Origin of the sequence: Nitrincola sp. (assembly GCF_048264025.1) — a bacterium.
Lineage (GTDB): Bacteria > Pseudomonadota > Gammaproteobacteria > Pseudomonadales > Balneatricaceae > Nitrincola.
This window is the reverse complement of record NZ_JBLXDN010000003.1, coordinates 1-226,622: the sequence shown is the minus strand read 5'-3', so window position 1 is coordinate 226,622 and position 226,622 is coordinate 1. Positions and strand designations below refer to the sequence as shown.

Genomic DNA, 226,622 nt, shown 5'->3' with positions numbered 1-226,622 from the left:
CAGCTACCCAGTACCAGCAATGCATGCATTCGACACCCACGATCAGGTCATCCAGATAGGGTTGGATCAGGCGATGCAGAGCATCAGGACTGGCAGGAATTTCCTTGTGCAACAAGGTTTCACCCTGCTGATTGAGGATACAGACATACAAGCTACGAGCATGCAAATCGACTCCACAATAATGACGATGAGTGTTATTGTAAAAGTTCATTGGGTCTTCTCCTTTTTGGTTTGGTCGCCTTCCAGCTTAGTCAATCTGGCTAGGCTGGGGAGAAGGCTCAATGAGTATCAAAGCAAATCAGTCTAACGATGTAGCTCCCCTGCCCTGCCTTTTGCGAGTGGAACATAGCTCCACTAAGCTCGATGAATCGATTTTGAGACCGGAGTTGGCAAAGGGATGCACGCAAGAGTAAATCAGCTTACCATTGCATGTTTAAGCGGATCGCGCTCCCTTGCACCGGCAGGAACTCCCAATGAACCAAGAACAACCCAATAATCCTTTACATGGTTTGAGTCTGGAAAAAATACTCACACGCCTGGTCGAGCACTACGGTTGGGATGCTTTATATGCGCAGATCAATATCAACTGCTTTCACAATGATCCGTCCATTAAGTCGTCGCTGAAGTTTTTGCGCCGAACGCAGTGGGCCAGAGACAAGGTTGAGGCGTTGTATATTAATACCTTTGCCATCGACTAACTAAGCTGGAGGCAGAAAATCAAGACTTGTTCAGGGTGCATGCCAGTTATGCAGCATGGAGCGGACCCGAAGATATTGCTTTAGCTACATCTTTGGGAGAGGCTCCAAGGGCCAGGAGTGATTTCATGATCAGGTCTATGGAGACACTTGGATCTCCGGCCTCCATTTTGGCGATGCGTGACTGGCTGGAATGAACCATTTTTGCTAACTCTATCTGGCTCAGATTATTGTGCTGTCTACGCTGTCGAAGTGTATGGCTCAGCGCCAGCTTCATTTCAATGTAAGCAGACTCTTCAGGGGTCAAATCCAGAAACTCATTAACACTACCGACTTTCCAACCGGCGGCTTCCAGTTTCTTTCGTTTATTTTTTTGCATCGTCATACATCCTGAATCTGGACTTACAAACATCAATTCCATGTAGCCAAACTAATGGCTTGTCCTTTGGGCTCATGTACTACAATATATGTCGCATATGACATAAATACAAGCGAATGATATTTGATGAGCATAAAAATTTATGCACCAAGAGGACCCAGTGCACATTTTTGAAACGAAGCGATTAATCGCAAGACACCTCGGCCACCACAGGACCTTCCCGCTCTCACTGAAATTTTGAGTGATCCCGAGGTGATGCGCTATTCAGTGCGCGGTGGTTGCCATCATCGCGCCTGAGCATCGGGCGTCCATCAGGGTATTCGAGAAAGTCGGATTTAATACATAGCGATACTTGAATGCCACCCCCCTAAACACATATACTTCCACATATATTTTATCAAAGAGGCCAACCGCAATGGGACAAGTGACTATCTATTTGGAAGACGAGCTTGAGGCGAAGATGGTGGCCAACGCCAAGGCCCACAAATTGTCCAAAAGTAAATGGATTGCCACCGTCATCCGCGAGAGACTAGTCAACGAATGGCCGCCCGCCGTGCGTGAAGCCGCTGGCAGTTGGGGCGATTTTCCTGAGCTTGAAGTTATCCGGGGCGAAGCACACACCGATATCGAGCGGGAGAACCTGTAATGTGGGTGCTGGACACCAACACTCTGATCTATTTTTTTAAGGGACTGGGCAACGTAGGCGACATACTGCTGAGCCACGCCCCCGGCGATATCGGGATACCCAGCATCGTGCTTTACGAGCTGGAAGTGGGCATTGCCAAATCCACCTCCGCCCAGAAGCGCCGGGAACAACTCAAGGCATTGACCACAGTAACCCAACTGCTTCCCTTTGGCAGCGCCGAAGCCGAAGCCGCCGCCCGCATCCGGGTCAGCCTGGAAAAACAGGGCACCCCTATAGGCCCCTATGACTTACTGATCGCTGGCACTGCACTGGCACAGAATGCCACCCTGGTCACCCGCAATACCCGGGAATTCAACCGAATCAAAAAGCTACAGGTGGAAAACTGGTATTAGATAAATCCATTGGAGCAACAGGGTACTGGACCGCTGCCACAATCCTGTTGGGTTAGATATGCACCAAGAGGATGACCCAGTGCAGATTTTTGAAACAAAGCGATTAATCGCAAGACAACTCGGCCACCAGGACCTTCCCGCCCTCACTGAGATTTTGAGCGATCCCGAGGTGATGCGCTATTCAGTGCGCGGGGTTTGCGATGAAAAAGCCACTGGCGAGTTTATTGATTGGTGTATGGCCTGCTACTCATCTCACAGAATAGGCCCCTGGGCATTGCTGGAGAAAAGCTCGGGTGATCTGGTTGGCTTCTGTGGTGTCAGCCCTGAACAGGTCGGTGGCGTTGAGGAGGTCAACCTGGGCTATCGATTAGGACGTAGATTTTGGAACCAGGGGCTGGCGACAGAAGCGGTTCAGGCTGTTATAGAATATGTTTTTGACCAAAAACACTGTGACTCGGTGGTTACCATCATCGAACCTGAGCATCTGGCGTCTATCAGGGTATCCGAGAAAGCCGGATTTAAGGATTACTCCATTCATGAGTTCCATGGTCGGCGGGTGCGTGTGTATCGGATGGCGATAAGTACAGGTCTCGATATAAGTTATGTCAGTGACATGAGTCGGATGTAATGCATCGCAATACCCGGGAATTCAGCCGGATCAAAAAGCTAAAGGTAGAAAACGGGTATTAGCCAAATCCATTGGAGCAACAGGGTACTGGACCCTGTTGGTCTGAAAAAAAGCCCCCTGATCCGAAGACCAGGGGGCTTGCAGTTACTGGCCCTGAAAAATCAGTGGTTGCCGATATCCTTGCCGTGCGCATCAAAGACACTGCTATCGGCCTCGCCTTCGACAGTCAGGAAACCTGCCAAGCCGCGTTCAGCCCGTGACAGGGCATGGTCGACCAGAATATAGCGTCCCGGGTAGTCAACCTGGAACTCAACCATGGTGGAACCACCGGGTGCCACTGATGTAGTCTGCACATTGTGAAGTGGTGGATCGGTCAGCGCACCTTCGTGATAGACACGATCAAAGATCTCACCAATCACATGGAAGGATGAGGTCGCATTCGGCCCGCCGACACCGAAGAAAATCCGTACCGTTTCCCCTACCTGTGCCGTCATGTTATGAATGCTTTTGAGCGAGTTTACAGAGCCATTAAAAATCATGTACTCGAAATCCTCATCAAGCAGTTTATCGAGTGAGAAGGACAGCTCACCTCTGGTACCAAAATCCTCTGTTGTATATAGCTCACCCTGCATAACATAGAATTCCCTGTCTACTGGATCAAGGCCACCCTCGGGTTCGACCAGAATCATCCCGTACATACCGTTGGTGATATGGTGCGCTACCATAGGGGTTGCGCAGTGGTAGACATAGAGCCCCGGCTGCAAGGCTTTGAAAGTAAAGCTCTCGGTCTGACCCGGAGCCGCCTGAGTTACAGCAGCACCACCACCAGGTCCGGTTACGGCGTGAAAATCTACCGAGTGGATCATCGTGGAGCTTTCGGGGTTTTTCAGGTTGATCGTGACGGTATCACCTTCACGTACACGCAGAAAAGGCCCTGGCACAGTGCCGTCGAATGTCCAGAATTTATAGCTGCTGCCATTATCAAGCTTGCCAACTTTTTCCACCGTTTCCAGCGTGTACTCCAGGGTTGTAGGCTCACGATCTCCGATTGGACCAGGTAGATCCATGGGTGAAAGGGTCATATCGTCGGCATCTATATCGGTCGTTGTTGTCCCTTCTCCGACAACGATCATCCCTTCCATACCGGCAGGTCGATGGCCGGGTACCGAGCACCAGTAAGCGAATTCACCTTCTTTGTCAGCACGAAATGCCAGGACTGTACTTGCTCCCTGCCCTGCTACCTGATCTGATTTGGCATTATTGAAATCCGGCGCAACGATATCATGCAGGGCACCGTCGCCATTGATCATATTGATCTGCACCATCGCACCCAATTTAACATTCAGCGTGGGGTTGACCTTGCCATCAATATCACCACCCTGCCCGATATAGACCAAGCGGCCATCAGCAATTGCCGTTCGTAAGGTAAAGGTTGCATCGGGGGTGTACTTTGCCGTGGATTCATTAGCGGCCGTAGCAACCCATGGCGTGAATAAAATTGCCACGAATAGTAGCAAATAATTAAGGATTTTAATTCTCATATACTTCTCCTGCTAGATAACCAGAAACTATGTCTCAATCAAGGGGCACTCGAGTTGTGACTCAGGAATACAAAATGATATTGGGGTTATTGCAACACCAATACCTTCATATGAGTTATATCTAGTAGACATAGTATTTAAAATCAAATAATTTTCATTATTTATTAATATCCCTGTCTATTTTCATTCAATTTCCACAGCTGTGCAGTTTCTCCAGGGGCCAATCTCTATTGTTTCGAAGAGGCTTGTAATTTGAGTTACACTTACTCTTCAGCCTTTTCACTTGAGTAAGAGGCAGATAACAACTTAACCAAGAGGCGCTTTTGCTCGAAATTACAGACAACGTTCATCTGGCTGACTGGGAGATCGAGTTCCAGGCGATTCGTGCCCAAGGTGCCGGTGGGCAGAACGTGAACAAGGTGGCATCTGCCGTGCATTTGCGCTTTGATATTCAGCGCTCCTCTCTACTCCCCTTTTATAAGGAACGTTTGCTGAACTATTCTGATCAACGGATCAATCAGGATGGCGTAATCGTGATCAAGGCACAGCGCTTTCGTACCCTGGAAATGAACAAGGACGATGCCCTGCAACGGCTGAAAGAGTTGATCCAACAGGCGATCAAACCCGTAAAGATACGCCGAGCCACAAGACCGACCAGGGGTTCGCAACGACGACGCATGGATAACAAAACCCAGCGTGGTAAAACTAAATCACTGCGCAACAAAGTTGATGTTTGAATGACTAAACTCACTCTTTACCAGTTCCCCATTTCACACTTTTGTGAAAAAGTGCGTTGGACGCTGGACTTCAAGGACTTGCCCTACCAAACCCGAAAACTTATGCCGGGCTTTCATATCCGCGTGATCCGTAAACTATCCAGCTCCTCCTCCGTTCCCCTGCTGACCCATGGCGATCAAGTGGTTCAGGGCTCGGCGGCCATAACTGATTATCTGGAAGCGTTACAGCCACAACCGGCATTGACTCCCGTCACACCGGAGCAGGCTCAAAGTGCCATAGCTTGGGAGCAGCGCCTTGATGCTGAATTGGGTCCGGCGACGCGTGTGTTTGCTTATCATTACCTGCTGGATCGGCCCGACATCCTTGTTCCCTGGCTAACCACCGGACTGCCTTTTTATTCTCGCTGGTTGTTCCGCGCACTGTTCCCCAAAATAGCCAAAGTCATGCGTAAAAAGATACGCATTAATGCAGCCAACGCGGACAAATCCCGGTTGATTATTGAGGAACTGTTACAGGAGATCTGCAGTGTCTATCGCTGTGGTAACTACCTGGCTGGGGATACCTTCTCACGCGCTGACCTCGCTGCATGCGCCCTGCTTGCTCCATTATTCATGCCTGCCGGCTATGGAATAGAGTGGGGACCGCTATCTGACTTTCCGGCAGAAATGCAGGCATGGCTGCAAACACATCAACACGAGCTGGATGAAGTTGCAGCCATCTATCAGAAGCATCGGCTGAATTAAAACTTAGTTATTGGGAATCAACCAGATGGGATTAAAGCGTGCTCAAGGCTGCTTAATGGGCCAACTCTGTGGTGACTCACTAGGCAGTCTGGTTGAGTTTCAGGATGCTGAAATGATCGCCCAACGTTACCCTGAAGGTCTACGCCAACTGGATAACGGTGGTACATGGAACACCCTGGCAGGTCAGCCTACCGATGACTCCGAAATGGCACTTGCCCTTGCCAGATTGCTGGTTCAATACAACAGCTATGATAAACACCTGGCTTATAAAGCCTACCTGGACTGGATTGACTCGCATCCGTTCGATAGCGGCATGACAATTGCTGATGGACTTAAAGGCGTGCCAAATACAGACAGTCAGGCCAATGGCGCATTAATGCGCATCAGTCCGCTGGGTATTTTTGCGTCTCGTGCAACTGACTCCCAGATTATAGAATGGGCCAGCCAGGATGCTGCACTTACCCACCCACATCTCATCTGCCAGCAGGCTAATGCTTTATATACACTGGCCATTGCGAGATGCATTGAACAGGACTTAACCCCAGAAACGGTTTATACAAAAATCCAAAATTGGGCACAGATACTCGATGTTGATCCTGAACTAATGGTGGCTATTGAAGTTGCCGCAGTCATGCCTCCAGCAGACTATCTGAATCAGCAAGGATGGGTGCTACTTGCCTTTCAGAATGCCTTGTGGCAATTGCTACACGCCGAGAGTCTGGAAGAAGCTATTGTTGATACAGTGATGCGAGGTGGCGATACGGATACAAATGCGGCTATTTGCGGTGCTCTGCTCGGTGCTGTCTATGGGGTTGATGCCATTCCAGAACGGTGGATCAAATGTGTACTGAATTGCCGCCCTGCTCCTGGAAAACCTGGCGTACATCAACCCAGACCTGAAATTTATTGGCCTGTCGATGCGCTTGAACTGGCAGAGCGGTTGTTGAACGCATATTAATAGACCATCATAATGATCTGAATTATACGATCACGATTTTTAATGGTGTGATTCAGAAGATTGAGTGGAGTCGGTTTTAGTCTATAGGCGATTAAAACTTAGCGGCCATTTAGCTTGCACAGAATTCTGCCCCCTCACGGGGCGGCTAACAAAAACAAGGCCGCATCTCGCTCAGCTTCCAGCCTGATCCACGCCCTGGCCATATTGATATTGTCGCCTAGATGCTGACGCTGTATCTGTTCTAATCTTTCATCATAGCGTCCATTAATCACATTCCAGTCAGGATGCAGTACTTCAGCGCGCAAGGCGCGTGCTTCATTACGCTGTATCTCGTTTCTAAGACGATCTCGCAGTGCCGGTTGATCACTGCCCACTAATCGATTAACAATGCTTCTGAGATCCTGATAGCGTGTTGTTATCAACTGTTTATCGAGTGGTCGACCTGAACTTCCAGCATTACTATGACTTAAAGATCTTTGACCCGGTTGCACACCCAGTGTGCCGCCACTGGTAGGCGTAAGATCCAATGCTGGTATTTGATGAGCATCGGGACCACAAGGCAAATTTGAAAATACTTTTTGGCCGCTATCGCCAGTACACCGATAGACCTGAGATAGCGCGTCAGTCGATACCAGTAGTGCAGTCAGAAATACAATTTGTCTCGATAACATGCTTTAATCTTCCCTGATATAAATGTGATGGTTGGTAGTATATGCCATTCACCCTCTATTTGAATATCCGGTTTTCGTAAACACCCCTTGTCACTGTATACTGTGTCTCCCAGCAGGCTAGGCTGCTTTTATAAAGACACTGACTCGCGTAAACATGAACGAAAATCACACCAGTAATATTTCAGTAAAATCAACCTCAACACCAGACAACACGCGGGTTTCAAAGGCTCGGCGTTTTTCAGTGGCCCCGATGATGGATTGGACTGATTCCCACTGCCGCTCTTTTCACCGCTTGCTGACGCACAATGCCCTGCTCTACACCGAGATGGTAACCACTGGCGCGCTGATTCATGGGCATCGGGAGCGTTTTTTGCGTTATACCGCCGATGAGCACCCTGTTGCCCTGCAGTTGGGTGGCAGCAATCCGGAGGAGTTGGCGCTCTGTGCACGTATGGCGGAAGATCATGGCTATGATGAGGTCAACCTGAATGTCGGCTGCCCCAGTGATCGGGTGCAGAACAATATGATAGGTGCCTGCCTGATGGAGCACCCTCAGCGGGTGGCGGACTGTCTGGCGAAGATGCAGGATGCAGTGAACATTCCGGTAACCATCAAGCATCGCCTGGGGATTGATGAGCTGGATAGTCAGGAATACCTGTTGGGTTTTATCGATCAGGTGCGCCAGAGTGGCTGCAGCACTTTTATCGTTCATGCTCGCAAGGCCATTCTGCAAGGTTTGAACCCTAAACAGAACCGCGAAATACCGCCGCTGTGCTACGATCGGGTTTATGAAGTTAAACAAGTGTTTCCGGACTTGGAAATTATCATCAATGGCGGTATAACATCTATGGATGCCTGCATTACGCACTTGCAGCATGTGGATGGTGTTATGATCGGTCGGGAGGCCTACCAGAACCCCTACCCGCTGCTGAGCCAGGTGGATGCCCTGTTATTTGATGATCACCACCCGGTAGCATCCCGGCAGGCCATAGCGGAAGCCTTTATTCCCTATATTGAAGCACAGGTAGCGCTGGGTGCCCCGCTCTATGCCATTACCAAGCACCTGCTGGGTTTATTCCATGGTCAGCGCGGCGGGAAACAATTTCGCCGCCATATCAGCGAAAATGGCCACAAGCAAGCGGCAGGACCCGAAGTTTTTATACAAGCACTTGAATTTGTAACAGGATAAGGAATTGATAATGGACCAGCTCGAACAACTGAAACAGATGACTAGTGTGGTAGCCGATACCGGTGATATCGATGCCATTGCACGCTTTAAGCCGGTAGATGCCACCACCAATCCATCTTTGATGCTGAAAGCCGCGCAGGACACCAAGTATGCACACCTGTTACAAACAGCCAAACAGCAAGCCGAAGCACTCGGTGGCAGTAATGCAGAGCTGCTGCAAAATATGACTGATCAACTGGCCGTGTTACTGGGCAGCGAGATCAGTCAGATGATTCCAGGGCGCATTTCCACCGAAGTGGATGCACGCCTGTCCTTTGATACCCAGGCAACCCTGGCCAAAGCCCGCCAATTGATCGAAATGTATGCTAAGTTCGGCGTAGGTCGTGAACGTGTACTGATCAAAATTGCCTCAACCTGGGAAGGTATTCAGGCAGCCAAAACACTGGAAAAAGAAGGGATTCAGTGCAACCTGACACTGTTGTTCGGCTTTAGTCAGGCCAAGGCCTGTGCTGATGCAGGGGCATTTTTAATCTCCCCCTTCGTCGGACGCATTCTGGACTGGCACAAGGCACGTTTCCCGGATCAGGATTTCAGTGGTGAGCAGGACCCTGGCGTTGCCTCGGTCAGCCGCATCTACCGCTACTACAAGACGCACGGCTATGACACGGTGGTAATGGGTGCCAGTTTCCGTAATATCGGTGAGATACGCTCATTGGCCGGTTGTGACCGCCTGACTATCAGCCCGGCACTGATGCAGGAGCTGTCTGATTCTCAGGATACGCTGGAGCGCCGACTCAGTGCTGATAACCCGCAGTCAGATGATCAGCAAGCCGCCGTCGATGAAGCCGCTTTCCGCTGGCAGATGAATGAAGACGCCATGGCCACAGAGAAGCTGGCTGAAGGTATTCGTAACTTCGCTGCGGATCAGGTGAAGCTGGAAACCCTGCTCAGTAAGCTTTAAGTTAAATCAGGTCGGGCTTGTTAAAGCCTACTGGCAGAAAAGGTCGTCAGGAACAGCTTTCGAGGGTCTCAACCAGATCCTTGAAAGCACTGCGGTTGCCTTCATTCAAGTCGATTAAGACCCTGTGGGCATGAATAATGCGCATACGCACATCATCTTCCGACTCCAGCACAAACGGAACCTGCTTCAGATCTTTTACGCTGGTGGGCAGAAAATCAAGCAGCAGAAACACCTGATCAAAACCCATCGCCAAAAGTATCTGGGTGATATCCGGGTTGGTTGAAACCAGCGTTGGTTTGGGCATATCCCGTTCGCTGCACTTCACCGCAAGCTTGGCCACCAGGCCTAGCGAGGTACTGTCGATATTCGTTGTCTCTGTCAGATCGATCAAGGTGTCTTTGATCGTGATATTGGACAGGCACTGCTCTAAGTGTTTATCAATGGTAGAGCAAAGTGTTAACCGTACCTCTCCAACAAACTTAAGCACATAATGCCCATCCTGACAGGCATAAAAAATTTCACCGTCACTCATAATATGGTCAGGCTCTGGATACCGTCATAATGGCTACGTCATCAGGGTGTGTTTCGGCACCAAACTCAAATTCTGTAGTGAGTTGTGCTGACGAAACATAGCCATTTTGTAATTTTCTCAGCAGCAAGGCTTCCTTGTCCGCCAGAGAAGGTTCAGCGATTGTTTCCAGGATTCCATCTGAAAATAACGTTAGGGTGAAATGTGCTGGCAGCTCAATTTCACGCTGTTCAAAAACAGGCTTTTCAAATAATCCCACTGGCATACCACGCCCTTCCAGGAACGATGCCGTTCCACTGGCACTTAACACGGGCATAGGATGGTGGCCACCCACGGCATAGGTCAACACGGAAGTGCGCGTATTGACCAGCCCGATGAACATTGTCATGTGCTTGCCCATACGCGTCAGAAGAATTTCCTGATTAATGCGGCTAAGCGTAGCTGATGGTGAGAGAATGTCAAAGCTGGAGTTACGATGATAGTTACGCGCCAAACGACTGGTCAGATTTTTAAGCAGCACAGTAACCAGTGCTGACGATGCCCCATGGCCTGAAACATCAGCCAGATAGAACATCACTTGATCGTCATTTATTTTAATCGCATCAACAAAATCGCCACTGAGTAACAGCGAAGGTGTCAGCGTATATTCAAAACGCAGATTATTGATTACCTGCTCTTGTGGTGGCAGCAGGTTTTGCTGTACATGCTGGGCCGCATGATGATCAGCTCGCAGCTCATCAAGACTACGCTCCAGCGACTCTCTAAGGCGCGAGGTGTCTTCAATAAAGGCCGCTCGACGGATGTGACGTTCCATCGATGCCACAAAGGCCTCTGGGTTATCGTCAAGTTCAGAACGCAAAAACACATCATCAGCGCCTGCGCGCAACGATTGACGCAGGATTTCCGAACTGTCTGTTGGTGTTATCGCCACCACAGGTTTCGGATTCAAGCGCGCCGCAATACGCCGCAAGGTATCGAGATCAACAATGGAAAGATCAACCAGGGTGAGAGAGAACTCAACGTGGTCGAGTGATTCAGCCGCCACATCAAGGTTTCGCGCTAACGAGATCTTGATGTTAGGTTGATCACAGAGTTCGCAGAGTTCAAACAGCCTATCTACCGTTTCTGTGCATGCAGAAACCAATAGCACATGCTGAAAAATTCGGCTCATAAATCACTAAACCTGTTGTTGATTTGATTCATGAGCCGACCTGTTTAACAACACTGGAGGCAAGGGGTTTTAGAAGTCCGACTCATCGTAACGAACATCCATCACACCGTCGTTAATCAAGTATTCACGACGCTGCAGGTAGGCATCTCGGATAAAGGAATAACGGTCACCACTAATGATACGTTCGGCGTCCAGTAACTGTGAACGAGTATCCAGTAAGCGCAATGCCTGTAGTGAATTACGAGTACCACGATCATCAACATAGACCACAGGGTCTAGATACCAATCAGGTACCATACCGGCAGTATCACGAACAGTACTGGGTCCAAACAAAGGCAGTACAACATAAGGACCTGATGACACGCCCCAGTAGCCCAGTGTTTGACCGAAGTCTTCGTCATTCTTGGCCATGCCCAACGGCGTCGCTACGTCAATCACCCCTCCCAGACCAAAGGTAGTGTTATAGGTGATGCGAGCGAAGTCCTCCAGCGCATTATGCACCTTGCCCTGCAGCAAATTGTTAAACAAGGTTCGAACGTCTCTGAGGTTTTCAAAGAAGTTGTTTACGCCGGTTTGTGCAATCTCTGGTGTTACATAACGATAACCCTGGGTTACCGGTTTGATGATTGCTCTATCCAGACCATCATTGAATGTAAACATGGTGCGGTTAAAACCTTCCCATGGATCATTTTCCTGTTGCGCCTGCACGGCGGTCGCCGAGAGTGTTATTGCGATGCCAGTAGTGATTGCTAGTTTTCTCATGGATAGAGACAGCATTTCGGTTCCTTTATTCTGCCAGAGATGCGAAGCTATTGTTCACTATTGTAGTCATTGATGCGCTGCGAATAAAGCGCATTCGGTTTATAATTGAAACAAAACCAGCTAACTGAGACACCAGCATGACCCATCTATTGATTAAAAACGCCAAAATCGTCAACGAAGGTCGAATCAGTGATGCCGACATTCTGATTTCCGGCGAACGAATCGAGAAAATTGCCGATTTCATTCCGCCTCCAGAGCGGTGTGAAATACTGGATGCCGGTGGTAAGTATGTGTTGCCGGGAATGATTGATGACCAAGTGCATTTCAGGGAGCCGGGGGTTACTTATAAGGGTGATATTTTCACCGAGTCACGCGCCGCTGTTGCCGGTGGCATCACTAGCTACATGGAAATGCCAAACGTCAAACCACCCACGCTGACACTGGAAGCGCTGGAAGCAAAATTTGCTATAGCAGATGAAAAATCTATCGCAAACTATTCTTTTTACATGGGTTCATCTAACGACAACCTGGAAGAAATCAAGCGTCTGGACAAGAATCAAGCCTGCGGTGTAAAAGTGTTTATGGGTGCATCTACCGGTAATATGCTGGTGGATGATATCCACGCACTGGAGGGTATTTTCCGCGAAGCCCCTGCTATTGTTGTTACTCACTGTGAAGACTCTCCAACCATTCTGGCGAATGAAGCCCGCTACCGCGCTGAGTACGGCGATAACATCCCGGTCATCTATCATCCGGACATACGTTCACGTGAGGCCTGCCTGAAGTCATCTACCCTGGCGGTAGAGCTGGCAAAAAAATTCGGTACCCAGCTACATGTTCTGCACCTGACCACAGCGGATGAGCTGCAGCTGTTTACAGCTGGTCCCATCGCTGGCAAGCAAATTACCCTGGAGGCCTGTGTCCATCACCTGTTCTTTAGCAGTGATGATTACCTGACACTGGGTAACCAGATCAAATGCAACCCGGCAATCAAATCCCTGGCTGACCGGGAAGCGTTGCTGCGTGCCGTGAATGAAGATGTGATAGATATTATCGCCACCGACCATGCCCCGCACACCTGGGAAGAAAAACAGGCCGATACTTACTTCACCGCGCCCGCTGGCCTGCCGTTGGTACAACATGCCCTGCCCAGCTTGCTGGAGCATTACCATAACGGTATTTTCACCCTCGAACGCATAGTGCAGAAAACCAGCCACAATGTCGCTGAGCGCTACAAAATCGCTGATCGTGGCTATCTGCGTGAAGGCCACTTTGCCGACTTGGTACTGATCGACCTGCATAAACCCTTCACAGTGACCCGCAACAACATCTTGTACAAATGTGGCTGGTCACCGTTTGAGCATTATCAATTCAGAAGCAGCATAGATACGACGCTGGTGAATGGACGGGTGGTGTATCAGGATGGACAAATTCAAGAACCGGGTGTCAGTGGTCAACGGATGCTGTTTACTCGCTAAGGGCTTGTTCTCTATGCTCCAGCAAGCGCTCTTTGGCCGGACGCGGCAGTTTTTTTACTGCCGCTTCGCGCTTTAGTGCGCTGCTACGATTCGGGTGAGACTCCTGCCAGACCAGCGCCACTGGACGGCGGGCGCGTGTATAGCGAGCCCCCAGTCGATTGCACTGATTATGCTCCAGCACACGACGACTGGTATCGGTAGTGATACCTGTGTACAGGGAGTTATCAGCGCAGCGGAGTATATAAACAAACCAAGGATTCATAGCGCTATGATGCCAGAATCTGGCGCTGACTCAAGCGTCATTCAGTTTCGGCTGATGCACCGAACCAACTGAGTTGAGACTGCAACGCCACTACCTCTCCCACAATAATAATCGCCGGCGCTTCCAGCTGCGCCTCTGCCTGCTGAGCAACGATAGTCTGCAACTGTCCGGTGAGTACCCGTTGTTGCGCCGACGTACCTTGCGACACGATGGCTATCAAGGTATCAGCTGGCTTCCCCTGCTCCATCAATCCCTGCACCAACAGCTCTAAGGTGTGCAGCCCCATGTAAAACACGATAGTCTGATTGGGTTGGACTAACTCGGCAAAATTCAGATCGGAGGTACGGTTTTTTAGCTGCCCGGTAACAAACTTCACCGACTGCGCGTAATTGCGATGGGTCAGCGGAATACCGCCATAGGTAGAGCAAGCACTGGCCGCGGTAATTCCCGGCACCACCTGAAACGGAATGCCGGCGGCTTTTAACTGCTCCAGTTCTTCGCCACCACGACCAAAAATAAACGGGTCCCCGCCTTTTAGTCGCACCACGCGCCGTCCAGCACGGGCATGGTCAATCAACAACTGGTTGATATCCTGCTGCGGTACCGCGTGATTATCGCGTTTTTTACCCACATAGATCAGATCGGCATCACGACGACACAGCTCCAGCACCTCATCCGAGACCAAGCGGTCATACAGCACCACATCGGCCTGCTGCATCAGCCGCAAGGCTTTGAAGGTCAGCAATTCTGGATCACCCGGCCCCGCTCCGACCAGGTAAACTTCACCCGTGTGGCTATCGGCATTCCCAGCGGCTATCTGCTCCAGCAGCAGCGCCTCAGCCTCGGCATCCCGACCGGCAAATACCCGCTCGGCGACCTGACCATTCAGCACCTTTTCCCAGAACACCCGACGCTCATTCACCGAACCAAAGCGCGCCTTGACCTGATCACGCAACCGACCAACCAACTGCCCCAGGCGACTGAAACTGATCGGAATCTGACTTTCCAGTTTGGAGCGCAGAATACGCGCCAATACCGGCGATTGGCCACCGGAGCTGATACCGATAACGATAGGAGAACGATCAACAATAGCAGGAAAAATAAAGGTGCAGAGCGCCGGATTATCCACCACATTCACCGGCACATTGGCAGCGATGGCATCGTGATGCACACGCTCATTCAGCGCCTCATCATCGGTTGCGGCCAGCACCAGGGTTTTTCCTGCCAACAAGGGCGCATGGTAAGGGCCGGTAATGGCAAGACCCTGATGTTGATCCAGCAGCTCATGCAGTTCAGGTAGAATGTCCAGGGCTACAACACTGAGCTGCGCACCGGCACGGCTCAACAGCCTGGCTTTACGCAGGGCAATATCGCCGCCGCCCACGAGCAACACATCCCGACCCTTGAGGTCAAAAAACAGCGGCAAATATTGCATGGATTTTATCTCGAAGTGCGTAAAGGAATACTGGAGCTGGCGGCCGCATGCAGTCCGCATTCACGGTTTTCAGGATTCTCCCACCACCAGCGTCCAGCGCGCACATCCTCACCCATCGTAATAGAACGTGTACAGGGGGCACAGCCTATGCTGGGGTAGTGCTGATCATGCAAGGCATTATAGGGCACATCAAAGTGCTTGATATAGGCCCAGATCTCGGCCTGAGTCCAGTCAGCCAGCGGATTAAGCTTCTGCAAACCGTTAGCGGCATCCCACTCAGAAAGCTCAACGGCATCACGCGTGACTGACTGTTCCCGGCGCAAGCCGGTAATCCAGGCAGCACGACCGGCCAAGGCGCGCTTGAGTGGTTCCAGCTTACGTACACCACAACAGGCTTTGCGTAACGCCTGGGATTCATAAAAGGCATTAATCCCATGATCACGCACAAAACCTTCTACAGCGGTAGCATCCGGGTAATAGACATCCACTTTCAGCTGCGGATAACGCTCAGAGAATTTTGCCAATAGCGTCAGGGTTTCTTCTGGCAAGCGTCCGGTATCCAGCACAAATTGGCCGATACCCGGCAGGTGCTGCGCCAGCAGATCCGCCAGCACCATATCTTCAGCCCCCAGGCTGTTCGCCAGCACCAGATTGCCCTGATATTGGCTTTCGGCTTGCTGCAACAGGCTCACCGCCTGGGCAATTTTATCCTGCAACTGGGATGTTAATACATCTGACATGGTCTATACCCTTCAAGATTGACGGTAGATCGGACGCGGATCATCAGCCGCACCCTGATAACGCACGGAGATTTCAGTAAAGGCACTGAGCATCTCCGGTTTATATTTTTCATCGGCCAGGGCAAAAGCATTAAAGCCACAACGTTCCAGATAGCCTAGCTGATCTCGGCCGATATCGCCGACAGCACGCAATTCACCGGTATAGCCGAGACGACGTATCTGGCGCGCCAGACTATAGCCACGACCATCACGGAACATGGGGAACTCGATGGCGATCAGAGACAACTGCGCCAGCCAGGGCTGCAGATCAGCGGCGGCTTGTTCACCGTTGATCTGAACACCCAGACGATTCGGATTAGTGTCAGCTGCTTGCTGTAGCAAGGCAAACGGTACCAGCAGGTCTTTAATAGATTCCGCCTGGAAGTCTTCCGGCTGCTCCGGGTTAACGAAGGTCCAGGTATTTTCAGCTGTCTGGCGATCAATGAGCAACGGCATAAACCTTCTCCTTAAACGGGGCGACGCCTACACGGCGCACGGTATCCAGAAAGCGCTCTTCATCGGTACGCTGTTCTACATAGGTTTCCAGAATTTTACGTAACACCGCGGGCACTTCATCGGCTGCGACAGCTTTACCCAGTACTTTACCGAGTGACGCATCTTCGCGGCCCGAACCACCTAAGGTGATCTGATACCAGTCTTCGCCCTTCTTATCCACGCCCAAAATACCTATATGACCGACATGGTGATGACCACAGGCATTGATACAGCCGGACATATTCAACTGAATATCGCCCAGGTCGTAAAGGTAGTCCAGATCTTCAAACTCAGTATTGATCGCATCAGCAATGTTCAGCGTTTTGGCATTGGCCAGCGCACAGAAATCAAACCCGGGGCAGACAATCATGTCAGTCAGGGTGTTGATATTGGCACGAGCCAGGTTATGCTCAGCCAGTTTTTGCCACACAGCATAAAGATCAGCTTTACGCACTTCGGCCAGAACCAAGTTCTGATCATGAGTTGAGCGTATTTCGGCAAAGCTGTACTGCTCAGCCAGGTCGGCTACCACATCCATCTGCAGATCAGTGATATCACCGGGTGCACCCAGCAGCGGCTTTAACGACACCACTACGCTGCGATAACCGGATACCTTGTGCGCCCGGGTATTGCGCTCGTACCAGACACGGAAATCCGTATCGGCAGCCAGCTTGGCTTCCAGATCTTCACTGTGATCAGGCAGGGATTCATAAGGGTGTGGCACGAAGAACGACTTCACCCGGTCGATTTCCTGCTGGGTCAGCGTCAGCTCTGTATCGCGCGCATACTGCCATTCGGCTTCAACCAGCTCACGGAAGGCATCGATACCCAGGGACTCGACCAGAATTTTGATGCGGGCCTTGTACTTGTTGTCACGACGCCCTTTGAGGTTATACACCCGCAAAATCGCATCCAGATAGGACAGTAGATCCGCTTTAGGCAAAAACTCACGAATGACTTTACCGATCACCGGCGTACGGCCCAAACCGCCACCGACCAGCACTTCAAAGCCGACTTCACCCTCAGTGTTGCTGACCAGATGCAAGCCAATATCATGTACCTGACTGGCGGCACGGTCTTCTTTGCTGCCGGTAACAGCAATTTTGAACTTGCGCGGCAGGTAAGCAAATTCCGGGTGCAGTGTCGACCACTGACGAATAATTTCACACCAGGGACGTGGGTCTTCCAACTCATCGGCGTTGACACCGGCAAAGTGGTCCGTGGTGGTATTACGGATGCAGTTGCCGGAGGTCTGAATGGCATGCATCTGCGCTTTCGCCAGCTCGGCGAGAATATCCGGCACCTCTTCCAGCTTGGGCCAGTTGAACTGAATATTAGTACGCGTAGTAAAGTGACCGTAGCCTCGATCATAGGTACGGGCAATATGCGCCAACTTGTGCAACTGATCCGAGGACATCAATCCATAAGGAATTGCCACCCGTAACATCGGCGCCTGACGCTGGATATACAATCCATTCATCAAGCGCAAGGCCAGAAACTCATCATCCGACAAGTCTCCGGCCAGATAGCGGCGGGTCTGATCTCGGAACTGCTCAACACGTTCATCAACGATTTGCTGATCGACGTTATTATACTGATACATGACGACTCTTTTCCCCTGACACCTGCATTGACACAGGCTTTTAAATAGGCAATTGAGGCGTAGTCTACTCCGAAACCATTATAACTGAAAATACTGATTATGAATTTTGTTATAATTAAATTATCTTTCAGAACCTATCAAGTTTCGAGCCCGCCTAGTGCTGCAAAGTCACCTATTTCCACCTGCTCTCCCTGAAACCTGACAGCCCAGCAGTTGATGCTGACCTGCGAGTCTTCCAGACACACACCATTATCCAGTCGAAAATGCTGCTTGTATATGGGTGAGGCTACCGACCAAATCCCCTCACTCTCACAGAGCAAGCCATGCGCCAAAACATCGGCGCCAGAAAAAGGGTCGGTATGTGACAGTGCATAGCATTCCGGCTGCTGCCCTGGTAACCAGAAAATGGCTACCGGCTGTCCCTTGATGATCACGGCGACACCTGCACCCGCCACCAGATCACTCTGCTGGCATACCGGTATCCATTCTGATGCTGTCAATATGGCAGAATTCATGCGCATTCCTCCTCAGTTACATCACGTGCCGGAATTAACTGACCACGCTCTTCTATCAGCGCAATACGCGCCCGACGAGGCTCTCCGGCGTTTACATAACTACGGAAACGTTTGCGCTTGGTCGGATCCTGTAGAGCATTCTTCCACTCACACTCATAGCTATCCACCACATGTTGCATGCGCGCTTCCAGCTCGGCCCCTAAGCCAAGACTGTCTTCAATCACCACCTCACGCAGATAGTCCAGGCCCCCTTGCAGGTTTTCCATCCATACCGAAGTACGTTGCAGACGGTCGGCGGTGTAGACATAAAACATCAGTACCCTGTCGATATAGCTCACCAGGGTTTCATCATCCAGATCGGTGGCAAACAGATCGGCATGGCGGGGTTTCATACCCCCGTTACCGCAAACGAACAGATTCCAGCCCTTCTCGGTGGCAATCACACCGATGTCCTTGCTCTGCGCCTCCGCACATTCACGTGTACACCCGGACACGGCCATTTTTACCTTATGCGGCGAGCGCAATCCCTTGTAGCGATTTTCCAGCTGTATCGCCATACGCATGCTGTCCTGCACACCATAACGACACCAGGTATCACCAATACAGGATTTAACCGTGCGCAGGGATTTGCCATAGGCATGGCCTGTCTCGAAGCCTGCCGCAATCAGCTCTTCCCAGATTAATGGCAGCTCATCCAGCGTGGCACCGAACAGGTCGATACGCTGGCCACCGGTGATTTTGGTATAGAGATTGTATTTTTTACCCACTTCACCAATGCTGATCAGCATGCTGGGGGTAATTTCGCCACCGGGAATACGCGGCACAACCGAGTAGGTGCCGTTTTTTTGCATATTGGCCATGAAGGTATCATTGGTATCCTGCAGTGCCACATGGGCAGGCTCATGCACATGATCATTCCAGATACTGGCCAGAATCGAGGCCACCGCCGGTTTACAAATCTCGCATCCCCCGCCCTGCCCATAACGGCTAATCAGTTCAGCAAAGGTTTTGATCTCCTCAACCTTGACCAGATGGAACAGCTCCTGACGGGTATAACCAAAGTGCTCGCAGATCGACTTATCAACCTGCACCCCACGTTTTTCCAATTCACTGTCGAGCACCGTCCTGACCATGGCAGCACAACCACCACAGCCGGTTGCGGCTTTGGTATTGGCTTTCAGATCGGCCATGGACACCGCACCGTCATTCATCGCTTCGCAGATATCACCCTTGGTAACATTGTGACAAGAGCAGATGGTCGCCTCATAAGGCAAGGCCGAAGCGCCCAGGCCTGGCATGTCCTGACCGGTGGATGGCAAGATCAGGGATTCGGGATACTCCGGCAGTTCAATGCCATTCAAGGCATACTGCAACAGGGTATCGTAGTAACTATTGTCACCAACCAGAATCGCGCCGATCAGATGCTTGCCATCTGGCGAGACCACCAGGCGTCGATAAACACCGACCAGCTCATCGGAGTAACGGTAATTCAACGCACCAGGAGTGCTGCCATGCGCATCGCCGATGGAGCCGACGTCCACTCCCAGCAACTTCAGCTTGGTGGACATATCCGCACCGGTAAAACTGGTTTTACCGTCTCCAGTCAGGTCTGATACAGCCGTTCTGGCCATGGTGTAGCCCGGTGCTACCAGGCCGAATAGCTGCTTCTGCCACAGCGCACATTCACCGATGGCATAAATATCAGGATCACTGGTTTTACACTGGTTATCGATCACTATGCCGCCGCGCTCACCCAGGGTAAGACCGGCCTGAGCGGCCAGGCTATCCTGCGGTCGAATACCTGCTGAAAAGACGATAAGGTCCGTTTCCAGCCAGGTTTCATCGCTGAAACACATACGTAGGCGCTGTTGGTCACCAGCGACTATCTCTCGCGTCGCTTTTTCGGTGTGCACCTGCACCCCCAACTCTTCAATCTTACGGCGCAGCAACTGCCCGGCGTCTGTGTCCAGCTGCACCGGCATAAGTCGTGGTGCGAACTCCACGACATGCGCTTCCAGTCCCAGTTTTTTCAGTGCATTCGCCGCTTCAAGCCCCAGCAGGCCACCGCCCACTACGACGCCACGGGTCGCACCCTTGGCACTTTCACGAATCGCATCCAGATCATCCAGGGTACGGTACACCAGACAGTGATCCTGTTCGCGACCAGGGATCGGTGGCACAAAGGGATAAGAGCCAGTTGCCAGCACTAATTTATCGTAGCTAAATTCACCGGTGGCTGTCGTGACCGTGCGCGCCTCCCGGTCGATACTCAATACCGGTTGATTCAGGTGCAGGTTAATGCCATCGCGGCTGTAAAAATCAGCCTCACCCAGGTGCAGGTGAGACGCACTCTGAGATTCAAAATATTCAGACAGGTGCACACGGTCGTAGGCCGGGTGTTTTTCACCGGCAAAAATATGCAGCTGAAATTCATCGGCTTTATCCGATGACATCAACTGTTCGGCAAAGTGGTGGCCGACCATGCCATTACCGATGACTAAGAGTTGTTTTTTCATTGTTAAACCTCTGTTTGGTTTGGTCTGCTCACGCGGGGCAAGGGCCTATCAGGCCGTTGCTACTTTTTTAGTCACGCCGGTAGGTGCACTTTTTTCCACCTTTGGACTGGATGATGAAAACACCTCTACCTTGCGCTGTTTTTCATGCAGGAAGCGCAGCACTTCCCGGCGATAACGGTTGTAGGTTGGATCATCGGCCATTTCTATGCGGTTACGCGGTTTGGGCAGATCTATCTCAAGAATTTCACCTATGGTGGCTTCAGGTCCGTTGGTCATCATTACGATGCGGTCCGACAGCAACACCGCTTCGTCAACATCATGGGTAATCATGATGATGGTGCTGTTGATCTCGCTCTGAATTTTCATCACCTCATCCTGCAGATGGGCACGCGTCAGCGCATCCAGTGCACCAAAGGGCTCATCCAGCAACAGCACCTTGGGTTCCATTGCCAAGGCACGGGCAATACCCACGCGCTGTTTCATGCCGCCGGATATTTCATCCGGGCGCTGGTGCAGGGCATGCGACATATGCACCATCTCCAGGCTTTTCAGTATCCAGTCATGCCGCTGAGCGGCTGTTTTGGTTTTTTTGAAGGTTTTATTGACCGCCAACGCCACATTTTCATACACGGTCAACCAGGGCAGCAGTGAGTGATTCTGGAACACCACGCTGCGATCCGGGCCGGGGGAGTTCACCTCGCGACCATCCAGAATCACCGCGCCTTGGGTTGATGACAGTAGACCGGCAACAATATTTAACACCGTAGACTTGCCACAGCCCGAGTGACCAATAATGGAAATGTACTCTCCCTTATTAATGTGGAGATTTACATTTTTAAGGACACGGGTTTCCTTGTTACCTTTTCCGAAGGTTTTGTTTACACCTTCAATCGACAAATAATGCTTAGACATGTTATTCACCCTTTATTAAATTACCGGTTTATTTAGCGGTTCCACGAGTGACCAGATTGGAAATAAACCCAATCAGGCGATCCAGGAAAAAGCCCACTACACCGACATAAACCAGTGCCAGAACGATGTCGCTAATCATTGACGCATTCCAGGCATCCCAGATGAAGAATCCGATACCAACACCACCAATCAACATTTCAGCCGCTACAATCGCCAACCAGGAAAGACCAATACCAATTCTCAGACCGGTGAAGATGTAAGGTGCGGCGGCGGGCAGCATGATTTTGACGAAGTACTCATAGCCATTCAGCGACAGCACCCGGGACACATTGCGGTAGTCTTCCGGAATATTGCGGATACCCACCGAGGTGTTGATGATGATCGGCCAGATAGCAGTGATAAAAATCACAAAGATGGCAGACGGGTTACTGTCCTGAAAGGCCGCCAGTGAAATGGGCAACCAGGCCAGGGGCGGCACGGTCCGCAGGATTTGAAAAATTGGATCCAGCCCGCGCATTGCCCAGGTTGACTGGCCTACCAGCACACCCAGACTGATCCCGGCGATAACGGCCAGGCTATAGCCGTAAGCCACCCGCTCCAGGCTGGCTAGAATTTGCCAACCCATGCCGACATCGGTACCGCCATGGTTGTAAAAGGGGTTGATAATCAACTCCCAGGTTTCATCAACTACGCGGGAGGGTGAAGGTAACGTGGCTCCCGGTGAGGAGGTCAACCATTCCCAGATCAGGATTAATATGACACCTACGACCAGTGCTGGCAGTACATTGGTTACAAGGCTCTCTCCCACCGATTTCAACTGACGGGCACTTTTACCCAGTACGGCTGGCATGCCAATCCCCTCTGGTAGCGTCAATACGCGATTGGTTTTTACAGTCATAATTTTCTCTCCTGCTTAGGTCTATCCGGTAAGCGCTCAGGTTCGTTTGATATCCAGGCTGTCAAGATAGGCCTGGGGGTTATCAGGATTGAAAGTCTTGCCATCGAAGAAGGTTTCAATTCCACGTGAAGTGCTTTCTGGAATATCAGCTGAATCAACACCCAGTGCCAAAGCGGCTTCGCGCCAGAGATCTTCTCGGTTGACCTGGTCAATAAGAGCTTGAGAATCTAAATCCTGAGGCAGGTATCCCCAACGCTTGTTCTCAGTCAGGAACCAAAGATCATGACTCTTGAACGGATAAGAGGCCTGATCCTTCCAGTAACGCATCTGATCCGGATGGTTCTCGATCACCTTGCCGTTGCCATAATCAAAATTACCTTCCATGCGATCGACGATGTCATCAAAGGGAGCATGTATCCAACGACGCTTAGAGCATATTTCTGCAACTTCACGGCGATTTTCAGCTTGTTCGCAATAAATCTGCGCTTCCATCACGGCCATCAGCAAGGCCTTGGTAGCGTTGGGATTAGCATCGACATAATCTGCACGCATGGCGAAGGCTTTTTCCGGATGGTTATGCCACATCTCACCGGTGGTATTGGCGGTATAGCCGATGCCTTGATTCACCAATTGCTGGTTCCAGGGCTCACATACACAGAAAGTATCCATACTGCCGACACGCATATTGGCAACCATCTGTGCCGGTGGCACCACAATAGTGGAGATATTCTGATCCGGATCTATACCTCCGGCTGCCAGCCAGTAGCGCATCCACATATCATGGGTACCACCCGGAAAGGTCATCGCAGCATTGATCGCATTACCCGCTTCACGCTTAGCGGCTAACGCCTGACTAAAGCTTGATGTATCCAGCCCAACCTGCAAATCCTTGTATTCACTTCCGACGGAAATACACTGCCCCGCCAGATTCAGGCGCGCCAGTATATACATGGGTGTAGGAATGTTATTTGCAGTCATCGCCCCTGAAGCGATTAAATACGGCATGGGCGTTAATATATGCGCACCATCGATACCATTACGCTGTGAACCCAACACCAGATTGTCACGTGTTGTTCCCCAGGATGACTGCTTAAGCACCTCGACATCGGGCATGCCGTGCTTGGCAAAGAAACCTTTTTCCAGTGCCACGAACAGCGGTGCCGCATCTGTTAACGCAATAAAACCGAGTTTGGCTGAAGTGGTTTCCGGTTTTCCATGGCTGGCAGCGCTTGCACTATTGATACCCAGTGGGAAGATCCCACCCAGTGTTGCAGCACCTGCAACAGCCGCTACACCGCCGATAAACTTACGACGATTTGGATTTTTGGGCTGCTCTGAAGCTGCAAGTCCGGCGATTAAAGGATTATTAATCTTCATGGATGTCTCCTGAAAAGAACAAAAAAAAACGGCGTCCACCTCTGCTAACCCGCTGTAAAGCGAATTAGAGGTGGACGCCGTTGTCCAGTTACTGACTCTTACCTGTTATTAACAACCAACCCCGAAAGATTGGCTTTAGCTTGTGAATAATATAAAGCGAAAATCGTGCCACCAAGATCAAAACTATTAAAAAACAATAATTTGATTGAAATCACGATTAAGTTAGGTGTTTTTCACCCTCAATACCGCACCCATCCTGTGCAAGGCGCACTGAAATGATCCACGAATACAAACGATGTAAGGTTTAGCCAGTGTGATTATTGCGTAGCAGTATGCGGGTGCGTTCAATGATGATTTCGGCCACATCCATCAAGCGTAAATTCTGTTCCATAGCTGACTGACGTATCTGGCGATAGGCTTGATCTTCAGACAAGCCTTGGTATTCCATCAGCAATCCCTTGGCTCGCTCCAGAGTTTTGCGTTCCATCAGCGCCTGACGCGCCTGTTGCAACTCATCACTGACAGACTGTAAGCGCATAGACTGTGCTTTAAGTAACTCATACACAGAACGCCCGGCAGGTGGTGTTTCTTCACTGGAGTGCTGTTCGAAAGCCTGTAATGAATCGGTCAGAAAGCTTAAGGAGGAAGACTCACCTGCATCAGTTACCAGGCTATTGAGCAAACAGCGGTGATTGCGCAAGTCCAACTGGGCCCCATCGAGTTTGGTGGTACACAGTGCCAACAAGTCGGCAGCCAAGGCTTCTTCTATCTGTTTCATGGCATCGATACGGCAGGTGGCGACGTCATACCATACCTCACTGAAGGCTGAAGGAATGGCCTCGTCGGCCTGGGCTCGCGCCACGATTTGACGCAGCCTGTTCAGCTCAGCGGCACACTCATGTACCAGCAGCGCCTCCCACAAGGTTAAGGGTTGCGGACTACTGAACTCGGCAAAGGTTTCAAAACAACGCGCCTGAGCTTCAATCAAATGTTGCAGTTTATGCTGTTCTTCGGTTTCAAAGTGTCCTGCGGCAAAGCCACTGGCACCCCAGGCACGTTCTTGCCCGGCCAGTTCTTTTCCTTGCATAAAATTGAACATGGCGACCAGTGCCCGGGTAATATCCGGATCAGCGGCGGTATCCGCCGCTTCAAATACCACAGACAACAAGCCGGCAATCAATGCACTGATCAGGCGGGTCAACTCTTTTGCCGTAATCCGCAGATGCAATGCACGCTGACGTATTTCAGGCAGAGCATCCAGCCCATGCAATACATAGGCTATCCGGGTATACAAGCGCACACTGCCAGACAGATGGCAAGCGCTTAGATCCAAGGCTGCCAGGCGTTGTCTCAGGCCGGCTTCCATTTCCATACACAGGGCTATCTGTTCATGGCGCTGTGGCCCGAAACGCTCACCTTCTGAGGCGATATAGACATTTGACAACCCCCGCTCACGTTGCAGCATATGTACCAGCTGACTGATGCTGTTTACCAGTTCGCCGGTCAACAACAACTCTTCCAGGTTGGCAATTTCACAGCGTTTTGAGGCCAGCAAAAAATCTTCTGCACTGCATGAAGGCATGATGTGCTCCGTTATGTCTATTTGGAACATCATCCTGCAAGGTTTATACCACTATCCAATTAATCTGCCGAGCACTCGCCAGCAATAGAACATTGCAGTAACCTTGCTAACCCCGCCTCTGAAAAGTGACATGCCAGTAACCAATGCAGTTTGGTGAAGGCCGCTTCAGGTGTCAGATCCCCTCCGGAAATCACACCGATGCGGTTTAAGTCTGATGCACTGGCATAACTGCCCTGGGTTACACCACCACTGATACACTGACTGACATTGATAACTGTCACCCCGGCATCAATCAGCTCAGCCAGCACCGATACCAACCCTTTGGGAGGATTACCAGCACCATAGGTCTGTAGTACCAATCCGCGTAATCCAGGCTGATGCAACAGCCATTGCAGCTGTTCACTGGCCATACCTGGATAGACACTTAGCATCACAACCGCCTCAGCATGCATCTGCTCTGGCAAGGCCGACAACCCAGCCTTGCCTTGGGGTAGCGCCTGCAACGGCTGATAAAGGGGTTTAATCCCCAATTTTGCCAGCGCTGGAAAGGCCGGTGAGTCAAATGCAGCCATGGATTCACTATGCAGCTTCCGGCAGCGATTACCGCGCAGCAGCCGATCATGGAAGCACACACACACTTCATGAATCAGACCGTCGGCGGCCAGTTGCAAGCTGTTGGTTACATTGACTGGCGCATCGCTGCGAGGCTCACTCAGAGGAATCTGAGCCCCAGTGATGATCACCGGTTTATCTAATGGCCCTAACATAAATGACAAGGCCGACGCGGTATAGGCTAGCGTATCTGTGCCGTGCAGGATCACAAAACCCCTGTAGTCCTGCCAGTAGGAGCCTAATAGACGCGCTAAATGCAGCCAGTCGGTTGGTTCTGCGGCGGCACTGTCAATCAGCGGTTGCAGTTCCAACCAGTCAAATGCCACTGATTGAGCCGGGCTCAAGCTGTTCCGTAAACGCTGTTCAAACCCCTCCGCGGGAGCATAACCTTCGGGCGTTGCAAGCATGCCAATCGTGCCACCACAGTGTATAACCAGTACCGGCGCTGTCATAAGACGCTCTCCGGCTCAAGCGTCATATAAGGTTTTAGCATGGCTTCCGGGCTCAGCAGTCTGTCGAGCTCCTGAGGTGTCAGCAGTCCTTTTGCCAGCACCAGCTCCCTGACGGTTTCTCCACTCATCAGCGCCTGTGCAGCAATGCGTGAGGCCTGGGTATAGCCTATATGAGGTACCAGTGCTGTAACCACGCCAATGCTGTTGTGCAGATGTTCTGCACAGCGATCTTCATTAGCCTCTATGCCCCGGATGCAGCGCTGATCCAGCATTTCACAGGCGGAGCTTAGCATTCGAATTGAGCTGAGCAGGTTATAGACTATCAGCGGCTCCATCGCATTGAGCTGCAATTGCCCCGCTTCGGCAGCCAGAGTCACTGCCAGATCATTGGCAATCACCTGAAAAGCGGTTTGGTTAACCGCTTCAGGAATTACCGGATTGACCTTACCCGGCATGATGGATGAACCCGGCTGTACCGCTGGCAAACGTATCTCACCCAATCCGGTTCGGGGGCCACTTGAGAGCAGCCGTAAATCGTTAGCCACCTTGCTGAGTTTGATCGCCAGACGTTTCAGAATGCCCGAGAAAAATACAAAGGCACCCATATCCGACGTGGCTTCAACCAGGTTAGTCGCTGGCACCAATGGCTTGCCGCTTATACGGGCCAGATGGCCTATCGCCAGAGCAGAATACTCAGGGTGGGCATTAATCCCTGTTCCTATGGCTGTTCCACCAAGATTGACTTCGCATAATAGTGCACAGGCTTCATGTAACCGGTCGATATCTTCACGCAGGGTTACGGCAAAGGCTTCAAACTCCTGACCCAGTGTCATAGGCACCGCATCCTGTAGTTGGGTTCGGCCCATTTTTACCACATGATTAAACGCCTGTCCTTTCTCGTGTAGTGAATCAATCAGCGCCTGCAACGTGACGATAAGTGGTTCTGTGGCAATTTGAACGGCAACACAAACTGCTGTTGGATAGGCATCATTGGTTGACTGGGAACGGTTTACATCGTCATTGGGGTGCAAAAACTGATAATCACCGCGCTGATGGCCCGTATTAGTCAGTGCCAGATTGGCAATCACTTCATTGGCATTCATATTGGTTGAGGTACCCGCGCCGCCCTGGATCATATCCACGACAAACTGATCATGCAGTTTACCAAGCTGTATATCCTGACAAGCGGTAATGATAGCTTCAGCTTTAGTCACTGGTAACACGCCCAAATCTCGATTCGCTGAAGCCGCCGCCTGCTTTACCATCGCCAAAGCATTCACTAATTCAGGAAAGTGGCTCAGCGGTATACCGGTAATGGAAAAATTATCCAGTGCGCGCTGGGTCTGGATGCCATACCAGCAATAATCCGGCATTACGCGTTCACCCAGCAGATCGTGTTCAAGACGTGTTTTCATCAGCGATTATCCGTTTGTTTGTTTTTGCCTATTAAACCAACGGACCAGCTTGACTACCATTTGGCAAATTGTTGCTTTAAGATGCAGATATAAGCGCTATATGCATCACAATGCATCACTTCATTAGACTTTCCAACAGCCACTGAGACAGGTCCATCACCCAATGACTGAGCACTTCTGCAGTAATCTGAAATTACTCTGCAGCTACCACAAATCCATTGCCGAGGTTTGCCGACGTTTAGGGGTCAACCGCACCCAGTTCAATCGCTACCTGAAAGGCAGCAATCATCCCTCTACGCATAGGCTGCAACAGATCTGTGATTTTTTTGGTGTGGAACCGCATGAAATACTACTGCCCCATCATCAGTTTCAGCGCCTGATCAGCGTTCGCCCTCGCATCACTACGCATGCCACGGAGCAACCTGCCGCTGAACAACAGCATTTGCAACGCCTGCGACAACAAAGTGGTCAGGGATTGGACAGGTACCTCGGCTATTATTTTGAGTATTACCTATCCATGGCCTCACCTGGAAAAATCCTGCGAACGCTGGTGCATATCGAAAAAGTCTCCGATCAGGTGGTTTTTCAGCGTTTGGAGCGCATGCAGGAGCGTCCAAATGAAAAGCCCTGCCATGGCATCTATCTCGGTGCGGCCTATCTTTTAGCTGACCGAATTTTTATGGTGGATTATGAGTCGCTGACCGGGCAGGAAATTAGCCAGACTATCCTGTTTCCAAGCTACAGGAATCGTATTAGCTATCTGACCGGCCTTAAGCTGGGGGCATCCGGCAGTGGTGAACGCATGCCTTGTGCCACTCGGGTAGTTTACGAGCACCTTGGAAATTCCGTGGATAAACGCCAGGCTCTGCGCCTCTGCGGACTCTATCCGCTGGATACTGACCAGATTGAGCCACTACTGAAACAAGCACTATCCAATCAGATTGCAGCCGATGAATACCATTTGCGTGCACGACATCTGCCCAGGTAAGGATCGAAAGCGGCATTGCACGCACCAAAATAGTGCCAATATAACGCTTTCTAGATATTTCAAATCCCAGCCTTGCCAGCAATCAACTGATTTTTAAAGATAAGCCTACTATGGCACCTTTTTTGCTGGTAACTAACGCAAAGCAACAACACAATTTATAGTTTCTATCAGAGTTTGACTCTGACTACGGCAATGGCGCCCGCATCTTCACCCCGCATCACTGGGGGATGAAGATGCGGGCTTTTTTTTGGGATAAAGCTTATGAAACAGCAGACCACCTGCCCCTATTGTGGCGTAGGTTGCGGGATAACCGCCGAACTGAGTGCAAACCGGATTCTAAGTGTATCTGGTGACCCACAGCATCCGGCGAATCGGGGACGTCTGTGTGTCAAAGGCTCTACCCTGCATGAAACCACCGCGCCAGAGGCTCGTTTATTGCTACCCAGCATTGAAGGTCGTGCAGTCAGTTGGGATACGGCTCTGGATAAGGTGGCCCGGCAGATACGCCAAGCGGTGGATCAACATGGGCCTGGCAGCGTTGCCATGTACCTGTCCGGCCAGTTGCTGACTGAAGACTACTATGTAGCCAACAAGTTGATGAAAGGCTTTCTCGGTTCAGCCCATGTCGATACCAACTCACGCTTGTGTATGGCCTCAACCGTTGCCGGCCATAAGCGGGCATTCGGCGCCGACGCCGTACCCGGCTGCTATGAAGACCTGGAAATAGCTGATCTGATCCTGCTGGTGGGTTCTAATGCGGCCTGGAATCATCCGATCCTTTATCAACGCATCCAGGCAGCAAAACAGGCTAATCCTTCTCTACGTGTTGTAGTGATAGATCCGCGGGCAACAGCCAGCTGTGATCTGGCAGATCTGCACCTGCAACTGCAACCGGGTAGCGATGCGGCCTTGTTTAATGCACTGCTGGTTTACCTTGCGGATCAGGGACACGTGGATCATGCGTTTCTGTTGCAGCATGCCGAAGGCTTTGAACAAACACTGGCGACAGCACGCGCCGACACTCCCGACATCTCGATTGCCGCCACCAAAACCGGTCTTGATAGCCATGACTTGACACGTTTTTTCCGCTGGTTTGCGGCAACGGAACGCACTGTGTCGCTGTTTTCTCAGGGTGTTAATCAATCCAGTTCCGGCACCGACAAGGTCAACAGCCTGATCAACTGCCATCTGGCAACGGGCCGTATCGGTAAGCCAGGCAGCTCGCCCTTCTCACTGACTGGCCAACCCAATGCCATGGGTGGACGGGAGGTGGGAGGCCTCGCCAATCAACTGGCGGCGCATATGGATTTCAGTCCAGAAAATGTTGACCGGGTGCAGCGCTTCTGGAATGCCCCCAATATGGCCAGTGAACCGGGACATAAAGCACTGGAGCTGTTCAACGCTGTGGAGCGCGGAGAAATTAAAGTACTCTGGATAATGGCCACCAACCCGCTGGTCAGCCTGCCGGACACTCATCTGATACGCCGGGCGCTGAAGCGCTGTGAGCTAGTTATTGTGTCTGAATCCATGGCCGATACCGATACGCTGCAATTGGCCGACATCTGTCTGCCCGCCAGCAGTTGGGGTGAAAAGAACGGCACAGTCACCAACTCAGAGCGCTGCATCTCGCGCCAGCGAAGCTTGCTCCCGCCCCCTGGTGAAGCACGTCATGATTGGCAGATTATTTGTGAGGTAGCAAAACGGCTGGGATTTGCCGACGCCTTCAACTACTCACATCCAGCCGACATTTTTGCCGAACACGCCGCGCTGTCAGGATTTGAGAACGCTGGAAAGCGTTGCTTTGATATCAGTGGGTTGAGCCGATTGAGCCAGACTGAATATGACCAGCTTCAACCCATTCAGTGGCCAATCACGGCCGATGCGCCTTACGGCACACAACGCCTGTTTAGTAACGGCAAGTTTTTCACGCCTTCAGGGAAGGCCAGACTGATACCTGTCAGCTCGCAACAGCCCATGCAACAGCTGACGGACGAAGCGCCCTTGCGCCTTAATACCGGGCGTATTCGTGACCAATGGCACACGATGACCCGCACGGGCCGCACGCCGACCCTGTTTCGCCATCGTGCCGAGCCCTTTATTGACCTGCACCCGCTGGATGCAGCCACCCATGCACTTCAGGATCAGGATCTGGCCAGGCTGGAGAATGCTCAAGGGCAGTTTATCGGCCGGGTTCGCATTACACCAGGGCAACGCCCTGGCGAGGTGTTTGTTCCCATGCACTGGACGCAATCCTTCAGTAGTGAGGGTCGTTGTAACGTGCTGATTGAATCCGTGGCCGATCCAATTTCCGGCCAGCCGGAATCAAAACAGGGGGCCGTGCGCTTATCCGGTGTTGTGACAGCCTGGCACGCCAGGTTATTAACTGCTAAGCATCTGAGCGTTAATCTGCGCGGCTACTGGGCGCGCATGCCCCAGCAGCAGGCGATGGGTTATGCCCTGGCTGACAGCGACTGGCCGGAAAGCTGGTCAGACTGGTGCCTGCAACACCTGGGACAACGTCCGGATCTTTCTCTACAGACCCAGCCCAACGGCCAACTGCGTGCCTGCGCACTGGAGAACGGCAAGCTGTTGTGGCTGTTGCTGGTTTCACCTGACAAGCATTTTCCTGACCTGAAACCCCTCGATCGACAATTTACACGTTCGAACCTGACAGCCTTGCAGCAACTTAACCTGCTCAAGAGTGATCAAGACTCGGCATCAGGCGAGCTGATCTGTAGCTGCTTCCAGGTCGATGACCCAACCATCAGAGCAGCCATTCAATCGGGTTGCCACAGCGTTGAAGCACTGGGCAAAGCCCTGAGCTGTGGTACCAATTGTGGTTCCTGTATACCTGAACTCAAGGCGCTACTGGCGCAGGAGGCTGAAGATGTTACCCACTAATGCCAATAAACACAGCGGTAGCGTTGCACTGGTTGGTGCCGGACCCGGTGACCCTGAACTGATCACCCGAAAAGGCTGGCGGCTGATCTTGCAGGCTGACGTACTCATCTATGATGCGCTGGTCAGCGATGAGCTGCTGGCTGATATTCCGGTCAGCATTCCCCGAATGTATGTCGGTAAACGCAAAGGCCAGCACAGTATGTCGCAAGAGGCCATCTGTGAGCTGTTAATTAAGCAGGCACGCCTGGGTAAACGGGTAGTACGATTAAAAGGCGGTGATCCCCTGGTGTTTGGTCGGGTGACCGAAGAGATTCAGGCACTGCAACAAGCCGGCATTGCCTTTACCCTGGTACCCGGTATTACCGCTGCGGCAGGCTGTGCCGCCAGTTGTAACTTTTCCCTCACCGAACGCTCTATTGCCGCCAGCGTTCGCTTTGTGACCGCACACACCTGTGATGATCGGGAAACGCCCTGGGCCGATCTGGCACGCCGTGATGAAACCCTGGTGTTTTACATGGGCCTGTCTAAAGCACCGCGCATCAGTCTGGAGTTACAACGCCATGGCTTGCCTCCTGACTGGCCGGTATTGCTAGTGGAACGAGGCACACAACGCAACCAGCGCAGCGTGCGTACCGACCTTGCCAACCTGGTTGATTGCATCCAGCAGCATCGCCTCGAATCGCCCACATTGATTTTTGTCGGGCAGGTGGTCGCAGCGCAACAAATCAATGCATTACTTAAAGCCGCCTGACAAACACCATAAGATGCATTTTATTTACATCTTTAATAAAAGCGCGCTAGTATAGCTAGCAGAGATCACAGGGCCGCCGCCAAACATGCAATGGCGGCGGCTCAAGCTATCATCCGGAGCGCGTAACATGCTGTCAAAAAAACCACCCATTGCCCTGCTAGCTTTCGCCTTCAGGCCTTTTTTCCTGCTATCCGCCGCTTATGCCGCCTGCATTATCCTGGGATGGAGCCTATTGTTATTTACTGGGACCACCCTGCCGATCAGTTGGCCCGCACTGCTGTGGCACAGCCATGAGATGCTGTTTGGCTTTGTGGCCGCCGCGATTGCCGGCTTTCTGCTGACCGCCATGACCAACTGGACAGGTGCAGCCCCTTTGCAGGGCAAGGCACTGCTCGCCCTGGTATTGCTTTGGTGCGCCGGACGTGTGGTGATGTGGCTTTCTGCCACCCTGCCCTGGCTGGTGGTGGCCCTTGTGGATCTGGCATTTTTACCGGTACTGGCAATCTACGTCACACGGGTACTGCTACGCGCACAAAACCGCAAAAACCTGATTCTGGTCGTTATTCTGACACTGCTGTTTATCGCCAACCTGCTGATGCATCTGGGGCAGCTACAACTATCCCCCGGGCTAATGCGACAAGGCGAGTTACTCGGGCTTAACCTGATCACCCTGATGATGGTGGTGATCGCTGGCCGTATAACACCGGCGTTCACCGCCAACTGGATTCGCATGCACGGAGGTAATCCTGCCAGAGTGATACGCTCAGCGCGCATGGATCTACTGGCGATTGCCAGCACCGCCCTGCTGATTCCACTCAACCTGGGTGGGGTACCTGGCAGTGTGGTTGCCGTATGTGCGCTAGCGGCTGGGGTAGTTAATGCTATTCGCTTATTCCAGTGGCGCGGCTGGCTGGTCAACAAAGAACCCCTGCTGTGGATTTTGCATCTGGGCTATCTGTGGATTGTTGTTGCCTTGCTTCTGCGTGCTGCTGGCCTACTCCTGCCAGGATTATCTGACTCTCTCTGGCAACATGCGCTCGGTGTCGGCGCCATGGGTACCTTGATTCTGGGGGTGATGACCCGTGTGGCCATGGGCCATACCGGGCGCGCTTTGCAACTGGTGCGCTTTGGGCTGCTGATCTATATTGCTATAATTTTGTCGGGAATGCTGAGAATGCTTGCCGCAGCGCAACTGATCGACTACACCACGGGGGTTTTGCTCTCGGCGGTGTTTTGGATTATCGCCTTTGCGCTCTTTGTAGTACTCTACTGGCCTATTCTGAGCCGCCCGCGTGCTGACGGGCGCCCCGGCTGATTCAGGTTATCCATGCATATCACCAGTTTTACCGATTATGCGCTTCGAGTGCTTATCTACGCCGCTGTAAAAGCGCCGGCACAGTGTACAATTGCTGAAATCGCCGAGCGCTACAGTATTTCCCGTAACCACCTGATGAAAGTGGTACAGGTTCTCAATCAGCGCGGTTATCTCTGCGCTCAACGCGGTAAAAACGGCGGGTTGCGGCTTAAAGGATCCGCCAGTGACATAAATCTGGGCCAGTTGATTCGGGAAACCGAGCAAGACAAGCCGCTGGTTGAATGCTTTGGTCGCGACAACCAGTGTGTGATCACACCAGCATGCCAACTCAAAGGTATTCTGGCTGAAGCACAGCAGGCTTTTTACCAGTGCCTGGACCGCTATACGCTGGCGGATCTGGTCTCGGCCCGATCACAGCCACAACTGACGCAGCTATTGAACCTCACCTAAGTCGGTACACTGGATATCCTTACCGCCCCATATTCCATATAAGTCTATAAAAATTCATATATATTCTTTTTTATTTTATATAAAATCCTCCATAATCGGCAGCTTAACATCCCGTAGACCGATTGCTGACGGAAGACTTTGCTATGCCAGCCTTACCCGAAAACCGATTAACGCACCTGAAACAGCTCGAAGCGGAAAGTATTCACATTATTCGTGAAGTCGCCGCCGAGTTTGATAACCCGGTAATGCTCTACTCCATTGGCAAAGACTCCTCCGTCATGCTGCATCTGGCCCGCAAAGCCTTTTACCCAGGCAACCCGCCGTTTCCCTTACTGCATGTAGACACCACCTGGAAGTTTCAGGAGATGATCCGCTTTCGTGACAATATGGCCAAGGAAGCCGGTATGGATCTGATTGTACATATCAACCCGGAAGGTGTTGAGATGGGAATCAGCCCGTTTGAGCACGGCTCAAAGAAACATACCGACATTATGAAAACCCAAGGGCTCAAACAGGCGCTGAATCAGTATAAATTCGATGCCGCCTTCGGTGGAGCCCGTCGTGATGAAGAAAAATCGCGTGCCAAGGAACGTATTTTCTCCTTCCGTGACAAGAACCACCGCTGGGACCCTAAAAACCAGCGTCCCGAACTGTGGAATATTTTCAATACCCGCGTCGACAAAGGCGAAAGCATTCGGGTGTTTCCTCTGTCTAACTGGACAGAGTTGGATATCTGGCAGTACATCTACCTGGAAAGCATCGACATCGTTCCTCTCTACTACTCAGCGGTACGCCCGGTTGTAGATCGTGATGGCATGCTGATCATGGTAGATGATGAGCGCATGCCACTGCGTCCCGAAGAAACCCCGGTGATGAAATCGGTACGTTTTCGCACACTCGGTTGCTACCCACTAACCGGCGCCGTTGAGTCCGAGGCTGATAGCCTCGAAGAGATCATTCAGGAAATGCTGTTGGCCACCACTTCTGAGCGCCAGGGGCGCGCCATCGACCATGATGGTGCCGGCTCCATGGAGCAGAAGAAGATGGAAGGTTATTTCTGAACACAGCCGCCGAGAGGAATAGAACATGAGCCACCAGAGCGAACTTATCGCCAGCGATATCAAGTCTTACCTGCACCAGCACGAAAACAAAGAACTGCTGCGCCTGCTCACCTGCGGCAGTGTCGATGATGGCAAATCCACCCTGATCGGACGGCTGCTGCATGATTCGAAGATGATCTATGAAGATCAACTCGCCGCCATTACCCATGACAGTAAAAAAGTCGGCACCACCGGTGATACCGTTGATCTGGCGCTACTGGTTGACGGCCTGCAGGCCGAGCGTGAACAAGGCATTACCATTGATGTTGCCTACCGCTATTTTTCTACCGCCAAGCGCAAGTTCATCATCGCCGACACCCCTGGGCATGAGCAATACACCCGCAATATGGCTACAGGTGCGTCTACCTGTGATCTGGCGATCATTCTGATTGATGCTCGCCATGGGGTGCAGGTGCAAACCCGCCGCCATAGTTTTATCGTCTCCCTGCTGGGTATTCGCCATACGCTGGTGGCAATCAATAAAATGGATCTGGTGGATTACAGTGAAGCACGCTTCAATCAGATCAAGGCCGATTATCTGGAATTTGCCAAAGATCTGAACCTGCCGGATATACAGTTTGCACCCATTTCAGCCCTTAACGGTGACAATGTCGTCAACCCATCCGCACACATGCCCTGGCATACCGGCGCACCACTGATGACATTGCTGGAGCAGATCGAGATCGCCCAGGACCATAACTTTGATGAGTTACGCTTCCCGGTCCAGTATGTTAACCGCCCTAACCTGAATTTCCGCGGTTACTGTGGCACCCTGACCTCGGGCGTGGTCCAGGTCGGTGATGCGATTAAAGTGCTGCCCTCTGGCAAGCAGAGTTGCATCAAATCCATAGTGACCTGGGACGGTGAACTGGACAGAGCCTCTGCCCCTATGGCGGTGACGCTGACACTGGAAGATGAAATTGACATTTCCCGTGGCGACCTGCTGGTACACGCTGACGCGGCACCGGAATCACGCCAGCACTTCAGCGCGCATCTGGTATGGATGGACGAACAACCACTCAATCCTGCGCGGGACTATGAGATTAAACTGGCGACGAGTCGTCAGACCGGACGGATAAGCCGTATCCATCACCGCATCGATGTAAACACCCTGGAGCATATACCGGCCGGCTCTTTGGAACTAAATGAAATTGCCAGGGTCGATCTGTCACTGGAACGTGCAGTGGTTGCAGACAACTACCGCCTGCATAAAGGCACAGGTGGTTTCATTCTGGTGGACAGGTTTACCAACCGGACGGTTGCCGCAGGGATGATATTGCCACCGGAGCAGACCCAGGACAAGCTGGAACTGACCTCCGAAAGCCTGCTTAACAGCAGCCTGTGGGAACAACGCTTTGGCCAGAAAGCCAGCTGTATTCAAGTCAAAGGTGGCACGGCCGAACAGCGTGTTCAACTGCTCTACTCACTGGAAAAAGCGCTGTTTGACCAAGGCAAGGTGGCTTTTGTACTGGATACTGAGTCGACGCAAGCACCCCAGCCAGACACAGATGATACACTGGTCAACTGGCTGACCAGCAAAGGGATCATATTGATCACCAATGCAGCAAATGAACTTAGTAGTAGCCAGATCATTAATCTGGATGACGACCAGGACAGCACCAGCCAACGCGTGAGTGCATGGCTAAAACGGCTGTAGTTGCCGCACTAGCCAAACATATATTAGCTACATATAAACATATAGGCTTGAGCTTATATCTTTGAAGGTAAAAGAAATTTAGCCCCTGAAGTGCTGTTGAAGTGCGGTAGAGTTGCGCTGGATCAATGATCTGCATCTGTACCCGCAGGGGCTGAATCCGTTAACATAACAGAATAGCCAAACCGGCACCTTCTTCGCTCGTTGATTCAGGACACGCTGACCAAGAGTATGAATGAATTTCTTCTTATCCTGATAAGCACCGTACTAGTGAACAACTTTGTTCTGGTGCAATTTTTAGGGCTTTGTCCATTTATGGGGGTTTCCAATAAACTGGAAACCGCCATGGGCATGTCACTCGCCACAACCTTTGTGCTGACGCTGGCGTCAGTCTGCAGCTACCTGGTGTACCGTTACCTGTTGCTGCCCTTTGACATCACCTGGCTACGCACCATCGCCTTTATTCTGGTGATTGCTGTGGTCGTGCAGTTCACCGAAATGGTGGTACACAAAACCAGTCCCTTGTTGCACAAACTCTTGGGTATTTATCTACCACTCATCACCACCAACTGTGCGGTGCTGGGCGTCGCCCTGTTAAATATTCAGAAGCAAAATAACTTCCTGGAATCCATTGCCTATGGCTTTGGGGCAGCCGTGGGCTTTTCCATGGCCCTGGTGCTCTTCTCTGCTCTGCGTGAACGCATTGCCGTTGCCGATGTACCCGTTACCTTTCGCGGAGCGGCCATCGGCATGGTGACGGCCGGACTGATGTCGTTGGCCTTCATGGGCTTTACCGGTCTGGTCAGGGTTTGAGGGAAGCCGCTGTATGACAATCATTCTGACAGCTGTTTTAATTCTATTGGCATTAGCCAGTGTCTTCGGGGTGATCCTGGGATATGCCTCAGTGCGCTTTCGTGTCGAGGGTGATCCGATTGTCGACCAGATAGATGCATTACTGCCACAGACTCAGTGCGGTCAGTGCGGCTATCCCGGCTGTCGCCCCTATGCTGAAGCTATATCCAGTGGCGATGCCATCAACAAATGTCCGCCGGGGGGCCAGAGTACCATCGAATCCCTGGCTGACCTGCTGGACCGTGAAGTCGTCCCACTGGATGCTGAACACGGTGAAGAACAAGCTAAAACGGTGGCCTATATTCGTGAAGATGAGTGCATCGGCTGCACCAAGTGCATTCAGGCCTGTCCTGTGGATGCCATTCTGGGAGCGGCGAAACAGATGCACACCGTCATCGTCAGTGAGTGCACCGGCTGTGATCTCTGTGTTGAACCCTGCCCTGTAGATTGTATTGATATGCTGCCACTACCTGTTACCCCGGCCAACTGGAAATGGCCCGCGCCAGTCTCTGATCCCAACCTGATTCTCACTGACCGTGGTCGGGGACATCTGCTGCAGGGAGGTTCACAATGAGTCGGGTTTACAGCTTTCATGGCGGGGTTCATCCGCCGGAAAACAAGCGCCAGTCACTGGGCGCACCGATTCGTCAGGCACCGCTGCCTTCACGTCTGATATTGCCACTGCAGCAGCATATCGGCAAAGCCGCTACGCCACTGGTTGAAGTCGGACAGGCGGTTCTCAAGGGCGAAAAAATTGCCGAGCCTAATGGCCATATCAGTGCGGCTATTCACGCGCCCAGCTCAGGAATCATCGCCTATATTGGTCTGCAACCTGTACCCCACGCGTCCGGATTGGAATCGCCTTGTATCGTCATTGAAACTGATGGTGAAGATCGCTGGATCGAACGCGAACTCTTACCGGACTATCGCAGTGTCAGTAAAAAAAATCTGATTCGGCATATCCGCGAATCCGGTATTGCCGGGCTCGGCGGAGCGGGTTTCCCAACCGATATCAAGCTGAATCTGGGTCAGGACCATATCGTTAACACCCTGATCATTAATGCCGCCGAGTGTGAGCCTTATATTACGGCCGACGACGCACTAATGCGCGAACGTTCGGACGAAATACTGTCTGGTATCGAAATCATTGCCCACATTCTCGAGCCCAGTCATACGCTTATCGGTATTGAAGATAACAAACCCAATGCCATCAAAGCGCTGCGGGAAGCCATTCGAAAACGTAATCTGCCTATCGACCTGATGGTGGTGCCAACACGCTACCCCTCCGGCGGTGAAAAACAACTGATTCAACTGCTGACAGATGTGGAAATACCCAGCGGATCAATACCCGCCGATGTCGGCATAGTCTGTCAGAATGTCGGCACAGCCGCCGCCGTGTATCGTGCGGTGGAACTTGGTGAACCGCTGATTTCACGTATTGTCACCCTGACTGGCTTTGCTTTGGGTCACCGGCAGAACTATGAAGTTCTGATCGGCACGCCTTTCTCTACTCTGTTGGAATCCGCCGATGTAGATCGCTCACGCCTGTTCCGTTTGGTCATGGGTGGACCGATGATGGGCATTTCGGTGGAAGATGACCGTATCCCGGTGATTAAAACCACTAACTGTATTATTGCCGCAACACGTGAAGAGATGCCACCGGCACCACCGGCACAGCCCTGCATTCGTTGTGGCATGTGTGAACAGGTATGTCCTGCTTCGTTGCTGCCACAACAGCTATACTGGTTTGCCAAAGGCCGGGAGTTTGACAAGGCCCGTCATCACAACCTGTTTGACTGCATCGAGTGTGGCGCCTGTGCCTATGTTTGCCCCAGCAATATCCCTTTGGTGCAGCATTATCGTTTTGCCAAATCTGAAATCCGTAATGAACAAGCCGAACAACTGAAAGCGGCTCAGGCACGTGAACGCTTTGAAGCTCGTCAGGCTCGCCTGGCACGCGAAGTGGAAGAGAAAGAACTCCGCCGTAAAGAGCGCGCCGAAGCCGCTGCACGCGACCAGGCCCGCAAGAAAGCTGAAGCTGAAGTTGCATTAAGCAGCTCCGCGCCTCCCGATCAGGAAGCCGAATTGAAGAAATTGAAAACAGCTGCGTCCATCGCCCGCACCAAGCTGAAAAAAGCCCGTGAGGCACTCAAGAATGCGCGTGAAAAAGGTCTCGAAGGCACGGATAAACTGGACGCTACCGTTATCCAACTTGAGCAGAGTGCTGACGCGGCCGAACAGGCCTGGCAACGCGCCGCAGGAGAACAGAACTGATGGCACTGATTCACCTGAGCTCACCACATGTTTCCAAAGCGAATGCTACCGATCGCGTCATGCGCCTGGTGTTATTGGCTACCCTACCGGCACTGCTGGCACTGACCCTTTTCTTTGGCTGGGGAAGTCTGATTCAACTGCTATTGGCCTGTAGCTGCGCGTTAGTATTTGAAGCGGCTTGCCTGCGACTACGCAAACGCCCACTGGGCTTTTTCCTCAGAGATGGCAGTGCGCTAGTCACCGGAGTGCTGCTGGCACTGGCCATCCCGCCGTTTGCACCTTGGTGGATCATTGTTATCGGCGTGTTTACCGCGATTGTGATTGCCAAGCATTTATACGGTGGCCTGGGCAACAACCCCTTTAACCCGGCTATGGTTGCCTATGCCCTGCTACTGATTTCCTTTCCGGTCGAGATGAGCCAATGGAATGCACCTTTTGTACTCATTGACAACGACTGGTCAGCCCTGACCCACCTGGGTGAAACTCTGCGGATCATTTTCACCTCGGTGGATCATAGTCTGATCGATGGCTATACCGGTGCAACACCACTGGAAGTACTCAAGCATCGTGCAGGCATGACAACTGAAGAAGTCTGGCGCAGCTCTACTGTACTCAGTAAAGGCGTATTTGCCTGGTACAGCATCAGTGCGGCCTGGATGATGGGCGGTATTTTTCTGATCTACCGCAAAGTGATTACCTGGCATGCGCCCTTTGCCATGATCGGTACGCTATTCCTACTCTCCAGCCTTTTCTATGCCGGTGACCCTTCCAGCTTTGCTGATCCGTTTGTGCATATTGGTGTCGGTGCCACGATGATGGGGGCTTTCTTTATTGCCACTGATCCGGTTTCCTGTGCCTCCAGTAACCGTGGCAAGGTGGTGTTCGGTATAGGCGTGGGTCTACTGGTTTACATCATCCGCACCTGGGGTAACTACCCGGATGCTGTGGCATTTGCCATTTTGCTGATGAATCTGTCAGCCCCATTCATCGATCACTACACCCAGCCACGCAGCTATGGGCATCGGCGGGCTAAACGCGGTATAGGCGGAGGGCAGTAGCATGCAGGATCTACTCGCTAGTATTCGTCGCAACACCGCTGGCATTGCCATTTTTGCAGCGGTGACGGCCGGTCTGATCGCCATTACTCAGGTATTAACCCAGGAGCGCATCGCTGCTAACCGGGAAGCCCATCAGGCAAGGGCACTCTATGAAATTCTGCCCCAGCAACTGGATCCCAACCTGCACTTGCAGGTATTGGAGGTACCCGCACCCGAGTTGGGTATGACACAACCTATCAAGGTTTTCCAAAGTATTGTTGATGGTCGTGTTGAGGCGGTGATCCTGCCGGTCACCACCGCAGAAGGCTACAGCGGTGATATAAATCTGTTAGTGGGAATCTGGCGCGATGGTCGCGTGGCCGGTGTCAGAGTGATCGGGCACAGGGAAACGCCCGGACTGGGAGATAAAATTGAACTGGATAAATCAAACTGGATTTTGAGTTTCAATGATCAACGCTGGCTCGGCGAGGAGGACAGCCGCTGGAAGGTACGTAAAGATGGCGGACAGTTTGACCAGTTTACCGGCGCAACCATTACACCCCGTGCTATTGTTAAGCAGGTAGCGGCAGTTCTTCGCTACTATGAACAGCGTAAAACTCAGATATTAATGCCGTTTAATCAACCGCAAAACACCATCGAGCGAGGTAGTCCACATGAATCCTGAGTATAGAAAAATTACCCTGGATGGCCTGTGGCATAACAACCCTGCTTTGGTACAGCTGTTGGGCTTGTGTCCACTGCTGGCGGTTACCGGCAGTGTCGTTAATGCCATAGGCCTAGGCCTGGCGACTACCGTGGTACTGGTAGGCTCCAATCTGACGGTATCCTTGTTTCGCCATCAGGTGCCCGAGGCCGTGCGTTTACCGATTTTCGTCATGATTATTGCCGCCTTTGTTACTGCTATAGAACTGCTGATGCAGGCACTCACCTATGAACTCTACCTGATTCTAGGCATTTTTATCCCGTTGATCGTTACCAACTGCGCCATTATGGGACGTGCTGATGCCTTTGCTTCGCGCAACTCCGTGCCTGCCGCCGTGACAGATGGATTGATGATGGGGATAGGTTTCACACTGGTGTTGATGCTGCTGGGTGCCATGCGAGAAGCACTGGGTGCCGGTACCTTGTTCAGCAACATGCATCTGTTATTTGGCGACTTCGCACGGGGCTGGCAAATTACCCTAATTGAAGACTATCGTGGCTTTCTGTTCGCAGCACTTCCTCCTGGAGCCTTTGTCGGCATGGGATTGCTGATTGCATTGAAAAATATCATCGATGCTAAACTGAAAACGCGCGCTGAGCGTATCAAAAAACAAGATGTGGAGCCCGTGCCCACCAAGCGGGTCAGAATTACCGGATAACACAGGATTTTATGCTGACGTCTCAACCAATCATTACCCGCCTCTCCCTGGCTTTCTTGCTGCTGTTAATTGCCAGCTTCACTTCAACTTCATTGTTCGCTCAGGAAACGACTGAGTCGACCGACAATAAGCCCTCAAGCGCGTTGCTGGCCGATCTGCTCGAAAATCCGGAAACCCGTGACCAGCTTATCAGCGAACTGCGCGCACTGGCCGACCCGGAAAAAACCGAGACGACAGAAGAGCCGAAGGCGTCTCTGATTCGCCAGATAGCCGACACCACTCAAGCCTTTGCGCAGCAAATGACGCAACAGGTGTTAGAAGCTTTGGAAGTTATCACCAAACTCGGTAATAGCGACTGGCATCTGATGGTGCCATATGCCCTTAACTTTCTTTACATCATTATTGCTACGCTGATCAGTTACTTTGTGCTGCGTAAACTGGCCATACCGCTGTTCCGCTATGCCGATAATCTGGTCAGCACCAAACCCGGTGCAGGTCGGTTGGTATCTCGGCTGTTGATTGTTCTTGGGGCCCTGCTGGTGGATCTGCTGACCATTCTGCTGGCCTGGGTTACAGGTTACAGTGTCGCCCTCTTCCTGATTGGTGAGCTGGGTGAAATGAGCATGGTTCAGTCACTCTTCTTGAATGCATTCCTCGTCATTGAAGTGTTCAAATCACTGGTGCGGTTATTCTTTTCTGCACGCTATAACGGCTTGCGGCTGCTACCCTTCTGTGCTGAAACGGCCGCCTATTGGAATGCCTGGTTAGCTAAAATCAGCAGCTTTATCGGTTACGGCATGTTGCTACTGGTGCCAGTAGTAAACTTTTATGCGGCGCCCGCCTTGGGCCATCTTGTCAGCCTGCTGGTCATGTTGACTGCTTTTGCCTATGCACTGGCCATTATTTTGCAGAACAAAAAGCGCGTGGCTCAAAGTATCAGTGAACAGGCCGAAAAAGCAGATTTTGCCTTTACCACAGTTATTTTGAATATGCTGGCACGCAGCTGGCATCTATTGGCGATCGCCTATTTTGCCGGCTTGTTACTGGTTACGGCCATACGCCCCGAAGATGCTCTACCGGTGATATTACAAGCCAGCCTGCAAACCCTTCTGGCTATTGTCGTGGGGTTGTTTATTTCAGCACTGCTAACGCAGGTCATCTCCCGTCAGGTGCAGGTTTCCGATGACTTGAGAGCCCGCTTTCCGGCATTGGAAGCACGCCTGAACGAGTTCATTCCCACCTCATTAAAATTTGTGCGACTGGTCATCATGCTGGTAGTGTTCGCCTTTGTTCTGGATGCCTGGTCTTTGTTTAACTTTACTGACTGGCTCAGCTCAGACAGCGGTAGCCGCATATTGGGAACGGTCTTGTCAGTAGCCATTATCTTGCTTATTGCCAAGCTGATCTGGATCGCTTTTGCCAGTTGGATTGAACACCAAATTAGCCCACATACAGGCCGCGGAGCCGCCAGCGCGCGCCAGCAAACCCTGCTAAAGCTGTTAAGCAATGCCGTGATGATCACACTGATCGTATTTACAGTAATGATAACCCTGGCAGAGCTGGGACTGAATATTGGACCACTGATTGCCGGTGCCGGTGTTGTGGGTCTGGCCATCGGCTTTGGTGCCCAAACGCTGGTTAAAGATGTCATCACCGGTATTTTCATTCAGTTGGAAAATGCTATAAACAGCGGGGATGTTGTCACTGCCGATGGCATTACCGGTACGGCAGAAAACCTCACAATTCGCTCGTTAGGGTTACGTGACCGCTTCGGTACTTATCACTTGATTCCCTTCTCCTCTATTACCACTGTGTCCAACTATATGCGCGGTTATGGTTTCCATGTCGGTGATTATGGAGTGGCCTATCGTGAAGATACTGACGAAGTAACAGTGCATCTGCGTGCAGCCTTTGATGAACTGATGAGTGATCCTGAACAAAGCAAAGATATTATGGGTGAACTGGAAGTTCAGGGCGTCTCAGAACTGGCTGACAGCGCGGTTAATATTCGTGTACGAATCAAGACCCTGCCTGGCTCACAGTGGTCAGTGGGTCGAGCCTACAACCGACTGGTAAAACGCCATTTAGATGCAGCGGGTATTGAGATTCCTTTCCCGCATTTGACCATGTACTTCGGTCAGAACAAGGATGGATCCGCACCACCGGCACCACTTAATCTGGTCAGCACCCCAGCATCTCGTAGCGCCGAAAAGGGCCTGGAGCAACAACCGGATGAAGCCCGTTCGAACCCGCAAAGCGGCACTGATTTTGATGAGGCCTAGCTCAGGTCGCTGGAGTATCCATTGCATGCTGCCCATTTTTTGTTTAACATCAGTCGGTTAAATTTTATACATTCAGAACCGGAGCAGTAGCCTGTGGCACAGCCGATCCCTGTCGTTATCTGCGATGACTCTCAGCTCGCCAGAAACCAAATGGGTCGTGCACTCAAACACTGGAATGTTGATATCACCTTTGCTGAGCATGGTCTGAAAGCCCTTGAGGCGATACGCTTAGGCAAGGGGCACCTGCTGTTTCTTGATCTGAATATGCCGATTATGGATGGTTATGAGGTATTGGAGCGTATTCGACGTGATGACCTGCCCTGCCTGACTGTCGTCGTTTCTGGTGATGTACAGCAAACAGCCAGAAAGCGGGTTATGGCATTGGGTGCGCTTGGATTTATCGCCAAACCCATCAATGCAGAGTTGCTGACTGGATCTCTGAAAGACTACGGTCTGATTGATGAACTGGAGCCTCGCGATTCACCCGCATCCACCGACATGCTCTTAAGCATACCCGACAGCCTTACAGACTCGGTGCAGGAAGTGGCCAATATCGCCATGGGACGCACAGCAAGTCAGTTGGCCGACGTGTTACAGCGGTTCATTCACCTACCCGTTCCCCGTGTTGATCGCATTACCACCCAAGATCTGGCCATTGCACTCAAAACAGCCTCGGGGGAGCAACCGGCCACAACTGTTTGCCAGGGATTCTGCGGTCTGGGAATTGCGGGTGAAGCCCTGCTGATTTTTCAGGACTCATCCATTACTGATCTAGCTAATTTATTGCATTACCAAGGTGAGCTTACCGAAACCACCGAGCGCGCCGTTCTGATGGATATTGCCAACGTGCTTACGGGTGCATTCCTGTCTAACTTCAGCAAGCTGCTGGACTTGTCACTCAGCCGAGGTACACCTCGTATTCTTGGCCTTCATTCTGAGTCACCTCGTTTTGAGCACAGTCCGACTGCGAATCAGCAATTACTGTGTATCGAGATTGATTACCGAATCGCTGACAGTACAACACACTGCAATCTGCTGATGCTGTTTACTGAAGAATCCCTGCCTGCGCTGACTGAGCGCCTGGAACTGCTGAAATGACGCAACAAACACACCAGACTGAACTACATACCCTGCACTGGAAAATGAGTTTATTGGACAACCTGGATGTTGGCCTGATGATACTCGACAGTGATTTCAAGGTCGCATTATGGAATGATTTCATGGTCAATCATTCTGGCATGCCCAGTAGCCAGGTACATGGACAGTCCTTGTTCAGTGTATTTCCTGAGTTGGATACCCTATGGTTCAAGCGTAAGCTCAACAGCGTACTGACATTACATAATCCCGCATTTATGACCTGGGAAGAACGTCCCTGGCTGTTTCGTTTCAATAGTTACCGCCCAATTACTGGTTCAACACGCTGGATGTACCAGAATGTTACACTAATCCCGTTGACATCATCGGACGGTAATATCAAACAGATCGGTCTGATTATTTATGATGTTACCGATGAGGCCGTCAGTCGCCAGGCACTTGAAAAAGCCAATCAGGAACTGTGTAAACTCAGTCGTACAGACCACTTAACCGGCCTGAACAACCGTGGTTACTGGGAGATGTGTCTGCAGCAGGAATTTGATCGTTTTGTTCGAACTCAACAGCCTACCTCATTGATTTTATTGGATATAGATCACTTTAAACAGGTCAATGACAGCCAAGGCCACCTGGCTGGCGATGCCGTCATCCGTCAGCTTGCAGACTTTATTCGCCAGATGATACGCACCACCGATATTGCCGGACGTTACGGCGGTGAAGAGTTCGGCATCCTCCTGCTGAACACCCCGGCAGCCAATGCTGAGATCCTGGCCGAACGCCTGCGCTACACCGTAGAAACCCAGCCTATTGCTTACGAAGGCGAACAACTCATGGTCACTATCAGTCTGGGTGTTGCCGAGGCCGATAACAGTTTTTCTGACTATCAGAGTTGGCTGGAAAAAGCCGATCAATCCCTGTACCAAGCTAAGGAAAATGGACGCAATCAGTTTGTAACCCTGTGATGAGCTACCCATGAATGCTGAAAAACGTTACCAAATATTTTCGCGCCTGCGCGAGCAAAACCCTGAACCACGCACAGAGCTGGAATACCAGTCCCCGTTTGAACTGCTGATTGCAGTTATGCTGTCCGCGCAAGCCACGGATGTCAGTGTTAACAAAGCCACCCGCAAGCTATTCCCAGTCGCTAATACGCCTGAAAAGCTGCTACAGCTGGGTGTAGAGGGTGTCAAAGTCTATATCCGCACCATCGGCCTGTTTAACACCAAAGCCGAGAATGTGATTAAAACCTGCGCCTTGCTACTGAGTGAACATCAAGGTGAAGTCCCACAAACACGTGAAGCCTTGGAAAAACTCCCCGGTGTCGGACGCAAGACCGCTAATGTTGTCCTGAACACCGCCTTTGGACAGCCCGTGATGGCGGTGGATACACATATTTTTCGCGTGTCTAACCGCACCGGAATCGCCAAGGGCAAAAATGTATTGGAGGTAGAAAAGCGTCTGACGCACTTTGTACCTGCTGAATTTTTACTGGATGCGCATCACTGGCTGATCTTGCACGGCCGTTATATCTGTACTGCCCGAAAACCGCGTTGTGGTGCCTGTGTAATTGAAGATCTGTGCGAGTTCAAGGATAAAACCGAATAGTTACACACAGCTATTTGTTACTCACATTATCTGTGGATAAATCTGTGATTAGTTTTTGGATCAATAGCGCAACTCGGCGTAGTACGGGGCTTTCAGCGAATTGATACAAAAACAGCCAAGTTATAAATAACCATTTATAATCAACATGTTAGGATAGTCAAGAGGGGTTATACTGAATTTCTTTTGATCTGGATCAATCAATTGCTGTCAAGCCTTTTCGCATGTGCAAAAGTCAAAAATTAAGGCTTGTTTTTTACGCATTTTCAGTGCAGGGGAAGATAAAAACAGAGCCATCGGATTACTCCGGTAGCTCTATTTCGATATGTGATGCCGGACGACAGCAACAGGTGAGTATTTCATCATCTCTCAAATCAACCAGAGCGTCCTGCACGGCCTCTACCTGACCATCAAGCAGCCTGACCTTGCAGGTACCACAGTACCCCCCCCGACAGTTGTAAGCGGCAGGGATTTGCTGCGCCTCCAGTGCATCCAGTAGAGTGGGCTCATACTGATAATAGAAAGTATGAAAATTATTAACCTTGATTCGAGGAATGCCAGCCATAGTGTTTCTCAGAGATCAAAGCCGTCAAAGTCTTCAGTTTCTACGTCATTATCGATCTGACCAACCAGATACGAACTGATTTCAGACTCCTGAGGCGCTACCTGAACATTGTCACTGATCAACCAGGCGTTCATCCAGGGCAAGGGGTTCTGACGTGCCGGGAAGAGATCATCCAGCCCCAGCGCGCGCATTCTGACATTGGTGATATATTCAACGTAATCACCGAGAATACGTGCGTTCAAACCGATCATCGACCCCTGGCTGAACAGATAGACGGCCCAGTCTTTTTCCTGCTGAGCGGCTTCCTGAAAAATACCTATCACATCCTGACGACATTCAATGGCGATCTGCTTGAAATCAGGATCATCACGACCCGAAGCCAGAATATTCAGCATCTGCTGTGTACCGGTCAGATGTAAGGCTTCATCACGGGCAATCAGGCGAATAATTTTGGCATTACCTTCCATGATCGCCCGTTCAGCAAAGGCAAACGAGCAGGCAAAGCTGACATAGAAGCGAATAGCTTCCAGCACATTCACCGACACCAGTGTCAGGTAGAGTTTCTTTTTCAGGTTATACAAACTGGCATCCAGCACCCGACCATCGACCTCCTTTTTACCTGGGCCATACAAGCTGTATACCGTTACCAGCTCGATAAACTCGTCATACAAGCGCGTGACTGACTCGGCACGACGCACAATTTCCGGGTTAGTCACTATCTCATCAAACACCACCGAAGGTTCGGTGATGATGTTGCGAATAATATGCGTGTAGGAGCGGCTGTGAATGGTTTCACTAAAGGCCCAGGTTTCAAACCAGGTTTCCAGCTCTGGCAGTGAGACCACCGGTAGAAAAGCGATATTGGGAGAACGTCCCTGTACCGAATCCAACAGTGTTTGATACTTAAGGTTACTCAGAAATATATGCTTTTCGTGTTCCGGCATATCTGAGAAATCCTTGCGATCTTTGGTCAGATCAACTTCTTCCGGTCGCCAGAAAAAAGACAACTGCTTCTCGATCAGTTTTTCAAAAATTGGATATTTCTGTCTGTCATAACGAGCAACATTGACACTGCGTCCGAAAAACATCGGCTCAAGTGTGGCGTCGTGATCACTGGTACTAAATGTTGAATATGACATAACCGTTGCTCTTGTTCCTTGTGTGAGACCTAAGTGAAAAGCGGGATCAGCCTGCACTTTACAGCTTGCAGGCTCCTCCTTCACAACCAGCATCATCCTGCTGGTCTGACGCTCCATCACGGGTATTATGGTAATAGAGCGTTTTCAAACCGTATTTGTAAGCGGTCAGCAAATCCTTCATCAGCTGTTTCATCGGCACTTTATCACCGGGGAAACGGGTTGGATCATAGTTGGTATTCGCTGAAATGGACTGATCAACAAATTTCTGCATAATACCCACCAACTGCAGGTAACCCTCATTACTAGGGATATCCCAAAGCAACTCGTATTTATCCCGCAACTCCAAATACTCAGGCACAACCTGTTTCATGATCCCATCCTTGCTGGATTTTACTGAAACAAAGCCACGTGGTGGCTCAATGCCGTTGGTGGAATTGGTGATCTGAGACGAAGTCTCACAAGGCATCAATGCCGTCAGCGTAGAATTGCGTAGCCCGAATTCACGAATGTCTTCACGCAGCGTTTCCCAGAAGTAATGCAGTGGCTCTTCACAGAAGCTATCTACATCGCGCTTGTAGGTATCAATTGGCAACAACCCTTTAGCATAGGTGGTTTCATTGAACTTGGGACAGGCACCCAGCTCTTTGGCCAGTTGATTTGAAGCCTTGAGCAAGAAGTACTGAATAGCCTCAAAGGTACGATGAACCAGACCATTCGCCGAACCATCTGAATAACGCACACCATTTTTAGCCAGGTAGTAGGCCAGGTTAGTCACACCGACACCCAATGTACGGCGATTTTCAGTGGCATTATAAGCAGCTGGAATTGGGTAGTCCTGATAGTCCAGCAGGTTATCCAGGGCACGAACGATCAAATCAGCCAGGTCTTCCAACTCATCCAATGATGCCAAAGCACCCAGGTTGAAGGCCGACAAAGTACAGAGGGCGATCTCGCCTTCCGGATCATTCACATCTTGCAGTGGCTTGGTGGGCAGTGCAATTTCCAGACAAAGGTTGGACTGACGCACAGGCGCCACAGCCGGATCGAACGGGCTGTGGGTATTGCAGTGATCAACGTTCTGAATATAGATACGTCCAGTGGAAGCACGCTCAGCCGCCAACAGACCAAACAGCTCAACCGCCTTGATAGTTTGTTTACGTATCTCAGGCTGCTGCTCATACATCACATAGAGACGCTCAAACTCATCCTGATCGGCAAAGAAAGCTTCATACAAACCCGGTACTTCATGCGGACTAAACAGGGTTATATTTTCACCCTTGATCAGACGCTGATACATGAGTTTGTTGATCTGTACGCCATAGTCGATATGGCGCACTCGGTTCTCTTCTACACCCCGATTGTTCTTCAGCACCAGCAAGGATTCCACTTCCAGATGCCAGATCGGATAAAACAGGGTTGCTGCGCCACCACGAACACCACCCTGCGAACAGGACTTAACCGCCGTCTGGAAATGCTTATAAAACGGAATACAGCCTGTATGGAAGGCTTCACCGTTACGGATAGGGCTACCTATGGCACGGATACGACCGGCGTTAATACCTATGCCAGCACGCTGAGAGACATACTTAACAATTGCACCGGCGGTGGCATTGATAGAATCCAGACTATCATCTGTTTCAATCAATACGCAGGAGCTGAACTGGCGTGTCGGTGTACGTACACCCGCCATGATCGGCGTTGGCAGTGACAACTTGAACAAAGAGGTGGCATCGTAAAAGCGCTTAACGTAGCTCAAACGGGTTTCTTGCGGATAGCGGCTGAACAAGCACGCGGAAACCAGCATATACAAAATCTGCGGTGACTCATACACCTTTCCGGTTACCCGGTTTTGCACCAGATACTTGCCTTCCAACTGCTTTACAGCGGCGTAGCTAAAGTTCATATCCCGGCTATGATCGATATGTGCATTCAACTCATCAAATTCGGCCTGGGTATAGTCTTCAATCAGGTGCTTGTCATAACGCTGTGCGTCTACCAAACCACGAACATGGGTATAAAGGTCCGGGGCTTCAAAACAGCCGAACGCACGCTTACGCAGATGAAAAATAGCTAGACGTGCGGCTAAATATTGATAATCAGGGGCTTCTTCTGAAATCAAATCGGCAGCCGACTTGATCAGGGTTTCGTGAATATCCGAAGTCTTGATCCCATCATAGAACTGGATGTGTGCACTCAGCTCAACTTGCGATACGGATACATTTTGCAGTCCTTCCGCAGCCCAGATGATGACTCGGTGAATTTTTTCCAGATCGATAGGTTCCCGACGTCCATCTCGCTTGGTTACCATCAGATTTTTCTGCATAACACCGCTCTTCCGTATATCAAATATTCATGGGGCAACCAACCTTAAAACAGCTGATCACTTTTTAGCCTGAAAACACAATATGTAGTGCATACATCTCAAGTTGACACCAAATATAGTTATTTTAAAAAGAATTTCAACTCTTGATTTTGACACCAATCAGGTGTAACACCCGACCGTCAACAGACTACAGCAGGGATGAGCACTGGCTTTCAGCCAATGTAATTATGAAGTTTTTCTGAACAAAATATGACGTGATTTTTTTTCATTTTAACAACAGTTATCTTGCCTGAACATTGACCCGACGCAGCATACTGACATATCGCTGGAGAGCAGCAACCGGTTTAGATAAGAAACCCGGCCACTAAAAATCCATAAATCACCAAAATAATGCACTAAAAATAAAAAACGCACCCATTGTGATCATCAACTCTACAGAGACACAATTTTAGAATTAAATTCTATATTTCAAACAATTAAGATAAATAATTATAAAAAATAACAACAAAGAATGACTTAATACATTTGAACAATCCCCAAATATGTGCATTAAGCGTATGATATGCGCCATTTTGAAACACTTACAGCCTTTAAAGGAAAATCTATCATGCCCTATGTTCATGACACACTGCTTCGACTGCAAAAAAGCAGTCCAGCCCAGACAGAGTTCTATCAAGCCGCGGAAGAGGTGTTAGATTCAATCCGCCCTCTGCTGGACAAGGACAAGCACTATCGGGAGCAGGGAATCATCGAACGTCTGGTAGAACCCGAACGGCAAATGATGTTCCGGGTTGTCTGGCATGATGACCAGGGACGCGTCCAGGTTAATAAAGGCTACCGGGTTCAGTTCAGCTCAGCACTGGGTCCTTATAAAGGCGGGCTGCGCTTTCATCACAGCGTAAACGCCGGCATTATCAAATTCCTCGGTTTCGAACAGATTTTTAAAAATGCACTGACTGGTTTGCCGATTGGTGGTGGCAAAGGGGGATCTGATTTCAACCCCAAAGGTCGTTCCGATATGGAAGTTATGCGTTTCTGCCAGGCGTTCATGACTGAACTGCACCGTCATATCGGCGCAACCATAGATGTCCCAGCGGGTGATATCGGCGTAGGCGCACGTGAAATTGGCTATATGTATGGTCAGTACAAACGCCTGACCGGTTCTTATGAAGGCGTGTTGACCGGCAAAGGGCTGAACTGGGGCGGATCTCTGGCACGCAAGGAGGCGACAGGTTACGGTGCGGTTTATTTTGCTGAAAACATGCTGCAAGATCGCAATGACAGCCTGAAAAATAAAACCTGCCTGGTGTCAGGCGCCGGTAACGTAGCGATTTACACCATTGAAAAACTTTACCAACTCGGGGCACTTCCTGTCACTTGTTCCGATTCACAAGGTACTATTTATCACGAACAGGGCATCGATTTAGGCCTGCTAAAAGAGCTTAAGGAAGTCAGACGCAGTTCACTGGAAGCCTATCTGGATACCCATCCGACAGCCAAATATATCCCTGTCAGTGATTATCCAACCGATGGCCATGCCGTATGGCGCTTCAAAGCACAAGCCGCCTTCCCTAGCGCCACACAAAATGAATTAACCCTTGCGGATGCCAAAGTGCTGCTTGAACAGGGCGTTTACTGCATCAGTGAGGGTGCCAATATGCCGTCTACGGCTGATGCTGTGGATCTATTCCTCGAAGCTGGCATCTGTTACGGCCCAGGTAAAGCGGCCAATGCTGGCGGTGTTGCCACGAGTCAGCTGGAAATGGCACAGAACGCCAGCATGACGCAATGGACATTTGAGGAGGTAGATAACCGTCTCAAGGCAATTATGAATGGTATTTATCAACGCAGCAGTGACACAGCCAAAGAGTTCAATGAGCCTACAAATCTGGTGCTGGGTGCCAATATTGCGGGCTTTAGAAAGGTTGCCGATGCGATGATTGATCAGGGTCTGGTTTAATTCGGCAGCATTGATAGAATTGAACCTTATCTGTAATGAAGGAGCGGAACAATGGACGAAAACCTACTGAGTAACACGGCGAAGCTGGGTAATGATGTCAGCGGCTGGGTCACCAACAATCAAGAATTGATCATTAGCTACGCGGTTAATTTGACAGCCGCACTGCTGATTATCCTGATAGGTTCGATGGTGATAAAAATCGCCACCAACTCCTTAAACCGGGTACTCAAGAAGCGCAAGATTGATCCGACTATTGCCAACTTTGTCACCAGTTTGATCAAGTATGCACTGCTGGCTTTTGTCATTATTGCTGCGCTTGGACGGGTTGGGGTACATACAGCGTCTTTTGTTGCCATTGTCGGTGCGGCCGGTCTGGCTATAGGTCTTGCCTTGCAAGGCTCACTATCTAACTTTGCGGCAGGTGTTCTGCTGATAGGTTTTCGCCCTTTCAAAGCCGGTGACTTTATTGAAGCAGCTGGAACGGCTGGCGTTGTCGAGTCAGTGCAAATTTTCACCACGGTGATGAAAACTGGTGATAATCGCATTATCGTGGTGCCCAATTCCAATATTCTCGGTGGCAATATCGTCAACTACTCAAAAGAAGAACGACGTCGTATTGACCTGGTTATTGGTGTTTCCTATACAGCTGACCTGCAAAAAACCAAACAGGTGCTACAGAAGATCGTTGATGCCGACGAGCGTATCCTCAAAGATCCGGCCTGCAATATCTCAGTCAATGAACTGGGTGCGTCTTCAGTCGATTTGATTGTACGCCCTTGGGTCAACAGTGCCGACTACTGGACTGTTCGCTGGGATCTGCTGGAAAAAATTAAGGAAGAGTTAGATAACAACGGTATAGGCATACCTTTTCCGCAGATGGATATACATCTGATCCGCGAAGAAAAAGCTTGATTTAACCGTTGTGTACGAGGATTTGCAGAGTGATCTGTAAATCCTCGTACACAGTGTTTACTCTTGATTGGCCTGATCCCTGAGCACAAACTTCTGAATTTTGCCCGTGGATGTTTTCGGCAGATCACAGAAGATGATTTTCTTAGGTATCTTAAAGCGTGCCATATTATCACGGCAGAACTGAATAATATCAGCCTCAGTCACCTCCCCTACAGCGACTGTCTTAAGCGTTACAAAGGCACAGGGCACCTCGCCCCACTTGTCATCACTCATAGCCACTACAGCGGCTTCCATTACGCCAGGATGACGATACAACACATCTTCAACTTCAATCGAGGAAATATTCTCCCCTCCGGATATGATGATATCCTTGGAGCGGTCCTTGATCTCGATGTAACCATCTGCATGCCAGACAGCCAAATCGCCTGAGTGGAACCATCCACCCCTGAATGACGCATCGGTCGTGGTGGGATTTTTCAGGTAACCTTTCATCACCAGGTTACCGCGCATAAAAATTTCACCGAGCGTTTTGCCATCCTGAGCCACTGGCACCATCGTTTCCGGATTGGCGACCATTAGGCCTTCCAGCATCGGTGCACGCACGCCCTGTCGTGATTTAAGTCGGGCTTTTTCAGTGGCATTTTTTTCATCCCACTCTTCATGCCAGGCACACACCACACTGGGACCGTAAGTTTCTGTCAGACCATACACATGAGTGACTTTGAAGCCCATCTGCTCCATCCCTTCGATCACACTGGCTGGTGGCGCGGCACCGGCTGTCATCACCTTCACTTCATGGTTAATACCGGCTTTCATCTCATCCGCGGCATTGTTGAGCATATTGAGTACGATGGGGGCACCGCAGAAGTGATTCACCTTTTCAGTTTTGATCAATTCATAAATGCAATCGGCACGGACGTGACGTAGACAAACACTCACCCCCACTGTGGCCGCAATCGTCCAAGGGAAACACCAACCATTGCAATGAAACATAGGTAAGGTCCAGAGGTACACTGGATGGTGCCCCATATCCCAGGATAACGCATTACTCATGGCATTGAGGTAAGCACCACGGTGATGATAAACCACCCCTTTAGGATCACCAGTAGTACCAGAGGTATAGTTGAGGGTAATGGCATCCCATTCGTTTTCCGGCAGCACCCAGGGATAGTCATCATCACCCTGGGCGATAAAGGCTTCATAATCCATCTCACCGATAAGCTCACCGCCTTCATAGGATGGGTCATCAATATCTATGACCAGCGGTTTGTGGGCCATCATCCGTACAGCGCGCTGAATCACTTCAGAGAACTCCCGGTCGGTAATCACTACCTTGGCTTCACCATGCTGGAGAATAAAAGCAATAGCCTCGGCATCCAGACGAATATTGAGCGCATTCAGCACCGCGCCGGTTGCAGGCACGCCAAAATGAGCTTCAAACACTTCGGGTAAATTAGGCGCCATAACAGCAACGGTATCCCCCTTGCCTATGCCTCGCTTAACCAGCGCACTGGCCAGTTTACGACATCGGAGAAAGGTTTCCCGCCAGTTACGCCGAACCCCGGTATGGATTACGGCCGTGCGCTCAGGAAATACATCAGATGCACGGGATATAAAGCTTAGGGGGCTGAGGGGGGTAAAGTTAGCCGGGTTCTGATCTAAACCCAAGGTATAGGGATTATGATTTGACTTAGTCATGTTATTCTCCAGTAATGTCCCTGTCGTTTTGTGCAATAATACGTATTTTCCCTTATTTCACAAGCCGACTTAAGCCAAAGAGCGATAATTCGTGCGTCAGATAATAAGGAAAATAATCGCATGATAGATTTACACCAAGCGTTGCTGCGCTGCCAGAAAGAAGCTGATCGCTACCGGCTGCTGGCAGAGCAGTCAACAGACCTCATTTCACGCCACAGTGCTACGCCGGAGTGGATTTTCATCGACGTCAATCCAGCCATCGAGCCCCTGCTGGGATACAAAGCCGAAGACATTATCGGTACCTCAGGCTATGCCCTGTTTCACCCGCAAGATGCAGATAACCTGAAAAATCGCAGTGACAGTGTCATATACCGTGATGGTTTGTATACCAACACCTATCGCTACCGTCATAAACTGGGCCATTACATCTGGTTTGAAACCACCAGCCGCACCATTCGTGATGAACAGGGTAATCCGCTGGAAGTGATTTGTGTCTCGAGGGATGTTACCGAGCGCGAACTTGCCCAGCAGGCTACCCGGCGCCTGGCCAAGGTTGTTGAAGCTTCTTCAGATATGATCCTGTTCTGTCAGTACAACACGCAAACTTTTACCTACTTAAACGAAGCCGCCCAACGCACACTGAACACCAGCGGCACGACCGCACGCAAGCAGCTCAAACAGCTATTTACTGATAGGCTATACCAGGATGCCGTGCTCCCCGCTTTACAAGTTGCGGCGATTGAGGGTAACTGGCACGGGGCTATCCCGATGGCGCTGCCAGATGACAGTCTGCGCGTGGCGGAACTACGCGAGATCATTGCACACAGAGACCGCAATGATCGCACCCTGGTCGACTATTACACCCTGATAGGACGGGACGTTACCGCCCGAAAACAGGCTGAACAGCAATATAAGCGCCATCAAAATGAGATGGCTCACATGTCACGACTGCTGTCAGTCGGTGAAATGGCCACTGAACTGGCGCATGAAATCAACCAGCCGCTGGCAACGATACTGAACTACAGTAACGGTACGCTGCGACAAATCGAAGAGCAGCAACTCCAGACAGCAACACAAACCCAGCGTGCGTTGGAGCTGATCTCACGCCAGGCTCATCGTGCGGCTGAAATCATTCGTAGAATTCGTCGTTTTGTACAACGTACCGAGGTGCAGTCCTGCCCATTTAAAATCAATGAATGCTGCAGGGAAGTTACTGAGTTTCTGCATCAGGATGCCAGAGACCAGCAGGTGCGTTTTCAATTTGAACTGGATGATAGCAACCCGGTTGTCCAGGGCGATCGGGTTCAAGTCGAGCAGGTCCTGCTTAACTTGTTACGCAATGCCATTGAAGCCTATTCAACCCTCAATACTGATGCGGCTGTCATCACCCTGATAACTCGGGCAATGCCTCAAGCCATTCAGATCAGCGTGTGTGATCAGGCTTGCGGTATCAAACCGGAAATGATGGCACAGTTGTTTGAACCCTTCATGACCAGTAAAGTAAACGGTCTGGGTATGGGGCTGTCGATTTCTCGTTCACTGATAGAAAGTCATGGTGGTCAGCTATGGGCTGAAAGTGACGGGAAAAGCGGCAGTTGCTTCCATTTCAAGTTACCTCTGAGAAGCACACAATGACAACCGATAATAACAAAGTATTTCTTGTTGATGACGATAACGACTTTCGTGATTCCATGCAGTGGTTACTCAGCTCCGCGGGTTATGATGTCATCAGCACCGCCTCCGCTACCGAATTTCTGGACACTTATCAGAATGAACAAGGCTGTCTGCTGCTGGATGTCCGCATGCCGGGTATTAACGGTCTGGCGCTGCAGCAGATCCTGCAACAGCGAGATATTCAACTACCGGTGATTCTGATCAGTGGTCACGGCGATATCCCCATGGCTGTCAATGCGATGAAAGCCGGCGCCCTCGATTTTATCGAGAAGCCTTTCGATGACCGCCACCTACTGGGTCTGGTTAGCAAAGCCTTGTTGGAAGCTGAGCAGCGCTTTAGTGCACATCGTGAGACCACCGAACTGCAACAGCGCTTTAACAGCCTGAGTCAACGCGAACGGGAAGTAATGGCACTGGTGGTTCAAGGACAATCTAATCGTGAAGTGGCTGACAGTCTGGGCATCAGTCCCAAAACAGTCGAAGTGCATCGTGCACGGGTGATGGCTAAAATGCAGGCCACCAGCCTGCCCGTGCTGGTCAATATGGGCAACCGACTCCCCCCAGGCACTACGACCTGATCCTCATCAATAGTCTGTTTAGTTTTACTGTCTGGTCACTGGTACAGCGAGTCATCAGACGGTAAAATATCGCTGCTAAAATACAATAACTATAAAAAACAAATCAGGAAATGGATGATGGGTAATATTCTGGTTAGCGCTTGTTTAATGGGCGCGAAAGTACGCTATGACGGGCGGGATAATCTGCTAGACCACCCTGTTCTTATGCGCTGGAAACAACAGGGCCGATTAGTTATGGTCTGCCCCGAGACACTCGGTGGGCTTCCCACCCCTAGACCTCCCGCTGAAACGCAATGCCGCTTCCCTATTTTGATTACCACCAGTGATGGCCAAGATGTCACTCCAGAATTTCTGGCGGGTGCTGAAAAGACGCTGCAAATTGCCCAACAACAGCAAGTCTGTTGTGCGCTGATGAAATCACGCAGCCCCTCCTGTGGCAACAATCAGATTTATGACGGCAGTTTTTCAGGTAACCTGACCTATGCCCCGGGTGTTGCCGCCGATGAGCTGATTCGTAACGGTATTCCGGTATTTAATGAACACCAACTCGAAGATCTGATCCGCTTTGTTGAAGAGCAGACCGAAGCGGCCTAAAATGGGGGCTATTTTCGTCAACTACGGAACAGCTCCCCTATGCGCGCCAGTCAATACTTAATCTCCACCCTGAAAGAAACCCCTTCTGATGCTGAAGTAATCAGCCACCAACTGATGCTGCGGGCCGGTATGATCCGCAAACTGGCGTCTGGTTTGTACACCTGGCTACCTTTAGGGTTACGAACGCTGCGTAAAGTAGAACGCATCGTTAGAGAAGAGATGGATGCCGCTGGTGCGTTGGAAGTGCTGATGCCCGCTGTACAACCCGCCGAGCTCTGGCAGGAATCCGGACGCTGGGAAAAATATGGACCTGAGTTGCTGCGCATTCAGGACCGTCATGGTCGTAATTTCTGTGTAGGCCCGACCCACGAAGAGGTCATCACCGATTTTATTCGTCGCGAAATACGCAGTTACAAACAGCTACCTGCCAACTTCTATCAAATTCAGACCAAGTTTCGCGATGAGATACGTCCACGCTTCGGCGTGATGCGTTCACGTGAGTTCATCATGAAAGATGCTTACTCTTTCCATACCAATCGTGAATCACTGCAGCAAACCTATGAAATAATGTACAACGCCTACAGCCGTATTTTTGATCGACTGGGGCTGAACTACCGCCCGGTTCTGGCGGATAACGGCTCGATTGGTGGTAACTCATCGCATGAATTCCATGTATTAGCCGATTCAGGCGAAGACGATATCGCCTTTTCCGATACCGGCAGTTATGCGGCTAATATCGAAAAAGCCGAGGCCCTCGCGCCAGCATCTCCTCGTCCAGCTCCGACTGAGGCCATGCGTCTGGTGGATACCCCTGACACCAAAACCATTGCGGCCTTGGTGGAAGGCTTTAATCTTCCTATCGAAAAGACCATCAAAACCCTGATTGTCGCTGCTAGTGATGAATGTGAAGCGGACTTTATCGCTCTGCTGATTCGCGGTGACCATGAGCTGAACGAAATCAAGGTCGAAAAACTGCCAGAGGTCGCCAGTCCGCTGCGTATGGCAACCGAAGAGGAAATTCGTGCGGTAATCGGTGCAGGCCCTGGCTCATTAGGCCCGATTAATCTAACCATTCCCTGCATCATCGACCGCACGGTTGCCGTGATGGCTGACTTTGGTGCCGGTGCCAACATCGAAGACAAACACTACTTCGGTCTTAACTGGGAGCGCGATCTGCCCACACCTCAGGTTGCAGATATCCGTAACGTGGTGGCCGGCGATCCGAGCCCCTGTGGCCAGGGATCACTGGAGATCAAACGCGGTATTGAAGTGGGCCATGTATTCCAGTTGGGTAACAGCTACTCTACTGCCATGAATGCCACCGTCCTCGATGAAAATGGCAAGGCCGTGGTGATGGAAATGGGTTGCTACGGTATCGGTGTAACCCGTGTTGTCGCTGCGTCCATTGAACAGAACCACGATAGCAACGGCATTATCTGGCCAGAAGCATTGGCGCCTTTCAGTGTTGCCCTGGTGCCTTTGAACTATGACAAGTCAGAGCTGGTACGCGAAAAATCCGATGCACTTTACACCGCCCTGACGTCTATTGGCATTGACGTATTTCTGGATGACCGCAAGGAGCGTCCAGGGGTCAAATTTGCGGATATGGAACTGATCGGTATTCCCCATCGTCTGGTTATTTCAGAGCGTGGATTGAATGCTGGCACGCTGGAATATAAGCATCGCCGTGATGCCGAATCACGCGACATTTCGGCGGATGATGCCCTGCAGTTTCTGCAGCAGCAACTGAGCTGAACTCTGGTTAAAACCAAGAGCTAGCAACCTGCGCCGTGCTTTCGCATTCATGCGACCGCGGCGCAGATACATCACGTAGATAAAAACGGCAGTCTAAAAGCTGCCGTTTTTTATTGCAGCCACATCGATTAATCTACAAATGCACGCTCAATGACATACTGTCCATGCACACCCTTACGGGTTTCACTAAAGCCCCAGTTATCCAGCACCTGAGTAAGATCTTTAAGCATCTCGGGACTGCCACAAATCATAAAGCGATCATCATCCAGATTGGGTTGGGGTAATCCCAAGTCCCTGAACAGGGTGCCATCCAGCATCAGATTAGTAATGCGTCCCTGGTTTACATAAGGCTCACGCGTTACTGTTGGGTAATACAACAGACGCTCACTGATCATATCGCCAAAAAACTCATTGGCAGGCAGTTGTTCCTGAATTTCGGACTGATACGCCAATTCCGATACATAGCGCACACCGTGCACCAGAATCACTTTATCGTACTGCTCATAAACGTCCGGGTCTTTAATGATGCTCATAAACGGCGCCAGGCCTGTACCGGTCGACAGCAGGTACAAATGCTTACCCGGTAACAAGAAGTCGGTCAGCAAGGTACCTGTGGGTTTGCGACTGATATAAATCTGATCACCAGGCTGTATCTGCTGTAACCGTGAAGTCAGTGGACCATCCGGCACCTTGATACTGAAAAACTCAAGATTTTCTTCATAGTTAGCACTGGCAATACTGTAAGCACGCAATAACGGCTTACCTTCGACTTCCAGGCCTATCATAGTGAAATGGCCATTTTTGAAGCGAAAGCCATGATCACGTGTGGTTTTAAAACTGAACAATTTCTCATTCCAGTGCTGCACTTCCAGCACTGTTTCTTTCTGAAGATTAGACATTCTCTGCTTCCTGTCAGATACAAATTAACTATGACAGCAGTGTAACGTGCCTAGACATATAATATAAAAGAATTATTTATACTTTTTTTATAATAAAAAGAAATATAAATACACTTCCACTCAAATCAGCAAACCAATTGCCCGAATAATAACACGGAATCATTTATATTTAGCATAGTCTAATATACAGTAAACAGACGTATAGACTCCGAACAACCCTGGCTCAAGGAGATAATGATGGACTTGAAAGTGAATGTAGGCAGCATCGATAAGATTGTACGAATTGCTGTAGGTATCTTACTGCTGGTACTGGCTGTAATGGGCATGGGAACACCCTGGACCTGGATCGGCATAGTGCCACTGATTACCGGACTGGCTGGACGTTGCCCTGCTTATAGTCTGTTTGGCATCAATACCTGTGGTATGAAAAAATAAGCCCGATATAGAATCGGGCTCAAAAAACCACGGGAGCCTGAAGGGTTCTCGTGGATTCTCACTCAGGGGCACAACAAATCTAAGGTACAAAAACCTTAGTTTAGAAGGTATCGCCGGGAATTCTTACCCAACCTTCCATCAAGACACGCGCACTGCGGCTCATCACCGCTTTGGTTGCAGTCCATTCACCGTCGACCAACGAAGCCGCTGCACCAACACGTAACGTACCGGATGGGTGACCAAAGGTCACGGCGTCACGTTCACAGCCGCCTGCCGCCAGGTTCACCAACGTACCGGTTACAGCCGCGGCTGTAGCTATGGCCACTGAAGCCGTACCCATCATCGCATGGTGCAGCTTGCCCATCGACAGTGCTCTTACACAGACATCTATGTCACTGGCAGCAATCTGTTTACCACTGGAGGCCTGGTAGTCTGTTGCCGGAGCCACAAAGGCAATCTTCGGCGTGTGCTGACGTGCAGCCGCTTCGGACACATCCTTAATCAATCCCATCTTCAATGCACCATAGGCACGCATGGTTTCAAAGCGTGCCAGTGCATCGGCATCCGCGTTAATGTCTTTCTGCAACTCTGTACCCTGATATCCGATATCCGCCGCATTGACAAAAATAGTCGGAATACCGGCATTGATCATGGTCGCTTTAAAGGTACCGATACCCGGCACCTCCAGCTCATCGATCAGGTTTCCCGTAGGAAACATGGAGCCTTCACCATCAGCAGGATCCATAAACTCGATCACGACCTCAGCGGCTGGAAAAGTCACCCCATCCAGCTCGAAGTCACCGGTTTCCTGTACCTCACCCTGGGTAATCGGCACATGGGCAATAATGGTCTTGCCGATGTTTTTCTGCCAGATGCGTACAGTGCAAATGCCATTTTCAGGTATACGGGCCGGATCAACCAGCCCCTTGCTGATGGCAAAAGCACCGACAGCCGCCGTGAGATTACCGCAGTTGCCAGACCAATCGACAAAAGCCTTATTGATGGCAACCTGACCGAACAGGTAATCGACATCATGATCAGGCTGTTCGCTTTTAGACAGAATGACGGTTTTAGAGGTACTGGAGGTCGCCCCTCCCATACCATCGATCTGCTGACCATAAGGATCAGGGCTACCGATTACCCGCAACAGCATGCTATCGCGGGCTTCACCGGGAACCTGCGCCGCATCAGGCAGTTCCGTCAGGCTGAAAAACACCCCCTTGGAGGTGCCGCCACGCATGTAGGTGGCGGGGATTTTCATTTGTGCAACACTGGACATATTAAACACCGCCTTCCAGGAAGTCCTGGGCGAAACGCTGTAATACGCCACCCGCCTGATAAACCCCAACTTCAGCTTCTGTATCCAGACGGCAGATCATCGGCACTTTAACCTGCTCACCGTTCTTACGGTTGATAACCAGCGTCATGGTGCCACGTGCTTTGAGCTCGCCTTCAACATCATAGGTTTCGGTACCGTCGATGTTCAACGTCTTGCGGGTGGTACCTTCTTCAAACTGCAGCGGTAAAACACCCATGCCGATCAGGTTGGTACGGTGGATACGCTCAAAGCCTTCCGCCGCAATCACTTCAACACCGGCCAGACGTACACCTTTGGCGGCCCAGTCACGTGAAGAACCCTGACCATAATCAGCGCCAGCGACAATAATCAGTGGCTGTTTGCGCTCCATATAGGTCTCAATGGCTTCCCACATGCGCATGACCTTGCCTTCCGGCTCAACACGCGCCAGTGAACCCTGCTTGACCTGTCCGTCCACAACAGCCATTTCATTAATCAGCTTTGGATTGGCAAAGGTGGCACGCTGAGCAGTCAGGTGGTCACCACGGTGGGTAGCGTAAGAGTTGAAGTCTTCTTCCGGCACACCCATTTTGTGCAGGTATTCACCCGCGGCACTGTCCATCATGATGGCATTGGAGGGTGACAGGTGATCCGTAGTGATGTTATCCGGCAGTACAGCCAGCGGACGCATGCCCTTCATCGTACGTTCACCGGCCAAAGCGCCTTCCCAGTAAGGTGGGCGACGTATGTAGGTCGACATGGGGCGCCAGTCATACAGTGGGCTCTTGGCTTCTTCGCCACGATCCAGATCAAACATCGGGATGTAAATCTGCTTGAACTGCTCTGGCTTGACGCTGGTTTTCACCAGTGCATCGATCTCTTCATCAGACGGCCAGATATCTTTCAGGGTGACCGGGTTACCGTTTTTGTCGGTACCCAGCACATCCTTTTCAATATCAAAACGAATGGTACCGGCAATCGCGTAAGCCACTACCAGCGGCGGTGAAGCCAGGAATGCCTGCTTGGCATAAGGGTGAATACGACCGTCAAAGTTACGGTTACCGGATAGCACGGCCGTGGCATAGAGGTCACGGTCAATGATTTCCTGCTGGATCTTAGGATCCAGGGCACCCGACATACCGTTACAGGTAGTGCAGGCATAGGCGACGATACCAAAGCCAAGTTTTTCCAGCTCAGTCAGCAGACCGGCTTCTTCCAGATAGAGCTTGGCGACCTTGGAACCCGGTGCAAAGGAAGACTTCACCCAGGGCTTACGAATCAGACCCAGTTCATTGGCTTTTTTCGCCAACAGACCAGCGGCCACCACGTTACGTGGGTTGGAGGTATTGGTACAGCTGGTAATGGCGGCAATGATCACCGCGCCATCTGGCATTTCACCTTCAACTTCTTCCCACTTACCGGCAATCCCTTTGGCGGCCAGATCGCTGGTGGAAACACGTGCATGTGGATTGGATGGTCCGGCCATGGTGCGTACCACGCTGGACAGGTCAAATTTCAGTACGCGTTCATACTCAGCCGTTGTCAGGCTATCCGCCCAGAGACCGGTCAGTTTGGCGTAGTTTTCTACCAGCTCAACCTGCTCAGGCTCACGACCCGTTAGCTTGAGGTAATCGATAGTCTGCTCGTCGATATAAAACATCGCTGCAGAAGCACCGTACTCCGGTGTCATGTTGGAAATGGTCGCACGATCACCGATGGTGAGGCTGGATGCACCTTCACCAAAGAACTCCAGATAGGCACCCACAACACGCTCTTTACGCAAAAATTCGGTCATTGCCAAAACGATGTCTGTCGCAGTGATACCTGGCTGGCGTTTACCCACCAGCTCGACACCGACAATATCCGGCAGACGCATCATGGAGGGCAGGCCCAGCATGACGGTTTCAGCTTCCAGACCACCGACACCGACGGCTATAACGCCCAGGGCATCGACGTGAGGGGTATGCGAATCGGTACCCACACAGGTGTCCGGGAAAGCGACACCGTCACGCGCTTGAATCACCGGTGACATCTTCTCCAGGTTGATCTGGTGCATGATGCCGTTACCGGCCGGAATCACATCAACATTCTTAAAAGCGGTTTTGGTCCATTCAATGAAATGAAAACGGTCTTCGTTACGACGGTCTTCGATGGCACGGTTCTTTTCAAAAGCATCCGGATCAAAACCGCCGCATTCTACAGCCAGCGAATGGTCAACGATCAGCTGTGTGGGCACCACGGGATTCACTTTGGCAGGATCACCGCCCTTCTCGGCGATGGCGTCACGTAAACCGGCCAGATCCACCAGCGCCGTCTGACCCAAAATGTCGTGGCAGACTACGCGAGCAGGATACCAGGGAAAATCAAGTTCCTGTTTACGCTCGATTAACTGTGTCAGCGAGTCAGTCAGGGCGTCAGGTTCACAACGCCGTACCAGCTGTTCGGCTAATACGCGTGAGGTATAGGGAAGTTTTTCATAAGCACCCGGCTGGATGGCATCGACCGCCGCACGGGTGTCGAAGTAGTCCAGTTGAGTGCCCGCCAAAGGCTTACGGTAGTCTGTATTCATTGCAGGGGCTCTCTAGTATCAGGTAATTCAACAACATAATCGGAGGAGTGGCCGTTAACAGCCACTCCCGCTCAGCGATCAGTCGCGTTCTTCAATCGGTGTAACCGGACGTGGCTCAGGGCCGTTATAGTCAGCACTTGGACGAATAATACGGTTGTTAGCACGCTGTTCGAACACATGTGCAGCCCAACCTGTCAGGCGTGAGCAGACAAAGATCGGAGTAAACAGCTTAGTCGGGATACCCATAAAATGGTAAGCACTGGCATGGAAGAAGTCCGCATTACAGAAGAGTTTCTTCTCGCGCCACATCACCGCTTCAACACGCTCAGATACCGGGAACAACACCGTATCACCGACATCTTTAGACAGTTTTTCAGACCACTGCTTAATAAGAGCATTACGTGGATCGGAGGTACTGTAGACTGCATGACCGAAGCCCATAATTTTATCTTTACGCGCCAGCATGCCCATGACTTCAGCTTCGGCTTGCTCAGGTGAGGTCCAGTCTTCGATCATAGCCATTGCCGCTTCATTGGCACCACCGTGCAACGGACCGCGCAGGGAACCTATAGCACCAGTAATGCAGCTGTGCAGATCAGACAAAGTGGATGCACAGACACGTGCAGTAAAGGTCGAGGCATTAAACTCATGCTCCGCATAAAGAATCAGCGACACGTTCATGACCCGTGCATGCAGCTCACTGGGTTTCTCATCGCGCAGCAAATGCAGAAAATGACCACCGACAGAGTTATCATCTGTCACTGTATCAATACGTACACCATCGTGAGTAAAGCGATACCAGTAGCAGATAATCGATGGAAACAGTGCCAGTAAGCGATCAGTCGCATCCTGCTGCTCGTCAAAGCTGGCTTCGGTTTCCAGGTTACCCAGCATGGAACAGCCGGTACGCATGACATCCATCGGATGTGCATCTTTGGGGATCTGTTCCAGTACAACTTTCAGTGCATCCGGCAGCGCACGTAAGGTTTTCAGCTTAGCGATATACGCATCCAGCTCAGCCTGATTTGGCAGTTTGCCTTTGAGCAACAGGTAGGCCACTTCTTCAAAGGTGGATTTTTCTGCCAGCTCATGAATATCATAACCGCGGTAGGTCAGACCTGATCCAGATTGACCCACGGTACATAGAGCGGTTGTGCCTGCAGACTGGCCACGCAGACCAGCACCAGAGAGCTTTTTAGCTTCAGCCATTTGAATATCTCCTCGTTTGAATCGGCTTACTTGTTTTTGCCCTGGGCAAACAACTGATCAAGCTTCTGTTCAAAATCGTGATAGTTAAGAAAATCGTACAGGTCCATACGCGTCTGCATGGTGTCGACAACCGCTTTTTGATCGCCATCATCCAGCAGATGCTGGAATACATTCAATGCGGCCTGGTTGGCTGCGCGGAAAGCTGACAAGGGGTAAAGCACCATAGAGGCACCGTTTTCGGCCAGTTCCTGTTTGTTAAACAGCGGCGTTGCACCAAACTCAGTGATATTGGCCAACAAGTGTGCACCGTTAATACCCTGAGCAAAGGCTTTATAATCTTCCAGGGTGTGCACGGCTTCGGCAAAAATACCGTCAGCACCCGCTTCCAGACAGGCCTGAGCACGCTCAACCGCCGGCTCCAGCCCTTCCATTTGGAAGGCATCGGTACGGGCAATGATAAAGAAATCATCGTCGGTACGCGCATCCACAGCCGCTTTAACGCGATCTACCATTTCAGCCAGAGAAACAATTTCTTTATTCGGACGATGGCCACAACGCTTTTGCGCCACCTGATCTTCCAGATGTACGGCCGCCGCGCCGGCTTTAATCATCTCTTTAACTGTACGGGCCATGTTGAATGCACCACCCCAACCTGTATCTATGTCGACCAGCAAGGGGGTTTCAACGGCACTGGTAATGCGGCGCACATCTTCCAATACATCATTCATAGAAGTCATGCCCAAGTCAGGCAGGCCGTAAGAGGCATTGGCAACACCACCACCAGACAAGTAGATAGCCTGATGACCTACACGCGTTGCCATCATTGCATGATAGGCATTGATAGTACCAACAATCTGCAGCGGTTGGTTTTCAGCCAGTGCTTTGCGAAAACGCGCACCTGCAGTCAGTTTATTAGCCATTATTTTCCCCTTTAGTTTCGGACACTTTGTTCAGTTTGTTTTCAATATTGCGACGTGCAGAACTGATATGTCGACGCATCAGCAACTCAGCCAACTCCGGATCTCGGGACTCAATTGCATCAATGATCTGTCGATGTTCCTTCAGTGCCCGCTTGGGTCTTGAACTGGAAACACTGAACTGATAACGGTACATGCGTACCAGGTGGTAAAGGTCAGCACCCAGCAGTTCTAACAGCTTGGCATTTTTGCTGCCCTGTACAATACGGTAGTGAAAATCAAGGTCGCCCTCTTTCTGGAAGTAAGAGCTCCAGGCTTCTTCTTCCACTGAAAGCTCATGCTGATCCAGCAGTCCCTTCAGCGAAGCGATCTCGGCATCTGTCATGTTTTGTGCAGCCAGACGACAGGCCATGCCTTCCAGCGCTTCACGGACATGATAGATTTCGATCAACTCATTTGCTGAGAGCTTAACCACCCGAGCACCCACATGTGCTTTACGCTCAATCAGGCGCAGCCCTTCCAGGCGACGTATAGCCTCACGCAAAGGTCCACGGCTGATACCGTACATGCGCGCCAATTCCGGCTCACTAATTTTGTAACCTGCAGGAAGCTCACCCTTCACTATGGCCGTGACGATCTGTTGACAGACCCGATCAGCCAAGGTGCGGGTAATGGGTTCGAGAGGCAGAATATTATCTTTGTTCGACATAGCAACCCTTTAAGATTGTCGACAATATTTATTTAAAGCAACCTTACCGAGCCAAAATCATCGCGTCAACAGAGTTTTTGGCTAAATATGTCAACACTAGACAAAAGTATACTGAATAATGTGGCTAATAGGGGCACCACTGACATGGCTCTGGTTGATTCACTAGCCTTGCAATCAAACAGGGATTTCAGTCACACCAGAAATGCATGTTTGGATCTGTGCTGAACAGACTCGCCAGCTACTTCGCAGACAGGTAGAATTTGCGTTTTTATTCGCCGGTGTCGACAGTGATCAGCTATTACCCTCTCCCCTATCCATTAAAAGCTAGCCAGGTTTTTGAGCAACTGCGTTCGCTCGGTCAGGCCGTCATTCTGGATAGCTGCCATCCGGACAGCCGTTATGGTCGCTTTGACCTGATTACCGCGGCACCGTCGAAAACCTTACAGTTGACGACACAGGGGCTTGAGATACGTGAGGGTGAATCAAGCTGGCAGCCCAGCACAGAGGAAGCTTTTTCTTTGCTCAAGCGCTGGGTAGCTGAATTAGGTGACTTAAAGGATCAACCAGCGCCCTTCAATGGCGGGCTTATCGGTTACTTCGGCTATGACCTAAACCGGCACTTGGAACAACTACCCTCCCAGGCTAAAGCTGATATTGATCTACCAGACTTGGTGGTAGGTCTTTATCTACAGGCGGTAGTCATCGATCACCAGCAGGGTAAAAGCTGGCTGATGGTACATGTACTGGCCGATGAGGCTGTCACTGAGACCTTTCTGTCTCGCCTCGCCATCAGCCCAGCCGATGTCGTGTCTGCAGATACAGACCCTTTCAGGTTAACTGAAGCTTTTAGCAGCAATATGAGTGCCACTGACTACCGTCATGCCCTTGAGCGCATCCATGCCTATATTCAGGCCGGTGATTGTTACCAGATCAACCTGGCACAACGTTTCACTGCACCCTGCCAGGGAGATCCCTGGCAGGCCTGGAAAAGCCTGCGACAGGTAGCACCAACCCCCTTTGCGGCTTATTTGGACCTGGACCAGGGCGCACTTTTGTCCCTCTCACCTGAGCGCTTCCTCAGCTGTGATAATAACGGACGCGTGGAAACCCGCCCGATCAAAGGGACCCGCCCGCGTGGCACGAACAGCCTCGAGGATGCACAACTGGCAGCCGAACTGATCAACTCTGACAAAGACCGTGCAGAGAATGTCATGATTGTGGATCTGCTACGAAATGATCTGAGCAAGGTTTGCCAGCCAGGCAGTGTCGAGGTACCTGAACTGTTTGCGCTGGAAAGCTATCCCAATGTTCACCACCTGGTCAGTAGTGTTACCGGACAGCTGGAAAATGGATTTACCCCCCTGGATTTGTTGCGTGAATGCTTCCCTGGCGGTTCCATCACCGGTGCCCCGAAAATACGTGCCATGGAAATCATTGATGAGCTGGAGCCTCATCGCCGCTCTGCCTATTGTGGATCGATCGCGTATCTCAGTGCGTGCGGCCGAATGGATAGCAGCATCACTATTCGCACACTGGTCTGCAGTGCAAACAAGATTCATTGCTGGGCAGGCGGTGGTATTGTTGCTGATTCAGATATCGATGCTGAATATGCGGAAACCTTCAGCAAGGTGAACAATCTGCTTAACGCACTGCAGAACATTCATAAATACTAATCGACTGGATCTTTGTCATAATTTCTACACATTTCAACAAGTATACTTCTATACTTTGATATACAATCCGCCCCCCCGAAAGTTCGGCAGCATATGTCAGACTGTAAACTGGGTTACCAAAATCCAGACAAGGATGATTAAGTGGCAGAGGTTTGCCTGTTTTAGCCTTTTTGACCAAGAGACCTTGTCATGAAACTCAGTTTTCAATCCAAGTTACTTTGCTCCATGTTATTGCTACTTGTGCTTTCTCTATTGGCGCTCAGCATTCTGGCTCACCGCCTGCTGAATACTGAAGTCAATCAAGCCGTTCAGAGTGAAATTCACAACACCCTGCGCAACGCCAAAACCTTTGCCAACGGCTGGCTGGCGGCAAAATCAGATCTGGTTGTCAGCCTGAGTCGGGAGCTTCCAACTCAACGCGCGGATGCCGAAAAATTTCTGACCTATTCTCGCGATGCTGGCCAATTCGATCTGGTCTATGCCGGAACCGCCGAGGGAGAAATGTGGCAATCACGTCCTGAATCCAATCTGCCGTCAGACTATGACCCCCGTACTCGTCCCTGGTACCAACAAGCCATGGCCACCAATTCACTGGTTGTCACCTCACCTTATGCTGATGCCGGCAGCGGTGAAATGATTATTTCGCTGGCTATCCCGTTACAAAACTCCATCCAGGGGGTTATCGGCAGCGACATCAGCATCGATGCTATTATTCGAGAACTGTTAACCCTGGAATCACGCTGGACATCACAACTCTGGATGCTGGATGGCAAGCAGACCCTGATTGCCCATCCAGATAAAAGCCGGGTTCAACAGACAATAAGCCAGCTTCTACCCGACACCCCCCTTCCAGCCAATCAGGATGTGGTGGAAATAGCTTATGAAGGTGAAATCTGGTTAATGTCAGCCACCTATATTGCCGAAGCTGACTGGACCTTTTTACTACTGGTAAAACGCAACGAAGCCATGGAGGCTTTAAACCAGTTAACCACCACCCTGCTGCTGCTCAGCTTAGCTGTACTGGTAATCTCAGCGCTAGTGCTCTACCTGCTGGTTAACTACCAGACCCGCCCACTAAAACACCTGGCACTGGCTCTGGATGATATATCTCAGGGAGAGGGCGACCTCACCCACCGACTTGAAGTGGAATCAGCCGATGAATTTGGTCGTATGAGTTTGGCGTTTAATCGCTTCGTTGCACAGCTACAGTCGACCGTGAGTGAAATGATCGTTCTAACTGAACAATTAAATCAAGAATCCGGGCGCAGTGTTGAAGATGTGCACAATAACCTCGAACAACTGACACGACAGAAAGAAGAACTGACGCAATTGGCTGCCGCTGCACAGCAGATGTCCTCCGCTACAGCTGAGATCGCCCGTAATGCTGAACAAACAGCCGAAATTGCCCGTCAATCGTCCGAGTCCACACAAAGAGGTCTTGTAATGGTCAAGGAAAATCGTGAGCAGACACTAATGCTAACTCGGCAGATTTCCGACAGCACAGATGCTATTAACACGGTTGAGCAACAGGTGCAGAGCATCAGCAGTATTCTGGACAACATTCAGGGCATTGCCGAACAGACCAACCTGCTGGCATTAAATGCAGCCATTGAAGCGGCCCGAGCAGGAGATCAAGGACGTGGCTTTGCTGTAGTTGCAGATGAGGTGCGCACTCTGTCGCAACGCAGTCATAAAGCGACGGATGATATTCGCGGCATGATTACCGAATTGCAAAGCGCCACCCAAAAAGCCGTTGCGCTGATGGGACAGAGCCAGAAGCAAGCCCGTATCAATGTCGAAAGTGCCGAACAAGCCGAACAGCAACTCCAGACCATCGATGAAGCGAGCGGGACCATCAGTGAAATGGCGATACAGATTGCCAGTGCGGTTGAGGAACAAAATGCTGTGACCACTGAAATCAGTAGCAACACAGAGCAAATCAAGGTGCTGGCCGATAACCTAACGGATCAAGCCGGTCTGACTGGCAGCCGAGCCGCTGATCTAAAACAGGTGGCTAACTCACTGCATCAATTGTCAGACAGATTTAAGGTGTAATCTGCCTGACAAAGTTGATGTGCGGTTAAAAAGGGTTAAAGGGTTAAAGGGTTAGATCCCGATTACTGGCGGCCAGGAAAGCTTTTTTCAGGTCGCCATAAGTGTGCACCGCCGGAAACTGTGGAAACTCACGGATGACATTCTCAGGCGCATGGAACAGAATCCCGGCTTCAGCCTGCGTCAACATAGTGGTGTCATTATAGGAATCGCCTGCCGCAATCACTCGGTAATTCAACAACTGGAAAGCACGCACTGACTGACGCTTCGGGTCGCGCTGGCGCAGGGTATAACCGGTTATACGTCCGGTGTCATCAACATTCAGTTTATGACAAAGCAGCGCTGGAAAGCCCAGTTGACGCATGAGCGGCTGAGCAAACTCATAAAACGTATCTGACAAAATGACCAGCTGAAAACGCTCACGTAGCCAGTCCACAAACTCCACCGCCCCGTCCAGCGGTTTCAGTCGACTGATCGTATCCTGTATTTGCGGCAGGGTGAAACCCTGTTCATCCAGAATGCGTAAGCGTTGCTGCATCAGCTCATCATAATCGGGAATATCCCGTGTGGTTGCCTTTAACGCATCTATGCCAGTCTCTTCGGCAAACGCGATCCAGATTTCGGGAATTAAGACGCCTTCAAGATCAAGACAGGCCAGTTCCATGCAAGGTCTCCAGTACAGAGTTAAATAAATGATTAATGCTGAGGCAAAGAGATGTCCTTAAACAAATCGTCTATCTCGTGCCGATTGTTGCAGGCTTGTACTCTCTCAACCATATCCAGTGTCAGGTGTGGTGCAAATAAACGAATGAAGTCATACATATAACCGCGCAGATAGGTACCTTTCCTGAAGCCAATACGCGTAGTGCTGGCTTCAAACAGATGTGAAGCATCCAGCGCAACCAGATCACTGTCATGCTCTGGCTCCACCGCCATCGTCGCAATAATACCCACTCCCAAGCCCAGACGAACGTAGGTTTTGATCACATCAGAATCGACGGCGGTAAACACCACCTTGGGTTCCAGTCCTTTGTTAATAAAGGCTTCATCCAGTTTGGAACGTCCGGTAAAACCAAATACATAGGTGACAATCGGGTGTTTGGCTAGCTCTTCCAATGTCAGTTCCCCCACCTGTGCCAATGGATGATCTTTAGGGACAACAACAGAGCGATTCCAGTGGTAGCAAGGCATCATGATCAGATCCGGGAAGTGTGCCAGCGCTTCAGTCGCTATAGCAAAATCCACTTCGCCATCCGCCGCCATCTCGGAAATTTGCATCGGCGTACCCTGATGCATATGCAAGGCAACATCAGGATACATTTTAATAAACTGGTTAATCGTGGGTGGCAGTGCATAACGTGCCTGGGTATGAGTTGTAGCCAGACTCAAACTACCCTTACGCTCGTCACTGAACTCCTGGGCAACCTGACGGATGCTATCGACTTTCTGTAAAATCTCACCGGCGATCTGCAAAATGGCTTCACCCGCTGGGGTTACCCGAGTCAAATGCTTGCCACTGCGGGCAAAAACCTCAACACCCAGCTCATCTTCAAGCAAACGCACCTGCTTACTGATACCCGGTTGAGAGGTATACAGACTTTGGGCCGTAGCCGAGACATTAAGATCATGCTTGGCGACTTCCCAGATGTACCTGAGCTGCTGGAGTTTCATTTATCTTTACCCGAGTAGAGAATATTGATTTTTATATAACCGCAAAGAATAACAAAATACGTTAGCAACGCCAATACATCACCAATGCCTGATTAGAACCGCGAGTTGAGTCTGCGGATCTCTTCATCTCCACTAATCAAGCGCTTCTCCAACGAATTAATTTTTGCCTCAGCTCTGACCAGCATTTCTTCTTTCTCCATTAACTGGGCACGCAACAAATTATCACGCTTGGCCGCTTCGTTAGTGTAAGAAATATTTTTTTGATTATTGCGTCGGATATCTTCCTGCAATTCTTTGAGCTTAGTTTCTAGTCGCTTGGTTTTGTTAAGTTCAGCAAGCAGCTGACTGTTCATTTTAGTCATGTCTCGCTGCAATAACGCACTCTCCTGGCGCATTTTCAACAACTCGGTTTCCTGGCTTTTGAGTTGTGACTTCAGCGTTTCATTTTTAACGTCTTTACGTGCCATACGGGCCTGAAGATCATGAATTTCTCGAGTGAGTTCAGACTCTTTTTTACCTGCTTCTTCACGCACTTTCTCTAACGCATTGCGATAATAGCGGGTATCCACTTCCTCTTTGGCCAGCGTCTCAAGCATATGCCGCTGTTCATCTTTAAGGCGTTGGTCAAACATACGCCGAGCATCTTCATGCGATTTTCTCAGCTGTGCCAGCTCATGCTCCAGTGTTGACCGGGCTTTTTCCTCTTTTTTGCGGATATTGGTTTCACTGGATAAATTGGTTTTTAACACTGTGATTTCAGCATCCAGCGCTTTAACATGCTCATAGCTTTCTTCAAGCTTGAAAGTTTGCTCGCGGTAACGCGCTTCCATCTCCTGATGCTGATGCTGAGATCTTTGTAGGGCCTCATCGGTACTGCGTTTCTCGACTTCGACACCTATGTCTGTGCGCTGGCGAGTCAGAGATACTCGCGACTGGGCTTCCTGTACCGCTTGATGCCATATACGCACAAAAGACTGTGCCAAGGTATCCGGCATACCCGGCATTTTCAGATCACGATCAGTTACCACTACACGCTGCGGTAACTCGCTACGCCACTGGGCAAGTAAAACACTCACCTCATCCAATGGACTCGTCAGCTGTTCTGCCAGCATTTCAGCCTGGGGGAAATTGCCTGAGAGCAACTGCTCATCAGCCAGTTCAAAAACTTGTGTTTTTAGTTGTTCAGTATCCATGCAGTCTATTTAACCAGATTAAAAGCAGGTAAAAAATGAGGGCAAGACGACAGCACCCTCTTCAGTGTAGAGAGGGTAAGGATACATCAACAGGGCATCTGTTTTACAGTGGATTAGATCCCGAACACGGGAAGACCAGGACAAACCTTCCGTGTTCGGGTAACGTTGAATCAGTCGATCAGGGTATCGATCAAGTCAATCATGAACTCACTATCTTCTTCGCTCATCAACTCCCAACCAACCAGGCCCATGTTCTGCAATACACCGCGCCCTTTCTCATCACCCGGCATGTCCAGCAAAACACTTGTCAGCGCCGTTTCATGCTCTTTAAATGACGGCCCTGCCAACAACACATGATGAATAACACCGATCTGACTGCTGACCAATGGTTTCATCTCGCTGCGAATCAGCTCTGACAGTTCATCATAAGCCTGCTTAAGGAAGAACCCGGCATCAGCTTCACCCTTGAGCAGGTTTTTTGCCACCAGCACATAGTTTTTCAGCGTTTTAACGGTGATGTTATCCGCATCGAGATCTGCAGATTCCAGCATGATCATGCCCATGGTGTGCACATCAGGATCATCCGTGGTAGCAATAACACTGCCCGGCTGCAGATTTTCAACCTTATCAACCGATGAGGATACCGATACCGCAATGATTGTTTCATCTGCTTTATGCGCAGGTTTCATCAAAGCTTTAAAGCCCAGCTCCCTGACTAGCATGGAGGCATCATAGGGGTTAGCGTAGATCAAATCGACCTTGCCAGCGCGGATATCATTGCGCTGCTTCTCAAAGCTGTCATAGAGTTCGAGATGAATGGGAATACCCAGTTTACGCTGCAGGTAGGTATTAAAATAAAACCATCCGGATATATGATCCGGTGCAAAATCCGGACTCACCGTAAGATTTAAGGGCATGCACAACTCCTTTACATCAGTGTCGCATAGAGGGCTTCACTTTCACGAATTTTACTTCGGGAAGGCTTGCGTCTTACCGAGGTATATCCAACCAGTTCGCCATTTCGCATATTGGGAATAACTGTCGCCTTAACCCAGTAATAAGTACCATCTTTGCGCAAATTCTTTACAAAGCCCTGCCACTTTTTACCTTCGGCCATAGTGTCCCACAAGCCCTTGAATGCCACAGCCGGCATATCCGGATGGCGAAGAATATAATGATTAGTACCAATTAACTCTTCACGGCTGTACCCGGACATGTCCACGAATGCTTGATTTGCATGGGTAATAATACCCTGCGGGTCGGTTCTGGATACTATCAGCTTACCGTCGGGATAAGGGACTTCCTTATCCACAATAGTTGCCATACGTTCCGTTCCGTCATAATAACGAATCAACGCTTCCCGTACCTGACCGGTATCTTGTTCTGACATAGTTCATATCCCCCGCTGAACTCAGCACGCCTCTGTTGAGAGGCGCCTCTACGTGACTTACAGAATCTTACCGATAGCTTCCGCTGCACGTTTCACATCCAGGAAGATAAGCCCAAGACGCGCATTGGTTTTCGCGACAACCGTCAATACTGAATCTTTGTTTGCGTGAGTCATTAAAATATAGCCAGCCTTACCCTTAACCAGGACTTGCTCCAGCTCCCCACGTGCCAGTTCTTGGGCAGTTCGTTCACCCAATGACAGCATTGCTGCACTCATGGCACCTACACTATCTTCGTCCATAGACGCAGGTAGCATTGAATCGATCATCAGACCATCCGTAGAAATCACCGCAGATGCTTCAATCTCAGCCGAAGTACTGTTCAGATCATTAAGAATGGAAGTAAGCATTTCTGAGCGCATCGTTATCTCCTTTACGCCGTTAGCACAAATGTCGCAGTTGAATTTTCCGTTTTTTCAGTAATCCAGATAACGGCGCATGAGCACCGAAAGCAGATTGACAAAGGACTGACGGTTCAGTGTTGGCATCCCCTCCAGAACCAATAGAAACTTCTGATGACCCACATGCAGAGTCCAGAAGCCCAGTTCACTGTGGCCAGCTGCATCCAGCAGACCCCAAGATACACTATTGAAACCCAGGTGTTCCCGCAGCAGACGTTGATGACGTTCATGCATCAATACAATGTCGGCAGACAGCGCTGCCAGAGCTTCAGCCTCTTCATCAGCATAGCCTGACTGCCCCAGGCAGAAACCCTGCTCGTCAGCGAGCAATACGCGCCCTTCTGCCAGTTGAGGTAAATATTCAGGCAGCAGTTGCTCAATTGAACCCGTTGGTACCGCTTCAGGTTCCGTGGTGAGCTGCAGGAAACCTCTTTCCATCAACCAGCTCATTAACTCCTGGGCCTCTTTTTCGCTATAGCCAGTCAGTTTTTTCAGTACCGCCGGAAAATAAGGCACATGGGTATCCGCACTGAGGAGCTGCAACAACAAAGCTCGACGCTCATCCACTTCCGGACTTAGGGTCGCATAATAGGATCCACTGGGGGTCACCTGAAAAAACTCTGTAACTTCACTCTGGTCTTGATTCACAGTCGAACTCCGATTTCATTCCAGATGGGGTGCAGACCATCGCTGCTAAGGGTTAAAAAATCCAACAGCATCCGCTGCCACTAAAAATGTAAACACAAAACGTTGCGGTACGGCCAACTCAGACAGTACCTGCCTGGGGCTAAGGCGTTTACTAAACCAGAGTTCCGCCAGGGTTCTGGCATGGGGCGTCAACTCGAACACAGAAAAATCCGGTTTGCGTATCAGTTGCACCGGTTTATTAAGGTCTATTGTTTCCGGAATACGCCCACGAGAAGTCAACAACGCCAGCTTCCATAACAACTGATCGGCTGCAATATGCCGACCAGTTTCTCCAAGCACATAGGCTGAAGGCTCTAGCTTTGTCAGAAAAAGCTCATCCAGACCAAATCTTGCTCTAGCCATGTGCAGCAACAGTTCAGCGTCCAGATCACAGTAAAAACAGTCAGCTTCCGGGAGGTATATCAGCACGCCAGGTAAACCGGACACCTGTTGCGCCTGCTTACTTTGCCGACCTGTTTTAACGGCCAGCACCACCCAGGGCAACAGGCTGCTTTCCATATTAAAATGCACACGCCGCAGCCCGCTCGGTTCAGTCAGATCCTGATCCGGAAGGTGGCCGCAATAATCATTGACACTGTCTTGATCAAGACGTTTCCGGTCCACTTTTTCAGTGGCTTGCTCAACAACAGGCTTCGCACCGGGTTTCTCAGCAACTGGCATTTCAGCAGCACTTTCATCGACAACATCGACCGATTCTTCAACAGTATCTGGCACTTTTTTCTCTGTGCTTTCATGGCGTCGATGCGCCATCACCAAATGGGCTTTTGATATAACTTCTTGTACACCATGTCGATCCAGAGGAAATAGCGTCTTGCCCGAATCAGAAAGCTGCTTGCCTTTATTCCATTTTTGCATAGCGTCAAGACCCGCTTGCTTGCGCGCCTGCCACTCGGCAAATACGGTATCTCTATCGGATGCTACCAGCTTTACTGGGTCGTGTTTTTGCAGCACCCGAGTTAAATGCTCGAGCTCGGTTGACAGTCCGTTCAGGGTCAGTGGGCGCTTTAACTCAATAAACCCTTGAGGCACATCGCCGCCTTCAGTCAAGGCGATACCGGGAAGTCCAGCACAGGCGGGGTGCTGTCGCAGCAACTTAAGAAACTGCATCTCACCGGCGGCACCAGACAGATCCACCAGCAGCACATCGGCTTTATCAGGCTGGGTCAGAACAAACACTTTTTGATGCCGGCTATTGAAAAAAAGCTCCAGCATGGTTTGCTCTGATTTACCAAATCCGGACAGTCCGATTTTATAGGGTTGTTGAATCGCCACGGACCGATTTCCTTATGCACATTCTTCAAACTGAGCAGGATTAAAGCACTGTGGCGATATAGACAAGCTGCCATTCACCAGCACCGAATACTGCAACGGCAGATTGCGGATAAAACGAAAATCGGAGGTATCAGCAAATTTTCGCAAAGCAGATAGAGTTGGTTTATCTAGTAAAGGCTCTGCCTGATCAATAATCCGATTGACTAACGCACGGCCTTTTCCACGCAGCACCAAAAACAGATCGATAAGTGCACCAGTCAACCGCCCTGAATCACCTTTACGTATCGCAAAATAAATTCTGCGTATATGCGTTCTCAGGTGTTTTGGCACGGCACTGATATAGCGTGACGAATAACACAACCCTAGTTCTGAATCGGCTTGCTCACAAATCAGTGAACGACTTTTTTGCAGTTCAAAACAGATCTGCAGTTTTTCAGCAAATCTGTCAGAATCAGATACAGGTACATTTAGTGTATTCATGTTGGCAGCCTCATGGACTTAATAACGCATGGGTTATTTATACGCATCGCCTGAAAACCTTGCAATCAGAGATCAACGTTTACTTGATTCGTGTCAATTTGCTGGCCCGAAACAGCCTTTTTCACCCCCGTCTTTATCCAAAGTATAACCTCAGGATTGTCGACAAAACTTAACTTTACCCCCCCTATAAGCTAGAATTCACAGCGCCAATCACCATTCGATAACAAATTCGAAACGACATCGGCGGATGTTTTGCCGATGTTCGGTAGTGACAACAGATGAGGGCTATATCGTGCTTGAAGCTTACCGTAAACATGTAGAAGAACGTGCCTTAGAAGGCATCCCACCAAAACCACTGGATCCAGAGCAGACTGCCGCACTGGTTGAGCTGGTGAAAAACCCACCAGCAGGTGAGGAAGAGTTCCTTCTTGATCTGTTGAGCAATCGTGTTCCTGCAGGGGTGGATCAAGCCGCTTATGTTAAGGCCGGATTTCTCGATGCCATCGCCAAAGGCGAGGTAACATCGCCATTAATCACCCCAGAAAAAGCTGTTGAACTGCTGGGCACCATGCTGGGTGGCTATAATATTCAGCCGCTGATTGCCGCATTGGATAACGACAAGCTGGCGGCCATTGCCGTTAAAGCACTGTCGCATACCCTGCTGATGTTTGATGCATTCCATGATGTTCAGGAAAAAGCCGACGCTGGAAACAGTTTTGCCAAAGATGTGATGGCCTCTTGGGCCGCTGGCGAGTGGTTCACCTCCAAGCCTGAAGTACCTGAAAAAATCACCGTAACTGTATTCAAAGTCCCAGGTGAAACCAACACCGACGATCTGTCCCCCGCACCGGATGCCTGGTCACGTCCGGATATTCCGCTGCACGCCAACGCCATGCTGAAAATGGAGCGTGAAGGCATTGAACCAGTTGAACCTGGTGTCACAGGCCCACTGAAACAGATCGAAGCGGTCAAAGCCAAAGGCTTCCCGGTCGCCTATGTCGGTGATGTCGTCGGTACCGGGTCATCACGTAAATCAGCTACCAACTCTGTGCTGTGGTTCTTTGGCGATGATATGCCAAACATCCCCAACAAGCGCGCCGGTGGTTTCTGCTTTGGTGGCAAGATTGCACCCATTTTCTACAACACCATGGAAGATGCTGGCGCCCTGCCGATCGAAATGGATGTGGAAAAAATGCACATGGGCGATGTAGTCGACATCTATCCGTATGAAGGCGTGGCTAAAAACCATGAGACTGGCGAAGAGCTGTGTCGCTTTGAACTGAAAACTCAGATGCTGCTGGATGAAGTCCGTGCCGGTGGTCGTATTCCGCTGATCATTGGTCGCGGTCTGACCCAAAAAGCACGTGAAGCTCTCGGCTTGCCACCGGTTGACCTGTTCCGCACGCCAGAGCAGCCAGCTGAATCCACCAAAGGCTTTACGCTTGCACAGAAAATGGTGGGTAAAGCTTGTGGTGTTGACGGCATACGTCCAGGCACTTCCTGCGAACCTAGAATGACAACTGTTGGCTCACAGGACACTACCGGTCCTATGACCCGCGATGAACTGAAAGATCTGGCCTGCTTAGGCTTCTCTGCCGACCTGGTTATGCAGTCATTCTGCCACACAGCGGCTTACCCTAAGCCCGTTGATGTGAACACCCACCACACCCTGCCTGATTTCATCATGAACCGTGGTGGTGTCGCGCTGCGCCCTGGCGACGGTATCATTCACTCCTGGCTGAACCGCATGCTGCTGCCTGACACCGTCGGTACCGGTGGTGACTCTCACACCCGTTTCCCACTGGGTATTTCTTTCCCTGCTGGTTCCGGTCTGGTCGCCTTTGCTGCCGCAACCGGTGTGATGCCGCTGGATATGCCTGAGTCAGTTCTGGTGCGTTTCAAAGGCAAGCGTAATGCCGGTATCACCCTGCGTGATCTGGTACATGCGATTCCTTACTATGCGATCAAAGCAGGTCACCTGACCGTTGCTAAAGCCGGTAAGAAAAACGTCTTCTCTGGCCGCATCTTAGAGATTGAAGGTCTGGAAGATCTGACCGTCGAGCAGGCTTTTGAACTGTCTGATGCCTCAGCCGAACGTTCTGCGGCTGGCTGCACCATCAACATGTCAGAGGATTCTGTAGCGGAATACCTGCGTTCTAACATCGTCATGCTGAAATGGATGCTGTCTGAAGGTTACGGCGATGTACGTACCATCGAGCGTCGTATTAAAGGCATGGAAGAGTGGCTGGCTAATCCATCACTGATGCGTGCTGACAAAGATGCCGACTACCACACCGTGATTGAGATTGATCTGGCTGAGATCAAAGAGCCTATCCTCTGTGCACCAAATGACCCTGACGATGCCCGTCTGCTGTCTGATGTGGCCGGCGATAAAATCGACGAAGTGTTTATCGGCTCCTGCATGACCAACATAGGTCACTTCCGTGCAGCCGGTAAATTACTGGAAGCCTCTGGTAAGACTATCCCGACCCGGATGTGGATCTCTCCACCGACCAAGATGGATCAGGCACAATTGACTGAAGAAGGCTACTACAGCATCTTTGGCAAAGCCGGTGCACGCATGGAAATGCCAGGCTGCTCACTGTGCATGGGTAACCAGGCACGCGTAGCTGACAAGGCGACCGTGGTATCCACCTCTACACGTAACTTCCCGAACCGTTTAGGTAATGGCGCTAACGTGTATCTGGCATCAGCTGAATTGGCCGCGGTTGCCGCCCTGGAAGGCAAACTGCCAAGTGTCGAGGAATACATGGTTTATGCCAACAGGATCGATAGCATGGCGGGTGAAATTTACCGCTACCTGAATTTCGATCAGATGGAAAAGTATGTCGATAAAGCGGCTTCTGTGATTCCAACCGCCGCTGTCTGACGCTAAACTAAGCGTTAAGCCATACCGAAACCCCGGCTCCTGCCGGGGTTTTTTATATAATGAGGACCCTATGAAACCCCTGAATCCTGACACGGCTCCAGAACCCGGTTATGAAACAGCGCAAACCAAGAATGGTTTTCTGGCGCTGGTTTCAAAGCTGGTATTTGATGAAAAACTGCCCGTGCGTTTTATGTATAAAACCGTGCCCGAACACTTAAATGATACCGGCTGGCGCATGTTTACTGGTTATGAAACAGAAGAATTTCTGAGTGATGAACAGCTAAACCTGATCCCAGTACCCTTGGAAAAAATTTGTCAGCTGGACCCAGCCCTACCCGAACTGGTTCAATATAACGCTGGCACCGTATGGGAGCGCACTCCCGACTCGTCAGAGTGGCAGCAGGTGCATGACTTCACTATTCCTGTACCGCGGACCGATGTTAAGATCACTAATGATATTGAAGATTTCCTGTCATCCCGCGAACGCAGTTAAGGATTTTTTACCATGGAACTATCTTCATTCAGCACCTATGCGCTGCACTTTATTGGTGTGATTATTGTACTGGTCGGCCTGTCGATCAAACCAAAAATCAAAACGCTGGGTATTGCCTTGGCCGTCGCTGGCTTTTTACTCGGCACTTCGCCAGTTTGGTATTCGGCCATCACCCAGCCCAGTGATGAAGAAATGTATGAAGCCTGGCAAGAGCAGCAGCAACTTGAACAACAACGACGTCAGCTTGAGAGTGAATGATCCTGGGGTTCAGTCCTCCTGAGCCCTCTCTGTTGCTGCTGTATAATGCGCTGCAGTATCGCTAGTGGATCACGTTCACTGCGAATCTCGGTGAACAACACCTGAGCTTGAGGAAAGTACCACTGCAGCATGTTTAACCACTGCTTGATACGCCCATGGACATGGCGCTCAGATAAGTTATCTATCACCTGACGGTGATAGATCTCCAGCATCGGCAATAGCCTCTGCCAGGCGTCAGGCTGGGGTAGTGCTACAGCTCTACCCGATAATTCTTCAGCCAGAAAAGGGTTACTCAGTATGCCGCGCCCCAGCATCACATCGTCACAGCCGGACAGATGCCGACAGCGTTGATAATCCTCAGCACTCCAGACTTCACCGTTAGCCACCAGATGCAAGGTTACCTGTTCACGGATACGCGCGATCCACTCCCAGTGTGCCGGTGGCTTATAACCCTCCAGTTTAGTCCTGGCATGCACCGTCAAGGTTGACGCACCCGCGGCTTCAATCGCCTGCGCATTCTCTATCGCCAAAGCCTTATCTACATAGCCCAGGCGCATTTTGGCCGTCACAGGAATACTGGCAGGAACAGCTCGACGCACCGCGGCTACTATCTCATGCAACAGATCAGGCTCGGTTAACAGCACGGCGCCCCCACGGCTTTTATTCACCGTTTTGGCCGGGCAACCAAAATTCAGATCGATGCCAGGGGCTCCCAGCTCTGCCGCTTTGGCAGCATTATCAGCCATCAGTGACGGGTGATTGCCGAGCAATTGCAGATACACAGGAACTCCCGAACGAGTACACCCCTGTTGATGCAACTCAGGGGCCATTCGGTAAAAAACAGAGGAAGGCAGCAGCCTATCTGTCACCCGGATAAACTCGGTGACACATTGGTCTATGCCCGGTACAGAGGTGAGTAGATCGCGCAGCGTATAATCCAGCACCCCTTCCATGGGTGCCAGGTATAAACGGCTCATAGCACAGCGTTTGTCAAAGTGCTGCCAACCCTCTGCGTAGGTCATCCTGCAGATCTTTAACCGATTCCAAACCCACGGAGAGACGAATGAGGTTATCGCGGATACCAGCCTGGGCTTTATCTGCAGCCGTCATACGCCCATGGGTGGTAGTATCAGGATGGGTAATGGTGGTTTTAACATCGCCCAAATTACCGGTTATAGACACCACCTCAGTGGCATCAATAAAACGCCAGGCCGCATCACGATCACCATCAACCTCAAAGGCCAACACGCCTCCAAAGCCTTTCTGCTGACGACAGGCCAGTGCATGCTGCGGATGATCCGGTAAGCCGGAATAATAGACTTTGCGGATACCTGGCTGCTGCTGTAGCCACTGAGCCAGAATCAGCGCACTCTCACTATGCGCTCGCATGCGCAAGGGTAAGGTTTCCAGTCCCTTCATAAATACCCAGGCATTAAACGGACTCATACAACTGCCACCGGTGCGGATGAAACCAAACACCTCTTCCATCTCTTTATCACGCCCTACCAGTACGCCGCCTACACAGCGTCCTTGCCCATCCAGGTACTTGGTCGCTGAGTGCATCACCACATCCGCTCCCAATGCCAAAGGACGTTGCAGCGCAGGGGTCAAAAAGCAGTTATCCACCACTAGCAAGGCATTATGTGCATGGGCAATTTCTGCCACAGCCGCTATATCTGTCAGCTCAGCCAGCGGGTTGGATGGCGTTTCCAGAAACAGCAAGCGTGTCTCAGGTCGAATCGCTGCTTTCCAGGCACTCAGGTCAGTCGGGTCGACAAAACTGGTTTGAATACCGGCACGACTGAAATACTTGTCGAACAGGGAAACGGTAGAACCGAATACACTGCGTGAACAGACCACATGATCGCCACACTTCAGCAGCGCCAGCCCCAGACTCAGGATCGCCGCCATGCCTGATGCCGTGGCAACAGCACGCTCCCCCCCTTCCATCGCGGCAATGCGTTGTTCAAAAGCACGCACCGTCGGATTGGTGAAGCGGGAATAAATATTGCCCGGCTCCTCACCACTAAAACGAGCGGCCGCTTCCCTGGCGCTGGAAAACACAAAGCTGGAGGTGGTGAAGATTGGATCACCATGCTCACCCTCATCCGTTCGCCACTGACCGGCACGTACGGCCAGTGTATCCATCTCACAGTCTTCACGGGAAAACTGGATGCGGGCATCACGCTCAAAACCCTTGGCCATTAACTCTTCCTCATTCTATTCGGGTGTGCAGATCAGCCGAGGTATCGCTATCGATATCAGCATCCGGATCAGTGTTATTCACCGGATTTTTGGCATCATCACTACGTTTTTTCTCAAGACGATCCAGATAGGCTCGGTCCACAGTACCAGTGATATACTGCCCATCAAACACACAGGTATCGAAGGCAGTAATTGCCGGATTCAACTGGGTGACACAGGATTTTAGATCATCCAGGTCCTGATAGAGCATCCAGTCACAACCAATATAGTCACCGACCTCTTTGGCCGTGCGTCCATGGGCGACCAATTCAGATGCTGTGGGCATATCGATACCATAGACGTTGGGGAAACGCACTTCCGGTGCGGCCGAAGCAAAATAGACTTTGCGTGCACCGGCATCACGTGCCATTTCAATGATCTGCTTGGAGGTGGTTCCCCGCACAATCGAGTCATCCACCAACATCACCACCTTGTCTTTGAATTCGCTGGCAATGGGGTTTAACTTCTGGCGCACCGATTTTTTGCGCAGGGTCTGCCCCGGCATGATAAAGGTGCGGCCGATATAACGGTTCTTGATAAAACCTTCTCGGAAGGTAACCCCCAGACTGTGGGCCATTTCCAAGGCGGCAGTGCGGCTGGTATCCGGAATCGGAATAACCACATCAATATCGTGATGGGGCATCTCCTTGAGTACTTTTTCTGCCAGGCGCACACCCATCAGCATCCGCGACTCATGCACCGATACACCATCAATAATGGAGTCAGGTCGTGCCAGGTATACATATTCAAACAAACATGGAGCCAGGGTTTGTTGCTGGGTGCACTGCTGCAGATGTAAACCACCATCACGGTCAATAAATATCGCTTCGCCAGGAATGATATCGCGGACCCGTTCAAATCCGGAAGTATCCAATGCAACACTCTCTGAAGCCACCATATATTCAGCCTGACCATTCACTATCCGCTTGCCATACACCAGCGGGCGAATACCATGCGGATCACGGAATGCCAGCACACCGTAGCCGGTAATAATCGCTACGACCGCATAGCCACCCTGACAACGCTGATGTACTTTGGATACCGCCGCAAAGATATCTTCGGGTGAAGGATTCAACTTGCCAAGCTGCTGCAACTCATGCGCAAACACATTAAGCAGCACTTCAGAGTCTGAGGTGGTGTTGATGTGACGCAGATCGGCACGAAAAATATCATCGGCCAGTTGCTCAGCATTGGTCAGATTACCATTATGTGCCAGAGCGATGCCGTAGGGTGAATTGACGTAAAAGGGCTGGGCTTCGGCCGAGCTGGAGCTGCCAGCTGTCGGATAACGCACATGTCCTATGCCCAGGTTACCCACCAGCCGCTTCATGTGGCGAGTCCGAAACACTTCATTAACCAGGCCATTATCCTTACGCATGAAGAAGCGATTACCTTCAGATGTAACGATACCAGCCGCATCCTGCCCACGGTGTTGCAAGACAGTCAGGGCATCAAAAAGAGTCTGGTTAACGTAGCTTCTGGCAAAAATGCCAACTATACCGCACATGAATTCAACCTCTGAGGTGATAATTTGTTAGCTTTACTGAACATCAGCTTCCTGCGCTCCAGATCATCTGGCCAATATCTCTGGCCATATCCCGCGACCAGGTTTCCATAACCAAAAAATGCGGAATCAACACGGAGTCGTTCCACCAAGGGTCCTGTGTGGCTGGTGTCATTTTCAACAATACCAGCATAATCACCACAACCAAACCACCACGCAAGGCTCCGAAGCCCACGCCCAAAACACGGTCAGTGGCAGAAAGCCCGGTTATTTTGACCAGTGAACTGATCAAACTGCCAATCAAATTGCCAACAATCAACGTTGCAATGAACAAAATAAGAAACGCCACCAGCTGGTGTACTGAGGGGGCAGCATCGAAATAGCCAGCAATAATCTCTGCCAGCACTTGATAAAACAAGCGGCCGACAATAAAGGCGGCCACCCAGGTTATCAATGATACAGCTTCGCGGATAAAGCCACGGCGTAAACTCATCACCGAAGAGATCAGCACAATTGCCAGAATTACCCAATCAACCCAGTTCATTATCAAGCGCCTTCAACCCTGCCAGTATTCATTGTTTGACTATTGTGTGGTAAAACGCACAATCATGCCTTCCAAACCATATTCCTGTTGCAGCAGTAGTTTCAGCTCTTCCAGGCGACCACGTTGCATCTCCGGACCAACGAATACTCGGACTACATCTTCTCCGTGACGAATATAGACCCGATAACCGGCACTGATCAGACGCGCTCTAAGCTCGCGCGCATTGGATTCCTGACGAAAACTGGCCAACTGCAACGCCCAGGCAGCGGGCACCTGATCAGCATCCAGTGTTGGTGCCTCTTCAGCCGGGTTAAGGCTGGGACGTAGAGCCTCCAGAGATTCGGTTATTTCAGCAACAGGTGCAGACACCACCGGCGCTTCTGTAACCGGCGCTACAGGTGCTTGCTCAATTGTAACTGGCGGCGGCATTTCAGTCTGCACCACCCGAACCACTTCAGGTGCGGCTGGAATACGAGATTCTAACTGACGCTCTTCATAGCCCGCTGCATTGAAAACCAATGGGAAAAATGCAATACCGATCAGCAGTAGAACCACGACTCCAATCAAGCGCTGTTTTAAATTATCCCTGACGTCCATCGACCCACTCAACTGTTTTCAATGCATCTGTTACTGTAAAAAAAGAGCCTGCTATCACTAACCGCGATGTAGGGGTCAACTGCGACGGCAACGCTGCCAGCGCCGTATCGACACTGTCATATTCTGCCATTGATGACGAAGGGACACCAAGCTTATTGAGTAGCTGTTTCAGTTGAGCAGCACTGGCTCCCCTGGGATTGCTCAGTGTCACCAAGTGCCAGTGATCAACGACCGGCAGTAAGGCTTCACAAACGCTAGCCATATCTTTGTCAGCCAGCATTCCCAATAATAAGTGCGTGGGCGTCACGGCTGGCTGACTCAGTCTGGTAGCCAAATAGACAGCTGCTTCCGGATTGTGTGCTACATCCAGTATACAAGGATAGCCGGCCAGGCTAGCTGGCTGCATGCGCCCGGTTAATCGCGCATTGACCAGACCCGCCGACAGCGACTGCTTTTCGATAGTAAAAGGCATCAACTGCAACACTTGCAATACAGCCGCTGCGTTCTGTATGGGCAAGCTGGGACGTGGCAAGGATGACAGCACTTGGGTGCTTCCTGCCAGATCCTGCCCCTGCCAGGTCCAGAGATCATTCGCTTCCAGGCTATACTGGTAAGCCTGTCCGTTAGTCCGCAGGTCAACCGCCAGCTTGGCGGCATGCTTCAGCAAGCTGGCTGGCGGTTGTGGATCACCACACACGGCCAGACCACCTGCACGAAAAATACCGGCTTTTTCAAAACCTATCGATTCACGATCCGGCCCTAGCCAATCGGTATGATCCAGGGCAATGGTGGTGACCAGCGCAACATCCGCATCGACCAGATTCACCGAATCCAGGCGCCCGCCCAAGCCAATTTCCAGTAACAGCACATCCGGCACGGCGTCACTAAAAATGATCAGCGCGGCTAACGTACCATATTCAAAATAGGTCAGTGGCACACCCTGGCGTGCGGCTTCCACTTGTGAGAATGCAGCACAGATCAGTGCATCATCTACAGCTTGTCCAAACAGGGTTATGCGTTCATTGTAACGCAGGAAATGCGGTGACGTGTAAGTGCCTACCCTGAGCCCCGCCTGCTGAAGGATCGACTCCAGCATACGAATACTGGTGCCTTTGCCATTAGTACCGGCCACAACCACCTTAAAGCTACCACTCAGATCAAGGGGTAACCGACCAGCGACTTGACGCATACGCTCAAGACCCAGTTCAATTTCGGCTGGATGACAGGCTTCAATATAGCTTAACCACTGATCCAGACTGGCATCAGTGGTGGGTTGTTTTTGTGACACGCCGACGCCCCGAATCAGTGTTCTGGCATTTCAGCATCTGGCTGATCAGCGTTAGCCGGTATCAGACAAGCGGTGGAAACACCCGTCAATTTACTTAGCAAGGAGGCCAGCCGCGTGCGCATTTCACTACGCTGGATAATCATGTCCACCTGACCATGTTCCAACAAAAATTCACTGCGCTGAAAACCTTCAGGCAACTTCTCTCGTACGGTCTGCTCAATCACACGCGGACCGGCAAAACCGATCAGCGCATTGGGCTCGGCAATATTCAGATCGCCCAGCATCGCCAGACTGGCGGATACGCCACCATAAACTGGATCCGTTAGCACTGAAATGTAGGGCACACCGGCCTGACGCATTTTCTCCAACGCGGCACTGGTTTTAGCCATCTGCATCAGAGAAAACAGTGCTTCCTGCATACGTGCCCCGCCAGAAGCGGAGAAGCAAATCAATGGAATGCGTTCTTCGAGTGCAAGATGAGCCGCACGAACGAAGCGTTCACCGACCACCGCGCCCATGGAGCCGCCCATAAAACGGAATTCAAAGGCCACAGCCACGACCGGTGAGCCATCCAAAGTACCGCGCATAGCGACCAGCGCATCGGTTTCGCCGGTGTCTTTTTCAGCCGCTGTCAGACGGTCTTTATACTTTTTAGAATCTCTGAACTTAAGACGATCGACCGGCAATACCTCTGCACCGATTTCGACACGATTGTCAGGGTCAAGGAAGATATCCAGACGACGGCGTGCACCAATACGCATGTGATGATCACATTTTGGGCAGACGTTCAGATTTTTATCCAGTTCCGGCTTATAAAGTACCGAATCACACTTGGGACACTTTTCCCATAGCCCTTCAGGCACACTGCTGTGTCTGCGTTCTGTGCGTTTTACCAGAGAAGGAACAATTTTATCCAGCCAGCTACTCATCGTTAATCACATTTCCGGTTTAAAATTTGGTTTCAGGCATCCATGGCTGATCGCATTGCCGCAATCAGTTGGCCAACCTGTTCAGGTATCTGTTCCGGTGTTTCGGCCAGCTCAGCAATCCGGTTAACCAGCACACTACCGACGATCACTCCATCAGACACTGATGCTATGGCTTTGGCTGACTCAGGATCACGAATACCGAAGCCTACCGCCAGTGGGACATCAGTCATACCCCTAACGTGATCTATTTTAGCAGCAACTTCACCAACATTCAGCGCCGCTGAGCCAGTTACACCCTTAACTGAAACATAATAAAGATAACCTGTACCCAACGCACAGATCTGATGCAGACGTGCATCCGAAGTGGCTGGCGATATCAAATAGATGGTATCCAGTCCTTTTTCAGTAAACATGCGACTGGTGTCGTGCGATTCTTCGGGTGGAAGGTCCACTGTCAGTACACCATCCACACCGGCGGCCACCGCATGATCAGCAAAATTCTCGTAACCTATAGCTTCAATCGGATTCAGGTAACCCATGAGTACAACAGGTGTCTCGGTATCCGTTTTTCTGAACTCAGCCACCATGGCAATGACATCCAACAAGCGTACACCATGCACCAGGGCTCTCTCACAGGCTAGCTGTATCACTGGACCATCAGCCATTGGATCGGAGAAAGGCACACCCAGCTCAATGACATCAGCACCGGCTTTAACCAAGGCATGCATCAGCGGCAGGGTCACGTCAGGATTCGGGTCGCCCGCTGTAACAAAAGGAATCAGCGCTTTGCGACCACTGGCTCGCAAACTTTCAAAACGTTTTTGTAATCGACTCATCGGTTTCCAGTATCCTGTCAGATCGTTATGCCATCCAGCTCGGCAACGGTATGAATATCCTTATCACCCCTGCCAGACAGATTAACAATAATGTTCTGGTCCTTGTCCAGGGTTTTGGCAAGCTTCATCGCATAAGCAATAGCATGACTGCTTTCCAAGGCTGGCATTATACCCTCAACCTGGGTCAGAGTGCGAAAGGCATCCAGTGCTTCGTTGTCATCGATTGCCACATATTCGGCACGGCCTGTGTCCTTTAACCAGGCATGCTCAGGCCCGACACCTGGATAATCAAGGCCTGCCGATACCGAATGCGTCGGCAGAATCTGGCCCGCATCATCTTCCATCAAATAAGTACGCATTCCGTGCAGCACACCCGGGCGACCATCGCTTAGCGGTGCCGCATGCTGACCGGTAGCCAGGCCATATCCTCCAGCCTCTACACCGATCATGCGCACTGAAGTATCTTCGATAAAGGGGTGAAACAGACCGATTGCATTAGAACCACCACCAACACAGGCAATAATCACATCCGGCAAACGACCTGTTTGCTCCAGACACTGACTACGTGCTTCGCGACCAATGACGCACTGAAAATCACGCACCAGTTTTGGATAAGGGTGTGGACCCGCTGCCGTGCCGATGATGTAGAAGGTGTTGTCTACATTAGTGACCCAATCACGCATAGCTTCATTCATGGCATCTTTCAGGGTGCGTGTACCGGATGTGACCGGAATCACTTCAGCGCCTAACAGGCGCATACGGTAGACATTCAATGCCTGACGCTTGATATCATCAGCGCCCATATAGACTTTACACTCCAGTCCAAGGCGGGCTGCAACGGTTGCAGAGGCAACCCCGTGCTGACCTGCACCGGTTTCAGCAATCACACGTGGCTTGCCCATAAACTTGGCCAGCAATGCCTGACCAATGGTGTTATTCACCTTGTGTGCGCCGGTATGGTTCAAATCTTCGCGCTTCAGATATATCTGCGCGCCACCAACTTCGCGAGAGAGACGCTCAGCATGATACAGAGGCGATGGACGGCCAACATACTGTGCCAGATCCCTGTCAAACTCAGCTTTAAACGCCGGATCAGCCCAGAGCTTTTCATACACCCCTTCCAGCTCTTCCAGAGCGCCGATCAGAGTTTCAGATACAAAACGCCCTCCGTAAGGGCCAAAGTGTCCACGAGCATCAGGGTAGGTCTGCTTTGCAGACTGATCAGTTTGAATTGACACGGTTCACCTCGTTAATAAAGCGTCTGATTTTTTCGCTATCTTTGATCCCCTTGGCCGCTTCAACACCACCACTCACATCCACTGCCAGTGGACGAACCTGTTGAATGGCAGCCGCTACATTATCCGGCTGCAACCCGCCTGCCAGCACAATACGCTGCTGCAGCTCGGCAGGAATACGCTGCCAGTCAAAAGTCATACCGGTTCCACCCGGAAGCCCGGGCACATAGGCATCCAGCAGAATGCCTCTTGCGCTGGGATAACGCGCCATTTCGGCCACTATGTCGGTATCTTCCTTAACACGTAGTGCTTTGATATAGGGTCGGTTGAAGCTTTCACAAAATGCCGGATCTTCGTCGCCGTGAAACTGCAGCAGATCGATTCCGGTCAGGGTCAGGACGTTGTCTATATCGGTACGCTCTGCATCTACAAACAGAGCAGTCGACGTTACGAAAGCAGGTAGTTGCGCTATGATTTCAGCCGCTTGCGCGGCCGATATATTTCGGGGGCTGGGGGGATAAAATACAAAGCCCAATGCATCAACACCCAGCGATGCCGCATAACTCGCATCTTTCAGCCGGGTGATTCCGCAAATTTTAATTCGTGTCCGCATAGCCGCTCCAAGCAGTCGCCAAGCAGTCTATGATAACAGAGCCAGCTGGCGGCGTCAGTCTGCTGAAGACAGGAAAAAAGGACCTGGTTCGGCTTGGGGCAATAAAAACTCAGCCGGATAGTCTACATCGACAAAATACAGTCCGAAGGGGGATGCGGTCACTCCACCCTGACGACGATCACGCGCATCCAATACATCCTGTGCCCAACCTACCGGCGCTTCACCGGCGCCAATTTTCATCAAAACCCCGGCAATATTACGCACCATGTGATGTAAAAACGCATTGGCCTTAATATCGATAATCAGCAACTGCCCTTGCCGATATACTTTAAGATGCTGCACCTGACGCACCGGATTTTTCGCCTGACAAGCCACCGCTCGGTAGGAAGTGAAATCATGCTCGCCCACCAGCGCCTCAGCCGCTTGCTGCATTTTAACTTCATCCAGAGATTTCCAAGTCCAGGTAATGCCTTTCGCCAGCACACCGGGTTTAATGGCTGCAGAATAAATAATATAGCGATAGCGTCTTGCCTGTGCTGAAAAGCGCGCATGAAAATCTGAACTGACGGGCTTAACCCAAAGCAACGCGATATCCTCAGGCAGGTAGGTGTTCCCCCCCATTACCCAGGCACGCTCAGGTCGCTGAACCTGCGTATCAAAATGAATTACTTGATAACAGGCACTAACGCCGGCATCCGTGCGTCCGGCACAGATCACATCGACAGGGTGATTTGCTACACGGGATAACGCACTCTCCACTTTGCCCTGAATACAGGGAACAGGGTCATGAGGTTGTTTTTGCCAGCCATGGTAAGCCGCACCTGAATACTCGACAGCAGCAACATAACGATAAGGGGCGACATCTGTCGCCCCTGATAAAGGTGGGTTTTCCAACATTTATTCAATATCTCAACTCAGACTATCCAGCAACTTCTGTGCTTCTTCTTTTTGCTTATCATTACCTTCACCGAGAATTTCACCCAGGATTTCACGCGCACCCTCAGCATCATCCATTTCCAGATAAGCCCGCGCCAGATCCAGCTTGGTTTCATTCTCGTCAGCACCATCAAGCAGATTGAGACCATCAAGCATATCGATAGCTTCATCAGTAGACTGATATTCCTCCAAAGCAATATCATCGTCTGTGCTGCTCAACAAATCCTCAAGCTCATCATCCAGACCTGTCTCCAGATCATGAGCGATGTTAGCTGTTAACTCATCCTCAACCGTCTCACCCGGTGTTTTAACCTCTGCTGCGGCTGCATCCACTTCAATATCTTCAATTTCCATAGATCCCAGCAGAGAATCAAGATCATCATCAGCCGTGGACTCAGCCTCAACCTCAGCTTCTGCTGAATCGGCTTTTTCAGGCTCATTCAGTATAAAGTCGAGCTCATCACTATCATCTCGGACCGGTGCTTCAGGCTCATCCTCAATCAGATCTTCATCAGCACCAGCTTCGTCACTCATCAACAGATCGTCGAGGGACCCAAGCTCATCTTCACTATGGTCTTCAGTCGGCTCGACGCTATCAGTTTTAAGCTCTGGTTCTTCATAATTAAGTAAATCATCCAGCAGCTCATCTTCGTCCTCGCCGACAACCGGTTCAGCGTCAGATTGACTCTCTTCTACGTCGAGCTCTTCTACTGCAGGCTCATCGCCTAGCTCAGTTTCCCCCAGGAGATCATCAAAGTCATTTTCAGCCGACAGATCATACTCTTCATCAACTACGCGAGTGTCATCGTCTTCATTAAGCTCAAGATCCAGGTCAAGATCCAGGTCAAGATCGGAGAAATCATCTGTTGTGTCAGCAGATACAGAAGCCTCAGCTGCTTTTTCAGCTACAGGTTGCTCGACCTGTTTTTCCTCGGCAGCCACGGTAGCGGCCACAGCAACCCCCGCCGCCGCAACAGCGGCTTTATCACCTGACACGCCCTCCGGTGCGGTAAATAATGGCTTAGGCGTTGTGTCACGACGCCGTCTTGACAGCAATAATGCCAACAATGCCGCCACCAATGCCGCCACCAGACCACCCACTACCGGCAAACTTGTTAACTTGTCCACCAGCCCTTTTTCAGTCGGAGGCTCTGGTTCAACAGTCTGCATAGCTGCAATTTGTTGCTCTTTGAGTTCCAGCATACGCTGCATCAATATCAGCTGTTCCTGGATTGCATCCAGTTTTTCATTCAAATCGCGGTTTTCTCGCTCAATCTTGTCAACAGTCTCCTGCGTAACCATCAAGCGGCTATCCAGATCTTCACTGCGCTGTAACAAGCCGTCAGCAACTTCTGAGCTAAGCATGACCTCATCACGTGAAGCCATGTCCCCGGCCACTGGTGATTCTTGCTCTGTATCTGCAACCTCAGATTCTGGTGTTACAATACGTAGTTCTACATCGACAAGCGCCTCGGCTGTTTCTGCCAAGGCCTCAGCCTCAGCCTCAGTAGCCACCTCCGTTTCAGCCTCAACCTCATCCTGACTTTCTTCACTAGCTTCTGGAGTGGTTGTTTCAGGTTCTGACGCAGGTTGTGGAGCCGCAGGCTGACTCCGACCTTGTCGCCAAGCCTCAGTTTGACGAGCCACCTCGGCCGTTGCTTCAGCCGGAGAGAGTGCGCGAATTTGCTCAACCGAAGGTATGTCCATAACCGTTCCGGCACGCATTATATTAATGTTAGCTGTCGGGAAGGTTTGCGGGTTATGGCGCTGCAAGGCGATCATCATCTGCTGCGGGGTAATGGAGCTATCTGGTCGATGACGATTTGCAAGCACCCATAAAGTATCATTGGCGCCCACATGTACCTGATTAGCTGTTGTTGGTAATGCACGAGGCTCTGGCGAAGGTCTGGCCGACGTGGTCGCTGGTGCAACGGCTACTGGAGCAGAAGAGACAGCTGGCTGTACCTGTCCCCGCACGGGTGCAGGATCAAATAAGGGTGGATCAAGCAATACAGTATATTCTCGAACCAGACGCCCATTAGGCCAATTCACCTCAACCAGAAAATTGAGGAATGGCTCCCTGACAGGCTCTGTCGATGTCATACGAATGACGCCAGCCCCATCCGGTGAGACCTGGACCTGGAAGCGTACATCATTAAGAAAACGAGACTTGCTGAGCCCTGCAATGGAAAACTCATCCGCGTCGGCCATGCGCGGCTGTATTTGCAAAGGTGAGAGATCCCTCACCTGCATTAGCCGGATCTCTGCGTTGAGCGGCTCATTCAGCGCCGAGCTTATATTTATCTCACCAAGCCCCAAGGCATTTGCATTAGGTACTCCAAGCACCCCGGCTATCGCGAGGCTTAAGGCAAGTTTACGCAGCATCTGTTTTCCCTCTTGATCCGCAACTTTACTGATTGTCCCAGCAAAACAGGAAGTTGCTTATCCAAAATAAGTATACCAAGTATTATGTATAACCCCTTCAATGGTCAAGCTGAGTAAACACCTGCTCGGCAATCTGTATCGCATTGAGTGCACCGCCCTTGCGCATACTATCTGTAACGGCAAACAGCATTACTCCACAATCATTATCCGGCTCAACTCTCAGCCGCGACACAAACACTTCGTCCTTACCTGCGGCATCGGCTACTGCTGAACATATCTGATCAGCAACACAGCTCACTCCCGGCGCTTGACGCAATAATGATTGTGCCTCATTTATATCAACAGGAAATTGACACTCCGCATGTAAAACGACATTTTGACCATAAAAAAGTGGTAATTGCAGACTACTGACAGCTACCTCTAACTGATCATCACCCAGCACTCGCTGCAATTGCGTGACGATTTGCGTTTCACTGTCTGTAGCACCAGACGCCGCCACCTGCCCAGTTAAAGGCAACAGGTTAAATGCAATCTGCTGACCGAAGAAGCTGGCTTCGGCATCTCGACCATTCAGCAACTTGGCTGTTTCTGATGCCAGAGCTTCAACACCTTTTTTACCCGCTTCGGCCACGGAGCTCAGACTGATGACATTCAGACGCAATAGTTTGAAGCGCTTATGTAATGAGGCCAACACGGCAGATGCCGCCACAACAGCGGGCAGAGGTGAAACATAGTAGCCGCCGCACGCACCTGACTTGATTAGCTCTGGGTTAACCTCGGGAACGACACAGGCGGCGGTTTGTGCAACATCAATCTCCGGGCAAAGATCTATGACACAGACATTTTCATCCAACTCATTGACTGAAAATTGAGTAGGCAAGGCGCCAGGCTGACAATTAAACACCAGTTCAACGCCAGAAAAATCAGCTGTTTCGGCTGAAACCACACGGGTTGCATGACCCGAAAACATCACACTGCGCCCCTTGACCTCACCAGGATCAGTAAGCAACAGACGCGCGACGGGGAAGGCCCGACTTTCAAGAATTTCAAGCAGGTTCTCACCCAACAGGGTAGAGACACCGGTTACCGCAACAACAACTGACATAGACGTACTCATCTCCGGTTAAAACGCACAGCATGACCTATATAACCCGCCATCTGAAACAAAACAGCCCGACAGACCTTGCGGCGCCGGGCTGGATATCATACCTGAAAAGCTTACTGATGCTGCATCAGAATTCTCAGCATACGACGCAACGGCTCGGCCGCCCCCCAAAGCAACTGATCACCGACACTGAAGGCATTCAGGAAGTCCGGACCCATTTTCATCTTACGCAGACGCCCAACGGGCACACTCAAGGTACCAGTCACCTGGGTAGGGCTGAGCTCACGCATGGTCACTTCACGTTCATTCGGCACCACTTTAACCCAGTCATTCGCCGAAGCGATGATGGACTCTACCTCATCCAGGGGTACATTCTGCTTCAGTTTGATGGTAAAGGCCTGGCTATGGCAACGCATAGCACCAATACGAACGCAGGTACCATCGATGGCAATCGGATTATCTGAACGACCCAGAATTTTATTGGTCTCGACAAAACCTTTCCATTCTTCTTTGCTCTGTCCAGCTTCAACAGCCTTATCGATCCAGGGAATCAACGAACCAGCCAAAGGCACACCGAAATTATCGGTTTTAAAGGCATTGCTGCGCATGACCTCGACCACCTTACGGTCAATATCCAGAATAGCAGAAGCCGGATCAGCCAACTCCGCACTAACTGAAGACTTAATCTGCCCCATCTGACTGATTAGCTCACGCATATTCTGTGCGCCAGCGCCAGACGCCGCCTGATAAGTCATGGAGCTGACCCACTCAACCAGGTTTTCGCGAAACAGCCCGCCCAGACCCATTAGCATCAGGGAAACGGTACAGTTACCACCAACATAGGTTTTAATGCCTTTAGCTAGCCCTTGCTCTATGACGTTCTGATTCACCGGATCAAGCACGATGATGCTGTCATCGGCCATACGCAACGTAGAAGCCGCATCTATCCAGTAGCCTTTCCAGCCCGCCGCACGCAGCTTGGCATAGACCTCAGTGGTGTAATCCCCGCCCTGGCAGGAGATGATCGCATCCATCTGCTGCAACTCGGTAATATCATGGGCATCTTTGAGGGTAGGAATAGCTTTGCCGATATCCGGTCCAGGCTTTCCAGCCTGGGATGTGGTGAAGAACACAGGCTCAGCGATATGATCGAAATCCCGCTCTTCCAGCATTCTTTGCATCAGTACTGAACCGACCATACCACGCCAGCCAACAAACCCTACACGTCTCATTCGTGCCCCCAATATCATAAATTAAAAAACAACAGAATAACCGAAGGCGTCAGTTAAAACGCCTCCATTGAACTACCTGATCAGCTCAGCGCGGCCACTACGGCATCACCCATCTCAGAGGTACTTACTCGCGTCATACCTTCTGACATAATATCAGCGGTACGCAACGACTGATCCAGTACCTTACTCACGGCCGCCTCGATTTTATCGGCCGCTGCAGCTGAATCAAGAGAGTAACGTAACATCATAGCGGCTGAGAGAATGGTTGCCAACGGGTTTGCAATGCCCTGACCGGCAATATCCGGTGCAGAACCATGGCAAGGCTCATACATACCCTTGTTGTTGGCATCCAAAGAGGCCGATGGCAGCATGCCTATGGAGCCGGTCAGCATGGCGGCGGCATCCGACAAAATATCGCCGAACATATTACCGGTGACCACCACATCAAACTGCTTAGGTGCGCGCACCAGCTGCATGGCGGCATTATCAACATACATATGGCTGAGCTCTACATCCGGATAGTCGGCCGCCAGCTCGTTCATCACCTCGCGCCAAAGCACAGTCACTTCCAGTACATTGGCTTTATCGACTGAACAGAGCTTTTTATTACGCGCACGAGCGGCTTCAAAGGCTACACGGCCGATGCGGCGTATTTCATTCTCATCATACACATAAGTGTTATAGCCTTCGCGCACGCCATTTTCCTTGGTGCGATAGCCGCGCGGCTGACCAAAATAGATACCGCCGGTCAGTTCACGCACAATCAGAATATCCAGACCTGAAACCACTTCAGGCTTCAGTGTGGACGCATGCGCCAATTGCGGATACAGAATGGCTGGGCGCAGATTACCAAACAGGCCTAACTGAGAACGAATACCCAGCAAGCCCTTTTCAGGACGTATCTGGAAGTCCGGATTGGTATCCCACTGAGGGCCACCGACAGCACCCAGCAAAATAGCATCAGCCTCACGTGCGGCTGCCAGCGTCTCTTCTGGCAAGGGTACGCCGGTGGCATCAATTGCCGCACCACCCACCAGCGCCTCAGTTAACACCAACCCTAAAGAAAGCTGCTCATTAACCTTCTCTAAAACTTTACGAGCTTCAGCAACAATCTCCGGGCCAATACCATCACCGGGCAATATCAATATTTTTTTTGACATATAACAACACCTTGAATCAATTAATTACTTTGTTAAGCGAATAACCAGGGGGCCGATTCACGACGCTTTTTCTCATAGGCGGCGATGGCTTCACCTTGCTCCAGCGTCAGGCCTATATCATCCAGACCGTTCAACAGGCAGTGTTTACGAAACGCATCTATCTCAAAGGGTAACGTATCACCATTGGGCTTGATCACCCGCTGATTTTCCAGATCTATTTCCAACTGATACCCCTCACTGGCTGTCACTTCATCAAACAGCTCATCAACAAGTGATTTATCCAGAATTATCGGTAACAGCCCGTTTTTAAAACTATTATTGAAGAATATATCAGCGTAGCTTGGCGTAATAATGGCACGAATACCAAAATCCTCCAGCGCCCAGGGCGCATGTTCACGACTGGAACCACAGCCAAAATTCTTGCGTGCCAGCAAAATACTGCAGCCCTGATAACGGGGTTTATTTAGCACAAAATCCGGATTCAGCGGACGTTGACTGCAATCCTGATCCGGCTGCCCTTCATCCAGATAGCGTAACTCATCAAACAGGTTCGGGCCGAAACCTGAGCGCTTGATAGATTTAAGAAACTGTTTTGGAATAATCATATCCGTATCGACATTGGCACGATCAAGCGGCGCCACGATACCCTGATGTACAGTAAATTTTTTCATCTTCTTTCTCCTGCTCAGGCGCTCATGAATTCACGGATATCAACAAAATGACCGGCAATCGCCGCCGCCGCAGCCATGGCCGGACTCACCAGATGGGTACGCCCTCCGAAGCCCTGACGGCCTTCAAAGTTACGGTTGGACGTTGATGCGCAATGCTCACCTGCACCCAATTTATCCGGGTTCATCGCCAGACACATAGAACAACCAGGCTCACGCCACTCTAATCCAGCCTCAATAAATACCTGGTCCAAACCCTCTTGTTCAGCCTGCAATTTCACCAGACCGGAACCGGGAACGACCAAGGCCTGCTTCAGAGTTGCCGCCACTTTTTTGCCTTTAACCACCGCCGCCGCTTCTCGCAGATCTTCGATACGCGAATTGGTGCAGGAGCCGATAAACACCCGATCCAATTGAATATCGGTAATTTTTTGATTGGCCTTCAAGCCCATGTAGTGCAAGGCGCGTTCCGTGCCTTCGCGCTTGACTGGATCGCTCATACTGGCTGGATCCGGCACCAAGGCACGCACAGAGGCCACCATCTCTGGTGATGTACCCCAGGTAACCTGTGGCTCAATATCAGCCGCCTGAATTTCAACTATCTGATCAAACACAGCATCCGCATCAGACACCAGATTACGCCAGGCATCAACCGCCATCGGCCAATGCGCGTCTTTGGGTGCAAACGGGCGGCCTTTAATATAATCCACAGTAATGTCATCGACCGCGATCAAACCCACTCGCGCGCCCGCTTCAATGGCCATGTTACAGATAGTCATGCGACCTTCCATGGAAATGCCACGAATCGCCTCACCACCAAACTCTATCGCGTAGCCTGTACCACCCGCTGTGCCGATAACACCAATAATATGCAACACCACATCTTTAGCGGTAACGCCCTGGCCCAAACTGCCATTGACACGCACCAGCATATTTTTCATTTTTTTAGCAATCAGACACTGAGTGGCCAGTACATGCTCAACTTCGGAAGTGCCTATGCCATGCGCCAAGGCTGCAAAAGCACCGTGCGTGGCCGTGTGTGAATCCCCACAGACCACCGTCATGCCGGGCAGAGTAGCGCCCTGCTCTGGCCCGACTACATGCACGATACCCTGTCTCGGATCGTTCATTTTAAATTCGGTAATACCAAAACTGTCACAATTCTCATCCAGGGTTTTCACCTGAATACGTGAGATCGGATCAACAATTGACTCAACACCACCTGAGCGATCAGTTGTCTGGACGTTATGATCTGGTGTTGCCAAATTGGTATCGAGGCGCCAGGGCTTACGCCCAGCCAGACGCAAGCCTTCAAACGCCTGAGGTGAGGTCACCTCATGCAGCAAGTGACGGTCGATATACAACAAGGCGCTACCATCCGTATTTTCACTTACGAGGTGATCATCCCACAATTTGTCATACAGGGTTTTGCCAGTCATAGCGTTAATCTCCGGACAGGTTTTTTTATCTAATAGACAGCATGGTAAAAGAGTCCAACACAATAAACAAATTCATATTTTTTATTCATTCCATTCCAAAAAGGAATACAATGATTTTTTTCAGCCTTGAGTAAGCCACTATGGACACCCACAGCCTGAAGGCTTTTGTTATGGTAGCCGAAGCAGGTTCTTTTTCAGAAGCCGCTGATCGTCTGTTTCTGACCCAGTCGGCCATCAGCAAACGTATCGCCTTGCTGGAACAGCAACTGCACTGTCGCCTGTTTGACCGAATAGGACGGCATATCAGCCTGACTGAAGCCGGCCGGCAACTCCTCCCCAAGGCCCATGAAATTCTCATGGCGCTTAAGGATGCTGAAACACTGGTCAGCAATCTGACCCTACAGGTAGCCGGCCGCCTCTCATTTGCGGCTAGCCATCATATCAGCTTGCACCGCTTGCCTCCGCTACTAAAAGCCTTCACCCGGCAGTTTCCGCTGGTCGAGTTGGACTTACGCTTTGATGAATCTGAAATCGCCTATGAGAGCGTATTAAAAGGTGATATCGAGCTGGCACTGATTACCCTGGCCCCAAAAGCCGATCCGCGCATCTGTAGCGTACAAATCTGGGATGATCGCCTTTTTTATGTAGTATCAGCACAACATCCGCTGGCGGATAAACCCTCCGTCACCCTGGCTGAGTTAAATACGTACAGTGGCCTGTTGCCACGCCCGGATACCTTTACCCATCAACTGGTTCGTCAACAGATGTCAGCCTGGCAATTGGAGCCTAACCTGGGGATGAGTACCAATTATCTGGATACGATCAAAATGATGGTATCCATCGGACTCGGCTGGAGCCTGCTGCCGGAAACCATGATAGACAGCCAGTTAAAACGTCTGGATCTGGAAGCCGAACCGGTTCACCGGCCGCTGGGGTATATCTATCACCGCGACCGCACGCTTTCTAACGCAGCACAGCAGATGGTAGCTCTACTCAGACTGTGTGCTGACACACATTAGCTTGAGATTGATTACTTCATAATACACAGTAGCTGTTTCATAATAGAGGCTGGCTGTATTACTATCACCCTTCAAAACACCGCCAGGCAGATGGAGCCTTTTGTGACAGACGACCTGCAAGCAACGATCCGGCGCTGGCTTGAGCTGTACCCGACCCAAGTGGAAGGTGCAGAGCTACCCGATTGGACTGAGCTGATGCAACAGCTTCAGCAGACCGGCTGGCAACACCTTCCGGAGCAGCACGCGGAACTTCTCGCTGTGATGACACAGGAGTCTGTTGAGTTTACCCGCTTTGCCGGCCACCTGGTCTCTCAGGGCCAACAGAACACCCCCCCTGAACTGGCCAGCTTTTTCACCGATTTTCACCGACACATCAGCCGGCTGTCCGAAGACTGGGTGATCAAACGCTGGCAGTTACCAGAGCAGCTAGGGGCGTTACTGCGCACCCACAGCTTTAACGATGAACAGTTTATGGATCACCCCTGGATGAAGGGGATGCGCAGCCTTCTGGAAGCCTCGGCTACAGAACTGCCATTCAATCAACAAAAAGCGCTGCGTGACTCAAGCCACCTTATCAATGAGCACCAGCAAGCCCTACAACAGTATTCAGCTCATTATGCCCAGATTAACACCCGCGCACTAAACCGCCTGTCAGAGCAGATCGAAGCCAAAAATGAGGTCATCAGCAACCTGAAGACGCTACACCGACTCTGGGTAGAGGCCTATGAGGCCAGCTATGCAGAACAACTGGCAACAGACGACTACCAATTGGCTCATGGACGTATCAGCAACACCTTGATGCGGCTACGGCTGTGGTTTCAAGAACAGCGCAACCAGCAACTGAAACTTTTCGGCATTGCCACGGAAGCTTCACTAAACCTGGCATTTGAGAAGATACATCGACTGAGTAAGCAGCTTCGGTACCTGGAACGCTCACAGGCGGAGTCCAGCGGACTCCGGGATGAATTAGATCAGCTTAAAAACGCTATAGATACCCTGCAAAGAGAACGCCGATGAGCCGCATCAAGCTGGACCCAAAACAGCTGAAAGAAGAAATCATCAGCTTTAATCAGCACCTGATAGACAGCTACCAACTGCTAAAACGTATGCCACCAGTTGAAACTGGACAAACTCCCTTTGAGACAATCTTTCAACTGGACAAAGTACGGCTGAACTATTATCAGCCTGCCATTGTGCAGCCCAACCTGCCTCCCATAGTAATCTGCTATGCCTTGGTTAACCGGCCTTACATGATTGACCTGACACCAGAGCGCTCCATGCTGCAAAAACTATTGCAACGCGGCATAGGCGTCTACCTGGTCGACTGGGGGTATCCTGATGCATCAGACCGGTTTCTGGATCTGGACGACTATATCAATCATTACCTCGACCAGTGTATCGACGCAGCCAGCCAACATGCAGGCCAAGAGCGCATCAATCTGATGGGGATCTGCCAGGGCGGCACGTTTAGCCTCTGCTACACAGCTTTGCATCCACACAAGATTGCACGGTTAATAACCCTGGTAACCCCGGTTGATTTTGCTACCGACGACTTCACCCTGAGCAAACTGGCTCGACATGTGGATGCTGACCTGGCCGTAAGCACCTACGGCAATATTCCCGGCGCCCTGCTGAATGAAACTTACAATTCACTCATGCCGATGCGCCTGGGGCTGCAAAAAAACCTGGACCTGCCCGTCACACTCAGTGACGAGGCCAGTGCACGCGCGTTTTTAAGTATGGAAAAATGGATTTACGACAGCCCGGACCAGGCAGGCACAGCCTTCAGTGAATTCATCAAGGATTTTTTTCAACAGAACAAGCTAATCAATAACAATCTTAAGATTGGCGGACAACCCGTTGATTTAAATCGAATCATACAACCACTACTGAATATTTATGCCACTCATGATCACCTGGTACCACCGTCATCATCAAAAGCGCTCAAGGGCAAAACCAACAGTCAGCTATACCGGGAAAAAGAGATAAAAACCGGCCACATAGGCCTGTTTGTCAGTGGTAAGACTGGCAGCCAGTTGATAGACGCTATCAGCAACTGGCTGCAATCAGATCTGGATGATGAGCAAACTTAACGACGTTTAGGCTCATCTCGTCGACTCGTCGCACTACGGGACTTTTCCGCTTCTGTCGCTGTTATATCTGGTTTTTTCGGAGCTTGCATCGGTGAACCATCGGGATTAACGCCCGGGCTGAACATTTTCCACATGGCCAGATTCTGGTCAGCAATTCGGTTCATCATCGTCAGCGGATTAGCCGCCCCTATCATATTCTGCATCTGGTCACGAATCAGATCCTGATGCTCCAGAAAAGCACCGATGCTTTGCTCCAGATACTGGCTCATCATCCCCTGCATACTATCACCGTAGAAACGAATCAATTGCTGCAGCACCTGATTCGTCAACAGCGTGCCATGCCCTTCGGCTTCCTGCTCGCTGATAATTTGCATCAAAATATTTCGGGTCAGATCCTGACCTGACTTGGAGTCCAACACCTGGAAAGGCTCCGTGTTGAGCACTAACTCTTTAACATCCTCCAAAGTCACGTAACAACTACGCGACGTGTCATACAAGCGACGGTTAGTATACTTTCTTAAAATACGCACGCCATTGGTCTTCTGTTTTGTGCTCATTAATCTATTATTCCTCAGATCCATCTTTATTAGTAGAACGTGTATATTGATTCATTAAGCTGAACATCAACTTTTGGAACCCTTCAACCGTTCCCATACCAGAAGTCATGAACGGCTTGAACAGCGTGACTGGGTCATAGCCCTCGACACCCTGTTGCATACGTTCGCGAATGGTGCCGATCATCTCTTCATGAAGAGAAGACACATCCGGTAGCCCGAGACTTTCTCGGAGTTCCTGCGGTGTCATTTCAACATCAATACTGAACTTCATGGCTAACCTCTATGGATGATTGGCAGGTATTGTCTGTCCCTAGGATATAACAACTGCCTAATGCTAATCCAGCCGCTTGACCTTCTCAGGAAATATCCACCACAGTGCTATGGCCACGGCCAGCAAACTAATCAGCGCTGCCGCCAGAAAAGTGCCCTGACCACCCCACGCATCCCAGAAAACACCGGATAGCATTGCCCCTGAGGCTCCACCCGCCCCAAAACCGGCACTGGCAAACAACGCCTGCCCTCGCCCCTGCGTTGCAGGACTGAAATAATGATAGACCAGCGCGATACCAACCGCATGCAAACTACCAAAACTAGCAGCATGCAGCAGTTGCGCGAACAACAGCAATACAAGCTGATCAGGGTAAAGTGCAATCAATAACCAGCGTAGCGAACAGAGCAACAAGCTTAACAGCATAATGTGCCGCAGGGTAAAGCGTTGAAAAAGCCGCGGTATCAACATGAACAGCAAAACCTCGGCAATCACCCCCACAGCCCATAGCTGACCAATTCGGCTACGACTGTATCCCAGATCCTGCAACATAACACTATAGAAGGTGTAGTAAGGGCCATGACTGAACTGCACCAGGAAAAAAATCAGCAAGAACACCAACACCTGAGGTGTTTTGACAATATTCCACAAACTACGTTGATCCTGTTGACGGGCGGATTGCTCCAGCGGCGCCGGAATCAGCAAAGTATTGAACCAGATAAGCATCATCAGCAGCAGTGCGACCAACGGTAACCAGCGAATACTCACCAGATCCAGTAATGCTCCCGTGCCAACAACCGCCATAATGAAACCGACAGATCCCCACAAACGTATCTGACTGTAACGATCACGAGATTCGCCAAGATGCTGCAATGTCAGCACTTCAAATTGTGGCAGCACAGCATTCCAGAAAAAACTAAACGACAACATGACCACACCAATACCCAAAGCAGAGGTCTGCCAGAAAATAGCGATGAAAATCACCCAGGTTAAAAATGCTCCATAACGCACTACACGGATTCGCTGACCGGTTTTATCAGCGATCCAGCCCCAAATATTCGGTGCGACAACGCGGGAAAGATGCAACATGGCCATCAGCAGCCCAATAGTCTGAGCAGTCAGCCCAAAGGATTGCAGATAGAGACTCCAGTAGGGTACCAGCGTACCCAGCAGCGCAAAATAAAACAGGTAAAACCCGGACAGCCGGGCATAGGGAAATGACTTGCTCATGCATGTTTTCCCGAGCAATGTGAGCTAACACCCTTAATAATTGATAACATAAAAAACATTAAAAAATATTAAACCATACAAAACAATATCTTAACAAACAAAAAACTAAATTTATTCCTCACATTCTATTATCTTTAACCCGAGGCAACTTGCAGTTTGGGCGCTGATTTGCCACGCTAAAATAGCAACTCTCTAAGATGAGGATAATACAGCACTTCTGAGCGTGATCGGAGATCACACCAAAAAAAGCAAAAGAGGAACAAATGATGACCCTGAAAAAAATACTGAGTACCGCTGTTGCGGGTGTATTAATGACCGGCATGGTGGGTTTCAGTACCGCAGCTGAAGCCGCCAACTGGCGCTATGCTCACGAAGAGTTCGAAGGTGATGTGCAGGATGTCTTTGCATACAAGTTCAAGGAATATATAGAAGAGAATTCCGATAATACCGTTCAGGTTTTCCGTTTTGGTGAACTGGGTGAATCGGATGACATCATGGAACAGACTCAGATGGGCATACTGCAGTTCGTCAATCAGTCTCCTGGGTTCACTGGCTCTTTGATCCCTGAAGCACAAATCTTCTTTATCCCTTACCTCTTGCCTGTCAATGATGAAGATATTGTCGACTTCTTCCGTACCAGCACAGCAATTAACGAGATGTTCCCTGAACTCTATGCAGAGCAGGGCCTGGAATTGCTGAAGATGTATCCGGAAGGTGAAATGGTGATCACCGCTGACACCCCCGTCCGCACACCTGAAGACTTCCGCGGCAAGAATATCCGCACCATGACCAACCCACTGTTGTCCGAGACTTATCGTGCTTTCGGTGCAACACCGACGCCACTGCCTTGGGGTGAAGTCTATGGTGGCCTGCAAACCAACATTATCCAGGGTCAGGAAAACCCGATTTTCTGGATCCAGTCCGGTGGACTGTATGAAGTGTCTCCTAACCTGATCTTTACCGGTCATGGTCAGTTCACTACAGCGCTGATGGCCAACCAGGACTTCTTCAATGGTTTATCTGCTGATGATCAACAACTGGTCCGCGATGCCTCTGAGCATGCCTTTGATTACATCACTGAATACGTACCAGGCCTGAGTGAGGAGATGCTGGAGAAAATTCTGGAAGCGAGCTCTGATGTTACGGTAACCCGTCTGACAGATGAAGAGCGCCAGGCCTTTATCGACACAGCCCCTCGTGTTGAAGAACGCTTCATCGAAATGACCGGTGAGCGCGGACAGGCACTACTGGAGCAATTCAAAGCGGATCTTGAGACTTATACAGCTCAATAATCCGACTTCATGTGAATTGGAGCAGAGGGAGTTACTCATCCCTCTGCTCCCTTTATCTCAGGCAGCCAGCCTGATCACGGCAAGAGGATACCCACATGAAGGAAGACCTTCCTGATAGCCACACCTCCGGCCTACCCGGCTTTCTTGGTGTTATCGATTCAGGCATCAGTCGTGTAGAAGCTATTATTCTGGCGGTTGGTGTATTGTTGATGGCACTGAACACGGTTGCCAATGTTGTCGGACGCGTTGTAATTGGCGAAAGCCTGTTTTTTTCCGAAGAAGTAAACCGTATTCTGATTGTAATGATTACCTTTGCCGGTATCGGCTATGCCGCCCGGCACGGTCGACATATTCGCATGTCTGCTCTTTATGATGCTCTGCCTACCTCGGCCCGACGAATCCTGATGATTATCATCTCCTTTGTAACATCCGCCGTCATGTTCTTTCTGTGTTACTACTCTGTTACCTACATCGAAAGCATCTACAGCACCGGACGGGTATTACCCACCATGGGCATCCCCCTCTACCTGATGTATGTATGGGTACCCGTTGGCTTTACCATCACCGGGATCCAATACTTCCTGACCGGTATTAAGAATATTTTTTCTCGTGATGTCTACCTGTCCACGCATGTCGTCGATGGCTATGAAGAGACTGAAACTGAAGTATAAACAGCATACAGAAGGATAAGGTTATGATTACTTATATGCTGGCAACAATGATCATTCTGTTGCTGTTGGGCTTCCCGATGATGATCCCGCTGATTATGGCGGCTCTGGTCGGTTTTTATATGACGTTTGATGGCTTCGGCCAGATGAACATCATGATTCAACAGATGATGGGAGGGATTCGTCCTACCGCATTAATTGCTGTGCCTATGTTTATTCTTGCCGCTGATATCATGACCCGAGGGCAATCAGCAAATCGACTAATCAACATGGTCATGGCCTTTATTGGGCATATCAAAGGGGGTCTTGCCGTCAGTACAGCCGCCTCCTGCACTCTATTTGGAGCCGTTTCAGGCTCAACACAGGCAACGGTAGTTGCGGTGGGCTCTCCTTTGCGTCCAAAGCTGCTTAAGGCCGGTTATAAGGACTCCTTTACCCTGGCTCTGATCATCAACTCCAGTGATATCGCCTTTTTGATTCCCCCGAGTATCGGCATGATCATTTATGGGGTTATTTCCGGCACCTCAATCGGCGAGCTGTTTATCGCCGGTGTTGGGCCCGGTCTGCTGATTCTGGCCATGTTTTCGGCTTACTGTATCGCTTACGCTTATATACACAAGGTACCAACTGAACCCAAATGCACCTGGAAAGAACGCTTGATATCTATCCAGGAAGCTCTGTGGCCGCTAGGCTTTCCGGTCATCATCGTCGGCGGTATCTATGGTGGTATTTTCAGTCCGACCGAGGCGGCAGCAGCCTGCGTGCTCTATGCCGTAGTGCTTGAATTTATTGTATTCAGATCATTGAAAGCAATGGACATCTACAAGATTGCCAAATCCACTGGCCTGATTACGGCTGTGGTGTTCATTCTGGTGGCTGTAGGCAACGGTTTTTCCTGGATCATCTCCTTTGCGCAAATTCCTCAGGCCATCCTGGGCGGCCTAGGCATTAATGAAGCCGGTCCGATTGGCGTGCTCTTCGCCATCGCCATCGCCTTCTTTATTGCCTGCATGTTCGTTGACCCGATTGTGGTCATCCTGGTGCTGACACCAATCTTTGCACCCGCCATAGCTTCAACTGGCCTTGACCCGGTACTGGTCGGTGTACTGATCACACTGATGGTGGCCATAGGCTCAGCCACACCGCCGTTTGGTTGTGACATATTCACCGCCATCGCCATTTTCAAGCGACCTTACTGGGAGGTTATTCGTGGCACTCCACCCTTTATATTCATGTTGGTATTGGCATCGATACTGATTATTTACTTTCCGCAGATTGCTCTCTTCCTGCGCGATCTTGCCTTTAGATAACCAAGGAGGCCATTGTGTTTGAGAGAATACTGGTAGCCGTAGATGGCTCAGAAGGTGCGCTGAATGCACTGGATAAAGCTGTCGAAATACAGAAAATCACCGATGCAGAAATCTATCTGCTGTGTGTATACAAACACCACAGTCTGTTTGAGGCATCCCTGTCAATGGTTCGACCAGACCAGGTACAAATTCCAGATGAAGCATTGAAGGAGTTTGCTACCGAGGTGGCGAATCATGCCAAGCAGCACGCCAAGGATAAGGGTGCCACCAAAGTGCGGGCGTTCGTCAAAGGCGGACGCCCATCAAAAACCATTGTCAAATTCGCCAAAGAAAAAGGTGTTGACCTGATCGTGGTTGGAACACGCGGCACTAATGGGGATATAGAAGGCTATCTGATGGGCAGTGTGTCTGAACGGGTCGCCAGCCGGGCCAAGTGCCCAACGCTGGTAGTATAGCCCCGTTCAGGCTTGCCTGAGGGTTAACCTCAGGCGCTTCTGGCCAGAAGGTTCGCTGGAGCATCAGCCAGTGAACCTTTTTTTTTATCCCAGTGAACCAGGCTAGGCTCGGTACTCGCTGGGGTAAACAGATGGCCCACATCCGGCACGGCATAGCACAGATCCCCACGCATGGGCTGCCAGCTGTTGTATTGCGCATGGCTGATGCCCACTTCCCAAGGTTCAGGACTACTCCAGCCATCCGCTTGCAACTCTACCCGCACTTCCGCACCAATAAGGCTAACCGCATTCACCTTGAGTGGCAAATGGGCATGAGAAGCCGGCTCAGTCTGCAGACGTACCTCATGAGGACGCAGATAAAACTGCGCTTCAGGTAGATCAGCTACCGCTGTTGGCAGGTCAATCCAGGCCGCACCCTGCTGCATACGTGCGGACTTGATACGTCCTTCCAGTATATTAATGTGCCCCAAAAAACCCAGCACAAAGCGACTATCCGGCTGAGCATAAAGCTGTTGTGGTGAATCCACCTGCTCAATACGACCAGCACTCATCACGACCACTTTGTCAGACAGCTCCAGCGCTTCCTCCTGATCGTGGGTAACAAACACACTGGTGAAATGCAGCTCGTCATGCAGGTTGCGCAACCAGCGACGCAGGTCCTTGCGTACCTTTGCATCCAAGGCACCAAACGGCTCATCCAATAACAGCACCTGAGGTTGCATAGCCAGCGCTCTGGCCAGTGCCACGCGCTGTTTCTGTCCACCCGACAACTGCGCCGGATAACGCGATGCGAGATGCCCCAGTTGCACCATTTCCAGCAGATCAGCTACACGCTTGTTGATCTCAACTGCACCAGGACGACGCGCTTTAGGCATCACTTCCAGACCAAACGCAATATTCTGAGCCACCGTCATATGACGAAACAGCGCATAGTGTTGAAACACAAAACCAACGCGACGATCACGCACATGCACACGGGTTACGTCATCGCCATGAAAATAGATATTACCGCTATCGGCGGTTTCCAGACCCGCTATAATCCGTAACAAGGTCGTTTTGCCCGAGCCTGAGGGCCCTAGCAAACCGATTAATTCACCATCTGGAATCTCCAGAGACAGGGGTTCCAACGCCTGAAATTTACCAAAGCGCTTGCTGATATTATCAACCCGGATACTCATGCTTCCACCTCACTCAGCAATGCTCTCTGACGCACTTGACGCCACTCAACAAAGGATTTTATAACCAGGGTCAACAGGGCAATACCGGCTAACAGAGACGCACTGGTAAACGCACCCACGGCGTTATAATCCTGGTACAACAGTTCTACATGCAGGGGAAGTGTATTGGTTTCCCCACGAATATTGCCGGACACCACAGACACGGCGCCAAACTCACCTACAGCACGTGCGTTGGTCAACACCACACCGTAAATCAATGCCCATTGGATATTTGGCAAGGTCACACGACGAAACAACTGCCAACCGGATGCACCCAGTGTCACACCCGCCTCTTCTTCTTCACGACCCTGTTGCTGCATCAGTGGAATCAGCTCTCTGGCAACAAAAGGACAGGTCACAAACACGGTGACCATCAGAATTCCCGGCCAGGAAAACATTAGCTGAATGTCTTTATCCATCAACCAGCTACCCAACCAGCCATTGGAACCGTACAACAGCAGGTACAGCAAACCTGCGACCACCGGTGATACCGCAAACGGAATATCGATCAGCGTGATCAGCAGCTTGCGCCCCGGGAAATCAAACCGAGTCACTAACCAGGCCAGAAACACCCCGAATACCAGATTGATCGGTACGGTCAATGCAGCAACAAACAGAGTTAAGCCAATGGCTCTCAGGGTATAATAGTCAGTCAGGTTGGCAACATAGGTTTCTAAACCGCCGGAAAATGCCTGAGCAAAAATAGCCACCAGCGGAATCACCAGTAACAAAGCCACTAAACTAAGTGCCAGCAGGATCAACGACCATTTGACCCAGGGGTGATCACCGACTCGCAAATGTGTTGCTGTACGCATATAGCTATCGCCCGTGTATACGGCGCAGATAGTGCGCCTGCCAGATATTAATCATAAACAACAGGATTAATGACGCCAGCAACACCACAGACGCTATCGCGCTGGCCGCCGCATAATCAAACTCCTGCAGACGAATAAAGATCATCAAACTGGTAATTTCGCTGACATAAGGCATGTTTCCGGCGATAAAGATCACCGCCCCAAACTCACCCAGGCTACGTGTAAACGACAGCGCAATACCTGTCATTAAAGCGGGCCAAAGCGTTGGAAACACCACCCGACGAAACACCGTTAAATCAGAGCCACCAATGGTAATACCTGCCTCTTCATCCTCTGGAGCCAGATCTTCCAGCACAGGCTGAACCGTGCGCACCACAAATGGCAAGCTGGTAAACGACATGGCGACTATGATACCCAGCGGGGTATAAGCTACTTTGATACCCGCTTCAGCCAGAATCGAGCCATACCAGCCATTTTCAGCAAACAAGGCTGATAAGGTGATACCGGCAACAGCAGTAGGTAATGCGAAAGGAAGATCCATTAACGCATCAACGATTCGCTTGCCCGGAAATTCATAACGCACCAGTACCCAGGCCAACAGCAGACCGACAACACCATTAAACAATGAGGCAATGGATGCCGCCCAAAGAGTTACCTTGTAAGACGCCACGACCCGTGGATCACTAATCACGGCCCAGTACTCTTGCCAGGACATACCCGCCGTTTGCACCAGTAGTCCGGTAATGGGTAACAGCAATACCAAACTGATAAACAGTAATGAAATACCCATACTCAGCGCGAACCCCGGTAAGATGCGCTTACCGGGAGTCAAAGAGATAAAAGGTGTAGTGGCCGTAGACATCGTCCGTTAGTCCTTAGTCAACTCAGCGACGCTGTAACTGATCCAGTTTGCCACCATTGGCAAAATGTTCTGTCATGGCATTTTCCCAACTACCGGCAATTTGCTCGATGGTCAGCAATTCCAGTTCAGGAAAACTATCAGCAAACTCAGCCTGAACAACTTCATTGTGCACCCGATAGTTAAAGCCAGCTAACAAGCGCTGTGAGTCTTCAGAGTAGAGTTCTTCCAGGTAGGCACGTGCCAACTCGGTATTACCATTACGCTCAGCATGTTGCTCAACCACGGCTACTGGAAACTCAGCCATAAAGCTGACTTTAGGCACGATTACTTCAAATTCCTGCTCTGGATATTCCGCCAGAATGTTATTCACTTCAGATTCGAAGGTCAGCAATGCATCGCCCAGGCCCCGCTCAACAAAAGTAGTGGTTGCTCCACGGCCACCGGTATCAAATACCGCCACACGGCTGAGAAAGGTTTTTACAAATTCATCGATTTTGGCCTGATCATCGCCAAACTCCTGCTGTGCATAACCATAAGCCGCCAAGTAGGTATAGCGACCGTTACCAGAGGTTTTGGGATTCGGGAATACCGTGCTGACATCCTCACGCGCAAGATCATCCCAATTACTAATACCCTTGGGATTACCTTTACGTACTAAATACGCCATGGTTGAGTAATAAGGAGAGCTGGCATTCGGTAACTGACTGCGCCAATCAGCCGGTAGCAGGTTGCCACGCTCATGCAGAATATCGACATCTGTGACCTGATTAAACGTCACAACATCGGCACGCAGCCCCTGAATAATGGCCTGCGCCTGACGTGAAGAACCACCATGCGATTGACGAATTTCAATGGTGTTTCCAGTTTTAGCTTCCCAGTATTGAGCAAAGTGCTCGTTATAACTGGTAAACAACTCCCGGGCAATATCGTAAGAAGAGTTCAGCAATGAATCATCAGTTGCTTGAACCTGACCTGCAGCCAGGCCAAGGGCCAAGGCTGCAGCAAGAGTCTTTACGTTTTTTACCAGCTTCATATCATCTCCACCTATTCTACAAACGCATAAAAAGCATTTATCTATGGGAGAAGAGATTATATTAAGACAATGGTTATAACAATGATTTTATTTATAATATTTAGATATAAGGAATTACACCTTGTATCTATCTGCCCAGACAACCTTAACGAGGCTGTAGAATAGCACTGGTGATATCAATCACATCCAGTATTGTACCCTGGCCCTGCACTACCCGAACGATCTTATCTCCCAGCAGCAGCAACTCGGTTTCCTCCTGTTGAGGTTGTAGCTGGCGGCTGTAATCATTAGGCAAACGCAACCCCTGCCGATAAATATCTACGGGCATCACTTCGCCTCTGGCGAGCTTTTTCTGCCAGCCTGGAGGTAAACTGCCGCCACGATCAAGTTTCTGCTGCAACCCAGGTGGCAAAGTACGCTGGTTATAGGCCTGACGCGTATCAGGTGCTGATAGGCCGAAATACTCTTCCAGCACCCGGATTACCAACCCTTCTGTCTCATTGGATGTCAAGGCCGGTAGCATGGCCTCATTATCATTACCACGATTTTGTGAGCCCCGTGAATTGGACTCGCGTGACGACTGCTCCCTCGCCTCACCTGACCGGCCACGCTCCTGCCCTGCCGGTGTAAAATCCGGTGGTGAAGCCCATACAGGCAGAGCCACACCTGCCAAAAGCAGTATCAGTAATTTTTTCATCCTAGACCTCCAAGCCGAATTATCACTTGAGTATAGTGAGGACGACTGAAGGTAAGCTGAATCGATAAGCCTTAGCTGTGCGCTTTGACTCGCGCCCACTCGGGAGGGCGATGATAACGTCCCACGACTGAACACAGCGTCAGAAATGCCAGTAATGAATATATCAGGCTGGTCATATCCACCACCATTACGGCCAGCAGCAACACCAGTGCATCACCAGCCAGCGTTGTTTTGCTAGCATGGATACCCAGGCGTCGCTCCAGATAAAGCGCAAGAATATTCAGACCACCAAGTGACGCATTATGACGAAACAAAAGAATCAGACCAAAGCCGACCAGCATCCCGCCCAGAAGCGCAGAGAACAGCGGATCTATATCAATATGAATAAATAGTCGCATCAGCTCGGAAAGCCCGGCAAGCATGGAGATACTGAAAAACGTTCTGATAGTGAAGTCTTTACCCAGAACATTCCAGGCAAGTAGATAAAATGGCAGGTTGAGCAAGAAAAACAACTGACCAAAGGAAAGCGGTGTCAGCTGCGTAAGGATCATGCCGATCCCAGCCGTACCACTGATAAGCAGATTGGCAGCATTCAGCAGATGTACGCCCAGTGCAACGAGCAAACAGCCCTCAAACAAGGAGAGCCAGCGGTGAGTGGTACTCATGATACAACCTCTTTTGTGTACTGACTTGTGGTCAATAACGGTTCAAGTACCCGGCTTCTTGTGAAAGCCCTGAGTACAGATTCTTAGGGTAGTAAGAATCAAGCACGAATCATACCAGAGACACTAAATTTGAAAAGATTTTATTTTCATAGGGTTAGAGTTTTAAACTATCCAAGAAGTGCACCAAATACAGGCGAAGCGCACTAAAAACTCGCAGCACCAGGGGTCAACAGAGATTGCATATAGGCTGGCAAGGCAAAAGCCGCCCGATGTAATGCCGGTGTATAGTAACGGCAGGTCAGACCCGCACGCTGATAACGCTCAACCAGAACAGTTTCCTCTACCCAGCGTTTAGCGACATCGTCACAGCCCCAGGCCAGTGCCATGTTACCGCCGACATAAGTAGGTACAGACACAGTATAAAAGCTCTGATCGGTAAAATAAGGTCCCAGGCGCTGACGGGTTGTCAGCAGTTCGTCTGGTTGCATAAATACAACGCCGTTCTGAGCCACAAAAATGCCACCGGGTTTCAGCAAGCGCTTGCAGCCGGCATAGAACTCACTGGAAAACAACACCTCACCAGGGCCCACCGGATCAGTGCAGTCGGAAATAATTACATCAAAAGGCGCTGGTGTAGCGGCATTAACATAAGCCACACCATCGGCAATGACTATTTCGGCACGTGGATCATCAAACGCTCCCGCTGAATGCCCAGGCAAGTATTGACGACATAGATCTATCACTGCTTGGTCTATCTCAACCTGCACCACCTGCTCAACCTGCGGATGTTTGAGTACTTCGCGCAAAATACCGCCATCACCGCCACCGATAATCAATACCCGCGCGGTCTGTCCATGCGCGAGCACAGGAACATGCACCATCATTTCATGATAGATGAACTCATCACGCTCGGTGGTCTGCACTATGCCGTCAAGGGCCATTACCCGACCAAAAAAACGATTTTGAAAAATAATCAGGTGTTGATGCTCAGTCTGCTGTTCAAACAAACACGCATCAATACTTAAGGTCTGGCCATAGCCATCACTTAGGGTTTCAGTAAAGGATTTCATGGGGTAACGGTGGTATCCAATGGCATGCGGCCACGAATAAACTCTTTGACGTCCACTTGAATCGGGGTAAAGAAACGCTCTAGCACCGGTAGAGTCTTAGCTGGCTCAGCATCACCACACATAAACACATCAAAAGCCGCAAATTGCCGCTCAGGCCAGGTATGTACACTGATATGCGACTCAGCCAGCACTGCCACACCGGAAATTCCGCCATTAGGCGTGAAGTGATGCAGATGAATGTGCAACAGTGTTGCCCCCGCCGCTTCGACAGCTTCCCTCAAAGCTTCTTCCATATGATCCAGGCTATCAAGTTGCTGCGCACCAAACAGATCAATGATCAGGTGGTTACCGGCAAACTCATAATCATCACGACGAATAAAAAAGTCTTTACGATCACGACTGGTTACAGCCGAACCTACAGGCCAGCTACGCTGCTGCGACAGCGTGTTGAAATACTTCTGTGTGTCATTAATGTCTTTAATGCTCATAGGCCTACTTTAGTGTCAACAGACTCGTTCTAACATCGGCATTCTGACCACGATGCCGCAGCAAGTGATCCAGCAGGGTAATTGCCATCATAGCTTCGGCAATCGGCGTTGCCCGAATACCAACACAGGGATCATGCCGCCCTTTGGTAACCACCTCAACGGCTTCACCACGGTTATTGATGCTACGTCCAGGCAAACGCATACTGGATGTTGGCTTCAAGGCAATATGGGCAACAATATCCTGCCCAGTCGAGATGCCTCCAAGGATACCACCTGCGTGGTTAGAGAGAAAACCTTCTGGAGTCATTTCATCCCGATGCTCAGTACCCTTTTGATTAACAACGGAAAATCCATCACCTATTTCAACACCTTTAACCGCATTGATACTCATCAGCGCATGCGCCAATTCCGCATCCAGACGGTCAAAGACCGGTTCGCCAAGCCCTACAGGCACACCCGACGCTACAACCGAAATTTTAGCACCGACAGAGTTACCCTCCTTGCGCAGGGCATCCATATACTCAGCCATGGCTTCGGCAGCCTCCGCGTCGGGTGAGAAAAATGGATTGTTGTTCACTTCATCCCAACTGAAACGCGCCGGATCAATACACACCGGCCCTAGTTGAGACAGGTAGCCTCTGATCGTGACGCCAAGCTGTGCCAATACCTGCTTGGCAATCGAGCCAGCCGCAACGCGCATAGCGGTTTCACGTGCAGACGAGCGACCACCACCACGGTAGTCACGAAAGCCGTATTTATGATCATAGACATAATCCGCATGAGCCGGACGATAGCTATCTTTTATATCGGAATAATCTTTGGAGCGCTGATCGGTATTTTCAATCAACAACCCAATAGGCGTACCCGTGGTTCGCCCTTCAAACACACCAGAAAGTATACGCACCTGATCCGCCTCTCGGCGCTGCGTGGTATGGCGAGACGTCCCAGGCTTACGGCGATCCAGATCCAGCTGCAGATCAGCTTCCGTCAGCGGAATACCCGGCGGACAACCATCTACAATGGCAGCCAGAGCGGGTCCATGGCTTTCGCCACAGCTAGTCAGAGTAAAAAGCTTTCCGATGGTATTACCGGACATGTTGTATATCCTGTTGTCATAAACCAAGTTAAACGCTTTGCATTCACATGCAAGCAGCCGACAATCTTAATGGATTAAGAGGAAGGCTAACAGCGCTACTGCAAAAAATTGATGACCACAACAGAGTTTAGCAGCCGCTTTCTGTGATCGCTGTTAACTAAACAGTCACTTGACTAGTTTGGCATCGAGCAACAACTGACGCATATTTTTCGCCGCTTGTTCACTACCCGTATCGCGCTGCCATTCAATGTATTTAGAGCAAAACGCAGCGACTTCAGCCACACCGGTTAAGGCTTTTAAATCATCGGCCGCTTGCACGCCGAAGCCGACTGCTAAGGGTAGATCGGTGAAGCGTCGAATGCGCTCAATATAAGCTTTGAAACTGTCGCCCCATTGCGTTTGTTTGCCGGTAACGCCCATGCGTGAAACTACATACAGCATACCGCGTGCAGACGCAGCAATACGCTCAAGGCGTTCATCTGACGTGTTCGGTGTCACCATTAAGATGGGTGCTATACCAAGCTCATCGAGCAAAGGAATATACGGCTCAAACTGCTCGACCGGCATATCGGGAATGATCAAGCCTTTGATGCCAGCGGCGGCCGCATCGGTAAATAGCTGCTCGAGTCCATAGCGATACAATGGATTCAGGTAACTCATCAGCACAAAGCTGGTGTTTGGATGCTTGGCCGATACAGTTTTAGCCAAGGCCAGCGTTGCCCTTACTGACCCCCCTTGTTGTAGCGCTGCATAACAGGCGTTTACCAGGGTGTGGCCATCGGCTACCGGGTCACTGAATGGCACTTGCAGCTCGATAAGGTTAACCCCCGCCGCTACCAGGCCATCAATCGCTTGTTCATTTTCGGTTAAATTTGGAAACCCCACCACTGCGTGAGACATAACTTGTAAAGGGTCGTGTTGTTTTGGAAACATTATTTGTTCTCTTGTGTGGCCGCAAATAAGGCTTTGGCACGATCTGATTCGCGTTGCAGGAACTCAGACCATTCGGGTTGCGGAAAGGCGCGCGCTATATTGAAGATATCTTTATCGCCCCGACCACTCAGGTTAATGACCAGATGCTGATCTGGGCGCATGGTTTTGGCACGCTTGAACCCACCGGCTAAACCATGCGATGACTCCAAGGCAGGAATAATACCCTCGGTTTTCATTAACAGACTAAATGCTTCGGTGACTTCGGTATCGGTCGCGCTTTCAGGTGTCACTCGTCCCGTTTGGGACAGATGTGCCAAAATGGGAGAAACACCTACGTAATCAAGACCGGCGGCAATAGAGTGGGTATCGCCCAGTTGACCATCTTCATTTTGCAGAAACAGCGTTTTGTACCCCTGAGCAATACCCGGCTCGGCCGTATTCGGCAACAGACGAATCGAGTGTTCTCCCGCTTTAAAGCCAACACCACCCGCCTCTACTCCCACCAGAGCCACGTCCAGGTCGTCTATAAAGGCAGCAAATGCGCCCAGGGCGTTAGAACCACCACCCACACAGGCGACCACTTCATCCGGTAATCGACCTATTTGCGCCAGCGCCTGTTGTTTGATTTCTTGCGAGATCACGCTCTGAAAATAGCACACCAACTCTGGAAAAGGCGCAGGACCACAAGCGGTGCCTAACACATAATGCGTGGTCTCTACTGAGGCCGCCCAGTCACGCAACGCTTCGTCGAGTGCTTCTTTCAAGGTGCGCGCACCAGTTTCAACACCCACGACTTCGGCACCCAGCTGGCGCATCCAGAAGACATTGGAGTATTGGCGCTCGATATCATCAGCGCCCATATAAATCGTCGCTTGCAAGCCTAAACGAGCCGCCATGATGGCCGTTGCCAAGCCATGCTGTCCGGCTCCTGTTTCGGCAATCACACGCTTTTTGCCCATGCGCTGAACCAAAATACCCTGACCCAGCACATTGTTAACCTTGTGGGCGCCGGAATGGTTTAAGTCTTCCCGCTTCAACCAGATTTGGGCACCACCGAGCTCTTTGGATAATCGACGCAAGGGTGTTAATGGCGTTGGCCGCCCGCTGAATTCTTGAGTGAGGGTTAAATATTCTTGCCAAAAGTTGGGATCATCGCGCAACTCGTTGAACATAGTTTCCAGCTCAACCAAAGCTGGCAATAGAATTTCGGGCACATAGCGGCCACCAAATTCACCAAAATAGCCATTCTCACTGCGTATCATCGTAGACTCATCAAGGAATTAGGGGGATTGTTAGTAGTCAGCTAGCCAATAAAAAACTAAACTGTTAAGTAAATTTGCACATCGTACCGGGTGATTGCAAGCAAAATTTATAATCACTGTGCATCAAACTAATCTGATCCAATAGTCTGAATGATTTAATGACCCAAACACCATGACAGAGTTTACCCCACCGACTGATGATCAAGAGGACCTGGATTTCGCCAAGTTAATGAAGGGGGTTACACCTCTGGAAAAAACACGCGCAGATCTGGGGCCCAAAACCACTCACAGTGATGTATCTGTAGCTTACCGGCGGTTGATGGCAGCGCGTGAGCCTGAGCAGTTTATCGATGGTCTGTCAGCCGAGGCCTCTGAATTGGTCGAATCAGAAGATGATCTGCTGTTCGCCATACCCGGAGTTCAGATAGGTCGGCTGAAACGCTTGCGTCAAGGTCATATACCCTGGGAACAGGGACTGGACTTGCATGGCTTTACTGTTGATCAGGCACGCGACGAAGTCAGCCGTTTTATCCGTGATGCCGCCAGGGACAATGCGCGCTGTGTGCTAATTGTGCATGGCAAGGCGTTTACCCAACCTGGCCAGCCCGCGACACTGAAATCCTGTGTCAATGACTGGCTGCGGCAGATGCCCAATGTAGTGGCATTTTGTTCAGCTCAGCCTAAAGAAGGCGGTACCGGCGCTGTGTATGTCCTGCTGAAGGCACGACCAGTCTGATTCAGCTGTACCTGTCTTCAGCTCGAAAATCATCGTAGCTGCGCGCTTCCAACTGATCCAGTTGCTTGGCCGCAATACGCCAACCTAGATCAATTAGCTCCGCTGCCCGGTGAAACTCGTGAAACCCGGCGAGTGATTTAGGAATGTGCACGACCATATCAGGCGGATAACCCGCTACCTTGTAACGGCTCAGGGCGGCCAGCATCACTTCCATAGAGCTCATAACCACACCCATGCGACTAAGCGTTCGCGCACTTCGGTCTGTGAGCAAGTGCCGGATACCAGGCATAACCGCATCAGACACCTCGTCATCACTGGCATTCAGATCCACTGCCACAATCAGGTCAGCCTTCACAGCGACTGTAGGAATGATAGGCAAGGGATTCAACACGCCACCATCTACCAGAATCTGCCCAGCTTTCTTAATCGGTGTAAACACCCCCGGCACCGCTGATGAGGCTCGAATCGCATCCAGCAAAGCCCCCTTCTGAAACCAAACCTCTTTCTGGCCGCATAGATCGGTAGCCACGGCGGTGTAATGAAGCGGCAGATCCTCGATGGCAGGGTTACCTATCAGCGTCTCTATGTGTTGAAACACCTTATCACCGCGGATGGTACCGCGTCTAAAGTGCAAATCCAACAAACGAACGACATCAATCCAACGCAGCTTACTGACCCAGTCACTGTAGACTTGCAGGCCACCAGCCGCATACACGCCTCCGACCAGCGCCCCCATAGAACTGCCTGAAATCGAAACAATATTGTAGCCGCGCGAAACCAGTTGGTTTATCACCCCTATATGTGCGTAGCCACGCGCGCCACCGGCACCCAGCACCAAAGATACACTGGGCATGCTTCAATCCTGCAGACGTATAATGGTCAATACGGATTCATGATCACCCAGTACTGAGGGTGCCAACGACCCCATGCCATAGACAGATACCCGGCCCTGATCCACACCAGCATCCAGCAACAGGGCTTCCAACTGCTGCGCTTCAGCATTGCTTTCAGTCAAGCCAGTGTCACCACTTGCCACGCGCTGATGCAACACCAAACGCAACTGCCATGTCGGACGTTCCCCCAGCAGTTGCAGCAACTCCAGTACCCGATCATCACGTGATAGCTGCCAGTCTGGCAAAGTTACATAGCCCTGATCTTGCAGGCGTACTTGCCAGCGGGTATCAGACTCAGTGCGTTCAGCCATCTCTTCAGAGTGAATGTAATCCACATGCAGATAAACACGGCCATTGCCGCGCCTGACGGTATAGATCGCCATATGACCCGTGGCGACTTCAGCAGCAAGATAGTTTTGCGTGCTATCAACACCCAACAGATTGGCATAGCCAAATACCTGATTTGCCCAAAGATTGCTGGCGCCACACTGACGTGATGAGCATTCATAGAGTATAGAGGCACCAGCACGCAGCAGTTGATCGCGGACATGTTCGAAGCCCTGCGCGGGTGTATTACCAGTCGCCAGTTGCCATGTGCGACGTACCAACTCACCACTCAGGCGCATCTCATTTTGTGTTCTCAACAAACCTTGAATACGGGTAATCTGACTCAGCGGGAGCTGGTAGTCTGGCACATTACGCTGAGTTTCATTTTCCAGTGATGCTAACGGATAGGGCTCAAACCAATCGGGTAACTGATTGGCCGCCATGACCGAGCCGCTGAAAAGCACGATAACGACTACGAAGAGCCTGATTGAGCAATTGTGCATGGTAACTCCTATTATATTTCGCTGTGTCCACTGGCTGACGCATCCAGGTGTCGTAGAATATGAGCGGCCAGTGGGTCCACAGTTCCCACTTCCAGATGAAAATGATGACTTCCCGGCAAAGTGTCAACCTGTATCGATTCTACGCAAGCGGCCAGTTTATGGGTCTGCGGGGTAGCGATTCCCTGCTCTGCCAGACACAAAAGCGTCGGCACTTTGATTAATTTAAGAAATTCACACACTTGTGCTTCTGTTAACCTTAGCACAGAAGGCAGAATCAAACAGGGATCTGTATGCCATTTCCATCCTGACGGTGATGGGGATAAAGCGCGTTCCACTAGGGCTGCGGCAGCGGCCTGGGAAACCGGAAAACGACTACCAGCCCGTGCCGTAACGGCATCATCAAACGACGGGTAATACTTGACGTGGCGAGTGCCGATGCGGCTACGCTGGCGAAAAGCTTGTGCCATCTGTGCCGGGGCTTGCTCTGCGGCTGTAGTCATGGGTGCCAGGCCATCCAGCAACACCAGCGACCGTACCCGCTCAGGAGCCACGGCGGCTAACAGCGCAGCGATACCGGCTCCCATGGAATGCCCCAACAAATGAAAGCTCGTCAAACCTTGCTGATCAGCCAATGCCAACAGGTCTGCCAGGTTGTCCCAGATGTAGTAAGGTGTGGCAGCAGGTCGATGATCAGAATAGCCATGCCCGGCAAGATCAGGGGCCAGAATGTAATAATTACTAAGCTTGGGTGCTAGCCAGTTGAAACTGGCGGCATTATCCAACCAGCCATGCAGTGCAATGACCGGTTCAGCATCGCTATCGCCCCAACTCTGCCCAGCCAGTTGAATGTGAGGCAAGGCAAACCTGTGCTGTACAGGGGTCACGGTACTTCGGTCTTTTCGGTGCCGGTAACGGCACACTCATGCCGGGGCAGAACAAACTCCACGTCACTACTCTGTACATTGACCATCATATTGCGTGCCACTTCTGAAACCGGGGCACCGGTAAAAACCACCTCATACAAACCACTGACCAGCGGCATATAAATATCCAGTTCAGCCGCCTTATCGCGCACCTGTCGCAGGGTATTAACCCCTTCAGCGACCTCTCCCAGCGCCGACACAGCCTCATCCAGTGTTTTTCCCTGACCCAACGCATAGCCGACCCGATAATTACGACTCAACGGAGACATACAGGTGACGATTAAATCACCCACACCCGCCAGCCCCAGGAATGTCATAGGATTGGCACCCATGGAGACAGCAAAACGGCTCATCTCAGCCAGGGCGCGGGTCATCAGCATGCTTTTAGTATTTTCGCCCATACCCAAAGCGGCACTCATACCGGCCGCTATGGCATAAATGTTTTTCAGCGTACCACCCAACTCAACACCATAGGTGTCCGTACTGGCATACACCCGAAAGTAAGGACTGTGGAGCAATTGCTGAATACGGGTACGCAGGGCTTCATCCTGGCTGGCAATCACCGTAGCAGCCAATTGGCGCCTGGCGATCTCTTTGGCCAGATTAGGACCACTGAGTACCCCGATACGCGCACCCGGTATTTCAGCCGTGATGATTTCACTCATCAGACTGAAACTTTCCATTTCAATACCCTTGGTAGTACTGATCAGCAACTGTTCGGGACGCAGCCACTCTACAGCCTGGCGCAACACACTGCGAAAGGCATGACTGGGAATGGAGATAAATACCACTTCAGCCCCTTGCAAGGCATACTTCAGGTCTGAGGTGGCTTCCAGATTTTCAGAAAGCGGGTAATCAGGCATATAGCGTGGATTACAACGCTCAGTATTAACCTGCTCAGCCCGCGCCGCATCGCGCATCCAAAAACGTACTGGCAGGCCTTTTTCCGCTACCATATTGGCGATCACGGTACCAAAGCTACCGCCTCCGAGGACGGCAATATGTGTCGATTGACTCACGTAACTCTCCGTAAAACGCTGATTTTCCGTAAAACGCTTATTTCCGCTGTGACTTATCCAGACTATCAAGCAAGCGATCTACCAGTCTGAACACCAGACTGATTATACCAAAAGACAATACAGCCATGGCCAGAAATGCCAACAACAACATTGGATCTCCGGTACGCTGGAATCCAGCCACACCCACTACAGCAAATAAAGCACTGACAATAATGCCCAGCAGGTTCCTGAGTTTTCGCGTGCGATGTGGATCATGCTGTTCCATTATTAATCCGGCTTTTTCTGTTGTAATTCAGCTTCATCCGTTGCACTTTGGCTGTCGGCTTCAGTCAGCAAATCTCTCTGCTCAGGCTGTTCGGATTTGAGAACCTGACCAGGTTTTTGTGCAGGCTCTTCTATCAGCTCCTGCGTGGGCGCCTGGACCTCTTCTGCAATAACGACGTCTTCGGGTGTATCGTCCTGTGCCTGTGCGGCACTTTCAGCTTGTGGTGGGTGCGCCGACAGATCTTCCAGCAGCGCGGCATCCGGGTGGATACATTCCAGTTTCACCCCTGTGCCGGCTTCAACTTCAGGAATCATGAATGAGTCGTTTTCACAGGCAAAGGCGATCGACGTACCACTCGCGCCAGCACGGCCGGTACGACCTATGCGGTGTACGTAATCATCCGGATCTTCTGGTAATTGATAGTTGATCACATGGCTGACACCATCAATATGAATACCCCGTCCGGCCACATCGGTAGCGACCAGCACTTCAATCTTGCCACTGCGGAAATCATCCATGGTTTTCATCCGCTTGTTCTGCGGAATCTCACCGGACATCAAGGCCGACTTGACGCCATCACGACGCAGCTTCTCAGCCAGATCACGGGCTTCATGGCGGCGGTTACAGAACACAATGGCCCGCTCAACATTGTTAATGCGCAAATAGTTACGTAACAGCTTGAACTTGTCAGCAGCGGACACCAGAAACACTTTCTGACTGATGTTATCGGTGACCTGTGATTCGGATTCTATCTCAATCTGAACCGGATCCACTGTCCACTGCCGGGCCAGTTGCATAATTTCTTCAGAGAAAGTCGCACTGTATAGCAGGGTTTGACGCTCAGGGCCTTTGCGTGGCGTGTGGCGAATAATAGTCCGCACATCCGGAATAAAGCCCATGCTTAGCATCCGGTCCGCTTCATCCAGCACCAGCACTTCTACATGGTAAAGATCCACATCTTTGGAACGCACAAAATCGATCAGACGACCCGGAGTAGCCACCAGAATATCGACCGGTGCTTTGGCCAGGGCTTTGCGCTGCTTATCAAAGTCCATACCGCCAACCAGCGACACCACTGACATACCGGCATAACGCACCAGACCCTCGGCATCAGCCGCAATCTGTAGCGCCAGCTCTCGTGTGGGTGCAATGATAAGTGCGCGAGGCTCAGCCAGCTTACGCGGCTTCGGCAAGGGGAAGTCCAGCAGGTCGGTAATAATCCCCATCAGAAAGGAGGCGGTTTTTCCGGTACCTGTCTGTGCTTTGGCGATCAGATCCTTGCCTTCAAGCGCCTGCTCAATCGTGGCAGCCTGGATAGGCGTACAATATTCAAACCCAAGATCAGCGATAGCATGCATCAGATCATCAGGGAGATTGAAATCATGAAAACGTTTCTTGTCTGCAACAGCAGGCACAACAAACTCACTGGGTGACCAGCTTTTCTTGCGGCTATTGCCACGACTGTCCCGACGCTTGCGGCGTGGCTTGCGCTCTGCGTCACCGCTTGAGGGCTGTTCGTTAGGGGTTTCAGTCTGTGTCTGTGCTTCTGTATTCAAGTGAGTACCTTTTGATTGCTGATCAATTGCTGCTATATCTTACCCTGTCAGAACACCTGTCGGAAAGGTGGCAAGGCATTCAGAATTTGACGACCATAAAATTTTCCAGTCAGACGGCGATCCAGAATCACCACCCGACCACGATCCTGCTCGGTGCGTAACAGTCTTCCCACCGCCTGGGTCAGGCGCATCGACGCCGCTGGCACCGTCCATTCAATAAACGGGTTACCGCCCTGCTGCTCAATCCACTCGGACATAGTCGCATCAACCGGATCATCCGGTACGCTGAAGGGTAATTTGGTAATAATCACATCGGTGAGATACGCCCCGGGAAGATCCACGCCTTCTGCGAAAGATGCCAGACCAAACAAGCTACTGGGCTCTCCAGCATCAATGCGCTCTCTGTGTTGTTGCAACATCGCTGATTTAGAGCTGCTGCCCTGCGCCGTCACCCGTGTTTTCAGGGAGGCATCCAATTGATCCAGCACACTGAGCATCTGCTTCCATGAACTGAACAGTATCAAAGATGCCTGTATACCGGGAAGCTCACGATTCAGATACTCGGCGACTTCATCGGTATGCTCGTTCGCCCGCCCCGGATCTGATCGCATTGCCGGTATTTCCAGCACAGCTGAATTAAAGTAATCAAACGGGCTGGCCAACTGCTCACAGGGCGTCGACTCGGGCAGTCCTAACGTGGCTTTCAAGCGGTCAAAACGCCCCAGTGCCGTGAGGGTGGCTGAGGTCACCAGTGCGCCGAAGCATACGTCCCAAAGATGCTCCTGCAGCGTTGCCGCCACAGAGACAGGGCTACTGCAACACTCATAGTCATGCCCTGCCTGTGTATCCTGCAACACCACCCAACGCGCAGTAGGGCTCACACCTGGCTCATCGGGTCGGGCAAAGCTACCCGCCAGCCAATGCATTTGCTGCAAACGGTTGATCAGAAAACCCAACTGTGGATAGAAGGCTTCCGCCTGAGCGCGCTCAATATCCGCCAGGTTGCCTTCCAACCCCTCTTTCAGCAACGCTGCCAGCTGTTCCAACTGCATCAGGATACGCTGACTGCACTGGGCGGTTTCATTCGCTGGCGACAACCAGGACTCAGGCTGACGCCCTCCGGCAAAACGCACCCTCGGGGTACGGCCCCGATCATCCTGAAATTGCAGCGCTTCAGCCAGATCTTTCATGCCATTTAGTGCCAGCAGCAAGTCAGCGATAGGTTGATGCAGTTTGACTACCAGGTCATCCAGGTAGGCCGACGAACACTGCCCGGCAAACTGCTGCAGTTTTTTCTCCATTCCACCGATCAGACGTAGCGCGGTATTCAAGCGCAGACTGTAGGAAAAGTGACCGCCCGCTTTATCGGCAAGATGATGTCCTTCATCAAAAATATACAAAGATGATGAAGGCTCCGGCAAAATCGCTCCCCCGCCGAGAGAAAGGTCGGCCAGAACCAGGTCATGATTGGCGATGATCAGATCCGCATCGCCCATCTGTTCACGTGCACGGTAAAAGGGACAGACACTGAAGTTGATGCAGCGACGGTTGCTGCACTGCATATGGTCGCTGGTCAGATGCCCCCAGGTTTCATCGGAGGGCACCGCATCCAGTCGGTCACGATCACCATCCCATTTACCCTCGGCGTATTGTTGCATTAACCCTTTGACCGCATTCACCACACCCGGCTCAACAACCCGTGCCTGTTCATCTTCATAGAGCGCTATTTGTCCCTGCGACGCCTGATCATCCAGCAGTTGTTCGGCTTTATTCAGACAGAGGTAGCGCCCACGCCCTTTGGCCAGGCTGTAGCTAAAGCTCATTCCGGCATGGGTCTCCAACTCAGGTAGATCCTTGTCGGTGAGCTGCTCCTGCAGGGCGACGGTGGCGGTGGATACAATCAGTTTCAGACCCCGTTGCTTGGCAATGGGTAGCGCCGCCAGCAGATAAGCGATGGTTTTGCCGGTTCCTGTACCCGCCTCCACAGCCACAAGGTGGGACTCACCCAACCGCTTGCCTTTCTCATCCGCACGGATAGCCCCCAGCACCCGAGCAACAGCAGCAATCATCTGCTTTTGTGCCGGACGGGCTTTCAACCCACGGCTATCGAGAAAGCGACTATAGGCTGTTTGTATTTCTTTCTTAAGCGACGCTTCCAGCAAGCGGAGATCCTCTGTCATTTCAGCCATCTATTTTATCAAAAACTACATCAATCAGACACAACAGACTTGACGTAGCCACAATACTGTACAAAAATGCAGTTACTGTACACAAAAACAGGTTATAAAATGAAACTTACAGCGCGTCAATCACAAGTACTTGACTGCATTCGTCGTCATATTGAATCCACCGGCTATCCACCTACGCGCGCCGAAATCGCACGGGAGCTGGGTTTCAAATCGGCCAATGCGGCAGAAGAGCATCTTAAAGCTTTGCAGCGAAAAGGTGCGATAGAGATGATTCAGCATACCTCCCGAGGCATACGCCTGCCGGATGAACCGATCAATGATCCGGAAGAAACCGGTCTCCCTCTGGTTGGCTCTGTAGCAGCAGGTTCTCCGATTCTGGCGTTGGAACATATCGAAGAGCGCTGTAATATCGCCCCGGATTTTTTTCATCCTCCGGCAGATTATCTGCTGCGCGTGCGTGGCATGAGTATGAAGAATATCGGCATTATGGACGGTGATTTATTGGCGGTGCACCAGACCCAGGAAATACGCAATGGTCAGGTTGTGGTCGCCAGAATCGGTGATGAAGTCACTGTTAAGCGTTTTCAGCGTCAAGGCAGTAAAGTCAGCCTTATCGCTGAAAACGAAGAGTTCAGTCCGATTGAGCTGGACCTGACCCAAGACGAGCTAATCATCGAGGGCCTCGGTGTAGGTGTGATTCGCCAGCAGAGCTAAATAATAAAATCAGTATGCAGGAGTGCTCACCACTCTTGCATACCCTCTCTGAGCCTATCGACTAATTTGCGCATACTGTCCAACCAGGCTTGATATTCGCTATACACATCCTGATCTTCGGCATGATCCGGATTCACCTGCATCACATGAATTTCTGAAAGACTCGAAGACACTGTTGAGTTTTGCTGTCTGTCTACAGCTACCCAGCAGGCCGCATAGGCTCGAAGCAACTTATGTAACCAGCTGTCCTGACGTGATTCCAGCTCTTGTAACTGGTTCAACTCTGGCGACTCAAACCCGGCTTTTTCAAAGCCTAACGCCAAATCTGGCAAGCCAACAATACTCTCTGTTTCCACACTGTAACGCTCAGCTACCTCGCGCAACAGCGCGCTGTATGTAGACGCCAGATGAAACAATACCGATTCCTGATAGGACTCAATTAACGCATGTTTACTCCAGGCTGATGAATTCTGGGCATTTTTCAGCGCGTCCAGATGCAATCTGGCAAAATTCAGTTTCTGGTTAGTACGGGCCAGGTAGACTTCACTCATTTCAACCCCTCCAGGGCTTGCTCTGGGACTTTTGCTCTCAAACTATCGGTAAATCAGGATTTAGACACACGCTTTTTAGCTTGCTCGACTGTCCAGTTTCCTCGGTCGTAGAAAGCACGCCAACCGGTCGCCTTACCCTCTTTTTCAGTCATCACATACTGTTCTTTGGTTTTCCGGCTATAGCGTACAATGGTCGGATTACCTTCATCATCCTGAACGGGTGCGGTTAGCAAAAAGTGATACTTTGGATCTATTTCAGCTTTATGCGGTAACAGTTCACTGACCAGTGGCGCACGTGTTTCACGCTTTTTCGGGAACTGACTGGCTGCCAAAAACAAGCCGCTGGCACCATCTCTCAGTACGTAGGTATCATCCACCTTTTCACACTGTAGTTCCGGCATGGCCACCGGGTCCATTTTAGGCGGCGCCGCTTCACCACTACGCAAAAGCTTGCGGGTATTTTTACATTCTGAATTGGTGCAACCAAAAAACTTACCGAAGCGGCCAGTTTTCAGCTGCATATCAGAACCGCATTTATCACACTCAATGGTCGGGCCGTCATAGCCTTTGATCCTGAAGCTACCCTGCTCCACCTCAAAGCCAGCACAGTCCGGATTATTACCACAGATATGCAGCTTGCGTTTTTCATCCAGCAGGTAGGAGTCCATAGCTGTGCCGCAAAGTTTACAACGGTGCTTGTTACGCAGTATGCGTGATTCGGCCTCCTCATCGGCATCCGCACTGACTACCTCATCACCAGAAATCAGGTTGATGGTGCACTTGCAGCGCTCTTTGGGCGGCAGTGAATAGCCAGAACAACCCAGAAACACCCCCGTGCTACCGGTACGGATCATCATCTTGCGCCCGCAATCCGGGCAATCGATATCAGTCGGTGTAGGTGCATTGGGACGCATACCTTCTTCCGGATCCTGCGCCTGTTCCAAATCCTGTACAAAATCCTTATAGAACTTGTCAAGCAAGGCTTTCCAATCCAGATCACCACGGGCAACCTCATCCAGATATTCTTCCATGCGTGCGGTAAAGCTGTAATCCATCAGGTCAGAAAAGCTTTCACTCAGGCGCTCTGTCACTATATCGCCCATTTTACAGGCATAGAAACGCCGTCCTTGAACCTCGACATAACCGCGATCCTGAATGGTGGAAATAATCGCCGCATAGGTTGACGGCCGGCCGATGCCGCGCTTTTCCAACTCTTTGACCAGGCTGGCCTCGGTATAGCGTGGAGACGGACGGGTAAAGTGCTGCTTTGGTTCCAGTCCCTGCAGCGATAGCGTATCGCCCTCTTTCAGGTCCGGCAGAATCACGTCTTCATCATTCTTGCCACGCGCTGGCAATACCCGTGTATAACCGTCAAAACGCAGAATCCGCCCTTTCACGGCCAACTCAAAATCACTGGCACGCACGGTAATCCGGGTACTGGTATAGAGTGCTGGCGTCATCTGACAGGCCAGGAATTGCCGCCGAATCAGGTCATACAGGCGCTCAGCATCAGACTCCATACCACTAAGGGTATCGGCGGTTTGATTGACATCCGAGGGACGTATCGCCTCATGTGCTTCCTGTGCGCCCTCTTTGCTGCTGTAACGTATCGGCTGCTCCGGCAAGTAACGCTCACCAAACTGATCCAGAATATAGTCACGGCAGGTCGCAACAGCTTCCTCGCTCAAGTTGGTTGAGTCGGTACGCATGTAGGTGATGTAACCAGCTTCATACAAACGCTGCGCCATCATCATGGTCTTTTTGACCCCAAAACCCAGTCGGGTGCTGGCGGCTTGTTGCAGTGTCGAGGTGATAAAGGGGGCTGAAGGCTTGCTGCTGGTAGCACGATCTTCTCGACCGGTAATGCGGTAGTCGGCTTTGTTGAGCAACGCCAACAGCTTGTCAGTTTCATCTTTGGAGGTCGGCCGGAAGGCTGCATCGCCCTGGCGGATAACCTGAAGCCTGAGTGATTCACCGTCTTCACTGACCGTAGAGGCAAACACTTCCCAATACTCTTCAGGGATAAACGCACGAATTTCCCGTTCGCGATCTACCACCAGACGCACCGCTACTGACTGTACACGGCCAGCCGATAAGCCCCGGGCCACTTTTTCCCACAAGAGTGGCGACACCATGTAACCCACCACTCGATCAAGAAAACGTCGGGCCTGCTGAGCATTAACGCGACTCATGGCCAGATCACCTGGCTCTTTGAAGGCTTCCTTGATGGCTTTTTTGGTTATTTCATTAAATACGACCCGCTTATAGCGGCTGTCGTCGCCACCGATCGCTTCACGCAAATGCCAGGCTATGGCTTCCCCTTCGCGGTCCAAATCCGTTGCCAGATAGATTTCATCAGCGCTGGCCGCCAGCTTTTTCAGTTCATCGACCACTTTTTCTTTGCCTGGCAATATCTCGTATCGAGCTGCCCAGCCGTGCTCAGGGTCGATCCCCATACGCCGGATCAATTGCTCCCGCGCCTTGGTTTTCTTGTAAGCAACCTTATCTTCATCAGAAAGCTTGCGAGTCTGCGCCGCCAGACGGGCACGCTCTTTGGGGTCGGTAGTGCCACCACTGCCGCTGGTCGGCAGGTCACGAATATGACCCACACTGGATTTCACCACATACTGGCTACCAAGGTATTTATTGATAGTGCGAGCCTTGGCCGGTGACTCCACGATGACGAGGGTTTTACCCATTAAATCTGTTCCTTTATGTCGCTGTGCGCCGGAAATTATCGTGCATATATAAGTGTTGAGTTGAGCGGGGTCAAGTTAAACTGTCTTATCAATACAGTTTATCTTTACAAAAAAGTTGCCATAATAGAGCTAAATCGCTCTGTAATAGCGCTTTTTACGATTTCTTTATACCAGAGTGCCAAAGCTGATGCTGAGTGACAACCTCATTTACGTTTTTCTGATTGCTGCACTGGGCCTGGCTGCCTTGTCGGTGAACTTCGTCATCACCTCCAGAGAAAAGTATAAAGAAACCCGCAATGCTCGCTTGAAATGGCTTAAAGAGCAGTCAGAACATACACTTAATGCACTAGCCGTACTGAAAGAAATCAACTGCCGAGGCGACATAACCGACAAGCTGAACCAGCATGCCTTGTCGCTGATTGAAGAGATTGGCGTGCTCGCACCCGATTCTGAACTCATGACCGATGTTAGTAAAATCAAAGACACTACCGATAGAACCCGTCCAAAACAGGAACCGTTCAATAACGACAGAGCGGTACGAAAAGCCCAGATCTACATTAATTTTGCCGAAAAGCTGATTATTGATATGGCCAACAAAGGCAAAATGACACCTCAACTGGCACATACCTACCAGCAAGAACTCTACTGGCTGAATATTTCCATGGTGGCCGATGCACATATCACCCAGGGACGCACTTTGATGCAGCAAGGCGATAAACTGGGTGCCCTGTCACACTACAAGCACGCCAAAGCAATTCTGGTGAGAGCCGCCGTACCGCAGCGCCAAAAACAGGACAGACTACAACCAGTACAACAATTAATTGACCAACTGCAGCCTAAGCGCGACTTTGGACCCGGCGCACTGGCAGATTCGATTGATGCCTATCTTAAAGATCCGAACTGAGCACTCAACAGCATCAGTCACCGATACGCTCAAAACGTGGCAGCTCTTCTCCATCAACCGTCTTAACTGACTCACTGAACATCGCGGCAGGCCGGACCCATAATCCGCCCTCGCCATAACAGGGACGGTAAATCACCATCCAGTCTTCGGTTTCGGAATGCCGGGCACAATCCAGCACTTGGTATTCATGGCCTTTATAATGACGATAACGTCCTGGAGAAGGTAATGGCATAGACTTTCCTGCTTAAATTTTGGCTTTTAATATAGGTTGCAATGCAGCAAGTATGCTATCCAGCTGTTCCGGTCCTCCCGATTCACGCCAGTACACGCTAAAATGCACCGGGCTGGACTCCAGCGCAATCACCTCAGGCGGTAACGTCTGGATCAATGCGGCAATCTGCTCACAGGCCGTACTGCTTAATTGATACTCTCCACGCTTCCAGGACCAGCCTTCCGGCAAACCTTGATTAGCAACATTCTCTGTTCTGAAAATCTGCCAACTTGTCCATTGATCGCGCTCATCGCGAGACAGATCACTGCGCAGCACCCGATAAGCTGGCACACGGATTTTTTCCGGCTCCATCTCCCCTTTACCACGCGGTGTTTCCAAGTTGGCAATTTGCACAGAAAACCCCAGCTGACGGGCATGCAAGCGAATTTTGGATAGCATGCGCTCTCGCGGACTAGGGCGAATCCACATAATTGAACCAAACAGTGACAACATAACCACTATAGAGATTACCCATTCCATCCTGTTATCCTATACTTAATGTAAGTTAATTCATTAAAGGGCGCCGTCATGAGTACCTATTCACATATACTGTTAGCTATTGATCTTTCCGACGAATCTGAGCAACTGATCACTAAAGCCGCTGAGCTGGCGCGCTTATATCAGGCGGAACTGGATATTATCCATGTAGTTGAACCACTCACCTTCGCTTATGGTGGTGATGTTCCAATGGATCTGTCCACGATACAGGAACAGCTCGATGAGCATGCTGAACAGAAGCTAAACAACCTCTGCGCCACCATCGACCACCCAGTGAGCCGACGCCATATCGTTACTGGCCACACGGAATCTGAAATTCACCGTGTAGCCAGTGAAACCGCAGCTGATTTAATCATTGTCGGTAGCCACGGTCGCCATGGCTTGGCCTTGTTACTCGGCTCCACAGCCAATGGTGTGCTACATGGAGCGAAGTGCGATGTATTAGCGATTCGGGTTAAAACTCAGGAAAGCTAAGCCTTAGCTTTCCTGTTGGAGCGCTTCCAACTCAAGCCAGCGCTCCATTAACACCTCAACACGGGCTTCCTGCTGCTGCAATGCACCTAATGTTTCGGTGACTTCGGCATTATCACGGCTGTAAAAATCCGGATCAGCAATAGTCTGTTGAATTGTTTCCAATGCCGCTTCTGCACTCTCTAGTTCAGCTGGCAAGGCATCCAGCTCGCGTTGCAGCTTGTAACTGAGCTTACGAGCCACGGTTTTCTTGACAACACCACCTTGCTTGACTGACGAGGGATTGGTTTCAACTGTTGCTACTTTAGGTGCGACCACGGCTGTCGTTGGCTGACGCTGACGTAACCAATCGTTGTAGCCACCCACATATTCTTTAACCTGGCCATGGCCCTCAAATACCAAAGAGCTGGTAACCACATTATCCAGAAACGAACGGTCATGGCTGACCAGCAGCACGGTGCCATTGAAGTCCATCAGTATTTCTTCAAGTAGCTCCAGGGTTTCAACATCCAGGTCATTGGTGGGCTCATCCAATACCAGCATATTCGCCGGTTTACTGAATAAACGCGCCAGTAATACCCGGTTACACTCACCACCCGATAGTGCTTTGACCGGAGTACGTGCTCGCTCAGCACTAAACAGAAAATCAGATAAATAACTAATGATATGGCGTGAACGCCCCTGCACATCGACACTTTCACGTCCACCTGAAACATTGTCGATCACAGTTTTTTCCAGATCCAGCGTATCGCGCATCTGATCAAAGTAGGCCACTTCCATTTTGGTGCCAATACGCACCTGCCCGGAATCAGGCTGCAATTGTCCCAGCAGAATGCGTAATAGCGTACTTTTGCCGGCGCCGTTCGGGCCGATCAGACCAATACGATCACCGCGCTGCACTTTCATGCTGAGATTATTAATCAATCGCTTATCACCATAGGCATGGGATACATTTTCCAATTCAGCCACCAGCTTGCCGGATTTTTCGGCATCATCCAGTGAAAAGCTGGCCTTGCCTTGACGATCACGACGCTGAGAACGCTCCCGGCGCAGCTGTTCTAACGCACGAACACGCCCTTCATTACGGGTACGACGCGCCTTGATACCCTGACGAATCCAGCGTTCTTCCTGAGCCAGTTTTTTGTCAAATTCAGCCTGATGTCGGGCTTCCTCTTCCAGCAACGCCTCTTTCTGCTCCAGGAAACGACTGTAATTACCGGGAAACTTGGTCAGGATGCCGCGATCGAGCTCTACGATCGCCGTGGACAGGTGCTCAACCAATGCCCGGTCATGAGAAATAAACAGCAACCCGCCTTTGAAATCCAGCAGCATCTGCTCCATCCATTCAATGGCCTCGATATCCAGATGGTTGGTTGGCTCATCCAGTAACAGCAGATCCGGCTCCTGCACCAGCGCAGCACCTAGTGCCGCCCGTCGTCGCCAACCACCAGATAGTTCAGCCATGGTCTGATCTGGATTCAAGCCCAGACGCGTCATTACGCGTTCCACCTTGCGTTCCAGGTCCCAGCCATCCACTGCTTCTATCTGCTGCTGTAGCTGTTCCAATTGACGCATAGCCGCATCATCCGGCCGTTGAGCCAGTGCTTCATAGGCCTCTCGCATTGCCACCACATCAGCCAGACCCGCGCTGATCACATCACGAATTAAGCGATCATCCGCCGCCGGAAGGGACTGGGGCAACTGTGCAATTCGCGCGCCAGGGGCACGCCAGAGTGTGCCGTTATCTGGGTGTATTTCGCCACTGATCAGCTTCAGCAGTGTTGATTTTCCCGCGCCATTCAAACCCACTAGCGCAACTCGCTCACCTGCTTCAATTTGTAACGCCGCATTATCCAGCAATACACGGTTACCAAATGCCAGGGATAATGAATCTATTCTGATCAGTGCCATAATTTTTCCGCTTAATCCTCTTTTCAACAGGCCAGTATTCTATCAGAAAAGCCGCTTGTTCAGCTTATTGATAAATAATTTAATCCCACCTCATATTTAAAAATAATAGTTACCTGACACCTTCTCAAAGGAACCTCTCAGACGCTACACTGTTATTGACTGGATACCACAAACGGCATATCCAGGTGTGGAGGTATATTTGTGATCCTGTTTAAAGCCATTACCCTTTTTGCCTCTGGCATGTTGTTATCAACCGCCGCAGTGGCAGGTAATTACACCGAATCTCAACGTGAGCTGTATCTGGATACTCTGGAAGCCGCGCGAGCAGGTCAGCAAGTACAGGTAAACCAAGCAATGCCAGCACTGCAAGGCTATCCGTTGTTGCCCTACATTCACTATGCGCAGGCCACACGACAGTTCAACGCCATGACCCATGCCGATGTCGAAGCACTGCTGACAAACCTTGAAGGCACTCCGCTTTATCAACGTTTTCTAACTAATTGGTCTGTTCATTTAGGCGAACGTGGGCGCTGGCCAGATTTTTTCAATTACTTTGCACGCGTCCGCTCTCCAGGTGCACAATTACAATGCCTGGCAGCACGTGGTGAACTGGCATTACAGAAGACTGAACAAGCTTATGCCGAAGGCCTGCGTCTTTGGCAAACTGGTAGCTCTCAACACAGCGCTTGTGACCCATTATTTAATCAACTGATTCAAGCCGGAACCGTCGATTCTGACGCCGGACTGGAACGTGTATTACTGGCGCTGGAAGCTGGCAATACCAGCATTGCCAACTATGCTGAACGCTTTGTCACCACACCTGCTGCGCAACAACAACTGGCTTTGATTTGGCAAATATACAACCAGCCAGAGTCTCTCGCCGCTGACCCCAGCTTGCTGAGTAGTCAGACCCCTAATGCGCACCGCCTGGCACTGCTGGCAACGCAACGCTTAGCCAGTGATAACCTGCGACTTGCCCTGCTCACCTTGAGCGAACAAGCACAGCGACTGAATATACCCAAAGACCTCCAAACACCACTGGTTAATCGCTTTGGCGTACTTTATGCCAAACGTTTTCAACCCGATGCAGAAGCTGTACTGACTAAAGTAGATCCGGATTACCATTACTCCGACCTGACAGAGTGGCGCATTCGTCTTGCACTCACCGAACAGGACTGGTCAGCTACACGAGAGTTAATTACACGTCTGCCTAACGATGTACGCCAACAGGGGCGCTGGCTTTACTGGGCGCTTGTAGCCGATCTGCAACAGGGCCAGACTCCCGATCCACTTGTTTTGGAGCAACTCACGGCAGAACGTAGTTATTACGGATTTAAAGCTGCCGAACTGACTCGACGCCCCTTCTCATTGAATGACAAGCCATCCGAATTCAGTCAAGCGCAACTGCAACAGATTACTCAACTGGCACCCATGCAGCGTATTCACGAATTTTATCTTATGGGACAAACAAGGGAAGCCAACCAGGAATGGAACCTGATGACGACAACCCTGTCACCCGAACAAATCCATGCCGCTGCTCATGCCATCAAGGACTGGGGTTGGTACTTCCAAGGCATCCGGGGTGCGATTGCCAGTGATCAGTGGGATGATCTGGCATTACGTTTCCCAGCGCCTTATCGGGACCTATTTGACAAGGCCTCAAAAGAGTTTGATATAGAGCCTTCCTGGGCCTTATCTGTTACCCGTCAGGAAAGCGCCTTTCTGGAGGTGGCCCGGTCAGGTGCGGGGGCACGAGGACTCATGCAACTCATGCCAGCTACAGCCAGGGAAACCGCACGACGTGCGGATATTCCACTTATCGACCTGGAGCGGCTTAACGATGCCGATATCAATGTCCGCCTGGGCTCAGCCTATTTAGCCCAAATGCAATCCCAGTTCGGTGGTAATCGGGTACATGCAACGGCTGCTTACAATGCGGGGCCTGGGCGTGTCAGACAGTGGCTGACAGCGCGCGGTCACCTGCCTCTGGATATATGGATTGAAACCATCCCATTTGATGAAACTCGTAGTTATGTACTCAACGTGCTGGCCTTCGGCGTCATCTACAACACCATGGCGGGACAACCCGCACGTGTCTTCAGTGACCAGGAACGCTCAATGCTCGCCTGGAGCACTCAGCGCTGATAACGCTTGATGGCTAAAATGGCGGAGCTGTTCTGTGTCGAAAGGCCAATCCAGCTCCGCACCAGACGCCGGAATTACCAGCACTGGAATACGGTTTGCATAACGCTCCATCAACTCATCATCGAAAGCAATATCAACCAGATCTACGGCAAAACGGTCCGCATCCAATACCTGCAGCAATACTTCAACAGCCTCGTCACACAGGTGACAACCCTGGGTTGTCATCAATTCCAACCCACACACCTTCAGCTGTTTTTCCGCAGTGCACATAATTCCTCCTAAGTATTCGACTCAAACCCACCTAAGTGCTAATGTGATAGACAACTTACATGCTATACAGTTTACTAGATAGATATCCTGATCAGCTAACCGGATGCATAACAGGGCGCACCTATGGATAAGAAAGACAACTTTACCAACGATCCGCAAGAATTTATCAATTATGTCAGTGAAGAAACGTCCAAGCTTCTGGAGATGTATTCAGCCACTGGCGGAGATGACATTTTTCGGCAATTCACAACATCCTGGACCGAACTGGCCACCCGCTCATTAGAAGATCCGACTGTCTGGATAAAAGCCATTGCTGATTACCAGCAAGCACAAATGAACCTCTGGCGTAACATCTGGAGTGGCAGCAGCGAACAGGTCGCTCAGCCTTCAGCGGGTGATCGCCGCTTCCAGAATGAAGAGTGGTCAAAAAATCCAATTTTCGATTACATCAAACAATCTTACTTGCTATCGTCGAAAATGCTCACAGAGATGGCCGCCAATGCCAACCTGTCTGAGAAAGAGCAGAAAAAACTAGAGTTTTATACCCAACAGTATGTCGACGCGCTGTCCCCTACCAACTTCGCCATGACCAACCCGGAAGTCCTGAACCAGGCACTGGAAACGAATGGTCAGAGCCTGGTTGACGGTCTGAAAAACCTGCTAGGTGATATCGACAAAGGTCATATCACCATGACCGATGAGAACGCCTTTGTGCTGGGTGAAAACCTGGCCACCACCGAAGGTGCCGTAGTATTTCAGAATGATTTGTTCCAGTTACTGCATTACAAACCTACTGTTGAGCAGGTTTATGACAAGCCACTGTTAATCGTACCGCCGAGCATCAATAAATTTTATATTCTGGACCTGCAGCCACATAACTCTTACGTTAAATATTGTGTAGAGCAGGGCTATAACGTCTTTCTGGTTGCCTGGGTAAATCCAACCAAAGAGATGAGCACCCTCAGCTGGGACGACTATGTAGAACGCGGTGTATTAAAAGCCATTGAAGTCACCAAAGACATTGCAGAATCCGACAAGGTCAATGCCGTCGCCTGGTGTGTCGGCGGCACCCTGATGGCCACAGCGCTGGCTGTTATGGCAAATCGCAAGGATACCAGCGTGACTTCGGCGACCTTCCTCACCACTCTGACCGACTTCCGCGATCCAGGTGATATGAAAGTGTTTATTGACGAATACCAGGTCAAGACACTGGAAGAAAAAGTTAACAAAGAAGGCATACTGCATGGTCGTGAACTATCCACGTCTTTCAATATGTTGCGCTCAAATGACCTGATCTGGTCCTATGTGGTGAACAATTACCTCAAGGGACAGACCCCGCCTCCTTTCGACATTTTGTTCTGGAACAGTGACCCGACCAACTTACCGGCCAGAATGTATACCTTCTATCTGAATAAAATGTACCTGGAGAATAAACTGGTTGAACCGGGTGGTCTGACAGTTTGTGGTGAAGCGATTGATCTGGGCAAGATAAAAACCCCCTGCTATTTCTTTTCAGCCATTGAAGATCATATCGCTCCCTGGAAAAGCACCTTTTCAGCTACAGAGACCTTCAAGGGACCACTGGAGTTTGTCCTGGGCGCCAGCGGCCATGTTGCCGGGGTGATTAACCCTGCATCGAAAAACCGTCGTCATTACTGGATCAAGGGTGAAACCGGCAAAGGGCCTGATCACTGGCTGGAAACAGCGGAGAAGCAGGAAGGCTCCTGGTGGCCACACTGGTCTGAATGGCTGAAACGCCGTGCTGGCAAAAAAATTGATGCACCCAAGGATTACGGCAACGATACGCACAAACCGATTGAAGCCGCCCCGGGTAGCTATGTTAAAGTCCGCTTGGACTGATATCATAGCCAGACACTGATAACACCGAAGGGGCGCTGATCAGCGCCCTTTTTTAATCTACTATCAACAACTAATGGCATCGAGAGTCCAGCTCCGATGGCACGACAACTAATTAATGAACAGACCTCTCAGCCCCTCCTATTTCGCCACCAAGAAAGCCGAAATAAAAACCCTGATGCTATTAGCCTGGCCTATCATGATTGCCCAGCTGGCACAAAATTCCATGGGGTTCGTTGACACCCTAATGTCTGCTCGTGCCGGCAGCGAAGACCTGGCCGCCATCGCGCTGGGTACCAGCCTGTGGATACCGATTTACCTGGCGTTTTCCGGTACGCTAATGGCGATTACCCCCCTGGTTGCCCACTTGGTTGGCGGCAAAAAAGATAAGGACACACCGCAAATTTTTCATCAAGGTGTCTGGGTTGCCGTGCTGCTAGGTCTGATATCATTTTGGCTGCTGCAAAATACCCAACCCCTGCTATCCCTGCTGTCATTAGAGCCTTCGCTGGAAGATAAAACCCGACGCTATCTTGAGGCAATATCCTGGGGCTTTCCGGCGTTGATGGTCTATCAGACCATACGTGGATTTAGTGAGGGCTATGGCAAGACACGTGCAATCATGAAAATTGCGCTACTGGCATTGCTCTGCAACATCCCGCTGAACTATATGTTTATTTTTGGTAAATTCGGGCTACCGGAGCTTGGCGGTGTCGGCTGTGGCTGGGCAAGTGCTATTGTGATGTGGATAATGCTGACCGCCGGGGTTATTTATACCCGGCAAAGCCAGCAGTTCAGTCAACTACCCTTGTGGCATCCATGGCACAGACCCGACATAAAAGCCATAAGCCAATTTCTGCGTCTGGGCATGCCGATCGGTATTTCTCTGCTTATCGAAGCCAGCATGTTTAGTGTTATCGCACTGCTTCTGGCACCTTATGGCGAAGTCGTTTTGGCAGCCCATCAAATCACCATCAGCTATACCGGCATGATCTTCATGGTACCACTGAGTATTGCGATGGCTCTTACAATTCGTGTGGGCCAACTTAAAGGCGCTGGGAATAAGGCCCAGGCTCGCCTGACCGCTTTTACCGGTATTCAGTTCACCCTGGTAGTCGCACTGATCACCACCCTGCTAACCCTGGTATTGGCCTCTCAAATTGCTCGTCTCTATACACCCGATACAGAGATTGCAGCCCTAGCTATACTGTTATTAGCCATTGCAGCACTGTTCCAGTTTTCTGATGCATTGCAAGTCAGCGCAGCCGGTGCTCTGAGGGGCTATAAGGATACGTTTATTCCCTTGCTGCTGGTCTTTGTATCCTTCTGGTTAATCGGCCTGCCCGCTGGCTACCTTCTGGGAATGACTGACTGGCTGGTTCCAGCTATGGGAGCCGCAGGCTTCTGGTATGGACTACTGATCGGGTTGAGCATGGGTGCCGTAATGCTGATAACACGACTGAACAGAGTATCTCGACATGTGGAGACTAGCTAGTCTGCTATTACTGGGTCTGCTTTATGGTTGTGATGCAGCCGATGCTGAAAAAATGCTGCAAGATTACACCCGCCGAGTCAGTAATGCTCTGGATGAGCCTATTGAGTTCTCGCCCGGCAACTCTCCATTCCCTGCGCTACCACCACGCAGAGAACGCCTACTGCCTGTTGAAGGGTTACGTGAAGGCCTGATTGAGGTATTACAATTACGCCACTGCGACTTGCTGCCGTTGATCGCTGAGCGTAACAGTAATCTTGGCCGTGTTATGTTACCTTCCCAGACACTCAAGTATGAGCTGCGCTTTTTACCCGCTGTGGAAGCCTGCGAGCAAGACCTGACCCAGCGCGTAAAAACAGACGCCTCTCTACTACCCTTGTTGCACCGAGTTCAACAAATTGTGTCACATAAACAGCAGGCATTACCCCGAGTGATCTGGAATAGCATCTATGCCAGCGAAGAGATGGAACAGCAATTTTCTCGCTCGCCTGACCCCTTACCACTAGAGGCTCAAGGACTGATCAATCAAGCCAGGAATACACTGGACGCCTTTATTTTAGTCAGTCAACTGGCCACAAACGACTCCCCTTGGCCGGATAAACGTTTTCTTAACGAAATAGAAACCCATTACGAGCAACTGTACCGCATGCGATCAGGTCAGCAATGGCTACATAGTGTATTTTTGCTCAGTTACACAATGGAACAGGTAGCTCAAGGTATAGAAGCACGCATAGAAAGACGCCCGATCTGTTTCAATCAGCAGCCCAACAACCGTTCAGTTATAATTCAAAATGTATTCAGAAATGTTTATGCAACCGAATTCCAACCCTATTTGGCCCTGACGGATCAGTTCGGTCAGTACTGGCAAGCCAGCCACCAATCCATTCAACAACACTTGCCACTGCCGCCCAGCTCGGAAGCTTACTTTTTACAGATTTTTGATAGTCAAACGGAAGGTAGCCTACTACACAGATTTCACCGGGCAAGGGAAATGCATACACAAGCCTGGCAAACACTATTCTCGCATTGCGGGCTCAGTGTCGGCCAGACATTGTGACTCAGACTGTGGACTAGTTGCGACTATTCAAAGTCAGCAACTGATCCAGTTTGCTGCTTAAACGCTCTTCTTTCTCTTTTTGTTTAGCTTCACGTGCCTGCTCTTTAATACGCTCACGACGTGCATCCTGCATGGCCTGGAGTTTCCCCTTGGCATGCCCGGCCTCTTCAGCCGTGACCGTGCCGGCAGGCTGGCCGTCCAGTCCAATACGTTCAGCACCTTCCTGAAAGCTACGCAGATATTGAGGAGAGCGCACATAAGAAGCAAGCGCACGCTTGATTTTCGTACGCGACACTTTGTCATCAGCAACCAGATCCTCCTGGATACCAATTTTTAAAGGCCGTACCTTGTCGCGCGAAAAAACCTCAGGATAAGCATCCATCAGCAATTGCACGGCAGCCATGTTCGCAGCACGATTTTTGTTTCGTTTGCCGCCTGCCGTTGCAGACCCTGGATTTTCACTGTTTACTGAATCGCTCACTTTTTTACTCTCAACTCGCTGTCGTTGGTATTCGGCCTGTTCAAGAATCTGTTCACATTCACGCAATAACTGCTCAGTGCGCAGTGCGGCCTGTTCCGCCTCACTCAACACCTTTTCGAATATAGTACTCATAGCCATCTTCCTGCTGAAGCTGCTCAATCAACTCATACCCCAGAAAGGCACAGAACCGGGGAATATCACGCTGGGTCGATGGATCTGTTGCCTTAACAAACAACACCTGCCCAGGGGTCAGCTCTCGAACTTTTTTATGCAGCAACATCACAGGTTCCGGACATAATAACCCAGAAGTATCCAGTGTCATATCTGATACAGGTTGATTCATCCGCTACTGCCAGCTTCCAGAAAAAGAATTACATTGTCTCAGAATTTTTGTGCCTTAGAAACCAGCTAAATGCATTCAGAACAGGATTACCGGCGTAATTACCGGCGTAGATCCAGATAACAGGTCACCTCTTCCCGATCATGATACAGATGGCGTGCCGAGAGCCGGTAGGAAATACCTGCCTGCTCCAGTCCAGAGCGCATCATTCCCAGACACTGCTGCACCTCCAAATGTCGCTTTTTCATTGGCAATTTCAGATTAAAAATCATTTCTCGACACCAGCCCTGCAGAGCCCACTCCAACATGCGTGCAGTCACACGCGCTGGTTTATCTGCGACATCACACACCATCCAGTCAACGGGCTTTGGTGGTTGATAATAAAAGGCATCTTCCCGGCTATGAGTGACCTGACCCGAGTCCATCAGGTCTTCAGACATAGGACCATTATCCACGGCTGTCACAAACATACCCTGCTGCACCAATTGCCAGGTCCAGCCTCCAGGTGCGGCTCCCAGATCCACAGCCGTTTTCCCCCCACCCAAACGCTCCCCCCATTCATGGCGTGGGACAAACCAATGCCAGGCTTCTTCAAGCTTAAGAGTTGAGCGACTCGGGGCTTGTGCCGGAAACTTCAGCCGACGTATCCCCATATCCAGTTTAGAGCCATTATTCGTTGGGCTGACACCGATCAACAGATGACGGCCCGACAGAGCAAACAGGTGCATACGCCAATCGGCGCGTGCCTTACGCGGTAACATGACAGACTGCTGACGCAGTGTCTGCGCCATCGCCGAACTCAGCTTGCCAGCAAAAGGAAGCAATTCCCGACCTTCAGTTGTATCCGGCACTTCGGCCAGTAATTCAGCACAGGCTGGCAGGGATGCCACAGGCCCAAGTAACACACTCAACCTGTCAGTTGCCGGTAACTGATCAAAGGGCTCCAAACAAGCACACCACTGACGCGTAAACACCAAAGAGCGAAACGACACCTGCTGCAACAATGCCAGCGCGTCAGTCTGCAACATAAAGCGTACATAACCCGAATTTCGCTCAAAGCGAACATAACCCGTATGTCCTGTCTCCAGAGCCTGCTCAGAAAACTCTGCCGCGCATTCCGACTCAAAACCGGCACGACACTGCAATAAAATAGATGTAAATGACATATCAACTCGACCTTAAACATGGGGAAGACAGCATAACCTGAATAATTACTGCAAAATACTTTTGATCCATATCAAGTAAACATAAAAAAACACCCGCTACCAGTTAGCATAAAGCAGCTCTTTCAGGTGAAATTCAAACGCATATTATATATAAGACAACCCTAAAATAATTACAATAAGGTTAATTTTATTTATATATTTCAATTAATTATACAAATACAAAAAGCATAACAAACCGAACACCACTTACAAAAAATACATTTCGCACCCGCGACAAGCTGTCGCAGATAAACCCTGGATCACATTGAAATGAAGGGGTAATTCACTGATAATCGCCAGTGGAACTCTTCTTACTATTAACAGCTTGTTGATGAGAGCCTGATATGAGCATTGCAACTGATCATCCAACCTACAACTACAAGGTGGTGCGTCAATTCGCCATCATGACCGTAGTCTGGGGTATTGTCGGTATGACTGTAGGTGTACTGATAGCTTCCCAGCTGGTCTGGCCGGCACTGAACTTTGACACAGCCTGGTTATCCTACGGACGTTTACGTCCGTTACACACCAATGCGGTAATCTTCGCATTTGGTGGTTGCGCCCTTTTTGCCACTTCTTATTACGTGGTGCAGCGCACCTGTCAGACTCGACTGATCTCTGACGGACTGGCCGCATTCACCTTCTGGGGATGGCAACTGGTTATTGTACTGGCCGCGGTAACGCTGCCACTGGGGCTAACCTCAGCTAAAGAGTACGCTGAACTGGAATGGCCGATAGACATCCTGATCACACTGGTCTGGGTAGTTTATGCGATCGTATTTATGGGTACTGTCTTCAAGCGTAAGACAGCTCATATCTATGTAGCCAACTGGTTCTACATGGGATTTATCCTGGTTATTGCTGTGCTGCACGTAGTTAACAGTGCCGCCATGCCAGTTACCATGATCAAATCCTACTCAGCTTACCCTGGCACTATCGATGCCATGGTTCAGTGGTGGTATGGTCACAATGCTGTAGGGTTCTTCCTGACAGCTGGCTTCCTTGGCATGATGTACTACTTCGTTCCAAAGCAAGCTAACCGTCCAGTGTACTCTTACCGCCTGTCGATCGTGCATTTCTGGGCGCTGATTGCTACCTATATGTGGGCAGGTGGTCACCACCTTCACTACTCAGCGCTGCCAGACTGGACTCAGTCTGTAGGCATGGTTATGTCTTTGATTCTACTGGCTCCTTCTTGGGGTGGTATGATCAACGGTATGATGACGCTGTCAGGTGCATGGCACAAACTTCGCACTGATCCAATCCTGCGCTTCCTGGTGGTTTCTCTGTCATTCTATGGCATGTCTACCTTCGAAGGCCCGATGATGTCTATCAAGACAGTCAACGCTTTATCCCACAACACTGACTGGACAGTCGGTCACGTTCACTCCGGTGCACTGGGTTGGGTAGCAATGATTTCTATCGGCGCGGTATACCACATGATTCCGAAACTGTTCGGCAAAGTACAAATGCACAGCGTTGGCCTGATCAACGTGCATTTCTGGCTAGCCACAATCGGAACCGTGCTTTATATCGTCTCCATGTGGGTTAACGGCATTCTGCAGGGCCTGATGTGGCGCGCAGTCAACCAGGACGGCACATTGACTTACAGCTTCGTTGAAGCGCTGGAAGCCAGCCATCCAGGCTACCTTGTTCGCGTGATTGGCGGTGCTATCTTCCTGCTAGGTATGTTTATCATGGCCTATAACGTCTGGCAGACAGTACGTGGTGGCAGCTCTGTTGAAGCCGCTGACGCTGAAACATCTGCACAGACTGCATGATTGGGGCGAGGAGCATATAGCAATGATTAAGCATGAAACTATTGAAAAGAATGCCGGCTTAATGGCAATGCTGATCATCATCGTGATCAGCTTCGGCGGCTTGGCCGAGATCGTGCCTTTGTTCTTCAAAGACTCTACGACTCAGCCGATTCAGGATATGCGTACCTATACAGCTGTAGAGCTGGAGGGCCGCGATATCTACATTCGTGAAGGCTGCCATGTCTGTCACACCCAGATGATCCGTCCATTCCGTGCAGAAACTGAGCGCTATGGTCATTTCTCTACTGCCAATGAGCATGTATGGGAACATCCGTTCCTGTGGGGCTCTAAGCGTACCGGTCCTGATCTGGCCCGCGTAGGTGAGCGTTACTCTGATGACTGGCAACGTGCGCACCTTTATAACCCGCGTGACGTTGTACCGACATCAAAAATGCCATCTTACCCATGGTTGTTTGAACGTCAGGTCAGTGGTGACCAAACTGCCAAGAAGATGGGAGTCCTGAGAACTCTGGGCGTTCCCTATACTGATGAGCAGATTGCCAATGCCAAGTCTGATGTACAGGGTGTTCTCGAGGTTGATGCACTGGTAGCTTACCTGCAGGCACTCGGTAAAACCCACTCAAACTATGACGTGCGGTAATCCATTGTGAGTTATGAAGTCTATGGCCCGTTCATGCCATTGATCATGCTGATCACGTTCATCGGACTGTTTATCTGGGTACTACTGCCCCAGAACAAAAAACACTTCGATGATGCTGCCAACCTCCCCTTCGCCGATGAAGATGAGGATGAAGTGCAGAAAAATGACAATGAACGTGCCCATAACGGGAGAGATGAGAAATGAGTGCTTTCTGGAGCGCATGGATTACGGTAATCACTTTGGGGGTTATCGTGGGTTGTACCTGGTTGCTGTTTGCAACCAAAAGAAGTCAGCCACATCAGGAACAGACTGAAGAGACTGTTGGACACTCTTTCGATGGTATCGAAGAGCTGGACAACCCACTGCCAAAATGGTGGTTCCAGATGTTTGTTGCTACCGTGGTTTTTGGTCTGGTCTACTTGCTGCTGTATCCTGGTCTGGGTAACTTCAAAGGCCTGCTGGGCTGGACCTCTACAGGACAGTGGGAAGAAGAAATGGCTTATGCTGAAGAGCATTACGCCCCGATCTTCGAACGCTTTGCTGTGCTGTCAGTAGAAGAGCTTCAGCAGCCTGAAAACGCTGAAGGTCTCCGGATTGGTCAGCGCTTGTTCGCCAACAACTGCTCTGTCTGTCACGGTGTTGGGGGTGTAGGCTTTTACGGCTTCCCTAATCTGACTGACAGTGACTGGTTGTGGGGTGGTTCTGAAGATGCCATCAAAACAACCCTGCATCAGGGTCGTAACGGCGCCATGCCTGCATGGGGTGAGGTTCTGGGTGAAGATGGTGTGCGCGATATGGCTCACTATGTACTGAGCCTAAGCAAACGCGAACACGATGCTGAATCTGCAGCACGTGCTGAACCTCAGTTCGCATCGCTTTGTGCCGCTTGTCACACGGCTGAGGGTACGGGCATGCATGCACTAGGTGCACCCAACCTGACCAATGACACCTGGCTGTACGGTGGAAGCCTAGAGCAGATTGCACACACCCTGCGCCATGGTCGCTTTGGTGTAATGCCATCATTTTCTGGCCTTCTGACCGAGGACCAGAGACATCTGGTTACAGCTTACGTTATGAGTCTTAGTAACGACTAAGTGAAATCCATCTAAATAAAGGTGATATGATATAGGTCATATCACCTTTTTTTTTGGCATAATATCATTACTTAAGCGTTTACTTATTCAATCAATCGAATAGCAATCACACTTGTTAAACGATGGCAGGCAGATCATGAACCAGATACCGGTCAAAGATGTTACCCCTGGAAAAGACAATAACACTCAGTCCTATGACTTATATGCAAAACGAGAGCATATTTACGTCAAATACTATAAAGGCTTTTTCAAAAACCTGCGCACCACTGCCGGCTTTCTCATGCTGGCGATGTTCTTTGCTTTTTCATGGATACAATACGATGGCCGACAAGCCATTCTCTTTGATCTACCTAACCGACAGTTTCATATATTTGGCCTCACCTTCTGGCCTCAGGACTTCATGCTGCTTTCCTGGCTGCTGATCATCCTCGCCTTCATTTTGTTTTTTGTAACCGTCTTCGCGGGTCGTCTATGGTGTGGCTACGCCTGCCCTCAGTTTGTCTGGACCTGGTTTTTCATCTGGGCAGAACGCATCACAGAGGGTGATCGAAATAAACGCATGCGCATGGACAAAGAGCCGATGAGTGGCAATAAGTTCTTGCGCAAGGCGGCCAAGCATACAATCTGGATTAGTATTGCAGCGGCTTCAGCTATCGCCTTTGTGGGTTATTTCACTCCGATTCGTGAACTGCTGCCCAGCATTCTCAGTGCTGATCTAGGGCCTTGGGAGCTTTGGTGGCTGGGTTTTCTGACCGTTGCCACTTACGGTAATGCTGGCTGGTTGCGCGAGCAGGTCTGTATCTACATGTGCCCTTATGCCCGCTTTCAGAGTGTTATGTTTGACCAGGACACGCTGATCATTTCGTATGACGAGGCGCGCGGTGAAAAGCGCGGCAAGCGTAAAAAAGATGCTGACTATAAAGCTGAAGGTCTGGGTGATTGCATCGATTGCTATGCCTGCGTTAACGTCTGCCCGGTTGGTATCGATATCCGTGACGGCTTGCAGTATGAATGCGTTGCTTGTGGCGCCTGTATTGATGCCTGCGACGAAATCATGGTGAAAATGGGCTACGAGCCTGGTCTGGTCACCTATACTACTGAGCACTCCCTAAACGGAAAACCAACCAAGCTTTTACGCCCACGCTTGATGGGCTATCTGACAGCGGTGGTGATTATGTGTTCAGCGTTTGCTTACGTACTCTCAAATCGTGTGCCGATTGAGTTTGAAGCCATACGAGACCGTGGGGCATTGTTTAATGAAGTCAGCGGTAATTTGATTCAAAACGTATACACGCTAAAAGTTGCCAACAAAGAACAGGTAGATAGGCGCTACCGAATCACAGTAGAAGGCATTGACGGACTGCAAATGGTGAACGAGCCTGAGGTCAATGTTAGTGCTGGCGAATTGCTTAATTACCCGATTCGAGTTCAGATAGAGAAAAATAAACTCAGCACGGCGAACTCTTCGATTGTTTTCACTGTCGAAACTGTGGATGAGCCTAAAGTCAGCGCAACAGTTGAAAGTCGCTTTATGGGACCGCCACCATCACGGTAAAGATAAACCCCCATATTATTTTTAAGTATACTAGGCGGCAATTTTCTTGCCGCCTGGTCCTATGAGGTCTTTTAATGAGTCAAAATGCAGTTCAAATTACCCCTTGGTACAAACAACCCTGGTTGTGGTTTATTCTAACCCCCATACTGGCTGCCATGACTGTTGGCTTTATTATGCTGTCGGTTGCCATTAACCAACAACGAATCGATCCACCTCTGAGTAAAGAGTTTGTCCGTGATGGCCGTGGTTATGCTGTGGATGAGTCGATGCTAGAGAACGCCAGGGCTCTGGGTTTAAGCGCCAATTTGACGTTGGATACACAAACAGGTGAAGCGATGCTCACCATGCAGGGGGATTTGCCTGCCGATCTTTCCACGCTGGAATTACACATTAAAGTGGGCGCCAACCAAGAGCGTGACCATGTTATCATTCTCCATCGACTGGGTGACCTACATCAGTTCAACGGCAGTCTGACTCACCCCATTACAGCCCGTTCAACCTTTATGCTGATATCACCTGAAGGTGAGTGGAAAATCATGCACGTTGCCCACCCCCCTTTTGATGACAAAGTCCTGACCCTTGTACCCTAGCAGGACCGAACGGAAGTAACTGATGCAAGCAGTCAACCGAAACACAGATCCAGAACAATGTTTTCACTGTGGCTCTGATATCCCGCCAGCAAGTCACTACTTCACTCGGATCAATGATGAAGACAAGCGCATGTGCTGTCCTGGCTGTCAGGCAGTGGCAGAGACAATCGTTGCGGGAGGCTTGGATAATTTTTATCAGCATCGTGGTAATGAACTCAGTCCTACTACAGCCGACTTATCTGAGATTGCATCACTTACCCAAGAATTAGCGCTTTATGATAATCAGGAAGTTCAACAAGCCTTTGTCACTGGTCACAATACTGATACGCATACAGCAACTCTCGTTATTGAGGGTATCAGTTGTGCGGCCTGTGTCTGGCTGCTGGAACACCACCTGTCAAAGCAACCCGGTGTAATCAAGTTCAGCGTGAATTTGACTAATCACCGCGCCCGCCTGGTCTGGCATCCGGATGAAACCAAACTAAGCCAGCTATTGGCCGAAGTGATTCGGATTGGTTACAAAGCTCACCCTTATCACCCAGACAAAGAAGAGCAGTTACTGGCCCAGGAAAGTAAGCGCTCCATTATACGTATGGGGGTGGCGGGCATCGGATCCATGCAGGCGATGATGTTTGCCGCCGCCATTTATGCCGCTGATATTGCTGGCACTGGCATGGATGAAAAATATGTCTTGCTGATGCGCTGGGCCAGCATGGTGGTAGCAACACCAGTTGTGCTCTATGCCGCACTGCCTTTTCTAAAAAACGCGTTTCGCGACCTCAAAGCCAAGCATCTCACCATGGATATTCCTGTCTCCATTGCCATTTGGGGAGGTTATATTGCCAGCGTTTGGGCCACCTTATTCAACACCGGTGATATCTATTTCGAATCAGTTACCATGTTTGCTTTTTTCCTGCTTATCGGTCGCTTTATGGAAATGAAAGCCAGGCAACGGACAGGACGGGCGGGTAATGCATTACTTAATCTTATTCCTGCCAGCGCCCTGCGCATTACTTCAGAGGGTGAAGAAGAACTGGTGGCAGCCAGCTCACTACAACCTGGGGATAGAGTCCGTATCAAGCCAGGACAAACGATTCCCGCCGACGGATTAATCATCAAAGGCTTCTCTTCAGTAGACGAATCTGCGCTGACCGGTGAGTATATGCCGATCTCGAAAAAGCTTCAGGATCCACTGGTAGGCGGTACTATCAATATAGAAAATCCGATAGAGATGCAGGTCAGCGCGGTAGGGCAACATAGTCGTATATCATCGATTGTCAGACTGCTGGACCGTGCTCAAAGTGAAAAACCCTATGTGGCCCGTGTAGCTGACCATATTGCGCGCTATTTTGTTGGCGCTACGCTGATCGTTGCAGCGTGTGTCTCTACGGCCTGGTACTTTATTGAACCGGCAAATGCTTTCTGGATCACTCTCTCCGTATTGGTTGTGACTTGTCCCTGCGCCCTATCACTTGCCACCCCCACGGCACTGACAGCCGCAACAGGCACACTCCGACAACAGGGTTTGCTAATCACCCGAGGTCATGTGCTGGAATCGTTCAGTAAAGCCACACACATCATTTTTGATAAAACCGGCACGCTCACTGAAGGTCGTTTAGCCATTCAGGAAACACATCCACTGAACGGCACGTCGTCAGCCGATGCACTGAACTGGGGGGCTGCACTTGAGTCTCTGTCTGAACATCCTATAGGGCGTGCTTTTACACCTTGGTACACCGCGGCTGCAGAAGCCATTCAAGTGACTGTCGGCCAGGGTATAGAGGGGAGCATTGAAGGCAAGCGCTACCGTATCGGCAAACCCGACTATGCCATGCAGTTATCAGGACAAGCCTTGCCAGCCATGCCAGACCAACAACGTCAGTGGATACTGCTAGCGAATGAATCTCAGGCACTGGCCTGGTTTGCGCTGGATGATCAAATCCGTCGCGAGACCCGCCAGGCTATTCAAGAACTCAAATCACTGGGATTGAGTATTGAGATACTCACGGGTGATACATCGCCGGCCGTGCAGCGCATAGCTGAAAAGCTGGATATAGATCAGATCAATAGCGGCATGAGTCCTGAACAAAAACTGGAACATATCCGTAATCTTCAAGCTGAGGGTAAGCAAACCATCATGGTGGGCGATGGCATTAACGATATCCCGGTACTGGTTGGCGCCCAAACCTCGGTATCTATGGGAGCAGCCACTGACTTGGCTAAAACCAATGCTGATGCGGTACTAACCAATAACAACCTGCAAACCCTTGCAGAAGGTATCCGTTTGGCACGCAAAACCCGCACGATCATTAAAGAAAACTTGGGTCTCTCACTACTCTATAACATCATTGCCCTGCCAGCCGCCGCCTTAGGCATGGTGCCACCCTACATTGCCGCGATCGGCATGACTGCCAGCTCGCTGATTGTTACCGGAAATGCTATGCGCCTGGCTCGCCGTGCCAGGAAAACCCAAAGTACTCAGGTCGCTCCGCTGCCTGAGTCAGCTAAAGCCAAGGCAGGTATCTGATGGAAATTATCATTATTTTGATTCCAATCGCACTGATTTTGACGGGATTAGCCTTCTGGGCTTTTTTCTGGAGTGTTAACAGTGGCCAGTTCGACGATTTAGAGTCTCCCGCTCACAGCATTCTGTATGACGATGACGAAGACATGATCCCGGATGACGCCAAAGTAGATCCAAAGAGCAGCCGAAAGTCGGATGAATGAACCGCTGCTGCTAACCACAGCTTTCCTGATCGGGCTACTCGGTAGCACCCACTGCATCGGCATGTGTGGTGGTATTGCCGCCAGCGTTGGCTTGAATACACTGGGTGGTAAATATCCGGCCTGGTCGATACTGCTGGGGTATAATCTTGGCCGCATCGGCAGTTACACCCTGGCAGGAGTTTTAATAGGCGTTGCAGGAGCAATGGTTGCAACAGGCATCACAGGCCTGATACTGCAAACCTTTGCAGGCATACTGCTGATTGCCATGGGGCTTTATGTTGGTCAATGGTGGTTTGGTATTACCCGACTGGAAAAGCTCGGCGGGCATCTATGGCGACATATCCAACCCTATGCGGCCAGGATTCTTCCTGTTCGCAACCCACACCAAGCCATTTTATTAGGTATACTCTGGGGCTGGCTGCCCTGTGGTCTGGTATATAGTACATTGCTCTGGTCATCGGCTGCAGGTAGCTGGCAACAAAGCGCCCTGCTGATGGCCGCATTCGGACTGGGTACGTTACCCGCCATGTTTACCACTGGGCTGCTTGCCCGTCAGGTCCGCAGCATTATGCAGAAACGTCTGACCCGCCAGATAGCAGGCGCATTGATTATTGGCTTTGGTATCTATACTTTGCCACTCAGCAGCCTGTTCAATCTGTAGAATCAGTAGACTGGCGTGTAAAAAGTTTTTAAAGATTGATTGAATTGAGGTATTTTTGGTGATAAACGATAGTCGCATTGTATGGGATATGGATCTGATTAAACGCTACGATCTGTCAGGCCCACGCTATACTTCCTACCCGACAGCAGTGCAGTTTGATCCAGCACTTTCACCAGCCGCTCTGATCAGCGAAGGACAGAACTCAGCCGATAAAGCTGCGCCTTTGTCGCTGTATGTGCATATCCCCTTTTGTGCCCATGTTTGTTATTACTGTGCCTGCAACAAGGTCATCACCCGAAACCGTGACCGTGCTCAACCCTACCTGGATACTGTTTACCGCGAAATGAAGCAGCTATCGCAATGGTACAGTGATGACCGGATCGTGGATCAGTTGCACTGGGGTGGTGGTACACCGACGTTTATCAGTGATCAGCAGATGGATGAGCTGATGTCTGCTTTACGCAATCAATTCAATTTGCGTAATGATGACAAGGGTGACTATTCAATCGAAATCGACCCACGTGAAGCCAGCCCGGAAACACTGGAAGTACTGCGCAAAACAGGCTTCAACCGAATTAGCTTAGGGGTACAGGACCTGGACCCTAAGGTGCAGAGTGCCGTCAATCGCGTCCAGCCATTGGAACAAACCCAGGCCGTACTCGACAAGTCGCGTCAGCTGGGTTTTTCATCCATTAATATGGATCTGATTTACGGCCTACCGCATCAGTCAGAACAAAGTTTTGATGACACCCTGGATGTAGTGATCGGCATGAACCCCGATCGACTGTCAGTGTTTAATTATGCCCACCTCCCGGATCGCTTTCGCTCTCAGAAGCATATCAATCCTGACGAACTGCCCAGCCCGGAAACCAAGCTGGCAATACTGCAAAACACCATCGATAAGCTGCTGAATGCAGGTTATGTCTATATCGGCATGGACCACTTCGCAAAACCCGATGATACCCTGGCACTGGCCCAAGCAGCGGGCCAATTACATCGCAACTTTCAGGGCTACACTACACATGCTGAATGTGACTTGGTCGCCATGGGGGTTTCTGCAATCAGTCAGATCGGCCGGGTTTATTACCAGAATGAACATGACCTCGCCACCTATACACAAGCGGTGACACAACAGCAGCATGCCATCAAACGTGGTGTCTGTCTGAGTGATGATGACATTGTCAGAGGTGCGGTAATCAACCAACTGATTTGTCACTTTGAACTGAATCCTGCGACAATCGAGCAGCGCTTCAGCCTGAATTTTGATCAATATTTTGCCGCAGAATTAGCAGAACTTCAGCAGTTTGAAGCCGATGGTCTGATTCAGCGTCAAGGTCGCCAGATCAGCGTCACCCCTTCGGGTCGACTATTGATACGCCGTATCTGTATGGCATTTGATGCATATATACCGAAACAGCAGCCAACACGAGGCTATTCACGCATTATATAACGTCGGCTTTAGCAGAATAAGCTGAACTATTCTGGTGCAGCCTTCACCCTGCAGCAGAAATGTTACATAATGGCAGCTATAATTTTGAGTTCACGGGGAAGGCAAGCAGATGGAAGATAAAAAATCGACAGGTAAGCTCCACAGCCTGAATCAGGTTCATTGCAGCACCTGCAGTTTGAGTTCTCTTTGCCTTCCGGTATCACTCAACATGACCGAGATGGAACGGCTTGATACGATCATTGATAAAAGCCGACCCTTGAAAAAGGGTGATCATCTTTTCCGCCAGGGTGATGCATTTGGCAGTGTCTATGCCATTCGTGCCGGTTCGGTTAAAAGCTACAGCATCACTGATGACGGTGAAGAGCAGATCACCGGTTTCTTTTTTCCGGGTGAACTGGTTGGCCTGAGTGCTTACGACACATCGACCTATCCTGTCTCAGTGAAAGTGCTGGAAACCACCACCGTGTGCGAGATTCCCTTCGAACGCCTGGATGAACTGTCAGGGCATATGCCTGAACTTAGACGTCAGTTACTACGCACCATGAGTAAAGAAATCTGCAACGATCAACAGATGATGATGTTGCTGTCGAAGAAAAATGCCGAACAACGTGTAGCCAGCTTTCTACTCAAGCTTTCGCAGCGTTTTCATGAACGCGGCTACTCACCCAGTTTTTTCCGCTTATCCATGTCACGTAACGAGATAGGCAACTATCTTGGGCTGGCAGTCGAAACCATCAGCCGTATTTTCACCCGCTTCCAGACTTTAGGACTGATCCATGTAGATGGCAAAGAAGTCGAAATTCTGGATAACGGGAAGCTCAATGAGCACTCAGGCGAAGCACAAACGACTGATAATGCCTGCAAAAGCAGCCGCTAATCAGCACATTTATCAGTTGAATCACTTGCCTTCGGAGACATAAATGTCCTACGACGAATTTTATATCAAGTCGGTGATCCGCTCGATCCCTGACTGGCCTGAACCCGGTGTTGTTTTTCGTGATGTGACGCCAGTGTTTAAAGATCCCAAAGCCATGCGCATGGTGTGTGATGCGTTTATCCAGCGGTACATGAACACGGATATAACCCACATAGCCAGCATTGATGCCCGGGGCTTTATTCTTGGGTCAGTGGTTGCCTATCAGTTGAACCTGCCGATGATTCTGATCCGCAAGAAAGGTAAGTTGCCCGGTGATACTTTGTCACAGGAATACAATCTTGAATATGGCACAGCGGCCATCGAAATGCAGACAGACGCACTGCAACCAGGACCCGAGGCCAATGTACTGGTGTTTGATGACCTGATTGCAACGGGTGGCACAGTCATGGCCGCGTTATCCTTGATCAACAAGCTCGGCGGTAAGGTACATGAAGTCGCCGCACTGATTGATTTACCCGATCTGATGGGCTCTCAGAAAATCCAGGACAGCAATGTCGCCGTATTCAGTCTGCTGGCTTATGAGGGCCTGTAACAACCATGAACAGCTTTAAAAATTTGCTCTGCTACCGTTTTGAACCCGATTCAACCCTGTCACCGGAAACCCTCGAAAAAGCGCTTTCAGAACACCCTTTCACCCCCTGTGGACGCCATGAGTTACAGCGCAGTGGCTGGGTGGCGCCCTGCCCTTTTGCTGACTCACTGGTATTCACCAGTAGCGGTTATATGCTGATCACCCTGTTACGGGAAGAACGCATACTGCCAGCCAGCGTGATTCGTGATGAGGTGCAAGAGCGGGTCAGTCGTATCGAAGCGACCGATGCGCGCAAAGTCTACAAAAAAGAGAAAGACCAGCTTAAGGATGAAGTAGTGCTGGAGCTGCTCCCGCGCGCTTTCTCCAAACGACAGAGCTGCCGCGCCCTGCTGATGCCAGAGCAAGGCTGGCTGCTAATCGACTCAGGTAGTTTCAATCGGGGTGAGCTGTTGCTGAATGCGTTACGTGAAGCTCTCGGTTCACTGAAAGTAAAACCGCTTAACGTTAACCAGGCTCCAGCCAGCGTGATGACACAGTGGTTGCAAGATATCAACCAGGTCAGCAGTGGCTTTGAAGTGGATGATGAATGTGAGTTACGCGATACTTCAGCTGAAGGGGGCGTCATTCGTATCAAGGGGCAGCCTCTATTCAGTGACGAAATACGTGCCCACCTGGATACTGACATGCAGGTCACCCGCCTTGCAGTCACCTGGGAAGAGCAACTGAGCTTTGTGCTGCATGCCGACCTGACCCTGCACCGCCTCAAACTGACGGACCAGTATAATGAACAACTGGAACACGATCGTCCAGAAGATGAAGTGGCCGACTTTGATGCCGCTGTTACCCGCATGGGGCTGGAAATAAGCCGTTTGCTTCCGGCGCTGGCCAGCAGCTTCGGTGGCGAACCGGTCAGCGATTAATCTACCGGGAAACCTGATCACTAACTCGACAAAAAATAGCAGAGTGCAGTCATGTACAGCGTAAAAGAAAGTTTTTACACCCTGCAGGGAGAAGGTGCCCACGCGGGCCGCCCAGCTATTTTCTGTCGTTTTACCGGCTGCAACCTCTGGTCTGGACGTGAACAAGATCGTGCCTCAGCCGTGTGTAACTTTTGTGATACTGACTTTGTCGGCACAGATGGACAGAACGGCGGTAAGTTTGCTACGCCAGAGGCTCTGGTAACCCACCTGAAACGCTTTTGGCCACTCACCACCACCGAACCCCCTTATCTGGTTTGCACTGGTGGTGAGCCTGCGCTACAGCTGGATCAAGCACTGGTGGATGCCTTGCACCGGGAAGGATTCATCATTGCCGTAGAAACCAATGGCACCAAACCCCTGCCTGATGGCATCGACTGGATCTGCGTCAGCCCCAAAGCGGATACCCCCTTATATCTGCAAGGGGGGGATGAGCTCAAACTGGTTTATCCCCAGATCCAGGCCCTACCGGAGCGTTTCGAACAGTTGCATTTCAACCATTTCTATCTGCAACCCATGGACGGCCCAGCTCAGTCAGCCGCACTGGCGGCCTGCATTGACTATTGTAAAGCCCATCCGCGCTGGAAACTCAGCCTGCAAACCCACAAGCTGATTGGCATAGATTAACTACTGACAGCCAACTGCTTCAGAACGCCAAACAGCCACGCACGATTACGCCAGACAATCAGCAGCATGGCTGGCAGCTGCATCAGCACACCATACACCAACGCACTGGCCGACATTTCTGGACTCTGCAGCAAGGTGCTGGTCACCAATAAGGCCGTTCCTGCATTCTGTAGCCCCACCTCCACCAACAGAGTAATCTGCTGCGGCTCATCCAAGCCCAACATCCTGGCAAGAATATAACCCAGGCTCATAGCGGCCAGCACCAGAATTAATACTGGCAGCGCAAGTTGTGGCAGCAACACGATCAAGCGATCCCAACTGCTAACCACCAGCAAAATAACCGTCATTAGCATCAGGATCAGAGCCAATGAACGAAACAGCGATCGAAGTTTATGATTCAAGTTGGGGCAATACTGGCCAAACAACATACCCAGCACAACCGGTAGTAGCGTTATTAATACCATCTGCCCAATAGCCTGAATTACAGGAAAACGAACCAGTGTGCTTTCCAGTGATAACCAGGTTAGGATCAAGGCGGTCAGTAACGGCAAGGTAAACGGAATAATCAGGCTATTAATGGCTGTCAACGACACTGACAGCGCCGCATCCCCCCTGGCCAGCAGAGTGATGGCATTCGACGTGGCTCCACCGGGAGCAAACGTCAGAATCATAAGACCTGCTGCTAATAAGGGTGGCAAATTAAACAACTGCACCACGATCCATCCCAGCAGGGGCAACATCAATAATTGAGTCAGGATACCCAGAAAAACCGGAACAGGCTGCCGGGCAACACGCACAAAATCCGATAGTTTAAGTGACATGCCAACACTGAGCATGATGACGAACAGGGCAAGGGGCAGAAAGATCTGACTAACCAGTGTGGCTTGCATAAAGTAAACCCGCTTTTAGCTTTTCTGAATGATGCAAAAATTTTAGCAGAAGCACCGGCTAAATGCTGCATTGCAAAAAACTTTTTGGCTTTTTAGGCCCTTCTAAATGGCCGCTCTCAGACGCTGAATCCCGCAGTATATATAGGCTGTATAAGCCTACTCACAACTTCTGTGGATAACCCTGTGCAAAGAACGCCGATAAGTGTTTTTTAACCCCGTTTTCACACGCCCCAGCACAGATTGATTAATAATTAACCACTTATTTATTAGCAACAAAATCAAATGGTTACACTATTATTTTACGACTTATTAAGATTTTCCGGATTGAGTTTTGATTTTTTCCGTTTTTGTGATGATCTTTCGGCTGTCAACCCTTTTATCAAATGTTATTCACATTTTATTTCATTCCCGTGTCGGTTTTATTTCTAACCATTCATGATGGCAGCTCAAGCTGACACAGGGTAAGATATGGCTTTTCACTCATGCGGTTTTTTTACAGATGCGCGACACATCCGATCAGCGACAGGCGGCAGCTCAACGAATCAGCATCATTGGAGCCATCGTCAATGCACTCTTAAGTGCGCTGAAGGTGATCGGTGGTGTTTTGACCGGCTCGACTGCACTTATTGCCGATGGGTTGCACTCGTTGTCTGACATGGCCACCGACATGATGGTCATATTTCTGCTGGGCATTTCTCACAAGAAACCAGACAAAGAACACCCGTGGGGACATGGTCGATTTGAAACACTAGGCACAGTATTTCTGGCCGTTATTTTACTTTCAGTTGCCGGCTTCATGACCTGGGACAGCCTCAAGTTACTCTTTGCGGGCGAGATTCCTTCACCACCGACCTGGCCAGCACTGATCATTGCCGCCATTTCTATTCTGGCCAATGAAGTACTGTTTTTCTATACCCTGAAAGTAGGTAAGGCAAACCACTCCAACCTGATCATAGCCAATGCCTGGCACCATAGAACTGATTCCCTGTCATCAATTGTCGTCCTGATTGCCATAGCCGGAGCTATTCTAGGTGTTTGGTGGCTGGATGCGTTAGCGGCCGTACTGGTTGCGCTGTTAATCGCCAAGATAGGTATCGACCTGCTACTGAAAAGCCTGGCCGAACTGGTTGATACCGGGCTACCACAGGAACGCGTCAACCAGCTTCGTGAAACAGCGCTGTCGGTTGAGGGTGTGATAGATGTACACAACTTCAGAACCCGCATGATGGGGGGGCAAGGACTGCTGGAGATGCATCTGCAGATACCCGCTCATATGAGCGCCTCTGAAGGACACTTTATCGGTGATATCGTCTGTGCCAAACTGAAAAACCGGTTTGATGACATAGGTTACATCATCTATCACATCGACACCTATGACGATGAGTTAATACCCGATATTGCGCAACCACTGATGCCTTCACGTAACGAGGTGGAAAACCACCTGAACGCTGCCATAAGTCGATTATTAGGTGATTGCCCAGCCTATGAGCTGACTATTTACTATGCCCCCAAGTTCATCGAACTCGAAATCAAGTTTAGCCACGAGATCTATCCGTTACTTGAAAACACCGGATTGACTGCCCAGTCGCTGGAAACTAATTTACAAGAGGAGTTGCAAAGCTTGAACTGGTTCCGAAATATTCGTATCTGGCTGCCAGTGAACGACAGCCAGGTCGAAACTTAACTGGTAAAAGGGGCTGAAGGTTCACGCATCGTAACAAACTCCTCAGCCGCGGTAGGATGTATGCCAATGGTGGCATCAAAAACAGCCTTGGTTGCACCGGCCTTCAGCGCTACAGCAATCCCCTGAATGATCTCGCCTGCTTCGGCGCCGACCATATGCACCCCGAGTACTTTATCTGTGTCACGATCGACCAGCAGCTTCATTAAGGTGCGTTCATCACTGCCGCTCAAGGTATGTTTCATCGCCCGAAACTCTGAACGATACACATCCACTTGAGGGTAGCGCTCACGTGCCTGTTCCTCGGTTAAGCCCACTGTGCCGATGTTCGGTTGGCAGAACACCGCCGTGGGAATCAGCTCATAATCCACCGCTGGATTTCCCTGCGCATAGAGCGAGCGAACCAGGGCCATCCCTTCAGCCAGCGCCACAGGCGTCAATTGCACCCGATCAATCACATCCCCGACAGCATAAATAGAAGGCACCTCCGTCTGGAACTGATCATTCACCACCACCGCCCCTTTAGCGCTGAGCTGAACCCCGACCTGCTCCAGCCCCAACCCTTGGGTCTTGGGTACACGGCCGGTTGCATACATGATCTGATCAACCGTTTCCTGGTGGCCGTCATCGAACTGCGCAATCAACTTACCCTCAGGCGTTTTTTCTATCCCGGTCAGGTTAGTATTGAAATGCAGCTGCACCCCTTTTTTAGCGACCTCACGGGCGGTAAACTCACGCACTTCCTGATCAAAACCTTTCAGAAACAGATCGCCACGATGTACCAGATGGGTTTTCGCACCTAGCCCTGCAAAAATACCGGCAAATTCGATAGCGATATAGCCTCCCCCAACAACGATGACTTTGTCAGGAAAATTATCCAGATCGAACACTTCATTGGAGCTGATGATGTGCTCAGCCCCAGGAATGTCCGGTACGAATGGCCAACCGCCCACAGCAACCAGAATACGTTCAGCACTGTAGGTTTTACCTCCCACTTTAACTTCGTGGGGGCCTACTACTGTGGCGCGTTCCTGAATCAGCGTGCAGCCGGCGTTCAACAGCATCTTTTCATAGATACCGTTCAATCGGCTGATCTCTCGGGTTTTGTTGTCTCTCAGTGTCGGCCAGTCAAAGCCTAGCCTCTCAGCCTGAAGGCCAAAACCGGCGGCTTCATGAAAACCTTCAGCATAGTGCGAGGCGTAGACATAAAGTTTTTTCGGTACACAGCCGACATTGACACAGGTGCCTCCCAGGTAACGCTCTTCTGCAATCGCAACACGCACGCCCATGGACGCCGCCATACGCGCGGCTCTCACACCACCCGACCCAGCGCCAATAACAAACAGATCAAAATCAAACTGACTCACGACTGACTCCTCAGGTTTTCAGAATAGTGATTAGGATACACGCTGCAACCTGACACTGACCAATCTAGTTAGGCTAAAAAACCCATTAATATTAACTATCAATAAAAACTCCTCAATCAGTTTGCCGGATCGACCTAAGCCTTTTAGAATGGGGCCTCTTATGACAATCCAAGAGTGAGCTTTATGAAACTGGTTTCGTTCAATACCAATAGTATCCGTATGCGTATACACCAACTGGAAGCGCTAATTGAGACTCATCAGCCGGATGTAATTGGCATACAGGAAACTAAAGTGGCTGACGAAGCCTTCCCTCTGGCTGAAATCGAAGCACTGGGTTACCACGCCTATTTCCATGGTCAAAAAACTCATTACGGCGTATGCCTGCTTTCCCGCCAACCAGCCCTAAGAATAGAAAAAGGCTTTCCGGATGATGATGACATAGCACAGAAGCGTATCATCACCGGTGACTTTCTCAGCGCCTCGGGAAAAACCTACACAGTGATCAATGGCTATTTCCCACAGGGTGAAAACATTGAACACCCGATTAAGTTTCCAGCCAAGCGCAAGTTTTATGCTGATCTGCTGAGTCTATTAGAGACTCAATACTCAACCGAACAGGCACTGGTGGTGATGGGAGATCTGAATATCTCGGCTGAAGATATCGATATCGGCATAGGTGAACCTAACCGTCTGCGCTGGCTCAAGACCGGCAAGACCAGCTTTCAGCCGGAAGAACGTGAGTGGTTATCCAAGTTGCATCACTGGGGTCTTCAGGACAGCTACCGTAAAGTGCATCCACACAAAGACGACAAATTCAGCTGGTTTGATTACCGTAGCAAAGGCTTTGAAGATGATCCCAAGCGCGGTCTGCGTATTGATGCCATCCTCACCACGCCGGTATTAACCCAAGCCTGTATCGCAAGCGATATCGATTATGCCGTACGTGGCATGATCAAACCTTCTGATCATGCCCCTGTCTGGTCGGAGTTTGACTACTGAGCGGCGTCCGGCTTTAACACCAGCACATCACAGGGTACGACATCCAGTACCCTTTCCACACTACTGCCCAACAGCAGACGATCCAGCATGCCTCTGGCAAGTGACCCCATTACCACCAGATTCATGCCCTGATTGCGAACGAACTCGGGTAGTTTTTGGTGGATTTCGCCTTCAATCACGTGCAGCAATGACAGATCAAACTCGGGATCAAACTCTTTGACTACCTGTACTAACCGTGCTTCATGCTCTTCTTTAACCCGCACTTGCATCGACTCAAAATCACCGATGACAGTGTCATCAAAAATAGCTGACTGAGGGACGGAGGCATAGGTATGCAATATATGCAATTCAGCTCCCAGACTCTCGGCCAGTAGCCGAGCTTGAGCCAGGATCTCATGATCCATAACGGCCGCTTTATCATGTAGATGGAAGGGATCTATCGCTGCCACCAGGCGCATACGATCCGGCCAGGGCCGCTCTTTACACAACAGCAAAGGTACCTTGGCTTCACGCAACAGTTCCCAGTCCTGGGGTACCAAAATGCGATGCAACAGGTGCGGATGCTCAGCGACTTCATGCAACAGCAAATCCGGTTGATAGCGTGCAGCCTTGGTCAATACGCCATCGGAAATATCTCTGGCCCAGGCAACATCCGTAGTGATACCTGGCTGCAAACGACGGAATGAAGCCGCAATCTGATCCAACTCTTCTTCCATCATCCGCAATTGCTGGTGCTGAAGGTTCTCAAGTATGGCTGGCCCCACCATGCTCATACTACTGGGATACGACTGATAGCCACATTTGAACAATTCGATACCCGCACCAGTTGACTGACCGATACGCACAGCTTTCTCAAGCAGGCCTTCGGTATTTTCGTCAGTGGTCAGATTAACCAATAGCTTTGAAATTTTAGTCATGATGCCACTCCTTGCTGAGCTTATTTACCCTAATCTTAGCTGAGATTCAGTGCGCTGTTGCTGATCAGGCTCAGCAAAATGGCCAGAGACACAAACCTGAGGGCAATCGACAACCCGGTAACTGGCTCTCATAGAGCTGCGCCCGGCTCTCAACACGGCGGGCGACATTGATCAACCAAGGCTTGGCGTTATAGCTGGCATTTCTGAAGCCGGTATGGCCTTCGTGATAGTTAAGATAAAGGTTATAGGAATCACTCAATGCAACACGGTTACGTTGTTGTGACATATGGTTATACCAACCGATAAAATCCAGCGCATCATCGATGCTGCTACGCCGAGCCAATCGATTACCTGTCGCACGCCGATAATCATCCCAGGTGCCATCCTGGGCTTGTGCATAACCATAGGCTGATGATTTCCTTGGCATCGGAATCAAACCAAACAGATAAGGTCTGGGAGGCCGGGCATTATGTTGAAAGGCAGACTCCTGGCGGATAAATGCAATCTGAGTGGAGACTGGCGTCCCCCAACGGGACTCGGATTGTTTAGCCGCATGATACCAGGAAGGGTCATGCGAAATGATGTCACAGATATTGTCCTGCGCTCTGGCAGGCGGTGGTGACGACGCACAACCGGATAGCAGGGCTAACAGCAAGAGTGTGACTATAACCAACTGTAATTGAGGAAGTTTATTCATACCAAGAATATAACCCATTACCCGCTGATTCGCACCCCTGCTACTTACTCAAACGCAAAAGCCGCACGGAACTTGTCAGTGCGGCTTTTATTCAGGAGATGTCAGTTGTTAATGGGGATGCTTTCCATCGGCAATAACCTCTGGATCCGGTTCCTCTTCAATATGAATAGGCTCATCCGGTTGCTCCCCTGCATGATCTTTCAAGGCCTGCTTGCCACGCAGCTCAATCATCAACCACAGCACAAAGCCTATCCCCAAGCCCCAGGCAGCACCGTGGGTTGCCAGAACCACACCCATGATACCGGCTACGCCCATAGAGGTAGCATTGTCGATCTGCTCAACGGCAACGGCAATACACAGGTAGCCAGTAATCAGCAGGGTAATAGATAGCGCGATGGGTAGAACGGGTTTGAACAGTGTAACCAGCGGTAACAGAAACAGCGCAATGAATCCAACAATCCAGAACACACCGGCACCGGAGTAGATAGTATCCATGGCACTGCGGCCATAGCGGTAACGCTCAGCAATCGTAGCCATAGCACCGGTAAACAGTGGACCGGCAAGACCTGGATAAGGCGCAAAGAAGGAATGTATCAGATTACGAATACCGGTGATCAGATGAACGCGGTCAACGTTCACTTCAATTTTTTCATCTGGACGCAGATGATCAACACGCTTAATCAAACTTTGCCCGACGATAATGTCACCAAACGCAATGATATAGGCAATAATCGCTGTTGGAATAGCAGCCAGCATAAGCTCTATGCCGGGGAAACCGATACTGAATGGCAGGTAATCCCAGATTTTATGAAATGCCGGTAATTCGATACCCCACTGTACAGCGGGTAACGGATATTCAGAAATAGACCAGCCGATAAACATGGTGATCAGCATGCCCGGTACCATACCGTAGCTGGCAATGATCTTTGCCCAACGATGTTTTTCCACCCAATCCCGAAACGAAAGCGAAAAGAGCACATAGACGGTCACTAGACCACCGATCCCCAGCGAGATAGGTGTGTTGTAAAGGCGCCCGCCTTCGCTGATCTCACCACTGATCGCCGCAATACCCGCACCAAGCAAAATACCGGCCTTGATAGAATTGGGGATATTGTTAACCAGTTTTGACCCTAGTCGGGTTATACCCATAAACAGAAAAATAAAGGTAACCACCAGCTGTAACCCGACCAGAGCACGGATCGCATCCGGACCCGGTTCAAAATCACCGATAAACAGCAACACCACGGGAATTGCCGGGGTGATCCAGCCAGGCACAAAGGGCACCCCCAACAGGTTGGGCAGCATAAAGCCGATACCGCAAACTACGACATAGGCCAAAGCAACGTCATAAGGCAGGCCAAGATAGCGTTCCAGCAGGGGAATCATCCCCATAGCGACCACAAACATGACCAATGCCTGAATCGTTTCCGCCACTTCCCAGCGGTAGTGGATAAACGGCAAACGTATCTTAAACGGGCCGGCAGGCCAGTAAGGGTGCTCCTCACCATGCTTACGCTGATATAACATAATGCTCTCTCTGTTTTTATGCTTTTAAATACGGGATTGAAGTGCGACTCCAGCGCACTTCACGGGGAGTCGTAAAGGTATACCCTTACAGAGAGAGAAGTCGATACACACAAGAGCGACTTTAGTCGCGAATAACCACTAAAGTATTAGGGTAAGCACCGATTATTAGCTATTTACAATATTAAATACAAAAACCCTTTAACCCTTAGTAGCTGTAACGCAACCGTGCATAAAAGCTAGAGGCATCCGCAAACTGGCCAAAGAAGGTATGTGGCTTCTGCCCACCAAACAAATTACCGCCTAGAGTGAGCAACCAATGATCATCAAAACGATAATTCACGGCTGGACGCACGAAGTAGTCTTTATCGCTGGGCGACCAATAGGTGAACAGTGACAAGGTCAGATTATCCTGGCGTAAACGCTGCGTAAGGCGCAATGTCAGCAAATGCCGGTATTCATCCGGGCGGTAGCGGCCATCCGCAAGCGGCCAACTTCGTTTCAATGCTGAATAATCCTGGGTCCACTCCAGATAATACTGCAGGGCGGCATTAAAATTCGTCATGACCTCACGATCATACCCCAGCAAAACCCGTAGCTGATCGTTTGGAATCCGTGGATTATCACCCTGGGCATCACTGCCCTCATACCAGGCAATTTCGGCATTAGCGATACCACCCGCCAGTGGTGCACGCGCACTGGCACCATAGGTGTCCAGACGGGGGAAGTAAGCCTCACCCGACGCTGTCATTCCCAAGGGCTGAGTCCAGTAACCACGATAGGCATATAACGCCCATTCTGTGGCATCGACGGTGCCATACAGGCGAGCCGCCCATTGGCTTTCCCGTCCCCAGCGATCACGCGTTTGTGGCCGGATACGCCCGTCGGGTGAGGCCATTTGCGAGTCGCTCATGGCGGAAAAATAACTGAACCTGTCACCCTTTATAAATCGGTCTGACTGAAATTCAGGTGTCCACACCAGGTCCAGATTGGCAACTGAGGTAAAGTAACTCGCTTTAGCACTGAATGACGGCGCTTTTAGGTAATCATCATCACGCCCGGAAAAATACGATTGCCAGTCTTTAGCGAACAGGTCATTGAGAAACAGCATATCACCGGTGCCCCAGGTGAGTACCTGTTGCCCCAGGCGCATATCCACGTTATTTCCCAGCTCAAAATCCACCAGCGCTTCACGAAGATCAATACGCAGCTTATCCTCGACACCATCGGCATAAAGGTCGGTTTTTACACTCCAGCGCAGATCACCCAGATAATCACTCAGTTCATAACGGGCACGCGCTTCTCCCAGCGTCATATCCCGACCCAATAGTGGATCACGATTGATGCGCGCACCCATGCCCAGCTCATAAAACCCATGCAGACTCAGCGTTGACTCTTCTTCCGCCCAGGGATCATCCCAGTCATTCGCCAACACCTGGCTGGACTGCAACAATAGGGGCAAAAGCAATGCTGGCAACCCCAGCAGCTGGTGTAAACGCATTACTCAGGTCTCCGCAACCAATCACGTGGCTGGCGTCGCAGAGAGCGTTCACTGAACAGGTCTTCAGGTAAGCTTATATCATAGGATACAAAGCCAAATTCCATCACCGTATGACCACCGCTACGCAAATCACTCACCTGGCTGCGCATGACCGTCGGGAATCCCTGAACTTCCTCCACAGCCAGTACTTCCACTCGGCGATAGACTTCACCTTGAGCATCGGCGTATTCAATTTTCTCCGGCAACAGGTGGGTTTTATTGATCCACACACGGTAGCTGGAAAAATCGGCTGTACTGGTATCTTTCGGAGTGCTGTCAACCACATAGTGTTCGGCGGTGGTCTCTGTCAGCACATGGTTATCTTCAGTCGGTTGGCGTCCGGATACATCCTCATAGAAGAAATGCGAACCGACAAAACTGGTGCGTTTATCCCCTGCAGAAATACGACGCACCAGATCAAGACCGGGTAAATACAGCCAACGATCATCATCACGATCAATATTTTTAGTTACCATGAACACAGTATCGCGTACATCGGCCGGACGGCTGAAGGCTACGTAAAAATGCTGACGACCACCCTCCTCTTCATTCAATCGTAAAATGGTGAACTGGCGTTGCTGTTCGCGTCCCTGACCATCCGTGATCGTCATACGCACTTCACTGCGACCGTCATTGCCTTGATAATAGCTGGCGATGTTCGCCTGACGTACGATGTCATCCACATCAGTCATATCTGCGGCTAGCGTTGTCAGACTGAAAAATGCGCTCAGCGTGGTTGCGGCCATTTTACGCAATAAACTATGCATCTGATGCCTCCTGTTTGCCGCCAAACAGGCGGTCTTTGTTTTTAATCTGCTCAATAACGGCTGGCAGCACCACAATCGTGACCAGAGCCGATACCGCCATAATGGTGGCCAGGAAAAACCCGACAGTGATATAAGGCACCAGCGGCGCCAGTAATAACGGTGTAAAGCCTATAGCAATAACGATAGCATTGCGGCTGATCGCACGTGATGGCCCTTTATAGACTTCATCCACCGTCGCGGGCCAGCTTCCGGTTTCACGATAGATCGCGCGCGCACGCTCCAGGAAGTGGATAGCGAAATCCACTGACAAGCCCAGGGTAAGTGCTGACAACACCGCAATCGGCATATCGTAATCCTTGCCGATCCAGCCAATCAGGCCATAAATGAACAGGATGGTGATACTCAAAGGCAGCATCGCCAACAGGCCGATCTTCACTGAGCGGAACAGCACCACCATCATAATCAGCACCATGACAAAGGCCCCCATCAGACTGTTGAGCATGCCATTGACCATCTCTTCTTGCCACACCACATTAATATAGGACATGCCTGCCCAGTTGGCGCTGAGGCCTTCAGGTAACGGGTTAGCGGCGATGTAATCTTCAACCTGCTGCATCACCCGACTGACATCCTGGTTATCACCACTACTGAGCTGAAACCACAGCAAACTGGACAAATAATCCGGGGTAACCATTTTCCACAGATCATCCGGACGATGTGAAGACTGGAAACTGAGCAGTGTCTGTGCCGTACCCCGGGCTGTCTCAGGCAGCCGGTACATTGCCTCGTCACCGCCATTCAGTTCACGAAATACCGTTTTGACCAGTGTGGGTAATCCATTGATCTTGCCGATATCATCGCTCTGCTCCAGGGTCATCATCATCTGGTCCATATACGTGAGCACAGCCGGATCAAGAAAATATTTAGCCTCTACCTGGGCGGTTTCAACCAGAGCTAGCAGGTCCAGCCAGAAGTCTTCGTTATCCCGGTCCTGATAAGAGGCCCGATCCAGCAAGGCTCCCAGCTCACTGGTGTAACGGTCAAAATCCTGATCTTCAGCGGCACTGAGTTTTTCGTCTAGTGATGCCCGCAAGGCTGGATCTATATCAGCCTGATCCAGCGCACTTTCTAACTGTTGTTGTAATTGCTGGTGAGGGAGTATGGCATCCGCTTTTTCCAGCACCAGAAAAGCGTCATAGGTCCCGGAAAAATGGTCATTCATCACCCGGTCAGCAATACGTAACTGATGATCTGATTTAAACCAGCGCACCGGATTATCGTTGATCTGAATCTGAGTCACACCCCAGGCACTGATCAGTATCACCACCATAAACAGGGCCAGCAAGGGTTTGGCAGCCTTGACCGAAAAGAGTCCAGTCCAGGACAAAACCCGCCCCAGTAACGAGTTGTCATCTTCCTGAATATTATGGTCTTTGAGCTGTGCCAAACGCTTATTCGACAAGCTCATGATATAAGCCGGTACAAACAAAATAGTCAGCACAAATGCCAGCATGATGCCAAACGCCACATGCAAACCAAAAATCTGTACCGGCGGTATTGGGGTAAAGGCCAGGGAGGCAAAGCCGATAGACGAGGTAATCGAGGTAAACAACATCGGCGTAAACAGGTGCCCCATCACCTCTTTAAGCGCTTCCCGCGGCTTTTCGCCTGGTTTATAACGATCAGAAAATTCTGACAGAATGTGTACCGAATCCACTACCGCAATCGGCATCAGAAAGATGGGGATCATTGAACTCATGATATGCACACTGAAGCCCTGCCCGATCAGCAGTCCCATGGTGATGATAACAGCCCCCATAGCCACGATCATTGGCGCAGTGATTAACAGAAAGCTGCGGAAGAACACCCACATCAATATAAAAATCATTAAACCGGCCAAGGGCGCCGAGATCGCCATCTGGATGAACATCTCCACCCCAAAGGTATCTTCAGCTATCGGCAGACCGGCCATATAGAATTCATCCTCACTGTCGAGGGTATCAATAATCGCCTGTATCTCTTTCGACAGCCGGTAACTTTCGGATTTATGCGTAATCGGCACATAGATACCCGCCGCCTGATGATCCCCGGACACCAGGGTGTTTTGCAGCATCGGCAAGCGTTCTACCGCATCACGAATCGCATCCGCTTCAGCCTGATTTTCAGGCGGCTGCTGCATCATCCAGCTAAAGCGGATAGACCCCACGCCTTCCTGAGAAATATCATCTACCAGATTCAGTGCCATCTGGTCCTGACGAATCACCCCGTCCAGCGTCAGAATTGATTCAGATAGACTATGCAGGGCAGACAGTGAAGCCGGATTGTAGATCCCGGCAGGATGGCTGTCATTCACTACCCCAACCACGATCATATCGTGCATACCAAAGCGCTGCTTGACCTCTTCATGGTACAGACGATCCACCTGATCATGCGGCAACATGTTCTCGGGGTCGGTATCCACCTGGATAGAGGGAAGCTGTATCGCAGCGATCACCGCCAGGAATAAAAAGGTCACAAACACCCAGCGCGGATGGTTGATGGAAAACGATACCAGTCGGTCGCGCAGCATAGTCATTTACCTCAAAGTAGAGCTTTGCACAATGACCAGCATTGTATATTAGTATTTACTAATATCAATGTATTTCGTTAACTCGAGTGCGCTCAGGGCTAATGGGATCAAATCTGTCTGACACGCCGTTAAATCATCCCTGATGGCTCCGGCGCGCCATCCATGGCGCACAGGGTCAGACAGATCCGATCCCATCAGCCCTCATCAACTTGGGTGCCAGCGTAAGGTTAGTTTGATAGCAGTATCGGCGAAGCATCTTTGCCATACTGACAAACCCCAAGCCGAATACTGCGATCTATGCAACGAACACGCAGTTTATCTTTGGGCTGGCAGAGGACTTTGGGCGGGGTGGTGGTATCACTTTGGTGGGACCCTCTGCCGCTAGGGCCGAAAAATGCTCCTGCATTTTCGGCATTCCCGCCGTCCATGGCGGTCAGGGCGGCAGCGGAGCGGTCAGGGATGACGAAAAGCTTGTCACACCAAAGTGATACCACCACCCCAGCGAGGCACCTACCTAGCACGTCACACCAAAGCAATCATCAAATAAAATCTACGCCATAGAATAAAAATATCTTACACTGCATAAATCGCATCTCAGCAATACAGGACGCATAGATGAACTCAGGACTTCTAATCGGTGGCAATACCCAGCAAATCCACCTGAATCCCCGCTATGCCAATCGCCATGGGCTGATCGCCGGTGCAACGGGTACAGGTAAAACCGTGACGCTACAAGTACTGGCTGAAGCCTTCTCCAATATCGGTGTGCCAGTGTTTATGGCCGATGTGAAAGGTGACCTATCCGGGCTCTGCTGTGCCGCCACGCCCCATCCCAAAATTGATCAGCGCATTGATGCTATCGGCATCACAGATTACCAGCCGGATGCCTTTCCGGTCGCCTTCTGGGACCTGTTCGGTGAACGGGGCATACCCGTCAGAACCAGTGTTTCCGAGATGGGGCCTCAACTGCTTGCCAGCTTGATGGAGTTAAATGAAACCCAGGAAAGTATACTGACCCTGATTTTTCAGTATGCCGATGACGAAGGTATGCTGCTGGTTGATTTTAACGACCTGCGTACCACCCTCAATTATGTTGCAGAACATGGCCGTGAGCTTGGTAGTCATCTGGCCGTATCCAAGGCGTCAGTCAATGCGATTTTACGCAGAATGCTGATGATTGAACGTGAAGGTGGCCGGCATTTTTTCGGTGAACCGGCGCTGGCACTGCAAGATTTTATTCGCTGTGACCGCAACGGCCGCGGCATGATCAATATTCTCAGCGCGGAGAAACTGATTCACTCCCCGCGCGTTTATGCCACTTTTTTGCTTTGGCTATTGTCAGACCTTTTCGAAACCCTGCCGGAAATCGGCGACCCGGATCAACCCGAACTGGTATTTTTCTTTGATGAAGCCCATCTGCTGTTTAACTCGGCACCCCGCGTACTAGTCAACAAAATAGAACAACTGGTACGCCTGATCCGATCCAAAGGTGTCGGGGTTTATTTTGTCACCCAAAGCCCAGCCGACCTACCTGATACTGTACTGGCTCAATTGGGCAACCGCATTCAGCATGCGCTGAGGGCTTATACCCCCAAGGATCGTAAAGCGGTGAATGTAGCCGCACAGTCTTTCCGCACTAACCCTGAGTTAGATACGGTCGAGGTGATTTCTAATTTGGGTGTGGGTGAAGCGCTGGTGTCTGTTCTGGATGACAAGGGCATTCCCACCCAGGTTGAACGGGTACTAATCTGCCCACCCAGATCGCGCATAGGACCGGCAGATGAAGATACACGCCAGGCACAACTGACGGCAGATCCGTTACTTCGCCGCTACAAGGATGCCTACGACCCCCACTCAGCCCATGAAGAAATCGAGGCGCGACTACTAAAAAGTCGACAGACGCTGGCCGAAGAACAGGCGGCCACTGAAGCGGCCAAAGCCCGTACTGACAGCTCAACCCGCCGCCACACCGGCAGAACCCGGGAAACAGCCAGTGAAGCTATGCTGAAAAGTCTCGCACGCAGTATCGGCAGTGGCCTGGGTCGCCGACTGATCCGCGGTGTGTTGGGATCACTGCTAAAATAGGGACTGACTAGGACTTGGTGTCCTGTACCGAAAACAAAGTTGCCAGATCTATCTCCAGCAGCTCTGTACGGGTGCGGGATAGTTCAGCCAGACGTTCACTCAACTGCAACTCCCAGGGTCTGGCCTCGGGATTGTCCACTGCATCCGGTATAGGCCAGGGCATCAGCGCTCGCAGCTGCTCCAGAGAAAAGCGGTTAAGATCCCGCGCCAGCAGATAGCTGCCCGAATCAGTGCGTCGGATCACATCAGCTTCCAGTAACAGCTGTACATAGCCGTCCCAACGCCCCTGATCCAACCCAGGGGTTTGTTGCAGCAACTCCGTATCACTCAGCGCCCGACCCTGCTGTTGTGCGTACCAAAGCCGGTTCAACACACCCAACACAGTATAGAGATGCGGTTCACGTCGATTACGCTGGGTAATCTGATAGATGGTCAGCGCTCGACTCAGCTCGGCACCCATGAGAATAATGACCCAACTCACAAACACCCAGGCCAAAAACATAGGTACAGCCGCAAAGGCGCCATATATCAATTCATAGGACGGAAACTGTGTGACAAAAAAAGCAAAGCCTCGCTTTGCCGCCTCAAAGCTTAACGCCGCCGCCACACCGCCGAAAAAGGCATTTTTCATTGGCACCTGGCAATTAGGCACAGCGGAATACAGCAGCATAAACGCCACAGCAGAAAAGAACACCGGCACCAGGGTGAGCATGCGTCCCTGCCCTACAGCTGCAGAAGCGGTGCTAAAAGCAGGTAACGCAGTAATATAAGAGGTCACCAGCAGCCCCAAACCCACCAGAAATGGACCCAAACTCAGTACCGCCCAGTAGAGCAAAAAACTGGAAACGCCTTTACGGGGCTCAGTGACTCGCCAAATGCGATTCAACGCCGCCTCAATATTTTTCATCATCATGATGGAGGTGAGCACTAAAAACACCACACCCACCGCCGTTAAACGTCTGGCCTGCGCGGTAAAATCACTCAGATACTGGTGTACAACCTCACCAGTTGCCGGCACAAAGTTCTCAAAAACCCACTGCTGGATCACATCACCCGCCCCCTGAAAGGTCGGAATAGCGGCCAGCATCGAATAGGAAACTGTCACCAAGGGCACCACGGCAAACAGTGTGGTGTAGGTGAGTGCCGATGCATTCAGGATGCCCTGATTGTTAAAAAACTGACGTATCAGGTCGCGGAAAAACAGCAGTATAGGCAACCCAGAAATTGATTTTATATTCACGAATAGCACTCGCTGGTTGGTAACTTTTACCCGGAGATATACAATACCCTGCCTGTAAACTCAAACAGGAACAACGGAGAGAGCCATGTCTGACACCCTTATATATCACAATCCACGCTGTTCCAAGTCCCGCCAGACCCTGCAATTACTCCAGGAACGAGGTATTGAGCCAGAAATTCGTGAATATCTTAAGCAGCCACTCTCGACTGATGAGCTCAACAAGCTTTTAAAGCTGCTTGATATAACCCCGCGGGCCCTGTTACGCACCAAAGAAGCTGACTATCAGGAAGCTGGCCTAGAGAATCAGATGATCAGCGATGAAGCCATTATCGAAGCCATGGCCCGCTATCCTAAATTGATTGAACGTCCGATTGTCGTGCATCAGGGTCAAGCCCGCATTGGCCGTCCTCCAGAACAGGTGCTGGAGATTTTCTGATGCAGCCTCCCTACCTGTTGGTACTCTATTATAGCCGCCATGGCGCAACAGCCACGCTCGCCCGGCATATCGCCAGAGGCGTGGAACAGGCAGGCATTGCCGCACGTCTGCGCAGTGTGCCTCCAGTTTCCGCTGACTGCGAAGCCACGGCACCTGCCGTCCCTGATTCAGGCGCGCCTTACTGTACCCATGACGATCTGCAACACTGTGCAGGCCTGGCACTGGGTAGCCCGACACGTTTTGGCAATATGGCGGCCCCGATGAAGTATTTTATCGATTCGACCAGCAGCCTGTGGTTATCTGGCGCACTTATTAATAAACCCGCCGGGGTGTTCAGTTCCACTTCCAGCTTGCATGGCGGACAGGAAACAACCCTGCTGACCATGATGCTACCACTACTGCATCACGGCATGATCATCACCGGACTGCCTTACAGTGAGTCGGCTTTAATGACGACACAGACCGGTGGCACACCCTACGGTGCTACCCATGTCGCTGGCAGCGATAACCAACGCACACCTGATACAGATGAACTGAACCTCTGCCAAGCCCAGGGAAAACGTCTTGGTGAACTCGCCCTGAAACTTCTTCGGAGACCCGCATGACCCTAGCTCAGAAAGCTCGCTATAGCCGTATTGTCACCCTGATCAGCTACACCGCACTGCTGCTGTTGCTGACGGCCTGGTACCTGGTCATAGCACCGGCCAAAGGTGATAACCCCTGGGTGATCTGGCTGGTGCACTTTCTGCCGCTGATTGCCTTTATCCGGGTGATAGTTCGTGGCGATGCCCGCGGCCATGCCTGGTTGTGTTTCCTGCTGCTATTTTATTTTCTCGGTGCAGTACTTGCCACACTCATGCCACCCACCCGCTGGCTGGGCCTGACAGAATCATTACTGCTAGGCACTCTGTTTACCAGTGCGATGATGTTTGCTCGCTGGCAGAGCCAACTCGACCGGGGGTTAAGCTAAATGCCAGTTACTCATTTTACCATTCAACAAATCAGCAAAACCGATACCCAGCAAGCCTGTGAAGTCACACAAAAAGAGGCCGAGTTTTCTACTGAGCAATACGCTCACTCGATCATCAGTGAGTTCAAGCGAATTCAGGGTAGCCGTGCCGGACGTCAATACGGTACCTTCAGCCCCGAACACCCAGGCTTTAAAGCCTTGTTGATGCAATGGCGTGAAGACCAGATCCCCTTTGCTCGCTTTGCCCAACAAGTCACCCGCCAACTCGGCCTGCAACTGGATGCGCATGAAGAGTTATTTCAGGGCTACCTGTGTTTTCTTGCCGAAACCCTGGAACGTGGGGATCGGCTGTTTATCTTTCATCTGCGTCAAACTGCAGCCCTGACGCTGAACAAATCCCTGGAATTGCTAGAAACAGATTATATCGAGTTCAGTGAAACCGGCTTCGGTGTCAGTATCGACCTGCAAAGCTTTGCAGACCAGGCGGATAAATGCCTTACGCTGAGTTTCGGACGTGGAGACCGTGGGATCAAACCGGTGGTGTGTGAATGGCTAAGCTATATCGATACCGTCGATAAGCGTGCTGAAACTGAGCACTTTCTGGCGTTAGTAGATACCTACTGCAACGATCTGCCGGAAGAAGAAAGCCAGCCCCTGCGCGAAAAAGTGATCGATTACTGCATGGACCAGGACAAAGCCGGCGAAGCAGTAGTGTTCACCGAACTCTCAGATACCGTCGATCCAGGACTGGAGCGTTACGTGCGCCAGCACCAGGAAACGCCCAGAGATGAGCTGATACCGGATCGCAAACAACTGCGTAATTACCTGCGCTTCACTGGCAAGAACAACGACCTATCAATCAGCTTTGCCAGCACCAGCCTGGGGAAAGAAGTGGAGTTTGACCCTCAGCAGGAAGTACTGATGATCCGCAATCTACCAAAAACTCTGTTGCAACAACTGAAAAAATTACATCTCGGGGAATAGCCGGTAATCCGGCTGATAACTTTTTAAGATAGGCCTCCCCGCCCAGATTGCGCATCTGCCTGAGGATAAAGGCCTGACGGGCACGCATGTACTGACTGGGACGGGTAACATCAAAACGAGCGGGTGATGGCAAGACACTGGCCAGCAGTGCCGCATCCTCTCGGGTAATTTGCGCGACCGGTTTGTTCAGTAGATATTGACTGGCAGCACCCACGCCATACTCCTGTTTGCCGAACTGAGCGATATTCAAATACACCTCCAGAATTCGCTCCTTACCCCAAAAAATTTCTAGCAACACAGCCAGCCCCCACTCCAAGCCTTTGCGAAATTGGCTACGCCCTCCCCAGAGAAACATATTCTTGGCCACTTGCTGTGTAATAGTACTACCGCCCCCAGCTTGCTGACCGCTACGATGTGCACTAATAGCGGCCCAGGTCGCTTCTAGATCTATGCCAAAGTGATGGGGAAACTTCTGATCCTCCGACGCAATTACTGCCAGTTGCATTGCGGCTGGAATCTGTTCCAAGGGAACCCAGTGATTACGAGCAAAACTGTGTTCATCACTGAACAAGGCGGTGATATTGTGCTGCAGCATAAATGCCGTTGTGGGTGGCGTCACCCAGCGCATTAGCCACAACATAAGTACAAAAAACAGGCACGACAGCAACAGCCAGAACAGCAATTTTCGCAACCAGCGTTTAACTTTTTTACGCATAAAACCCTACCCAATAGCCCTGTACAGATAACACCGGTTCTCGCTAAAGTGTACACTAAGTTCTTAACAAGACATTTTGCATATAACCGGAGTTAGTATGGCGGAACATAAACTGAAACTCGATGGTCTTACCTGTGGCGGCTGTGTAAAAGCTGTCAAGCAGGCTCTGGAACAACTCGACGGTATCGAATCACTCGAGGTTACACAAGATTCAGCTGTAATCAACGGTTCAGTTGATCTGGACACCCTGATCGAAACCATTGAAAACGCAGGATTTGAAGCGACCAGGGCCTGATAGTCCCCACACACTCAAACAGGAAACACTATGACCGATAACACCCGACTCGCACTACGTGGTATGCGTTGCACCGCTTGTGTCAGCAGCATTGAAGAAGCGCTCAATAAGGTCGATGGGGTGGAGTCGGTGAGTGTCAACCTGGCCGATCGCAGTGCCGATATCCAGGGTCATGCAGAGGTTGATCAACTGCTCAAGGCCGTTGATCAGGCCGGATTCAATGCTACGCCAATGAATGCCGATTACGGTGAAGCCGAACGTCAGGCTGAAGAAGCACAACAACTGGCACAGGCTAAACGCCGTACCTGGGTAGCTCTGTTGCTAGGTGCGCCACAAATGCTGTTTATGATGACCGGTCACCTACCGATGCCAGATGAAGGCAGGCTAATCTGGGGGGGAATTGGCCTGTTGACGCTGGCGATGATGATCTACTCTGGCGGTCATTTTTTCAGTGGTGCCTGGAAGGCCCTGAAAAACCGTCATGCTACCATGGATACCCTGATTGCCATGGGTACTGGCAGCGCCTGGATCTATTCGACCCTGGTCATCGTCTGGCCGGAACTGCTACCGGTTGAAGGACGTCACGTTTATTATGAAGCCGCTGCATTTATTATTGGCCTGGTCAACCTGGGCCATGTATTAGAAACGCGTGCACGAGGCCAGGCCTCCCAAGCTATACGTGCCCTGATGCAGCTGCAACCTGACAGCGCCACGCTGATTCTGCCAGGCGGCGAAGAAATCAGCATGCGCCTGTCCTCGATTCAACCCAGTGACCTGCTACGAGTGAAGCCTGGTGAGCGCATCCCGGTTGATGGGCAGTTAGCCGGTGGTGAAACCCGAGTTGATGAGTCCATGCTGACTGGTGAGCCTTTACCTATTCTCAAACACAAAGGCGACTGGCTCTCGGCCGGGACAGTCAATCTGTCAGGCAGTATCAAGCTTCGAGTACGTAAAGTAGGTGAAGACACCGCGCTGGCGCAGATCATTACCCAAGTACGTCAAGCACAGAACAGCAAACCAGCCATCGGACGGCTAGCCGATAAAATCAGCGGCGTTTTTGTACCTGTGGTCATTCTCATTGCCCTGCTCACCGCCGTCATCTGGTGGCAATTTGGTCCGGAACCCTCAAGTGCTTACGCCTTTATTACCGCCATGACCGTATTGGTAATTGCCTGCCCCTGCGCATTGGGCCTGGCAACCCCCATGTCGATTACCGTGGGTGTAGGCCGCGCTGCAGGTAAAGGTATTCTGATACGCAAGGGTGATGCCTTACAAGAAGCCTCCAGACTGGATGCCGTGGTCCTCGATAAAACCGGTACCGTAACAAAAGGTAAACCATCGCTGACCTGTATCGAACTACTGGATGAAGATAACATTCAGATTAATAACGCCGATCAGACCTTGTCAGCAGAAGACTATTTACTGCAACAAGTGGCAGGTATCGAGCGAGCGTCTGAGCACCCTCTGGCACATGCACTGGTGGCCGCGGCTGAAGCTCGCTCCCTACAACTTCCTGACAGTGGTTCGCCAGACATACATCCAGGACAGGGGATCTCCGAACAACTAAATAGCCAGCGCTGGGCCATTGGCAACCTGAAGCTAATGCAAGCGGAAGGCGTGGCTATCAGTGCATCGGCCGATCAACGCATTCAAGCCCTGTCGGATCAGGGCAATACTCTGGTGATGCTGGCCATCGATGGGCAATTGACTGCTCTGCTGGGCATTGCTGATCCGATCAAAGAAGACAGTCACCAGGCTATCAGCCGTCTGCGGGACGCGGGTATCCGAGTCATTATGCTGACGGGTGACAGTAAACGTACGGCCCAGGCTGTTGCCAGACAGGTCGGCATAGATGAAGTTATTGCTGAAGTCATGCCGGATCAGAAAGCCGATAAGGTGCGTGAGCTTCAGGCTGAAGGCTTGCGCGTAGGCATGGTGGGTGATGGTATTAATGATGCGCCAGCACTGGCGCAAGCCAATGTGGGCTTTGCCATAGGTACAGGTACAGACGTAGCCATTGAGAGTGCTGACATTACCCTGATGCGAGGCTCCCTCGAAGGGGTGGCCGATGCCATGAGCATCTCACGAGCTACACTGCGAAATATCTATCAAAATCTGTTCGGTGCGTTTGTCTATAACAGCCTGGGCATTCCCCTGGCGGCCGGGATCCTCTTCCCCATTACTGGCTGGCTGATGAATCCGGCTTATGCTGCTGCCGCTATGGCCTTGTCGTCAGTCACGGTGGTCAGTAATGCCAACCGCCTGCGGGTGATGTCCCTCACACCTCAGCGCTTGAAGCGCTCTACCAGCTCATAAAGCTTCTCGGCCGTAACCTCCAGTGACTTACTGCGCTCGGAGGCGGCCGTGCCCTTTTCCATACTATGCGCGGCCAGATTGTTGATATTCACCACCTGCTGGTTAATGCTCTCTGCCACGCTGGCTTGCTCTTCAATGGCGGCCGCCATCTGTACCGTCATGCCGGCGATAGAGGACACCGAGCCCGATATTTCTGTCAGGGTTTCCTGCGTCCGATCCATTTCTGTGGCGGCTGATTCAGCATCTTGCTCACCTTCACTGGCCAACACCTGCGCCGCTTTAGCCTTCTGCTGCAGTTCATTGATAGTAGACTGAATCTGACCAGTAGACTCACGTGTACGAAATGCCAATTGACGCACCTCATCTGCAACCACCGAAAAGCCACGCCCTTGATCACCTGCACGAGCGGCCTCAATCGCCGCATTCAGTGCCAATAGATTAGTCTGCTCAGCAATTTTTTCAATCAGATCTGTTGTACCGGCAATTTGTTGTGATGCTTCAGACAAGGTTGTTACTGCCGCGGAAATCTCACGCACTTTACGCTGCAACTGAATAACCGAAGCCTGCGTCTGCTCTGCTACCTGTTGCCCCTGTCGGGCCATTTGATCGACATGATCCGCTTGCGTCGCAGTCTCCTGTACATGTCCTGAAACCTCGGCGATAGTCGCCGTCATTTCATGCATGGCTGTCGCGACCAGTTCAGTTTCAGTCTGCTGATCTCGAATACCTTGCGTTGCCTGAGTCGACAGCAAATGCGCTTCTGATGCCTGTACAGCCACCTCTTGAGCACCATGTTCCAAACGAGTAATCACTGTATTAAGGTGGGCCGCATCACTGCGAATAGACATTTTTATTTGGCCATACAAACCCGAATCGTCTGTATAACTCAATATAGCTGCATCATCCCTGAAGGCGTGAGGCATAATCGCCAACAGATTTCTCATATCCTGGCGCGAGCTAAACCAGATACCGGCATAACCAATCAGTGCACCCAGTACAGCCGCTAGCCAAAGTGATCCCACACCTGCACTTTGTAACACCGCTCCCAATAATGCCGCGACCGCGGAAGCTCCCAGTAAAATACTGATTTCCCGTTTACGCAGGTAACGATATTTGGGTACACCTTTGCCTGCTCGAAGACGCGCGTAGAGTTTTTCGGCACGTGCTATATCATCCCGGTGCGGTTTACGACGAACGGACTCAAAGCCGGTGATTTTGCCCTGGTTAAATATTGGCGTGATATAGGCATCCACCCAGTAATAATCACCGTTCTTACAACGATTTTTCACCATGCCCATCCAGGGTTTACCCCGGCGGATATAGCTCCATAACCCTTTAAATGCCTCGGCGGGCATGTCTGGATGGCGCACTATGTTATGCGGCTTACCAATCAGTTCTTCACGCGAGTAGCCGCTGATAGCAACAAAGTTATCATTACAGTCACGGATAACACTCTCAGCATTGGTCGAAGAGATGAGTTGTTGATCTTCGGGAAAGCTACGCTCTTTCCCACTAATGACTGAGTCGTTATCCATAGGACACGTTCCGTTGCTAAAGGCAGTTTATTGAAATAAAAGCACTGAATATAAAGGGATATTGTTATTAACTTAGAACAAAGTGGAGAATATGCAAGCAAGCAAAAACATGCAAGGGATCTAATGTAATAAAGACATCTGGAGCCACCATATTAGTGGTGACTCCAGACATAAGCGGTCTGAATCAGGATTGACGATTTAACTGCAACACGCTCAAGGTACGCTGACGCACGCTGTTGAGTAATTCGGTATTATCGATCAAAGATTCACCATAAGACGGGATCATCTCTTTCAACTTAGCCTGCCACTCTGGTGTTTTCAGCTTGTCGCCGAAACTGCGCTCCAAAATGGTCAGCATGGCCTGAACCGCGGTAGACGCCCCGGGTGACGCACCCAGCAAAGCGGTCATGCTGCCGTCTGCTGATACGATGACTTCGGTACCAAATTCGAGCTTTCCGCCACCAGTAGGGTCTTTTTTGATAATCTGTACACGCTGACCGGCAATAGACAACTCCCAGTCATCTGCACTGACGTCAGGAAAGAAGTTCTTCAAGGCCTTAACACGTGATTCATGCGATTGTAGCGACTCACTGATCAAATAACGGGTCAGATCCATATTTTTCATACCGACCGACATAATCGGACCGATATTGCTGGGCTTAATAGACTTGATCAGATCCATGTAAGAGCCGTATTTGAGGAACTTGGTAGTAAACCCGGCAAAAGGCCCGAACAACAGCGATTTTTTACCATTCATGATCCGGGTATCCAGGTGTGGAACCGACATGGGTGGCGCACCCAACGGCGCCTTGCCATACACCTTGGCATGATGCTGCTCAACAATTTCAGGCTTGGTACAGACCAGCCACTGGCCACTCACGGGGAAGCCACCATAACCATGGCCTTCTGCAATGCCGGTTTTCTGCAACAGCGGCAGCGCCCCGCCACCAGCGCCCAGGAACACGAAATTTGCTGTAATCGGTGTTATATGACCATCGGCTTTGTTTTGCGCTTGTACCAACCAACGTCCATCAGGTTGTTTAACCAGAGAATTAACGTTATGGGCTACCAGCAGATCAAAATCCGGCTGATGTCCCAGGTAATCCACCATTAAACGGCTAAGATCACCAAAATTCACGTCTGTGCCGTAAGGTACCCGCGTAGCCGCCACCGGCTCACCAGCTTTGCGGTTCTGCATCACCAACGGCATCCAGCGACTGATCACATCCCGATCTTCACTGTATTCCATGTCCGCAAACATCGGATGGGCTGATAGCAACTGATGACGTTGGCGTAAAAAGGCAACGTTTTCTTCACCCCAGACAAAACTGCAGTGAGGCGCGGTATTAATAAAATGACTTGGATTGGGTAAGGCTTTCTGTTCAACCAGAAAGGACCAGAACTGTAGACTTTGTTCAAACGCCGCATTGATATTGAAAGCTTTGGTGGTGTCAATGGAGCCGTCGGGCTTTTTCGGTGTGTAGTTCAGCTCACAATAGGCGGCATGGCCGGTACCGGCATTATTCCAGCCATCGGTACTTTCTTGAGCAACATGATCCAGTCGCTCAACCATTATAATCTTGATAGACGGATCCAACTGCTTAAGCATTACACCCAGAGTGGCGCTCATTGCACCAGCCCCAACAAGCAAAACATCTGCTGTTCTTGCGGTCATTTCGATCCTCACCCTTTCCCAATAAGATAGTTGGAATTATAAAGCGTCCAGCGACACAAACTATTCACCTATGGTGGAATATGTCGACAATATTACCCTATAGTGCTTTTAGTTATCATACGGGAAATTATACATCGCTGCATTGCGGAAACGTCTTTTGTTGCGGACAGACTTACGAATAGAAACGGGTAGTTTATTAATAACCACCCGTTTATTAAGCGTTTTTCTTCACTCTTTACAATATAGAATAACTACTCTTCTGATGCTACCTGAATGCGCTTTGGCTGCACTGCTTCACGCTTGGGAATAGTAATCTCCAGCACGCCGTGTTTACATTTGGCATGGATTGCATCACCGTTTGCCGAATCAGGCAAACTGAAGCGTCGATGGAAAGAACCAAAACTGCGCTCAACACGCTTGTAACCATCTTTTTCGGTTTTGCTTTCCGATTCTTTTTGCCCCTTGACAGTCAGTACACCCGCTTCCATGCTGACTTCGATATCTTCCGGCATAACACCCGGAATATCGGCAAAAATGACAAACTTGTCACTCTCTTCTTTAATATCGACCGTGGGTGCCCATTCGGCAGTCGCTATGGAGCTTTCCTCGGTGTTTTCATCGCGATTCAACTCCAGCTCTTTTTGCAACTGTCTAAGCAAGCTCCAGGGTTCATAACGGGTAATAGCCATGATCTGAGTCCTCCTGTTTCACACGAATCAGGGCAGACAGGTGTCTCGCCCTTTCAGTAGTTTGAATAAGGGCGGGAGAAGTCGCTTTCAAGAGGACCTAAAGCGATTTTTTGAATAGGTTCGAAAATAATTACTGCTCGGAAGCGGGTGGTAACACCACCCACTCAGCCTCATCAAACTCACCGATCGGGCGAATCTCGCAAAAGGGTGCCGCACTGCGAATAATCGCGGCAATCTCAGGACTATGCTGACGCTCCATGGCATCACGATCAGCTTTAGTGTCCCACTCAGCAATGGCAATCAGTACTTTAGGATCATCCAGCTTGCGATGCAGACGCGTACCACGTGCTCCAGGTGCCTGCTGTATCAACTCACTGGCCCGTACCCAGGCATCAGCATAATCTTCGGCGGTGTAGCCAGGTTTAATATGCACCTCAAACAGATAAAGCATCAGGACTCCGTATTTGCAGTTTGTCGAAATCATTTAAATTCTAGCTGAATTCGATAAACTCGAGAGTTTATAATGGCTACAGGCGTTCTTTTAATACCTTAATCAGTCCGTCTGATGCAGCTTCTATCAGATCAACCACTTCATGAAAACCCGCATCACCCTGTGAGTAGTAAGGGTCAGGTACCCCACGCGACGCCCCCGGAAAGGCATACTCCAGAAACAACGAAAGCACGCCCTTATAGTGGGCGGGTTCCAGCACCCGTAAGTCTGTCAGATTATCCGCATCCATCGCCAATACATAATCAAACTGTTCAAAATCCTCTCGCGTAGCCTGGCGTGCTCGAAGCAGACTGAGATCATAGCCACGCTGTGCGGCCACTTGCTGGCTGCGCCGGTCGGGAGCTTTACCGACATGCCAGGCCGCTGTGCCTGCTGAATCCACGCTGACCTGATTATGCAGACCCGCAGCTACCAACTTAGCCTCAAAAACCCCCTGAGCGGTGGGTGAACGGCAGATATTCCCCAGACAGACAAATAAAACCGATAATTTTTTCATTTATATCATTACCTTACTATGCTTCCAGGCACCTTAAAAGGGCAAAAATAAAAACCTTCAGATCATTATAAATCAAAACCTTATCAGATGGTTTTACAAAAGAAAAATAAGGCTTGTAGGTGCCCGTCCCGTCTATTACACACAGACAAATAGTTTTGATCCTACACTGAGGTAATCCCTTATTAACTCCGGAGACTACCATGGATTTCCACGCTTACCGCCACGCTTTAGCCAAAACCCTGGGAGGCAGCGAGCTCCCCTTCCCGGCTGATGAATTAAGTCTCCGTTTGGCACGCACCCGAGCCCTGATGACTGAAGCCGGACGTGATGCCCTGTTGTTGACCGATCCTGCCGATATTTTCTACCTGACCGGCTATCACACCTTTGAGGTCTCCGTGCATACCGCGTTACTGGTCACGGCTGAACGTGTGGTCCTGCAGGTACCGTCGATTGAGACCGGCCCGGCCGTTGTTACCGCAAGGGTGGACGAGATCATCGGTTATCGCTGGGAAGATATCGACGAAGTCATCGAGCCTTTGCTGGCCTTGCTGTCACCCTGCCAGCATATAGGCTTGGATGTGTATTTTGCCGGTTTGCGCTACACCATCATTCAACCCCTGTTAGACCGCCTGGGCAAAGCACGCTTTCACAATGATGGCGGCGCATTGCTGGATAGTCAGCGCCTGGTAAAAAGCGCAGCCGAGCTGAACTGCCTGCGCGAGAGCGCACGCATCACAGCAATCGGATTACGAGCTGCCGAGGCTATCATCGAGCCCGGCATCACTGACAATGAGGTAGCTGCCGAGGGATCACGTGCCCTGCTCGCGGCGGGCAGCGAGTTCATGAGCCTGCAGCCGATCGTGACCAGCGGTCAGCGCATCAGCGTGATACACGTCAATCATAAACGCACAGTTATTGAAGCAGGTGACCCGGTTTTCCTTGAATTTGGTTCAGCCTACCAGCGCTATACCGCACCGATGATGCGCACCGCCGTTGCGGGCAGAGCCACGACACAGATGCATCAGGTCGCAGAAGTGTGCCGAAGCCTCTATGCCGCCCTGAAAGAAACCATGTACCCAGGCAATACCTTTGATGATGCTGCCCAGGCTGCCGAAGCGGCCCTTGCACCCTATGCGGATCGGGTATTTTTCTCTGGCGTATTCGGCTACTCGGTAGGCGCGCAGTTCCCTCCCAGCTGGGTTGAAGGCACCGGCTATATCGCACGTGGCCTCACCCGCCGTTTTGAGGAAAACATGGTATTCCACCTCCCCCTGTGTCTACGCCTGCCTGGGGAGTGGGGTATTGGTCTCAGTGACACAGTGCAGGTCACTGCCAAGGGGGGTGTAGCCATCACCGACAATGATTGGCAGATAAACGAACGGGGTGGCCAGATTAAACCTTAAACGTACCCAGCACCTGCTTCAGTTGCGCTGTCATCGCGGCCATCTCCTTGCTTGCAGCCACCACCTGATCGGCGCCCTGCGCCGTCTGCTCACTCACCCCGCTGATCGTCAGGATGTTGTTGTCAATCGCACTGGCAACACCTGCCTGCTCACCGGAGGCACTGGAAATCTGTTCATTCATCTCTACAATCGTATGCACAGACGAAGAAATACTCTGTAACGCTGCCCCGACCCTGCCGGACTCCTCTACCGTATGCCTTGCCAGTTGCTGACTGCTCTGCATCACCTTAACGGACTCGCTGACACCCTGATGCAGCCCTGCTACCATTTTATCGATATCTTCAGCTGACTGGTGTGTACGCTGGGCCAGGACTCGCACCTCATCGGCGACAACCGCGAAGCCCCTGCCATGATCACCGGCTCGTGCCGCTTCAATCGCTGCATTAAGGGCCAGCAGGTTGGTTTGGTCAGCCACCCCCTTGATTACCTCAAGCACCTGGGTGATCTGATGACTATCCGCCTCCAGACTGTTGATCACCGCAACCGATCTTTCTATCTCTTCAGCCAGCGCCTCGATGCGCGCCAGAACGCTACTAACCTGCTGGTGTCCCTGGTGCGTATACTCATCAGCCTGAACGGCAGCAGCCAGCGCTTCTGTACCGAAGCGTGAAACCTCCGCCACAGACAGTGTCATCTGATTCATAGCTACAGCCACCTGCTCGGTCTCATCACGCTGCCCCTGGATGGCGGTACGGCTTTCAATGGAAATACTCTCCACCTGCCCCGCTTTTTCAAATACCTGCTGTGCCGTTGTGTGCACCTCGGTGATCAGGTTATGCACCCGTTCGGTCATACGATTGAATTCCAGCGTAAGTGCTGACATTTCATCACGTGTTTCCGATTTAACCCGTACAGTCATATCCCCTTCAGCAATACAGCGGCTGGCGTGCCAGATACGATTGACCGAAGTCTGAACTGACAGGTAGAAACCTGAATACAGGTAGATAATCAGCAACAACACAAAGATCAGCGCAACAAGCAACAGATAGAGCTTTCGACTGTCAGCCAGCAGACGCTGCTCAAGCAGGTGATCAACCTGTGGCAGTAATACCTGACTCAATTGATGCAGGGAATCAATATCTCGGCTGGTGCTGCTGAAATACTGCTGCCAGGGCAGCTCCAGAGACATTGCCATGATGACCTCTTCATCCATTCTGTCACGCACCTTCAGCAAGGATTCGTCAGCACTGATCGCCAAAGGCTCAAGCTCAGGGGCGCTGGCATAAACCGGTTCTACTGCCTGAGCCATCACCTGGTGCAGATCATGCTGAGCATCGCTAAGACCATCAAAAATCAGGTTAAGACGATCACTGAGACTGGATTCCATAAAATCGCCATTCAGAGCATACACCCCGTAGCTGCGACTTCGTCCCATCAGCTCAAGTCCGGAAGACAGCTCCCGCACTACCAGATTAACCTGATTCAGCACAGCGTCACTGGGATCCTTGGTCAAACCGCTCACCTGAGCAATGGAGCGCTGCAGACGCAACAGATCACTGACAAAGTCATGATAAACATTAAACTGTGCATCAATCGCACCCTGGTTACTGGCTCCCTCACTGCTCAGCCGTTGCCAGTGCTGAACCACTGTATCCAGATTAGTCTGTATCGGCGCCTGTTTAATCAAAGGTGATGTGGAAGACTGGAGGGGTTGCAGATGTTCAACTACCTCAATACGCTGCTGTTCGATTAGAGCGCCAAGATCAGCCACGTCACGATAGTGCTCAACCGCCCGCAGGTCCCGGTAACGTTCGGCAGACTGAATCAATCGGGAAGTCTGCTGCAGAAGTACAACGCCCTCCTTTTCCAGTGCAGTGACAGCGAGCCCCTGATAAGCCTGACTAATCAGAATATAACTCATGACCGATAATGGCAGAAGAAACAGCAGACTGATCAAGCCGAACTTATAGATATATCTAAGTTGGTTCATCAGATAAACAGCAGGGTATAAAAAGCTTTTCACGGCAAGCTCCAAACGTGACTCATTGGCATAATCCAATGTGAAACAACGTTTTTTTTATTATTGTGGTGTGCACGATCGATTACCTGACTCCAGAGATCATTACACTAATGCGTAGCAAGGATGTTAGCGAACCCCGGTCTGGTGAGCTATGACGGAAAAGGTCAGTGATTAAAGTCTGCTGACGTTAAGTGTCAGTCTAACTGTGCAGCATTATTTTTAATTGACACCGCCAGCGTTGATAGCTGGCGGCGTCATAGGCTGATACCACCAATTGATCGGCAACTTCGTATGCACAAAACCAATTTTCTCAAACAATATCAAATTGATTCATGATGATTGCTTGCTGGAAGCTGTCCGCAGAGGTATGCGCTACTACAATTTATTCAACATAGTCGTATTTACGTGCTGCGTTAACAGTAACACACTCGATAAGTCCGCCAATGGACATATACATTAATGAGTTTCTCGACTGGTTCCGGTGAGCTAAGAGTAAACCCACAACAGCACCAAAGGCCGTACCTTGCAGCTGCTCACTAGAGGGATTACCATGCAGCATTGCAGAAGCCAAATGTTCGCAATTAAAGCCTAACACCCCATATTTTTTTGCTTTATTAATCAATTGCTCAGCTTGTATTAAAAGCTTGTTCATCTTCTCGTCGCTTAGGTAGCTTAAAACTACTTTCACAGGTTTACCGTCTGCGAAATCATCCTTGACACAAATCTGTACATTTCCATTTGGAGAGTTGTGAAGCACTCCCCCTTCACCTAGATAGAGTTATGGTGATTTCTGGTGTACGGGGGAGATAAGAGGATGGCGTATCCTGTTGATTGATCACGACCAAGATCGCAATCAACAGAAGGTGATACGCCATGACCAAGTCTACTCTGAGAGCTCTTTCACAACCAGAAGAACTGATGACAGATACGCTTACCGTGTTGTTACGCAACGGCGCACGTGAGCTGCTCGCACAAGCAGTGGAAGCCGAGCTCCAGGTGCTTCTGGAGCAGCATGCTGAACATCGGCTGCCGGATGGTCGCAAGGCTGTCGTCCGCAATGGCTATTTGCCCGAGCGCACTGTCCAGACCGGCATCGGCGATGTCGAGATCAAGGTGCCGAAGGTCAGGGACCGCAGTGGCTCCGGCGTCCGCTTCAACAGCTCTCTGTTGCCGCCATACCAGAAGCGGGCTCGGAGTGTCGAGGAGCTGCTGCCCTGGCTGTGTCTGAAGGATGTGAGCACGGGCGATTACCAGGATGCGCTAGCCTCATTATTGGGTGATCAGGCCAAATGACTTTCCGCCAACACGATCAGTCGGTTGAAGCAGCATTGGTCTGACGAACACCGGAGCTGGTGTCAGCGTGATCTTAGCCAGAAGCGGTATGTGTAGATGGCATCTACAGCAACGTCCGCATGGATGACCGCCTCTGCCTGCTGGTTATCATCGGTGTCACAGAGCATGGCCGCAATGAGCTGGTCGCCGTTGAGGACGGCTACCACGAGTAAGAAGCCAACTGGTCAGAGCTGCTGCTGGGCCTGCGTGAACGAGGCCTGGTGCTCAGCCCCAAGCTAGCGGTCGGCGATGGTGCCCTTGGATTCTGGAAAGCACTGTCTAAGTGCTATCCCGATACCCGCCATCAGCGCTGCTGGGTGCATAAGACGGCCAACACCCTGACTGCGGTGCCGAAGTCGGTTCAGCCCAAGGTGGAGGCGGCATTGCATGAGATTTGGATGGCCGAAACGAGGGATGATACACACAGGGCCTTTGACCGGGCTCTAGTGCGCTTCGAGTCGAAGTATCCCGGTGCTATGGAGCGCCTGCGCAAGGATCGGGATGAACTGCTGGCTTTCTACGATTTCCCGGCAGAACATTGGGTTCACAACCGGACAACCAATCCGATCGAATCCACGTTCGCGACCGTCCGGCTGAGAACCAAACGAGCCAGGAACTGTGGCTCACGCGAGATCACATTGGCGAAGGTCAACAAGTTGCTGGAGTCAGCGCAGAAGAATTGGAAGCGGATCAAAGGATTTAATCTGCTGACCCTCGTGGTCAACAACGTGAAGTTCAAGGACGACGAACAAATACAAGACCAGTCAGACAGGAGCGCGGCCTGATGGCCATACACCAGATTTAACAATAACTCTAAATAAACACAACGATAGTCAATGTAACTGGCTGTATATTAGGATATATTATTAAAATTGAAAGTCAAAATGGTTAGGATTGGCTGACTAAGACCTATCTGGCTAAACTCGGATTGCTGGACTCAACAAGGTGTAGACATCTTGTCTCGAATTCGTAACCTGCTTATCAATGACAAAGAGTTGGCGAAACTAATGCTCCGTTACAAAATTGGCAGCAGAGGCTAACAGGTACTGCACCAGAAAAAACTACGAAGAATGTTCTGACAAGTTTTAGTTTGAGATAAATTATGGATATAGATGGCTTAAAACCAGAAGTGCAGGCGCGCTTATTAATTGATGAACATCTTAAGCTTGCGGGTTGGAAAGTACAGACTTGGCCAGCGACTAACTTAGGTGAATCCTTGGGTGTGGCGATTCGTGAATACCCGACGGACTCTGGCCCTGCTGACTACATATTGTTTGTGAATCGCAAAGCGGTTGGTGTGATCGAAGCGAAAAAAGATGACACCATTTTATCAAATGTTGAAGACCAAACGCTGCGTTACGCCACTAGCAAGTTAAAGTTTAGCCAACACTCTGAACCTTTATCTTTTCTGTTTGAAGCGACTAGCCAAGTTATTCATTTTACCGACCTTCGAGATCCTGATCCGCGTGCTCGGGAAATTTTTCATTTTTATAAGCCTGAAACTTTACAAGACTGGATGAAACAAGAAAGGTCGCTGCGCACTCGCTTAAAACAGCAGATGCCAGAATTGCCTAAAGCCAATCTGCGTGAATGCCAAATTAGCGCCATAACGGGTCTTGAAAAATCATTAGCGGCAAACCGTCCGCGATCACTTATTCACATGGCAACAGGCGCAGGTAAAACATTTACTGCGATTAATGCCGTCTATCGATTGCTTAATCATGGTGGTGCAAAACGCATTCTATTTTTAGTTGATACACGCAATTTAGGTAAACAAGCACAGCAAGAGTTTCATGCCTTTAAACCGCAAGGCAAGCAAACCTTTTTTCATGAAAACCACATAGTGCAACGCTTAACCAATAGCACTATCGACAGTGCTGCTGAGGTGTGCATTTGTACCATTCAGCGCATGTATTCAATTTTAAGCGGCAAGCCTATTGATGATAGTGCTGAAGACATCTCGCTGCATGAAATTAAGCAAAATCAACAGCAAGCGAAATGGGTTAAATACAATCCAGCCGTGCCGATTGAAACCTTTGATTTTATTATCGTAGATGAATGCCACCGCTCTATTTACAACTTGTGGAAGCAGGTGCTCGACTACTTTGATGCCTTTATCATAGGTTTAACTGCCACACCCGATAAACGCACCTTTGGCTTTTTTAATGAAAATATCGTTGCTGAATACAGCTATGAAGACTCAGTGCTGGATGGTGTTAATGTTGGTTACGACGTCTATGAAATTGAAACTGAAATTGGTAATAAAGGCGCAGAGCTAAAAGCTAAAGAGTGGCTTGATCACCGTGACAAACTCACCCGCAAAAAACGCTGGGCGCAAGCAGAAGAAGACAGTAACTACACCAGTAAAGAACTCGACCGCTCTGTGGTCAACGTCAGCCAAATTCGTCAAGTAATTAAGGCAATGAAAAAGGCGGTTGAAACCGAGATTTACCCAAATCGTAAAGAGGTACCTAAAACGTTAATTTTTGCCAAAACCGACAGCCACGCCGACGACATCATTCAAATTGTGCGTGAAGAGTACGAACAAGGGAATGCGTTTTGTAAAAAAGTCACCTACAACGCCAAAGATCCCGATGGTATTTTGAATGATTTTCGTAACGACTATAACCCACGTATTACCGTAACGGTCGATATGATAGCTACAGGCACAGACGTAAAACCACTGGAAATACTGCTCTTTATGCGCGATGTGCGCAGTAAAGGCTATTACGAACAAATGAAAGGTCGGGGAGTGCGTAGTTTAAGCTATGAAGACCTGCATAGCGTCAGTAAAAGCGCTACCACAGACAAAGATCGTTTTGTTCTGATTGATGCTGTCGGCGTAGAAAAGTCACTGAAGACTGAAAGCCGCCCACTTGAACGCAGCCCTAACCTGTCAATGAAAGACTTATTGCAAGGTGTAGCGATGGGGCATCGCGATGACGACACCATTCAAAGCCTTGCCAACCGTTTAACCCGATTAAGTAAACAGCTTGATAAACGCGGGCTGGCCGAAGTTGAAAAGCTTACCGGTAAACCACTGCCGCAAGTAGCCAGAGACTTACTCACTGCCCTTGACCCAGATGTGATTAACCAGCGGGCCCTTGCCAATGCTAAAGCAGCAGGTATTACCCGCAGTGCTGAGTCTTTAACCGATAGCGAGCGACAAACCGCTAAATCGCAGTTAATAGACCAAGCCTGCCAAACCTTTGATAACCCAGATACCCGCGAAGGAATTGAATCAGCCCGAAGGCAGCGCGAGCAGCTTATTGATCACATCAACTTAGATACAGTGACCTATTCTGGCTACAGCATCCAAGCCGCCGACAATGCAGCAAAAGTTATTCAAAGCTTTAAGGACTTTATCGAGCAACATAAAGACGATATTCAAGCGCTTAGCTTTTTTTACCAGCAGCCGTATCAGCGCAGGGGCTTAACTTTTGCCATGTTAGAAGAACTGCACCAAGCTTTAAGCAAGCCGCCCTTGTTGCTCACTACCGAAAAAATATGGAGTGCCTATGAGCGCCTCAATCAGAGCAGCCAGCATGCAGCGGGTAAAAACAGCAACAAAAAAGTGAACAGCCAAAGGCAACTGACGGATATTATCTCGCTGATCAGGTTTGCCAGTGGTTTAGACAGCGAGCTAAAACCCTTTGCCGAACAAGTTGATGCCAAATTTAAGAAATGGATTTTTCGCCATAACGCGCAGCGATCAACAGCATTTACGGAGCAACAAACGCAGTGGCTCCGTTTGATGAAAGATCATATTGCTGCAAGCTGCGCCATCGAACGGGATGACTTTGACTACAGCCCCTTTTCCGACCATGGTGGTTTACAAAAAGCTTGGAGTTTATTTGCTGTTAGCAACCCAAACAGCAGTGGTCAAGATAATGAATTAGATCGCTTATTGGCTGAAATGAATCAGGAATTAATTGCGTGAGTGAAGTAGAAAAATTGCCGCAAGGTTGGGGTACAACAAAACTATCAGAGATAGCTTCCCTAATTCGAGGGATATCGTACAAAAAAGCCGAGTCGATAGATTCGATTAAAGAGGGATATTTCGGTGTATTAAGGGCAACCAACATCAATAATGGTACTTTAGACTTTAACAATTTAGTTTTTGTCCCTTCAAGTAATATCAATGATAATCAATTTCTAATTGCTGGAGATGTTGTAATAGCAGCATCAAGTGGCAGTAAAGATATTGTCGGCAAAGCTGGCCAATTTTTCTCATCTGAAAAAGTATCTTTTGGTGCTTTTTGCAGTGGATTACGACCTGATAAATATTTAAATCAAAAATATTTTGGTTTTTATTTTCAAAGTCATGAGTACAGACATACTGTTGCAGAGCTTTCATCAGGTTCAAATATAAACAATTTGAAAACGTCAGATTTGTCTAATCTACCATTCCCTATTGCACCTGTTAACGAACAAAGCCGCATAGTCGACAAACTCGAAGAACTTTTCTCTGAGCTCGATGCTGGTGTGAAAGAACTCAAAACCGCGCAAACCAAACTCAGCCAATATCGCCAATCGCTATTAAAAAGTGCAGTTGACGGTTCCCTAACCGAGCAATGGCGTGCCGAAAACAGTGCCCAAGTGCAAGAAACTGGCGAGCAACTATTAGCGCGCATTTTAAAGCAGCGCCGCGAGCAGTGGCAGCAACAAAAACTCACTGAGTTTGCCGAAAAAGGCAAAACACCCCCTAAAAATTGGCAAGATAAATACCCCGAACTCATGCAACCCGACACCACCGATTTACCTAAGCTGCCAGAAGGTTGGGTGTGGGCTAGTTTAGGGCAATGCTTTAAGGTAGAAGTTGGCGCTACACCAAGTCGTAAACAACCTACCTATTGGGGTGGTGAAATTCCGTGGGCAAGCTCAGGTGAAGTGCAGTTTGGTAGGATCAAAGATACAAAAGAAAAAATTACCGAAGGTGGTTTGAAAAATAGTAGCACCCAAATCAACCCCAAAGGGTCAGTCCTTTTGGGGATGATCGGTGAAGGCAAAACTCGTGGGCAATCCGCTATTCTAGATATTGATGCAGCAAACAACCAGAATTGTGCAGCACTTTGGGTACCAAATTCGGGAATATCATCAGAGTATGTGTTTTATTGGCTATGGTCTCAATATGATAAAACACGTAGTGGAAGTAGTGGAAACAATCAACCAGCCTTAAATAAGTCATTAGTTGAAAAAATGCCAATTGCTATCTCATCAATAAAAGAAATGGCGTTTATAGGTAGTTATTTATCGGAAGAGTTTACTAGTGTCGATAAAAAAACATCTGATATATATTTTGCTCTAAAGCAGTCAGCAGCTCAACGTAAAAATATCTTAAAGTCAGCTTTTTCCGGCCAACTGGTACCACAAGACCCTAATGACGAACCGGCTTCGGTATTACTTGAAAAAATCAAACTCGAACGCGAAGCCTTGGCGAAAAAGCCCAAAACTAAACAAATTAAGACAAAATCAGCTATGAAAAAAATTACAGTGGAAGAGCTTGCCAAATGGGTGGATAATTACAAAGGCAACAGCTTTACGTTTGAAGAGTTACAAACAGCATTTCAAGGTGATTATGACCAGTTAAAAGACTGTGTATTTGACATGCTAAGTGCTGATAAGCCACTATTTAAACAAGTGTTCGACCAGAAGTTGAATGCGATAACGTTTATCAAGGAAGGTAAATGAAACTTGTACGATTAAACATAATTGATGCTGATACCTGTGGCGGTTTACTGAATGGGGTGATAGTTAATTTTCGTAATGGACTGGTTGAAACAGATAGTTTTTCCCCATTATGTTTAATAGGTCCAAATGGCACAGGAAAATCACAAGTATTACAAATTATTGCGGAAGTATTTCAGTTAGCATTCTCAACATTCTTACCGCAAGAAGAGAAAACTAAGGTAAACAAAAACTTAGAGTTTGAGCTGGAGTATTATATTTCTTGTGGTGATGCTGAGCCTAGTAGGTTATTGCTGAAAACAGAAAAAGTACGTAACAAAATAAATTTATCACTGAGACTATTTAATGATGGCGAATGGGAAACCCTCGAGCCTGAACGAATTGAAAAATATTTACCTTCTTTAGTTGTGGGATATACGTCAGGTGACAATGAAACTTTAAGTAGACCCTTCTACGCTAGCCGAAGTAGATATGCTAGGGAAGTCGCAACAAGTGCGATGCCTTCTGGCGATAAATACAACGTCATCAAAGATTCGAAGCTGATGCTTATTGATTATGGGACTAGCCTGGAAGTCTTAATAGCTAATTTGTTGCAAAATGACAATGAAGCGAGAAAGTATTTGTTAGCTGAGCCAAAATTGAACGAGCTACATTCTTTCCGATGCATTGTTCAATTAAACCATCCTGGCGCGCCTGGTAAGGATGGGATTTTATTAACTAACGAATTAGAGGAATCGATTGATAACTTGTCAAAATGTTGTACTTGCTCGAACTATGAAGCCAAGTCAAGGACTTATACCTTTGATTTCCTTGTTCAAGATAACACATATTTAGCTTTTAACCACTATTGGGGAAAAGACGCTTTAAAGCTTTACTCTGATTTTCACAAACTATCTATGCTCAATGACTTGATGATAAAAGGTAATGGAGTTTTTAAACAGGATCCTTATGAAAAAGGTTTTTCTTCTCGGTTAGTTGAACCAGTCGATAGTGATAAAGTGTTTAGGTTTGAGAAAATCAAGTTTTTGTCCAGTAAATCTAATACACCTGTTGAGTATGTATCGCTGTCTGACGGCGAACATCAACTAGCTCAGCTATTAGGTACCCTTTGTATGGTTGACTACCCTAATGCGTTATTTTTAATGGATGAGCCTGAAAGTCACTTCAATCCAAAATGGCGAGTGGAGTTCATATCAAAAATTATGAACCTTCCGACAACAAGTAAAGAAAAATGTAAAAATGAAGGTAAACGTTTATCACAGACTTTAGCTTCACAACAAGAATGTCTAATCACAACACATTCCCCGTTTGTTCCTTCAGATATGCAAAGCGACAATGTATTAATATTTAAAAAAGATCCTACAAGCGGAAAAATAGAATCCAGAAATCCTAATATTCAAACTTACGGGAGTACTTTTGACACAATCCTTGAAGAATGCTTCAGTATCTCACCCCCTATGTCTGACCTACCGAAAGTTGAAATTGAGCTGTTATTGAAGTCGGATGATGTTGAAGCGATTAAGAAAGGTATTGGTCGGCTGGGTGATTCTGTCGAGCGGATGTACCTTGCCGACAGAATAAGAATTTTAAAAGCAAAGGAAAGCCAATAACATGTTAAGAAGTTATCCTATTGCTGCTACTGCGGATAATTGGTTACACGATGCTATTATTGGAATAATTCAGGATGTCCACGATAAATTAAGTATCGGTGAAACTATAAAAAGTAAGCAATCCACTTGGTTTGATCTTGTTTCTGAGCGACTTACAGGAAAAAAAAAGGATAGGCTAATTGGGTTGTCTGGAGTAAAAGATCGGCTATTTTCTTTTAAAGACGCATATGCCAATCTTGACCAAACTGATCGCAACATGGTTTTGGCCACGCTGGTGAGTCAGAATGAAATTGCAAATTTATTAAATAGAACTTTGCAGCCAAAGGTGATAAGCCAAACTCACCCTGTGATCCATGAAAAAGCAAAAGACTTATTTGTATTTTGTTTTAAAAAGCTGACTGATTTAGATGTCAGGGCTGGTCAATACAGCATTATATTTGCCAGTTTAACAGATAAGATCTGTCCGTTTTGTGGGATAGAAAGAGTAATGAACCCTGCAGAAACAGCGCAAGACCAAGATCATTATCTGGCAAAAAGTATTTATCCATTTTGCGCCGCTAACTTAAGAAATTTAGTTCCGATGTGTCGTTGTTGTAATCGTGATTTCAAAAAAGATAAAGATGTTATCCAAAGTGGTTCAAGAAAAGCCTTTGACCCTTACAACTGTACACAACCTAAAATCACCTTAAACCAAACAATAATTTTCGAAGATAGCTCACCTATTAAATTTGATTGGAATATTGATTTTCTTACTAACACCGAGGAAGCTGAAACTTGGGATTCAGTGTTTGATATCCGCACACGCTATAAGCGAGATATATTGAATGAGTACTTTAGCAAATGGTTGTGGTCCTTCTCAGAAAAATGCCGTAAAAACAGGAAGCGTGGATATATAGGCAATGATCTTACTTCTAATCAAATTAGACAGCAACTAGCTAATTATCAAGAAGATAAAGCTGAAAATCCAAACATTGGCCTTGCTGGCTTTCTAGAGCCCTTAGTCTTTGAATTTCTGTTGCAAAAATATGATGAAAATAACCCTTCTATTGTTAGCTTGGTAAGACTAGCTGTTCTAGGGCAACAAGAAATTCAAGATATTGAGGCCGCTTAATGTCAAAACTTACTATCGAACCCAAACTGTTTTCAGATATCCAAACCTTAATCACCCAAGCCAAGCAACAAACAGCAGTGGCAGTCAATGCCTCTCTAACCAAAATGTATTGGCAAATTGGTCAGCGTATCAATCAAGAGCTATTAAAGGGTGAACGTGCCGAATATGGCAAACAAATAGTTGCCAATTTAGCCCAGCATCTTACGCAAACCTTTGGTAAAGGTTGGAGTGCACGCAACATCGCTTACATGATGCAGCTTAATGAACAATTTCCAGAGCAACAGATTTTGCACACACTGTGTGCAAAATTGAGTTGGAGCCATTTTAGGCAATTGATCAGCTTAAAAGATCCTCTGGCTCGTGAGTTTTACACGCAAATGTGCGTAACCGAAACCTGGAGTGTGCGCACACTGAGTCAGCGTATCGACAGTATGTTGTTTGAACGAACGGCGTTGTCAAAAAAACCTGTTGAAACCATCAAACTTGAGTTACAACAATTAGCTGAGCAGAAGCATATATCACCCAACATGCTGCTTAAAGATCCTTACGTGTTAGATTTTTTAGGGCTGAATGACCATTACCTTGAAAAAGACTTAGAAGATGCCATTTTACGTGAGCTTGAGCAGTTTTTGCTTGAGCTTGGCTCTGGTTTTTCGTTTATTGCTCGGCAAAAACGCATTCAGCTTGATGGTGATGATTTTTATATCGATTTATTGTTTTATAACCGCCAACTCAGGCGCTTAGTGGCCATTGATTTAAAGCTAGGCAAATTCAAGCCCCACTACAAAGGCCAAATGGAGCTGTACCTTCGTTGGCTAGATAAACATGAACGCCAAGCGGGCGAGCAAGCACCGCTGGGTATTATTTTGTGCGCACAAAAAAACCAAGAGCAAATCGAATTGCTGGAAATGGATGAAGTGGGCATTCACGTGGCTGAATACTTGGCGGTGCTACCAAAACGGGAAGTATTGCATCAACGTTTACAAGATGCGATTAATTCTGCCAAAAATCGGTATAATTCATCCCCCATAGACAGCCGTAGTTCTGAGTGCAGTCAATCAGATTTGGATAGTAAAAAATGAATGCACCCGCATTGGTTCAAAAAGTTTGGAATTATTGTCATACCTTGCGTGATGACGGTGTTGGTTATGGTGACTATTTAGAACAGTTAACCTACCTGCTGTTTTTAAAAATGGCTCACGAATACTCGCAGCCCCCTTACTCACGTGATACCAAAGTACCGAGCGACTACAACTGGGATTCATTAACAGGTCTAACCGGTGAAACACTAGAAAACCAATACCGTAGGGTATTAAAAAAACTCGCGGATGCCCCGGGTATGCTGGGCGCTATCTTTTATAAGTCTGAGAACAAAATCCCCGACCCAGCTAAGTTGTCGCGCATTGTCAAAATGATTGATGAAGAGAGCTGGATCAGCCTTGATGCCGATGCCAAAGGCGATTTATACGAAGGTTTACTGCAAAAGAACGCCGAAGATACTAAAAGTGGTGCTGGTCAGTACTTTACCCCGCGCCCGTTAATTGATGCCATGCTAGCATGTGTGCGCCCTGAGCCTAAGAAAACAATTTTAGATCCTGCTTGCGGTACAGGCGGCTTCTTTTTAAGCGCCAGTGATTGGATTGCTTATGGCGATAAGCAGTGGATTGAAAAAGGCATGAACCACTGGAACCCCGCTAAAGATAACGCCAGCACGATTGCTAAATCAAAGCTTAACAAAGACCAAGTGAAGTTCTTACGTGATGAGACCTTCGTTGGTAATGAGATTGTGCCTTCAACTCGTCGCATGTGTTTAATGAATTTGTTTTTACACAATATTGGCAGTATTGATGGCGAGCCTAAAGTTGCCCGTGCCGATGCTTTGTTAACCGCTATTAAAGGTGAAGACAAGGTTGATTACGTATTAGCTAACCCGCCATTTGGTAAAAAAAGCAGTATGACGATTACCAATGCTGAAGGTGGCGAAGACAAAGAAGCCTTAACCTATGAGCGCCAGGACTTTTGGGCTACCACTACCAACAAACAGCTTAATTTTTTACAGCACATTGTTGCGAGCTTAAAGGATACAGGCAAAGCAGCGGTCGTATTACCTGATAACGTATTATTTGAAGGCGGTTCAGGCGAACGTATACGCCGTAAGTGGTTAAATAACTGTGACGTACACACTATTTTACGCTTACCAACAGGGATTTTTTATGCCAATGGCGTAAAAGCAAACGTGGTGTTTTTTGATAACGCACCTCGTGATGAAAAGGTGCACACCAAAAGTATTTGGTTTTATGACCTAAGAACCAATAAGCACTTCACGCTAAAACAACGCCCTATGATGTTGAGTGATCTCAAAGATTTTATTCAGTGCTACAACCCTGAAAATCGCCATGTTCGCAAAGAGACCGAGCGTTTCAAGTATTACAGCTACGATGAACTAATTAACCGCGACAAAGCCAGCCTTGATGTGTTTTGGCTTAAAGATGACAGTTTGGATAATCTAGATAATCTTCCTCCACCAGAGATACTTCAACAAGAAATCATCGATCATTTGGAAGCTGCTCTGGCAGCGTTTAGAGATGTTGCTGTTGGATTAGGGACAAATAAGTAGTCATTAATAGGAAAGGGGCCTAGGCCCCTTTCTCAATTTAACTATTGAAGCCTGAAACAAAATCGCCGTGTATTGGCAGCCCTGTTCGCAATGTTAACGCAAAGCCTGCACCAACGTATCGACAACATACTCGACACCGCCGGATTAACCGAACAACGCACGCAAATGGTGGGTGCACTTTCGCATGACCAAAACAATGACTGGAAATAATGCGAATAGCCGCTGAATTATGGCTGCCTGCTTATTAAGGCATCTGCCACAACTTGCCATGCATCCAGTTTCGCCTGAAAAGACAGGCTGGCATGAGCCGGGCTGGTAGAGGGTAAGCGCTGACAGTTCAATGATTCCAACGCCAAAGGCTTGAGCACATGCCGGTTGAAGCTCTTCCAGGCTTTTTCACCATTACAAAATACCGAGTCTATTTGTGGATAGCACTCAAAAAAACGCTCGAAATCATTGGGTACTTCTGAAGTCAGGCAAATGGCTGTATCAAGACTCCCCTGTCGCTGACAGGCCTGTAACACATCCCAGACAGCCACACCGCGAGCCTGTAGTTCAGCCACTCGCTGCGCATAAGGTAAGGTCAAATCAAATTCGAAGAGTTCGGCCATGATCGGCCAGAAGGTGTTGCGGGGGTGGGCATAATAAGCCTGGGCACGAATCGAAGCCTCACCTGGCATACTGCCGAGAATGAGGACCCGTGCCCCTTCAGCCACTAAGGGTGGGAACCCTTGAATAACTGGTAGCTTATCCATTGAATAGACGTTATCGACGCGCGGGTCGATGACCTCGAGCCAGCTCACCTGAACGCACACCATCACGGTGCCCGGTTGCGGGTTTACGCCTGGCACCCTGAGGTTTATGTCTGGGTGCAGCCAGGCTGGAATCAGGTAAAGGGTGAACCGGCTCAAAACCGGCTACCACACGACGCTCCAGCACTTTTTTGGTCAGACGTTCAATCGAACGCAAGTGATCCAGTTCATCCGCACACACCAGTGACACAGCTATACCGACCTTTCCGGCACGTCCGGTACGACCAATACGGTGCACATAGTCTTCCGGCACATTTGGAAGGTCATAGTTAACCACATGGGGTAGATGATCAATATCCAGACCACGCGCCGCAATATCCGTTGCCACCAATACCCGCACCTCACCGGCTTTAAAATCAGCCAGGGCTTTGGTACGCGCATTCTGGCTCTTGTTACCATGAATAGCGATAGCGGTAATATGGTTAGATTCCAGCTGTTTGGTCAGCTTGTTGGCACCATGTTTGGTACGGGTAAACACCAGCACCTGCTGCCATTTCCCCTGATGAATCAAGTTACATAACAAGCCAGCTTTCTGGTTTTTATCCACCGGACTGATCCACTGCTCAACACTAGGTGCGGCGGCATTCGACGGGGTTACCGACACTTCCTGCGGATCATTGAGCAAACCCTTGGCGAGTTTACGTATCTCAGTTGAGAAGGTTGCCGAGAACATCAGCGTCTGACGCTTGGCAGGCAGGATCGCCATAATGCGCTTGATATCATGGATAAAGCCCATGTCCAGCATCCGGTCGGCTTCATCCAGTACCAGTACTTCGAGCTGATCAAAACGCACTGCATTTTGCTTATACAAATCCATCAACCGACCCGGTGTGGCGATCAATACATCTACACCCTTGCGCAGCTTCATCATCTGCGGATTGATTTTTACACCACCAAACACGACAGCCGAGCGCAATGGCAGATAGCGGCTATAAGTGCTCACACTTTCAGCAACCTGAGCGGCCAATTCACGTGTCGGGGTTAAAATAAGGGTGCGTACCTGGTTAGCCGTCGCTGGCTTACCCTGGCTTAAGCGTTCCAGAATCGGCAGGGTAAAACCGGCTGTTTTTCCTGTACCCGTTTGCGCAGCTGCCATCAGGTCTTTGCCTGCTAGCACCAACGGAATGGCCTGGCTCTGGATCGGGGAAGGTGTATCGTAGCCTTGTTCAACTACTGCTTTCAGAATGGAGTCAGATAACCCCAGTGTGGCAAAACTCATTAAATCATCTCTTGGTTAAATCGCCGAATTCGCGCATCCAACCTTGAAAAAGAGCTGGCGGATTAAAAACACCGGAACAGGTTTCATCGTTGCGCTAACAGCAGTATGGCCAACTGGCCTGATGCAGGAAAGGGCCGTCGAAATTCCGGTCAAACACCCTGCCAACAAAAAAAGCCGTCACGTCGGACGGCTCGTTGGCGGCAGTTTATCGCATCAGGCCAGACAAAGCATCTTTTTCATGGGATTGTCGTGGGTTTGGGGCTGATGGGGTCGGCGTTTGTCTGACTCGCCGTGAACCCATCCCTGGGGGCTCCAGTGCGCCGTCCTGGCGCACAGGGTCAGCCAAACCCGATCCCATCACCCCCCCACCAAAGATGGGTGCCAGCGTGAAGTTGATTTGGCAGAGGACTGTGGGCGGGGTGGTGGTATCGCTTTGGAGTGACCGTCTGGCGCCATGGATGGCGACAGCCGAGCGGCCAGGACGGCGAAAAGCGTGTCGCACCAAAGCGATACCACCACCCCTGCATGACACAGACCCAATGACCTTAGCAGGCTAAGCCATCAAAAAGCAGCCAACCAAACCCCAACACCCAGCATCAAACTACCCGCAATCCGATTAAGCAGACGCACATTGTGAGCATGCTGCAGGAACAAGCGCAAAGCCTTACCACCACCGGCATAAATCAGCATACAAACCAGTTCCAGCAGCACAATAATACCCAACAACAAGGATAACTGCGGTACCAGCGGCTGACTCTGATCGATAAAAGGCGGCAACAGCGCCACGTGGAAAGCCCAGCCTTTGGGGTTAGCCACGGCTGTCACAAACCCCTGCATAAACAACTGCCAGGCTGACACAGTCTGACGCACAGCAGCAGTTTCCGGAATGGCCATGCGGCCACGCGACTGCCACATCTGTACTCCCACATAGATCAGATACGCACCACCAATCCACTTAAATACCTGAAAGAAACCGGGGTAGGTCAACAACACCGCCGCCACACCGAGTACAGCGAGCAAAGCGACCAGTGCCACACCGAGCATTTCTCCCCACATCATCCACAGGGTTCGTTTAACACCGAGGGTGATGCCCAACGTCATCGCCAGGGTCATACACATGCCCGGTGTCACAGAGACAAAGAAAAATGTAGGAATAAAAACAGACAACATAGCCAGATTCATGAGTGGGTGCTCGCCGTACTTCAACTAAAGAAAACAGTGTAAACCAAGCCTTGAGCCTACTGGGTTAAAATTTCGTCATGATGACAAATTGGCTGATAGCGGGGATGCATTGCTCTGACTTCCCTTATACACTCAAGGCAGAACTCAGGAGGTCACGTGAAAATACTGTTTGTATCCCCTGATCCGCGCCCCGAGCGCTGGATCACCCCTTTGCAGGCGGCCCTGCCCGATGCTGAACTCATCGCATGGCAGGATGATATGCCACCGCAACAAGCCGATTATGCGCTGGTGTGGCAACCCCCAGCGGTACTATTTGAAAATGAACCTGGACTCAAGGCAATTTTCAACCTGGGAGCCGGTGTAGATGCCTTGCTTAAGCTTCCTGCCCTACCGGATGCATTACCCATTTACCGGCTGGAAGATGCCGGCATGTCGGCACAGATGGCTGAATACCTGGTTCACCAGATAGCCGAAATCACCCGTGCCATGCCGATTTATCGTCAACAGCAACAAGATAAATACTGGAAAATGCAAGCGCCCTGCCGCCGTAAAGACTGGCCGATTGGTCTGTTGGGATTGGGACAGATCGGCAACAAAGCCGCTCAGGCACTGGCATTGTTGGAATACCCTGTTGCCAGTTGGACCCGTCAGGCCAAAACCTTTCCAGGTGTCGAAAGCTTCAGTGGTCAGGACGCACTGGCGAGTTTCCTTGGCAGAACCCGCATCCTGATCAACACCCTGCCACTGACAGCGGAAACCCAGGGCATTCTCAATCAGTCACTGCTATCGCAGTTACAACCGCAGAGCGTGCTCATTAACGTCGGCCGTGGACAGCATCTGAATGAAGATGACCTGCTGGCCGCATTGGATGAGGGCCAGTTACTGCATGCGGTGCTGGATGTGTTCGAGCAGGAGCCTCTGCCAGAAACACACCCCTTCTGGTCACACCCACAGATCACCCTGACACCGCATATTTCGGCACCTACGCTGCGTGAAGAAACCATCCGTCAGATAGCCGAGAAACTGCAAGCACTGCAAGCGGGCGAAAGCATCAGCGGACAGGTTGATCGCCAACGCGGGTATTAATACGACTACAAACGCACCAGGGCCTGATGCGTCAGGCCCTTCACACTTTTCGCAGAATCACTGAACCGACCGAATACCCCGCCCCGAACGAGCTGAGCAGACACAGATCACCCGCCTCCAAGCCTTCACGAAAACGCTGAAACGCAATAATGGAGGCCGCTGAGCTGGTGTTACCAAACTCATGCAGAATAGTCGGCGCTTCATGCGCTTCAGGGTCACGTCCCAGCACTTTGCGTGCGATCAGGCTGTTCATATTGATATTCGCCTGATGCAGCCACAAACGGCGCAGCTCCGAAGCTGACAGATTCAGCGAAGCAAGATGATCAATAAGCAGCTCAGCGACCATCGGCACCACATCTTTGAATACCTTGCGCCCTTGCTGCACGAAATAGGTATCGGCTGAGTCCGGATCACGGTCCTCACATTTGCTCAGAAAACCAAAGTTGTTGCGGATGTTATTGGAGAAGGCCGTTTTCAACCGGGTGCCCACAATGCTGAACTGATTAGCTGCACTGGCCAATTCAGCTGCCTCAACAATCATCGCGGTGCAAGCATCACCAAAGATAAAATGGCTGTCTCTATCACGGTAGTTCAGATGCGCAGAACAGATCTCCGGGTTTACCACCAGCACGCGCGAGGCGTTACCCGCCTGAATGGTATTGCTAGCCAACTGCAGGGCAAAGGTGGCAGACGAGCAGGCGACATTCATATCAAATGCAAAGCCACCGGCACCCAAAGCCTGCTGCACTTCGATGGCCACCGCCGGGTAGGCGCGCTGCAGATTGGAACAGGCCACAATGACGCAATCCAGATCGGCACCAGTTAATCCAGCCTCTTCCAATGCTTGAGCCGCCGCCTGCACCGCCATTTCAGCTTGCACGCTTAAGCTGTCATTATCGCGCGCAGCAATGAAAGGTTTGAGGCGCTCAGGGTCAAGAATACCCTGCTTATCCATCACATGGCGGCTAAGAATGCCTGAGGCTTTATCGATAAAAGCCGATGAAGAGGGTTGCAGTTCAGTTACTTCACCGATCGCTATACCTGCACTGTGGCGCGTATTATAGTCCGCCACATAACAGTTAAACGATTCGACGAGTTCGTCATTGTTGATAACATCTATTGGGGTATACAGGCCAACGCCACTGATTACGGTATTCAAACGGGGCACTCCAGTCAGGCTTGATCACGAGTCTTCATCCTACCTGTTATTATTATCAGATCAGGACGCTAAGGCATTGTCCTGCATGCTAGAAGCTAAATCCAGTCTCGAAAGCCAAAGATCGAAGTTGCCGCTATGAGATCACCAAGCTCAGGGTAATACCGCTCAACAGTTTCAGGCTTGTGGCAAGGGTATTGGGCTATTCATCCACCTTCAGGTAAGTTCTGACTCAGTATCTGTTTCAAAAACGTGACGAAAATCTACTGTTCGAGTTTCCCAGAACGCCAGGTTCAGATCCATCTCAATATCCTTCAGATGGTGGCTCATACACTGTACTGCCCTGCCCGAATCACGCTCTTCGATCGCCCGGATAATGTCACTATGTTCATCGCAACCACATTGAAGGTCGTTGTTTTTCTGATACAGGGAAATGATCAGTGAGCTACGGGTGATCAGATCATTCAGCATTTCTTCCAGCACAGAGTTACCGGCAAGCCTCGCCAATAGCAGGTGGAACTGACCAGACTCGCGAATAATGGCTTCTCGCGGTCCACTGCGAATGACCGATTGTTCCTTGTCGCGCTGTTTCTTCAGCCGCGATATATCAAGCGTCTGCACGCTACTCACCAGAATTTCGATAATGCCACGTTCAATCACCGACCGCGCAGTAAATACTGCCCGGGCCTCTTCAACGGAGGGCTGGGCGATGCTGGCACCCCGGTTGGGCTCGATGCTAACGATGCGGCGAAGTGCCAGTTGCTGCAAAGCCGAACGAACGTGGTTGCGGTTGGCCTTCAGACTGCTCACCAATTGCGCTTCAATCAGCCGGGTGCCGGGTGGCAGCCGTTGCTCAGCCACGGCCCGGGCAATGGTAGTGACGATGCGTTCGATCTCGGACGATTTATTGGTGGGTTTCATTTTTGCTCCAATATTATTAACAATCTTTCATTCTTTAAAGCACCGAACCTGTGCAGTAACCCTACTTACGCGCCCAAAACGAAGCATTTTTGAAGCCCGCAATGATTACTATATATATTCAAAATACCGCATAAACACAATGGAAATTGATAAAAATTGTATGAAGTCAGACGCTTATTAAGTGTTTAAGTAATCTGGCACCCACCTTGCACTATATCTATCATTAATTGTTAACAATTTGTGAGAATTACAGTATGGCGGGTTCGGTTGAATTAATCAAAACCAGCAAGTTTTATGACGGTCATCTGGCTGTCGATGGCATCAACCTCAAGGTGCCTGGTGGCAGCTATTGTTGCTTGCTGGGCCCTAGTGGTTGTGGCAAAAGCACCACCTTGCGGATGATCGCCGGGCATGAAGATGTCTCCGATGGCGACATCCTGCTCGACAATCGCAATGTGACCGCCTTGTCGCCACGCCAGCGCGGCACCGCCATGATGTTTCAGAACTACGCGTTGTTTCCGCACCTTTCGTGTCGGGACAACGTAGCCTATGGCTTGAAAATCGCAGGCAAGGGCAAGGCGGAACGTCATCGTGCCGCTGAAGAAATGCTGGAGCTGGTCAACATGGGTGCATTTGCCGACAAGTTGCCCGGGCAGCTCTCAGGCGGACAGCAACAACGCATCGCTCTGGCACGGGCGTTGATCTGCCGACCGGATGTAGTGCTGTTGGACGAACCTTTATCAGCACTCGATCCGTTCTTACGCGTAAAAATGCGCAAAGAATTAAAAAGTTTACAGCAACAGCTCGGTTTAACCTTTATCCATGTGACCCATTCGCAGGAAGAAGCCTTTGCCTTGGCTGATCTCGCCATCGTGATGTCGGATGGACGCATCGAGCAAAGTGGTCACCCACGCCATATTTTTGAAGCGCCGCGAACCGAGTTCGTAGCCAACTTTATTGGTGGACACAATGTTCTGCAGCCCAACGACGGAATGCCAGCCGACCTGCAGCAACCCTTTTCCATCCGCGCCGATCATCTGGTCATCGAGCCCCTGGATTACACCCCACCCAATACAGCTACCCGTCTGGAAGCAACCATCGTTGATATCGAATTCCAGGCACAGTTCTTCTTTGTGGAAACCCGACTGGACGATGGCCAGACGGTGATGTGCTATCTCCCCGAAGCCCGGATGAATGAATCTCTGGTATGTCTCGGTCAGCGCGTTGCGCTGCACTGGGAAAAGAGTGCTATCAATCTGTTCGATACCCCTGCAACAACTCGCTGAGGAACCAACGATGAATGACAACCATACCCCCGAAAACACCGCAGAAATAACGGCTAAAAGCAAAGGTCTGTCTCGCCGCAAGCTACTCAAAGGTGCCGCTAGCGTCGGCGCAGTAGCCTTAGGCAGTGGCGCTATTACCGGCTTTCCGATGATCTGGGCGCAGAATATCAAAAACGTTACGCTACGCCAGTTTGGCACCGGGGTGTCCAACCTCAATGCCATCGCCGACAAGTGCAAAGAGGACCTGGGCTTTAACCTCCAATTGACCTCCCTGGATTCTGACAGTGTTACCCAACGCGCGGTCACCCAGCCCAACTCCTATGACATCGCCGATATCGAATACTGGATCTGCAAAAAAGTGTTCCCATCGGGTGCAATGCAACCCCTGGATATACGACGACTCACCAATTACGACAAAATCTCGCCGCTGTTTATTACCGGCAAACTGACTGAAGATGCAGAAATTGCTCAGGGTACAGCACCTCACACTGTGGGGTTTGTTCCAGACCGGAATGCCACTGTTTTCGCCGACAGTCCAACCGACTGGATGACGCTGATCCCGACGATCTACAATGCCGATACGCTGGGCATTCGACCAGACCTGGTGGGCCGACCCATCACTAGCTGGGCCGACATTATGGACCCCGCCTTCAAAGGCCAAACCTCAATCATCAACATTCCATCGATCGGTATTATGGATGCAGCGATGATTTGCGAAGCCATGGGCGAAATCACCTATGCCGACAAGGGCAACATGACCCGGGCAGAGATAGACCAGACCATCGAAATCATGAAGGCAGCCAAACGTGACGGTCAGTTCCGCGCCTTTTGGAAAACCTTCGATGAATCCGTGAATCTGATGGCCTCAGGTGAGGTGTTGATCCAGAGCATGTGGTCTCCAGCCGTTGCTGCCGTGCGCAGCCAGGGTGTTCCCTGTGTTTATCAGCCACTGAAAGAGGGCTACCGCGCCTGGGGTGGCGGGCTGGGCCTGGCATCACATCTGTCGGGTCTGGAACTTGATGCCGCCTATGAATACATCGACTGGTACCTTTCAGGCTGGGTCGGTGCTTACCTGAACCGCCAGGGCTACTACAGTGCGGCACCAGAAACTTCACGAGCTCACATGAGCGAAGATGAATGGGGTTTCTGGATGCAAGGCCAGGCGGCTCAAGGCGACATTCTGAGCCCGAACGGCGATGTGATGGAAAAAGCCGGCGCGGTGCGTGACGGTGGCTCTTTCGAAGAGCGTATGGGTAGCGTGGCATGCTGGAATTCGGTGATGGACGAGAACCAGTACATGGTCCGTAAATGGAACGAATTTATCGTTTCCTGACCTCAACCTTGGCGGTGCCAACGAATGTTGGCGCCGGCATTTCAAGGAGTTTTTATGGCCCCCATGATAACAACCCACAACCAGCACAGCTATTGGCAGGCGCTGCCGCTAACACTGGTGCTACTGGCATTTCTGGTGTTTCCGGTCATGGTGATCGGCATTGTCAGCTTCTGGGACTACAATTCCTACTCACTGATACCGGATTTTATTTTCGATAATTACCAGTATCTGCTGAGTTCACCCGTCACGCTGCAAGCCTACTTGAATACGTTCAAATATGCGGCCCTGACCTGGTTCTTCACCCTGTCGATTGGCTTTACGGTGGCCTATTTTCTCGCCTTCCACATACGCTCCCCACGCACGCAAACACTCTGCTTCATCATCTGCACTGTGCCATTTTTCACCTCGAACATTATCCGCATGATTTCCTGGATACCCTTGCTCGGACGCAATGGCCTGGTTAACTCCACGCTGCAGTCAGGCGGGCTGATTGACCAGCCTTTAAGCTTTTTGCTCTACAGCGATTTCGCCGTCGTGCTGGCCTATGTGCATCTTTATACGCTGTTCATGGTAGTGCCTATTTTCAACAGCATGATGCGCATCGACCGCAACCTGGTAGAAGCGGCGGTGGACGCAGGCGCCTCGGGTTTTCAAATACTCAAGGACATTATTGTGCCACTGTCCCGATCCGGCATCATCGTCGGCAGTATTTTCGTATTCACCCTGGTGATGGGCGATTTTGTCACAGTCAAGATCATGGGCGGCGGCATCAAGGCCAACGTAGGCATGATGATCTACAACGAGATATCCCTGTTGCAATACCCCGCTGCCGCTGCGAGCGCCATCGTCCTGCTCGCCACCGTCATGATCATGCTGGTAATCCTGTTCCGGCTGGTCAACATACGCAAGGAGCTGTAGCCATGAATAAACGACCACGCAGCTTTTATCTATTGGCGGCATTTTTCGCTCTCTTCGTACTGTTTCTGTACGGCCCGACGCTGACTATTGCCCTGCTCTCTTTTCAAGGACCCGGAGGCGGCCTGACCTTTCCCATGCGAGGCCTCTCCTGGCACTGGTTCGGTCAATTGTTCGAAGCCCAGGCCGTGGGTAACTTCGGAACCTCATTACGACGCTCCCTGATTCTCGGACTGGCCGTCATGGTTTGTACGGTGGTGTTTTCATTCCTCGCCGGCCTGGCCTTCCGCAAGCGTTTCGCCGGTCAATCGGTGATTTTCTATCTGACATTGACCAGCCTGATTATTCCCTCCATTTTGATCAGCCTTGGCATCGGGCTGATGTTTGATCGACTGGAAATCGAACCGGCCTGGTACAGCTCCGGCTTCGGATCGCACCTGACCTGGACCCTGCCATTCGGTTTACTGATCATGTTCGCGGTGTTCAATCGCTTTAACCCGAGCTACGAAATGGCATCGGTGGACCTGGGTGCCTCTCACTGGCAGACCTTCCGCTACATTCTGCTGCCACTGCTAGCGCCCAGCCTGATGGGCATCGGCCTGTTCGGGTTCACGCTCAGTTATGACGAATTCGCGCGCACGCTGATGACCTCAGGCAGCTTTAATACGCTGCCGCTCGAATTGTTCGCAATGACCACCAATGTCACCAGCCCCGTTCTGTATGCACTGGGAACCCTGACCACAGCGATTTCCCTGTCCGTCATCGCACTGACATTAATTGCGTTACGACTATTCCGGCGTAAGCCAGGGCGGGATGCCGATAAATGATTGCCGTCATTAACCCCAATGCCTCGGTGTCGATGACCGAACAACTGGCGCGTGAGTGTAACGCCCTGACTGGTTTGCACCACAAATTGACCTTTCACCGCTGCGCCGAAGCTCCAGCCAGCATCGAGGGCTACAGCGACGGCGTGTCGGCGGCTTACTGGGTCGCGCACAAGGTACGTCAGCTGGAGTCGAGTTCAACCCCACCCTCAGCCTACGTGATCGCCTGCTTCGACGACACTGGCCTTGATGGGGCCCGGGAACTGACCCGAGCCCCGGTACTGGGCATCGGTGAAATGGCAATGCACACGGCTTCGTTGTTGTGCCAGAATTTTTGCGTCATGACCACGCTGGAGCGATCAGTACCCATCCTGACCCGTAACCTGCACCACTACGGAATGGCTTCCCGTTGTGCGGGAATTTTTGCGTCTAAAGTGCCGGTACTGGCACTGGAGCAGGACCCCGATAGTTATCAGCGCGTACTCAACGCCGCACGCCAGGCACTCGAATCCAACCATGGCGAGGCGCTGGTATTAGGGTGTGCAGGCATGGGCCAGTGGGTTCGGCGCATGGAGGCGGACCTGTCTATCCCGGTGCTCGACGGCGTGCGCATCGCTGTGACGTTTGCCGACGCCATGGTGGGGTTGGGTCTTAAGACCAGCAAGGTACTGAGTTATCAGTTCCCGGAAGTAAAAGCGGCCGAGCCAACGCCTACCAGAGGATAAATAGGCATACCATCCAGCACTCACCATCAGGAACCATGTTACCCGTGTTAGCTCATGGCCACCCGGATAATCTACTACGCAACGCGCTGGCGTTGCTGCGCCGTGCTAAAAATCATCCATGCTTGCCTTAATTTCGCAATATCGTCCAATCTTTTTAGTTTGGAATTGGGTAATCTGCCTCTATTGATTTGGGTTATTCGCAGAGGGTTGTGATGTCGACTGAAAATCGTTTTCAATTTGCTAAAAGTACCGTTCTTGATGAGATCATGTTGCTTGAAGCTTCGATGAGTGATTTTTCTTACGGTACCCATGCCCATGAAGAATTTTCCTTTGGTGTGACCTTATCTGGCCGCCAGGACTTTTTTGCATTGGGCGAACATCACAAAAGTTACTCTGGTAATGTCATTGTGTTTAATCCAGAGGACGCCCACGACGGCCATTCCGGTGGCGACGATACACTGCATTATAAAATGCTATACGTTCACCCTGATCAATTATTGCCTATGTTGCATAGTGCAGGTGTTCGCCGAGTACAAGATTTTCGGATTGAGCAGCTTGTGCAAAACGACACAGTATTAAAAGCCCATGTTTTGCGCTTGGCTGCATTGGTAGAAAGTGACTCTTCATCAGCGCTGGAATATTCGTCTGCGTTGTTTGAGTTTGCTGAATATCTTGCTTGTCAGCAGGGCATCCCCCGCCCTGTTGGCTTAGTGGAGTCTAAACGACGTGCCAAAGACCCTGTTTTTGAGCGAGTGCGTGATTATCTGCACGCCCATGTTGGCGAGGAAGCCTCTTTGGATGAATTAAGCCAAGTGGCACATATGTCGAAGTATCACTTGCTGCGTTGTTTTCGGGATTATTTTGGCATGACGCCCCATCAATACTGGCAAAATTACCGCATCAATCGCGCCAAAGAGGCACTAGAGCTGGGGATGCCGTTAGCCGATGTCGCCTTTACCTTCGGCTTTAGCGATTTAAGTTACTTTAATCGACGTTTCAAGCCGATGTTCGGCCTCACCCCTTATCAATTTAGGCGCACCTTGCTGCGAACTTAGCCGCCAAACTTGCCTTAGATTTTACTCATTTTCCTATTACCTATTTTTATCAAATATCCATTTGAGGGATTCTTATGCTCGAAATAATCATCTATGCCTTTGGCATTATGTACAGTCCAGGTCCAGCCAATATGTTGGCATTGTTCGCGGGTGTCAGTGGGCAGGGCTGGCGTGCTTTTTTGTATTGTGTTGGTGTGGGGCTTGCCATGCTGATCTTGTTTCTACTGATAGGTTATCTTGGCAGTGAGATTATTCCCATAAAATATCAATCGCTTATTGCTATTTTAGGTGGAATGTATATTACCTATCTTGGGGTAAAAATCCTGCTATCGAGCTTTCAACAACAAACCAGCCATGCTAAATACGCTTCAGTGAACTTTAAAACTGGCCTGATTTTACAACTCTGTAACCCTAAGGCTTTAGTGGCGATAGTGCCTATTGTCACGGTGCAATTTCCACGATCACAGATCGAAGGTGGACAAATTGCTTTATGGTCACTGGTTCTTTCCATCATGGCATGCGGTGCACCGAGTGTGTATTTATTGGCAGGCGCTCGTCTTAAAAAAGCCGCGATGAACCCCAAGGTGATGGCATGGGTGAATCGAGTGATGGCGTTGTTATTATTCTATGTGGCTTATCGATTTATCTTCGCTTAATACTCTATTGTTTTTCTTACCTCTTGCAGAGATCTGTTCAGTGTTGTGAGCTCCACAGAGCCGAGCGCCAAGCGAATAGCATGCGGTATATGCGGCGTAATAGTAAAAGGTTCAGCGGTAGATACGGAGATGCCTTTTTTAAGCAAAGCATTTACGACTTGGTCTGCTCGCTCTTCTTCCGGCAAAGTGAGCCAGGCAAAATAGGAGCATGGGTGGCTTTGATAATCACAACCCTGAAATACCGCCGACAGTATTTTTTGTCGTTTAGAAGCATCATTACGTTTCGCTTTTTCTAGCCGTTCGACTGTGCCGTCTTTGATCCAGCTACAGGCTAAAGCAGTAATGATGGCGGGCGTATTCCAGGTAGAAGCTCGTATGACTCTTTTTAGGCGAGGCACCCATTTATCCGGTGCGGCAAGAAAACCAAAACGTAGTCCAGTTGCCACATTTTTAGAAAGACTTGAAACGTATAGAGTTCGTTCAGGCGCGAGTTGGGCGAGTGGCAGGGGAGCTTGTTTTTCCAAAAAAGCATAAGGCGCGTCTTCGATTAGGATCAGCCCATGATGGCGGGCTATCGTCACTACTTGACAACGTTTTTCCTCACTCATCACCCATCCTAACGGATTGTGTACCGTGGGTTGAAGATAGAGCGCTTTAATATTTCGCTTCTGGCATAGGGTGTTTAACACCCGGGTGTCCAGGCCCTGCTGATCCTGGGGAAGGGGTAATAGCTCAATGCCTAATATTTGAGCTAATACCTTTATGCCTGAATAGGTTATGGCATCTACAGCCATAACGTCCCCCGCTTGTAAAAGTGCCATGGCGGTAGTCATTAAGCCATGCTGGGCACCGTCTACAATGAGTACATTGTCGGCTTTAGTGGTTAAGCCGAGACGATGTAGATGCTCTGTCACGATTTGACGTTCATGATCTCGACCACCATGAGGTTGGTATCGCAATAAGCTTTCTAAATCTCCCGATAGAGCCAATTGACGAAGCCCAAGGCGCAGTAGATCGGTCTGTTGTGGCAAAGCCGGATAGTTAAAATTTAAGTCGATTAGGTCATCGGCAATGGCTTGCTGATCTGTTCCCCAGGCTGCAGGCAAGGTGATTTCTCTGACAAAGGTCCCGCGCCCTATTTCTCCCGAGACCAACCCCATTGCGCTAAGTTCGCTATACACCTTTGATGCCGTGACTAAGGCAAGTCCGTACTGTTGGGCGAGTTGTCGATGAGTGGGTAATCGAGTGCCAGGTGTGAGTGAGCCTGCTCGAATCTTGGTGGTGAACTCATCAACGACTTGTTTATAGCGAGCTTTCGTCATTTACAAATGCACCTATGACAATTTTTTGATTGTACTGCTTTATGGGCATAAGATTTTTCCATCAAATAACATTTAAGGAAAGTACTAAGATGAAAATCTGCATTCTGACATTCGATGGCTTTAACGAGCTCGATTCACTGATTGCGTTTAGCCTGCTCAACCGAATAAAAAAACCTGACTGGCACGTATCAATCGCTGGTCCAACACCAACATTACGTTCTATGAATGGGTTGGTATTGGAATCTCTGAATCGTACCGGGTTTTGTGGAGGCAGTTTGCTTTAAGTCAGGCCGCTATAGCCTGACCAGTTTGGTGCTGATAGTAGTTTGCCTCAGCTTCCGCTGGAGGTATATACCCAATCGAACCCAGTAGCCGCTGATGGTTATACCAATGCACCCATTTCAGAGTGGCCATCTCAACGGCTTCACGGCTCTTCCATGATTGGCGGTGGATCACCTCAGCCTTGTACAAGCCATTGAGGGTCTCAGCCAATGCATTGTCGTAGCTGTCTCCTTTACTGCCCACAGAAGGCTCTATATTGGCCTCGGCTAGGCGCTCAGTGTATCGGATGGAAACATACTGGCTACCTCGGTCACTGTGATGGATCAGCCCTCCGGCCCGATGTGGTTGACGTTCATGCAAGGCCTGCTCCAGTGCATCCAGAACGAAATCAGTCTGCATACGGTTGCTGACCCGCCAGCCCACAATGCGACGTGCAAAGACATCGATCACAAAAGCCACATAGAGCCAACCCTGCCAGGTCGAGACATACGTGAAGTCCGATACCCACAACTGGTTGGGCTGATCAGCATGGAAATAGCGCTGAACCCTGTCTTGTGGGTAGGCGGCTTTATCATCCGGTACCGTGGTGCGGACAGCTTGGCCTCGACGCACACCCTGTAAGCCAAGACGCTGCATCAGGCGCCTCACGGTGCATCGAGCCACCTCAACCTGCTCCCGTAGAAGCTGCTTCCAGACCTTGACTACACCGTAACATTGCATGTTGTCATCCCAGACACGCTGGATTTCAACACAGAGCTGGTCATCCCGTTTACTGCGGTCAGGGCGCAACTCAGGATCACGAGCTCTGGCGACCTGCTTGTAGTAACCCGACGGAGCAATCTGCAGGATTCGACAGATCGGCTCGACTCCGTATTGGTCACGATACTCATCAACAAAAGCAATCAATGTTTGGTACGGCGGTCGAGCTCCGCCTTGGCAAAATAAGCACTAGCTAGTCGAAGAATTTCATTGGCTTTGCGCAGCTCTCGATTCTCACGCTCAAGCGCTTTCATGCGTTCACGCTCATCAGTGGTTTGACCAGAGCGCTGACCTGTATCCGTCTGATGGCGGCGTAACCAGCCGTGGAGGGTCTGAGGTACACAGCCAATCTTAGGTGCAATGGACTCAATAGCGGCCCACTCAGATGGATAATCATTCAGGTGTTCTTGAACCATACGCACGGCACGCTCACGAACTTCGGGGGAGTATCTGTTAGAGTTTTTCATAGCCTTATTCTCTCAAAGAAATAGGCCTCCACGAAAGCCGGTGTGATTCATCTCAGGCATCGTTGGTGGATGTTATTGATGCTGATGCGGTGCTTATTGGAAGCGGTATCAAAACAAGAGACCATGTTGCCGATGAGCAGCTGATGACTCAATTGATGCTTGATCCTACTCGTCAGTTGATTGGTGCCCAATGCTCTGGTGCTTTGTTATTAGAAAAGTTAGGGTTGTTAAAGAACATACCAGTTTGCACTGATTTGACAACGGCGCCCTGGGTTCAAGAAACGGGGGTTGAAGTGCTTAATCAAGCTTTTTACGCCGATCAGAATATCGCTTCATCAGGAGGATGCCTTGCATCTTCTTATCTTGCTTGCTGGTTAATAGCACGGACAGAAGGGCTGGATGCAGCAATATCGGCAATGCACTATGTTGCGCCAGTTGGAGAGAAAGATGCTTACGTTAAAGCCATGCTACGCAATATTGGCCCTTATTTGGAGTGAGTAAAACGGTTAATTACCTGAGCTGGCTATCCTTGCTGCCACGGCGATTGATACCGCCTGAATTAACTTCCTGCTTTTCCAAGGCTGATTGACAGGCAATACAAAGCCGAACGCCAGGAATCGCCTGGCGGCGCTTTTCTGGAATAACACTGTCACACTCTTCACAATGGACGGCGCTCTCACCCTTGGCTAATTTACTTCGAGCCTGTTGCACGGCATCTGCAACGCTCGCATCAATTTGATCCTGTACGGCTCCATCTCGTGACCAACCACCTGCCATTGCGTTCTCCGACATTGATTCACCTTTAAACGGCGAACAACTCTATTAAAGTATATATTTCAAAATCACGCCACAGTCAGCGCTTATCTACTACACCCTACGCCGTACAACAATGCCTGCCGATGTAGAGATATGACCTTCCAGGCGCAACTTCAAATGCGGATACTGGAAGTACGGCAGAGTATCAACCAATTCGAACACTATTGCGGGAAAGAATAGCCCAGATAACGCAACTCTTGCGCGTATTGCCTTTCAACAAACTGACGCGCTGGTTCTGTGTAGATTTTAGCCGCTGTTGCTTCTGCTGGACGAAATCCGGACTTATAGGTAGATAGCTCTGAGGGTTTCCAATCGACGCCTATGTGTGAACATACCCTTTGCAGATCACCCTGTAAGTTTTCAAAACGAACCAGAAAGTCCATACAGTTCTCACCTGCAATCTTGTACATTGGCTCATTACTAGGCAACTTTTCTGTAGTCAGCCAACGCGCAAATTCATCTTTATGACGCTCGTCAAACTGGGGGGTAAAAGACTCACGGCGGAGAAAATAGAAGTATGACACCAACTGCTCAAACGGGTTGCGTACCACGCAAAACTTAAAGTATTGAGACCAAAGGTCATCGCCCAGTTCTGCACGAACCTGCTCGGCACTCATATGGTTCCACCACTTGCAATTAGGCTCCATATGACCACCACGATAGCCTACAATCCCGGCATCTGACTCGTAGGTTTCCCGGGCATGACTCGGGATAAACTCACCCTCATGCATGCAATACGGCTCAAAGTAAACTTCAACTGACGTGCCTGCCGTTTTTACGGTCTTCGTATAGATGAAGCGGTATCTGTGACTGACTAGCAAGTTGCTCTCCGAAGCCAAATGAAGCTGTAGAAAAACCCCATAAACACCGCCCACGCAGCCTGAAACAATCCAGACATGAGTATAGGAAGCATAAACCACCTGTTTTGAGAACGCCAGACAGGCTAAACCTTTTCCACCTGCCCCACCCGAGGTTCAGATTCAGATCATTACGCCTCAGCCATCTTTCAAAAAATCGTTAAGAAATAGTTCATGCGCAAAGTCATACAACTCATAGTCTGCTCGATTAATTTCGTGTAGATGCAATAGGTCGGCGTGACTCAGGCTTTCTCGCCTAAGACGACCCTCATTAACGTTTAACGCGGCCGTAGTTTCAGGGCGCGGCCATTGAAAGCGCCGACAGAACAACTCGATTGACTCGTCATACCGCTCAGTGATACCAACAAAACACATCTGTCGAAGTCGTAACTTGGCTATTTCCAGCATATCCACAACCGGACGATCAAATGGAGCGGTGAGTAGACGCCGCTCCAACTCCCCGCTAGCAAGTTGTTGCGCCGTCAAGGGTGCGACAAACGTATTGGGATCTGGGTCGAGCGCCAATGATCGTAGCTGAAAATTTGTTACCGTCGTCGCCATCTCAGGATCTCGCAGGAAGGCACTGAAGCTTCCCAGCTCAACAGCACGTTGATGGAAGTAGTGCCCAGTGTACTTGAGAATGTGGCCATAGTGAGAGAGCGCACGCTCAATGGGATCTCTCAGGAAGACTACGTATCGAAACGGATCGGGAACATACTTGTACAGAAACGAATAGAAGTGTCCCCAGATCAATCGCCGACACGAGACCTCCTCTTTGGGTAGTGTTATCAACTCGCGCCAGAGATGCGCTGGGCATACGTCGTTAGAGTCAAAGTGTGCCTCTAGAAAACGGTTGAACGTGGTACCCGCGGTCTTCGGAATGTGCAGAAAATAGATAGGCACCCATTCGTCATGAATCGGTGCAGCGTTTGGCAGTTTGCGATTATTCATCCAGCTCAATTCCTTCAAGCCTTATGTAGGCGTAGGACCGTAAATCAGCGATGCGCACCATCAACTCAAAAACTCTTCGAGCATGAGATAATCTAACAACACCTGCACTAGGGTAGGCAGATCATGCTCTAGCGTGCGTAGATGTATCTGCGGATTCAGCGGTGGCTCATAAGCCGAGCCAATACCCGTAAAATTTGCAATCAAACCAGCGCGGGCTTTTCTGTAAAGCCCTTTCGGGTCACGCCGCTCGCACTCCTCCAACGGAGTATCAATGAACACCTCGATAAAGGAGTCCTCACCGATCAACGCCCTTGCCACCTCACGATCGTGCTGAAATGGAGAGATAAATGCTGTGATCACCATAATGCCAGCGTCAATAAACAAACGCGCGACCTCAGCTACCCGGCGAATGTTTTCCTGACGATCCACATCACTAAACCCAAGATCGCGACAAAGTCCTAAGCGCAAATTATCACCATCTAACAGATAGGTGTGCTTGCCGCGCTCAGCGAGCGCCTGCTCTAAAGCATTGGCAATCGTCGATTTACCCGTACCGCTCAAACCAGTAAACCACAACACACAAGGCCGCTGACTTTTAATACGAGAGCGCCATGCAGCATCAACAAACGCCGAATGAAAAACCAAATTACTGGACATGCTTAATCACTCTAAGTAAAGACTGAGCAGACTAAAACCTGCTGACTATCTTGTAAAAAGCACTTCTGACAACCGCATCAGTAAAAAGCGTTTGATATCGCTCAAGCCCCTCTTCTCCCAATGCATTAAGATCGTACATGTTATTTTGCAGTGAAATAATAGTCTCTGCCAAGGCTTCATAATCACCAGGAGTCAAACTAATCGCACCTTCGCAATCGCGAGCAACCCAGTTAACACCTGTACCAAGCTTGCAATTCACAATAGGCTTTGAGCAGGCCATCGCATCCAACTGAGTGATACCAAAAGCCTCTGAATAGAACACGGAAGGAAAAAGAAAAGCCCGACAATCTTTTAAAAGATGGTACTTATCCACATCAGATAAGACTTCATTAACAAAGCATATACGTACTGGAAATTCATTTGCCAGCGCCTTAAAGCGCTCTTCTTCCGGCCCCACACCAAAAACCATCAGATTGATGGGTCGCCCTTCACTCATTAGCCTGCGGAAAGCCTGATCCATAACCTCTGTCCCCTTATAGGGAACCAGTCGACCAAAGAATAGATAATAACCCTCTTCCCTAAAGTGGTCAGGAATTTCAGTCGAAGCCTTCTTAGCCAAACAGGCGGAAACATACTCGGCATCCACAGCATAGGGTAATACGTCCATAGGCCTACTAATCTGGCCCAGCACCTGTGAGCACTCGCGCAACACTGGGCTACCCACGATGACAGTATCCGCAATACGTGTGGCCCAAGAATCAAAAAAATACGTAATGCGTTTTAAATAGTGCTGGCGATATACATCACAATGATAACTCACTATTTTTTTCCCAGAAATCAGCTTCTGGAACAAGCAAAAGGCAAAACTGGCCCATGGGAACTGCAGATTAATATGTACGATGTCGGCCTGCCTGATCAAACGTAAAAAATGCAGAAAAAATGCAACGCTTATGGGCACTGACAATAGATTACCGAAAGACCCCGCACGAATAACCTCAATACCCGAGACCGTTTCTTTTTTAGTCTGCCAGGACCGACGGTGTTCACAACACAAAACTGTCACACTACAACCAAGATCTTTATACCAATGAGCATATTGCTGAACGGCCGTTTCAATACCTCCAACCGAGGGCGCATAAAATTTATTTATCAGTAAAATCCGCTTATTCAAAAAGCCCTCCAACAGCCGCGCAAACCATCATAGTTAAAAACCAACACTGGCCCGATACGTATCCAGCAAGGTCTGCTCAAGCGGAATACCGGGTACCGTCCCTACAAGCTGCTGCAACAGCGAATTATCACCCCGTAAAATCGGAATTTCATTGGCCCGAACAAAGGCCGGGTTAACTTGCACCTCGATAGGATAGCCCGCGATTTTCTCCATCATGTCCAGCACGCTACGCAAGGCAGTCGCTTGGCCAGAACAAATATTTACTCGGCAACTTTGTGCTGGCGAATCCAGTAAAGCTAAATAGGCTTTGACCACGTCTCGCACGTCGGTAATGTCTCGACTGACCTCAAGATTACCCAGCTCAATCTGCGTAGCCTTGCGGGCAAAATGCCCAATAATCTTGGGAATCAGGAAGCGCTCATCCTGCCCTGGGCCCGTGTAATTAAAGGGGCGAGCAATCACGATGGGTAGCCGCTCAAACCAAGTGGCTACCATGTGCTCCATCGCCAACTTGCTGCAGGCATAATGATTGACAGGTGCGGGACATACCTGCTCATCAATTACCTCAACACAGGGTGTACCGTATATATTGGCACTGCTGGCTATCAGCACTCGTGCAGGGGGGGCCGCCAAGCTGGCCAAGGCTTCCAATAAGTTCAAAGTGCCAAATACATTCACTCGGTAAAAGGCTTCTTGGTCGACATGGCCAACGAAAGAAACAGCGGCAAGATGCACCACCCAGTCTGGCTTAGCCTGTAATACAGCCGCTTTAACGGCCGCCGCATCGGTTAGATCACATACCAAGGTTTCATCTGCGGCGGTTACCCCATGGCCCAAACCTACCACTTTGTATCCGAGCTCTTGCAATGCGTGGATCATATAGCGACCGGTAAACCCAGAAGCCCCCGTTACCAGAGCAGTAGGCATGCATATTCCTCCTTAAAATGAAAAGCCTTGTTCATTACGGCGCAAATCAGCTTCAACCATCATGGCGCACAGTTGTTCAAGGCTGGTCTTAGGTTCCCATCCTAACTCACGTTTGGCTTTTTCCGGATCACCAATCAACAGTTCGACTTCTGCAGGGCGATAAAACTTAGGATTTATCGTCACAATTACATTACCTGATGCCGTATCGATGCCTTGTTCCCCTGCCGCCTCACCCTTCCACTGCAGATTGATATCGACCGCCTTGAAAGCCAATGACACAAAATTACGCACCGATTCAGTACGATTGGTAGCCAAAACAAAGGTATCCGGCTTATCAGCTTGCAGCATACGCCACATACCCTCTACATATTCCTTGGCAAAACCCCAGTCACGCCGGGCATCCAGATTACCCAACTCCAATAGGTCCTGTTGGCCCAACTTGATCTTGGCAACGCTGTCAGTGATTTTGCGGGTCACGAACTCGCGACCACGCAAGGGTGATTCATGGTTAAACAGAATGCCACTGGCGCCGAAGATGTCGTAGGATTCACGGTAATTGATGGTCATCCAATGTGCATACAGCTTGGCTACACCATAGGGGCTACGTGGGTAAAATGACGTGTTCTCATTCTGCGGAATGGCCTGCACCTTGCCGAACATTTCAGAAGTGGATGCCTGATAGAAACGTACCTTCGGGTTAACTATACGTATCGCCTCCAGCAAGTTTACCGCGCCAATACCAGTGATCTCGGCGGTAGTAATCGGCTGATCAAACGACACCCCGACGAAGCTCTGCGCCGCCAAGTTATACACCTCGGTAGCCTCGCTGCTTTGTAACAAGCGAATACTAGACGATAAATCCGTCAGATCATATTCGAGCAAATGTAAATTGGGGTGATCCTGAATTCCCAATTCTTCAATGCGCCAGAAATTCACCGAACTGGTACGGCGATAAGTACCGTAGACAGTGTAGCCTTTTCCCAGTAGCAATTGCGCCAAATAGGCCCCGTCTTGGCCAGTAATGCCGGTAATGATAGCTTTCATAATTACATTTTATCCATATAAAATAGAGACGACCAAACGGCCCTAAAAGCCATACACCGAGGTACATCTAGCTCACAACTCCAATAGTTTTTCTTTTAGCCGTCGGCCAAGTATTGGATAGTATCTATCGCCCTTCCATTGCTCAGCCCTAGACAAGGTCTGACTTACCTCAACTGAGCCATTCAAGATACGAGACATAATCATCTTAATCCCTTCAGCTATGTCATGAAAACTAGTCCCTGGCAACTCAAAAACAACATCACGAACATCATCGAATATTGACAACGGGGTCACGGCTACAGGTACCCCTGATGCAAGTCCCATGCGCACAGCCGCACTAGAAGACTCACCGGTCTCTTGGTAAGGGTAAACAACTAAATCTGAGTTTCTAAGCAACCCTATTGAAAGATCATCACTCAAGAAATCTGAAACTATAGAAACCTTACCCTCCAAACCCAACGTGGTTATTTTCTTGCGCGCAGCACTTATGAGTTCATACGACAAAATAGAATCATAAGCAGCATTCAACATTAACAGGCTAATATTAAACCCACTCTCCCTTAGTTTGTGGATAGCATCAATAAGCTCAAAAAGCCCTTTATGTGGGAGAAAAAAACCATAACTTGCAACAACAAATTCAGAACTTCTAAACTTAACATTAAAATCATTACTACGAGAAGAATAGACGCCCTGAGGCATTAACACTACATTTTCTGCCAAATCTATATTATTCAGATTTCCAAGGTCATTAGCAGAGTGTATAAATATATTCTCACAGAGTGAGAATGCGTCATAGAGCTGCTTTAATTTTTTATCCTTATACAAACCCGGATCTGGATCAGTTGTGCTGTGTAGTGTTACAGACACTTTCCTACCTACACGAACAAGCTTCTGTATAAACTCGCTCAGTACATGAAAATCAAAAAATCCGTAGTTAAACTGGATCAATACAACCCAGATACCCTCCCTGATGATACTTTCATACAGGGCACTTAGTTGTTCCCCTGTAAGCGTCCATTCCAAGACGTCCTAGAGCCAGCCTATTTTTAAATTTACAGTAGCCTCAGACTTTAAAAAACGAGGTTACCGATATGAAAAAACATCGCACATCAGCACAGTGGCAAGCACTGATCGACCAGCA

212 protein-coding genes, 3 pseudogenes and 1 other annotated feature are annotated in these 226,622 nt (G+C 50.2%); of the genes and pseudogenes, 95 read left to right on the top strand and 120 right to left on the bottom strand.

The window, feature by feature from the left end:
- Window positions 1-211: pseudogene (locus tag ACN0R1_RS04540) on the bottom strand (IS110 family transposase); the annotation flags it as partial.
- A gap of 262 nt (window positions 212-473) precedes the next feature.
- Between ACN0R1_RS04540 and ACN0R1_RS04535 the strand changes: the two are divergent.
- Window positions 474-698: a VF530 family DNA-binding protein gene (locus ACN0R1_RS04535; RefSeq protein ID WP_417580371.1), complete on the top strand. Its 225-nt coding sequence runs from the start codon at window positions 474-476 to the stop codon at window positions 696-698.
- Between the two features lie 46 nt (window positions 699-744).
- Here ACN0R1_RS04535 and ACN0R1_RS04530 read toward each other — a convergent pair whose 3' ends face one another.
- On the bottom strand, window positions 745-1,074 hold the full coding sequence (locus ACN0R1_RS04530) for a helix-turn-helix transcriptional regulator (protein WP_417580369.1): 330 nt from the start codon (window positions 1,072-1,074) through the stop codon (window positions 745-747).
- Between the two features lie 415 nt (window positions 1,075-1,489).
- Here ACN0R1_RS04530 and ACN0R1_RS04525 point away from each other — a divergent pair, with 415 nt between their 5' ends.
- The 3 genes from ACN0R1_RS04525 (at window position 1,490) to ACN0R1_RS04515 (ending at window position 2,740) form a co-directional block, all read left to right on the top strand.
- Window positions 1,490-1,720: a CopG family transcriptional regulator gene (locus ACN0R1_RS04525; RefSeq protein ID WP_417580367.1), complete on the top strand. Its 231-nt coding sequence runs from the start codon at window positions 1,490-1,492 to the stop codon at window positions 1,718-1,720.
- Window positions 1,720-2,112, top strand: a complete 393-nt coding sequence (locus tag ACN0R1_RS04520) for a type II toxin-antitoxin system VapC family toxin (RefSeq protein WP_417580365.1) — start codon at window positions 1,720-1,722, stop codon at window positions 2,110-2,112. Before ACN0R1_RS04525 ends, ACN0R1_RS04520 begins: the two co-directional genes overlap by 1 nt.
- 79 nt (window positions 2,113-2,191) lie before the next feature.
- Window positions 2,192-2,740, top strand: coding sequence for a GNAT family N-acetyltransferase (locus ACN0R1_RS04515; RefSeq protein ID WP_417580363.1), 549 nt, complete (start codon window positions 2,192-2,194; stop codon window positions 2,738-2,740).
- 161 nt (window positions 2,741-2,901) lie between these two features.
- Here ACN0R1_RS04515 and nirK read toward each other — a convergent pair whose 3' ends face one another.
- Window positions 2,902-4,281, bottom strand: a complete 1,380-nt coding sequence (gene nirK / locus ACN0R1_RS04510; protein WP_417580361.1) for a copper-containing nitrite reductase — start codon at window positions 4,279-4,281, stop codon at window positions 2,902-2,904.
- A 323-nt stretch (window positions 4,282-4,604) separates the two neighbouring features.
- Here nirK and arfB point away from each other — a divergent pair, with 323 nt between their 5' ends.
- The 3 genes from arfB to ACN0R1_RS04495 are packed head-to-tail and all read left to right on the top strand — an operon-like array spanning window position 4,605 to window position 6,720.
- Entirely contained in the window at window positions 4,605-5,018 is a 414-nt protein-coding gene (gene arfB / locus ACN0R1_RS04505; RefSeq protein ID WP_417580359.1) for an alternative ribosome rescue aminoacyl-tRNA hydrolase ArfB, read from the top strand.
- Entirely contained in the window at window positions 5,019-5,762 is a 744-nt protein-coding gene (locus tag ACN0R1_RS04500) for a glutathione S-transferase family protein (protein ID WP_417580357.1), read from the top strand.
- Between the two features lie 25 nt (window positions 5,763-5,787).
- Window positions 5,788-6,720 carry an ADP-ribosylglycohydrolase family protein gene (locus tag ACN0R1_RS04495; protein WP_417580355.1) on the top strand — a complete coding sequence of 311 codons (933 nt, stop codon included), beginning with the start codon at window positions 5,788-5,790 and terminating at the stop codon, window positions 6,718-6,720.
- Window positions 6,721-6,854: 134 nt separating this feature from the next.
- Here the strand turns inward: ACN0R1_RS04495 and ACN0R1_RS04490 are convergent, their stop codons facing one another.
- On the bottom strand, window positions 6,855-7,391 hold the full coding sequence (locus tag ACN0R1_RS04490; RefSeq protein WP_417580353.1) for a DUF4124 domain-containing protein: 537 nt from the start codon (window positions 7,389-7,391) through the stop codon (window positions 6,855-6,857).
- Window positions 7,392-7,545: 154 nt separating this feature from the next.
- Here ACN0R1_RS04490 and dusA point away from each other — a divergent pair, with 154 nt between their 5' ends.
- Together dusA and tal are read left to right on the top strand one after the other, a co-directional pair.
- Entirely contained in the window at window positions 7,546-8,580 is a 1,035-nt protein-coding gene (gene dusA, locus ACN0R1_RS04485; protein ID WP_417580351.1) for a tRNA dihydrouridine(20/20a) synthase DusA, read from the top strand.
- 10 nt (window positions 8,581-8,590) lie between these two features.
- Window positions 8,591-9,541, top strand: a complete 951-nt coding sequence (tal, locus tag ACN0R1_RS04480; protein ID WP_417580349.1) for a transaldolase — start codon at window positions 8,591-8,593, stop codon at window positions 9,539-9,541.
- Between the two features lie 46 nt (window positions 9,542-9,587).
- On the opposite strand, the gene ACN0R1_RS04475 is transcribed toward tal, so the two are convergent.
- The 3 genes from ACN0R1_RS04475 to ACN0R1_RS04465 form a co-directional block, all read right to left on the bottom strand.
- The gene (locus tag ACN0R1_RS04475) at window positions 9,588-10,073 is read right to left on the bottom strand and encodes an STAS domain-containing protein (RefSeq protein WP_417580347.1); all 486 of its coding nucleotides are present in this window, start codon (window positions 10,071-10,073) and stop codon (window positions 9,588-9,590) included.
- 7 nt (window positions 10,074-10,080) lie between these two features.
- On the bottom strand, window positions 10,081-11,241 hold the full coding sequence (locus ACN0R1_RS04470) for a PP2C family protein-serine/threonine phosphatase (RefSeq protein ID WP_417580345.1): 1,161 nt from the start codon (window positions 11,239-11,241) through the stop codon (window positions 10,081-10,083).
- A 69-nt stretch (window positions 11,242-11,310) separates the two neighbouring features.
- Complete coding sequence (locus ACN0R1_RS04465; protein ID WP_417580343.1) at window positions 11,311-12,018, bottom strand: VacJ family lipoprotein; 708 nt, start codon at window positions 12,016-12,018, stop codon at window positions 11,311-11,313.
- Window positions 12,019-12,140: 122 nt separating this feature from the next.
- Between ACN0R1_RS04465 and ACN0R1_RS04460 the strand changes: the two genes are divergently transcribed.
- Complete coding sequence (locus ACN0R1_RS04460; RefSeq protein ID WP_417580341.1) at window positions 12,141-13,481, top strand: dihydroorotase; 1,341 nt, start codon at window positions 12,141-12,143, stop codon at window positions 13,479-13,481.
- Here the strand turns inward: ACN0R1_RS04460 and ACN0R1_RS04455 are convergent.
- The 13 genes from ACN0R1_RS04455 to ACN0R1_RS04395 form a co-directional block, all read right to left on the bottom strand.
- Window positions 13,471-13,743 carry a GIY-YIG nuclease family protein gene (locus tag ACN0R1_RS04455; RefSeq protein ID WP_417580339.1) on the bottom strand — a complete coding sequence of 91 codons (273 nt, stop codon included), beginning with the start codon at window positions 13,741-13,743 and terminating at the stop codon, window positions 13,471-13,473. The genes ACN0R1_RS04460 and ACN0R1_RS04455 overlap by 11 nt on opposite strands.
- Before the next feature lie 37 nt (window positions 13,744-13,780).
- Complete coding sequence (gene cysG / locus ACN0R1_RS04450) at window positions 13,781-15,178, bottom strand: siroheme synthase CysG (protein WP_417580337.1); 1,398 nt, start codon at window positions 15,176-15,178, stop codon at window positions 13,781-13,783.
- A 5-nt stretch (window positions 15,179-15,183) separates the two neighbouring features.
- Window positions 15,184-15,918 (bottom strand): phosphoadenylyl-sulfate reductase, encoded by a 735-nt coding sequence (locus tag ACN0R1_RS04445; protein WP_417580335.1) that lies wholly within the window; start codon window positions 15,916-15,918, stop codon window positions 15,184-15,186.
- A gap of 12 nt (window positions 15,919-15,930) precedes the next feature.
- On the bottom strand, window positions 15,931-16,413 hold the full coding sequence (locus tag ACN0R1_RS04440) for a DUF934 domain-containing protein (protein WP_417580333.1): 483 nt from the start codon (window positions 16,411-16,413) through the stop codon (window positions 15,931-15,933).
- The gene (locus ACN0R1_RS04435; protein WP_417580331.1) at window positions 16,397-18,055 is read right to left on the bottom strand and encodes a nitrite/sulfite reductase; all 1,659 of its coding nucleotides are present in this window, start codon (window positions 18,053-18,055) and stop codon (window positions 16,397-16,399) included. The genes ACN0R1_RS04440 and ACN0R1_RS04435 overlap by 17 nt, the downstream gene beginning before the upstream one ends.
- 137 nt (window positions 18,056-18,192) lie before the next feature.
- The gene (nirD, locus tag ACN0R1_RS04430) at window positions 18,193-18,570 is read right to left on the bottom strand and encodes a nitrite reductase small subunit NirD (RefSeq protein WP_417580329.1); all 378 of its coding nucleotides are present in this window, start codon (window positions 18,568-18,570) and stop codon (window positions 18,193-18,195) included.
- Window positions 18,567-21,086, bottom strand: a complete 2,520-nt coding sequence (gene nirB, locus ACN0R1_RS04425) for a nitrite reductase large subunit NirB (protein WP_417580327.1) — start codon at window positions 21,084-21,086, stop codon at window positions 18,567-18,569. The genes nirD and nirB overlap by 4 nt, the downstream gene beginning before the upstream one ends.
- Before the next feature lie 48 nt (window positions 21,087-21,134).
- Entirely contained in the window at window positions 21,135-21,998 is an 864-nt protein-coding gene (locus tag ACN0R1_RS04420; protein WP_417580325.1) for an ABC transporter ATP-binding protein, read from the bottom strand.
- Between the two features lie 28 nt (window positions 21,999-22,026).
- Window positions 22,027-22,896, bottom strand: coding sequence for a nitrate ABC transporter permease (gene ntrB / locus ACN0R1_RS04415; RefSeq protein ID WP_417580323.1), 870 nt, complete (start codon window positions 22,894-22,896; stop codon window positions 22,027-22,029).
- A gap of 36 nt (window positions 22,897-22,932) precedes the next feature.
- Window positions 22,933-24,273, bottom strand: coding sequence for a CmpA/NrtA family ABC transporter substrate-binding protein (locus ACN0R1_RS04410; RefSeq protein WP_417580321.1), 1,341 nt, complete (start codon window positions 24,271-24,273; stop codon window positions 22,933-22,935).
- Between the two features lie 304 nt (window positions 24,274-24,577).
- Window positions 24,578-25,855: a nitrate- and nitrite sensing domain-containing protein gene (locus tag ACN0R1_RS04405; RefSeq protein ID WP_417580319.1), complete on the bottom strand. Its 1,278-nt coding sequence runs from the start codon at window positions 25,853-25,855 to the stop codon at window positions 24,578-24,580.
- 59 nt (window positions 25,856-25,914) lie between these two features.
- Window positions 25,915-26,919 carry an asparaginase gene (locus tag ACN0R1_RS04400; RefSeq protein ID WP_417580317.1) on the bottom strand — a complete coding sequence of 335 codons (1,005 nt, stop codon included), beginning with the start codon at window positions 26,917-26,919 and terminating at the stop codon, window positions 25,915-25,917.
- Window positions 26,916-28,334 (bottom strand): aspartate ammonia-lyase, encoded by a 1,419-nt coding sequence (locus ACN0R1_RS04395; RefSeq protein WP_417580315.1) that lies wholly within the window; start codon window positions 28,332-28,334, stop codon window positions 26,916-26,918. The genes ACN0R1_RS04400 and ACN0R1_RS04395 overlap by 4 nt, the downstream gene beginning before the upstream one ends.
- A gap of 163 nt (window positions 28,335-28,497) precedes the next feature.
- Here ACN0R1_RS04395 and ACN0R1_RS04390 point away from each other — a divergent pair, with 163 nt between their 5' ends.
- The 17 genes from ACN0R1_RS04390 to nth all read left to right on the top strand — a co-directional run bounded on the left by ACN0R1_RS04390 (window position 28,498) and on the right by nth (window position 48,017).
- Window positions 28,498-29,322: a helix-turn-helix domain-containing protein gene (locus ACN0R1_RS04390; protein WP_417580313.1), complete on the top strand. Its 825-nt coding sequence runs from the start codon at window positions 28,498-28,500 to the stop codon at window positions 29,320-29,322.
- A 261-nt stretch (window positions 29,323-29,583) separates the two neighbouring features.
- On the top strand, window positions 29,584-32,223 hold the full coding sequence (locus ACN0R1_RS04385; protein ID WP_417580311.1) for a molybdopterin-dependent oxidoreductase: 2,640 nt from the start codon (window positions 29,584-29,586) through the stop codon (window positions 32,221-32,223).
- Window positions 32,210-32,974 (top strand): uroporphyrinogen-III C-methyltransferase, encoded by a 765-nt coding sequence (gene cobA, locus ACN0R1_RS04380; protein ID WP_417580309.1) that lies wholly within the window; start codon window positions 32,210-32,212, stop codon window positions 32,972-32,974. The genes ACN0R1_RS04385 and cobA overlap by 14 nt, the downstream gene beginning before the upstream one ends.
- Window positions 32,975-33,101: 127 nt before the next feature.
- Window positions 33,102-34,289: an NnrS family protein gene (locus tag ACN0R1_RS04375; protein WP_417580307.1), complete on the top strand. Its 1,188-nt coding sequence runs from the start codon at window positions 33,102-33,104 to the stop codon at window positions 34,287-34,289.
- A 12-nt stretch (window positions 34,290-34,301) separates the two neighbouring features.
- The gene (locus ACN0R1_RS04370; RefSeq protein WP_417580305.1) at window positions 34,302-34,739 is read left to right on the top strand and encodes an RrF2 family transcriptional regulator; all 438 of its coding nucleotides are present in this window, start codon (window positions 34,302-34,304) and stop codon (window positions 34,737-34,739) included.
- A gap of 143 nt (window positions 34,740-34,882) precedes the next feature.
- Window positions 34,883-35,800 (top strand): sulfate adenylyltransferase subunit CysD, encoded by a 918-nt coding sequence (gene cysD / locus ACN0R1_RS04365; RefSeq protein WP_417580303.1) that lies wholly within the window; start codon window positions 34,883-34,885, stop codon window positions 35,798-35,800.
- Window positions 35,801-35,825: 25 nt separating this feature from the next.
- Window positions 35,826-37,496, top strand: coding sequence for a sulfate adenylyltransferase subunit CysN (cysN, locus tag ACN0R1_RS04360; protein ID WP_417580301.1), 1,671 nt, complete (start codon window positions 35,826-35,828; stop codon window positions 37,494-37,496).
- A 228-nt stretch (window positions 37,497-37,724) separates the two neighbouring features.
- Complete coding sequence (rsxA, locus tag ACN0R1_RS04355) at window positions 37,725-38,306, top strand: electron transport complex subunit RsxA (protein WP_417580300.1); 582 nt, start codon at window positions 37,725-37,727, stop codon at window positions 38,304-38,306.
- 13 nt (window positions 38,307-38,319) lie between these two features.
- On the top strand, window positions 38,320-38,919 hold the full coding sequence (gene rsxB / locus ACN0R1_RS04350; protein WP_417580298.1) for an electron transport complex subunit RsxB: 600 nt from the start codon (window positions 38,320-38,322) through the stop codon (window positions 38,917-38,919).
- Window positions 38,916-40,619, top strand: coding sequence for an electron transport complex subunit RsxC (gene rsxC, locus ACN0R1_RS04345; protein WP_417580296.1), 1,704 nt, complete (start codon window positions 38,916-38,918; stop codon window positions 40,617-40,619). The genes rsxB and rsxC overlap by 4 nt, the downstream gene beginning before the upstream one ends.
- A complete protein-coding gene (gene rsxD, locus ACN0R1_RS04340) occupies window positions 40,619-41,677 on the top strand; it encodes an electron transport complex subunit RsxD (RefSeq protein ID WP_417580294.1) in 1,059 nt (352 codons plus the stop codon). The genes rsxC and rsxD overlap by 1 nt, the downstream gene beginning before the upstream one ends.
- Before the next feature lies 1 nt (window position 41,678).
- A complete protein-coding gene (gene rsxG, locus ACN0R1_RS04335; protein WP_417580292.1) occupies window positions 41,679-42,341 on the top strand; it encodes an electron transport complex subunit RsxG in 663 nt (220 codons plus the stop codon).
- Window positions 42,331-43,038, top strand: coding sequence for an electron transport complex subunit E (locus ACN0R1_RS04330; RefSeq protein WP_417580290.1), 708 nt, complete (start codon window positions 42,331-42,333; stop codon window positions 43,036-43,038). Before rsxG ends, ACN0R1_RS04330 begins: the two co-directional genes overlap by 11 nt.
- Before the next feature lie 11 nt (window positions 43,039-43,049).
- Window positions 43,050-45,320 carry a mechanosensitive ion channel domain-containing protein gene (locus tag ACN0R1_RS04325; RefSeq protein ID WP_417580288.1) on the top strand — a complete coding sequence of 757 codons (2,271 nt, stop codon included), beginning with the start codon at window positions 43,050-43,052 and terminating at the stop codon, window positions 45,318-45,320.
- A gap of 93 nt (window positions 45,321-45,413) precedes the next feature.
- A complete protein-coding gene (locus ACN0R1_RS04320; RefSeq protein WP_417580286.1) occupies window positions 45,414-46,418 on the top strand; it encodes a response regulator in 1,005 nt (334 codons plus the stop codon).
- A complete protein-coding gene (locus ACN0R1_RS04315) occupies window positions 46,415-47,374 on the top strand; it encodes a diguanylate cyclase (protein ID WP_417580284.1) in 960 nt (319 codons plus the stop codon). The genes ACN0R1_RS04320 and ACN0R1_RS04315 overlap by 4 nt, the downstream gene beginning before the upstream one ends.
- A gap of 10 nt (window positions 47,375-47,384) precedes the next feature.
- Window positions 47,385-48,017 (top strand): endonuclease III, encoded by a 633-nt coding sequence (gene nth / locus ACN0R1_RS04310; RefSeq protein ID WP_417580282.1) that lies wholly within the window; start codon window positions 47,385-47,387, stop codon window positions 48,015-48,017.
- A gap of 298 nt (window positions 48,018-48,315) precedes the next feature.
- Here the strand turns inward: nth and yfaE are convergent, their stop codons facing one another.
- The 3 genes from yfaE to nrdA are packed head-to-tail and all read right to left on the bottom strand — an operon-like array spanning window position 48,316 to window position 52,041.
- Entirely contained in the window at window positions 48,316-48,579 is a 264-nt protein-coding gene (yfaE, locus tag ACN0R1_RS04305; RefSeq protein ID WP_417580280.1) for a class I ribonucleotide reductase maintenance protein YfaE, read from the bottom strand.
- A gap of 8 nt (window positions 48,580-48,587) precedes the next feature.
- Complete coding sequence (nrdB, locus tag ACN0R1_RS04300; RefSeq protein ID WP_417580278.1) at window positions 48,588-49,718, bottom strand: class Ia ribonucleoside-diphosphate reductase subunit beta; 1,131 nt, start codon at window positions 49,716-49,718, stop codon at window positions 48,588-48,590.
- 58 nt (window positions 49,719-49,776) lie between these two features.
- Window positions 49,777-52,041 (bottom strand): class 1a ribonucleoside-diphosphate reductase subunit alpha, encoded by a 2,265-nt coding sequence (gene nrdA, locus ACN0R1_RS04295; protein ID WP_417580276.1) that lies wholly within the window; start codon window positions 52,039-52,041, stop codon window positions 49,777-49,779.
- 607 nt (window positions 52,042-52,648) lie between these two features.
- Between nrdA and gdhA the strand changes: the two genes are divergently transcribed.
- Window positions 52,649-54,001: an NADP-specific glutamate dehydrogenase gene (gdhA, locus tag ACN0R1_RS04290; protein WP_417580274.1), complete on the top strand. Its 1,353-nt coding sequence runs from the start codon at window positions 52,649-52,651 to the stop codon at window positions 53,999-54,001.
- A 51-nt stretch (window positions 54,002-54,052) separates the two neighbouring features.
- Complete coding sequence (mscS, locus tag ACN0R1_RS04285; RefSeq protein WP_417580272.1) at window positions 54,053-54,913, top strand: small-conductance mechanosensitive channel MscS; 861 nt, start codon at window positions 54,053-54,055, stop codon at window positions 54,911-54,913.
- A gap of 57 nt (window positions 54,914-54,970) precedes the next feature.
- Here the strand turns inward: mscS and ACN0R1_RS04280 are convergent, their stop codons facing one another.
- Window positions 54,971-56,611, bottom strand: coding sequence for an acyl-CoA synthetase (locus ACN0R1_RS04280; protein ID WP_417580270.1), 1,641 nt, complete (start codon window positions 56,609-56,611; stop codon window positions 54,971-54,973).
- Between the two features lie 120 nt (window positions 56,612-56,731).
- On the opposite strand from ACN0R1_RS04280, the gene ACN0R1_RS04275 reads away from it, so the two are divergent.
- From ACN0R1_RS04275 to ACN0R1_RS04260, 4 genes are all read left to right on the top strand, one after another.
- On the top strand, window positions 56,732-58,246 hold the full coding sequence (locus ACN0R1_RS04275; protein WP_417580268.1) for a PAS domain-containing sensor histidine kinase: 1,515 nt from the start codon (window positions 56,732-56,734) through the stop codon (window positions 58,244-58,246).
- Window positions 58,243-58,863 carry a response regulator transcription factor gene (locus ACN0R1_RS04270; RefSeq protein ID WP_417580266.1) on the top strand — a complete coding sequence of 207 codons (621 nt, stop codon included), beginning with the start codon at window positions 58,243-58,245 and terminating at the stop codon, window positions 58,861-58,863. Before ACN0R1_RS04275 ends, ACN0R1_RS04270 begins: the two co-directional genes overlap by 4 nt.
- 114 nt (window positions 58,864-58,977) lie before the next feature.
- The gene (locus ACN0R1_RS04265; protein WP_417580264.1) at window positions 58,978-59,457 is read left to right on the top strand and encodes a DUF523 domain-containing protein; all 480 of its coding nucleotides are present in this window, start codon (window positions 58,978-58,980) and stop codon (window positions 59,455-59,457) included.
- Window positions 59,458-59,496: 39 nt separating this feature from the next.
- A complete protein-coding gene (locus tag ACN0R1_RS04260) occupies window positions 59,497-61,212 on the top strand; it encodes a proline--tRNA ligase (protein WP_417580262.1) in 1,716 nt (571 codons plus the stop codon).
- Window positions 61,213-61,340: 128 nt separating this feature from the next.
- Here ACN0R1_RS04260 and ACN0R1_RS04255 read toward each other — a convergent pair whose 3' ends face one another.
- The gene (locus ACN0R1_RS04255; RefSeq protein WP_417580260.1) at window positions 61,341-62,111 is read right to left on the bottom strand and encodes a ferredoxin--NADP reductase; all 771 of its coding nucleotides are present in this window, start codon (window positions 62,109-62,111) and stop codon (window positions 61,341-61,343) included.
- A gap of 243 nt (window positions 62,112-62,354) precedes the next feature.
- On the opposite strand from ACN0R1_RS04255, the gene ACN0R1_RS04250 reads away from it, so the two are divergent.
- Entirely contained in the window at window positions 62,355-62,546 is a 192-nt protein-coding gene (locus ACN0R1_RS04250; protein ID WP_417580385.1) for a DUF2892 domain-containing protein, read from the top strand.
- A 100-nt stretch (window positions 62,547-62,646) separates the two neighbouring features.
- On the opposite strand, the gene prpF is transcribed toward ACN0R1_RS04250, so the two are convergent.
- The 5 genes from prpF to ACN0R1_RS04225 all read right to left on the bottom strand — a co-directional run bounded on the left by prpF (window position 62,647) and on the right by ACN0R1_RS04225 (window position 69,247).
- Window positions 62,647-63,825 carry a 2-methylaconitate cis-trans isomerase PrpF gene (prpF, locus tag ACN0R1_RS04245; RefSeq protein ID WP_417580258.1) on the bottom strand — a complete coding sequence of 393 codons (1,179 nt, stop codon included), beginning with the start codon at window positions 63,823-63,825 and terminating at the stop codon, window positions 62,647-62,649.
- 1 nt (window position 63,826) lies between these two features.
- Entirely contained in the window at window positions 63,827-66,412 is a 2,586-nt protein-coding gene (gene acnD, locus ACN0R1_RS04240) for a Fe/S-dependent 2-methylisocitrate dehydratase AcnD (protein WP_417580256.1), read from the bottom strand.
- A 78-nt stretch (window positions 66,413-66,490) separates the two neighbouring features.
- Window positions 66,491-67,621, bottom strand: coding sequence for a bifunctional 2-methylcitrate synthase/citrate synthase (gene prpC, locus ACN0R1_RS04235; protein WP_417580254.1), 1,131 nt, complete (start codon window positions 67,619-67,621; stop codon window positions 66,491-66,493).
- A gap of 26 nt (window positions 67,622-67,647) precedes the next feature.
- Complete coding sequence (prpB, locus tag ACN0R1_RS04230) at window positions 67,648-68,541, bottom strand: methylisocitrate lyase (protein WP_151055914.1); 894 nt, start codon at window positions 68,539-68,541, stop codon at window positions 67,648-67,650.
- A complete protein-coding gene (locus ACN0R1_RS04225) occupies window positions 68,534-69,247 on the bottom strand; it encodes a GntR family transcriptional regulator (protein WP_417580252.1) in 714 nt (237 codons plus the stop codon). The genes prpB and ACN0R1_RS04225 overlap by 8 nt, the downstream gene beginning before the upstream one ends.
- A gap of 287 nt (window positions 69,248-69,534) precedes the next feature.
- Here ACN0R1_RS04225 and pabB point away from each other — a divergent pair, with 287 nt between their 5' ends.
- On the top strand, window positions 69,535-70,920 hold the full coding sequence (gene pabB, locus ACN0R1_RS04220) for an aminodeoxychorismate synthase component I (protein ID WP_417580250.1): 1,386 nt from the start codon (window positions 69,535-69,537) through the stop codon (window positions 70,918-70,920).
- A gap of 189 nt (window positions 70,921-71,109) precedes the next feature.
- Window positions 71,110-72,975 carry a methyl-accepting chemotaxis protein gene (locus tag ACN0R1_RS04215; RefSeq protein WP_417580248.1) on the top strand — a complete coding sequence of 622 codons (1,866 nt, stop codon included), beginning with the start codon at window positions 71,110-71,112 and terminating at the stop codon, window positions 72,973-72,975.
- Between the two features lie 43 nt (window positions 72,976-73,018).
- Here ACN0R1_RS04215 and thrH read toward each other — a convergent pair whose 3' ends face one another.
- The 9 genes from thrH to ACN0R1_RS04170 form a co-directional block, all read right to left on the bottom strand.
- The gene (gene thrH, locus ACN0R1_RS04210) at window positions 73,019-73,636 is read right to left on the bottom strand and encodes a bifunctional phosphoserine phosphatase/homoserine phosphotransferase ThrH (RefSeq protein WP_417580246.1); all 618 of its coding nucleotides are present in this window, start codon (window positions 73,634-73,636) and stop codon (window positions 73,019-73,021) included.
- A gap of 32 nt (window positions 73,637-73,668) precedes the next feature.
- On the bottom strand, window positions 73,669-74,643 hold the full coding sequence (gene cysB, locus ACN0R1_RS04205) for an HTH-type transcriptional regulator CysB (protein ID WP_417580244.1): 975 nt from the start codon (window positions 74,641-74,643) through the stop codon (window positions 73,669-73,671).
- Window positions 74,644-74,735: 92 nt separating this feature from the next.
- Window positions 74,736-75,836 (bottom strand): DNA-binding protein, encoded by a 1,101-nt coding sequence (locus ACN0R1_RS04200; protein WP_417580242.1) that lies wholly within the window; start codon window positions 75,834-75,836, stop codon window positions 74,736-74,738.
- A gap of 170 nt (window positions 75,837-76,006) precedes the next feature.
- Window positions 76,007-76,753: a PhnD/SsuA/transferrin family substrate-binding protein gene (locus tag ACN0R1_RS04195; RefSeq protein ID WP_417580240.1), complete on the bottom strand. Its 747-nt coding sequence runs from the start codon at window positions 76,751-76,753 to the stop codon at window positions 76,007-76,009.
- An 11-nt stretch (window positions 76,754-76,764) separates the two neighbouring features.
- Window positions 76,765-77,226: a PAS domain-containing protein gene (locus ACN0R1_RS04190; protein ID WP_417580238.1), complete on the bottom strand. Its 462-nt coding sequence runs from the start codon at window positions 77,224-77,226 to the stop codon at window positions 76,765-76,767.
- 57 nt (window positions 77,227-77,283) lie between these two features.
- Window positions 77,284-77,646 (bottom strand): roadblock/LC7 domain-containing protein, encoded by a 363-nt coding sequence (locus tag ACN0R1_RS04185; RefSeq protein WP_036521896.1) that lies wholly within the window; start codon window positions 77,644-77,646, stop codon window positions 77,284-77,286.
- Window positions 77,647-77,700: 54 nt separating this feature from the next.
- On the bottom strand, window positions 77,701-78,333 hold the full coding sequence (locus ACN0R1_RS04180; RefSeq protein WP_417580236.1) for a hypothetical protein: 633 nt from the start codon (window positions 78,331-78,333) through the stop codon (window positions 77,701-77,703).
- Window positions 78,334-78,378: 45 nt separating this feature from the next.
- Complete coding sequence (locus ACN0R1_RS04175; protein ID WP_417580234.1) at window positions 78,379-79,665, bottom strand: hypothetical protein; 1,287 nt, start codon at window positions 79,663-79,665, stop codon at window positions 78,379-78,381.
- Between the two features lie 12 nt (window positions 79,666-79,677).
- Window positions 79,678-80,145 (bottom strand): hypothetical protein, encoded by a 468-nt coding sequence (locus tag ACN0R1_RS04170; protein ID WP_417580232.1) that lies wholly within the window; start codon window positions 80,143-80,145, stop codon window positions 79,678-79,680.
- A gap of 292 nt (window positions 80,146-80,437) precedes the next feature.
- Here ACN0R1_RS04170 and acnB point away from each other — a divergent pair, with 292 nt between their 5' ends.
- The 3 genes from acnB to ACN0R1_RS04155 all read left to right on the top strand — a co-directional run bounded on the left by acnB (window position 80,438) and on the right by ACN0R1_RS04155 (window position 83,786).
- Window positions 80,438-83,035, top strand: a complete 2,598-nt coding sequence (gene acnB, locus ACN0R1_RS04165) for a bifunctional aconitate hydratase 2/2-methylisocitrate dehydratase (RefSeq protein WP_417580383.1) — start codon at window positions 80,438-80,440, stop codon at window positions 83,033-83,035.
- Between the two features lie 70 nt (window positions 83,036-83,105).
- A complete protein-coding gene (locus ACN0R1_RS04160) occupies window positions 83,106-83,528 on the top strand; it encodes a DUF2185 domain-containing protein (RefSeq protein WP_417580230.1) in 423 nt (140 codons plus the stop codon).
- A gap of 12 nt (window positions 83,529-83,540) precedes the next feature.
- On the top strand, window positions 83,541-83,786 hold the full coding sequence (locus ACN0R1_RS04155; RefSeq protein WP_417580228.1) for a hypothetical protein: 246 nt from the start codon (window positions 83,541-83,543) through the stop codon (window positions 83,784-83,786).
- Here the strand turns inward: ACN0R1_RS04155 and ACN0R1_RS04150 are convergent.
- The 17 genes from ACN0R1_RS04150 to leuC all read right to left on the bottom strand — a co-directional run bounded on the left by ACN0R1_RS04150 (window position 83,768) and on the right by leuC (window position 102,501).
- The gene (locus ACN0R1_RS04150) at window positions 83,768-84,808 is read right to left on the bottom strand and encodes a tRNA dihydrouridine synthase (protein WP_417580226.1); all 1,041 of its coding nucleotides are present in this window, start codon (window positions 84,806-84,808) and stop codon (window positions 83,768-83,770) included. The two genes, ACN0R1_RS04155 and ACN0R1_RS04150, sit on opposite strands and share 19 nt — an antisense overlap.
- Window positions 84,777-85,991: an O-succinylhomoserine sulfhydrylase gene (locus tag ACN0R1_RS04145; protein WP_417580224.1), complete on the bottom strand. Its 1,215-nt coding sequence runs from the start codon at window positions 85,989-85,991 to the stop codon at window positions 84,777-84,779. The genes ACN0R1_RS04150 and ACN0R1_RS04145 overlap by 32 nt, the downstream gene beginning before the upstream one ends.
- 10 nt (window positions 85,992-86,001) lie before the next feature.
- Window positions 86,002-87,537 (bottom strand): amidophosphoribosyltransferase, encoded by a 1,536-nt coding sequence (gene purF / locus ACN0R1_RS04140; RefSeq protein ID WP_417580222.1) that lies wholly within the window; start codon window positions 87,535-87,537, stop codon window positions 86,002-86,004.
- Between the two features lie 43 nt (window positions 87,538-87,580).
- Complete coding sequence (locus ACN0R1_RS04135; RefSeq protein WP_417580220.1) at window positions 87,581-88,078, bottom strand: CvpA family protein; 498 nt, start codon at window positions 88,076-88,078, stop codon at window positions 87,581-87,583.
- A 39-nt stretch (window positions 88,079-88,117) separates the two neighbouring features.
- The gene (locus tag ACN0R1_RS04130) at window positions 88,118-88,675 is read right to left on the bottom strand and encodes an SPOR domain-containing protein (RefSeq protein WP_417580218.1); all 558 of its coding nucleotides are present in this window, start codon (window positions 88,673-88,675) and stop codon (window positions 88,118-88,120) included.
- Window positions 88,659-89,963, bottom strand: coding sequence for a bifunctional tetrahydrofolate synthase/dihydrofolate synthase (gene folC / locus ACN0R1_RS04125; protein WP_417580216.1), 1,305 nt, complete (start codon window positions 89,961-89,963; stop codon window positions 88,659-88,661). The genes ACN0R1_RS04130 and folC overlap by 17 nt, the downstream gene beginning before the upstream one ends.
- 14 nt (window positions 89,964-89,977) lie before the next feature.
- Window positions 89,978-90,892 carry an acetyl-CoA carboxylase, carboxyltransferase subunit beta gene (gene accD / locus ACN0R1_RS04120; RefSeq protein WP_417580214.1) on the bottom strand — a complete coding sequence of 305 codons (915 nt, stop codon included), beginning with the start codon at window positions 90,890-90,892 and terminating at the stop codon, window positions 89,978-89,980.
- Window positions 90,893-90,924: 32 nt separating this feature from the next.
- Window positions 90,925-91,728, bottom strand: coding sequence for a tryptophan synthase subunit alpha (gene trpA / locus ACN0R1_RS04115; RefSeq protein WP_417580212.1), 804 nt, complete (start codon window positions 91,726-91,728; stop codon window positions 90,925-90,927).
- A gap of 17 nt (window positions 91,729-91,745) precedes the next feature.
- Complete coding sequence (gene trpB / locus ACN0R1_RS04110; protein WP_417580210.1) at window positions 91,746-92,966, bottom strand: tryptophan synthase subunit beta; 1,221 nt, start codon at window positions 92,964-92,966, stop codon at window positions 91,746-91,748.
- Window positions 92,950-93,576 carry a phosphoribosylanthranilate isomerase gene (locus ACN0R1_RS04105; RefSeq protein WP_417580208.1) on the bottom strand — a complete coding sequence of 209 codons (627 nt, stop codon included), beginning with the start codon at window positions 93,574-93,576 and terminating at the stop codon, window positions 92,950-92,952. Before ACN0R1_RS04105 ends, trpB (ACN0R1_RS04110) begins: the two co-directional genes overlap by 17 nt.
- 54 nt (window positions 93,577-93,630) lie before the next feature.
- Complete coding sequence (gene truA / locus ACN0R1_RS04100) at window positions 93,631-94,473, bottom strand: tRNA pseudouridine(38-40) synthase TruA (RefSeq protein WP_417580206.1); 843 nt, start codon at window positions 94,471-94,473, stop codon at window positions 93,631-93,633.
- A gap of 12 nt (window positions 94,474-94,485) precedes the next feature.
- Entirely contained in the window at window positions 94,486-96,897 is a 2,412-nt protein-coding gene (locus tag ACN0R1_RS04095) for a FimV/HubP family polar landmark protein (protein WP_417580204.1), read from the bottom strand.
- A gap of 97 nt (window positions 96,898-96,994) precedes the next feature.
- Window positions 96,995-98,002 carry an Asd/ArgC dimerization domain-containing protein gene (locus ACN0R1_RS04090; RefSeq protein ID WP_417580202.1) on the bottom strand — a complete coding sequence of 336 codons (1,008 nt, stop codon included), beginning with the start codon at window positions 98,000-98,002 and terminating at the stop codon, window positions 96,995-96,997.
- 113 nt (window positions 98,003-98,115) lie between these two features.
- Window positions 98,116-99,234 carry an aspartate-semialdehyde dehydrogenase gene (gene asd, locus ACN0R1_RS04085; protein WP_417580200.1) on the bottom strand — a complete coding sequence of 373 codons (1,119 nt, stop codon included), beginning with the start codon at window positions 99,232-99,234 and terminating at the stop codon, window positions 98,116-98,118.
- Between the two features lie 80 nt (window positions 99,235-99,314).
- Complete coding sequence (gene leuB / locus ACN0R1_RS04080) at window positions 99,315-100,394, bottom strand: 3-isopropylmalate dehydrogenase (protein WP_417580198.1); 1,080 nt, start codon at window positions 100,392-100,394, stop codon at window positions 99,315-99,317.
- Window positions 100,395-100,426: 32 nt separating this feature from the next.
- On the bottom strand, window positions 100,427-101,065 hold the full coding sequence (leuD, locus tag ACN0R1_RS04075) for a 3-isopropylmalate dehydratase small subunit (protein WP_417580196.1): 639 nt from the start codon (window positions 101,063-101,065) through the stop codon (window positions 100,427-100,429).
- 14 nt (window positions 101,066-101,079) lie between these two features.
- The gene (leuC, locus tag ACN0R1_RS04070; protein ID WP_417580194.1) at window positions 101,080-102,501 is read right to left on the bottom strand and encodes a 3-isopropylmalate dehydratase large subunit; all 1,422 of its coding nucleotides are present in this window, start codon (window positions 102,499-102,501) and stop codon (window positions 101,080-101,082) included.
- Between the two features lie 140 nt (window positions 102,502-102,641).
- On the opposite strand from leuC, the gene ACN0R1_RS04065 reads away from it, so the two are divergent.
- From ACN0R1_RS04065 to phaC, 3 genes are all read left to right on the top strand, one after another.
- Complete coding sequence (locus ACN0R1_RS04065) at window positions 102,642-103,520, top strand: LysR family transcriptional regulator (protein WP_151055973.1); 879 nt, start codon at window positions 102,642-102,644, stop codon at window positions 103,518-103,520.
- 102 nt (window positions 103,521-103,622) lie between these two features.
- Window positions 103,623-104,537, top strand: coding sequence for a poly(R)-hydroxyalkanoic acid synthase subunit PhaE (locus ACN0R1_RS04060; RefSeq protein ID WP_417580192.1), 915 nt, complete (start codon window positions 103,623-103,625; stop codon window positions 104,535-104,537).
- The gene (gene phaC / locus ACN0R1_RS04055) at window positions 104,534-105,613 is read left to right on the top strand and encodes a class III poly(R)-hydroxyalkanoic acid synthase subunit PhaC (protein WP_417580190.1); all 1,080 of its coding nucleotides are present in this window, start codon (window positions 104,534-104,536) and stop codon (window positions 105,611-105,613) included. Before ACN0R1_RS04060 ends, phaC begins: the two co-directional genes overlap by 4 nt.
- Here the strand turns inward: phaC and phaR are convergent.
- From phaR to ACN0R1_RS04040, 3 genes are all read right to left on the bottom strand, one after another.
- Window positions 105,610-106,170, bottom strand: coding sequence for a polyhydroxyalkanoate synthesis repressor PhaR (phaR, locus tag ACN0R1_RS04050; protein ID WP_417580188.1), 561 nt, complete (start codon window positions 106,168-106,170; stop codon window positions 105,610-105,612). The genes phaC and phaR overlap by 4 nt on opposite strands.
- Before the next feature lie 7 nt (window positions 106,171-106,177).
- Complete coding sequence (locus tag ACN0R1_RS04045; RefSeq protein ID WP_417580186.1) at window positions 106,178-106,441, bottom strand: DUF6489 family protein; 264 nt, start codon at window positions 106,439-106,441, stop codon at window positions 106,178-106,180.
- Window positions 106,442-106,504: 63 nt separating this feature from the next.
- Window positions 106,505-107,668: an MFS transporter gene (locus ACN0R1_RS04040; RefSeq protein ID WP_417580184.1), complete on the bottom strand. Its 1,164-nt coding sequence runs from the start codon at window positions 107,666-107,668 to the stop codon at window positions 106,505-106,507.
- A 266-nt stretch (window positions 107,669-107,934) separates the two neighbouring features.
- Here ACN0R1_RS04040 and dctP point away from each other — a divergent pair, with 266 nt between their 5' ends.
- From dctP to ACN0R1_RS04020, 4 genes are all read left to right on the top strand, one after another.
- Entirely contained in the window at window positions 107,935-108,960 is a 1,026-nt protein-coding gene (gene dctP, locus ACN0R1_RS04035; RefSeq protein ID WP_417580182.1) for a TRAP transporter substrate-binding protein DctP, read from the top strand.
- 95 nt (window positions 108,961-109,055) lie between these two features.
- Window positions 109,056-109,631, top strand: coding sequence for a TRAP transporter small permease (locus ACN0R1_RS04030; RefSeq protein WP_417580180.1), 576 nt, complete (start codon window positions 109,056-109,058; stop codon window positions 109,629-109,631).
- A gap of 23 nt (window positions 109,632-109,654) precedes the next feature.
- Window positions 109,655-110,938 carry a TRAP transporter large permease gene (locus ACN0R1_RS04025; protein WP_417580178.1) on the top strand — a complete coding sequence of 428 codons (1,284 nt, stop codon included), beginning with the start codon at window positions 109,655-109,657 and terminating at the stop codon, window positions 110,936-110,938.
- A gap of 14 nt (window positions 110,939-110,952) precedes the next feature.
- Window positions 110,953-111,393 (top strand): universal stress protein, encoded by a 441-nt coding sequence (locus ACN0R1_RS04020; protein ID WP_151055987.1) that lies wholly within the window; start codon window positions 110,953-110,955, stop codon window positions 111,391-111,393.
- A gap of 29 nt (window positions 111,394-111,422) precedes the next feature.
- Here the strand turns inward: ACN0R1_RS04020 and ACN0R1_RS04015 are convergent, their stop codons facing one another.
- The 11 genes from ACN0R1_RS04015 to trpB (ACN0R1_RS03965) all read right to left on the bottom strand — a co-directional run bounded on the left by ACN0R1_RS04015 (window position 111,423) and on the right by trpB (ACN0R1_RS03965) (window position 121,531).
- Window positions 111,423-112,571 (bottom strand): sulfate/molybdate ABC transporter ATP-binding protein, encoded by a 1,149-nt coding sequence (locus tag ACN0R1_RS04015; RefSeq protein ID WP_417580176.1) that lies wholly within the window; start codon window positions 112,569-112,571, stop codon window positions 111,423-111,425.
- Window positions 112,568-113,425 (bottom strand): sulfate ABC transporter permease subunit CysW, encoded by an 858-nt coding sequence (cysW, locus tag ACN0R1_RS04010; protein ID WP_417580174.1) that lies wholly within the window; start codon window positions 113,423-113,425, stop codon window positions 112,568-112,570. The genes ACN0R1_RS04015 and cysW overlap by 4 nt, the downstream gene beginning before the upstream one ends.
- 4 nt (window positions 113,426-113,429) lie before the next feature.
- Complete coding sequence (gene cysT / locus ACN0R1_RS04005; RefSeq protein ID WP_417580172.1) at window positions 113,430-114,287, bottom strand: sulfate/thiosulfate ABC transporter permease CysT; 858 nt, start codon at window positions 114,285-114,287, stop codon at window positions 113,430-113,432.
- A 22-nt stretch (window positions 114,288-114,309) separates the two neighbouring features.
- Window positions 114,310-115,320, bottom strand: coding sequence for a thiosulfate ABC transporter substrate-binding protein CysP (gene cysP, locus ACN0R1_RS04000; RefSeq protein WP_417580170.1), 1,011 nt, complete (start codon window positions 115,318-115,320; stop codon window positions 114,310-114,312).
- Between the two features lie 145 nt (window positions 115,321-115,465).
- The gene (locus tag ACN0R1_RS03995; protein WP_417580168.1) at window positions 115,466-116,017 is read right to left on the bottom strand and encodes a hypothetical protein; all 552 of its coding nucleotides are present in this window, start codon (window positions 116,015-116,017) and stop codon (window positions 115,466-115,468) included.
- Window positions 116,018-116,088: 71 nt separating this feature from the next.
- Window positions 116,089-116,682 carry a YitT family protein gene (locus tag ACN0R1_RS03990; protein WP_417580166.1) on the bottom strand — a complete coding sequence of 198 codons (594 nt, stop codon included), beginning with the start codon at window positions 116,680-116,682 and terminating at the stop codon, window positions 116,089-116,091.
- A gap of 203 nt (window positions 116,683-116,885) precedes the next feature.
- Window positions 116,886-117,752, bottom strand: coding sequence for a polyamine aminopropyltransferase (gene speE, locus ACN0R1_RS03985; protein WP_417580164.1), 867 nt, complete (start codon window positions 117,750-117,752; stop codon window positions 116,886-116,888).
- Window positions 117,749-118,240, bottom strand: coding sequence for an adenosylmethionine decarboxylase (gene speD / locus ACN0R1_RS03980; RefSeq protein WP_417580162.1), 492 nt, complete (start codon window positions 118,238-118,240; stop codon window positions 117,749-117,751). The genes speE and speD overlap by 4 nt, the downstream gene beginning before the upstream one ends.
- 4 nt (window positions 118,241-118,244) lie before the next feature.
- Window positions 118,245-119,336, bottom strand: a complete 1,092-nt coding sequence (aroC, locus tag ACN0R1_RS03975) for a chorismate synthase (protein ID WP_417580160.1) — start codon at window positions 119,334-119,336, stop codon at window positions 118,245-118,247.
- Window positions 119,337-119,501: 165 nt separating this feature from the next.
- A complete protein-coding gene (gene trpA / locus ACN0R1_RS03970; protein ID WP_417580158.1) occupies window positions 119,502-120,269 on the bottom strand; it encodes a tryptophan synthase subunit alpha in 768 nt (255 codons plus the stop codon).
- Window positions 120,269-121,531 carry a tryptophan synthase subunit beta gene (gene trpB, locus ACN0R1_RS03965; protein WP_417580156.1) on the bottom strand — a complete coding sequence of 421 codons (1,263 nt, stop codon included), beginning with the start codon at window positions 121,529-121,531 and terminating at the stop codon, window positions 120,269-120,271. Before trpB (ACN0R1_RS03965) ends, trpA (ACN0R1_RS03970) begins: the two co-directional genes overlap by 1 nt.
- 172 nt (window positions 121,532-121,703) lie before the next feature.
- Here trpB (ACN0R1_RS03965) and ACN0R1_RS03960 point away from each other — a divergent pair, with 172 nt between their 5' ends.
- Complete coding sequence (locus ACN0R1_RS03960) at window positions 121,704-122,267, top strand: Smr/MutS family protein (RefSeq protein WP_417580154.1); 564 nt, start codon at window positions 121,704-121,706, stop codon at window positions 122,265-122,267.
- A gap of 1 nt (window position 122,268) precedes the next feature.
- Here ACN0R1_RS03960 and ACN0R1_RS03955 read toward each other — a convergent pair whose 3' ends face one another.
- The 7 genes from ACN0R1_RS03955 to dinG form a co-directional block, all read right to left on the bottom strand.
- A complete protein-coding gene (locus ACN0R1_RS03955) occupies window positions 122,269-123,120 on the bottom strand; it encodes a patatin-like phospholipase family protein (RefSeq protein ID WP_417580152.1) in 852 nt (283 codons plus the stop codon).
- Window positions 123,121-123,123: 3 nt separating this feature from the next.
- Entirely contained in the window at window positions 123,124-123,990 is an 867-nt protein-coding gene (locus ACN0R1_RS03950) for a DUF4892 domain-containing protein (RefSeq protein ID WP_417580150.1), read from the bottom strand.
- A gap of 11 nt (window positions 123,991-124,001) precedes the next feature.
- Window positions 124,002-124,874: an alpha/beta fold hydrolase gene (locus ACN0R1_RS03945; RefSeq protein ID WP_417580148.1), complete on the bottom strand. Its 873-nt coding sequence runs from the start codon at window positions 124,872-124,874 to the stop codon at window positions 124,002-124,004.
- Complete coding sequence (locus ACN0R1_RS03940) at window positions 124,871-125,869, bottom strand: NAD(P)H-dependent glycerol-3-phosphate dehydrogenase (protein WP_417580381.1); 999 nt, start codon at window positions 125,867-125,869, stop codon at window positions 124,871-124,873. Before ACN0R1_RS03940 ends, ACN0R1_RS03945 begins: the two co-directional genes overlap by 4 nt.
- Window positions 125,870-125,969: 100 nt before the next feature.
- Window positions 125,970-126,197 (bottom strand): hypothetical protein, encoded by a 228-nt coding sequence (locus ACN0R1_RS03935; RefSeq protein WP_417580146.1) that lies wholly within the window; start codon window positions 126,195-126,197, stop codon window positions 125,970-125,972.
- Between the two features lie 2 nt (window positions 126,198-126,199).
- Window positions 126,200-127,753 carry an ATP-dependent RNA helicase RhlB gene (rhlB, locus tag ACN0R1_RS03930; protein WP_417580144.1) on the bottom strand — a complete coding sequence of 518 codons (1,554 nt, stop codon included), beginning with the start codon at window positions 127,751-127,753 and terminating at the stop codon, window positions 126,200-126,202.
- A gap of 47 nt (window positions 127,754-127,800) precedes the next feature.
- Window positions 127,801-129,933: an ATP-dependent DNA helicase DinG gene (gene dinG / locus ACN0R1_RS03925; protein ID WP_417580142.1), complete on the bottom strand. Its 2,133-nt coding sequence runs from the start codon at window positions 129,931-129,933 to the stop codon at window positions 127,801-127,803.
- Window positions 129,934-130,041: 108 nt separating this feature from the next.
- Here dinG and lexA point away from each other — a divergent pair, with 108 nt between their 5' ends.
- Entirely contained in the window at window positions 130,042-130,656 is a 615-nt protein-coding gene (gene lexA / locus ACN0R1_RS03920) for a transcriptional repressor LexA (RefSeq protein WP_417580140.1), read from the top strand.
- A 26-nt stretch (window positions 130,657-130,682) separates the two neighbouring features.
- Here the strand turns inward: lexA and ACN0R1_RS03915 are convergent, their stop codons facing one another.
- Together ACN0R1_RS03915 and topA are read right to left on the bottom strand one after the other, a co-directional pair.
- Entirely contained in the window at window positions 130,683-131,207 is a 525-nt protein-coding gene (locus ACN0R1_RS03915; RefSeq protein ID WP_417580138.1) for a DUF6586 family protein, read from the bottom strand.
- A gap of 53 nt (window positions 131,208-131,260) precedes the next feature.
- Window positions 131,261-133,906 carry a type I DNA topoisomerase gene (topA, locus tag ACN0R1_RS03910; RefSeq protein WP_417580136.1) on the bottom strand — a complete coding sequence of 882 codons (2,646 nt, stop codon included), beginning with the start codon at window positions 133,904-133,906 and terminating at the stop codon, window positions 131,261-131,263.
- Between the two features lie 187 nt (window positions 133,907-134,093).
- On the opposite strand from topA, the gene ACN0R1_RS03905 reads away from it, so the two are divergent.
- Complete coding sequence (locus tag ACN0R1_RS03905; RefSeq protein ID WP_417580134.1) at window positions 134,094-134,810, top strand: DNA topoisomerase I; 717 nt, start codon at window positions 134,094-134,096, stop codon at window positions 134,808-134,810.
- Window positions 134,811-134,823: 13 nt separating this feature from the next.
- On the opposite strand, the gene ACN0R1_RS03900 is transcribed toward ACN0R1_RS03905, so the two are convergent.
- Both ACN0R1_RS03900 and ACN0R1_RS03895 read right to left on the bottom strand, forming a co-directional pair.
- Entirely contained in the window at window positions 134,824-135,042 is a 219-nt protein-coding gene (locus ACN0R1_RS03900; RefSeq protein ID WP_417580132.1) for a DUF1653 domain-containing protein, read from the bottom strand.
- A gap of 12 nt (window positions 135,043-135,054) precedes the next feature.
- A complete protein-coding gene (locus tag ACN0R1_RS03895) occupies window positions 135,055-135,561 on the bottom strand; it encodes a hypothetical protein (protein ID WP_417580130.1) in 507 nt (168 codons plus the stop codon).
- 48 nt (window positions 135,562-135,609) lie between these two features.
- Here ACN0R1_RS03895 and ACN0R1_RS03890 point away from each other — a divergent pair, with 48 nt between their 5' ends.
- A complete protein-coding gene (locus ACN0R1_RS03890) occupies window positions 135,610-136,053 on the top strand; it encodes a universal stress protein (RefSeq protein ID WP_417580128.1) in 444 nt (147 codons plus the stop codon).
- A gap of 3 nt (window positions 136,054-136,056) precedes the next feature.
- Here the strand turns inward: ACN0R1_RS03890 and ACN0R1_RS03885 are convergent, their stop codons facing one another.
- Window positions 136,057-137,961, bottom strand: coding sequence for an ATP-binding cassette domain-containing protein (locus ACN0R1_RS03885; protein ID WP_417580126.1), 1,905 nt, complete (start codon window positions 137,959-137,961; stop codon window positions 136,057-136,059).
- Window positions 137,962-138,162: 201 nt separating this feature from the next.
- Between ACN0R1_RS03885 and ACN0R1_RS03880 the strand changes: the two genes are divergently transcribed.
- Window positions 138,163-140,106: a transglycosylase SLT domain-containing protein gene (locus ACN0R1_RS03880; RefSeq protein WP_417580124.1), complete on the top strand. Its 1,944-nt coding sequence runs from the start codon at window positions 138,163-138,165 to the stop codon at window positions 140,104-140,106.
- On the opposite strand, the gene ACN0R1_RS03875 is transcribed toward ACN0R1_RS03880, so the two are convergent.
- On the bottom strand, window positions 140,077-140,376 hold the full coding sequence (locus ACN0R1_RS03875; RefSeq protein WP_417580122.1) for a glutaredoxin family protein: 300 nt from the start codon (window positions 140,374-140,376) through the stop codon (window positions 140,077-140,079). The genes ACN0R1_RS03880 and ACN0R1_RS03875 overlap by 30 nt on opposite strands.
- 123 nt (window positions 140,377-140,499) lie before the next feature.
- Between ACN0R1_RS03875 and ACN0R1_RS03870 the strand changes: the two genes are divergently transcribed.
- The 3 genes from ACN0R1_RS03870 (at window position 140,500) to ACN0R1_RS03860 (ending at window position 144,782) form a co-directional block, all read left to right on the top strand.
- On the top strand, window positions 140,500-142,236 hold the full coding sequence (locus tag ACN0R1_RS03870) for a PHA/PHB synthase family protein (protein WP_417580120.1): 1,737 nt from the start codon (window positions 140,500-140,502) through the stop codon (window positions 142,234-142,236).
- Between the two features lie 115 nt (window positions 142,237-142,351).
- Entirely contained in the window at window positions 142,352-143,728 is a 1,377-nt protein-coding gene (locus ACN0R1_RS03865; RefSeq protein WP_417580118.1) for an MATE family efflux transporter, read from the top strand.
- Complete coding sequence (locus ACN0R1_RS03860; RefSeq protein ID WP_417580116.1) at window positions 143,712-144,782, top strand: DUF3080 family protein; 1,071 nt, start codon at window positions 143,712-143,714, stop codon at window positions 144,780-144,782. The genes ACN0R1_RS03865 and ACN0R1_RS03860 overlap by 17 nt, the downstream gene beginning before the upstream one ends.
- A gap of 13 nt (window positions 144,783-144,795) precedes the next feature.
- On the opposite strand, the gene ACN0R1_RS03855 is transcribed toward ACN0R1_RS03860, so the two are convergent.
- The 3 genes from ACN0R1_RS03855 to rlmM all read right to left on the bottom strand — a co-directional run bounded on the left by ACN0R1_RS03855 (window position 144,796) and on the right by rlmM (window position 146,769).
- The gene (locus ACN0R1_RS03855) at window positions 144,796-145,395 is read right to left on the bottom strand and encodes a ProQ/FINO family protein (protein WP_417580114.1); all 600 of its coding nucleotides are present in this window, start codon (window positions 145,393-145,395) and stop codon (window positions 144,796-144,798) included.
- A complete protein-coding gene (locus tag ACN0R1_RS03850; protein WP_417580108.1) occupies window positions 145,364-145,543 on the bottom strand; it encodes a sulfurtransferase TusA family protein in 180 nt (59 codons plus the stop codon). The genes ACN0R1_RS03855 and ACN0R1_RS03850 overlap by 32 nt, the downstream gene beginning before the upstream one ends.
- Before the next feature lie 161 nt (window positions 145,544-145,704).
- Window positions 145,705-146,769 (bottom strand): 23S rRNA (cytidine(2498)-2'-O)-methyltransferase RlmM, encoded by a 1,065-nt coding sequence (gene rlmM / locus ACN0R1_RS03845; protein ID WP_417580105.1) that lies wholly within the window; start codon window positions 146,767-146,769, stop codon window positions 145,705-145,707.
- 383 nt (window positions 146,770-147,152) lie between these two features.
- Here rlmM and ccoN point away from each other — a divergent pair, with 383 nt between their 5' ends.
- The 14 genes from ccoN to queE all read left to right on the top strand — a co-directional run bounded on the left by ccoN (window position 147,153) and on the right by queE (window position 160,379).
- A complete protein-coding gene (gene ccoN / locus ACN0R1_RS03840) occupies window positions 147,153-148,589 on the top strand; it encodes a cytochrome-c oxidase, cbb3-type subunit I (protein ID WP_417580103.1) in 1,437 nt (478 codons plus the stop codon).
- 25 nt (window positions 148,590-148,614) lie between these two features.
- On the top strand, window positions 148,615-149,229 hold the full coding sequence (ccoO, locus tag ACN0R1_RS03835) for a cytochrome-c oxidase, cbb3-type subunit II (RefSeq protein WP_417580379.1): 615 nt from the start codon (window positions 148,615-148,617) through the stop codon (window positions 149,227-149,229).
- A gap of 6 nt (window positions 149,230-149,235) precedes the next feature.
- Entirely contained in the window at window positions 149,236-149,433 is a 198-nt protein-coding gene (locus tag ACN0R1_RS03830; protein WP_417580101.1) for a cbb3-type cytochrome oxidase subunit 3, read from the top strand.
- Window positions 149,430-150,323, top strand: a complete 894-nt coding sequence (ccoP, locus tag ACN0R1_RS03825; RefSeq protein WP_417580099.1) for a cytochrome-c oxidase, cbb3-type subunit III — start codon at window positions 149,430-149,432, stop codon at window positions 150,321-150,323. Before ACN0R1_RS03830 ends, ccoP begins: the two co-directional genes overlap by 4 nt.
- A gap of 136 nt (window positions 150,324-150,459) precedes the next feature.
- On the top strand, window positions 150,460-151,878 hold the full coding sequence (gene ccoG / locus ACN0R1_RS03820; RefSeq protein WP_417580097.1) for a cytochrome c oxidase accessory protein CcoG: 1,419 nt from the start codon (window positions 150,460-150,462) through the stop codon (window positions 151,876-151,878).
- Window positions 151,879-151,952: 74 nt separating this feature from the next.
- The gene (locus tag ACN0R1_RS03815; protein WP_417580095.1) at window positions 151,953-152,468 is read left to right on the top strand and encodes a FixH family protein; all 516 of its coding nucleotides are present in this window, start codon (window positions 151,953-151,955) and stop codon (window positions 152,466-152,468) included.
- A 22-nt stretch (window positions 152,469-152,490) separates the two neighbouring features.
- Window positions 152,491-154,995 carry a heavy metal translocating P-type ATPase gene (locus ACN0R1_RS03810; RefSeq protein ID WP_417580093.1) on the top strand — a complete coding sequence of 835 codons (2,505 nt, stop codon included), beginning with the start codon at window positions 152,491-152,493 and terminating at the stop codon, window positions 154,993-154,995.
- Window positions 154,995-155,195, top strand: a complete 201-nt coding sequence (ccoS, locus tag ACN0R1_RS03805; RefSeq protein ID WP_417580091.1) for a cbb3-type cytochrome oxidase assembly protein CcoS — start codon at window positions 154,995-154,997, stop codon at window positions 155,193-155,195. Before ACN0R1_RS03810 ends, ccoS begins: the two co-directional genes overlap by 1 nt.
- Window positions 155,188-155,856 carry a sulfite exporter TauE/SafE family protein gene (locus ACN0R1_RS03800; RefSeq protein WP_417580089.1) on the top strand — a complete coding sequence of 223 codons (669 nt, stop codon included), beginning with the start codon at window positions 155,188-155,190 and terminating at the stop codon, window positions 155,854-155,856. Before ccoS ends, ACN0R1_RS03800 begins: the two co-directional genes overlap by 8 nt.
- 61 nt (window positions 155,857-155,917) lie before the next feature.
- Entirely contained in the window at window positions 155,918-157,306 is a 1,389-nt protein-coding gene (hemN, locus tag ACN0R1_RS03795; protein ID WP_417580377.1) for an oxygen-independent coproporphyrinogen III oxidase, read from the top strand.
- Window positions 157,307-157,415: 109 nt separating this feature from the next.
- On the top strand, window positions 157,416-158,183 hold the full coding sequence (gene fnr, locus ACN0R1_RS03790; protein ID WP_417580087.1) for a fumarate/nitrate reduction transcriptional regulator Fnr: 768 nt from the start codon (window positions 157,416-157,418) through the stop codon (window positions 158,181-158,183).
- Between the two features lie 43 nt (window positions 158,184-158,226).
- Window positions 158,227-158,775, top strand: a complete 549-nt coding sequence (locus ACN0R1_RS03785; protein WP_417580085.1) for an adenine phosphoribosyltransferase — start codon at window positions 158,227-158,229, stop codon at window positions 158,773-158,775.
- 5 nt (window positions 158,776-158,780) lie between these two features.
- Window positions 158,781-159,695 (top strand): recombination-associated protein RdgC, encoded by a 915-nt coding sequence (locus ACN0R1_RS03780; protein ID WP_417580083.1) that lies wholly within the window; start codon window positions 158,781-158,783, stop codon window positions 159,693-159,695.
- Window positions 159,696-159,746: 51 nt separating this feature from the next.
- A complete protein-coding gene (gene queE / locus ACN0R1_RS03775) occupies window positions 159,747-160,379 on the top strand; it encodes a 7-carboxy-7-deazaguanine synthase (RefSeq protein ID WP_417580081.1) in 633 nt (210 codons plus the stop codon).
- On the opposite strand, the gene ACN0R1_RS03770 is transcribed toward queE, so the two are convergent.
- Window positions 160,376-161,269, bottom strand: coding sequence for a bile acid:sodium symporter family protein (locus ACN0R1_RS03770; protein WP_417580079.1), 894 nt, complete (start codon window positions 161,267-161,269; stop codon window positions 160,376-160,378). The two genes, queE and ACN0R1_RS03770, sit on opposite strands and share 4 nt — an antisense overlap.
- A gap of 499 nt (window positions 161,270-161,768) precedes the next feature.
- Here ACN0R1_RS03770 and ACN0R1_RS03765 point away from each other — a divergent pair, with 499 nt between their 5' ends.
- Window positions 161,769-162,953 carry a cation diffusion facilitator family transporter gene (locus ACN0R1_RS03765; protein ID WP_417580077.1) on the top strand — a complete coding sequence of 395 codons (1,185 nt, stop codon included), beginning with the start codon at window positions 161,769-161,771 and terminating at the stop codon, window positions 162,951-162,953.
- On the opposite strand, the gene gorA is transcribed toward ACN0R1_RS03765, so the two are convergent.
- Window positions 162,950-164,317: a glutathione-disulfide reductase gene (gorA, locus tag ACN0R1_RS03760; RefSeq protein ID WP_417580075.1), complete on the bottom strand. Its 1,368-nt coding sequence runs from the start codon at window positions 164,315-164,317 to the stop codon at window positions 162,950-162,952. The two genes, ACN0R1_RS03765 and gorA, sit on opposite strands and share 4 nt — an antisense overlap.
- 183 nt (window positions 164,318-164,500) lie before the next feature.
- On the opposite strand from gorA, the gene xthA reads away from it, so the two are divergent.
- Window positions 164,501-165,316, top strand: coding sequence for an exodeoxyribonuclease III (gene xthA, locus ACN0R1_RS03755; RefSeq protein ID WP_417580073.1), 816 nt, complete (start codon window positions 164,501-164,503; stop codon window positions 165,314-165,316).
- Here the strand turns inward: xthA and ACN0R1_RS03750 are convergent.
- The 7 genes from ACN0R1_RS03750 to ACN0R1_RS03720 form a co-directional block, all read right to left on the bottom strand.
- Window positions 165,310-166,233: a universal stress protein gene (locus ACN0R1_RS03750; RefSeq protein ID WP_417580071.1), complete on the bottom strand. Its 924-nt coding sequence runs from the start codon at window positions 166,231-166,233 to the stop codon at window positions 165,310-165,312. The genes xthA and ACN0R1_RS03750 overlap by 7 nt on opposite strands.
- Window positions 166,234-166,303: 70 nt before the next feature.
- Window positions 166,304-166,930, bottom strand: coding sequence for a hypothetical protein (locus ACN0R1_RS03745; protein ID WP_417580069.1), 627 nt, complete (start codon window positions 166,928-166,930; stop codon window positions 166,304-166,306).
- Between the two features lie 108 nt (window positions 166,931-167,038).
- Window positions 167,039-168,457, bottom strand: a complete 1,419-nt coding sequence (locus ACN0R1_RS03740; protein WP_417580067.1) for a solute carrier family 23 protein — start codon at window positions 168,455-168,457, stop codon at window positions 167,039-167,041.
- 205 nt (window positions 168,458-168,662) lie between these two features.
- Window positions 168,663-169,955 carry a DUF1302 family protein gene (locus tag ACN0R1_RS03735; RefSeq protein ID WP_417580065.1) on the bottom strand — a complete coding sequence of 431 codons (1,293 nt, stop codon included), beginning with the start codon at window positions 169,953-169,955 and terminating at the stop codon, window positions 168,663-168,665.
- Window positions 169,955-170,761 carry an outer membrane lipoprotein-sorting protein gene (locus ACN0R1_RS03730; protein ID WP_417580063.1) on the bottom strand — a complete coding sequence of 269 codons (807 nt, stop codon included), beginning with the start codon at window positions 170,759-170,761 and terminating at the stop codon, window positions 169,955-169,957. The genes ACN0R1_RS03735 and ACN0R1_RS03730 overlap by 1 nt, the downstream gene beginning before the upstream one ends.
- The gene (locus ACN0R1_RS03725) at window positions 170,754-173,330 is read right to left on the bottom strand and encodes an efflux RND transporter permease subunit (RefSeq protein WP_417580061.1); all 2,577 of its coding nucleotides are present in this window, start codon (window positions 173,328-173,330) and stop codon (window positions 170,754-170,756) included. The genes ACN0R1_RS03730 and ACN0R1_RS03725 overlap by 8 nt, the downstream gene beginning before the upstream one ends.
- Window positions 173,331-173,557: 227 nt before the next feature.
- On the bottom strand, window positions 173,558-173,827 hold the full coding sequence (locus tag ACN0R1_RS03720) for a hypothetical protein (RefSeq protein ID WP_417580059.1): 270 nt from the start codon (window positions 173,825-173,827) through the stop codon (window positions 173,558-173,560).
- A gap of 118 nt (window positions 173,828-173,945) precedes the next feature.
- On the opposite strand from ACN0R1_RS03720, the gene ACN0R1_RS03715 reads away from it, so the two are divergent.
- Window positions 173,946-175,415 (top strand): helicase HerA-like domain-containing protein, encoded by a 1,470-nt coding sequence (locus tag ACN0R1_RS03715; RefSeq protein WP_417580057.1) that lies wholly within the window; start codon window positions 173,946-173,948, stop codon window positions 175,413-175,415.
- A 7-nt stretch (window positions 175,416-175,422) separates the two neighbouring features.
- Here ACN0R1_RS03715 and ACN0R1_RS03710 read toward each other — a convergent pair whose 3' ends face one another.
- The gene (locus ACN0R1_RS03710) at window positions 175,423-176,655 is read right to left on the bottom strand and encodes a YihY family inner membrane protein (protein ID WP_417580055.1); all 1,233 of its coding nucleotides are present in this window, start codon (window positions 176,653-176,655) and stop codon (window positions 175,423-175,425) included.
- An 85-nt stretch (window positions 176,656-176,740) separates the two neighbouring features.
- Between ACN0R1_RS03710 and arsC the strand changes: the two genes are divergently transcribed.
- Genes arsC through ACN0R1_RS03690 form a run of 4 tightly spaced genes read left to right on the top strand, consistent with a single transcriptional unit; the run spans window position 176,741 to window position 179,045 of the window.
- The gene (arsC, locus tag ACN0R1_RS03705) at window positions 176,741-177,091 is read left to right on the top strand and encodes an arsenate reductase (glutaredoxin) (RefSeq protein ID WP_417580053.1); all 351 of its coding nucleotides are present in this window, start codon (window positions 176,741-176,743) and stop codon (window positions 177,089-177,091) included.
- A complete protein-coding gene (gene wrbA / locus ACN0R1_RS03700; protein WP_417580051.1) occupies window positions 177,091-177,696 on the top strand; it encodes an NAD(P)H:quinone oxidoreductase in 606 nt (201 codons plus the stop codon). The genes arsC and wrbA overlap by 1 nt, the downstream gene beginning before the upstream one ends.
- Window positions 177,693-178,061 (top strand): DUF2069 domain-containing protein, encoded by a 369-nt coding sequence (locus ACN0R1_RS03695; protein ID WP_417580049.1) that lies wholly within the window; start codon window positions 177,693-177,695, stop codon window positions 178,059-178,061. Before wrbA ends, ACN0R1_RS03695 begins: the two co-directional genes overlap by 4 nt.
- On the top strand, window positions 178,062-179,045 hold the full coding sequence (locus ACN0R1_RS03690) for a nucleoid-associated protein (RefSeq protein ID WP_417580047.1): 984 nt from the start codon (window positions 178,062-178,064) through the stop codon (window positions 179,043-179,045).
- 52 nt (window positions 179,046-179,097) lie between these two features.
- On the opposite strand, the pseudogene mtgA reads toward ACN0R1_RS03690, so the two are convergent.
- Window positions 179,098-179,760: pseudogene (mtgA, locus tag ACN0R1_RS03685) on the bottom strand (monofunctional biosynthetic peptidoglycan transglycosylase); the annotation flags it as partial.
- A 97-nt stretch (window positions 179,761-179,857) separates the two neighbouring features.
- On the opposite strand from mtgA, the gene ACN0R1_RS03680 reads away from it, so the two are divergent.
- Window positions 179,858-180,055: a cation transporter gene (locus ACN0R1_RS03680; RefSeq protein ID WP_417580045.1), complete on the top strand. Its 198-nt coding sequence runs from the start codon at window positions 179,858-179,860 to the stop codon at window positions 180,053-180,055.
- Window positions 180,056-180,085: 30 nt separating this feature from the next.
- Window positions 180,086-182,371 carry a heavy metal translocating P-type ATPase gene (locus tag ACN0R1_RS03675; RefSeq protein WP_417580043.1) on the top strand — a complete coding sequence of 762 codons (2,286 nt, stop codon included), beginning with the start codon at window positions 180,086-180,088 and terminating at the stop codon, window positions 182,369-182,371.
- Here ACN0R1_RS03675 and ACN0R1_RS03670 read toward each other — a convergent pair.
- From ACN0R1_RS03670 to ACN0R1_RS03650, 5 genes are all read right to left on the bottom strand, one after another.
- A complete protein-coding gene (locus ACN0R1_RS03670) occupies window positions 182,341-183,906 on the bottom strand; it encodes a PAS domain-containing methyl-accepting chemotaxis protein (protein ID WP_417580041.1) in 1,566 nt (521 codons plus the stop codon). The two genes, ACN0R1_RS03675 and ACN0R1_RS03670, sit on opposite strands and share 31 nt — an antisense overlap.
- Window positions 183,907-184,090: 184 nt before the next feature.
- Window positions 184,091-185,581 carry a malate dehydrogenase (quinone) gene (gene mqo / locus ACN0R1_RS03665; RefSeq protein WP_417580039.1) on the bottom strand — a complete coding sequence of 497 codons (1,491 nt, stop codon included), beginning with the start codon at window positions 185,579-185,581 and terminating at the stop codon, window positions 184,091-184,093.
- 251 nt (window positions 185,582-185,832) lie between these two features.
- Window positions 185,833-186,270: an Hsp20/alpha crystallin family protein gene (locus ACN0R1_RS03660; RefSeq protein WP_417580037.1), complete on the bottom strand. Its 438-nt coding sequence runs from the start codon at window positions 186,268-186,270 to the stop codon at window positions 185,833-185,835.
- Window positions 186,271-186,400: 130 nt separating this feature from the next.
- Window positions 186,401-186,721, bottom strand: a complete 321-nt coding sequence (locus ACN0R1_RS03655; protein WP_417580035.1) for an antibiotic biosynthesis monooxygenase family protein — start codon at window positions 186,719-186,721, stop codon at window positions 186,401-186,403.
- Between the two features lie 76 nt (window positions 186,722-186,797).
- Complete coding sequence (locus tag ACN0R1_RS03650; protein ID WP_417580033.1) at window positions 186,798-187,277, bottom strand: low molecular weight protein-tyrosine-phosphatase; 480 nt, start codon at window positions 187,275-187,277, stop codon at window positions 186,798-186,800.
- Window positions 187,278-187,477: 200 nt separating this feature from the next.
- Here ACN0R1_RS03650 and ACN0R1_RS03645 point away from each other — a divergent pair, with 200 nt between their 5' ends.
- The gene (locus tag ACN0R1_RS03645; RefSeq protein ID WP_417580031.1) at window positions 187,478-188,680 is read left to right on the top strand and encodes a M24 family metallopeptidase; all 1,203 of its coding nucleotides are present in this window, start codon (window positions 187,478-187,480) and stop codon (window positions 188,678-188,680) included.
- Here ACN0R1_RS03645 and ACN0R1_RS03640 read toward each other — a convergent pair.
- Window positions 188,670-190,703 carry a methyl-accepting chemotaxis protein gene (locus ACN0R1_RS03640; protein ID WP_417580029.1) on the bottom strand — a complete coding sequence of 678 codons (2,034 nt, stop codon included), beginning with the start codon at window positions 190,701-190,703 and terminating at the stop codon, window positions 188,670-188,672. The genes ACN0R1_RS03645 and ACN0R1_RS03640 overlap by 11 nt on opposite strands.
- A gap of 379 nt (window positions 190,704-191,082) precedes the next feature.
- Window positions 191,083-191,457, bottom strand: coding sequence for a hypothetical protein (locus ACN0R1_RS03635; RefSeq protein WP_417580027.1), 375 nt, complete (start codon window positions 191,455-191,457; stop codon window positions 191,083-191,085).
- A gap of 116 nt (window positions 191,458-191,573) precedes the next feature.
- On the opposite strand from ACN0R1_RS03635, the pseudogene ACN0R1_RS03630 reads away from it, so the two are divergent.
- The 7 genes and pseudogenes from ACN0R1_RS03630 to ACN0R1_RS03600 all read left to right on the top strand — a co-directional run bounded on the left by ACN0R1_RS03630 (window position 191,574) and on the right by ACN0R1_RS03600 (window position 203,058).
- A pseudogene (locus ACN0R1_RS03630) lies at window positions 191,574-192,817 on the top strand (IS256 family transposase).
- 317 nt (window positions 192,818-193,134) lie between these two features.
- On the top strand, window positions 193,135-195,972 hold the full coding sequence (locus tag ACN0R1_RS03625) for a DEAD/DEAH box helicase family protein (RefSeq protein WP_417580025.1): 2,838 nt from the start codon (window positions 193,135-193,137) through the stop codon (window positions 195,970-195,972).
- Window positions 195,969-197,723, top strand: a complete 1,755-nt coding sequence (locus tag ACN0R1_RS03620) for a restriction endonuclease subunit S (protein WP_417580023.1) — start codon at window positions 195,969-195,971, stop codon at window positions 197,721-197,723. Before ACN0R1_RS03625 ends, ACN0R1_RS03620 begins: the two co-directional genes overlap by 4 nt.
- On the top strand, window positions 197,720-199,330 hold the full coding sequence (locus ACN0R1_RS03615) for a restriction system-associated AAA family ATPase (RefSeq protein WP_417580021.1): 1,611 nt from the start codon (window positions 197,720-197,722) through the stop codon (window positions 199,328-199,330). The genes ACN0R1_RS03620 and ACN0R1_RS03615 overlap by 4 nt, the downstream gene beginning before the upstream one ends.
- 1 nt (window position 199,331) lies before the next feature.
- Window positions 199,332-200,441: a hypothetical protein gene (locus ACN0R1_RS03610; protein ID WP_417580019.1), complete on the top strand. Its 1,110-nt coding sequence runs from the start codon at window positions 199,332-199,334 to the stop codon at window positions 200,439-200,441.
- Window positions 200,441-201,523, top strand: a complete 1,083-nt coding sequence (locus tag ACN0R1_RS03605) for a PDDEXK nuclease domain-containing protein (RefSeq protein ID WP_417580017.1) — start codon at window positions 200,441-200,443, stop codon at window positions 201,521-201,523. Before ACN0R1_RS03610 ends, ACN0R1_RS03605 begins: the two co-directional genes overlap by 1 nt.
- Window positions 201,520-203,058, top strand: a complete 1,539-nt coding sequence (locus tag ACN0R1_RS03600; protein ID WP_417580015.1) for an N-6 DNA methylase — start codon at window positions 201,520-201,522, stop codon at window positions 203,056-203,058. Before ACN0R1_RS03605 ends, ACN0R1_RS03600 begins: the two co-directional genes overlap by 4 nt.
- Window positions 203,059-203,285: 227 nt before the next feature.
- Here ACN0R1_RS03600 and ACN0R1_RS03595 read toward each other — a convergent pair whose 3' ends face one another.
- The 4 genes from ACN0R1_RS03595 to ACN0R1_RS03580 form a co-directional block, all read right to left on the bottom strand.
- Window positions 203,286-203,861 carry a DNA-deoxyinosine glycosylase gene (locus ACN0R1_RS03595; RefSeq protein WP_417580013.1) on the bottom strand — a complete coding sequence of 192 codons (576 nt, stop codon included), beginning with the start codon at window positions 203,859-203,861 and terminating at the stop codon, window positions 203,286-203,288.
- Window positions 203,824-205,089 carry a DEAD/DEAH box helicase gene (locus ACN0R1_RS03590; protein WP_417580011.1) on the bottom strand — a complete coding sequence of 422 codons (1,266 nt, stop codon included), beginning with the start codon at window positions 205,087-205,089 and terminating at the stop codon, window positions 203,824-203,826. Before ACN0R1_RS03590 ends, ACN0R1_RS03595 begins: the two co-directional genes overlap by 38 nt.
- Window positions 205,090-205,294: 205 nt before the next feature.
- Window positions 205,295-205,621 (bottom strand): hypothetical protein, encoded by a 327-nt coding sequence (locus tag ACN0R1_RS03585; protein ID WP_417580009.1) that lies wholly within the window; start codon window positions 205,619-205,621, stop codon window positions 205,295-205,297.
- Between the two features lie 29 nt (window positions 205,622-205,650).
- Window positions 205,651-206,271 (bottom strand): LysE family translocator, encoded by a 621-nt coding sequence (locus ACN0R1_RS03580; RefSeq protein WP_151056122.1) that lies wholly within the window; start codon window positions 206,269-206,271, stop codon window positions 205,651-205,653.
- A gap of 156 nt (window positions 206,272-206,427) precedes the next feature.
- Between ACN0R1_RS03580 and ACN0R1_RS03575 the strand changes: the two genes are divergently transcribed.
- Window positions 206,428-207,357 carry a 2-hydroxyacid dehydrogenase gene (locus ACN0R1_RS03575; RefSeq protein ID WP_417580007.1) on the top strand — a complete coding sequence of 310 codons (930 nt, stop codon included), beginning with the start codon at window positions 206,428-206,430 and terminating at the stop codon, window positions 207,355-207,357.
- A gap of 40 nt (window positions 207,358-207,397) precedes the next feature.
- Here ACN0R1_RS03575 and ACN0R1_RS03570 read toward each other — a convergent pair whose 3' ends face one another.
- Entirely contained in the window at window positions 207,398-208,516 is a 1,119-nt protein-coding gene (locus tag ACN0R1_RS03570; RefSeq protein ID WP_417580005.1) for a beta-ketoacyl-ACP synthase III, read from the bottom strand.
- A 213-nt stretch (window positions 208,517-208,729) separates the two neighbouring features.
- Window positions 208,730-209,434 carry a GntR family transcriptional regulator gene (locus tag ACN0R1_RS03565; RefSeq protein ID WP_417580003.1) on the bottom strand — a complete coding sequence of 235 codons (705 nt, stop codon included), beginning with the start codon at window positions 209,432-209,434 and terminating at the stop codon, window positions 208,730-208,732.
- 254 nt (window positions 209,435-209,688) lie between these two features.
- Between ACN0R1_RS03565 and ACN0R1_RS03560 the strand changes: the two genes are divergently transcribed.
- The 7 genes from ACN0R1_RS03560 (at window position 209,689) to ACN0R1_RS03530 (ending at window position 216,228) form a co-directional block, all read left to right on the top strand.
- Complete coding sequence (locus ACN0R1_RS03560; protein WP_417580001.1) at window positions 209,689-210,720, top strand: ABC transporter ATP-binding protein; 1,032 nt, start codon at window positions 209,689-209,691, stop codon at window positions 210,718-210,720.
- Between the two features lie 10 nt (window positions 210,721-210,730).
- Window positions 210,731-212,053 (top strand): ABC transporter substrate-binding protein, encoded by a 1,323-nt coding sequence (locus ACN0R1_RS03555; RefSeq protein ID WP_417579999.1) that lies wholly within the window; start codon window positions 210,731-210,733, stop codon window positions 212,051-212,053.
- Window positions 212,054-212,107: 54 nt separating this feature from the next.
- A complete protein-coding gene (locus tag ACN0R1_RS03550) occupies window positions 212,108-212,971 on the top strand; it encodes an ABC transporter permease (RefSeq protein WP_417579997.1) in 864 nt (287 codons plus the stop codon).
- Window positions 212,972-212,973: 2 nt separating this feature from the next.
- A complete protein-coding gene (locus tag ACN0R1_RS03545) occupies window positions 212,974-213,795 on the top strand; it encodes an ABC transporter permease (protein ID WP_417579995.1) in 822 nt (273 codons plus the stop codon).
- Complete coding sequence (locus tag ACN0R1_RS03540) at window positions 213,792-214,517, top strand: aspartate/glutamate racemase family protein (protein WP_417579993.1); 726 nt, start codon at window positions 213,792-213,794, stop codon at window positions 214,515-214,517. Before ACN0R1_RS03545 ends, ACN0R1_RS03540 begins: the two co-directional genes overlap by 4 nt.
- Window positions 214,518-214,729: 212 nt before the next feature.
- Window positions 214,730-215,572, top strand: a complete 843-nt coding sequence (locus ACN0R1_RS03535; protein ID WP_417579991.1) for a helix-turn-helix domain-containing protein — start codon at window positions 214,730-214,732, stop codon at window positions 215,570-215,572.
- A gap of 74 nt (window positions 215,573-215,646) precedes the next feature.
- Entirely contained in the window at window positions 215,647-216,228 is a 582-nt protein-coding gene (locus tag ACN0R1_RS03530) for a LysE family translocator (RefSeq protein WP_417579989.1), read from the top strand.
- Here ACN0R1_RS03530 and ACN0R1_RS03525 read toward each other — a convergent pair.
- On the bottom strand, window positions 216,225-217,550 hold the full coding sequence (locus ACN0R1_RS03525) for a PLP-dependent aminotransferase family protein (protein ID WP_417579987.1): 1,326 nt from the start codon (window positions 217,548-217,550) through the stop codon (window positions 216,225-216,227). The two genes, ACN0R1_RS03530 and ACN0R1_RS03525, sit on opposite strands and share 4 nt — an antisense overlap.
- 89 nt (window positions 217,551-217,639) lie before the next feature.
- Here ACN0R1_RS03525 and ACN0R1_RS03520 point away from each other — a divergent pair, with 89 nt between their 5' ends.
- On the top strand, window positions 217,640-217,834 hold the full coding sequence (locus ACN0R1_RS03520) for a hypothetical protein (RefSeq protein ID WP_417579985.1): 195 nt from the start codon (window positions 217,640-217,642) through the stop codon (window positions 217,832-217,834).
- A 1-nt stretch (window position 217,835) separates the two neighbouring features.
- On the opposite strand, the gene ACN0R1_RS03515 is transcribed toward ACN0R1_RS03520, so the two are convergent.
- A protein-coding gene (locus ACN0R1_RS03515; protein WP_417579281.1) for an IS3 family transposase occupies window positions 217,836-219,058 on the bottom strand; the annotation gives its coding sequence in 2 pieces (ribosomal slippage) (window positions 217,836-218,770 and window positions 218,770-219,058; 1,224 coding nt in all).
- Window positions 218,664-218,780: a sequence feature (AL1L pseudoknot), on the bottom strand. (Overlaps the previous gene by 117 nt.)
- Before the next feature lie 65 nt (window positions 219,059-219,123).
- Between ACN0R1_RS03515 and ACN0R1_RS03510 the strand changes: the two genes are divergently transcribed.
- Window positions 219,124-219,555 carry a hypothetical protein gene (locus ACN0R1_RS03510; protein ID WP_417579983.1) on the top strand — a complete coding sequence of 144 codons (432 nt, stop codon included), beginning with the start codon at window positions 219,124-219,126 and terminating at the stop codon, window positions 219,553-219,555.
- 13 nt (window positions 219,556-219,568) lie between these two features.
- Here the strand turns inward: ACN0R1_RS03510 and ACN0R1_RS03505 are convergent, their stop codons facing one another.
- The 8 genes from ACN0R1_RS03505 to ACN0R1_RS03470 all read right to left on the bottom strand — a co-directional run bounded on the left by ACN0R1_RS03505 (window position 219,569) and on the right by ACN0R1_RS03470 (window position 226,504).
- Window positions 219,569-219,835 carry a DksA/TraR family C4-type zinc finger protein gene (locus ACN0R1_RS03505; RefSeq protein ID WP_417580375.1) on the bottom strand — a complete coding sequence of 89 codons (267 nt, stop codon included), beginning with the start codon at window positions 219,833-219,835 and terminating at the stop codon, window positions 219,569-219,571.
- A gap of 200 nt (window positions 219,836-220,035) precedes the next feature.
- Complete coding sequence (locus ACN0R1_RS03500) at window positions 220,036-220,695, bottom strand: sulfotransferase family 2 domain-containing protein (RefSeq protein ID WP_417579981.1); 660 nt, start codon at window positions 220,693-220,695, stop codon at window positions 220,036-220,038.
- A 174-nt stretch (window positions 220,696-220,869) separates the two neighbouring features.
- Window positions 220,870-221,682: a sulfotransferase family 2 domain-containing protein gene (locus tag ACN0R1_RS03495; protein ID WP_417579979.1), complete on the bottom strand. Its 813-nt coding sequence runs from the start codon at window positions 221,680-221,682 to the stop codon at window positions 220,870-220,872.
- 60 nt (window positions 221,683-221,742) lie between these two features.
- Window positions 221,743-222,339 (bottom strand): adenylyl-sulfate kinase, encoded by a 597-nt coding sequence (cysC, locus tag ACN0R1_RS03490; RefSeq protein ID WP_417579977.1) that lies wholly within the window; start codon window positions 222,337-222,339, stop codon window positions 221,743-221,745.
- A 31-nt stretch (window positions 222,340-222,370) separates the two neighbouring features.
- Complete coding sequence (locus ACN0R1_RS03485) at window positions 222,371-223,510, bottom strand: glycosyltransferase (RefSeq protein ID WP_417579975.1); 1,140 nt, start codon at window positions 223,508-223,510, stop codon at window positions 222,371-222,373.
- 33 nt (window positions 223,511-223,543) lie between these two features.
- Window positions 223,544-224,437, bottom strand: a complete 894-nt coding sequence (locus tag ACN0R1_RS03480) for an NAD-dependent epimerase/dehydratase family protein (RefSeq protein ID WP_417579973.1) — start codon at window positions 224,435-224,437, stop codon at window positions 223,544-223,546.
- Between the two features lie 12 nt (window positions 224,438-224,449).
- Window positions 224,450-225,484, bottom strand: a complete 1,035-nt coding sequence (gene gmd, locus ACN0R1_RS03475) for a GDP-mannose 4,6-dehydratase (protein ID WP_417580373.1) — start codon at window positions 225,482-225,484, stop codon at window positions 224,450-224,452.
- 69 nt (window positions 225,485-225,553) lie between these two features.
- Window positions 225,554-226,504 (bottom strand): hypothetical protein, encoded by a 951-nt coding sequence (locus ACN0R1_RS03470; protein ID WP_417579971.1) that lies wholly within the window; start codon window positions 226,502-226,504, stop codon window positions 225,554-225,556.
- Window positions 226,505-226,622 lie beyond the last annotated feature (118 nt).

Coding starts and splice junctions, on each gene's coding strand:
- ACN0R1_RS04435 (WP_417580331.1), bottom strand. CDS start 18,055: ATGTATCAGTATAATAACGTCGATCAGCAAATCGTTGATGAACGTGTT.
- topA (WP_417580136.1), bottom strand. CDS start 133,906: ATGGGTAAAACCCTCGTCATCGTGGAGTCACCGGCCAAGGCTCGCACT.
- mqo (WP_417580039.1), bottom strand. CDS start 185,581: ATGACCGCAAGAACAGCAGATGTTTTGCTTGTTGGGGCTGGTGCAATG.
- ACN0R1_RS04045 (WP_417580186.1), bottom strand. CDS start 106,441: ATGAAGTTCAGTATTGATGTTGAAATGACACCGCAGGAACTCCGAGAA.
- ACN0R1_RS03695 (WP_417580049.1), top strand. CDS start 177,693: ATGACCCTAGCTCAGAAAGCTCGCTATAGCCGTATTGTCACCCTGATC.
- ACN0R1_RS04025 (WP_417580178.1), top strand. CDS start 109,655: ATGATTACTTATATGCTGGCAACAATGATCATTCTGTTGCTGTTGGGC.
- ACN0R1_RS03870 (WP_417580120.1), top strand. CDS start 140,500: ATGGATAAGAAAGACAACTTTACCAACGATCCGCAAGAATTTATCAAT.
- ACN0R1_RS04130 (WP_417580218.1), bottom strand. CDS start 88,675: ATGGACGTCAGGGATAATTTAAAACAGCGCTTGATTGGAGTCGTGGTT.
- ccoN (WP_417580103.1), top strand. CDS start 147,153: ATGAGCATTGCAACTGATCATCCAACCTACAACTACAAGGTGGTGCGT.
- gdhA (WP_417580274.1), top strand. CDS start 52,649: ATGCCCTATGTTCATGACACACTGCTTCGACTGCAAAAAAGCAGTCCA.
- tal (WP_417580349.1), top strand. CDS start 8,591: ATGGACCAGCTCGAACAACTGAAACAGATGACTAGTGTGGTAGCCGAT.
- ACN0R1_RS03540 (WP_417579993.1), top strand. CDS start 213,792: ATGATTGCCGTCATTAACCCCAATGCCTCGGTGTCGATGACCGAACAA.
- ACN0R1_RS03750 (WP_417580071.1), bottom strand. CDS start 166,233: ATGACTAAAATTTCAAAGCTATTGGTTAATCTGACCACTGACGAAAAT.
- ACN0R1_RS04200 (WP_417580242.1), bottom strand. CDS start 75,836: ATGGATACTGAACAACTAAAAACACAAGTTTTTGAACTGGCTGATGAG.
- ACN0R1_RS03565 (WP_417580003.1), bottom strand. CDS start 209,434: ATGAAACCCACCAATAAATCGTCCGAGATCGAACGCATCGTCACTACC.
- trpA (WP_417580158.1), bottom strand. CDS start 120,269: ATGTTTCCAAAACAACACGACCCTTTACAAGTTATGTCTCACGCAGTG.
- ACN0R1_RS04170 (WP_417580232.1), bottom strand. CDS start 80,145: ATGAATACACTAAATGTACCTGTATCTGATTCTGACAGATTTGCTGAA.
- arsC (WP_417580053.1), top strand. CDS start 176,741: ATGTCTGACACCCTTATATATCACAATCCACGCTGTTCCAAGTCCCGC.
- ACN0R1_RS04065 (WP_151055973.1), top strand. CDS start 102,642: ATGGACACCCACAGCCTGAAGGCTTTTGTTATGGTAGCCGAAGCAGGT.
- ACN0R1_RS04525 (WP_417580367.1), top strand. CDS start 1,490: ATGGGACAAGTGACTATCTATTTGGAAGACGAGCTTGAGGCGAAGATG.
- ACN0R1_RS04105 (WP_417580208.1), bottom strand. CDS start 93,576: ATGCGGACACGAATTAAAATTTGCGGAATCACCCGGCTGAAAGATGCG.
- nirD (WP_417580329.1), bottom strand. CDS start 18,570: ATGAATTCTGCCATATTGACAGCATCAGAATGGATACCGGTATGCCAG.
- ACN0R1_RS03715 (WP_417580057.1), top strand. CDS start 173,946: ATGAACTCAGGACTTCTAATCGGTGGCAATACCCAGCAAATCCACCTG.
- ACN0R1_RS03865 (WP_417580118.1), top strand. CDS start 142,352: ATGAACAGACCTCTCAGCCCCTCCTATTTCGCCACCAAGAAAGCCGAA.
- ACN0R1_RS03765 (WP_417580077.1), top strand. CDS start 161,769: ATGCGCGACACATCCGATCAGCGACAGGCGGCAGCTCAACGAATCAGC.
- ACN0R1_RS03725 (WP_417580061.1), bottom strand. CDS start 173,330: ATGCTGCGCGACCGACTGGTATCGTTTTCCATCAACCATCCGCGCTGG.
- cysC (WP_417579977.1), bottom strand. CDS start 222,339: ATGTCCAGTAATTTGGTTTTTCATTCGGCGTTTGTTGATGCTGCATGG.
- ACN0R1_RS04090 (WP_417580202.1), bottom strand. CDS start 98,002: ATGTCAGTTGTTGTTGCGGTAACCGGTGTCTCTACCCTGTTGGGTGAG.
- prpB (WP_151055914.1), bottom strand. CDS start 68,541: ATGGCTAATAAACTGACTGCAGGTGCGCGTTTTCGCAAAGCACTGGCT.
- ACN0R1_RS03890 (WP_417580128.1), top strand. CDS start 135,610: ATGAGTACCTATTCACATATACTGTTAGCTATTGATCTTTCCGACGAA.
- nirB (WP_417580327.1), bottom strand. CDS start 21,086: ATGAAAAAACAACTCTTAGTCATCGGTAATGGCATGGTCGGCCACCAC.
- ACN0R1_RS04330 (WP_417580290.1), top strand. CDS start 42,331: ATGAATCCTGAGTATAGAAAAATTACCCTGGATGGCCTGTGGCATAAC.
- ACN0R1_RS04405 (WP_417580319.1), bottom strand. CDS start 25,855: ATGCCTTCATGCAGTGCAGAAGATTTTTTGCTGGCCTCAAAACGCTGT.
- ACN0R1_RS04315 (WP_417580284.1), top strand. CDS start 46,415: ATGACGCAACAAACACACCAGACTGAACTACATACCCTGCACTGGAAA.
- nrdB (WP_417580278.1), bottom strand. CDS start 49,718: ATGTCATATTCAACATTTAGTACCAGTGATCACGACGCCACACTTGAG.
- yfaE (WP_417580280.1), bottom strand. CDS start 48,579: ATGGCTGGCATTCCTCGAATCAAGGTTAATAATTTTCATACTTTCTAT.
- lexA (WP_417580140.1), top strand. CDS start 130,042: ATGAAACTTACAGCGCGTCAATCACAAGTACTTGACTGCATTCGTCGT.
- ACN0R1_RS03850 (WP_417580108.1), bottom strand. CDS start 145,543: ATGTTGCTGCATAAAAAAGTTCGAGAGCTGACCCCTGGGCAGGTGTTG.
- ACN0R1_RS04460 (WP_417580341.1), top strand. CDS start 12,141: ATGACCCATCTATTGATTAAAAACGCCAAAATCGTCAACGAAGGTCGA.
- ACN0R1_RS04385 (WP_417580311.1), top strand. CDS start 29,584: ATGAAACAGCAGACCACCTGCCCCTATTGTGGCGTAGGTTGCGGGATA.
- ACN0R1_RS04445 (WP_417580335.1), bottom strand. CDS start 15,918: ATGTCAGATGTATTAACATCCCAGTTGCAGGATAAAATTGCCCAGGCG.
- ACN0R1_RS04190 (WP_417580238.1), bottom strand. CDS start 77,226: ATGTCAGAACAAGATACCGGTCAGGTACGGGAAGCGTTGATTCGTTAT.
- ACN0R1_RS03555 (WP_417579999.1), top strand. CDS start 210,731: ATGAATGACAACCATACCCCCGAAAACACCGCAGAAATAACGGCTAAA.
- ACN0R1_RS04410 (WP_417580321.1), bottom strand. CDS start 24,273: ATGAAGATTAATAATCCTTTAATCGCCGGACTTGCAGCTTCAGAGCAG.
- ACN0R1_RS04490 (WP_417580353.1), bottom strand. CDS start 7,391: ATGTTATCGAGACAAATTGTATTTCTGACTGCACTACTGGTATCGACT.
- ACN0R1_RS04470 (WP_417580345.1), bottom strand. CDS start 11,241: ATGAGCCGAATTTTTCAGCATGTGCTATTGGTTTCTGCATGCACAGAA.
- ACN0R1_RS04500 (WP_417580357.1), top strand. CDS start 5,019: ATGACTAAACTCACTCTTTACCAGTTCCCCATTTCACACTTTTGTGAA.
- ACN0R1_RS04520 (WP_417580365.1), top strand. CDS start 1,720: ATGTGGGTGCTGGACACCAACACTCTGATCTATTTTTTTAAGGGACTG.
- ACN0R1_RS03610 (WP_417580019.1), top strand. CDS start 199,332: ATGTTAAGAAGTTATCCTATTGCTGCTACTGCGGATAATTGGTTACAC.
- ACN0R1_RS04095 (WP_417580204.1), bottom strand. CDS start 96,897: ATGCTGCGTAAACTTGCCTTAAGCCTCGCGATAGCCGGGGTGCTTGGA.
- ACN0R1_RS04265 (WP_417580264.1), top strand. CDS start 58,978: ATGATGGGTAATATTCTGGTTAGCGCTTGTTTAATGGGCGCGAAAGTA.
- truA (WP_417580206.1), bottom strand. CDS start 94,473: ATGTTGGAAAACCCACCTTTATCAGGGGCGACAGATGTCGCCCCTTAT.
- dusA (WP_417580351.1), top strand. CDS start 7,546: ATGAACGAAAATCACACCAGTAATATTTCAGTAAAATCAACCTCAACA.
- ACN0R1_RS03740 (WP_417580067.1), bottom strand. CDS start 168,457: ATGTTATATCAGCGTAAGCATGGTGAGGAGCACCCTTACTGGCCTGCC.
- ACN0R1_RS04270 (WP_417580266.1), top strand. CDS start 58,243: ATGACAACCGATAATAACAAAGTATTTCTTGTTGATGACGATAACGAC.
- ACN0R1_RS03655 (WP_417580035.1), bottom strand. CDS start 186,721: ATGCTTTATCTGTTTGAGGTGCATATTAAACCTGGCTACACCGCCGAA.
- xthA (WP_417580073.1), top strand. CDS start 164,501: ATGAAACTGGTTTCGTTCAATACCAATAGTATCCGTATGCGTATACAC.
- nirK (WP_417580361.1), bottom strand. CDS start 4,281: ATGAGAATTAAAATCCTTAATTATTTGCTACTATTCGTGGCAATTTTA.
- cysP (WP_417580170.1), bottom strand. CDS start 115,320: ATGAAGCTGGTAAAAAACGTAAAGACTCTTGCTGCAGCCTTGGCCCTT.
- ACN0R1_RS04420 (WP_417580325.1), bottom strand. CDS start 21,998: ATGTCTAAGCATTATTTGTCGATTGAAGGTGTAAACAAAACCTTCGGA.
- ACN0R1_RS04030 (WP_417580180.1), top strand. CDS start 109,056: ATGAAGGAAGACCTTCCTGATAGCCACACCTCCGGCCTACCCGGCTTT.
- ACN0R1_RS03520 (WP_417579985.1), top strand. CDS start 217,640: ATGAAAATCTGCATTCTGACATTCGATGGCTTTAACGAGCTCGATTCA.
- phaC (WP_417580190.1), top strand. CDS start 104,534: ATGAGCCGCATCAAGCTGGACCCAAAACAGCTGAAAGAAGAAATCATC.
- ACN0R1_RS03730 (WP_417580063.1), bottom strand. CDS start 170,761: ATGCATAGTTTATTGCGTAAAATGGCCGCAACCACGCTGAGCGCATTT.
- ACN0R1_RS03915 (WP_417580138.1), bottom strand. CDS start 131,207: ATGAGTGAAGTCTACCTGGCCCGTACTAACCAGAAACTGAATTTTGCC.
- ACN0R1_RS03480 (WP_417579973.1), bottom strand. CDS start 224,437: ATGCCTACTGCTCTGGTAACGGGGGCTTCTGGGTTTACCGGTCGCTAT.
- rsxG (WP_417580292.1), top strand. CDS start 41,679: ATGCAGGATCTACTCGCTAGTATTCGTCGCAACACCGCTGGCATTGCC.
- nrdA (WP_417580276.1), bottom strand. CDS start 52,041: ATGCAGAAAAATCTGATGGTAACCAAGCGAGATGGACGTCGGGAACCT.
- acnD (WP_417580256.1), bottom strand. CDS start 66,412: ATGAATACAGACTACCGTAAGCCTTTGGCGGGCACTCAACTGGACTAC.
- ACN0R1_RS03580 (WP_151056122.1), bottom strand. CDS start 206,271: ATGAATCTGGCTATGTTGTCTGTTTTTATTCCTACATTTTTCTTTGTC.
- ACN0R1_RS04255 (WP_417580260.1), bottom strand. CDS start 62,111: ATGTCTAATCTTCAGAAAGAAACAGTGCTGGAAGTGCAGCACTGGAAT.
- ACN0R1_RS04530 (WP_417580369.1), bottom strand. CDS start 1,074: ATGCAAAAAAATAAACGAAAGAAACTGGAAGCCGCCGGTTGGAAAGTC.
- ACN0R1_RS04400 (WP_417580317.1), bottom strand. CDS start 26,919: ATGACAGCGCCGGTACTGGTTATACACTGTGGTGGCACGATTGGCATG.
- ACN0R1_RS03900 (WP_417580132.1), bottom strand. CDS start 135,042: ATGCCATTACCTTCTCCAGGACGTTATCGTCATTATAAAGGCCATGAA.
- cysT (WP_417580172.1), bottom strand. CDS start 114,287: ATGTCTACGGCCACTACACCTTTTATCTCTTTGACTCCCGGTAAGCGC.
- ACN0R1_RS03815 (WP_417580095.1), top strand. CDS start 151,953: ATGAGTCAAAATGCAGTTCAAATTACCCCTTGGTACAAACAACCCTGG.
- ACN0R1_RS03955 (WP_417580152.1), bottom strand. CDS start 123,120: ATGCCCAGTGTATCTTTGGTGCTGGGTGCCGGTGGCGCGCGTGGCTAC.
- leuD (WP_417580196.1), bottom strand. CDS start 101,065: ATGAAAAAATTTACTGTACATCAGGGTATCGTGGCGCCGCTTGATCGT.
- ACN0R1_RS03960 (WP_417580154.1), top strand. CDS start 121,704: ATGACAGAGTTTACCCCACCGACTGATGATCAAGAGGACCTGGATTTC.
- ACN0R1_RS04215 (WP_417580248.1), top strand. CDS start 71,110: ATGAAACTCAGTTTTCAATCCAAGTTACTTTGCTCCATGTTATTGCTA.
- ntrB (WP_417580323.1), bottom strand. CDS start 22,896: ATGACTGTAAAAACCAATCGCGTATTGACGCTACCAGAGGGGATTGGC.
- trpA (WP_417580212.1), bottom strand. CDS start 91,728: ATGAGTCGATTACAAAAACGTTTTGAAAGTTTGCGAGCCAGTGGTCGC.
- ccoG (WP_417580097.1), top strand. CDS start 150,460: ATGAACCAGATACCGGTCAAAGATGTTACCCCTGGAAAAGACAATAAC.
- ACN0R1_RS03645 (WP_417580031.1), top strand. CDS start 187,478: ATGGATTTCCACGCTTACCGCCACGCTTTAGCCAAAACCCTGGGAGGC.
- asd (WP_417580200.1), bottom strand. CDS start 99,234: ATGAGACGTGTAGGGTTTGTTGGCTGGCGTGGTATGGTCGGTTCAGTA.
- ACN0R1_RS04325 (WP_417580288.1), top strand. CDS start 43,050: ATGCTGACGTCTCAACCAATCATTACCCGCCTCTCCCTGGCTTTCTTG.
- ACN0R1_RS03735 (WP_417580065.1), bottom strand. CDS start 169,955: ATGCGTTTACACCAGCTGCTGGGGTTGCCAGCATTGCTTTTGCCCCTA.
- cobA (WP_417580309.1), top strand. CDS start 32,210: ATGTTACCCACTAATGCCAATAAACACAGCGGTAGCGTTGCACTGGTT.
- ACN0R1_RS04475 (WP_417580347.1), bottom strand. CDS start 10,073: ATGAGTGACGGTGAAATTTTTTATGCCTGTCAGGATGGGCATTATGTG.
- cysG (WP_417580337.1), bottom strand. CDS start 15,178: ATGCAATATTTGCCGCTGTTTTTTGACCTCAAGGGTCGGGATGTGTTG.
- cysN (WP_417580301.1), top strand. CDS start 35,826: ATGAGCCACCAGAGCGAACTTATCGCCAGCGATATCAAGTCTTACCTG.
- ACN0R1_RS03745 (WP_417580069.1), bottom strand. CDS start 166,930: ATGAATAAACTTCCTCAATTACAGTTGGTTATAGTCACACTCTTGCTG.
- ACN0R1_RS03780 (WP_417580083.1), top strand. CDS start 158,781: ATGAACAGCTTTAAAAATTTGCTCTGCTACCGTTTTGAACCCGATTCA.
- ACN0R1_RS03535 (WP_417579991.1), top strand. CDS start 214,730: ATGTCGACTGAAAATCGTTTTCAATTTGCTAAAAGTACCGTTCTTGAT.
- ACN0R1_RS04135 (WP_417580220.1), bottom strand. CDS start 88,078: ATGAACTGGGTTGATTGGGTAATTCTGGCAATTGTGCTGATCTCTTCG.
- ACN0R1_RS03690 (WP_417580047.1), top strand. CDS start 178,062: ATGCCAGTTACTCATTTTACCATTCAACAAATCAGCAAAACCGATACC.
- ACN0R1_RS03675 (WP_417580043.1), top strand. CDS start 180,086: ATGACCGATAACACCCGACTCGCACTACGTGGTATGCGTTGCACCGCT.
- ACN0R1_RS04495 (WP_417580355.1), top strand. CDS start 5,788: ATGGGATTAAAGCGTGCTCAAGGCTGCTTAATGGGCCAACTCTGTGGT.
- fnr (WP_417580087.1), top strand. CDS start 157,416: ATGGAAGATAAAAAATCGACAGGTAAGCTCCACAGCCTGAATCAGGTT.
- ACN0R1_RS03550 (WP_417579997.1), top strand. CDS start 212,108: ATGGCCCCCATGATAACAACCCACAACCAGCACAGCTATTGGCAGGCG.
- queE (WP_417580081.1), top strand. CDS start 159,747: ATGTACAGCGTAAAAGAAAGTTTTTACACCCTGCAGGGAGAAGGTGCC.
- rsxD (WP_417580294.1), top strand. CDS start 40,619: ATGGCACTGATTCACCTGAGCTCACCACATGTTTCCAAAGCGAATGCT.
- ACN0R1_RS03495 (WP_417579979.1), bottom strand. CDS start 221,682: ATGAATAATCGCAAACTGCCAAACGCTGCACCGATTCATGACGAATGG.
- ACN0R1_RS04160 (WP_417580230.1), top strand. CDS start 83,106: ATGAAACCCCTGAATCCTGACACGGCTCCAGAACCCGGTTATGAAACA.
- ACN0R1_RS03560 (WP_417580001.1), top strand. CDS start 209,689: ATGGCGGGTTCGGTTGAATTAATCAAAACCAGCAAGTTTTATGACGGT.
- ACN0R1_RS04370 (WP_417580305.1), top strand. CDS start 34,302: ATGCATATCACCAGTTTTACCGATTATGCGCTTCGAGTGCTTATCTAC.
- ACN0R1_RS04375 (WP_417580307.1), top strand. CDS start 33,102: ATGCTGTCAAAAAAACCACCCATTGCCCTGCTAGCTTTCGCCTTCAGG.
- ACN0R1_RS03605 (WP_417580017.1), top strand. CDS start 200,441: ATGTCAAAACTTACTATCGAACCCAAACTGTTTTCAGATATCCAAACC.
- ACN0R1_RS04155 (WP_417580228.1), top strand. CDS start 83,541: ATGGAACTATCTTCATTCAGCACCTATGCGCTGCACTTTATTGGTGTG.
- ACN0R1_RS03615 (WP_417580021.1), top strand. CDS start 197,720: ATGAAACTTGTACGATTAAACATAATTGATGCTGATACCTGTGGCGGT.
- ACN0R1_RS04440 (WP_417580333.1), bottom strand. CDS start 16,413: ATGCCGTTGCTCATTGATCGCCAGACAGCTGAAAATACCTGGACCTTC.
- rsxB (WP_417580298.1), top strand. CDS start 38,320: ATGACAATCATTCTGACAGCTGTTTTAATTCTATTGGCATTAGCCAGT.
- ACN0R1_RS03800 (WP_417580089.1), top strand. CDS start 155,188: ATGAATGAACCGCTGCTGCTAACCACAGCTTTCCTGATCGGGCTACTC.
- ACN0R1_RS03600 (WP_417580015.1), top strand. CDS start 201,520: ATGAATGCACCCGCATTGGTTCAAAAAGTTTGGAATTATTGTCATACC.
- ACN0R1_RS03810 (WP_417580093.1), top strand. CDS start 152,491: ATGCAAGCAGTCAACCGAAACACAGATCCAGAACAATGTTTTCACTGT.
- ACN0R1_RS03885 (WP_417580126.1), bottom strand. CDS start 137,961: ATGGCACTGATCAGAATAGATTCATTATCCCTGGCATTTGGTAACCGT.
- mscS (WP_417580272.1), top strand. CDS start 54,053: ATGGACGAAAACCTACTGAGTAACACGGCGAAGCTGGGTAATGATGTC.
- ACN0R1_RS03670 (WP_417580041.1), bottom strand. CDS start 183,906: ATGGATAACGACTCAGTCATTAGTGGGAAAGAGCGTAGCTTTCCCGAA.
- ACN0R1_RS03530 (WP_417579989.1), top strand. CDS start 215,647: ATGCTCGAAATAATCATCTATGCCTTTGGCATTATGTACAGTCCAGGT.
- cysB (WP_417580244.1), bottom strand. CDS start 74,643: ATGAAACTCCAGCAGCTCAGGTACATCTGGGAAGTCGCCAAGCATGAT.
- phaR (WP_417580188.1), bottom strand. CDS start 106,170: ATGAGCACAAAACAGAAGACCAATGGCGTGCGTATTTTAAGAAAGTAT.
- ACN0R1_RS03680 (WP_417580045.1), top strand. CDS start 179,858: ATGGCGGAACATAAACTGAAACTCGATGGTCTTACCTGTGGCGGCTGT.
- ACN0R1_RS03545 (WP_417579995.1), top strand. CDS start 212,974: ATGAATAAACGACCACGCAGCTTTTATCTATTGGCGGCATTTTTCGCT.
- ACN0R1_RS03995 (WP_417580168.1), bottom strand. CDS start 116,017: ATGAAAAAATTACTGATACTGCTTTTGGCAGGTGTGGCTCTGCCTGTA.
- ACN0R1_RS03855 (WP_417580114.1), bottom strand. CDS start 145,395: ATGAGTACTATATTCGAAAAGGTGTTGAGTGAGGCGGAACAGGCCGCA.
- dinG (WP_417580142.1), bottom strand. CDS start 129,933: ATGACAGAGGATCTCCGCTTGCTGGAAGCGTCGCTTAAGAAAGAAATA.
- ACN0R1_RS04185 (WP_036521896.1), bottom strand. CDS start 77,646: ATGCGCTCAGAAATGCTTACTTCCATTCTTAATGATCTGAACAGTACT.
- ACN0R1_RS04260 (WP_417580262.1), top strand. CDS start 59,497: ATGCGCGCCAGTCAATACTTAATCTCCACCCTGAAAGAAACCCCTTCT.
- rlmM (WP_417580105.1), bottom strand. CDS start 146,769: ATGTCATTTACATCTATTTTATTGCAGTGTCGTGCCGGTTTTGAGTCG.
- dctP (WP_417580182.1), top strand. CDS start 107,935: ATGACCCTGAAAAAAATACTGAGTACCGCTGTTGCGGGTGTATTAATG.
- ccoS (WP_417580091.1), top strand. CDS start 154,995: ATGGAAATTATCATTATTTTGATTCCAATCGCACTGATTTTGACGGGA.
- ACN0R1_RS04390 (WP_417580313.1), top strand. CDS start 28,498: ATGACTGAGCACTTCTGCAGTAATCTGAAATTACTCTGCAGCTACCAC.
- ACN0R1_RS03950 (WP_417580150.1), bottom strand. CDS start 123,990: ATGCACAATTGCTCAATCAGGCTCTTCGTAGTCGTTATCGTGCTTTTC.
- speD (WP_417580162.1), bottom strand. CDS start 118,240: ATGAGCATTAAAGACATTAATGACACACAGAAGTATTTCAACACGCTG.
- ccoP (WP_417580099.1), top strand. CDS start 149,430: ATGAGTGCTTTCTGGAGCGCATGGATTACGGTAATCACTTTGGGGGTT.
- ACN0R1_RS03525 (WP_417579987.1), bottom strand. CDS start 217,550: ATGACGAAAGCTCGCTATAAACAAGTCGTTGATGAGTTCACCACCAAG.
- ACN0R1_RS04040 (WP_417580184.1), bottom strand. CDS start 107,668: ATGAGCAAGTCATTTCCCTATGCCCGGCTGTCCGGGTTTTACCTGTTT.
- leuC (WP_417580194.1), bottom strand. CDS start 102,501: ATGACTGGCAAAACCCTGTATGACAAATTGTGGGATGATCACCTCGTA.
- nth (WP_417580282.1), top strand. CDS start 47,385: ATGAATGCTGAAAAACGTTACCAAATATTTTCGCGCCTGCGCGAGCAA.
- aroC (WP_417580160.1), bottom strand. CDS start 119,336: ATGTCCGGTAATACCATCGGAAAGCTTTTTACTCTGACTAGCTGTGGC.
- accD (WP_417580214.1), bottom strand. CDS start 90,892: ATGAGTAGCTGGCTGGATAAAATTGTTCCTTCTCTGGTAAAACGCACA.
- speE (WP_417580164.1), bottom strand. CDS start 117,752: ATGAAATCCTTTACTGAAACCCTAAGTGATGGCTATGGCCAGACCTTA.
- trpB (WP_417580156.1), bottom strand. CDS start 121,531: ATGATACGCAGTGAGAATGGCTATTTTGGTGAATTTGGTGGCCGCTAT.
- ACN0R1_RS03860 (WP_417580116.1), top strand. CDS start 143,712: ATGTGGAGACTAGCTAGTCTGCTATTACTGGGTCTGCTTTATGGTTGT.
- ACN0R1_RS04455 (WP_417580339.1), bottom strand. CDS start 13,743: ATGAATCCTTGGTTTGTTTATATACTCCGCTGCGCTGATAACTCCCTG.
- ACN0R1_RS03895 (WP_417580130.1), bottom strand. CDS start 135,561: ATGGAATGGGTAATCTCTATAGTGGTTATGTTGTCACTGTTTGGTTCA.
- ACN0R1_RS03935 (WP_417580146.1), bottom strand. CDS start 126,197: ATGGAACAGCATGATCCACATCGCACGCGAAAACTCAGGAACCTGCTG.
- rsxC (WP_417580296.1), top strand. CDS start 38,916: ATGAGTCGGGTTTACAGCTTTCATGGCGGGGTTCATCCGCCGGAAAAC.
- ACN0R1_RS04150 (WP_417580226.1), bottom strand. CDS start 84,808: ATGACCTACGCAGAGGGTTGGCAGCACTTTGACAAACGCTGTGCTATG.
- rsxA (WP_417580300.1), top strand. CDS start 37,725: ATGAATGAATTTCTTCTTATCCTGATAAGCACCGTACTAGTGAACAAC.
- cysD (WP_417580303.1), top strand. CDS start 34,883: ATGCCAGCCTTACCCGAAAACCGATTAACGCACCTGAAACAGCTCGAA.
- ACN0R1_RS03905 (WP_417580134.1), top strand. CDS start 134,094: ATGCTGAGTGACAACCTCATTTACGTTTTTCTGATTGCTGCACTGGGC.
- ACN0R1_RS03505 (WP_417580375.1), bottom strand. CDS start 219,835: ATGGCAGGTGGTTGGTCACGAGATGGAGCCGTACAGGATCAAATTGAT.
- wrbA (WP_417580051.1), top strand. CDS start 177,091: ATGCAGCCTCCCTACCTGTTGGTACTCTATTATAGCCGCCATGGCGCA.
- ACN0R1_RS04015 (WP_417580176.1), bottom strand. CDS start 112,571: ATGAGTATCCGGGTTGATAATATCAGCAAGCGCTTTGGTAAATTTCAG.
- ACN0R1_RS03770 (WP_417580079.1), bottom strand. CDS start 161,269: ATGCAAGCCACACTGGTTAGTCAGATCTTTCTGCCCCTTGCCCTGTTC.
- ACN0R1_RS03660 (WP_417580037.1), bottom strand. CDS start 186,270: ATGGCTATTACCCGTTATGAACCCTGGAGCTTGCTTAGACAGTTGCAA.
- ACN0R1_RS04280 (WP_417580270.1), bottom strand. CDS start 56,611: ATGACTAAGTCAAATCATAATCCCTATACCTTGGGTTTAGATCAGAAC.
- leuB (WP_417580198.1), bottom strand. CDS start 100,394: ATGTCAAAAAAAATATTGATATTGCCCGGTGATGGTATTGGCCCGGAG.
- prpC (WP_417580254.1), bottom strand. CDS start 67,621: ATGGCTGAAGCTAAAAAGCTCTCTGGTGCTGGTCTGCGTGGCCAGTCT.
- ACN0R1_RS04395 (WP_417580315.1), bottom strand. CDS start 28,334: ATGAAAACACGTCTTGAACACGATCTGCTGGGTGAACGCGTAATGCCG.
- ACN0R1_RS03625 (WP_417580025.1), top strand. CDS start 193,135: ATGGATATAGATGGCTTAAAACCAGAAGTGCAGGCGCGCTTATTAATT.
- ACN0R1_RS03785 (WP_417580085.1), top strand. CDS start 158,227: ATGTCCTACGACGAATTTTATATCAAGTCGGTGATCCGCTCGATCCCT.
- ACN0R1_RS04465 (WP_417580343.1), bottom strand. CDS start 12,018: ATGCTGTCTCTATCCATGAGAAAACTAGCAATCACTACTGGCATCGCA.
- prpF (WP_417580258.1), bottom strand. CDS start 63,825: ATGTCCAGTGTTGCACAAATGAAAATCCCCGCCACCTACATGCGTGGC.
- ACN0R1_RS04275 (WP_417580268.1), top strand. CDS start 56,732: ATGATAGATTTACACCAAGCGTTGCTGCGCTGCCAGAAAGAAGCTGAT.
- ACN0R1_RS03990 (WP_417580166.1), bottom strand. CDS start 116,682: ATGAGTACCACTCACCGCTGGCTCTCCTTGTTTGAGGGCTGTTTGCTC.
- ACN0R1_RS03650 (WP_417580033.1), bottom strand. CDS start 187,277: ATGAAAAAATTATCGGTTTTATTTGTCTGTCTGGGGAATATCTGCCGT.
- thrH (WP_417580246.1), bottom strand. CDS start 73,636: ATGGAACTGGCCTGTCTTGATCTTGAAGGCGTCTTAATTCCCGAAATC.
- ACN0R1_RS04195 (WP_417580240.1), bottom strand. CDS start 76,753: ATGCCCTTAAATCTTACGGTGAGTCCGGATTTTGCACCGGATCATATA.
- ACN0R1_RS04535 (WP_417580371.1), top strand. CDS start 474: ATGAACCAAGAACAACCCAATAATCCTTTACATGGTTTGAGTCTGGAA.
- ACN0R1_RS04225 (WP_417580252.1), bottom strand. CDS start 69,247: ATGTCGAACAAAGATAATATTCTGCCTCTCGAACCCATTACCCGCACC.
- ACN0R1_RS03875 (WP_417580122.1), bottom strand. CDS start 140,376: ATGTGCACTGCGGAAAAACAGCTGAAGGTGTGTGGGTTGGAATTGATG.
- ACN0R1_RS03590 (WP_417580011.1), bottom strand. CDS start 205,089: ATGAGTTTTGCCACACTGGGGTTATCTGACTCCATTCTGAAAGCAGTA.
- purF (WP_417580222.1), bottom strand. CDS start 87,537: ATGTGCGGTATAGTTGGCATTTTTGCCAGAAGCTACGTTAACCAGACT.
- cysW (WP_417580174.1), bottom strand. CDS start 113,425: ATGCGTACAGCAACACATTTGCGAGTCGGTGATCACCCCTGGGTCAAA.
- ACN0R1_RS04145 (WP_417580224.1), bottom strand. CDS start 85,991: ATGGCCAAGGGTTTTGAGCGTGATGCCCGCATCCAGTTTTCCCGTGAA.
- ACN0R1_RS03940 (WP_417580381.1), bottom strand. CDS start 125,869: ATGGTAGCGGAAAAAGGCCTGCCAGTACGTTTTTGGATGCGCGATGCG.